Below are 230,686 nucleotides of genomic sequence, written 5' to 3'. Positions count from 1 at the left end.
GACAGCGGCGCGCCTCCCAAATCGGGCAACGGCTTGTATTCCAATTTAGAGGACTTGTGGAAATTGGGTCAAATGATGCTGGATGGCGGGTCAGGCAACGGCAATCGCATTATTTCCCGGCGCGCGGTAGAGCTGCAAACGACGAATCATTTGAACGGCGTGGCATATAACGGCTGGGGAAGCAGCTACAACGATTATAAGTACGGGCTCGGCTGGTCGCTAGAGCATTTCGATATTTGCAGTAAAGGAACCTTTTCTCACGAAGGCTACGGGCATTGCGGTTTGTACGTCGATCCGGCAGAGGAGCTCGTATTCGCGTTTTTTGTGCCGAGTCCAAAAGGATATACGAACGAGTCGGTTGTAACGCCGCGGGCGATCGTTTGGTCAGGTTTGCTTTAAAATCACTTTGAATAGCGGAGGTAAGCCCATGTCTGTATCAGAAATATCGGGAGTATCCGATGCAATAGACCGCGCAGCGCTGCAGAAAGCCGGCTTCGATGCGGAAACGCTCGGGCGTCTGGAGCGGCATTTTCAACAGCTGATCCTTGATAACAAGCTCCAATGCGCATCGTATTTGCTTTCGCAAGATGGTATTGTATTCGCCAAAGGAGCGTCTGGATCACTGCACTACGAAAGCCCGGAATCAGCTGAGCTGCGCACCGATTCCATTCGCAGAATCGCGTCCGTAACGAAGCTGTTTACCGCGGTCGCGGTCTTTCAATTAATCGAGCAAGGCAAGCTGTTTTTGCGACAATCGGTTTCGGAATGGATTGAGGAATTTAAAAATCCGATGTACGAAAAGGTGCAAATTTGGCATTTGCTCACCCACACGTCAGGCATTCAGGCGGATCCGTTCTATTATTTGGAGCCGTACCCGATGGGCTGGTGGAACATCGTATTTGCGTTCGAGCCCGACACGGAAGGGCCGTATGCGGTGAAGAATGCTGATGAATTGGAGAAACAGCGTTGCAGCGCATGGCTTAAGGCTGTTTTGTCCGGCAAGCCGCTGGCGGCACCGGGAGAGCAGTGGATCTATTCGTCGGCAGGCTACGCTGTCCTTGGCGAAATTATTGCACGTGCAAGCGGGATGCCGTATGAACAGTATATATTGGACAAAATCGCAAAGCCGCTTGGCATGAACCGCACGTTCTTCGACGTGCCTGCGGAGCTGCATAGCGAGGTTTGTGTCATTAACGAATTCGAGAAGCAGCGGCTCGACGAGCACGAAAATCGCAAGTATGCCCCTCCAAGAGCGGGAGGAGGGCTTTATTCTACTCTCGATGATCTGTTCCTGTTTGGACAAATGCTGCTGAACGGGGGGCATTATAACGGCGTTCGCATCGTATCGCGGAAATCGATTGAGAAGCTGGCGAGCAATACGCTGGGCAGCGGTGTTAAAGGCTTTTGCTGGGGAGGCAAAATTACTGAGTTCACTTATGGACTTGGCGCTTCCATTACCGGTCCGGGCGAATGGATGCCGGAAGGCACATACGGCCATGAAGGAGCCGGCCGCTGCAAGCTGATGGTCGATCCGAAGCATAAGGCGGTCATTGCGTTTTTCGTGCCGTCCAATGTAGAGTGGTGCCCGGAATCGATTACCGGGACGCAGAACATTATCGGTTCGGGATGGCTGTGAGAAGACTGGCCGCTGTCATACGGGCCATCGGCTTCGCTACCTACAAGGAGTGGGCGGCCTTCCGCTCGCATATGGCCGCTTCCTTGCTGGTAGGCCCGGTTCTTTTTCTGGTGCAAGTGTTTATCTGGCATGCGATGTTTGAGGGCCGAGATACGATAAACGGCCTAACCTACCCGCAAATGCTCGCTTATTACGGCGTTGCGACGCTTATCCATTACGTCTCATTCGACTTTGCCGATTGGAATTTGCAGATGCTCGTCCGCAGCGGGAAGTTCGTTACCTTCGCACTGCGGCCGCTGCCGCATTGGCTGTTCGCTCTCTCGCAAAAGATCGGGCATCGCTCCCTGGCGCTCTGGATCGAGGTGCTGCCAGTGATGGCGCTGTTTATTTTCGTGTTCGGCGTCAATATGAAGCCGGCCGCTCCGGGCTGGGCTGTTCTATCCATTCTGCTTAGCTTTCTGATGAATTTCATGATCAATTATTGCGTAGGCCTGACAGCCTTCTGGCTCGTGAGAGCGGAAGGCGTTCGCCGCGTGTTTCTGCTGTTGAAGGACGTTAGCGCCGGCGTCTTTGTTCCGCTGACCTTCTTTCCGGAAGTGCTGCAGAAGCTGTTGTTGTTCCTTCCGTTTCAGTATATCACCTACTTGCCAACGCGCGTCTATATAGGCGACTACGAGCTTGCGGGCATTCACCTGACAATTGCGCAAGCTGTGGGGCTGCAGGCCGCAGCCGTAGCCGTCACAGCTGCAGTTATGCTTCTGTTGTACGGAGCGGCAATGCGCAGGTTTACGGGGGTGGGCGTGTGAGAGGAATGCTATATTGCTTGGCTGCCGTCATGCGCACAAAGCTTGCGGAGCAAATGGCGTACCGGAGCCATTTCATTCTAAGCGTGCTGCTTCTTGTGGCGGGAGACATGGTTATTCCGCTCATAACGTTGCTATTATACGGCTCGGGCGCATCTTTTCCAGGTTGGACGATGCACGAAGCGCTTCTGATCCAGGCTGTATTCGCGCTTGCGAAAGGGATCGCGTTTCCGTTCTTCTTCGGGATGGTCGGGACGACGCTCGGACAAGTGCGGGAAGGCACGTTCGATTTGCTGCTGCTGCGTCCGCGTCCGGTCATGCTCATGGCGATGCTTGCCGGATTCGATCCCGACGATTTCGGCCGTCTATTCAGCGGCGCTGTTATTTTCGGCTTTGCGCTCAGCGGATTGCCGATGCTGGGTTGGAGCAACTGGTTGCAGTTCGGATTGCTTTTTATCGCTTCAATCGTTATTTTATGCGCCGTATCGTTGTTTCTATCGGGGATGCTGTTCCGCTGGGTTGGCAGCAGCCGCGTATTTGATATTTTTGACGCGGTGACGAGCTTTGGCATGTACCCGGGGACGATCTTTTCCAAGTCGCTGCAAAATATATTGACCTACGTGCTGCCTGTAGGCCTAATCGCGTTCGTGCCGGCCTCGGCATTGCTCGGGCGCACCGGGCTTTCGACGCTCTGGGCATTGGCGCCCGCCGCCATCTTTTTCGCGCTTGGCGTTTTGTATTGGAATCGAATGCTAAAAGGCTATACGAGCGCGGGCGGATAAGCCTTTGACGGAGACGTAGACAGGAAGGAGCGACGAATCTAGATGATAGAAGTTCGGAATTTAACGAAAACTTATATGATTCACGAACGCGGGCATACGCTGCGGGAAGTGGCTAAAAATTTGATCAAGCGGCCGATGAAAGAAGTTCGAGCGGTTAACGAGTTGTCGTTTTCCGTGCCGCAGGGGGAAATGCTCGCTTTTCTCGGACCGAACGGCGCAGGAAAATCGACTACGCTCAAAATGCTGACTGGGGTGCTTCACCCTACGTCTGGCGAAGTCAAAGCGCTTGGCCTCGTGCCGTGGAAGCAGCGGCGCGAATATGTGGGGAAGATCGGAGCGGTCTTCGGGCAAAAATCGCAGTTGCTGTGGGACATTCCCCCCGCTGACGCTTTTTATATGAACAAAGCGATCTACGGCGTGCCGGATTGGCAATACCGGGCCACGCTCGATGAGCTTGTCGAGCTGTTGGAGGTGGGCGATGTGATGCGCAAGCCTACGCGGCAGCTCTCCCTTGGGGAACGGATGAAATGCGAATTTATTATGGCGATGCTGCATCGTCCGGAAATTGTGTTTCTGGATGAGCCGACGATTGGCCTTGATATGATTGCCAAAGAAAACATCCGCGCCTTTGTGCGCAGCATGAACCGCCAAGGCGTTACGTTCATTTTGACGACGCATGATTTGGAGGATGTCGAGATGCTTGCGGAGCGGGTCATCGTCATCAATCATGGAGGCATCGTCTTTGATGATTCGCTTGGCGGCTTGAGAAGCCGAGTCGGACATAAAAAGTCGGTTCGTCTCACGACGGAAACGACGGTACCGGATATCGGACTTCCCGGGCTTACTATCGCGGAGCGGATAGGTTCGCATGAGATCGCCGTCGAAATCGATACCGACCTGCTGCCGCTCAAACGGTTCATCCATGAATTTAATGAAGCGTATGGCATCGCAGATATGGACATTGAATCGGTGCCGATTGAATCGATTATGAAGGAGCTGTATTTGGAGGATGCGCTTGCCGAAACAGCGGCGTCCGGGTCCAAATTGTCCTAAAGCAGAAAAACTCCCATTCGGGCAGTACGGCCGAAGGGGAGTTTTTTATTATTCATCGTCATCAAAATCTTCTTCAATGTCAAAGTCGCCGTCGTTTAATAAGCATGGAGTCGGCTCCTCGCGTAAAAAACGCACAGCGTTCAAGCCAATAATTTGGGCAGGCAGCGATGTGTTGCCGTCGGGCAAAATCGGCGCTATCGAAAGATCGGCCACTTTCACATTTTTGACGCCAAAGACGTTGAGAAACCCGTCTACAACGCCTTCTTGAATCGTTCGCGCCATTTTGCACTGCCCGCCGAAATGATCAAAGGTCGAGAGGGAGGCCAAGGCATAGGCGGATAAAGCGGTCCGTTTTTCGATTTCATCCGGTATTTCGAAAATCGCTTCTGGCGGAAAAACGACTTTATACAGCCCTTCCGGATCCAATTCGCGAGCTTTCTTCATAATCTTGTACGTTTCAATGTACTGGCTTACCATAAACGTCAAATCATCCGGATTTTCGAACGGATTGAAGTTGACGGACGGATAAGCTTCGGGGTCGCTGTGCGCTACGGTGATCGTGCCTCTGCTTTTTGGATTCAGATCGACGATGGCGATGCTCATGACATTGCTTGGCTTCTGCGGATTGAATACCCAGTTGTTAATGGCGACTTCCTGCGCAGGCAAAATGAATGGCACAGGTACGGCCAACAGCTGCAAGCGTCGTCCGGGACCGTCTTCTTTTTTAAAGGCGCCAAGCGGGATGGGCTGGTTCGGATCGGAAGCGATGACTTGCAGCAACCGGCTCGTTTCTACCTCGACCCCCATTGCAATCGATTGATGCGCCTGAAAATGGTGGCCGACATTCGGGCTCTCGACTACCGTCGAAATGCCTGCCTTGGCGAGATCAGCTGTGCTTCCGATTCCCGAGCGCTGCAATATAACAGATGAGAAGCTGCCGGCAGAGACGATGACTCCTTTACGGGCAAATGCTCTTTGGGATATGCCGTTTCGGACATATTCCACGCCGACGGCAACAATATCCTTATGTTTTTTACGTAACAATATTTTGTTCACAGTCGTCTTGGCAAAAATAACTAATCTGCGATGGCCGACGCCAAATTCATCCGGGTTAGTCTGATTGCCTTGGGATACAATAGTTTGATTTAAATAGCCGGTTGCGGTAGATGAGCGGACAAGCTTTCCATTTACTTGCTGCTGGATAAACTGCGATTTGGTAAACGTACAATCTCTTATGCCGGTGTTGTAGTCCTCGACAAGGGGGATGCCTAGCGCAGCTGAAGCGGCTTGAGCTAAAATCTCCGTAAGCCCGCCATTCGGAACAATTTGCTGTCTGACGAAAATCGGGCCTTTGGTTCCGCGCTCGCTTGGCGTTTGCGACACGCCTGTGTAGGTTTCATTTTGGACGAATAAAGGGCTGAGTTGATTATAGCTCCATTGATCGCCGACTAGTCCTGCCCATTCATCATACAGCTCTTTGCTTCCGCGGACGGCGTACATCGCATTATGCTCAGAGCTTCCGCCGATAGCTCTGCCCAGTGACAAGCGCAGCAGACGGCCGATAGACGGCTGAAACGAAGAAAGAATATTAAATGAAAATTTGTTGTCGGTAGCTAATATAGTCGCCGTCTCTAGTGAAGGGCTGCTTAATTCATTGGTCATATTGGTTCCCGCTTCAAGCATGAGAACCGAGGTGCGGTTGTCATCCGTTAATTCCTTTGCGACGATGCCCCCGGCGGTGCCGGTTCCGATTACGATATAATCGAATATTTTTTTGGCCAAGCTCAACCTTCCTTTCCGATAGACAGTATGAATTAAGCGCCGTGTTCCGGCACACTACAAACATATATATATGGATATTTTTTCAAAAAATACAGGAGTGCCGACGTATCTTGAACTTCACTTGAGAAGCCGGCATCGGATGAAGTACACTGAATGAGCAATGAACGAGTAAGATTCCAAGACATTTAATACATAGGAGCAGGAGGCGGATTCCGTTATGAAATACCGTCAGTTGGGCGATTTACAAGTAAGCGAGATTAGCTTTGGCACATGGGCGATCGGCGGTTCGTGGGGGAAGGTTGACGACAAGCAGTCGCTGCTCGCGCTAGACGCAGCGATGGAAGCAGGCGTGAACTTCTTTGATACGGCGGACGTTTACGGGGACGGCCATAGTGAACGGCTGTTGGCGCAGGCGACCAAAGGGCGCGAGGATAAAATTCATATCGCCACTAAATTTTGCCGCGCAGGCGACATTCACGATCCGGCAACTTATTCGGAAGCTTCTGTCCGCGCGTACTGTGAAGCGAGTCTGAAGCGTCTTGAGCGGGAACGGCTGGATCTGTATCAGATCCACTGCCCGCCGCTGTCGATTTTGAAAGAGGGACATGTATTCGGTGTATTGGATAAGCTCGTCGAGGAAGGCAAAGTGCGCCATTACGGCGTGAGCGTCGAATCGGTCGAGGAAGGTTTGTTCTGCTTGGAGCAGCCGAACGTGAGGGCGCTGCAGGTGATCGTCAATATTTTCCGGCAAAAGCCGCTGGAGCAGCTGCTTGGCGAAGCGAAGCGCCGCGGCGTGGCGATCTTGGTGCGGCTGCCGCTTGCAAGCGGGCTGCTGACCGGCAAATTTACGCCGCAGTCGACATTCGAAGAAGGCGATCACCGCCGGTTCAACGAGAACGGCGAGCAGTTCAACGTCGGCGAGACGTTCGCCGGACTTGGCTTCGCCAAAGGGGTCGAACTCGCTGAACAGCTGCGCTGGATCGCCGAGGGACGGGAAAGCATGACCCGCGCTGCGCTGCGCTGGCTGCTGGATCAGGAGGGGGTTACCTGCGTCATTCCGGGCTTCCGCAACGTGGGCCAAGTAGAGGACAACCTGGCGGCGCTAAATGTGCCGTCGTTCACGTCTGCCGAGCAGCAGCGCCTGCGCCAGTTCTACGAAGAGCAAGTGAAGCCGTTCATTCGCGGCTCGTATTAAGGGTGAGCGACGGGATACGCCTGTCGGGTTAAGTTTTCGCTGGGTAAGCTGCGATTATAGCGAAGCAGCTTCGCTATATAACGAAGCCTGTTTCCTTAATTGGAGGCAAAAGAGCATTCTGAGGCTTAGACGAGGAGATTAGCGAAAATTGTTTCGCTAATTGCGAATTGGTTTTCCTGAGTAGCGAATCTTGATTCGTTATCGCATCATTGCTTGAACAAGCTGTACGGATTAGCGAAAAAAGCTTCTTAAAACAACGAAGCTGCTTCGCTAAAGCTCGCAAGGGGCAACAATCCGCTGTCTTGCTAAAAGGCCGGAAGACGGGATATGCTCGCTTCGAGCGTAACAACGCTGGAGACCGCCTGCCAAGGGCGGTCTTTTTTTCGCGGATTAAGTTTAGTGCACGCAAAAACATAAAAAGACGGTTGCCCCTCGAATATGCTTCCAGTACAATCAAATGGGAAAAACTAACAACGTTTGATTCGTTTAGAAGCGGAGGGATCGCATGACCGTATTTTAGCGCATATGGAAATACTGTATGGTTGCAAGCGGTCTGCTCGCATTTGCAGTGGCTAAAAAGTATTTTCAACAGCCGTTATTCGGAGCTGAAGGAACAAGCAGAAGCGAATGGCAAAGGCGAAGCTCATGCTTTTATCTTCTTATTCATCCCTAAAGTATGGAAACCGCTTCTCGCGCTTGGCGTGCTCCAGCTCATTGCATTTTGGAACTCTTATTTATATTCATTTGTTTTTGTCGCTTCTCAAGATCGCTATAGAGTTTATTCCAGTCCGGCGTCGATCCGATAGACACGCTGAGATACGGAGCAATCGTCAGCATTTTGCCAATCGCATTGTTTCTTATTTTCCGCCGCTGGATCACCTCCGAGGTGCTTCTCGGGCATGTGAGAAAGCTCTAGTATGATGTTTTTTCTTTTCTTGAGGGGCTAGTCCGTAATGGAGCAGTCGAATGATTCTGGAGAAGCGATAGCGTTCGCTTTTGCTCACGGACTCCTGCCTTGGCATATTCAATCAGAGGAGTCTGGGAGCAATGGCGATCGTAGGAACATTAGACTGCGCAGTAAGCTTGTAACCTTTATCGTGATATGCCATATATAGCAAAAGAGGCTGTGCCACGTCATCGAGTGACGGTGCGCAGCCTCTTTAAAATTTCTTTTTTTCAACTTATCCCAATCGGCTTGCATGCCGTCCATCCAAGCGTTCTCGCCGACTTTGCCGGCGATTCCGACTACATTACCGGTTACCGGCTGGAGAAGGCGAAGCTGCTCATGCAAAATCCGAACCTGCGCGTAGCGAAGATCGCCGAGATGGTTGGCTTTCGGGATGAAAAGTATTTCAGCCAAGTGTTCAAAAAGCAAGAAGGCGTCTCGCCGAAAACGTACCGCAGCCAGCTGAAGGCTTAGCGGCAGCGGCTTGCTGACTGATGCCTTTTGGCGGAAGGCGCTGCGTTTGAAGTAGATTTGAATTTGAAGTACCATGGATACAGATGTTGTTGCATTACATTAGACGCTAACGGACATGGAAGCTGTTATTTATACCGAATGACGGATGTTTACATGCTGACGGACAAAGGAGACCTTATTTCGTGAAAATGAGCTCTGAGGAGCCAAAATGGAGGCAATAACGTCTCTCATCTCCGTTAGCTTGCAAAAACCGGACAAAACGGATAAATAGCGTCTTCTGTGTCCGTTGCTAACGGATAGAACGGATGAACCAAACGGAGACTCGAGGAAGGACGGAGGCATCGACTAATGTTCCAGTTTTCGACTGAATTTATGCAAATCGCCGCGATCATCGTTTCGATGCTGGCCGGAAGCTTCTTAATCTTTATGCGCATCCGTGCAGGCAAACAGCCGACGTCGCTGCGTAAAATTATTATTCCGCCGATGGGGATGGCGACGGGCTTTATGATGTTCGCCTTTCCTTTTATGCATATTCCTTTTCTGTGGGGACTGTCGGCGTTTGGCACGGGTATGCTCATATTTGCGTTCCCGCTCATCGTGACAACGCGGCTGGAGCGGATTGAATCGGATATTTATGTGAAACGCTCCAAAGCTTTTATTTTTATTATGGTCACTTTGTTTATGATCCGGCTATCGCTACACTCCGTCGTCGAGCAGTACATGTCCATTCCGCAAACGGGGGCGATTTTCTACTTGCTCGCATTCGGAATGATTATTCCGTGGCGGCTTGCGATGGTCAGCGATTATGTGCGGCTGAGCAAGGCAGAAACAGCGAATGAGTTGTAAGCGGATCATTAAAAAAATAGTGCAGAGCAGGCGCCAAAGTTTGACTTTGCCTGTCTAGCTGTGCTATTATTGTTTAATAAATTGTATACAATTTAATTTTATAAAATGTAACTATCGGGAGGAATGCGGCATGTCGATTTATTCATTTGATGCGGAGAAAATTTCAGGAGAGAAAGTAAGCCTGGAGCAATATAAAGGAAAAGCGCTTGTGATCGTCAACACAGCGAGCAAATGCGGCTTCACGCCGCAATACAGTGATTTGCAAAAGGTGTATGAGCAATATAAGGAGCAGGGCCTCGAAATACTGGGCTTCCCGAGCAATCAGTTTGGCGAGCAGGAGCCGGGCACCAATTCGGATGTGCAAAGCTTTTGTCAGCTCAATTACGGCGTAACGTTCCCGCTTTTTGCGAAAACCGACGTTCGCGGCGATGATGCGCATCCGTTGTTCCGCTTTTTGACGGAGCAGGCTCCGTTTGGCGGTTTTAATACTGGCGAGCCAAGCGGCAAAATGCTCGATTCCTTCTTGCGCGAGAAGCTTCCTGCTTTTCTGGAAGGCGATTCGATCAAATGGAATTTCACTAAGTTTCTCGTGGATCGCGAAGGCAATGTCGTGAAACGTTACGAGTCGACCGAGGAGCCGCTCAGCATGGCGGCAGACATTGAAAAGCTGCTGTAAATTCTAACCTGTCAGCAGTAGAAAAGCTTTCACACCCCGAATGGGTGCGGAAGCTTTTTTTTTGTTGGCAAAAAGGTATTTGCTCGGTCAGATTTCCCACCATATAACCTCAATAGCCGTGCCCAACACCCCTAGTACGCTCAGCGAGCCGACGACGTTTGCGGAAAGCGTCTGTCCCGGAGGAACGTTTACGCTGCCGTTGAAGTCGATTCCAAAACCTCCGGGAAATAATGGGTACAGCACAAACGTAGTGCCGCCGCTTACAGCGGAGGTGGATGAGGTCGTTGCGGCGACGCTTGTAACGGAGCTGCCCAAATGCAGGTTGGCTGGAACGACTGTGGAAGGCGATGTTAACGTACCGCCGCTCAGTGCCGTTACTTGTCCGGAAAAGCTGGACAGCAAGCTTAAGGATATGGATGTGTTGCCTATTATCTTTTTGAGATAGAGCGTTCTTCCGCTATTTGCGGGATTGTCGATCCGTACGGATACATTGACGCTTCCGCCGAGAATTCCTAGCGATGCGCTGTTGCTGGCTTGGATAGAGAAGAGTCTCGACAGCTGATCGGATACGGCGGATTCTGTGGATTCCGCTGTTCCCGGATCGGCATAGCCGTTTACGCTTTCGGTGATGTACTGTCCGTTTCGGCGGTCAAAGATCGGTCGGTTGGGCATTTAGTATTCCCACCAAGTAATGTTGGCTGCTGCTGTAATCGCCCCGGTGCCGACTGAGATCGAGATGGATGTGTTAGGCGGAACGATGACACCCCCGCCAAAAGGGAAGTTGAACATGCCTTCCGCAAGCAATGCTGTCAGAAACAGAGTAGGCGAACCGCCGACGCTGCCGGTCGAAGTGCGTGCCGTGGCGATGCTTGTGGTCGCGTTGCCGAACCGCAGATTGAACGGTGTCGGCGTTGTTCCTCCGGTTACCGTTCCTCCGGAATAAACATTTAGGGTGGCTGCTGCGCTAATGCCGCCTGTAATTTGCGATATATAAAGCGTCCTGCCGCTCCCATTCGGATTTGTAATTTGAATGAGCAGATTGGAGCCGCCTCCGACGGCGGTGCTTGCAGACGTTACCGTAAATAAACGCCCGTTTTTGACGGCGTCTCCCTCGGGCGAGGATATGACGGCGGGACTGCTGTAGGTGTTGTTCACGAGCGTATACAGAGGGCTGTTCTCATTGTTAAAAACCGAGAAGTTTGTCATTCGATCACCTCTTGCCTTCTTTAAATAGTGTTCCATGCTTCGAGCCCTCACCCAACGCACGCGTAAGGACGAAAATGGCCTTACAACTGAAAAAGCAGCTGTGGAGACAGTGCGTAAGGCCAGAACCGGCCTTACATGCAGTAAATGGGCTCTCGGGACCTCACCCAACGTTGCACGTAAGTACGAAAATGGCCTTACAACTGTAAAAGCAGCTGTCGGGCCAGTGCGTAAGGCCAGAACCGGCCTTACATGCAGTAAATGGGCTCTCGGGACCTCACCCAACGTTGCACGTAAGTACGAAAATGGCCTTACAACTGTAAAAGCAGCTGTGGAGCCAGTGCGTAAGGCCAGAATCGGCCTTACATGCGGTAAATGGGCTCTCGGTACCTCACCCAACGCATGCGTAAGGACGAAAATGGCCTTACAACTGTAAAAGCAGCTGTCGAGCCAGTGCGTAAGGCCAGAATCGGCCTTACATGCAGTAAATGGGCTCTTGGTACCTCACCCAACGCATGCGTAAGTACGAAAATGGCCTTACAACTGTAAAAGCAGCTGTCGAGCTCCGCGTAAGGCCAGAATCGGCCTTACATGCAGTGAATGGGCTCTCGGGACCTCACCCAACGTTGCACGTAAGGACGAAAATGGCCTTACAACTGTAAAAGCAGCTGTCGAGCCTCCGCGTAAGGCCAGAACCGGCCTTACATGCAGTAAATGGGCTCTCGGGACCTCACCCAACGTTGCACGTAAGTACGAAAATGGCCTTACAACTGTAAAAGCAGCTGTCGAGCTCCGCGTAAGGCCAGAATCGGCCTTACATGCAGTAAATTAGCTCTCGCGACCTCACCCAACGCATGCGTAAGGACGAAAATGGCCTTACAACTGTAAAAGCAGCTGTCGAGCCAGTGCGTAAGGCCAGAATCGGCCTTACATGCAGTAAATGGGCTCTCGTGACCTCACCCAACGCACGCGTAAGGACGAAAATGGCCTTACAACTGAAAAAGCAGCTGTCGAGCCTCCGCGTAAGGCCAGAATCGGCCTTACAAGGAGTAAATTAGCTCTCGGGACCTCACCCAACGCATGCGTAAGGACGAAAATGGCCTTACAACTGAAAAAGCAGCTGTCGAGCCTCCTTGTAAGGCCAGAACCGGCCTTACATGCAGTAAATTAGCTCTCGCGACCTCACCCAACGCATGCGTAAGTACGAAAATGGCCTTACAACTGTAAAAGCAGCTGTCGGGCCAGTGCGTAAGGCCAGAACCGGCCTTACAAGGAGTAAATTAGCTCTCGTGACCTCACCCAACGCACACATAAGTACGAAAATGGCCTTACAACTGAAAAAGCAGCTGTCGAGCCAGTGCGTAAGGCCAGAATCGGCCTTACATGCAGTAAATGGGCTCTCGGTACCTCACCCAACGCACGCGTAAGTACGAAAATGGCCTTACAACTGAAAAAGCAGCTGTCGAGCCTCCGCGTAAGGCCAGAATCGGTCTTACATGCAGTGAATGGTCTCTCGTGACCTCACCCAACGCACGCGTAAGGACGAAAATGGCCTTACAACTGAAAAAGCAGCTGTCGAGCCTCCGCGTAAGGCCAGAATCGGCCTTACATGCAGTAAATTGGCTCTTTCTAGCATATGCGTCGGACATGTTTTTGCATGGGGAGGCATGGATACCGACAAATATGGGGCTGATGTGCGGTCGTCATATGCCGCTTCCATCGCTGCTTCGTTCTCATAACGTATAGAAGCATGGACAACGAGAGGGATAGGAAGCATGGGGACGGGACATGCAGTGCGGATACGCGTCCGAACGGTCAGCCATGCCTATTACAGCTGAAAAAGGGGTGAGATGAAATGCCGAACTTTTCAACGTTTAATCCGAATCCGGACAATCTGCGTACACTCATTTTCGGTAGAGACGATACGTCCGCCTCACAAGCAATCGCGACGGATACGGCTGGGCGAGTGCTTACTGTACCTGCCGGAGGAACGATTAACGCCGTGCTTGGGACAACCATTACCGGCGGTACTGTTGCGCTGTCCGGCGGCACAGTAGCCGTATCGGGCGGAACCGTTGCAATATCCGGCGGTACGGTGGCAATCTCGGGAGGCACGGTCGCGTTGTCGGGAGGTACCGTCGCGGTATCGGGAGCAACGATCACAGCGGGAACGCTGGATGCGGTGCTAGGAGCGACGATCACGACCGGTACGTTGGCGGCGGTGTCTGGAGCGACGATCACGACGGGTACATTAGCTGCGGTATTGGGAGCGACAATCACGACGGGTACATTGGCAGCGATACTTGGAGCGACAATTACCGGCGGAACAGTGGCAATCTCGGGAGGCACGGTCGCGTTGTCGGGAGGTACCGTCGCGGTATCGGGAGCAACGATCACAGCGGGAACGCTGGATGCGGTGCTAGGAGCGACGATTACGTCGGGTACGTTGGCGGCGGTATCCGGTGCGACAATAACAACGGGTACATTGGCAGCGATACTTGGAGCGACAATTACCGGCGGAACAGTGGCAATCTCGGGAGGCACTGTTGCACTGTCGGGAGGTACCGTCGCGGTATCGGGAGCAACGATCACAGCGGGAACGCTGGATGCGGTGCTAGGAGCGACGATCACGACCGGTACGTTGGCGGCGGTGTCTGGAGCGACGATCACGACGGGTACATTGGCAGCGATACTTGGAGCGACAATTACCGGCGGAACAGTGGCAATTTCGGGAGGCACGGTCGCATTGTCAGGCGGTACAGTTGCGGTATCGGGAGCAACGATCACGGCGGGAACGCTGGATGCGGTGCTAGGAGCGACGATCACGACCGGTACGCTTGCAGCAGTGCTAGGAGCGACGATTACAGCTGGTACATTGAGCAGCGTCACCTCGATATCGCAAAAAAGCTTTCAAGAAGCAACCAGCTTGACCGTAGCGACAACGGATGCTTTTGCCTCCATTATGTCGGTAACGACCAGCGTATACGGCACTTACTCATTCTTTGTATACAACAGAGGTCCGGGTGTCAATGCGGCTGATGCTATCGTCGAAATAAGCGCGAACGGAACGAACTGGTATACGGACGTATCGACCGATTCGGGCATTGCGGTAGGGTCGGTAGAGGTTCTCGTTCCGCAGCGCTTCCTGAAATATACGAGGCTGTCCTCGAAATCGACGACGGCTGGCAACGCGACGACGGTGGACGTTTATTTTAACGGGCAAGGCACTTAAGGCTCATGCGGGAGGTATGGCAATGCTGCTCGGCGTTCATATCATGGTTCACAACGAAGCAGATCTGCTGGGACGCTGCTTAAGCAGCGTCCGCGGCATTGCGGATGAGGTGATTGTCGCCGACACCGGCTCAACAGACGAATCTGCTGCCATTGCCGCCAGCTTTGGAGCGAAGGTCATATCCGTACCGTGGAAGGACGATTTTTCAGCTGTACGCAATGTGATGCTCGCTCATGCGCAGACGGCTTGGATTCTTGTCCTCGACGCGGACGAATGGCTCCATGGAGAAAATCTGGCAATGCTGCGTGAGGAGCTGGCTCGCGTGCAGACGCCGGCAGTCAAGCTGCCGATGGTCCATATGATCGATGAGACCGGGACCGGTAACGCGATCACAAGCGAAGCGACAAGACTGTTTCGAAACGGTCTAGGGATTGCGTTCAGCGGTGAAATTCATGAGCAGCTAGTACGCAATGGGATAGATTCGCAGAGCGAGAAGGCGGCTAAAGAGGCGGATACGGAAACGATGCGAAGCCAGTCCGGCGTCATTATTTTTCACGATGGCTATAAGCCTTCAATTCTCCAGAGTAAAAAGAAAGCGGAGCGAAATTTACGGATCATTGCCAGGCAGCTGTCCAAGCGGCCGAATGATCCTTTTTGTCTTTATAATTACGGCGTTTCATTGTGCCAATTGGGGCGGGTGGAGGAAGCAGCGGAGGCGTTTCGGCTGTCGCATTCCGCGACTCCGATGAAAGCGCCGTACCGGCCTGCGCTCGTACGAGACTATGCCAAAACACTGCTGGCTTGCGGGCTCTCGGCGGAAGCCGGACAATTGCTCCAAGGGGAAGCGGCAGGCTATCCCGACTACGCGGAGCTGCAGCTGCTTTATGGCGAAAGCTTGCTCGCGCTTGGTTTGCTTAAGGAAGCTCGTCAAGCTTTTGAACATGCTGCCGCTGCAGGTGGAAAAGATCAAGGAAGGTACATTTCGCAAGCGGGCTCCGGCACTTATCGCGCACATAGCGCATTAGCGGATACGTATTTGCGTACAGGCGATACGGCGCGTGCGAGAGGCCATTATGAAAAAGCGCTTGAGGCTGCGCCCCTTTGGGAGCCTGCGCTGCAAGGTTTAGCCGAGCTGCTTAAGCTGGAAGGCGCGGAGGATGAGGCCATCGCCGATTGGCTGAAAGGTCAAGTCGGAGACGACAACGTCTTGCTTGCCGCACGAGTTCTCGGTGGAATTGGCGCCTATGCATGCGCGCTTCCATTGTGGTCTAAAGAGGAGGGACGGATGCGGACGGAGCGGGATCAACTGCTTTTTGCCGAATGCCTGATTGGAAACGGCAAGGGTGGTGAGGCGTGCGCTAACCTTTGTGAACTAGTTGAAGGTTCCAATGTCTACACAGATGAGGTCGGCGCCGCTGTCGTGGACTGGTTTCTTTGCTGCTGGGCGGAGGGGCGGAGAATGTCTGCCGAGGGCTGGAGCAAGCTTCGTTTATGGATGGGCCGCGCACAGCTGGAGTGGGCGAAGGAGCTTGATGCGATCATTTCGGTTTCAAAAAGCGCGCTCCCGCCGCCAATTGCCGGGGAGCGTCAATTAGCGGCCGCACGAGTGTTTATGCGCCGGGCAATTCGTCTCGGCATGCTGCCGCTGGCAAAACGTTTTGCCGAAAGAGTCGCCGGCTTGAAAGACGCATTCGAGACGGATCTTTATGATGAGGGGTATACGGATGCGGCGGCGGAATGGATGCTGCGAAGCTATGAAGCCGAAGGAAGGCTCGCAGCGGAGCAGGCTTTTAGGCTGGGCGAGATTTTGTATGAAAAACGGCTTTATCATGCGGCTCTCCCTTTGCTCGAGCAAGCGGCGTCGGCGGAAACGGCTTGCGCGGGCCGCGCACGGCTCGCATCGGCTTCTGCTTGCTTGCAGCTGGCGCTTGAGGCGCTCCAGCCGGAGGAATACAGCGGCGGCAGAAGCTGGGACGGCGGCTGGCCGGCGCAAGACAAAGACCGTCTGACGGCTGCGTTGAACGAAACGGAGGCGCTCGGCTGGTTCACCCGGCGGGACGGATTGCAAAGGAGGCGAGCCGGTGGAAAAGCGTCGGAAGCTCATTTCCTTATGCATGATCGTTAAAGACGAAGAAGCTTTTTTGCCTGCTTGTCTGGATAGCGTACAGGGAATTGCTGATGAAATCATTATTGTGGATACCGGATCTTCGGACAAAACGGTTGCCATTGCCGAGAGCCGCAATGCCGTCATTGTGAATTACGCGTGGGACCATGATTTTGCCAAGGCGCGGAATGCCGGACTGGAGCTGGCGCAGGGAGAGTGGATTTTGTTTCTCGACGCGGATGAACAGCTCGACGCGGCAACAAAAGAACAATTGTTAGAGCATGCGCGCAACCCCGAGCTGTCAGCGCTGCTGCTGCAAATAAGGAATGTGGTCGGCGACGGCGAAGGGCAAGGAGCGACGATTCATCCGGTGCTGCGCATGTTTAGAAATGATCGCCGCATTCGCTTTGAAGGGCGGATTCACGAGCAAATCGCCGCAGCTGTTTTGCGCGTTTATCCGGGCGCGGCTTTTTTTCTGACGGAGGCGGTCATCCGCCATTACGGATATAGACCTCAGGTTATAGAAGCCAAAAGCAAGCTTAAGCGGAACATGGATCTATTGAAGCGGGCTATTGCCGAAGATCCGGGAAACGGCTTTCACCGCTACAACATTGGCGTTGAACATCTCCGGGCCGGAAATCCAGCGGAGGCGCTGGAGGCTTTTCGGCTGGCGCGGAAGGCTGTCGATTTCGAGACGCTGAACTATGCGCATCTCGTAATTAAGTATGAATCTCTTAGCTTGCAAATGATGGGGCGCTGGCAGGAAGCGGAGGCTGTTGCCGCTGAGGGCGCCGCCCGCTATCCGGCCTATACGGACATGTGGCACTACCGGTCGTTGGCGCTAGCGGAGCTGGGAAGGCTTCATGAAGCGAGAGCTGCTGCCGAACAGGCGATCCGTCTTGGGGTATCGCCTCCGGATTTTCATACGGAAGACGGCTTGGGCACCTTCAGGACCGCTTATTTGCTTGGCAGGCTATGCGAGGCGCTGCAGGACGATCAAAGCGTGCTGCAAGCATACGTGCTGGCGCTCCAGCTGAAATCGAGTCTGCTTCCTCCGCTGTTCCGTCTATGCGCCTATTTTCGGGCGAGCGGACAGGAGGAGCTGTTGACAGCTGCGCTCGCCGCAAGGCTGCATTGTCCGGACGAGGGAGCAATTGTAAAGCTGGCCGGTGTCATGGCGGCTTCCGGCTGTCACGATGCGGCGCTGTCGTGGCTAGCCCGGCATGCATCCGCAGCGGCGGACGATAGCTTGCGGTTGTCGCTGTCGGAACGGCTGAAGCGGCTGCAAGAAGGAGACAGCGGCGGGCTGCCGTTTGCTGAGCAATGGCAAGCAGCCCGTGAAGGCAGTGCGAGTGGAGCAGATGGTCTGGAAATGCCGCCTGCGGCCGGCGAGTGGCGCTCGCGAGCGGACCGCTGGCTGGAGAAGGAGCAGCTGGAGCGGCGCTCGGCAATCGAGAAGCGGGCCGTCACGGCGATTCGGCTTTATTTTCCGCTGTATGAAGGCTGGTAAAAGGGGAGGGATCAAGGGATGAATATCCAAGGGGCAGGCGGCTTCTTGCCGGTGTCGTTATGCATGATCGTAAAGGACGAAGAGCAGATGCTTGAAGCTTGTCTCCGCTCCGCCCTTCCTTATGTATCGGAGATCGTGATCGCCGATACCGGCTCGACGGACGGAACAATAGCAATAGCGAAGCGGTACGGCGCAAAGGTTGTTCGGACGGCTTGGAAGGATGACTTTTCCGCTGCCCGCAATCAAGCGCTTGCCGCCGCCTCTCAGCCTTGGCTGCTTGTGCTCGATGCGGATGAACGGCTGGAGCCGCTGCCGCTGGAGCGGTGGAGCAAGCTTTTGGCCGACCGGTTGAGAAGCGGGTACTATGTTCGAATCATCAGTTACATCGAGAGGCTTGGAAACGGAGAGGGAACGGTTTCCGATCTAGCCTGCAGGCTGTTTCGCAACGATCCGCGCATCCGTTTTGCAGGCGCCATTCATGAAGAGGCGGCGACATCCATCATCCGGCATTACGGGGAAAACGCGATTGGATTCGCCGAGGCGATGATGCTGCATGAGGGCTATCGGCCGGAACGGCTGTCGGAACGGAAGAAAAGAGAGCGGAACGGCCGTATTATCGACGCCGCATTGCGCCACAACCCGGATGCCCCTTCCCTTCGCTATGCGAAGGGGACGGAATATTTTACGTATGGGGAGTGGGGGATGGCGGCGGCGTGGCTTGAACCGCTTGCTTGCGAGCTGCCGCCGGATGAGGCTCGCACATCCGATGTCGTATTAAAGCTGAGCCATGCGCTGCGGGCTTTCGGACGACTTCAGGAGGCGGAATGCTGGGCGGAGCGGGGGTGGCGGGAGAAGGGCTTTGCGGATTTTCCTGATTTGTACGAGGCGCAGGCGCAAGCGATGCTTGAGGGAGACCGCGCGGATGAGGCGGCTGCCGCTTACGCACGGGCGCTTGAGGTGGGGATGGCGCCGCTCCGGTATACGTCCGCGCCAGGAGCGGGCTCGTACCGAACGCGATGCGCCGCCGGATTTGCCGAGGAGCGGCGTTACCGCTGGCAGGAAGCGGCGAACGGTTACGCCGAAGCGTTGCAGCTGCGGCCAAACTATTGGCCAGCCTGGGAACGTTTGCTGCTGCTAGGTGCGCTGGACGCGCAGCTTCGCCCGTTAGGGGAAGAGGCGTTTGCACGCTTCGTACAATCGAACAGCGGGCGAACGGGAAAAGACGGAATAGCGGAGAGCGAGCCGTTGTTTCATCTGATAGCTGATGCAGGACTGGAGCTATTGCCCTCCGTTGAAAGGATCGGGTTCGCGGCGATCGGCGTTCAAAGAGAAAGATTGCTGCTGTGGCGGGGTTTAAGGCTTGTTCAGCGCGGTGATGCGGAAGCGGGCCGGGCGTTGTGGAAGCAGCTAGCTGAAGCTGGAGGTAGCGGGCGGCTGCAAAGGGAAGCGGCGGCTTATTTGGCTGCGCTTGAGCTGCGCGAAACTGGCGGAGCCAGTATTGAAGGAGCGGCTCGGCCGGACGAAGCGGCGAGCCGCGCGCTGGCGGAGCAGGCGCTGCTCCGGGCCAGCGCCGCCGGACTTGCGCCGGCGGCGTTCGCGCGGACGCTGCTGCGCGTCCGCGCTTGGCCCGCGTGGCAGGCGCTGCTTGCCGCCGCGCCCGCGCATGAAGCAGCGGCGGCGCATGCGCTCCCGCCGCTGCAATGGTGCGCGCTGCTGGCCGCGGATGTCCCCGCGGTCAGCAGCGCTTATGCGGCGCAGCTGCTGCGCAGCGCTGCGCCGGAACCGGCGGCGCCCGCGCTGCTTGCAGCGGGCGCTATTGCGGCAGCCGCAGGCGAATGGCCCGCAGCGGCGGAGCGTTTCGCGGCCGCGCGGGACGCCGGGCCGCGGCCGTGGCAGGCGCGAGCCGCCGCTGCGGGGCTCGCGGCTTCTTTTGCCGCCCGCGCTAGAATGGCGGCGGCTGCGCCGGCGGCTCCCGAGCTAATCAGCGAGAGGGAGCTGCTGCTGCGCGTCACTTCCTCGCTATACAACCTGTAAGCCTTTTGCAAACGTCCGCACTGTCGCTCCTGACGCACGCCATCCGGAAGTCTTTGAATATACGCTCTTCAGCTTTCAGCCTTCGACTGAATATACAAATTGAAGGTTATACTAGGCTGGATTAGATGAAGCAAACCGTTCGGGAGCGTGAGTGCAGATGGGCAAACAAGGTCAGTATGAGGATAGCAGCAACAGCGTAACGGAGATTGGAGAAGAGAAGAAAGAGCGGTTTTCCCGGTCCGGCTTTATTTTTGCGGCGATCGGAAGCGCAGTCGGCTTGGGAAACATGTGGAAATTTCCGTATATTACGGGCATGTACGGAGGGGCGGCGTTCTTCCTCTTGTTCATCGTCTGCCTGCTGGCAATCGGCTTGCCGGTGCTGCTCGCGGAGCTGGCCATCGGACGCGGCGGGCGAGGCAGCGTATCGACTTCCTTTATTCGGCTTAGCGGAGCGAAAGGATGGGGAGCGGTCGGCTTTCTGTCGATACTCGCCCCGTTCTTTATTCTCTCTTTCTACTCTGTCGTCGCTGGCTGGACGATGCATTACGCGGTGCTTACTTTCAGCGGCCGTTTGTTTAGCAATACGGACTACGGCGGACAGTTTAACGCCTTTATCGGCGGCTGGCTGCCTGTGTTATGGCAGTTTATTGCCATGTTTTTGACGGCTTTCGTCATTATTAAAGGAGTGTCCTCCGGCATTGAGAGATTCAATCAAATTTTCATACCCGGACTTGTCATTTTGCTGATCGTGCTTATGGTTCGGGCGTTGACGCTCGATGGGGCGGGGGAGGGCGTCTCCTTCTTTCTGAAGCCCGACTTTAGCAAGCTGAATACGGAGTCGGCGCTCGTGGCGCTCGGCCATGCGTTCTTCTCGTTATCGCTCGGCATGGGAGCGATGATTACTTACGGCGCCTATGTCGACAAAAGGCAATCGCTAGGCGCGGCCGCAATCGCAATCGGACTCGGCGATTTGCTGTACGCTTTTTTAGCCGGTCTTATTATTTTCCCGACGACCTTCGCTTTCGGACTGGAAGCGTCGCAAGGCCCCGGACTTGTATTCGTGGCGCTTCCCGCCGCGTTTGCCGCTATGCCGCTCGGCACGTTGTTTGGCGGCCTGTTTTTCGTGCTGCTGGCCTTCGCCGCGCTGACCTCGACCGTTTCTCTGCTGGAGGTGCCGGTCTCATTTGTCACCGAGCAACTCGGCTGGAGCCGCAGCTTTTCCGTTATCATCGTAACAGCAGCGATCTTCCTAATGGGAGTGCCCTCCGCGCTTTCGGTTGGCGGAGCTGTCAGCGGTCTTAACTTCGGCGGAAAAACGTTTTTCGACTGGTTCGATTTCGTTTGCTCCAACATCGTGCTGCCGTTTGGCGGTCTGATGGTGACGATATTCGTAGGCTACGTCTGGAAAGGGGCTGCCGAGGAGTCGGGATTGACGGCGTCATGGTTTAAGCTGTGGCTGTTCATGGTCCGCTACATTGCGCCTGTCCTTGTCTTTCTCGTACTCTTGTATTCGGCCGGAGTTATTCATTTCTAAATGGCCCTTCTCCATACGGCGAAGCCGGTTATGCTAGGGCTCCCCCGATTTCTATACATCCATCGTGTAATTTGCCGCGATATTGTGTATGATAGGAAGATAATTATTTATCGTGGGAAAGGTTGGTCGCCGTGGAAAACACAGTGGAGAACAAGACATCATCCTCTAACTTTATTAAAAACATCGTCGTTGAAGATTTGAAGGAAGGCCGCGTGCAGGAAATCGTGACCCGCTTTCCGCCGGAACCAAACGGTTATTTGCACATCGGACATGCCAAGTCGATCTGCCTGAACTTCGAGCTTGCCGACGATTTCAAAGGCAAAACGAATCTGCGGTTTGACGATACGAATCCTGTAAAAGAAGATACGGAATACGTAGAATCGATTCAAGAGGACGTGCGCTGGCTAGGCTTTGATTGGGAGGAGCTCCGTTTCGCTTCCGACTATTTCGAAGAGCTGTATAACCGTGCCGTGCTGCTGATCAACAAAGGCAAAGCGTACGTCTGCGACTTGACTGCTGAGCAAATCCGCGAGACGCGCGGCACATTGACCGAGCCGGGCAAAAACAGCCCTTACCGCGACCGCAGCGTGGAAGAGAATCTCGACCTGTTCGCGCGGATGCGCGCCGGAGAGTTTCCGGACGGTGCGAAGGTGCTTCGCGCCAAAATCGACATGGCTTCGCCGAACATCAATCTTCGCGATCCTGTGCTGTACCGCATTGCGCATGCGCATCATCACCGGACGGGCGACGCATGGTGCATCTATCCGATGTACGACTACGCGCATCCGCTGAGCGACGCAATCGAAGGCATAACACATTCCATCTGTACGCTGGAATTTGCCGACCATCGTCCATTGTACGATTGGGCGGTTGCCGAGTGCGAAATGGAGGCTGTGCCTCGTCAATACGAATTTGCGCGCTTGAACGTAACGAACACGGTTATGTCCAAAAGAAAGCTGAAACAGCTCGTTGACGAGAAAGTCGTCACAGCCTGGGATGATCCGCGGATGCCGACAATCAGCGGCCTGCGCCGCAAAGGCTACACGCCGGAAGCGCTGCGCGCCTTCTGCCGCGAGATCGGTGTAGCGAAAGCTTACAGCATCGTTGACGAACGGATGCTGGAGCATTTTATCCGCGAAGACTTGAAGCTTAAAGCGCTCCGCACGATGGCGGTTTTGCAGCCGCTCAAAGTTGTGATTACCAACTATCCGGAAGGCCAAACGGAGCTGCTGGATGCGGAAAACAACGCGGAAAACGAAGAAATGGGCTCGCGCCAAATCCCGTTCTCGCGTGAAATTTACATCGAGCAAGACGATTTCATGGAAAATCCTGTGGCGAAATATTTCCGCTTGTTCCCTGGTAACGAGGTGCGCCTGAAGCATGCGTACTTCATTACTTGCCAAGAAGTGATTAAGGACGCGGACGGCAACGTAATTGAGCTGCACTGTACGTACGATCCGGCAACGAAAAGCGGCAGCGGCTTCAACGCCCGCAAAGTAAAAGGGACGATCCATTGGGTCGACGCATCGCAAGCGGTGCCAGCCGACTTCCGTCTCTTTGAACCGCTCATTACGAGCGAAGCGGAAGAGGCCGGCAAGCCGTTCCTGGAATGCATTAACCCGAACAACCAAGTCGTGCTGAACGGCTTTGTGGAGCCGAATATGAAGGAAGCGGCGGGCGGAGAGAAGTTTCAATTTTTCCGTCACGGCTACTTTAACGTCGATCCGAAGGATTCGACTCCGGACAAGCTCGTATTCAACCGTATCGTCTCGATGAAGAGCTCATTCGATCCGTCGAAAGCTTAACGATGAAATGAAAAACACCGTCACTGCGAATGATTTATCGCATTGGCGGTGTTTTTTATTTGCCGTGGTCCGGCGGCAGAAAGATGCCGGCCAGCTTGCCTTGCTTTGTTGCAATGATGCAATCAACGGAAGGGCTGCTGGTATATCTATTGTAGAATTCGAATATGATCAGGGATCGGATGAAATGTTTGGCGCGTGTGAAATGATCGTCATTTTGAACGAAACAGGGGGCGGAACGATGAATGCGGGTTTCTGGATTCGGTTGGGGGCCGGCTTGCTTGACGGTCTCATTGTCGGCTTGCCGCTAGGGCTGCTGTCGATCGTCATTACAAATGCTTTCGGCAAAGATCATCTGACAGATCTATTATCTTTCTTGTATGCGCTCTTGGTCCCGGTTGTGTGGAAGGGCTATACGATTGGCAAAAAAATATGCGGCGTACGGATCGCCAAGCTTGACGGAAGTCCGCCGACGATATTGACGATGCTGCTTCGGAACGTAGTCGGCGGACTTGTGTACGCTGCGACGCTCGGCATTGCAGTTGTAGTAAGCGCGTTTATGGTAGGGCTGCGCGAGGATAAGCGCGCGATTCACGACTTTATTGCAGGGACAGAGGTTGTTCGCGATTAAGCGCATGGCCTATAAAAACACCGCAATGCGCGTTGTGACGCTGCATTGCGGTGTTTATTGTTTGCCGCCGAATTATAGGCCGGCTGGACAGCGATTCGGGCGAAGCGGCAGGCGTCTCCGCAGTAAAAATTTCTTGCGTCACAGCTCCTTTATAGCCGATCCGGCTTAGTGCGCCGAGGAAGCCCGCGAGGTCGATGATACCTCTCCAGGGTACAGCCGTCCGTTGTCGAGCGCCTCCGCAACCGGAATGTCCGGAGCGTCGTTGATATGCACATGGACGATTTGCTCGGGGCGAAGCGCCTCGATATCCGCGATTCCCAGTTCACAGGACTTGTCCAAGCGATATAAGATGAGCGTATCTCCATTTTCTCCATGACCTCCGTCTTCGCCAGGCTTGCGGTCTGCTGGTGTCGACGGAAATGTCCGTCGCGGAAATTGCGCTGGAGGTCGGTTACGGCTCGTATAAGACGTTTTCTCGTATTTTTCATAAGAAGAAGGGGATCGTTCCGAAGGATTACCGCAAACAGGGCGGGGGAGCGGCTGCGAGAGAATCGCAGCACCGATGAAGATGCCAGGGTCCTTTAATGGTTGAATGGGTGCGGATTTCAGCCAGTGTGGAAGTAGTACGGCACTCGTAAGGGCCTTTCGTTCCGTTAGGTAACATGAATTGTGTTCAAGTAGGGTCTCTAACGGACTGGGAGGCCGTTAGAAGTGGAATAAGGTGCGGATATCAGCCAGTGTGGAAGTAGTACGGCACTTGTAAGGGCCTTTCGTTCCGTTAGGTAACATGAATTGTGTTCAAGTAGGGTCTCTAACGGACTGGGAGGCCGTTAGAAGTGGAATAAGGTGCGGATATCAGCCAGTGTGGAAGTGGGAGAGCTAATTTACTTCAAGTAAGGCCAGTTCTGGCCTTACGAGCAGTCGCGACAGTTACTTTTACGGTTGTAAGACTGGCCTTACGCGCACGCTTGGTGAGGGCTCGGACCGCCGATGGGCCCGTTCACTTAAACCAGCCTTTTTCCTTGAAGCGGGTAATCGCCTCGATGCGGTTGCTGACATCAAGCTTGTCTAGGATGATCGAGATGTAGTTGCGGACCGTTCCGGTCGTAATGTACAGCTCGCTTGCAATCTCTTTCGTATTTTTGCCGTCGGCGATAAGGCCGAGCACTTCCTTCTCCCGCTCTGTCAGCGGGTTTTCCTCGCCATACGCTTCATCCATCAGCTCCGGCGCGTAAATCCGCCGTCCGCTCATGACGCTCCGGATCGATGCGGCCAATTCCTCGCTCGGGCTGTCCTTGAGCAGATAGCCGCTAACGCCGGCTTTAAGCGCGCGGTCAAAATAACCGGATCGTGCAAAGGTGGTCAGAATGATCACTTTGCAGCCCGCGCCTTTCAACTCTTCCGCTGCTTCAAGCCCGGTTTTTGCCGGCATTTCAATATCCATAATGCATATATCGGGCTGATGGAGATGAACGAGCGCAACGGCTTCCTCGCCGTTCGCCGCTCGGCCGACTACCTGCATATCTTCTTCCAGATCGAGCAGGGAAGCAAGGGCGCCTAGCAGCATCCGTTGATCCTCTGCGATTACAATTCGAATCATGCAGCTTCCCTCCTACGTTCGATTTAAAATATTCGGCACCTTTATAATAAGCGCCGTTCCTGAACCGTCTCCAGAAGCGGAAATTTCCAAATTGCCGTTGACGAATTCGAGCCGCTCTTTCATGCCGCGCAAGCCGTTTCCTTCACGAAAACCGCCGCGTCCGGCTAATCCAATCCCGTTATCCTCCACCCGAATGGTCAAATCGGTATGGGAGGGATCGATCGATAATGTGCAAGCCGTTGCTCGGCTATGCTTGACGACGTTGGTGACCGCCTCTTTTAAACACATGCTAAGCACATTTTCGTTCAGTAAGGACGTGTTCTCCAGTTTAGGTTCACCTTGAAGCGCGAACTCGACACCGGCGGCCTTTAGCATTTGCTGTACGCGCAGCACTTCATCCTCTAATCGGGTTCCGCGCATTTGCGTGACGAGCTCCCGAACTTCCTTGAGCGCTGTTCTTGCCGTTTGCCGCACATCTTGAATTTCCGTAAGGGCCCGCGCTGGATCGCTGTTGACAAGCCGTCCGGCGAGATCGCTTTTGAGGCCGATCAAGCTTAGCTTTTGCCCGATCGTATCATGCAGGTCGCGCGCGATTCGCTGCCGTTCCTCCAGCTTCACGAGCTCGGAAATACGTTTGTTGGCATCTTCCAGCTCGCCTTCGAGCTTGCCCTGCTTATTGCGATTGTAGTTATTGATGGGAAGCAGGATCGCCATAATTAAGCTGATGAGCACGAATGGAAATTGGGTTAGCAGCATCGAGTTGGAGGTTGCGAAGCCATAGTTGATCGTCAGGAAAGCGGTGACGAGATGGACGGTATACAGTGAGATAAAGCCGGCCTTGTTCTGAATGTTGCCGATGAAGAAGGCGAGGAAGATCGAGAAATAGGCATAGCCGAACAGCAGCGTCATCGTAATGGAAATTGCGATTTGCAGCCCTGTCCACACATAAACGGGCCAACCTTTCGACACGAAGGAGAGCACGTAGCAGGTGAAGAAGGACAGGACCAGAAAAACACCGGTTACGATCTCGAAAGTGGAAGAGGAGCGCACGATGAAGTAAAACGGCAATATGCAAAATACGATCCACACATAAGGGCTGAGACCGGTATTTTTATGAAAAATCTGATACCATTTATTCACGCGGACGCTCTCCTTCCATCGCTATAATTGCTAGTATTGTACCATAAAAATGCTGCCAAAACGGCGAGCCGGAGCATTACGCTCCGGCTTTCGTTTTGGTATTGGCGCCTGCGGAGGGTTTGATCCTTCTGTCGCCCGTACCGCTATAGATGTCATTGCTGCTGTTTATGCTGCCGTCTTTTTTACGAGCGCGCTGTTTGGCAGCTCTAAAGCTGACGAATCGTTTGCCCTCTTCGTCCCACAAATGGAAGCGAAGCGACTGCAAGCTCGTAAGCAGCGTAATTGTCGTTGCTTTATGAAGCGGAGGGGTGGCATTGTGAGCATCCTCCAAATAATAGTTCGGTACCTTCGGGCTTAAGTGATGGACATGGTGAAAGCCGATGTTGCCTGTCATCCATTGCAGCGGCTTCGGAAGCTTGTAGTAGGAGCTGCCTTCAACAGCTGCTTGCACATAGCTCCATTCCTCGTCATTTTCGAAATACGAATCCTCATATTGATGCTGAACGTAGAATAGCCATATGCCAAGCAATCCCGAAACGAAAAAGATCGGTCCATGAACGAGAACGAACGCCTGCCAGCCGATCGCCCAGCATAGGAGCGCGTAGAGAGAAGCCATCAATGCGTTGGTCAAATATGTGTTCATCCGTTCTTTCCGCTTCGCGCCTTTGCGGTTAAAGCGGTATTGAATCAGAAATACGGCAATCGGTCCGAGTCCGAACATCACTAGCGGATTGCGGTAGAGGCGGTAGGCGATTTGGCGCCATCGCGGAGCGGACTCATATTCGTCGACGGTCAAAATCCAAATGTCGCCGAGCCCTCTTTTATCGAGATTGCCGCTGGAGGCATGGTGGATGGAGTGGCTATATTTCCATTGCGAGTAAGGGACATGCGTAAGTACGCCGGTAATCGTGCCGAGAATGGCGTTGGCCCGCTTGCTTTTGAAGAAAGAGCCGTGACAGCAGTCATGAAAAATAATAAAGGTCCGAATCACGAATCCGGATGCAACGATGCCGACGGCAAGCGTCAGCCAATAGGAGACGGAAAGACTGGCATAAGCGGCGTACCAGAGCGCAAATAAAGGGATCAGTGTATTGAACAGCTGGCGTATACTCTTTTTGGCATCGGTGTTTTCGTAAGGCGCTACTTCTTTTTTTAATTGCATTTGTTTGGATTGTGTTGTGGCCATGGAAGTTCCCCCTCATCAGGCTCAAACTCGTGGCAGCATACAGCAAATGCGCTGCGGCGGGAATGATCTGTCTCTATTGTAAAGGGAGAGCGCAGCTTCGTTGAAGTCATAAACGTCAAGATGAGGGTATGACAACTGTCATGGTCGATGGTATAATCTGGGCTATATTCTAAGTTTGGAAGGCGGTGCATTGCCGTATGGGAAGTTTTTCGATTAAGCATCCTTTGCATATGAAGACCGCGATCGGCTTTTTTACTACGATTATTTTGCTTGTTTACATGATTGTAAAGGAGTTTACTTCTGAAGGGTTTACTGCGTTATTTTATTGTCAGTCGATTTTACTGGCGGTCTCCATGACTTTGCTTATTTATTTGCTGTTGAAAAGCTTTGGGAAAGCTTCCAACGTTCGGTTTTCGGACAAGGCGCTCGCGATTCGCGGCAAAGAGCTCGGTGCTGAGAAGATCGAATACATTATGGTGGAGGGCTATTTCAGCCCGGTAGTCGGCATTATGCCGAAAGGAAAGCGGATCGTTCCGGTCGACCACAGCTTCCGCTTTGACGGCAGCGGCGATGAGGCGATAAAGGCGCTGGGCGCATGGGCTGAAAAGCATAAAATAAAAGTGTACAACAAGCCGTTTTGGCGCTGGATATAACACTTTTTTTGTAACTATTTTGTCCCTCTGAACGTTTATGCTGGTACTAGTGTGTTTACCTAACGTCGGAGAGGCGGGTTGTTATGGGAAAATGGGAATTCGGTGCAGGAGGGGCTATCGGCCGATGAGAAAAGGGATGCTGCTTTGCCTCATATGCATCTTGCTGCTGCCGTTTGCCGCCGCATGCGGATCTGCCGCGAACAAGGAGTTTATGCTAAGTCTCAAGCTGCACCGGATGGACGAGATTAAGCAGCTGCTTTCGCAGAAATCGATTTCTGTCAAGGAAACGGAAATGATGGAATCATACCGTCTATCGGGCGCGGATGAGTCCGTAGCGTATAGGCTGGACGATGAGGGTCGGGAGCTGCTGTATATTTACGTATTCGGCTCGCCGGAGGAGATGTCGCTAGGCGTGCGGGCGCTTGAAGAGCAGACTGCGTTAATTGACATCGTCTACCTGCCTTACATCTACACCGCGAATAACGCGCTGATCATTCATATGAGAAGCTTGGCTCCCGGTACGGATGAGGTGTCGGACATAGAGAAGCTGGCGTCGGAGCTCGGATGGAAACGGCCTGAGAAATAAAATGTGCGATGGGGATGATGCGATGAACGGATGGCGAATGACGGCAGCAGCAGCGACCTTGCTATGCTTCGTATTGTACCTGTCACCGGTTCTCGCTTATGCGTTGCAGTTGGAAGAAGCGCCGCTCGGCTATTTATGGAGCTTACTGTTTGCCGTTTGCGGCATCGTGCTGGCGGACCTCCGGCTCGAAATCCCTTTGGGGCTGAGGGGGATCGTATACGTTGGCGTTACTGTCATGCATGTCGGATTTGCTGTGTTGTTTGCGTTGCATCTGGCTGATGCCGGAACAGGGCGATGGCTGCAAAGCTGTATCTACCTGATTTGCCATCTTGTTGCGGTAGCTGCGCTTGCCGGATTTGCCGTTGCGCATAAGGGGAAGGGCAAGGCGAGTTTATGAGTGATCATGCGAAGCTGACTCGCGTCCCAAATCGCCGTCGAGCGAAGCAGGTTCGCAAATTAGCGAACCAAATTTCGCTAAAAGAGCGGGATATGGCATAGTTCGGGCGGATAGCGAACCGAAATTCGCAAATCGCGCACTCGCATTCCCGACTAGCGAAATTGGGTTCGTTGTTAGTCGCAGTCTGCTCCAAAGTAACCGAAACAGCGAACATTGCTTCGCAAAATTGCGAAGCAGGTTCGCTGTTTGTTTGTTTGATGTGCTCTAGGCACGCTTGCCTAGAGGTATAAATAGGATAGGTGTTCCGCTGCTGCACTGCGTCCCAAATCGGCGTCGAGCGAAGCAGGTTCGCAAATTAGCGAACCAAATTTCGCTAAAAGAGCGGGATATGGCATAGTTCGGGCGGATAGCGAACCGGAATTCGCAAATCGCGCACTCGCATTCCCGACTAGCGAAATTGGGTTCGTTGTTAGTCGCAGTCTGCTCCAAAGTAACCGAAACAGCGAACATTGCTTCGCAAAATTGCGAAGCAGGTTCGCTGTTTGTTTGTTTGTTTGATGTGCTCTAGGCACGCTTGCCTAGAGGTATAAATAGGATAGGTGTTCCGCTGCTGCACTGCGTCCCAAATCGGCGCCGAGCGAAGCAGGTTCGCAAATTAGCGAACCAAATTTCGCTAAAAGAGCGGGATATGGCATAGTTCGGGCAGATAGCGAACCGAAATTCGCAAATCGCGCACTCGCATTCCCGACTAGCGAAACTGGGTTCGTTGTTAGTCGCAGTCTGCTCCAAAGTAACCGAAACAGCGAACATTGCTTCGCAAAATTGCGAAGCAGGTTCGCTGTTTGTCTGTGTGAGCGAGTTGAATAGCATATTACGCCGCAATAACGAGAAGGAGTGCAATTTCATAGTGAGGCGCAATAACCCCAGCAGCCTCAAAACACAGTTCCTCAAAACACAGTTCCTCAAAACACAGTTCCTCAAAATACAGTTACTTAACACAGTACGTGCAATCTCGGTCAGCAAGGCGCAATAAACAAAGTTTAGTCCAGCAACACATTCACTGAATCAGAGCCAGACTGCTGCGCGTTAAAAGAGGCGCGGGAAGCCTCGCCGCTGCGGGCGGCGAAGCGGTTCTTGGGCTTCGGCAGATGGAAATGCTCCCGCAGCGTTGTCCCTTCGTACTCGGTACGGAACAGTCCGCGCTGCTGCAGTACCGGAACGACGAGATTGACGAAGTCCTCGAGTCCGTCCGGCAGCAGCGGCGCCATCAGCATGAAGCCGTCCGCCGCGCCTTCCTCGAACCAATGCTCTAGCGTGTCGGCAATTTTCTCCGGCGTGCCGACGAGATGGTCGCCGCTGAACGAGCCGGTCAGCAGCGAGTAAACTTCCCGCAGCGTCGGGTTTTCCCGGGCAATGACCGGCTGATGCTTCTTGTAGTCGGATTTCTTCTCATCGGCCCGGTCAACGCCAACCTCCGCCGCCCGCGATTCCAGCGTAAAGCCGCTAAAGTCGATGCTGCGGAAATAGTCGGCGAGAAAGCCGATTCCCTGCTCCTCTGTAATAAGCGCCTCCAGCTCCTTGAGCTTCGCCTGAGCGGCCTCGTCGGACTCGGCGATGATCGGCGAAATGCCTTGCAAAATATAAATATCGTCCGGATTTCGTCCTGCAGCCGCCGCTTTATCTTTAAAGGAGCGGTAGAAGGCTTTAGCGTCCTCCAGATTGTATTTGATCGAGAAAATCACTTCCGCGGACTTCGCGGCAAAGTTCTGCCCCGCCTCGGAATTGCCGGCTTGGACGAGCACCGGATGGCCTTGAGGCGATCGGGCGATGTTGAGAGGTCCCTGCACGGTGAAAAACTCGCCCCGATGCCCGATTTGATGCAGTTTTGCGGGATCGAAGAATACGCCGCTTTCTTTGTCCTGCGTAAACGCGTCATCCTCCCATGAATCCCACAGCCCGCGCACGACCTCGACGAATTCCTCGGCCCGTTCATAGCGCAGGCTATGCTCGTAATGCTCCTGTCCGCCAAAGTTAAGCGCGGTGTTGCCCGACAGATCGCGCGTCGTGACAATGTTCCAGCCTACGCGCCCCTTGCTGATCTGGTCAGCGGAAAGCAGCATCCGCGCCAAATTGAAGGGCTCAATATAAGAAGTTGAGGCCGTTGCGACTACGCCGATATGCGTCGTTGCGCTGGCGAGCGCCGTAATAAGGGTAATCGGTTCGTAACGGTTCAAAATATTCGGATGCGACTGTTCGTTGATCGCCAGGCTGTCGGCTATAAAAGCGATATCGAATTTGCCTCGCTCGGCTGTCTGCGCCAGCTTGCGGTAATAGTCGATATCGATGCTTGCGCTCAGCTGCGCATGCGGATGGCGCCAGCTTCCAACGTGCATGCCGGTTCCGACCAAATAGGCGGAAAGCTTGATTTGCCTCTGATAAGGACGATGAGTCATTGCGAATTGCCTCCTATCTCTTTCTTTTATCCAAGTTAAATAATGTGAATAATTGGCTATAATCTACCACCTTTATGTAGTCCCGTCAATGCCGCCTGAAATTCCAACATTTTGCTAAAATTTATATTGACACTGCTTCAATTGTGCTTTAAATTATAGAAAACCAATCGAATTAGTTGGTTATATAAAATGAGTTGACCAGATCACTGGAAACCAAGCGCAGCGCCAGGCATGTATTGCCGGTGCATGAGGCTTGGTTTTTTTAAAATATAAGAAGTATAAATTATTCCTTATACTACGCTTATATTTCAACGCGAAACGAAGCTCCGCCTCCAAAGGACGGCGAAGCCGTTTCTGCTTGTAACCGGGGGTGGCTTCAAGTGATTACCATATCGAACCTTAACAAGACGTACAAAAGCGCAGGCGAATCGATCGTTGCGTTAAAGAACATTAACTTGAACATTCGCAAAGGCGAAATTTTCGGCATTATCGGCTTCAGCGGGGCGGGCAAATCGACCTTGATCCGTTGCTTGAACCGGTTAGAGGAACCGGACAGCGGCCGCATCGTGATCGGCGAAACGGTCATCACCGACTTGAACGAGAAGGAGCTGCGGCTGGCGAGAAGAAAGATCGGGATGATTTTTCAGCACTTTAATTTGCTCGATTCGCAAACCGTGTTTCAAAATGTCGCCTTCCCCTTGGCGGTAGCCGGGCATCCCAAGCTCTACATCCGCGAGAAGGTGCAGGAGCTGCTGGCGCTTGTCGGTCTGGAGGATAAAGGACATTGTTATCCTTCTCAGCTTAGCGGCGGGCAGAAGCAGCGGGTTAGCATTGCAAGAGCGCTTGTCAACGATCCTGATGTGCTGCTCAGCGATGAAGCGACCTCCGCCCTTGATCCGCAGACGACCTATTCCATATTGGAGCTGCTCCAAGATATTAACGACAAGCTCAAGCTGACCATTGTGCTTATTACGCATGAGCTCGACGTGCTGCAGCATGTATGCGATCAAATGGCTGTAATTGAATACGGCGCAATTGCGGAGACGGGACCGGTCGACAAGCTGTTCCTTCATCCGGAAAGCTATACGGCAAGACGATTCGTCAGCATTATCGATTACTACCGCGATAAGCGCTCCATTATGGAAGGGATGGGGGCGGGCATATGAAGGACGATCTGTTCGATCTGCTCTGGGAAGGGCTGCGCGAGACGCTGTATATGGCGGCATGGTCCTCGCTGTTCGCGCTGCTGCTCGGCATTGCGCTGGGCGTAACGCTCGTCGTGACGGAACGGGGAGGGTTGTTGGAGGCGCCGCTCATTCATAAGATCATCGGCACTCTCATTAACGGCGTAAGATCGTTGCCGTTCATCATTTTGATCGTGCTGCTCCTGCCGCTCTCCCGTTTTATCGTCGGAACTTCGCTTGGGCCAACCGCAGCGATTGTATCGCTGTCGATCGGAGCGGCCCCATTCCTTGGGCGCATTATTGAAAATTCGCTCAAAGAAGTGAGCCACGGGAAAATAGAAGCGGCCAAGTCGATCGGAGCATCGCCATGGACGATCATCTTCCGCGTGCTCATTCCCGAAGCGCTCCCCGCGCTGATCCGCGGCGTAACGATCGCCGTCATCGCGATTACGGAATTTACCGCTGTTGCCGGCGCAATCGGCGCAGGCGGGCTTGGCAGTCTCGCCATTCGCTTCGGCTACCAGCGTTTTCGCGAAGATATTTTATTCGCTACGGTCATCACAATCATTCTGCTCGTCCAACTGATTCAATGGAGCGGGGATGGGGCGGCACATGCGATCCGAAAGAGAAGAAGGCAAGTTTAACAAGGGTTCACTGCAACACCACATATAAAAACGATATAGAAAGTAGGAGAGGAATTATGGCCAAAAAGCATCTGTTTACGTTTACTGCACTACTGCTCGTTATTAGCGTGATCCTCGGGGGCTGCGGATCGAATGCAGGGGGCAACAACAAGTCGGCAAGCTCGCCTGAGGCGACGGCCGCGCCGACGGAGCAAGCGACGGATAAACCGTCGGAGCCTGCCGCGACGGAAGAGCCTAAGAAAGAAGTAACAATTAAAGTAGGCGCTGCGCCGGTGCCGCATGCTGAAATTTTGGAATTCATTAAACCGAAGCTGAAAGAGCAAGGCATTAATCTCGAGGTTGTCATTCTCGACGACGAAGGGCAGTTGAACCCGGCGCTTCAGGAAGGGCAAATCGACGCCAACTACTTCCAGCACGTTCCATACCTGGATTCGGTCAAAACGGAGAAAGGCTACAATTTCGCGGTTACGGCAAAAGTTCACGTTGAGCCGATCGGTCTATACTCCGAGAAACTGAAGTCGAAGGATGAAATTAAGGAAGGCGCCAAAATCGGCATTCCGAACAATCCGTCCAATGAATACCGCGCGCTTGTCCTGCTGCAGCAGCAAGGGCTGATTAAACTGAAAGACGGTTTGACGACCTACGAGGCGACGCCTAAAGATATTGTGGACAATCCGTTGAAACTGGAATTCATCGAGGCTGACTCCGCTACGCTGCCTAGAGCGCTGCCGGATCTGGACGGCGCAGTCATCAACACGAACCTTATTCTTGAAGCGGGCATCGATCCGAAGTCGGCGCTGTTCCGCGAGGATGCAAATTCGCCGTACGCTAACATTATTACGGTTCGCGCAGGAGACGAGAACCGCGATGAAATTAAAAAGCTGAGCGAAGCGCTGCTGTCTCCCGAGGTGAAAAAATTCATTGAGGACAAATACGGCGTAGCTGTAGTCCCGGCATTCTAGTCTTGTCGTATCGCTTGCAGCGCCCCGCCGCCCCTCATGGCAGCGGGGCGCTGTTCATGATAAAATGCGATCAAAAGGCTCTTGATACAGATGAATAAGCCGCATGGAAGGATACGATCCGCTACTATGAAGCAGAAGACATTACAGCAATTTACGTTAAGAGATGCGGAGCCGGCTGACTTGCCGCGTATCGTAGACATTTATAATTCAACGATCGCTTCCCGGAAAGTAACGGCTGACCTGGAGCCTGTCACTGTGCAGAACCGCGAGCCATGGTTCGACGAACATTCGCCGGATCACAGGCCGCTTTGGGTTTTGGAGGAGGACGGCAGCATTGTCGCTTGGCTTAGCTTTCAATCGTTCTACGGCAGACCCGCCTACAACGCTACAGCGGAGCTTAGCATCTATATTGCAGAGGAGCATCGCAGCAAGGGCATCGGCTCGCTTCTGATTCAGGCGGCGATTGAAGAATGTCCGCGTTTGTGCATTCGCACGCTGCTTGGCTTTATATTCGGTCATAACGAGCCGAGTCTCGGGCTGCTCGGGAAATTCGGCTTTGAGCGCTGGGCTCATTTGCCGAAGGTCGCCGAATTGGATGGCGTGGAACGCGATCTTATTATTGTAGGCCGCAGAATCGAGTAGAGGCTGGCTTAAACCGGGAACGCACAATAGGAGTGATGCGTTTTCCGGTTTTTTATTTTCAGCGGATAAAACTCTCTAATTATGGTAATATGTTCCTTGTGGCAATTATTTAGCGGAAAAGGGAATGGATTGTAATTTCCTATTGCTAGTAGCTATTTTTGTTGCCGTTGTTTTGGTCATCGTTATGGTTACATTAATCATCGGATTATTGTAGCATAATGGATTTATAGATGGTTTTCGCGGACAAAATGAATTATTCTGTTACATATCGCCAATTTGTTTTGTTTGCTTGCATCGCAGAAGGGAGATTGACCATGAGCCGATTTTGGAGTCCATTGGCCGCTTCCCTCGTGCCTTATGTGCCCGGGGAGCAGCCTAAGGACAAAAAATATATTAAATTGAACACGAATGAAAATCCGTATCCGCCGTCGCCGAAAGTATTGGAGGCGATTAAGGCTGCTGCGGATGACGACTTGCGTCTGTATCCGGACCCGACCTGCGATACGCTGGTACGGAAGCTGGCCGATTATTTCGACCTGTCGAAGGACCAAGTGTTCGTTGGCAACGGATCGGACGAAGTGCTTTCTTTCGCGTTCGCCGCTTTCTTTGATCCGGCCAAGCCGGTTCTGTTTGCTGACATCACGTACAGCTTCTACAAAGTGTATGCAGAGTTCTATGGCTTGAAGGCGGATCTGATTCCGCTGGACGAGCAGTTCCGCATGCCGCTGGGGTTGTTCAACGGCAGGGAGAACGGCGGGATCGTTATACCGAATCCGAACGCTCCAACTGCGATGCTCGTACCATTGGACGAGTTCCGCATGATTCTTGAGCATAACAAGGATCAAGTCGTGATCATCGACGAGGCTTACATCGATTTCGGCGGCGAATCGGCCGCCAAGCTCGTGAACGAGTATCCGAATGTGCTTGTCGTTCAGACGCTTTCGAAGTCCCGTTCTTTGGCCGGCTTGCGTGTCGGCTGGGCGCTCGGCAGCGAGGAATTGATCGACGGCCTCAATCGGGTCAAAAACTCGTTCAACTCGTATACGATTGACCGTCTGGCGTTGGCAGGCGCCGTTGCGGCAATCGAAGACGAGGCTTATTTCGTGGAGACTGCCGCAAAAGTAAATGCAACGCGCGATTCGGTTATTAAAGAGCTGCGCGAGATTGGCTTTATCGTGACGGAATCGAAAGCCAATTTCGTATTTATATCGCATCCGGATGTATCCGCCGAGACGATTTTTGTGCAATTGCGCGAGCAAGGCGTGCTCGTCCGCTATTTCAAACAGCCGAGAATCGACAAATACCTTCGGGTATCGATCGGCACCGATGAAGAAATGGATGTCTTTCTCGAAGCGGTCAAAAAAATCGTTTCGAAGTGATGGATGCGGCCAAGAAGCGGAGCTTTCGGATCGCTACGTTAATTGTCGTTGCGGCTAGCGTTATTTACGCTTTAATTGGGAACACTCTTTTCTACATGGCTTACTACAGCGAAGCCGTTATTGCGAATAGTTATTTCATATTCGCGGTAATGGCGGTGCTGTTTACGGTACCTGTCGTCGTATGGTTTCGCAGCAGATACTGGTATTTCCCTTTGTTTATTCCCGTTTTATGGGTGCCGTTTACGATTATAACCATGTTTATTATTCCGGGCTTGCCGGAGGACGATATGGGCGGAGGTATGTTGGCTCTGTACATCTATTTTTTAATGTTAGGTGCAGTGCTGCTCGGCTCGATAATAGGCATGACGATTAATGGCGCGGCAACTGCTTGGAAGAAGTTTGGTAAATAGTGAATGGAAGCAGAGCGATTTTGCCTATTTCCATTTTGTTATTTCTTCGTGTTATAATAAAGGACAAGTGACTGGTTCGGATTTTTTTAGTTTGAAGTATATGATCGTCGTCAGTCTAATAAGGAGGATTATTGTTGAATAACAAAAAAGAAAACAAGCTTTCCATTTTTGCCTTGGGCGGCGTAGGCGAAATTGGCAAAAACATGTATGCGGTACAATACGCGAACGATATTATTGTCATTGATTGCGGTTCCAAATTCCCGGACGAAGAGCTTCTGGGCATCGATATTATCGTGCCGGACATCTCTTACCTGATCGAGAACAAGGACAAAGTTAGAGCGATGCTCATTACGCACGGACACGAAGACCACATCGGCGGCCTGCCTTATATTCTTAAGCAGCTGAGCATGCCGGTATATGCGAGCCGTTTGACGATGGGTCTGATTGAAGGAAAGCTGAAAGAGGCCGGCCTGCTGGGTACGACGGAAAGAACGTTGATTCATTCCGATTCCGTTATCAAGCTCGGCTCGATGACAGCTTCGTTCTTCAAGACAAACCACAGTATTCCGGATTCGCTGGGTGTCGTGCTCGATACGCCGGAAGGCGTAGTCGTTCATACAGGTGACTTTAAGTTCGATCAGACGCCGGTTGGCGACTATCATGCGGATATTCATCGGATGGCGGAGATCGGCAGAAAAGGCGTTTTGGCGCTGCTCTCCGAGAGCACGAACGCAGAACGTCCGGGCTTCACGCCTTCGGAAAGAATTGTCGGCGCTAACTTCATCGACGCGTTCCGCAAAGCAGAACGCCGGGTTATCGTTTCGACGTTCGCTTCGAACGTACACCGGCTTCAGCAAGTTATTGACGCCGGCGCAGCTTCCGGACGAAAGCTGGCCGTTATCGGACGCAGCATGGTAAATATGATTACGATTGCATCGGAGCTTGGCTACTTGAACATTCCGGACGGAATGCTGATTGAGCCATCCGAAGTCAATCGTTTTGCGGACAATCAGGTCGTAATCCTGTGCACGGGCAGCCAGGGCGAACCGATGTCGGCGCTTACGCGCATGGCCCGCTCCAATCATCGCCAAGTCGAAATTTTGGAAGGCGACACCGTTATAATTTCGGCAACGCCAATTCCGGGCAATGAGCGAAGTATCGGACGTACGGTTGACGAGTTGTTCCGTCTTGGAGCAAACGTCATTTACGGCTCCGGCTCGCAGACCGGCATGCACGTTTCCGGCCACGGCAGCCAGGAAGAATTGAAGCTGATGCTTCAACTGATGGCTCCGAAGTATTTTATTCCGATTCACGGCGAGTACCGGATGCAGCTGCATCATAAGAAGCTGGCGGAAGCGGTTGGCGTTGACAGAGACAATATTTTCATTGTCGATAACGGCGAAATCGTAGAAATCGTAGGCGGAGACGCTCGCAAATCGGGTAAAGTGCCGGCGGGCAATACGTATATCGACGGTCTTGGCATCGGCGACGTTGGCAATATCGTGCTTCGCGACCGCAAGCATCTTTCCCAAGACGGCATTCTTGTCGTTGTAGTTACAATCAGCAAACAGGACAAAACGATCAAATCGGGACCGGATATTATATCCCGCGGCTTCGTATACGTACGCGAGTCGGAGGGGTTGCTGGAAGAAGCCGGCCGAATTGTATCGAGAACGATAACGAAATCGATCAGCGACAACGTCAACCAATGGACGACGCTGAAATCAAATGTGAAAGACTCGCTCGGACGATTCCTATACGAGCAAACGAAAAGAAAGCCGATGATCCTTCCTATCATCATGGAAGTGTAATCGGCGCCTAACCAGTCCACTTTATTTTCATGATTAGAGCCGATTAATAAACGAAAAGCCTTGATGCGACGCGGTGAATAGCCGTTGCTTGCTCAAGGCTTTTTTTGGCCTGTAAGCCGGTTGCGATCGTCTAGCTTGACATAGGGCGTAAGGGGGACTATAATCGACAGAAACTAACGTTCGTTAGGCAATGAGAACAAGCGTGAGGAGGCAGAAGCCGCATGAAGCAAACGGGAACACAACCGCCATCCACAGCGGGCAAAATAAAACAAGCGGCAGTCGTTATGTTCGCCGAATCCGGCTATGAGGGCACCTCGCTGTCGGAAATCGCCAAAGCGGTAGGCATCAAGACGCCATCCATTTATGCGCACTTTAAGTCGAAGGAAACGCTGTTCATGCAATTGCTTGAAGAGGGTATTGCAGAGGAGAAGGCGGCCTTTTATACGCTATTCCATGAATCGAAGCATAAAGGCACGCTGGAGCGCTTCCATGAAGTTTTCAACTTTTTCACCTCATTTACACAATTGTCAGCGGGCCAATCGTTTCTCAAACGGTCCATGCTGGTGCCGCCCCGGCATTTGCGGGATCAGCTGAGAATGAGCTTCATGGCGTATGAAACGGAAATTAACGAGCGGATGGAAAGCCTGTTTGAACAGGGCAAGAATGAAGGTGAATTCGCGGCTTCGCAAGATGTTCGGCGAATGATTGCGCAATTTTACAATGCGATAGACGGACTGCTGCTCGAGTTTCAAATCTATGCGTACGAAGTTTTTGCGGAAAGAAAACAAATCATAAGAGAATCATTGCTGCGGATGTGGACGGCAACGGCAACTTAGAGAGGACGGATTGGCTATGGGTTGGATTTATTTGATTTTGGCCGGTTTGCTGGAGGTAGGCTGGACATTAGGATTAAAGCATTCGAACGGATTTACGGAGCTCGTTCCGAGCATTATTACGGCTGTGCTTATTTTTCTCAGCTTTTTATTGTTTGCCCGTGTCATACAGACCATTGAAATCGGCACCGCATACGCGATTTTTACCGGTCTTGGAACGGTAGGCACGGTTATTGCAGGCATTGCTGCGGGCGAGTCTGCCGATTGGAAAAAACTGCTGTTCCTGACTGTGCTAGTCGTCGGAATTATCGGTCTAAAGCTTGTTTCAAACGACAAGCCGCAAGAGGATAAAGGAAAGGAGCTGGCCTAACATGGCTTGGTTGTTTTTGATTATATCGGGCTTGGCTGAGGTAGGCGGCGTTACTTCGATGAAGCTGTCGAACGGATTTCGCAATTGGAAAGGTACGGCAGGCGCGATTGTGTTCGGCATAGGCAGCTTTTATTTTTTGTCTAGAGCGCTTGAAGGCATTCCGCTCAGTACGGGGTACGGCATTTGGACAGGAATCGGCTCAGTCGGCAGCGTGCTGCTCGGGATGATTTTCTTCGGCGATTCGCGAAATTGGAAGAAGCTGCTGTTCGTCGGCCTTATTATGATCGGCGTTATCGGATTGAAAACGACCGGCGGAGGACATTAACACGGCTTCCATTTTCGCGTCAATCCTTATACAATGAGTGACATTAGGATACGGCAGCGAATTTGGGGGAGGGCCGGAAATGAAAATAGAGGAGAAGGATTTGCTTCGGCTGATTTCGCTGATCGAGCAGGAGCTGCTTTCGACATTGGAGCTGGAAGGCACAGACAGCAATGATCCCGTGCGGGTTCATCATATACCGAAAGACTGGAAGCTGCTCGGCGCCGGAAATTATGCGGCAGTGCTTTATCATTCCGACTATGAAAGTATGGCAGTGAAAGTTTACGCCCCTGGGCGTGAGGGCTGGGAAAACGAGCGCGAGGTGTATCGGCGCCTTGGCGATCATCCAGCCTATTCGGCCTGTCATCATTCGGCGCAGAGCAAAGGGGCTTCCTATCTCATTTTGCGAAGGCTGCGGGGGAAAACGTTATATCAGTGCCTAATGGAGGGAAAGCCAATTCCTCCCGGCGTCATTCAAGACATTGACGAAGCGCTTGAGTACGCCCGTAAGCGCGGCTTGAATCCGCATGACGTGCACGGTAAAAACACGATGGTATCGGGAGAAGGCAAAGGGCTGGTCGTCGATATTTCCGATTTTCTGAAGGATGAGCCTTGCTCGATGTGGCACGATTTAAAGAAAGCATATGATCGCGTCTATACGCCGTTCCTATCTAAAAACCCGGTTCCTATTCCGGAGTGGATGATGAACAGTATTCGCAAGGGTTACAGGTGGACGAAAAGCTTCTCTAGAGGAAGCCGTCAGTCATAGCATTCAGAGCGAAGAGGGCGGACAGGGCATAAAAAAGAGGCGGCAGCCGCTCATTTCGGAGCGGCAGCCGCCTTTTTAAATTAGCGGATTGGACTTGCGAATCAAGAGTAACGCGGCCGTCCTTGGAACGATTGGATGGCTCGGATTTTGCATGAAAAACGATTGTTAATGCTCGGAGTCGAATGCGGCGAGAAGCTCCTTGGCGCGGCTTTCATCCTTTTGAAGCACATGAATCCGTTTCAATGAACTGCCTTCCAACGTGATTTTCGATTTCACTCCATTCGCTTTGAAATGTGCTTGAAGTCTGTCAATCAGATCAGCCCGAGAACCGCCTTCGGTCCTGATGGCGATCCACCGCTTCCACCACAGCAGTGCCATCTTGCGCACCTCCCCGTTTTGCACAGAGTAGCCATTCCGTACATATGTATTCCGAATGCTTGTTGAAACATGACAACAGCTGGCAGTGTAAGAATGAAAATTTTCAGAATGAATTGGCAGTCTGTAGTACTGCGAGGTTAATAATGGTAAGATAGGGTCGTTCGATTGTATAGGCGAAGGAGGAAGATCAAACGTGAGTCAACTGACATCAATTAAGGATGCGGCTCAGCTCAATAACGGCGTGCATATGCCATGGTTAGGCCTTGGCGTTTATAAATCGCAGGAAGGCGAGCAAGTCGAAAAAGCGGTGGAATATGCGTTCGAAGCCGGCTACCGCCATATCGATACGGCGGCAGCGTACGGCAATGAAGAAGGAGTAGGCCGCGCTGTCGCAGCGAGCGGTTTGGCGCGCGAGGAACTCTTTATTACGACAAAAGTATGGAACAGCGACCAGGGTTACGAAAGTACGCTTCAAGCATTCGAGAATAGCCGCCGCAGACTGGGATTGGACGTTATCGATCTTTATCTCGTTCACTGGCCGGTTGCGGGCAAATATAAAGAAACATATCGGGCATTGGAGAAGCTGTACAAGGAAGGGTACATTCGAGCGATCGGCGTCAGCAACTTCCTTGTGCCGCATTTGACCGATTTGCTGGCGGATTGCGAGATCGTGCCGGCGGTCAATCAAGTGGAATTCCAGCCATTCTTGACGCAGCCCGAGCTGCAGACGTTCTGCCGCGACAAAGGCATTCAGTTGGAGGCTTGGAGTCCATTGATGCAAGGCAATCTGGACGTGCCGCTGCTTAAGGAAATTGGCGAGAAGTACGGCAAATCCGCTGCGCAGGTTGTGCTTCGTTGGGATTTGCAGAAAGGCGTCGTGACCATTCCGAAATCGGTGCGCAAGGAGCGTGTTGCAGAGAATGCCGATCTGTTTAATTTCGAGCTGACGGCAGAAGAAATTTGTGCAATCGATGGACTGAATGTACACCGCAGATACGGGAGCGACCCGATGAATTTCAATTTTTAAATTTTCGGTTTGACTGGATATTCGGAATATTCCGTAGGCCAACTTCGCAAGCTACTCAGGAATGGCTGTATCCTTTCTGTCAGCGCCATTCCGATTGATGCAATCGGGCGGCCTGACTATTGACAGATCGAACTGTAATTGATAAAATTACAGTACAAAACAGGGAGGCCGTTCACAGTGAACAGCGAATTTACAATTGCCGTACACAGTCTCGTGTATTTAGCTTATCTGCCTGATCGGATGGCAAGCAGCGAAATGATTGCCCATAATGTCGGAACGCATTCCGCTCGTGTCCGCAAGGTCATGAGCGGGCTGCGCAAAAGCGGTTACGTCGATACGCGCGAAGGCGCAGGCGGCGGCTATAAGCTGACGATGGATCCAAACGTTGTCACTTTGGGCGATATTTATCGGGTAATGGCGCAAGGCTCGTTTATTCCGAGCTGGTGCACCGGCAATCCGGAAATGGATTGCGTAGTCGGATCAAATATGAACCAGGTGATGTTTGGCATCTTCTGCAAGGCGGAGAAGCAGCTCGAGGCTCATTTCAGTGAAATTACGATCCAGGACGTACTGGGTCAAATTCACGAATGCGGCTGTTGACAGGCACGAGCAGTGGACGGTTTATTCCCTTATCATACATTTAGTTTAGGAAGGATGATTGACAATGGCAGTAGCATTGACGAAAGAAAACTTTTCGACAAGCGTTGAAAGCGGCGTATCCTTGGTAGATTTTTGGGCTCCTTGGTGCGGACCTTGCAAAATGCAGCTTCCAATCGTAGAGGAGCTGGCAACGGAACTGGAAGGCCAAGCGACAATCGCTAAAATCAACGTTGATGAGCAGCCTGAGCTGGCTGCCCAATTCGGCGTAATGAGCATCCCTACGCTGATTCTGTTCAAAGACGGACAGCCGGTAGACAAAATGGTCGGCCTGCAAAGCAAAGATGCTCTGAAAACAAAAATTTCGAACCAGCTGTAAGTTTAATACGAGCAGTGGATCGCGGAAATCCGCGCCGTCGCAACCATGAGTTGCGTCCGGCGCGGATTTTTTTTATTTTTTGTGCAACTTCCATTATGCGGCAAGCGTCTAAAGTTTTGGTAAATGCTTGTATACGAATTGAAGTGCATTCGAAAATCAATGATTAGGGAGAGTGTGAACAATTATGCGAAGCAAAAGGCATTTTGTAGCGTTGATGGCAGCGGCTATGCTGGCAACCAGCGTGCCATCCGCAGTATTTGCGGAAAGCGTATCGTCTGAAGCGCCTGCGGCAGTTGCTGAAAACAACGGCGTGACGGAGCAGCCGACAGATGTTGCTGTTTCTAAGGATAAAGCGGTATCCCTTGCCCGCGAGCTCGTGCAAATTCCGAAAGAATATAAGCTGCAAAGCGCATCCTACTATTCGGATGTGCTTGCGGGAGGCAAGCGCGGCCTATGGGGGCTTGATTTTGTATACCAAGCGAATGGCAAAACAAAAGGAACGATTTACGTCCGCATTAACGCCGACAACGGTCAGCTAGTGGAATTCAGCACTTATGTCGATAAGCCGAACGCTAAGCCGTCCTATCCGCTTAAAGTAGAACGCGAGGGCGCGCAAGATATCGCGATAAGCTACATTAACAAAGTGGCGGCTGCTTATAAGGATCAAGTGCAGTACAATCCGGATTACGGCGTGCAGCTGCTGCCTCCTCTGACAGGCGATGTGCGCCATACGATCCGTTACGACCGCGTCGTAAACGGCGTGCCGTATTACGATAACTTTATCGAGCTCGAAGTGGACAGCGAAGGCCATGTGATGCGCTATACGTTCAATTGGGACGATACGATCCAATTTCCGAAAGCAGAGCAGGTGTTGTCGCTTCAGGATGCGAATGCCAAGCTGAGCGAGCTTGCCGAGCCGCAATTGTCGTACATTATTCCTTATGGCGCGCCGGGAGGCGGAAAGCCTTCGCTTAGCTATGAAATGGGAGCGATGGCTATCGACGCAGTCGATGGCAAGATTCAAGAAAATCCTTACGGCTACGGTTACGGATACTATGGATATGGCGGATATTATGGATATAGCGGATATGCAGCGAACAATGTCTCCGACACCCCGGTTTCGGAGACGGCGCTGGGCAATAAGCCGATCGTGGGCAATCTGACGGAGAAGGAAGCGGTAGCAAAGGTTGAAGCCTCTTTCAAACTGCCTGAAGGCGCTGAATTCCGCGGATCGAACTACTATGAATATGCGAATGAAGCGACTGGCGAAAAAATGAAAAGGTGGAGCCTGGATTGGACGATTAGAAAGGACAATCAAGAAATAGGCTCCGCATATGCGAATGTAGACAGCCAGACGGGAGTGATTAACAATTTCTACTCCTACCAGTACAACGGCGTTGATCAAGAAGCTAAGCCGACTGTAACGTTTGCTCAAGCGAAGAGCACGGCGCTGGAGACTATTAAGAAACAGCTTCCTTGGCTGAGCAATGAGCTTTATTTGGTTGAGGTGGATGAGAAGACATACAATAACGGAAATCCGATGAACGAGTACTACTTTAACTTCGTTCATAAAGTTCATGGAGCAACCGTTACTTACGATTATATTAACGTAAGTATTGACGGCTTTACGGGCAACGCCCGCTCCTTCGATGCCCAAATCAGCAATCACAGCTATTCGACTGCAGCTCCTAAGCTCATTACGGAGAAGCAAGCGATCGAGAAATGGCTTACCTATTATCGTACGCAGCTGACTTATCAGTTGACGCCGCAATACGTATGGGACGGACAGCCGCTGCCGATCGAGAAGTACTTGCTTATGATAGCTTCAGGAGAGATCAAACCGGAAGAGGTCGAATACAAAACAGAAGCGAAGCTCGTCTACCGTCTTGTGCCGCGGCTTATCGATGAAGCCGTATTCCTTGATGCGGAAACAGGCAATTGGCGCAATCGCGAGACTGGCGATGTTACGCAGCTGGAAAAACCGAAAGCTACAGACATTAACGGCCACTGGGCGCAGCGTCAGCTGGAGCTGATGGTCGCTTATAAAGCGCTTGATGTGAAGGATGGAAAAGTAAATCCGAATGCGATCGTGACGCGCGGCGAGCTGATCAAGATGCTCGTGCTGTCGTTGAACGGCGGACGCAACCCATATCTCTATGGTTATGGCGCGGCGGCTGAGAAGGCATCGTTTAGCGACGTTGCAAAAGACTCCAGCTATTATGCCTACGTTGAAAATGCGCTGCAAAATAACTGGATCGACATTGGCGACGGCAGTTTTAACCCGGACGGGAAAGTGGACCGTGAAGAAATGGCGGAGCTTATCGTTCGCGCACTGGGCTACAATACGCTCGCCAATCATGACGAGTTGTTCAATATTTCGTTTAAAGACACGGCGGACATTGAGAAGAAAGGCCAAGCGGCAATTGTCGTCGGTCTGAAAATCATGTCGTTGTCGAGCGGCAAGTTTTTGCCGGATAAGGAAGTGACTCGCGCCGAAGCGGCAACAGCTTTCTTCCGCTTCCTCCAAGCGCGCGCTGATCTGCAAGAAGCGCCGCTCACCAACTAACGCAGCAGAAACGGCTTCGCCTTATCTTCTTATATTGGAACGAAAAACGCCGTCTTCTACGATATTGTATATCGTGAAGGCGGCGTTTTTTTGCGAATACTACGCTTGTTTGGGGAGGGCTTAGTCGGTTTTCTTATTGTTCGTTTGGTAATTGGTGACGGATTTCGCGTCTTCGATCGTATCGTTGACGAATGCCATATCTTGATTTTTTGCTTTCATGCCGGTTGTCCCTTTATAATTGCCTTTGTGGCTTTTGTTTTCCACGGATGCCACCTCCTTTGCTCGGTAGTATTATTTCCAGAGCGGGAAAGGCAATTCGCTTAATTGCTTACAGTTCCAGACAACGAGGAGTGTAGATGGTGCGTTTGAATCAATCGTTTTACAAATACGTCGTTTTTATTTTATTTGTCTTTTTTACGCTGTTGGTCGTACATCTGAGCAATGAGGCGTTAATTCGCAACGGCGATGCGTCTGCGACGATTAAATTTTTGTTCGTGCAATACGGAGTGTTGTTTGCGTTCGGTGCCAGTCTTCATATGCTGACCGCATCCGGTTTTCGGCTTCGGCTCAAGGAGACAGGCTGGACGTTGGCATTATCGCTTGTGCTCGTTGCCGGCTGCTATTTGCTTGCCGTGTTTACGACCGCCCTGCGGACCGAGGCGACAGGCTTTCTGAATGCGTTCATGCGGTTGGCGCTGGACGATCGCAGCCAACTGGTCGTCGTTGTGCTTGCCGGCTATTTATTTGGACGTTCGTTTACGGCAAAACGATCAATCGTCTAGTTGTTTGGAGTCGTCAAACCTGTTTGCAGCCGCATATGCTGAACTCATGGGACCGATCTGCAAGGGGAGGCGCGTGAGATGGGGGCATTTATGGACGGTTTGACGAGCATCGTGCTCGTTGCCCGCAATCAGCTTGCGTTGACGAAGCAATGTGTAGACAGCATAAGAAGAAATACGGCTGCGAATAGCTATGAGCTGATTCTGGTCGATAACGGCTCGGAGGACGGAACGGCACAATGGGCGTCCGAACAGGCTGATCTGAAAGTGATAGCAAACGATTATAATACAGGATTTCCAAAAGGGTGCAATCAAGGGCTTGAGCTCGCGAGAGGCGCCTTTTTGCTATTGCTGAATAACGATACGCTCGTAACGCCGGGATGGCTGGAAGGGCTAAAGCGAGGCTTGATAAGCGATGATGCAGTCGGCGCGGTTGGTCCGGTAACGAACTCGGCGTCCTACTGGAGTACGATCCCCGCGTTGTATACGACTGTGGAGGAACTGGAGCAGTTTGCCGTGGCGCTGCGAAGCGGGGGTGGGGCGGACGCCGGGGCGCAAGAGGAGCGTCTTAAGCTTGTCGGCTTTTGTATGCTGATTCGACGGGAAGCTTATGAAGCGATTGGCGGATTGGATGAAAGGTTCGGAATGGGCAACTTTGAAGATGACGATTATAGTTTGAGGCTTCGTCTGGCGGGCTACAAGCTGCTGCTTTGTCGCGACGCGTTCGTGCATCATTATGGCAGCGCCAGCTTCAAAGCGGATCGGGAGCTGTTTCAGAAATCTTACGATTTAGGGAAACGGAGCTTTATTGAGAAATGGGGATTTTCCTCCGAAGCGGGTCTCGCCATTCGGATGGATATGGTCTCGTTGATCGAGCAGGAAGCGCCGCCGCCGAGCTTGCCGGCGGGCGGCAGGATTACGGCGGCAGGCGGAGCGAAATTGCTTGAAATCGGCTGCGGCTGCGGCGCGACGCTGCTGCGATTGAAGCGACGCTATCCCGAGGCGGCGCTTTACGGAGCGGAGCCCAATGAGGGCGCTTCGCGAATAGCCGCAGCGGCTGGAATTAAGCTTTTGCAAGCCGAGGAAGACGGGAGCTGGCCGATTGAAGGCGGCAGTCTCGACGGAATCATCATTGGCGATGCTCATCGTTTTGCGGATAGCTCGCAGTTCGGGTTGCTTTGTTCGCTCTTGAAGCCGGGAGGCTGGCTAGCCGGTTCGTTCGTTAATCGGCATTATTATCGCCATTTGCTTGAATATATGAATCCTGCGAATGGAATTGCGGGTCAGCAGATGGCGGAAATGTACTCGATCGAGCAGGCGAAGGCGCTGTACGAACAAGCAGGTCTTCAATATCTTTCGATATATTTGAATGACGACGGCAGCGGCGGTGAAGGTACGCATATAGGCGGAGAAGGGGGCGTCGATTTCGAGGCGCTTGAACGATTGGTCAATAGGACAGGGTCTCCGGTTGACGGCCGGTTGACAGCCGGCAGCTTTATAATGTACGGCCGCAATGGAGACGCGGTTCAGCTTGCGGGCGATGCGGGTTCAGATTCAGTTGCAGTAGCAGTTTCAGCTTCTGATGATGTTAAGGACGGAATAGCGGGGGCGATAGAAGTGGAGCAGGACGCGGCGGAAGCTCATCAGCTTGCGGAACAAAATGACGTAAGCTTCAGCGGCGAGCGGCTGGTCATTAACCGTGAGGTGAAAGAGCATTACGGAGATGTCTATGAAGAGCATATTTCTCGCTATGAGCTGGCTTGCCGTTATGTGCCGGGGCTTACTGTGCTTGATGCCGCATGCGGAGCGGGCTATGGCAGCGCAATGCTGCGCCGGGCGGGAGCTGCGGAGACATTCGGCATTGATGTGGATGCCCGGTCAGTGGAGCTTGCGCAGCGCGATTACGGCGGCGAAGGCATACGCTTCGCCGTTGGCGACGTGTTGCAGCTGCCTTTTGCTTCCCGAAGCTTTGACGCAGTCGTTTCCTTTGAAACGATCGAGCATGTGCCGGACGGGGCGGCATGGCTTGCCGAGTCGGCGCGGGTGCTGAAGGATGGCGGGCTGTTTATCGTATCCACGCCGAACCGGACGGTGACCAATCCCCCTCTTTACTATGAGGAGCAGCCGCATAATTCGTTTCATCAGTTTGAATATCGAACGTCGGAGCTTGTCGGGGAGCTGCTCGAACATTACGATATCGAAGCGATGTTCGGCCAAAATCCGGTCGACGATTCCAGGTTTGCGTCGCTGAATTGGCTCCGCCAAATGAGCGGTCTCGTGCCGGGACGCGATGCCGGCCGCATCATGGAGCCGCAGGGGCACAAGCCGGTGCCGCTTAATCGCTTTAAAAGCTGCGAGCCGATGTACGTCATCGCCGTGTGCCGCAAGAAGCGGCGCTGATCCTGCGCGCTTGATGTGCTTGAATGGAGTAAGGCCGGAAACGGCCTTATTTTCGTGTTGGGGAAGCGGTCGCGAGAAGATAACGCCGAAAACGGCCTTAAAGGGGACCGAAGCAGTGCCCGCAGGTGGGCAAGGCCGCTTTTAAGGCTGAAAACGGTCTTAACGTTCCATGAGAGGAGTCCGGTGCGGGAAATAAGACCGAAAACGGCCTTACATAATAACGAGCGCAATGGACGGGCTTCACGCGTGAATTTTCTGCAGGCTTTCCTTGTATCGGCGCATCGGGTATAATGACCAGAGATTGTTACTTCGGGAAAATGGGGTGCTTTATCGCATGGCTTTGAAAGCTGGTATCGTTGGTTTGCCAAATGTCGGCAAATCGACTTTGTTTAATGCAATTACACAAGCGGGTGCCGAATCCGCAAACTATCCTTTCTGCACGATTGATCCGAACGTCGGCGTCGTTGAAGTTCCGGACAAGCGTCTCGAAAAATTGGTGGAACTGGTTACGCCGAAAAGCATCGTGCCTACCGCATTCGAATTTGTCGATATCGCCGGCCTTGTAGCTGGCGCGAGCAAAGGCGAAGGCTTGGGCAACAAGTTTTTGGCGCATATCCGCGAGGTTGACGCGATCGTTCACGTCGTCCGCTGCTTCCAGGACGAGAACATTACGCACGTTAACGGCAAAATCGATCCGCTTGGCGACATTCAGACGATCAACTTGGAGCTCGTTCTCGCCGACATCGACTCCGTTGACCGCAAAATCGAGCGTTCCCGCAAAAACCTGAAAGGCGGCGACAAAAAGATCGCTCAGGAAGTGGAAGTGCTGGAGCGCGTCAAAGAAGCGCTGTACAACGATAAGCCGGCTCGCAGCTTGGAGCTGAGCGACGACGAGAAGCTTCTTCTTCGCGACCTTCACCTGCTGACGATGAAGCCTGTGCTGTACGCGGCAAACGTAAGCGAGTCCGAAGTAGCCGATACGGACAACAACCCGTATGTGCAAGCGGTTCGTGACTTCGCCGCTGCCGAGAACGCGGAAGTTGTGCCTATCAGCGCGCGCGTTGAAGAAGAAATCGCCGAGCTGGAGGGCGAAGATAAAGCGATGTTCCTTGAGGAGCTGGGCTTGCAGGAATCCGGCCTGAACCGTTTGATCGCGGCAGCATACAAACTGCTCGGCCTGTACACGTATTTCACGGCTGGCGTGCAAGAGGTTCGCGCGTGGACGATTCGCCAAGGCACGAAAGCTCCGCAAGCGGCCGGCGTTATTCATACCGACTTCGAACGCGGCTTTATCCGCGCTGAAGTCGTATCGTTTGACGATCTCGCAGCAGCCGGCTCGATGAACGTTGCCCGCGAGCGCGGTCAGCTTCGTCTTGAAGGCAAAGATTATGTTGTAAAAGACGGAGACGTTATGCATTTCCGTTTCAACGTATAGTTTTATAAAGGCAGTATGAAAAGGAGACCTTCGCGGTCTTCTTTTTCGTGCTTGGCCTGATTAGGCGCGTTGAGGCTGGCACAGCAGTAGCTCTTTAGAGTCATGCGGCTTTGTTTGAAATGAATTACTCTGTTTAAGTATACGTTTTTAAAAGTTTCGACTAGGCAAACAAAGGAAGTGATAATGCCATGATGATAACAGGTAAAAGAAGCATGCTGCCGCTTCGGGTCATCGCTCAATGCTTCATTCTGATCATAATAGTCGGAGGCTTGTTTGGCGCGTTCGCGCCGTCCGCCTTCGCGCACGCGACGCTGGATCGCGCGACTCCGCAGGCGAATGAGAAAATGACGGCTTCGCCGCCTGAGGTGAAGCTGGTTTTTAGCGAGGCGATCGAACAGGGTGTCGGGGCTTTGGAAGTATTGGACACGAAAGCGCGGAAAGTAACATCAGAAACGGCTGCGCTTAGCGGAGACCGAACGACGCTAAGCCTCAAACTGCCGGAGCTTGCGGAAGGCGTCTATACGGTGTCCTACCGGATTGTATCGGAGGACGGGCATCCAGTAAGCGGCTCCTATGTTTTCGTCGTCGGCAATCCGCCGGAGTGGAAGGACGGCTCCGCCTTTAATGATGTTTATGGCGGAGGAGAAACGGATTCCCATGCGTTGTCCAGCGACAATTGGCTGCTTTATACCGCAAGAATTATTTATTATGCCGCGCTCTTGATTGCGGCGGGACTCATGCTCTGGGGGGCTGCATACCGTAAAGCAAATGATTCTGTTGCAGCTGTTTTCCGCCGCTTGCTGCTCATTTCGTTGAGGGCGCTGCTGCTTTCGCTGCTTGTCCTTATTTTTCTGCAGTCGAAAGATATTATGGAGGGGCAGCCGCTTAGCGCCTGGGGGCAGCTGTTTACCGGTACGGCGTCCGGCCGCGCATGGCTGGAATTAATCGCGCTTACGCTGGCGGGCTTCGCGATATTAAGCATAAAGCAGGGAACGGGAATACGCGCAGCTGTACAGCTGCTGTGGGCATTAATCATTGTTGCTGTCGAGAGCATGCTGGGACATCCGGCTGCAAATGATCCAAAGCTGCTCACGATTGCAGGTGATTGGATTCATTTGCTCGCTGCTTCAATTTGGGCGGGAGGCTTGCTCGCGCTGCTCGTTCTTTGGTTCGAGGATCGGAAGGAAGCGGGACGTTTCGGAGCGTTTTTTTCCCGGGGGGCATTGATTGCGCTCGTATCTCTTGTCGTTACGGGCATCGGTATGACGCTGCTCTTTTTGCCTAAGCTGTCCTATTTGTGGTTGACGCCATGGGGCGTTATGCTGACTATAAAAGCCGGGCTGACGCTGCTCGTTATTGCGACGGGGGCTTGGCTGCGGCTGCGAATGAGGAAGGGCGGCATTCCCGATGGAAGGCTGCTGCGGGTCGATACAGCGCTTATGCTCGTTATCGTCGGCATCGCGGCTATATTCACTTACGTAAGCCCGCTGCCGTCCAATGATCCGGTTCATTATCATCAGATGGGCGAGGATGTGCACTATACGCTGGAAATTTCACCGAATATACCGGGCGGGAGCAATGCGGCGACGCTTCAAGTTTGGCTGCCGGAGCAGCTGGGCGAACCGAAGTCAGTCGTGTTGAGGCTTCGCTCGGAAGGGCGCGAGGATGCGCCGATCGACGTTCCGATCGCTAAGTTTGACGATCAATCTTACGATACGTTCGAGGGCTTCGTCCGCACGTCGTATCAAGCGAAAGGCGCTTTTCTGCCGTATGCGGCCAAATGGAAGGCGGAAATTCGGATATTGACGAAAGAGGATGTCGAGATTGTAAAAGAGGTCAGCTTTGTGAATTACTAAATTAGGCGATGACGTAAAGGACACAATTTTTTCACGATTGTATAGCCCATTCGAGTCATGACCGCCCCTTCGGTATTCCGTATACTTGGGAACGTGAGCAAGAGAGCTCGCGGTTCAATTATCGGAAGGGGTTGGGATGAGGATGAAAAAAATGCAAACATGGTTCGCGGCGACGTCTGTCGCGGTTGGTTTGTTTCTTTTCGCGGGGCTGGCTAGCGCGCACGTAACGGTGCAACCGAAAGAGGTGCCGGCGAATTCCTATCAAGTATTCACTGTGCGCGTACCTAGCGAGACTAAAGGCGTGAATACGATAAAGGTGCAAGTGAAGGTGGCGGACGGCGCATCGGTATCACGCGTCGAACCGAAGCAGGGCTGGAGCTATGAGCTCGAGAAAAATGCCGACGGCGGCGTCGTTGGCGTAACTTGGACAGCCGAAAGCGGCGGCCTTAAAGAGACGGAATTTACCGAGTTCCGCATGAGCGGCAAAGTAAGCGAGACGGCAACCGAGCTGGTATGGCGCGCCTATCAGACATACAGCGATAACAGCATCGTCGAATGGGTTGGAGCGGAGGATGCGGATAAGCCTGCCTCGGTGCAGAAGGTGACGCCGGACGTCGCCAGCGAAGGAGACGGTCACGGAGCAGGGGCTGCCGCACATGCGGGAGCGGCTGGCGAGCAAGGCGAGTCGGAATCGCAGCTGCCGCTTATTTTGTCCATCGTGGCAGTCGTTCTTGGTGCGGCAGCGCTTGTGACGGCAGCGGCAAAAAAGAAAAAGTAAGTTGAAGGGCTGTTCTGCAAGGTCTCTATGTAGACTTTACGGGACAGTTTTTTTGTATGTGTTTTATTGCGGCGACTTGTTACTGGCGTAAGGGCCTTAAAGTTCGTTACGAGCCGCTCGGTCTCTCTTTTAGTGCAATCTAAGGGCCTCGCAGGCCGTTAGGAAAAAGAAATCGACTTGTTTTCGGCCAACTTCGGCGGATTGCTCGAGTGTAAGGGCACTGAAGTCCGCTACGAGGTGCTGGGTCTCTTTATTTTATGTACTCTAAGGGCCATGCAGGCTGTTAGAGCAATGATTAGGCGGTCGTCAGAGCGCAAGAAATAAGGGGAGGAATAGAAAGCTGAGGGCATTCTCGCACTTAGGCAAATACACCAGTCGTAACGATTGCGCTGATATGCTATAATAAAGGGTATTAATGCGGAATAATGACAGAGGTGACGAAAAGTGTTGGACCGTTTACAAGCGCTAGCCGACCGTTACGAGAAGCTAAGCGAATTGCTGTGCGATCCGGACGTGGCCGGCGATCCGAAACGCCTGCGGGAATATTCCAAGGAGCAGTCGGATTTGCAGGAGGCTTATGAAGCCTATACTGAATATAAGCATGTGTCGGAGCAGCTGGATGACGCAAAAGTGATGCAGGGCGAGAAGCTCGATGACGAAATGCGTGAAATGGTAAAAATGGAAATCGAAGAGCTTTCGGCGCGCAAGGAAGAGCTTGAGGAAACCATTAAGATCGTTCTTCTGCCGAAGGATCCGAACGACGACAAGAACGTAATCGTGGAAATCCGCGGCGCTGCCGGCGGCGACGAAGCGGCGTTGTTCGCATCCGACCTGTATCGGATGTATACGAAATTCGCGGATGCGCAGGGCTGGCGCGTAGAGCTGATGGATCTTAGCGAGAACGATTTGGGCGGCTTTAAAGAGGTCGTGTTTATGATCACGGGCAAAGGCGCTTACAGCAAGCTGAAATACGAGAGCGGCGCACACCGCGTGCAGCGCATTCCGGTTACGGAATCGGGCGGCCGTATTCATACATCGACGTCGACGGTCTCGGTTATGCCGGAGATCGAAGAGGTTGAAGTTGAAATTCTCGATAAAGACATCCGGATCGATACGTTCTGCTCCAGTGGAGCGGGCGGTCAGTCCGTTAACACGACAAAGTCGGCGGTTCGCGTATTGCACGTGCCGACAGGCATCATGGCGACTTGCCAGGACGGCAAATCGCAAAATGACAACAAGGCGAAAGCGTTGCAGGTGCTTCGCGCCCGCATTTACGACATTCGTCGCCAAGAGGAAGAAGCGAAATATGCCGGCGAACGGAAAAGCAAAGTCGGCACGGGCGACCGCAGCGAGCGGATTCGCACATACAACTTTCCGCAAAGCCGCGTAACCGATCACCGCATCGGTTTGACGCTGCATAAGCTCGATCAAGTGATGAACGGCGACATGGCGGAAATCGTGTCGTCGCTGACGATCGCTGAGCAAGCGGAATTGCTGGAGAAAGAACTGAATTAACCATTCGTTCGATTGGGGAGAGGTGCAAGCTTTCGCTTGCGCCTCTTTCTTATATGGATTTGAAGATAAGGGGACTATCTCAATGAGTGAAAAGGCTGCTGACCGGCCGTTTTATGAGCCGGCCTATACGATTAGGGAAGCCTGCTTGCAGGCTTCTTCGTTTTTGGCTGAGCAGGGCGTGGAGGAAGCGCGTCCGAATGCGGAACGGCTGCTGCTGCATGTGCTCGGCATCGAGCGTTCCGCGCTGCTCCGCGATTGGGCGGAGCGGTTTCCTTCTGAGAAGGCGGAGGCATGGATGGATGCCGTTCGCCGCAAGGCAGCGGGCGAGCCGGTGCAATATATTATCGGCGAGCAATGGTTTTACGGACGGCCGTTCGCGGTGACACCGGCCGTCTTGATCCCGCGCCCCGAGACGGAGCTGCTCGTCGAGGCGGTGCTGGAGGCGGCCGACGCATTATGGCCGCCTGAGGGCGCTGCCGCGCCGACGGTGCTGGACGTCGGGACCGGCAGCGGCGCCATCGCCGTGACGCTCGCTGCGCAGCGTCCGGGCTGGCGCGTGAACGCGTCCGACCTGTCGCCGGACGCGCTCGCTGTCGCCCGCGCGAATGCGGTCCGCCATGAGGCGGCGGACCGCATTTCGTTCGTGCAGGGCGACCTGCTGGCGCCGTTCGCGGTCGGCGCCGAGGGGGCGTCGGCCGGGTTGGCGGCCGACGTGCTTGTGTCCAATCCGCCGTATATACCGGCGGATGATCTCGCGGGCTTGCAGCGCGAGGTGCGCGACTTTGAGCCGCGGCTCGCGCTGGATGGCGGGGCGGACGGGCTGGACCCGTACCGCCGCATGGCGGAGCAGCTGCCGTTGCTGCGGCAGACGCCGCGCATCGTCGGCTTCGAGCTTGGCATGGGCCAAGCTCGCGACGTTGCCGCGCTGCTCGAGGCGTTCGGCGCCTGGGACGAGGTGCGCATCATCAACGACTATGCCGGCATAGAACGGCATGTGTTGGCGATTAAGCACACGAACTAGGCGGAGGCGCCATAGCTCGAGAAGCTCCCTCGTCTAGTCGGGCTTCGGCGTTAGCCTTAAGCCCAAAACCGGCCTTACAGCCGCGCCCCGCAGGAGCGCGCCGAGTTGTAAGGCCATTTTCGGGCTTACATGCGCGATAAGAGGCATGCCAGCGGCAAACAAAACAGCTGTAAGCCCAAAACCGGCCTTACAGCCGCGCCCCGCAGGAGCGCGCCGAGTTGTAAGGCCATTTTCGCGCTTACATGCGCGATAAGAGGCATGCCAGCGGCAAACAAAACAGCTGTAAGCCCAAAACCGGCCTTACAGCCGCGCCCCGCAAGTGTGCGCCGAGTTGTAAGGCCATTTTCGCGCTTACATGCGCGGAAAATAGGCATGCCAGCGGCAAACAAAACAGCTGTAAGCCCAAAACCGGCCTTACAGCCGCGCCCCGCAGGAGCGCGCCGAGTTGTAAGGCCATTTTCGCGCTTCTAGCAATCTTTTTAAAGAGATTATAGATTCAAAGGTTTATAGAGCGGGAATCGCGGACATACTGACGGATAGATACGTTCCGGAACGCAAGCTGAAGCACCGACGGGTGCATCGAGAGGAGCTTGTGTTATATGTCCCGCAATCATTCCCGTTTTTCTTATCGTAAATCGTACGGATACATTATTTTTGTTCTTATTATGCTCATTATGAGCTGGGAGCTTCAGCAGATGGATGCTGCTGTTGCGAGCGGTCAAATCCCGCAAGAATCGATTCGTCTGCGCATTTTAGCCAATTCGGACGCTCCTGCCGATCAAGCGGTCAAACGCGTCGTTCGGGACGCTGTTGTGGACGCCATGAACAATTGGGTAACAGGTCCGCAAACGATTGAAGAAGCGCGTGTTACGATGCAAAGCCACATGGGCGAAATTGAAGCGATCGTTGGCGACGTACTGGAAAGCCGCGGCTTTGATTACTCCTATAGCGCCCAACTGGGCATGGTTCCTTTTCCTGCGAAAATGTACGGCGGAGACGTGTATCCTGCCGGTGAATATGAAGCATTGCTGATTACGCTTGGCGAAGGCAAAGGACAAAACTGGTGGTGCGTGCTTTTCCCGCCGCTCTGCTTTGTTGATGCGGCTACGGGCGAGGCTGCGCCGGCTGATGAAGCAGCTCTGGCGTCTGCGGATGCCGCTTCCGACAAAACTGCCAAATCCGCTCAATCGCCGGATCAAACAGATGCCAAGCTTGTTAAGGCCGACAAAAAGCAAGCGGAATCCGGCTCCAAAGCCGCCGATGCCGACAAAGCAGAAGGCGAAGCGCCGGAAGCGAAGTTTTTCCTGTGGGAAATGCTTCAAAAGCTAGGCGCCTGGTTAAAAGGCCTGTTTGCTTAATTTGAATCTTAATCTCAATCTCAATCTCAATCTCACAATCTAAAGCTTGACCTTGTCGCCAAATCGGCATGTGTTATAATAACGCCATTAGTAAGTTGCCGAAGTTTCATTTTCCATTACGAACGAGCAAAGGTTGAGCATAGATGATGACGACGAAACAGTGGCGGATTGTTGAAGAACAATCGTCCGAGCAGTCTGCGGACGCGTTAAGCGAGCAGCTGGCCGAGGCTGCACAATTGCTAAGGACAGGGAAGCTGGTCGCTTTTCCAACAGAGACGGTATACGGCATAGGGGCGGATGCGCGGAATTCGGACGCGGTAAGCGGCATTTTCAAGGCAAAAGGACGACCGTCCGACAATCCGCTTATTGTACATATTGCGGATGTCAGCCAATTGAATGGACTGGTGCATCCGTATCCGCAGCTGGCTAGCCGGCTGATGGAACAGTTCTGGCCGGGGCCGTTGACGATTGTGCTGCCGGTGCTGCCGGATGCGGTATCGCCGCTCGTAACGGCGGGACTTGCGACGGTCGGCGTACGCATGCCCGACCATACGGCAGCACTAGCGCTTATTCGAGGGGCCGGCTGTCCGGTCGCTGCGCCAAGCGCCAATCGCTCCGGGCGGCCTAGCCCGACAACAGCGGCGCATGTGCTGGAAGACTTGGACGGCGCGATTAGCGGCATTGTAGACGGAGGGCCGACCGGCGTCGGTTTGGAGTCGACGGTGGTCGAACTGACCGGTCCGAATGCGATTCGCATTTTGCGGCCTGGCGGCATTACAGCTGAGCAGCTGCGGCACGCCGTTCCCGAAGCGGAGGTCGACGCCCCTCCGCCGCCAACAGAATCGGCGGCGGCAGAGGCGGAAGCGCCTCGCTCGCCGGGCATGAAATATACGCATTACGCCCCGCGCGGCGTAATGGAGATCGTCCAAGGCGACGCCGCCAAAGTCGCCGCATATATTGAACAACAAGTCGCCGCAGCGAAGAGCCGCGGCGAGAAAACCGGCGTGCTCGCGTTCGCTGAGCGCGCGCCGCAGTTCGCTGCCGATGCCGTGCTCTCTTACGGCAGCGAAAGCCAGTTGGCACAGGCGGCGCAGCGTTTGTACGCCGCTCTTCGGCAGTTTGACGCCGAAGGCGTCCAGCGCATTTGGGCGGAAGGCTGCGAGGAGCAAGGCATCGGCATGGCGCTGATGAACAGGCTCGCTAAAGCGGCAGGCAATCGAATTACGCAGCTGTAACCGCATTGTTTTTTTACGCGTTTTGTCCAACGGCTTCAACCTCTTTGTATGTTTGTCCGCCTGCCCGCATATGTTGGGTAAAGAATGGATGGACAGGGAGGCGAGAGACGTGGATAACGCCGCATTGCACGCCGGTCAGTTTGCGACGCTGCTTATTATGGCGATGGCGCTCGGCATGGATGCTTTTTCGCTCGGCATCGGCATTGGATTGAAAGGAATCAGGCTGCGCGATATTTTGCGGCTAAGCGGCATTATTGCGCTGTTTCATATTATTATGCCTCTCGGAGGCATCTTTGCCGGTCAATTTGTAAGCGATCTGCTTGGCCATGTGGCGACGACTGCAGCCGGCGTGCTGCTTGTGCTGCTTGGCGGGCATATGATTTATAATTCGCTCAAGGGGGACGAGGTGCGCGCGTTCGATTATCGCTCCGGCTGGGGCACGATCGTTTTTGCATTAAGCGTAAGCATCGATTCTTTTTCTGTCGGCGTGACGCTCGGGATGTTCGCGGCCGATTTACTGCTGGCGATTTTATTGTTCGGCTTTTTCGGCGGGCTGATGTCGAGCATGGGGCTGATGCTGGGCCGCAAAGTGAGCCGCAACCTTGGCGGTTACGGCGAAGCGTTCGGAGGGGCCATTCTTTTTGTGTTTGGCGTTCTGTTTATTTTGTAAGCAGCGGGCGTAAAATGCTAATTTTGTCCTGTTAACTTAACCTTTCAGAGATATGATAAAATAGAGCTATGTTGAAAATGATCGTGCTCACCAATAGAGAGGGGGATGCAGCTTGACTCGCATCTTGTTCGTATGTACCGGCAATACTTGCCGTTCGCCAATGGCTGAAGCGATGCTGAAAGATATGGCGCAGCGCGAAGGTTTACGGATCGAGGTTCGTTCAGCCGGAGTCTCCACGATTGACGGATTGGCGATTTCTGGCCATGCCGCACAGACGCTTCGCGAGAAGCGCGTTGAGCATCACGGAGCATCACGGTCCATTAGCGGCGAGGCGGTTGATTGGGCGGATCTGATTCTAACGATGACTTCCGGACATAAAAGAGGTCTGCTTCAATGGTATCCCGAGGCAGTCGACAAAACCCATACGCTGAAGGAGTTTGCGCATCAGAATGAGTCGGCGGTTGCCGATATCGAAGAGCTGGAGAGACTCTATTCGGAGATGCATTTGAAGCAGGCGCTCGGGCAAAAGCTGACAGCGGAAGAGCGGGCGAAGCTGCTTGAGCTGGAGTCGCGCATTCCGAGCATGGATATTGTCGATCCGTTTGGCGGCACGCTTGATATGTATCGCAGCTGCGCGAATGAAATCGAAGTCGGGCTGCAGAAGCTTCTGGAAAAGCTAAAAAACAGCGAAACACATTATTGATTTTCAGTTAGGTTTCGGCTATGATGAAGGTACAAAGACGGTTTCCGATGTGACTGGCGACGGAAGTGGGCAACCACGGTGGAGCATCGGAACATACGGCCGGTCGCCTGGGCAAAGAGCAGCATGCTGAAGAGCATGTCATGCTCTTTTTTCGTCTTTTCGGCCGCATTCGAATGGTGCCGAAGGCTTGCGCATATTTCTCAACGCAAAACAAAGCAAGCCGTTTCTGCTTTGGGTATAATAAGACCGTATGCTCGGGAAGAACACGAAAATGACAGGGCTATATGGCCGCAACACATTTCAGGAGGCTATCCATTATGAAAATTGCAATCGGCGCGGATCACGCGGGCTACCGTTTGAAAGACGAAATTGTTCCATACCTTATCTCGCTCGGACATGAGATCGAAGATCTCGGCTGCGACTGCAGCCAATCGGTTGACTATCCAGACTACGCGCTCCCTGTTGCCGATCGTGTTGTGAAAGGCCAAGCGGACCGCGGCATCCTCATTTGCGGAACTGGCATCGGCATGTCGATTGCGGCGAATAAAGTGCCCGGCATCCGTTGCGCGCTCGTGCATGATATGTTCTCGGCGCAAGCGACACGCGAACATAACGATACGAACGTGTTGGCAATGGGCGAGCGGATTGTCGGACCTGGCGTTGCACAGGAAATTGTTCGCATTTGGCTGGATACGCCATTCTCGAACGGCGGGCGCCATCTTGGCCGCGTAAACAAAGTGATGGAAATCGAAAAGCAATTCACGCGTTAACACAGGATGGACTAGAAGGGGACGATCATCAATGAGCGACAATATACAAGCAGTTGCACATGATCCTAACCAGAATATAGCGGCGGATGTCGAGCGAATCGTTCGGGAATTAGCCGCAGCGGGCAGCTTGTCCCCGGGACAGCTGCTCGTAATTGGCACCAGCACAAGCGAAGTGCTGGGGCAGCGAATCGGCACTTCCGGAACGGTTGAAGCGGCCGCGCAAATTTTCGCCGGCGTAGAAGCGGCTCGCCGGGATCTTGGGTTTTATCCGGTGTTCCAATGCTGCGAGCATTTGAACCGGGCGCTGGTCGTTAACCGTGAAGCGGCCGAGAAGTACAGCTTGGAGATCGTCGCTGCCGTACCCGTTCCGAAAGCGGGAGGATCAATGGCGGCTTATGCGTTCCGGCATCTTCAAGACGCAGTCCTGGTTGAGACTGTCTCGGCTCACGGGGGCATTGATATTGGCGATACGTTTATTGGCATGCACCTGCGGCGGGTTGCCGTTCCGGTACGTCCGTCGATTCGAAAGATCGGCGAAGCGCATGTTACGATGGCGTTCGCAAGACCGAAGCTGATAGGCGGCGTTCGCGCCGTTTACTCGCTGGAGGCGGAAGGCGGAGCCGGCGGCGGCGGCCTGGCGATAGAGCAATCGCCGGGAACCTGCGATTAAGCAGGCTGCAATACAAGCGTTATTTTGTTATAACCATATGCTTTTAGCAAAATATGACGAGGCAAGCTGCTTCGTACAATCTAAGGAGGCAATATCATGGAAAATCTACGTAAACAAGATCCAGAAGTTTTGAAGGCAATGGGCCTTGAGCTGCAGCGCCAACGCGACAACATTGAGTTGATCGCTTCTGAGAACATCGTTAGCGAAGCGGTTATCGAAGCGCTTGGTTCCGTACTGACGAACAAATATGCGGAAGGCTACCCAGGCAAACGTTTCTACGGCGGCTGTGAGCACGTTGACGTTGTTGAAGATATCGCCCGCGATCGCGCGAAAGAAATTTTCGGCGCTGAGCATGCGAACGTTCAGCCTCACTCCGGCGCGCAAGCGAACATGGCAGTTTACCTTGCTGTGTTGAAACCTGGCGACACGGTTCTCGGCATGAACCTGGCGCACGGCGGCCACTTGACGCACGGCAGCCCGGTTAACGCATCCGGCTTGCTGTACAACTTCGTTGCTTACGGCGTTAGCGAAGATACATTCACAATCGATTATGAAGAAGTGCGCAAAGCGGCTTTCAAACATCGCCCTCGTCTGATCGTTGCAGGCGCAAGCGCGTACCCGCGTACGATCGACTTCGAAAAACTCGGCAAAATCGCTCAAGACGTAGGCGCATTGTTCATGGTGGACATGGCGCACATCGCAGGTCTGGTAGCTGCGGGTCTGCACCCAAGCCCAGTTCCTCACGCGCATTTTGTTACAACAACTACGCACAAAACGCTTCGCGGACCACGCGGCGGCATGATCTTGTGCCGTAAAGAATGGGCTCCTGCTATCGATAAAGCTGTATTCCCTGGTTCTCAAGGCGGTCCTTTGATGCACGTTATCGCTGCGAAAGCAGTCGCTTTCGGCGAAGTGCTTCAGCCTTCCTGGAAACAATACGCGCAGCAAGTAATCAACAATGCAAAAGTGCTTGCTGAAACTTTGATCGGCGAAGGCATCAACATCGTTTCCGGCGGAACAGACAACCACTTGATGCTCGTTGATACGCGCAGCCTGAACATTACAGGCAAAGCGGCTGAGCATGTGCTTGATTCCATCGGCATCACAGCTAACAAAAACGCGATTCCTTTCGATCCTACGAGCCCGTTCATCACAAGCGGCATTCGTCTTGGTACGCCAGCGGCTACTTCCCGCGGTATGGACGAAAAAGCAATGAAAGTAATTGGCGAAGTTATCGCGATGACGCTTAAAAATCCGGAAGATGAAGCGGTGCTGACAAAAGCGCGCGGTCTCGTTCGCGATCTGACTGCTCAATATCCGCTCTATCCTTTGATGAAATACTAGTTAAGGCTTATCATTGCAATACAAATGGCGTTGCAGGATGCTCTTCTGCACCGCCATTTTTTTTAATATAATAACGTTATCGTTATTCGTCTCTTTAAGGGGTGTCCCGGAATCATCAGTTGATGAGTCCGGGACACCCCTTTTTTCCGCTCGCGGCGTATTAAGAATGGTCAGTTGCAGCATCCTATACCTAATCGTTGGAATGACAATTTCATTCTGTGTATACAGAACCAATTGTATGATATGGTAATTGACAGTCCGCCAAATCGTATTGTATATTGATATTCGTGTAAAAGTATTTAACATGCGATAATAATACGTTTTTGGCGTTGGAATTGATAATTATCCTGTAGATTTCTAATTAATATTGACAATCTTTGAGGATGGTTAAAATTTCCTTGGCACTATAATGTAAAATTATCACAAAAATGTAAGGAACAACAGGGGAGGTCTATCATGAAGAAGAAGTATGGATTTACACTTATTTCTCTGTTTCTGGTTCTGGCTATACTTGCAGTAGGCTGTACACCGAAGAATGAAACAGGCAACAACGCGGGCGGCGAAGGCGCTGCAACAGCGAAAAGCGAGTTCCGCATGAACTTGGCTTCGGAGCCGCCGTCTCTTGATCCTGCACAAGCGCAAGACCAAGTATCTGCAACTGTACTTAACGGTATCTATGAAGGCTTGACTCGCAAAGACGAGAACGGAAATGACGTTCCGGGCATTGCGAAAGAATGGAAAATTTCCGATGACGGCCTGACTTACACGTTTACACTTCGCGATGATGCGAAATGGAGCAATGGCGACGCGGTAACAGCAAATGATTTTGAATTTGCTTGGAAACGTGCATTGGATCCAAACCTGAAACCAACTGTTGCGGCTTACGCATATCAGTTGTACTACATTAAAAACGCAGAAAAATATAACACAGGCACAGACGGCGTTACTGCCGACGATGTTGGCGTAAAAGCGATCGACGAGCATACGCTTGAAGTTCAGCTGAACTCCCCGACGCCATACTTCCTGAGCCTGATGTCGTTTACCGTATTTTTCCCTGTTCACCAATCGGTGAAAGACAACGAAGCTTGGGCAACTGATGTGAAAACAATCGTTACAAACGGTTCGTTCAAAATGTCCGAGTGGAAGAAAAATACTTCCATCACGCTCGTTCCTAACGAAAACTACTATGCGAAAGCTGATGTGAAACTGACGAAAGTTCATTTCACAATGGTTAACGACTCCAATACAGAGCTGAGCATGTACCAAACAGGTCAATTGGATTATGCCGGCATGCCGACTGGCCTTATTCCGACGGAGCAGTTCGACACGCTGAAAGCAAGCAATCCGGATGAATTTAAAGTAAAAGGTACAGCGAGCATTTACTACTACCTGTTCAACACCAAAGACAAAGTGTTCAGCAACGCGAAAATCCGCCAAGCGCTTTCGATGGCGATCAATCGTAAAGATATCGCTGAGCAAGTAGCAAAAGGCGGCGAAACTCCTGCATTTGGTTATGTACCGCCGGGCATCAAAGGTGAAAAAGAAGATTTCCGTACAGAGTTCAGTGATGCAAATTACTTCACTGAGGATATCGAACAAGCGAAAAAACTGCTTGCTGAGGGCTTGGCTGAGCTGGGCTTGAAACAATTGCCTGAAGTAAAACTGGCTTACAACACGAACGAAAAGCATCAACGTGTAGCGGATGCGATCGTTGCGATGTGGAAAGAAAACCTGGGCATTACAGCTACAACTGAAAACCAAGAATGGGGCGTATTCCTCGAAAACCGCAATCGCTTGAATTATCAAGTGGCGCGCGGCGGCTGGGGAGCGGACTATAACGACCCTATGACGTTTATCGACCTGTTCACATCGAAGAGCGGAAATAACAACACAGGCTTTGCGAACGCTGACTATGATGCGCTGGTTGCCAAAGCATACAGCACAGATAACCAAGCTGAGCGTATGAAAGCTATGGCGGAAGCTGAGAAAATGCTGATCGAAACTCGTGCGATCATGCCGATTTTCTACTACAGCAGCGTGTATATGATCAAGCCGGGCTTCACAGGCATTTTCATCGATTACAAGGGCGATATTGACTATACTCGCGGAGCTGTAGAAGCGAAATAAGAAGCACGTCCATGGTTTGCGGGATATATGCAGCTTTGACTGCGTATATCCCTTTTTACAATAAAGCTGAGTGACTTTGGGATGCGGTGTGATTTTGAGATGCGGTGTGATTTTGAGATGCGGTGTGATTTTGAGCTCTGCTCAAAGATCCTGATGTCATGCTCAAAGATCCTGATGTCATGCTCAAAGATCCTGATGTCATGCTCAAAGATCCTGATGTCATCAAAGATCCTGATGTAAGGAGGTGCCACGACGAGTGGTTCGCTATGTCCTTCAGAAACTGCTTTTTATGATTATTTCGATATTCGTATTGGCATCCGCGACTTTCTTTCTTATGAAAGCGATACCGGGCAATCCGTTCCAATCTGAAAAAAATGTGCCTCCGGCCATTCAAGAGAGACTTAACGAGCAATACGGTTTAAACGACCCGTTGGGCGTTCAATATTTGCATTACATGAACAATTTGCTGCACTTCGATCTTGGATTGTCGATGAAGCAGCAATATACGTCGGTTGTTGACGTTATTCAAAGAGGTTTCATTTACTCCTTGCAGCTTGGCATATTTGCGATCATTGTATCGGTTGCTGCAGGCGTTCTGCTTGGCCTGATTGCTGCACTTAATCATCGAAAATTTCTCGATTCCTTCACTATCTTCATTGCGGTGCTGGGGGTGTCGATTCCAAACTTTGTTATCGCTACGATTTTGCAATTTGTGTTCGGCGTCAAACTGCGCTGGTTCAGCGTTGCCGGGCTGAATGATCCGACTGACTTTATTTTGCCGGTACTGGCATTGTCCTTCTTGCCGGCTGCCTTTATTGCCCGCTTAACCCGGTCCAGCATGCTGGAGGTGCTAACGGCCGATTACATTAAGACGGCTAGAGCAAAAGGGATTTCGGGCCGTGTCATTCTTTTGCGGCACGCTTTGCGCAACGCGATTTTGCCGGTTGTCACGTATGTAGGTCCAATGACGGCCAATATTATTACCGGTTCGGTCGTGATTGAGCAAATATTCGGTATCGGCGGCTTGGGCAAAGATTTTGTCGGCAGCATTACCAATCGGGACTATACGCTCATTATGGGCGTAACGCTGTTCTATGCGGTTATTCTGATGCTAGCGCGTTTCGTGACCGATATTGCGTACGGCTTTGTGGATCCGAGAATTAAACTGAGCGGCAAGAAAGGAGGCTGACCGGGCAATGACTGAACAAACGTTGACGAAAGATGATTTCAGGAAATTGACGAAGGAAGAGAAAGTGCCGGAAATGGTCGTTCGCGAAAGCATTTCGGCATGGAAGGATGCTTGGTTCCGACTTCGTTCCAACAAAATGGCGATGGTCAGCCTTGTCATCCTTGCTTTGATCGTCCTTATGGCTATTTTTGGACAGATGATGACGCCTTACGATTACTCGACAAACGATTTGTCGGCAACCAATCAGAAGCCTTCTGCGGAGCATTGGTTCGGAACGGACGCGCTTGGCCGCGACATGTTTGAGCGCACGTGGATGGGCGCGGGCATTTCGCTGCAGGTCGGCATTTATGCCGCGCTTGTCGATTTGGTTGTCGGCGTCATTATCGGCGGTATTATGGGCTACTACGGCGGCCGCGTCGACGAAGTGCTGAACCGTATTTGCGAAATTTTATATTCCATTCCAAGTTTGCTTGTCGTTATTTTGCTTATCGTCGTTATGGAGCCAAGTATGTTTACGATTATTTTGGCTCTGAGTATAACCGGCTGGATTAATATGGCGTGGATTGTCCGCGGGCAAATTATGCAGCTGAAAAACCAGGAATACGTACTCGCGGCCCGTTCCCTTGGGGCAAGTCCGGTGCGCATTATGTTCAAGCATCTTGTGCCGAACGCAATCGGGGCTATTATTGTTACGATTACGATGACGGTGCCGAGCGCGATTTTTGCCGAAGCGTTTCTGAGCTTCCTCGGCCTTGGCGTTCAAGCGCCGGCAGCATCGCTGGGCACATTGATTAACGATGCTTTGAAGGCGATGACGGTTTTCCCTTGGCGGATGGTTTTCCCTGCTGTGCTTATCAGCTTGACGATGCTTTGCTTCAATATTTTTGGCGACGGTCTTCGGGATGCACTTGATCCGAAAATGAAAAAGTAGGAGGTGCGACAGATGGAAGCTTTGCTTGAAGTGAAAGATCTGCGCGTGAATTTCAAAGTGCGCGGCGGTACTGTGCAAGCAGTGCGCGGCGTTAACTTTCATGTAAATAAAGGGGAAGCGGTGGCGATCGTCGGCGAATCCGGCTGCGGCAAAAGCGTAACGGCTCAATCATTGATGCGCCTCATTCCGTCCCCGCCGGCTATTACGACCGGCTCGATTAAATTCAAAGGCGAAGAGATTTTGGCGAAAACGCCAAAACAGATGGAGGGCATTCGCGGCAAAGAAATCGGAATGATTTTTCAGGATCCGATGACGTCGCTTAATCCGACGCTGACCATCGGACGCCAAATTACAGAGGGCCTGATCAAGCATCAGGGCGTCAGCGCTTCGGCTGCCCGCGAGCGTGCAATAGAGATGCTGAAGCTGGTCGGCATTCCGAATCCGGATGCGCGTTTCAGTCAGTATCCGCATGAGTTTTCGGGCGGGATGAGGCAGCGGGCGATGATTGCGATTGCGCTCGCCTGCAATCCGTCGCTGCTCATTGCCGATGAGCCGACTACCGCTCTCGACGTAACGATTCAAGCGCAAATTTTGCGCGTGATGAAAAATTTGCAGCAAAGCATGGGCACTTCTATTATTCTTATAACCCATGATTTAGGCGTCGTTGCCGATGTATGCGACCGCGTTATCGTAATGTATGCCGGTAAAGTGGTGGAGACAGGGACGAAATGGGAGATTTTCCAGAACCCTAAACACCCTTATACGAGAGGGCTTTTGCGTTCGCTGCCGCGTCTCGATCAGAAAAAGGACGAGCCGTTGATTCCGATTTACGGCATGCCGCCTGATCTGATTAAACCGCCTGCTGGCTGCAGCTTCTGCGCCCGTTGCAATGAAGCGATGCGAGTCTGCGAGGGCAACGATCCGAAGCTGCTTCCGGTTGACGGCAACGAATCGCATCAATCGGCATGCTGGATGGCGCATCCGTATGCGACCCGCAGCGAGGAGGTGCCTGTATGAGCGAGCCGTTAGTGCAGGTCAACCATTTGCGCAAGTTTTTCAATCTTGGCGGCGGGAAGATCTTGAAGGCGGTCAATGATATCGACTTTAACATCTACAAGGGTGAAACGGTCGGCGTCGTTGGCGAATCCGGATGCGGCAAATCGACGGCGGGACGGACGATTCTTCGTCTGTACGAACCGACGGTCGGCGGCGTTACGTTCCAAGGCCAAGATATTTATGCGATGAGAGGTTCGAAGCTGAAAGCTTTACGCCGCGATATGCAGATGATTTTTCAAGATCCGTATGCTTCCTTGAACCCTCGTATGACGATTACGGATGTTATCGGCGAAGCGCTTGATATTCATAATTTGGCCGGCAGCCGTACCGAGCGCAAGCGCAAGGTAGAAGGGCTGCTTGATCTCGTCGGCTTGAATCCGGATCATGCGACGCGTTATCCGCATGAATTTTCTGGCGGACAGCGCCAACGGATCGGTATCGCGCGAGCTTTGGCGGTCGATCCGAAGTTCATCATTGCGGACGAGCCGATCTCGGCGCTCGACGTATCCATTCAAGCGCAGGTTGTTAACTTGCTGCAGGATTTGCAGCGCAAGATGGGCTTGACCTATTTGTTCATCGCCCATGACTTGTCAATGGTTAAGCATATCAGCGACCGCGTTGCTGTTATGTATCTGGGCAAAATCGTGGAGTTCGCGACGAGTGACGAGCTGTATGCGAGCCCGGCGCATCCGTATACGCGGGCGCTCATGTCCGCGATTCCGATCCCGGACCCGGAAGTGGAAGCGACGCGCGAGCGTATCGTGCTGAAAGGCGATCTGCCAAGCCCGATCAACCCGCCGAGCGGCTGCCAGTTCCACACGCGCTGCCCGATCGCGACGGACAAATGCAAAACGGTCGAACCCGCGTTGCTCGAAATCCGCAAAGGCCACTTTGCTTCTTGCCATTACGCTGAGGTTTAATGAAAACCAGCTCGTCTTCGCTGCAGTGAAGACGAGCTGGTTTTTTGTTGATAACGCGTTGTGTGCGTAAGCCCGAAACTGGCCTTACAATCGCAAAAGTTACTGTTGAGCGAGCGCGTAAGGCCAGATTTGGCCTTACGACCACCCCTGTGACTACCGGCCATAGCGAAAGTGTTGGGCCAGCTTGCTGCGGTTCACTACGAAGACACGCTTTCGCTGAGTGCCCTTTCCTGTTTGCAGCAACTTCTCGCTGGCAACTAGTCGTGAGAGTACCAACTTGGTTCTATGTTTGCTAATTTGTAAATGTTGCTGAACCAGAATAGGTTTAATAGGTTTTCCGATATGCAGTGCAAGGCGGATAACCTCGCACTCTAGCAGATAATCGACTATCGCACATTCCTCTTGATCTTTATCCATCCTCCATATTCCGATCAATTGTTGCAGCTGCTGGATGCAAGTCTTTGGTTTCTCGTTAACATCGTCATAAGAGAATCGCATTACCGTCCAGCCGTCTAAGACCAGATGGTTTTGCCGCATACGGCTGTCGGAAAATTGCCAGCGGTTGATGTTGGAGGCGTGGGTGCTAAAGCCGTCGATCTCGATCGCTAGCCGCAGCGACCCTTCGAGATAAGCGAAATCAATGAAACGGGTGCCGTCTTTAAAGTCGGCTACTTCATACTCGGGATGCAAACCGCGAAGATGGCCGAAGGCGGGTATCCAAACAGCTTCAATAAAACGCTGTTCTCCGTGCCCCAGTCCATTCGCCAATCGGCGCTTGGATTCGCCGGCGCGCTCAGCAACATGCTGTTTTAGCCATATTTCATACATACTAGCGTATTGCTTTTCGTCCATAGCCATAAAGCGATCATCGCCCTTCCATCTTTTAGTAAAATAAAAAGCACCGCGCCATCCGGACATATTGTCCGGTCAACGCGGTGCGTGCTTCGCTACCGTATTTGATATATGTGTAATTTTACCATTAGAATAATGGTAGAAGCAATATTAAGTTGAAAAGTTGCGCCAGCTATCGCCATAGCCAGTTTCGAGCTTTGAAGGACAGATAGTTACTCTACTCAATATAAGACCAGATCTGGCCTTATGCGATTGCTTAACAGTAACTTTTACAGTTGTAAGGCCAGTTTCGTCCTTTCGCACGTGCCCGACGAGGATAGATAGTTGCTAGGCTCCATGTAAGGCCAAATCTGGCCTTACGTGGTCACGGAACAGTTGAATTTGCGGCTGTAAGGCCAGTTTCGTCCTTTCCGCACGTGCCCAACTAGTACAGATAGTTACTCTACTCTATGTAAGGCCAATTCTGGCCTTACGTGGTCACGGAACAGTTGAATTTGCGGCTGTAAGGCCAGTTTCGTCCTTTCCGCACGTGCCCGACGAGGATAGATAGTTGCTAGGCTCTATGTAAGGCTAACTCTGGCCTTACGTGGTCACGGAACAGTTGAATTTGCGGTTGTAAGGCCAGTTTCGTCCTTTCGCACGTGCCCGACGAGGATAGATAGTTGCTAGGCTCTATGTAAGGCCAATTCTGGCCTTACGTGGTCACGGAACAGTTGAATTTGCGGCTGTAAGGCCAGTTTCGTCCTTTCCGCACGTGCCCGACGAGGATAGATAGTTGCTAGGCTCTATGTAAGGCTAATTCTGGCCTTACTAAAAAACATAGCGTCATATATTGCGGCACCTATGATAAAATGGAAATATTCAGCAATACAACTAAGGAGGCTTTCTTATGGATCCGTTTGTTTTATTTATTGTTGCTGCGGTAATTATGGTAACGATTGCGCTCGTCAGCTCCAATTCGAAATCGAAAAAGTCGAGTTCCTATAACAACAGGGGCGCTTACAGCAGATACGGTACGAATCATGTAAGCAACCGCAAAGGTTCAAGCGCAAGCTTTCGTTGGCCGTCGGAGCAGCCTCCTGCGGCGCTTGGTGTACCGCAGGGACATCCCGCTTATGAAGCGGCGGTAAGGCTGGAATCCTCACTCGCTCTCGATTACGAGAGCCGGGTTAAGGATCGCGTGCTCAAGATTACGCCAAACATGAGTGATTCCGAATGGAATTGGACCTGGTTTGAGTTGAAACGATACTTCCTCATGTGCGCTGTCGTGAAGGGTGTGCCAATGTACAGCCGAAAAGTCGATGTGGTGTGGCATGAAATGCTCATGTTTACGCGAGAATATGAACAGTTCTGTATTCGCTTCTGCGGCGAGATGATCCATCATGCTCCTCATGGCGAAGGCGAGCAGCCGGAACAGGGGGAACGGGCTTGGTTCGACTGGGTGTACGGCGAGCTGTTTGCGCCAGCTCCGGCGAGCGGCCGTTTGTGGGGCGCGTTCTATCGGACGAGAATGCCGGACAAAAGGCTGCAGGAGCTTCACGCATTTCAGCCGGAGGAGCTTCGCGCACAATGGTTTAACGGCAAAACTTCCGCTCATTATAACGATCTTCGCCATACGAACGACTACTTGATTCATCGGGCGCGGACGCAGCTGTCAACAGTGAACGGAAAACAGCGCAATGACAGCAGTAACGATGATTATTCCGGCTGGAACGGCAGCTATGATCCGTTACTCGGCGCTACCGGTATGCTGTCAGGCATTCTTCTGTTAAATTCCTTGTCCAATGCGAATGAAGATGAGTTCAACCGCCAAATGGAGGAGGCTCAATCAGAAGAAGAAAGGGAATCCTACGGATATGTCGACGGTTCCGGCTATAGTTCAGACTCGGATGAAGCATCGGATAACGGCGGCAATGGAGAGGATTACGGCAATAATGACGGAGGAAGTTATGACGGCGGCAGCAACGATAGCGGCGGCGGATTTGACAGCGGGGGAGGCGGCAGCAGCGACAGCGGCTCGTCCTGCGGAGGAAGCAGCTGCGGAAGCGGCTGCAGCAGCAGTTAATGTCCATGAAATCTCAGGATGCAACCCAACCTTTACAATGATATAATAAACGGGATTGTGTCCAAAAAAGAATAAGTACCACAGGAGGAATTAAGCTTCATGAGCAAACTGGTCATCTGCGACCATCCGTTGATTCAGCATAAGCTGACTTATATTCGGAACAAAGATACGAAAACAAAAGACTTCCGTGAATTGGTCGACGAAGTCGCTACATTAATGGCCTACGAGATTACAAGAGATCTTCCGCTCGATACGATAAAAGTACAGACGCCGGTAGCGGAAACCGAAGCGAAAGTGATTTCCGGGCGCATGATCGGCCTGGTGCCGATTTTACGCGCAGGTCTGGGTATGGTGGAGGGCATTCTAAAGCTCGTCCCTGCCGCAAAGGTTGGACATATCGGTCTGTTCCGCGATCATGAGACGCTGCAGCCGACAGAATATTACATTAACCTTCCTACCGATGCGCCGAATCGCCAGCTGATCGTCATTGATCCAATGCTTGCGACCGGCGGCTCGGCCATCGCTGCGATTAACGCTTTGAAAAAGCGCGAGTGCGAGCATATTAAGCTGATGTGCTTGATTGCTGCGCCTGAAGGCGTGAAAGCTGTTCAAGAAGCGCATCCGGACGTCGACATTTACTTGGCGGCCTTAGACGAGCGGTTGAACGAAAAAGGCTATATTGTGCCTGGTCTCGGTGATGCCGGCGATCGGATTTTCGGCACCAATTAGCGTCAGCGTTTGGTCGATTTTTCTGCGAAACGGGCTTCTCTTGACAAAAAACAAGGTGAAGCCGTTTACGCTTGATAATAGGAGTGAATGGTTTTGTCTAAACTGAAAGTAATGACCATCTTCGGAACGCGTCCGGAGGCGGTTAAAATGGCTCCGCTCGTGCTTGAGCTTAATAAGCATGCGGATCAGATCGAATCGATCGTTTGCGTAACTGCGCAGCATCGGCAAATGCTTGATCAAGTGCTTGAATTTTTTGAAATTCAGCCGAACTATGACTTGAATGTAATGAAGGACCGCCAGACGCTGACGGAGACGACGGTTCGCGTGCTGGAGGGACTTGATCCGGTGCTTGCCGAAGCGAAGCCGGATATTGTGCTTGTGCACGGCGATACGCAAACGACGTTCCTCGCGAGCTATGCCGCTTTCTTGAAGCAAATTCAAGTCGGTCATGTCGAAGCCGGACTTCGTACGTGGAACAAGCTTTCGCCGTATCCGGAAGAGATGAACCGCCAGCTTGCCGGCGTCCTGTCCGATGTTCATTTTGCGCCAACGGAATGGTCCGCCAACAACCTGCGTAAAGAAAACAAATCGGAATCGACGATTTATGTGACCGGCAATACGGCTACGGACGTGTTCGAGTACACGGTTGATCCGTCGTTCTCGCATCCGGTAATCGAATGGGCCAAAGGCAAACGGATGATTCTGATGACGGCGCACCGCCGCGAAGCGCTCGGCGAGCCGCATCGCAATATTTTCCGCGCGGTTAAACGAATTGCGGATGAGCATGAGGACGTTGCGATCGTGTATGCGGTCCATCCGAACCCGGCGGTAAGAGAGCCTGCGAACGAAATTCTTGGCAATCACCCGCGCATTCAGCTCATTGAACCGCTCGACGTATTTGAATTCCATAACTTCTACCCGCATGCCTATATGATTATGACGGATTCCGGGGGCTTGCAGGAAGAAGCGCCGTCCTTTGGCGTGCCGACACTGGTGCTCCGCGACACGACGGAACGTCCGGAAGGTATCGAGGCGGGAACGCTGGAGCTGGTAGGCACGGATGAAGACAAGGTTTACAACCGGGCTAGAGCGCTATTGAATGACGGAGCTCTCTATGAACGGATGAGCAAGGCAGCAAATCCTTACGGCGACGGACAAGCGTCGGTGCGTATTGTCCAGGCGATACTGCATCATTTTGGCAGAAAATCCGAGCGTCCCGACCCGTTCACACAAAATTCATAAATAGCTCGATTGCATTCGGATGATAGCGGAATGTACAGCATACAGTGGTACTGTATGGTTTTGCTCACTCCGAAGTCTTGATTTATCAAGGGTTTTGGCGATTTTGCCAACGAAAATTCGCAGTTATATCAATTGACAAACCTTGCGCCGCTTCGATAAAATATATGAGGATTGACAGGGGTATGATCATGAATAAAAAGAGCAGAAAGGACAATCCGCTGTTCGCTGCCGGCTTAGTCGGAGCGCTCGGATTACAAGTCGCTGCATGTATCTTTTTAGGCTACTGGATCGGATCATCGCTCGGAAGCCGTTTCGGCGACGAGAAAGGATGGACCGTCGGGGGCATACTGGTCGGTCTGGCTGTCGGTATACTCTCAGCCATTCTGCTTGTGAAGAAGGTAATGGAGGAAGCCGATGGATAAAATGATGTCGACGGCAGTACGGACGCTTCTTTTGGTTACTGCGGCAACTTTGGTAGTTTGGGCTGCCGTGCCGGAATGGCGTACGGTTACTCTCGGTCTGCTTCTGGGATTGGCAGCAAGTTACATGAATGCGTTTTTATTAAAACGCAGAGTGGAGCTTGTCACATTCGGAGCAGCAGGGGGAACAGCGCGCCGGATGGGGATTGGGCTTGGAAGCCGCATTGCGACAGTTTTGCTGGTTGCCATGCTTGCCTATCGTTTTCCGGAGAAATTCAACATGCCTGCCGCCTTAGCGGGCTGTATGGTCATGCCGTTTATTCTTCTGGCAGCAGCATATATTCACAACAAAAGACAATCATAGCGGAAAGGGGTGAGAATTTTACATGCATGAATTTCCGATACTTCAGCTCGGGCCGTTTGATATCGATCTTGCGATGCTGGTTGCTCTTCTGGTATCCGGGATTGTTACTTTCCTTATCGCTAAGCTGGCGACGCGGAATCTTTCGGTGGACAACCCATCCAAAATGCAAAACTTCCTGGAGTGGGTAGTTGATTTTGTTCATAACCTCATTTCGAGCGCGATGCCGCTTAACCGGGTTAAGCCTTTTCTGTCGCTTGGCATGACGCTGATTATGTTCATTTTCATCTCCAACTTGCTCGGCCTGCCTTTCGGTATCGTTACCGAGCCGCATCATGAGATCGAATCGCTCGGGATTACGAAGGAAATGTTCGAGCATGGCCATCACGTGGCTATCGCTTGGTGGAAATCGCCTACGGCTGATATTTCGGTGACGGCAGGCTTGGCGATTATCGTGTTCTTCATCGTCCATATCCTCGGTCTCCGATTGAACAGCAAGCATTATCTTAAGCACTACTTCCAGCCGTATCCGATCTTCTTCCCGATTAACTTGATCGAGACGATTTCGAAGCCGGTAACGCTGGCGCTCCGGTTGTTCGCAAACATTTATGCGGGCGAGGTGCTGATCAGCACGATTCTGATGCTGGGCTGGATCGGTACGCCGTTCCTGATCGCTTGGCAAGGATTCAGTATTTTCGTCGGTGCGATTCAAGCGTTCCTGTTCACAATGCTTACGATGGTATACATCTCGCAAGCAGCAATTCACGACGAAGATCACCATTAATAATGAAGCAACAAAGCGTTTGACACCCGCGCTATCATGCGAGGGTTAAGTTATAAAAAACTAAAAACACATTTTTCGAGGAGGATTTACAAATGGAAATATTGGCAGCAGCATTGGCAGTAGGTTTGGGCGCAGTTGGCGCAGGCGTAGGTAACGGTCTGATCGTAAGCAAAACAGTTGAAGGCATCGCTCGTCAACCAGAACTGCAAGGCAAGCTTCAAACAACGATGTTTATCGGCGTAGGTATCGTCGAAGTCGTGCCTATCATCGGCGTAGTTATCGGCTTCTTGGCGTTCTTCAGCGCTTAATTGACCATTCGCAACTGGCGGGGAAGGCCTAGCCCTCTTCGCCTTCGTTATGATTTAGACAATTCTGTGTTGAGGAAGGAGTGGCAGCAATGGATTGGCAATGGGAATCTACAGTAATCGCAATGGTTGCTTTCGGCATTTTGTACTGGCTTCTGAACAAGTATGCCTTCGGACCATTGTTCAGCATTATGGAGCAACGCAGACAGTTGGTGCTCGAACAAATGAACACGGCAGAATCCAGCCGCAAGCAGGCTGAAGAGAATATGGCTGAGCAGAAAGCGGCGCTTGAACAAGCGCGCAAAGAAGCTTACGACATTATCGAGCAAGCTAGAGCGACAAGCACGAAAACAGCCGACGATATCGTACAATCGGCTAAATCGGAAGCAACTCGCCTGAAGGATGACGCTTTGAAAGATATCGAGAGCGAGAAAAACAAAGCGATCGCCGCGCTTCGTACCGAAGTGGGCGGTATCTCCGTCAAAATCGCATCGAAAATTATCGAGAAGCAAATCGACGAAAAATCTCAGGAGCAGTTGGTTAATCAATACCTGAAAGAAGTAGGAAGCAAATGAGCCGGGACACAGTCGTAGCGAAGCGCTACGCCAAAGCATTGTTCGAGCTCGCTCAGCAGAATGGAATTGTTTCCGAGGTTGAAGACCAGCTTAAGCTGATCGCTCAAGCTCTGGAACAGGATCAAGACGCTGCTAAGTTCCTTTCTTTCCCTAACATTGCACCAGAGAACAAAATTGCAGTATTGAAATCGGCATTCGGCGATCGTGTTTCTTCTATTGTATTGAACACGCTTGAGCTTCTTGTCGTTCGCGGACGCCAAGATGTTATTTTGGAAGTGTCCGAAGCTTATACAAAAATTGCGGGAGAAGCGCTTGGTCAAGCTCACGCAACTATATATTCCGCTGCGCAATTGTCTGTAGCTGAGTTTACGGAAGTTGTTAACCAGTTCAATCAATTGACAGGGAAGAAAATTATTGCACAGCAAATCGTAGAGCCAACTTTGCTCGGCGGCGTACAAGTGCGCATCGGCGATCGTCTGTATGACGGAAGCTTGTCCGGCAAGCTGGATCGTTTACAAAAATCGTTTAAAATCTAATGTACGGTAGATAGGGGTGAACGAATTGAGTATCAGACCTGATGAAATCAGCACGCTGATTAAACAACAGATCGAAAACTATAAATCCGAAATTCAAGTCGTAGACGTCGGCACTGTCATTACTGTCGGTGACGGTATCGCCCGCGTTCACGGTTTGGAGAATGCGATGCAAGGCGAGTTGCTCGAATTCGCAAACGGTGTTGTCGGTATGGCATTGAACCTCGAGGAAAGCAACGTCGGTGTCGTTATCCTCGGACCATACACAGACATCAAAGAAGGCGACCAAGTTAAACGTACTGGCCGCATCATGGAAGTTCCAGTCGGCGAAGAGCTTCTTGGCCGAGTCGTGAACCCATTGGGCCAGCCGCTTGACGGCAAAGGTCCGATCAACACGACTCAATTCCGCGCAATTGAATCTCCTGCGCCTGGCGTTATCGACCGTAAATCGGTTCATGAGCCAATGCAAACAGGCATCAAAGCAATCGATGCGATGGTACCGGTAGGCCGCGGCCAACGCGAGCTCATCATCGGCGACCGTCAAACAGGTAAAACGGCGATCGCAATCGATGCAATCATCAACCAAAAAGGCAATGGCGTGAAATGTATCTATGTAGCCGTAGGCCAAAAACAATCCACTGTTGCTGGCGTTGTTGAAACGCTTCGCCGCCATGGCGCTTTGGAATATACAATCATCGTAACTGCAGGCGCTTCCGAGCCAGCTCCATTGCTGTTCTTGGCTCCATACGCAGGCTGCTCGATGGGCGAGTACTTCATGTACAAAGGCGAGCATGTTCTCGTTATCTATGATGACTTGTCGAAACAAGCGGCAGCATACCGCGAATTGTCCTTGCTGCTTCGCCGTCCTCCAGGTCGGGAAGCTTACCCAGGCGACGTATTCTACTTGCACTCCCGTTTGCTGGAACGCGCTGCGAAGCTTAGCGACGCACTCGGCGGCGGCTCGCTTACGGCTCTGCCATTCATCGAGACGCAAGCTTCCGACGTATCGGCATACATCCCTACGAACGTTATCTCCATCACGGACGGCCAGATCTTCCTGGAATCCGACCTGTTCTACTCCGGCCAACGTCCGGCAGTAAACGTCGGTATCTCCGTATCCCGTGTAGGCGGTTCCGCACAAATTAAAGCAATGAAAAAGGTTGCCGGCACACTCCGTCTGGACCTTGCGGCTTACCGCGAGCTTCAAGCGTTTGCGCAATTCGGCTCCGACCTCGACAAATCGACGCTTTCCCGCCTCAACCGCGGCGCGCGTACGATGGAAATTCTGAAACAAGGCGTTAACGAGCCAATGCCGGTTGAGAAACAAGTTATTTCGATCTACACGGCTGTTAAAGGCCACTTGGACGAAATTCCGGTTGCGGACATCCTTCGCTTCGAGAAAGAATTCCTGTCGTTCCTCGACTCCAACCATCCGGAAATCGGCGAATCGATTCGCACGACGAAAGATCTGGTTGCCGACAACGAGAAGGCTCTTGTTGACGCGATTAATAAATTCAAGAAAAGCTTTGCTGTATCGGCATAAGCTTGACGCATAAATAAACGCCCGTTCTGAATGGTACGGGCGTAGGTTCTTACTCCTACCAACACCAGGTTCGGTCTGCGCATTATCGCGCAGGCCGGGCAACAAAGGCGGGTGAAAAGCAATGGCAAAAGGCATGCGCGATATTAAACGCGAAATCAAGAGTAAACAAAATATGAAGCAAATCACGAAAGCGATGGAGATGGTTGCAGCATCCAAGCTCAGAAGAGCGCAGGAAGCGGCAACGGCTGCCCGTCCTTACGCGGATAAGCTGAAGGAAGTCGTAGCAAGCATCGCAGCCGGCACGAAGGATGTGAAGCATCCGATGCTGGAATCGCGTCCGGTGAAGAAAACGGGATATCTCGTTATCACATCCGATCGCGGTCTTGCGGGCGGTTACAACTCCAATATTCTTCGTAAAGTAACGATGACGATTCGCGAGAAGCATAAGTCGAATGACGAATTTGTACTGTTCGTTATCGGACGCAAAGGCCGGGATTACTTCCGCCGCCGCAATATGCCGATCGTCGAGGAAGTTATCGGTTTGTCGGATTCTCCGACGTTTGCCGACATCAAATCGGTTGCATATACAGCAGTGAAAAACTTCGCTGAGGGCGCGTATGACGAGCTCTATCTGTTCTACAACCAATTCGTGAACGCAATCACGCAAATTCCGACAGAAACGCGCTTGCTCCCGCTTGAAGAAGTGAGCGGCAACGCTTCTGTTGCAGCTTATGAATACGAGCCGTCACCTGAAGGCGTACTGGAAGTGCTGCTTCCTAAATATGCGGAAACGCTTATTTACAGCGCAGTTCTGGACGGCAAAGCAAGTGAGTTCGGCGCTCGTATGACTGCAATGGGCAGCGCGACGAAGAATGCAAACAAAATGATCAACCAGCTGACGCTGACGTATAACCGCGCTCGTCAAGCGGCGATTACCCAGGAAATTTCCGAGATCGTCGCAGGTGCGAACGCTCAATCGTAATTATGATGGAACCAGGAGGGAAAACCATGAAAAAAGGACGCGTTGTATCCGTCATGGGTCCGGTCGTCGACTTAGAGTTCGAACGCGGCAACCTGCCGGAAATATTGAACGCTGTCAAAATCCAGCAGAAGGGTGAAGCAGGCGGCATTGATATCAATCTGACGCTTGAAGTAGCCGTTCATCTGGGTGACAACTTGGTACGTGCTGTAGCAATGAGCACGACCGACGGTCTCGTTCGCGGCATGGAAGCCGTTGACACAGGCGCACCTATTACTATTCCGGTTGGCGCTCCAACGCTCGGCCGTGTATTTAACGTACTTGGCGAGCCAATCGACCAAGCCGGCGAAGCGAAATCGGAAATCAACCTTCCGATCCACCGCCAAGCCCCTGCATTCGAAGAATTGTCGACACAGTCGGAAATTCTCGAAACAGGCATTAAAGTTATCGACTTGCTCGCTCCATATGCCAAAGGCGGTAAAATCGGCCTGTTCGGCGGCGCGGGTGTAGGTAAAACGGTAACGATCCAAGAACTTATCAACAACATCGCTCAAGAGCACGGCGGTATTTCTGTATTTGCCGGCGTAGGCGAGCGTACTCGTGAAGGCAATGACTTGTACCACGAGATGAAAGACTCCGGCGTATTGCCAAAAACGGCGATGGTATTCGGACAAATGAACGAGCCGCCAGGCGCGCGTCAACGCGTTGCTTTGACGGGTCTGACAATGGCTGAATACTTCCGTGATACGGAAGGCAAAGACGTTCTTCTGTTCGTCGACAACATTTTCCGTTTCACACAAGCAGGCTCCGAGGTTTCGGCCCTTCTTGGTCGTATGCCTTCCGCGGTAGGTTACCAGCCAACGCTGGCAACTGAAATGGGTCAATTGCAAGAGCGTATCACGTCGACGAAAAAAGGCTCGGTTACTTCGATCCAAGCGATCTACGTACCTGCCGATGACTACACCGACCCGGCTCCTGCAACGACGTTTGCCCACTTGGACGCAACGACAAACTTGGAGCGTAAAATCTCCGAGATGGGTATCTTCCCAGCGGTAGATCCGCTTGCATCGTCGTCCCGTATCCTGAACCCAGAAATTTTGGGCGCAGAGCACTACAATGTAGCTCAAGGCGTTAAGAAAATTCTTCAGCGCTATAAAGAGCTTCAAGATATTATCGCAATCCTTGGTATGGACGAGTTGAGCGAAGAAGACAAATTGACTGTATCGCGCGCGCGCCGCATTCAATTGTTCTTGTCCCAACCGTTCCACGTTGCTGAACCTTTCACTGGCATCAAAGGCAAATACGTGCCGGTTAAAGAATCCGTTCGCAGCTTCAAAGAAATTCTCGAGGGCAAATATGACTATCTTCCGGAAGAAGCTTTCCGATATGTAGGTGTCATTGAAGAGGCCGTGGAGAAAGCCAAAACGCTGTAATAGCGAAAGGCGGGAGGAATCCACATGAGTACCTTTTTAGTTGAAATCGTAACCCCGGAGCGCAAAGTATATGCGGAAACGGCTAACATGGTTAGCGTAACCGGCGTGGAAGGCGAGCTCGGCATTTTGCCGAACCACATTCCGCTCGTTACTCCGCTTCGCATCGCTCCAATCGTAATTAAACGCGACGGCAACAAGGCGGACGTTATCGCAGCCAGCGGCGGCTTCATTGAAGTCCGCAAGGACAAAATCGTTATTCTTGCGGAGAGCGCTGAGCTTTCCACAGATATCGACGTAAACCGTGCGCAAGCAGCGAAAGAACGCGCTGAACAACGTCTGAAAGCGAAACGCGACGAGGTTGACTACCGCCGTGCAGAGCTTGCTCTGCAACGCGCAATGAACCGGATCAACGTGACGCAGCGTTAATTCGCAGTAAAGCAAACACTGCTCAAGCATCTCTTTTGAGAGCTTGAGCGGTGTTTTTTTTTTGTGCAAAATTGCATTCAAATTGGGACTGATGGCGTTTGACAGAGGCATAGCCTTCTTTCACAATGGAAGAAAGTGTATAGCGCTGCGATTTACAGAAAGGGGGCGGCACGAATGATAGATATCCATTCGCATCTATTGCCTGGCCTAGATGACGGGGCTGCAGACTGGAATGAGGCGATGGCGCTTGCGGCAGCCGCTTCCGCGGAAGGCATAACCGATATCATTGCGACGCCTCATCACTTTGACGGCAGATATAATAATAGCGCGGCTAAAGTAAATGAGCTGGTAAACACAATGAACGCAATGCTAACGGAGCAGCAAATACCGCTGACTGTTCATAGCGGACAAGAAATTCATGTGCATCATCATTTGCTGAACAATTGGGATAACGGACTGCTTCTTCCTCTAGCCGGATCGAAGTATGTGCTGCTGGAGATGCCTTCATCGCGAATTCCAGAACATATGGATCAGCTCGTTTATGAACTGAAATTGGCGGGGATCAGCGCCGTAATTGCGCATCCCGAGCGCAATGCGGAAATCGTCAAGCACCCGGAACGATTGGCTGAATTAATCGCTCTGGGCGCTTATGCGCAAGTGACCAGCCATTCCTTGGTTGGCGGTTTCGGCAGAACGATCGAGCGCGCTGCTTGGCATTTATGCCGCCATAGGTTAATCCATTTCATCGCATCGGACGCGCATCATCTGGAATGGCGCGGATTTCGGATGAAAGAAGCGTTTGAAAGAGCGGCAGGCACACTTGGAGAACAATGGAGCGACTACTACGCGCGCAATGCTGCAAGGCTCTTGCAGAGCGAAGAGATCGCCGCAGCGCCAAGCGAGGCAAGCCTGCCGAGAAGCGGAGGCTGGGATAAGCTGAAATCATTATTCCGACAATAAATGTACAAACTGCCATCTCGCTCGGACCGCTTCCTGCCGGCGCTGTAACCGCTCTGATTGGCGGGCCTTGGCTTGCCTGGCTCGTATTCGCTTCTGCTCGTGCTTGCCGATACAGTTGGCCGATCCATACTTACGCCGCGCGAGCTTCCTTCGGGACTTGTAGCGGCTCTTTTCGGCGCGCCGTATTTCATGTGGCTCATGTACTGCGCGGGCAAGCAGAAACAATCTATTCGTTTGCGGAATGAAAGCTAATATCGTTATTTTGATTAAATCAATCATATTCACGCGAAATATCGTGTGAATATGATTGATTTTTTTGTGTTAACCGCAAAATAATGACGAATATATGAATCTAAAAATAAAAATAAGAAATACGTTATATAAATGTTATTTATATGTTAGAATTACTAACATATAATGAGGAAGACTTTGGATGCGGGGGAATTGCCGATGTTTGATTGGGTGGGAGCGAAGAAGGGATTGCCATTATGGGTTTCGTGGAGCCTCAACAAAAGCATGAAGGAAGATGTGGAAAATATTTTCGAAGGAATTGCCGAAACCCGTAAAGATTTATTGTTGTCATGGTCGGAGGAATATTGGGGCTTAATGGAACGGCTGGCTGAGCAGTTGGCCAATCAATGGCCAAGCAGCCAAGTGCTGTTGGACGGTGCAGACAAGCAATCTGTATTGCGCCAGCTGGAGCGAATATATGCGCGGGGAAATGATTTGACAGAGGTTTTTGTTTTGAATACGTTAGGGGAGGTCATCGTTTCTACCAATGATACGCATGAAGGAGCTATATATGCCGCTGGCAGCATTCTATCTCCCGGCCTGCAGTACATTCAGAGCGGCGGAAGCGGAAAACCTCGCCCGTGTTTATTCGGTCCATTCGGGGATGACCGGACATTAATGCTCGGATCAAGAAGCTCTTCTTTCCACGATAAAGTGACGCTGATGTTCATGCAGCCGATTGTTGCTAACGGCGAATATCGCGGAACGCTGTGCGGACGAGTGCCTAACGATGTGTTGGGCGATTTGATTCAACGAGAGTCCGGCCATGTATACCCGGATTCGGGCGATAATTACATATTTATGGCGAAGCCGATGCTGAATACGCATATCGCGCTGGGTACGGCATTGTCCCGCAGCCGATTTGAGGACAGAACGTTCACACACGGTGAAAATTTGAAGGACGGCGTAACTACCGATTGGGGAACGGTATCGATTAAAGAGCATACCGAATTCGAAATTATGTTTACTGACCCGGCTACGGGCCAATTGCACCCTGGCGTCGCGAATACGATTCGCAACGGCAGCAATCTGTTCGTTGAATTTCCGGGCTACTCCGACTATCGCCACATTGCCGTTATCGGCAAAGGGGTTACGTTTCAGCTGCCGCATTGCCCGGATGTGTGGGGAATGATGTGCGAAGGTGATCTTGAAGAGGTGTACAGAATCCGAAGCATCGAATGGCGCCAGCATATGCTGCATTTGCGGCTGACGCTAGCGCAAGCGCTGCTTATTGCTGCGCTTGCCGGTCTGTTGTCGGGAATGGGACAAGTCTCGCCATGGGTGACGGCCGCTGCGGTTGGCGTGTTTGCGATATTGTTCGGCACGCTATTCGGAGGCGTTCTGCAAAGGAAGGAATCAGGCAGAGTGGTCGGGCATCTTAGCCGTATAAACCGTTTTATCCGCATCAATGCGGAAGGCAAAGGCGATCTGACGCAACGGCTGCAGCCGGAGCAGTTCGATAACGATGAGCTTCGCGAATTGGCGAAATGGATCAACAACATGATCGACTCGCTCGAAGGCATTATGCTCCAGGTAAAGCTGGCTGCATCGGACGTGCTGTCCAGTCAGAATGCGCTTAATGATTCAGCGTCGGTGACTGCGAAGTCGACTGAACGGGTAAGCGGACAAGTTGGCGAGATGATCGGCAGCATTCGCCTTCAGTTGAAGGATATTGATATGGCTAAGGACGCGGCTGATGCGATGAGGGATACACTGCGGACGATCGAGCTTCAGGCGGCGGAGCAAATTGCGGCAGCGCAGTCCGAGGTGGACCGTATCGGCGAGAAGATGAGCCATATTTCAACGAAGGTTGGAGACACGAATGATACGATTCGCCGGTTTATGCAAACGGTGGATGAGATTCGCGGCGTGCTGCAGGTCATTGAAGAAATATCGGCGCAAACGAACTTGCTTGCGCTTAACGCTTCTATAGAAGCAGCTCGCGTCGGCGAGCAGGGACGGGGTTTCGCCGTCGTGGCAGCGGAAATTCGCAAGCTCGCCGATATGACACGCAAGTCGACCGAAGAGGTGCATGGCATCACGCATCAAATCTATGAGGAAGCAAAACAAGCTTACGCTTCCATGGATGAAGGAACTCAGGTCGTTGCTGAAGGCACTGAGCTTGTCGCAGCGGCGGCGGGTACGCTGCGGTCGGCGCAAAGCGAAGACAGTCGCAAGACTAAGGCAGTTGACGAGGTTGTGCAGTTAATGGAGAAAATCGCCGTTGTCAGCATGACGAACCGAAAGGTGTCCTCTAACGTGGAGGGCAGAGTGCATGAACTGATCGGCGAGATGGATAACGTCCGTCAGACGTCGGAAAATGTGGAATCGATCACGAAATTTTTACAGCAGCTTGTCGGGCAATTCAAGCTGACGGAGTCGCGTCAGCGTTAAGCTTTCCTACTCTTTTTATTATCGTCATTAGCCGTTGGCAGCAGCCAGCCGTTAATGGCGTCTTCTTTTTTTTCGGAGCAGATTGTACAGCCGAATGCAAAAAATAGCCTCTAGCATGTAAATCGGACATAGGTTAATATGATAGCGCTATCAATGCACAGTTAGACAGCATAAGCGGAGGCTGCGATGAAAAATTGGCTGGGAAGTGCTTGACATCCGGTACGGCGGCGTTATGAACCGTTTGGATACGGCGAGCATAGGGACGGCTCTTTTTTTTGTGCAGTTGATCGATATGCCGGTCGACGTTCCGCTAGTGTCCGGGTGCGGGGATACTGCTCCGAGTGAGATTCCTGTACATTTGCAGTTTTGCGAACGAATCTGCATATCGATTGCTAGCGGAATAGCAGCGGCGTGTGCATATTATTCCATGGAATAGATATCCTAAAGGTTAACGAAACTGGCTGCGGGAGGGACTCGAATGAGGTTTAGCGACTATATGCGCAGCCGAGGCAGCAAGCAGCAAAACAAAAAACAAGCAAAATCCGATCAAATTGAGCAGCAGCATCTGTCAGATTATGAGAACAAGAAGCTTTCTGCGAAATTGGATACGAATATAAGCGAGTTGAAAGCGGAGCTTGGCAACAGCAGCGATGTCGTTATTCGCGAGTTAGAGCTGCCGGGACCGTTCAAGGCAAAAGCAGTTCTCCTATATATTCAAGGCTTGGTTGACGAGATGCGGGTTAATGAAACGGTAGTTGAGGCGCTTCAAGCTGCGTCGCTGAACGAGGACCCGTTAGACCGTCCTGAGGCAGCGCTGAAAGAGATGAAAAACAAGCTGTTATCCGGCGGACGGCTTGAGGATGCGAACAACTGGAAAGAACTGTTCCAAGGATTGTTTACCGGGAACGCCATTGTGCTGCTGGACGGTTCAACGACAGCAATTGCTTCCTCCTGCGTCGGCGGCGAGAGACGATCCGTCGAAGAGGCGAAGTCGGAGGTCACGATTCGCGGACCGCGCGAAGGCTTTGTTGAATCGATGCGTGTCAATACAGCGCTCATAAGGCGTAAAATCCGCAGTCCTAAGCTATGGCTGGAGCAGATGACAATCGGCCGCGAAACGCAGACGCCGGTAGGCATTATGTATATGAAAGGCTTAGTCGACGAGCGGGTGCTGCAAGAGCTGCGCAATCGGCTGGGGGAGATTGACATTGACGGCATATTGGACAGCGGATACATCGAAGAGCTGATTGCCGATCAGAAATGGACGCCGTTCCCTACCTACTTAAGCAATGAGCGTCCGGATGTGATCGCTGCCAGCCTGTTGGAAGGCAGAATCGCGATTCTCGTAGACGGAACACCGTTTGTGATAGTTGCTCCCGCTATTTTCAACATGTTCTTTCAGGCAGCGGAAGACTACTATCAACGATATGATGTTGCCACCTTTTTGCGGCTGCTGCGCTTCTTCTCCTTCTTTCTGGCGTTGGCGATGCCGTCTATGTATGTTGCGGTAGTCGGCTATCATCAGGAAATGATTCCGACGCCGCTGCTGCTTAAGTTGGTTGCGCAGCGGGAAGGCGTTCCGTTTCCGGTCTATTTGGAAGCTTTCATTATGGAATTTGTGTTCGAAATTCTTCGCGAGGCGGTCGTGCGTATGCCAAGCGCCGTCGGCAACGCGATTTCGATTGTAGGCGGTATGGTTATCGGCCAATCAGTCGTTGAAGCGGGAATTGTGTCGCCGGCAGTCGTCATTGTCGTTGCTTTTACAGCGATAACAAGCTTCGTCTCGCCAACCTACAATTTGGGCATCGCGGCAAGGCTGCTGCGTTTCTTGCTGCTGGCGGCGGCATCGACGCTCGGCTTTTACGGATTATCGCTGATCGTGCTCCTTGTCCTTCTTCACCTCACCAATTTGCGCTCGTTAGGGATGCCCTACATGAAGCCGTTTTCTCCGTTTATGGGCAAAGACTGGATGGATTCGATCGTCCGGGCGCCGTTATGGCTGCTGCGAAACAGGCCGCAAATGCTTGCTTCCGATAATCCTACTCGCTCCGATTTGGATGTGAAGGCGCTTGAAGGGGAGGAGCCTGTGCAATGAAAGCGCGCGGTCGGTTCGGGAGGAAAGCTGCTTCCATTGTCGGTATTCTAGCTATGCTGCTTGGCATGATGATCATTAGCGGCTGTTGGGATTTACGGCATTTGGACAGGTTAAGCGTCGTTATGGCGATGGGGATTGACGATGATCCGACAGGCAAGCAAAAAATGCGAGTTACGATGCAAACGGTGCTTGCGCAAAATGCGGCGTCGGGAAATAAGCTGGCCGTGGAAGGGATGTCGGTTATGACGTTCACGGAAACCGGCGATACCGTATTTGAGGCGATCCGAAAAATGACGCGCAAAACGTCGAGAAGACTGTTCTTTTCGCACACCAGGCTGCTTATTATCGGAGAGGACGCCGCTCGCAAAGGCGTCTATCCGCTTCTTGATCTGATCGAGCGTAATCCCGATATTCGCTTAAATATTGCTGTGATGATAGCGCGGGGAACGAGCGCGGAGAAGCTGCTGCAAACGACGACTTTAATGGATTCCATACCGGCCAACCAAATTCACGACACGCTTGATATTAACCAGAGCGCGCAAGGGCAAGAATATTTGGTTAAAGTCAACGACATTACACGAAATGCAATGGCCGGCAAACAGCAGGTCGCCGTTCCGTCGCTAGTGCTGGAGGGGGAACAGTCGGCGGGCAACGATGAGGAAAATATGAAGCATATTCATCCGAAAGTAGAGCCCAAGCTCAGTACAATGGCGATATTGAAGGACGGGCGATTCGTCGGTTACTTGACGACTAAGCAATCGAGAGGGCTGTCTTGGACGCAAAACAAAGTGAAAAGTACGGTTGTCAAGCTTGATTGTCCCCGCTCGGAAGGGAATTTCATAGTGGAAGTGTATCATTCTAAAGCAAAAATGAAGGCTGAAAAGCCGAAATACGGAGAAAGTCAAAAGCCTGTCATTCATGTCGATCTGGAAGTAAAGGGAAGCATTAAAGAGATTATGTGCACGGATTTGGGCGTTAAAGAGGAAAGCCAGCTTGAGGAAGCCGGGAAGCTTATGGACGCTGCCGTCGGGGACGAAGTCCAGGATGCCATCCGCAGGCTGCAAAAAGAGCTGAACAGCGATGCGATGGGCTGGGGAATGTTGGTTTATCAAGAGCAGCCTTCTCTCTGGAAGCAAATCGGAGGCAGATGGACGGAATTGTTTCCGGACGTTTCCTATGTGTTGAAGGTTAAAACGGATATTACCGATTCCGGTGTGCGGGTAAATTCGATCGTGAAATAAAGAGGTGTTGTTATGGCTGCAATTGCCGTAGTGGTTTTCGCCATTCTGGTCGGATTTGTCATTTGCAAGTATCGGCTAGGGCTAAAACAAAAACGGGAGGCGGGTTGGGCATTATTCATTATGTCGGCAGGCTCCGTATACTGGATAGGCATCATTTTGTCTTTTCCGGTACCGAATCCGCTCGACTGGATAACGGCCGTATTCGGTCCGTTCGCCTCGGCAATGAAAGATATGTTGTATTAGGCGCGGAATGAAAACAGGCGCAAATAAAGAACAGGAAGGAGGCTGCAAAATGAAGGCCGGCAATGGACTGACTAACGGCATGATTACATCAGGGCAGGCAGCGAAGCTGCTGTTTCTATTTGCCCTAGGGACAGCAGCATTAATTGTTATGACGACTGTCGTCGCCATTGCAAAGCAGGACGCTTGGATAACAACGCTTGTTGTAGCGCCGATCAACTACTGGTTCCTCCTTATTTATTTGAAGCTGGCGGAACGATTCCCCGATATGACGCTGGCGCAATACACGGAAAAAATATTAGGCAAATGGCTCGGCAAAGCGCTGCTGCTGCTCTATGTGTTTTTCTTCGTTATACTGAGCGCGCTGGTGCTGCGCAACATTTCGGATTTTCTCGTGCTTTCCATACTGCCTACGACGCCGGATTGGTTTATCGCGGTTTCGTTTATGCTGGTCGTTATTTACGGAACCTATTTAGGCATTGAGACGATTGCCCGTACCGGCGAATTGCTTTTTGGCGGAAGCATTTTACTCATGTTTATTATTTCTGCGCTGCTGTTGAATCAATTTCATATCGAAAACTTTAAGCCGGTTTTGTATCATGGATGGGAGCAGCCGCTGAAAGGGATGTATCCGTTGATTGGCTTCCCGATCGGCGAGTTTGTGGTCATGTCGATGGTGCTGCCTTTTGTCAGAACGGAGGACCGGGGCAAGCTGCGCAAGCAAATGAAGCTGTCGATTATGCTCATCGTGTTCTTCTCGTTTATGCTTTCCGTCTTGTTAATTGGCGTACTTGGCGTTGAAGAAACGATGCGAAGCCCGTTCTCGATCTTCGATATGGCTAAAACGATCAATGTGCAGGATGTTATCGTCCGCGTTGAGGTTACCGTTGCCATTGTGTGGGTCAGCACCGTGTTTAGTAAACTGATCCTGTCTTTCTACGCTTCGGCGCTGCTGTCGGCTCAAGTGCTCGGTCTGAAAAGCTATCGACCGCTCATTTTTCCGATCGCTTATTTTGTCGTTCCGATTTCGCTGATCAGTTATCGGAACTCGGCGCATGCGGAGCATTTTGCCAAGATCGTATGGACGCCCTACAGTGTTGTTATGGGTTTCATTATTCCGCTGCTGTTGCTGCTGCTCGCGTTCCTGACAGGGCGAAAAGGGCCGAAGAATAGCGCGCAGCCGGTGCCGACAGCCGTTGAAACGAGCAATGCGGAATTGGCGGGAAACGCGCAGCAGAGCGGCTCGGGACAAGCTGGGGAGTCAACTCCGTCATAGACGCGAGTGGCAGCATTTGTTATAATTGTGAGGAAAAATGGACCGAGCATCGTCGGTACTCACATATGACGGAGGCGATCGCGTGGACTACTACGTTAACCAGTATGTCGTTGTGGCTATTTTTATTGTGCTGGGCATCTTGCTGCCGGCCGCGGCGTTAACCGCCGGAAGGCTGCTCAGGCCGCACAAGCCGACCGATCCGAAGCAGACAACCTACGAGAGCGGCAATGAGCCGGTCGGTGAAGGGCAAGTCCGATTCAATATCCGGTACTATTTGTTTGCGCTTATGTTTGTCATTTTTGATGTGGAAACCGTTTTCTTATATCCTTGGGCCGTAGCGTACAATAAGCTCGGCTTATTTGTGCTTGTGGAGATGTTTATTTTTACGGCAATGCTGCTCATTGGACTTCTATACGCCTGGAAGAAGAAGGTGCTGCAATGGAATTCAATTTAGAGTCAATTACGCTGGAAGAACGTCGCGAGCTGGAACGAAATGTATTTATGGGGACGCTGGAGCAGCTAAAGGCATGGGCGCGCAGCAATTCGCTGTGGCCGCTTACCTTCGGGCTCGCATGCTGTGCGATTGAAATGATGGGCACAGGAGCGTCCCATTATGATTTGGATCGTTTTGGCGTAATGTTCCGCACATCGCCAAGGCAATCGGATGTCATGATCGTGGCCGGTACGGTTACGAAGAAGATGGGGCCGCTGCTTAGAAGGCTGTACGATCAAATGCCCGAACCGAAATGGGTCATTGCGATGGGCTCTTGCGCTACGGCGGGCGGCCCATATGTGAAATCCTACGCGGTTATTAAAGGCGTTGATCAAATCGTTCCGGTTGACGTGTATATACCGGGCTGTCCGCCGAATCCCGCAGCGCTTATTTACGGCATCAACAAGCTGCAGGAAAAAATTCGCTATGAAGCGAAGACCGGGAAGCGGGTGACGGGCCGATGAGCGAGGAGAACAAGGGCGAAGGGCTGGAGTCGTCGAAGCCGGTTGAGCCGGGAGAGGCGAGCGGCGAAGCGGCGAAGGCAGCAGCGGAGGCGGCCGATCCGGAGCGCGAGGCGAAGCTGAAGGCAGCCGCGGAAGCGAGAGCGGCGCGGGCAGCGGCGAAGGCAGCAGCCGAGGGGCAGCCTGCCGAAGCGGCAGAAGCCGCCGAGCCGCCTGCGCCGTCGCCGAAGCAGCCGGAGCTGGACGCGCTCGCGGCGTCGCTTCGAGCGCGCGCCGGAGACGACGCGCTTGAGGAAGCTTACATAAATGAAATGAACGGCCATATGCCGACGATTATTGTAAAGAACGGCAGCTGGCGCAACGTCGCGGAGCTGCTAAAGGGCGAGGGAGAGCTGCAATTCAACTACTTGCGGAACGTATCGGGCGTCGATTACGAGACGCATCTGGAGGTTGTGTATCATCTCGTGTCGTTGTCCAGCGGGCGAGAGCTCGCTGTTAAAGTAAAGGCGGATCGCGAATCGCCGGAGGTGGCGTCGGCTGCGCCGGTATGGTCAACCGCCAATTGGAACGAACGCGAAATTTATGATCTTCTGGGCATTTCATTTACCGGGCACCCCGACTTGCGGCGCATTATGATGCCGGACGATTGGGTGGGACACCCGCTGCGCAAAGATTACGAACCGTTAGACTCGGAGGTGTAGGCTAAGCGTGATTCGTACGGAAGAGCTGCTGCTTAACGTTGGTCCTCAGCATCCCAGCACGCATGGCGTGTTTCGCATCGTCGTCAAGCTCGACGGCGAGGTTATTACGGAAGCGACGCCGGTAATGGGCTATTTGCACCGCGGCACGGAGAAGCTGGCGGAGCAATTGAATTATACGCAAATTATTCCTTATACCGATCGAATGGATTACGTTTCCGCGATGACGAACAATTATGTGCTCGTTCATGCAGTGGAGACAATGATGGGGCTTGAAGTGCCCGAGCGAGCCGAATTTATGCGTCTAATCGTTATGGAGCTGCAACGCGTTGCGAGCCATCTCGTCTGGTGGGGCACGTACCTGCTCGATATCGGGGCGATGAGTCCGTTTCTGTATGCGTTCCGCGATCGCGAGACGATTATCAATTTATTCAACGAGCTGTGCGGCGCGCGTCTGACCTATAACTATATGCGCGTCGGCGGCGTCAAATGGGATGCGCCTCCCGGCTGGATCGATAAGGTGCGGGAGTTCATCCCCTATATGGAAGGCAAGCTGGCCGAATATGACAAGCTCGTGAGCGGGAATGAAATTTTTCTCGCGAGAATTAAAGGCGTTGGGCAATACGATGCGGCGACGGCTATCGATTATGGCCTGTCGGGCGCGAATCTGCGCTGCACCGGCGTCGACTGGGATTTGCGCAAAACGGAGCCTTACAGCTTGTACAGCCGTTTCGAGTTCGATGTTCCGCTTGGCAAGAACGGAGACTGTTATGACCGTTACCGGATTCGGCTGGAGGAGATTCGCCAAAGCTTGCGCATCTTGAGACAGGCAATCGAACAATTTCCGCAGGGCGGGGAGACGATGGGCAAAGTGCCGCGCGTCATCCGGCCGCCTGCCGGCGAAGTGTACGTGCGCATCGAATCGCCGCGCGGCGAGATCGGCTGCCACATCGTTTCGAAGGGAAAAGCCGAGCCTTACCGGCTTAAATTCCGCCGTCCGTCCTTCGTTAATCTTCAAATATTGCCTAAGCTGCTCGTCGGTGAGACGATGACCAATTTAATAACGATTCTGGGCGGCGTCGATATCGTCGTCGGGGAGGTCGATTGCTAATGGGCGCTTGGCTGAACGGACCTTTAACTTGGGGAGATGCGATCGTCGTTTTTTTATGGGTCGTCGTTTTTCTCGTTATTGTGCTCGGCTTCGTTACGTATGCTATTTATTTCGAGCGAAAAGTAATCGGCTGGATGCAATTCCGGCAAGGACCGAATCGGGTCGGTCCGCTCGGCCTGCTGCAGACGGTTGCGGATATTTTCAAGCTGCTTATTAAAGAGGACACAATTCCCCGCAAGGCGGACCGTTTGTTGTTCGTGCTTGCGCCCGTTCTCGCCTATGTGCCGGCCTTTTCCGTGCTCGCGGTAATCCCGTATACGCAAAAGCTTTACTTTGCCGATTTGAACGTCGGCTTGCTCTATTATGTAGCGCTGTCCGGCATCTCCACGCTGGCGATTGTGCTCGGAGGATGGGCGTCCAACAACAAGTATGCGTTGCTTGGCGGCATGCGCTCGGCAGCTCAGATGATCAGCTATGAGGTACCGCTCGTTATTTCCGTCGTTGGCGTTATCCTTCTAAGCGGCAGCTTGAACCTGCGGGACATCGTTGCCGCGCAGGACGGCGGTTGGTTCTGGGACTGGAATTTCTTGCCGCAAATTATCGGCTTTGCTGTTTTTATTATTGCGGCGGTGTCGGAGCTGAACCGGACTCCCTTTGATTTACCCGAGGCGGAGTCTGAGCTTGTCGCGGGCTATCATGTCGAATACAGCGGCTTCCGCTTCGCCTTTTTTATGCTTACGGAGTATGTGTACGTCTACGCGATTGCCGCATTGACAACCGTGCTGTTTCTTGGCGGCTGGCAGGCGCCGGCGCCGTTTCTTGATTTTGTGCCGGGCATCGTATGGTTTTTGCTGAAATTCGCATTCATCGTCTTTTTCCTGTTCTGGATCAGGGCGACTTTCCCGCGTATCCGCGTCGATCAGCTGATGGGGCTCGGCTGGAAGGTGCTCCTTCCGTTATCGCTGGTTAACGTGTTCGCGACAGCGCTGTGCTTGGAGCTGTTCGTAAAAGGGTAGGGAAACAAGCGCCGTTGTTGTTCTAACGGCCTCCGGATCCGTTAGGAAGCGGTGAAGTAGCTTGCGAGGCGCTCGTAACGGCCTGCGAGGCCGTTAGAGATCCGCTGGAGCGGCGAAATGGGCAACCAAACAAGCGCCGTTGTTGTTCTAACGGCCTCCGGATCCGTTAGGAAGCGGTGAAGAAGCTCGCGAGGCGCTCGTAACGGCCTGCGAGCCACGTGTGATTAGCTAATCATCTGTAGCTGGTGAGAGACTTTGAACTCCGTTCAAAGATCCTGATGTAAGGAGGGCGACGATATGAAAGGATTGTTTCGAGGGCTGGGCGTCACGCTGAAAGCGATGACGGCGCCGAAAGTGACTACATCCTATCCCGATGTTCCGTTCGAAATGCCGGATCGCTTTCGGGGCGTGCAGCATTTCATTCCAGAGCTTTGCATCGTCTGCAACCAGTGCGCGAGAATATGCCCGACCGATTGCATTACGCTAACCGGCAAACCGAATCCCGATCCGGAGAAAAAAGGGAAAGTCATCGACACATTCGATCTTAACTTTGAAATTTGCATTCTATGCGATCTGTGCACCGAGGTGTGCCCGACGGAAGCGATCGTAATGACCAACCATTTCGAGTTGTCCGCTTACAGCCGCGACGATCTGTTTAAAGATGTGCAATGGTTGACGGACAACAATACGCTGGTGCGCAAAGACAACAACAACATCGGAGCTCCAGCCAAAGGGGGCGCCAAGTAATTGTTTAATATCGAGCTTACCGGTGAATTTGCGGCGTTTTTTATTTTTTCAGCGATAATCGTCTGCGGAGCCGTTCTTATGATCAGTCTGCAAAAGGTCGTCCATATGGTCATCTCTATGGCGGGCGTGTTTCTTGGCTTGGCCGGTATGTTCGTGCTGCTGGAGGCGGAGTTCGTCGCGTTCGTGCAGGTGTTAATCTATGCGGGAGCGGTGTCGATCCTTATGATCTTCGGCATCATGATGACGAATCATCGGGACTCCGCGCCGGAGCCGACGAAGCCGCTCCATGAAGGGCTGGCCGCTGTAAGCGCGCTTGCGCTGTTCGGGCTGCTTTTCTACGCGATCCGCGTGACGGAGTTCCCGGACCCGCAGCCTTTTCAAGGCGGAGAAGACAACACGATGCAGATCGGGCAATTGCTGTACACCGGCTATATTGTGCCGTTCGAGCTGCTGTCCGTCTTGCTGACGGTCGCTTTTATCGGGGCGATCGCGATTGCGAAAAAGGCGGATGCCTCAGGATCAGCAGCTGCTCCGCAAAACAAAGCAGACGCTTACGATGTTAGTTTTGCTTCGCAAAACTTTAAGGAGGACGAATAACATGCTTCCGTCCTATTTAACTATGGCGGCGATTTTGTTCTGCATCGGGCTTTACGGCGCGCTTGTCAAACGGAATGCCGTCGTTGTGCTGCTGTCGATTGAGCTGATGCTGAATGCAGTCAATTTGAACCTGATCGCCTTTTCCAAATACGGCGTTGTGCCTTCGCTTACCGGACAGGTGTTCTCGCTGTTTGCGATTACAGTTGCCGCTGCGGAGGCGGCAGTGGGCGTGGCGATACTGATCGCGCTGTTCCGTGCCCGCGGTTCTGTAAATGTTGATGAATACGATGAAATGAGGAGGTGACGCAGCATGGAAATGTATACCCAATCGGCTTGGCTCATCCCGTTGTTTCCGCTGACGGCGTTCCTCCTGCTGACAGCGCTTGGACGCAGTTATCGCTCAACGGCGATGCTGCTGGGCTCGCTGGGCTCGCTCGCGTCGCTTGTCATGTCGCTGCTCGTGCTGATCGAAATGCTTGGTTCCGGGGCAGCGGATTATAGCAACAGCTTTAAATGGATTGCAGTCGGCGATTATACGCTGCGTATCGGCTTTGAAGTGACGAATTTGACCGCGCTCATGCTCGTTGTCGTGACGGCAGTCAGCTTGGCGGTCAACATTTACTCCGCCGGTTATATGAAGAACGACGAGAGACTGACGGTCTATTACAGCTATGTCTCGCTGTTTACGTTCTCGATGCTGGGGCTGGTGCTGGCGGACAATATGCTGTCGCTTTATATTTTCTGGGAGCTGGTCGGCGTATGCTCGTTTCTGCTGGTGGGCTTCTGGTTCGCCAAGCCAACGGCAAAAGCTGCCGCAAAAAAGGCGTTTATTGTGACGCGGATCGGCGACGCCGGGCTGCTGCTCGCGATTTTGCTGCTGTTCTGGTATATGCCCGGACATGCGCTCGACTTCAGCAACATTCATAACGTGTTCAGCGAAGGGCAATCCGGGACAATTACCTCAGGCATTACTACGTTTATTGCTCTGTTGATCTTCATTGGCGCAATCGGCAAATCCGGCCAGTTTCCGCTGCATACATGGCTCCCGGACGCGATGGAAGGCCCGACGCCGATCAGTGCCCTGATCCACGCCGCAACAATGGTTGCAGCAGGCGTATTTCTGCTTGCTAGAACATTCGATATCATCAGCGCATCCGAAGCGGCGCTCCAGATTATAGCTTACGTTGGCGGATTTACCGCGATATTCGCGGCGACAATCGCCCTTGCGCAAAATGACATCAAACGCATTCTCGCCTATTCGACGATCAGTCAGCTTGGCTATATGGTAATGGCAATCGGTTTGGGCTCGGTTACCGGCAGCATATTTCACTTGTTCACGCATGCCTTTTTCAAAGCGCTGCTGTTTCTTGGAGCGGGCAGCGTCATCCATGCTCTACATACGCAGGACATTCGAGAGATGGGCGGACTCGGCGGCAAAATGAAGACAACCGCTTGGACGTTTGCCATCGGCGCATTGGCGCTGTCGGGCATTCCGCCGTTTTCAGGCTTTTGGTCGAAGGACGCGATTCTGGCGACAGCGTTGGATGAAAACCCGCTGCTGTTCGTCGTCGGCTTGGCAGCGGCGTTCTGCACGGCGCTTTACATGACGCGGTTGTTTGTACTCGTGTTTACAGGCAAGCCGCGTTCCGGAAATGGAACGGTTCATGAGTCTCCGGCGGTTATGACGGTACCGATGATCGCGCTCGCAGTGCTGTCGATCATCGCCGGTTTTGTGGAAACGCCGTGGAACGGCTGGTTCGGCGAATGGCTTGAAGCAGGAGGCACGGCTGCAGCTGACCATGGCAGCAAAGGGATTGCGGCCATGGTCGCATCAATCGCCGTAGGCGCGCTTGGCATTTATCTGGGCTGGCTTATCTACGGCAAACGGAGCATTGGAGGCGGCGTATTCGAGAAAATGCCTAAGCTCGAACGAACGCTGGAACGAGGCTATTTTTTGGATGAGCTGTATAACGCAGTTATTGCGAAGCCGCTTCGCGGTATCGGCCGTATGCTTGCGGTATTCGATGAGTATGTGATCGGGGGCGCCGTTCGTTTGAGCGGCGCGGCTGCATCCGCATTCGGGCGGATTGCAGTTCGGCTTAGCAACGGACAGGTGCAAACTTACGTCCTGGCGGCGGTTATCGGCTGCATCATTCTTATTGCGGCAATCGTTGGAAGGAGGTTTTGGTCATGATGAACCTCTCCGATTGGCCGATACTTACCGTGTTATTGCTGTCCCCGCTCGCAGGGCTGCTGGCAGTGCTCCTGCTGCCGAGCAAGCGCAATCGCTTGCTGCATGCGGTTGCTGTAATTGCTACGCTAGTGCCTCTCGTTCTCTCCGGCTGGCTCTATGTGGATTACGACAATCATCAGGGCGGCAGCAATTATGAAGAGCAAGCTGTCTGGGTGGATGTGCCGCTCAATAAGGAGACGCAGCAAGCGGCTGTATCGGAATACAAATTCACGATTCAGTATGCGGTTGGACTGGACGGTCTGTCGTTGCCGCTCGTTATTCTGACAGCGCTGGTGACGGCGATGGCGGCCTTTGCTTCGATTCATGTGAAGAAGAGATGGAAAGCTTTTTTTGCCTGGTTTCTGTTGCTTGAAGCGGGAATGCTCGGCGTGTTTCTGGCGAGGGACTTATTTCTGTTTTTTATTAGTTTCGAAATTACGATTATTGCGATGTATTTCCTTATCGGCATATGGGGCTTTTATAACCGCGAGCGTGCGGCCAATCAATTCCTGCTGTACAACGGGCTTGGTTCGGCAGTTTTGCTGATCGCCTTCCTTATTCTTGTAAATACGGCCGGCTTCCGGATCGAGCAGGTCGACGATGTCGTACAGTTCATTTACAGCGGCAGCTATACCGATATAGCCCGCAATATGGCGGATGCGTCGGCGTGGGTCAATCTGTTGCCTGAGTCAATCGGGGGCGTCAATCCGTTTCATATGACGGATGCGATGCATTGGACGCTGTTCATTATGCTGCTGGTCGGCTTCGGCATTAAGCTGCCGATCTTCCCGTTCCATACGTGGATGCTTAAGGTGCACACGGAGGCGCCGCCTGCCGTCGTTATGATTCACTCCGGCATTTTGCTCAAAATGGGCGCCTATGGCATGATTCGATTCGGCATTTACTTATTCCCGGAGCAGGCCAAGGAATGGTCGGTTGTGCTCGCTGTGCTCGGCTTGATCAATCTGCTGTACGGAGCGCTAATCGCGTTCCGCCAAACCGACCTTAGGCTGGTGCTTGCCTATTCCTCGATCAGCCATATGGGGATCGTGCTGCTGGGGCTAGCTGCTTTTAACGCGGCGGGGCTGCAAGGAGCGGTATTCCAGCTCGTATCGCATGGCCTTATATCCGCGCTGTTGTTCCTGATCGTCGGCAGCCTTTATGAAAGAACGAAAACGACGGAGCTTCCAGAGCTGGGCGGGTTGTCCAGGTCGCTGCCTTTTACGAGCGGGATGCTGCTTGCTGCGGGCCTCGCGTCGCTCGGCTTGCCCGGACTTTCCGGTTTTGTCGGAGAGCTGCTGACGCTGCTCGGCCTGTTCGATACGCAGCCGTGGATAGCAGGCTTCGCGGTGCTGGGCGTCATTCTGACTGCCGTCTACGTGCTGCGTGCGGTATTGAAAACAACATTCGGGCCAATGGACGAGAAATATGCGGCGGCGAAGGATGCGCGGCTGGTCGAAGCGTTTCCGATGATCGTGCTGCTAGCCTTTATCGTACTGCTCGGCTGTTTCCCGTCGCTCTTGACAGATACGCTTCAATACAGCGTAAATACGCTGTTTCAACCATTATTTTCAGCTAGGTCGGGAGGGTGAGCCAATGACTGAAGAATCTTCGTTTCTGCCTTTAACGACGTCGGATATTTTCGTCATGGCTCCCGAGCTTAGCTTGGGTATCGTATTCTTGCTGCTGGTCGTCGCCGACCTGCTGCTTCCTAAGCGCGTGTCAAGGCTGACTATCGGCTGGCTGTCGATCGCAGGACTTGCGATATCGGCGACGCTTACCGTTATCGTTATGCTGGATGGGAGCGTCAGAGAGGGAGGGCAGCCGTTCAGCCTGCTTGGGGCGAGCTATGTTGTCGATGATTTCGGCGGCTTGCTAAAGCTGGTCTTTCTGGCTGGTACTGCTCTTATCGCTCTAATGGCGATCGGCTCGGTGAAGCGGGATGACGCGATCGTTGATCGCGCGGAGCTGTTCTACCTGCTGCTGCCGGCCGCTATGGGCGCAATGATTATGGCGTCGTCCGGCAATCTAGTAACGCTTTATATTGGTTTGGAGCTTCTTAGCATTACGAGCTATGTGCTTGTCGCTTTGCGCAAAAGGTCGACGGCATCGGCGGAGGCGGCTTTCAAGTATGTCGTAATCGGAGGCATATCCTCAGCGTTCATTTTGTTCGGGATGTCCTACTTGTACGGGTTGACCGGATCGGTAGAGCTGTCAGCTTTCCGCATAGCGCTGCCGGAGGCGCTGAACAATTATCCCGCGCTCGTATATGTCGGGTTCTTCTTCCTAATTGCCGGATTCGCGGTAAAAATCGCCGCGGCTCCGTTTCACGCATGGGCGCCCGACGTATATCAAGGCGCTCCGACGCCGATATCTGCTTTTCTCGCGGTCGTCTCGAAAGGGGCGGCGCTTGCTGCGGTGCTGCGGATATTGTACAACAGCGCCTTCTTTATAACCGGCGGCGGCAGCAACGGAGGGAAGCCGATTGGCGACGATGTTTATTTGGCGCTGCTCATAGCTGCAGCGGCGGCAATGCTCGTCGGCACTGCGGCTGCGCTGCGGCAACGTCAGATGAAACGGCTGCTGGCGTTGTCGGGCGCAGCGAATGGCGGTTACCTGCTCGTGCCGATCGGGTTGAATTTTACGATCGTTCACAGCAACAACGTATCGGAATTTATTTTTTATTTGATCGCTTATCTGTTTATGACGATTGGCGCGTTTGCGGTGTTGACGGTTATCAGCCAATCGCCCGGCCACGAGGAGCTGAGAGGCTTCTCGGGTTTGTATTACCGCGCGCCTTGGACGGCGGCGGCGATGGTCATTTTCGTTTTGTCGCTCGCCGGGCTGCCGATTAGCGGCGGGTTTTTCGGCAAGCTGTTTATACTGCTGGGCGCAGCCAACGCTAAAGCTTACTGGCTGGTCGCGATTATGGTTGTGAGCAGTCTAATCTCATATTACTTCTACTTTGCGATCGTTCGGCAAATGTTCATGCGCTCAAGCAATGAGGATGAAGGCGAGATCGCAGTGCCGGCGACTGCGGGTGCAGTCATTTGGATATGCGCTGCCGCGACGGCAGCGCTCGGCGTTGCGCCGGGACCGCTGCTCGATTGGATTCAAGCGGTCTTTACGATTCAAGGAGACTTGTTTGTGCGCTAATGAAGTTGGTTGAGCGGAAAGTGGGGAGCAGGGCTGTGCGGCGAAAGCTGCCGGCCCTGCTTTTTTTTCGTTAGCTTCGCGCCAACAGGAAGGAGACAACTTTTGCATGCATTGTAAGCGCTTAGGTGCAGATTCAGCGGGCTAAGCGCTATTTTGCACAATAGAGGCGGCGAATTGTTCAAATAAAATATAGGAAAATATTTGGAGGGAATGAATATATACCTTCTATGGGGATGGCGCTAAACTCGATTATGAGCTTCTAAAGGCCTTCGAGGGCTTTAGGGAAGCCGTAAGATGGGGGAAGCAGCGTTGTAACGGCCCCGAAGGCCGTTACGGTGCATAAAAGCCTCGCAACTGCGGCGTCCAGCGCCGAATTTGAGCTCCTAAGGGCCTTTGAGGCCTTTAGGGAAGCCGTAAGATGGGGGTAGCAGCGTTGTAACGGCCCCAAAGGCCGTTACGGTGCATAAAAGCCTCGCAACTGCGGCTGGCTGTCCAGCGCCATACGGGAAAGCAGCAGGAGGGAAATGGAGTGAATGTAAATGAGGGGGTAGCCGGGATGGATAGAGATAATGGCAAATGGAACAATAGAATAGGTCTTTTGCCCTGTATTTGTAAAATGAAAGGAAATTGCGTCATGCAAAGCGAACTTTTATAAAGGATGGAAGCATTCCTTTTTGTTCGTTAGGTCTAAGTAACGCGAAATTGGGCGAACGATGACGGCTTCCATTGAGCTCCACCTACTATTATGACATCGAGGCGCAATGGAATGAGTCGTTCGCTCTTGCATTTATATAAAAAATTAGCCGCCATCGTTCTGCTGGCGGCGATCGTCGGCGGCGCGGCGGCGAGCATACCGCATGCCGCCGACGCCGCTCAAGAGGAGCCGCAAAGCTGGCTCCTCAAATGGCGCAGCCCCGGGCACGCTCATGCGCTGCCCGGGACGATCGTGCTCCGCCGCCAGGCCGAGGCGGCGGTAGACCTTGTCGCGCCCGCCGACCCGGGCGCGGACATCACGCCATGGCTGCTCCTGTTGAGGAGCACGCCGGGCGTGGAATACGTGCACCCGAATCAAACGGTGCACGTCTTGGCTGCCGCGCCGAACGCAAGCGGTGCGGCGGCTGGCGCGGCGGCGCAGCCGCTCGCTTCGCAAAGCGCGCGTGCGCCTGGCGAAGCGAACGACCCGGAGCTGGCAAAGCAGCTCCATCTGAAACAGATCGGCGCGATCGAAGCATGGAAGAGCGTTCGCGAGCAGACCGATCTGACGATCGCCGTCATTGATACGGGCGTCGATCTCGACCATCCCGATCTTAAAGACAATCTCGTTCCCGGCGTCAATCTCGTTCAGCCTAACCAGGCGCCCGACGACGACAACGGACACGGCACAAGCGTCGCCGGCGTCATTGCCGCATCGGGCAATAACGGGAAGGGCGGATCGGGCATTCTGTGGAAAGCGAAGCTGATGCCGATCAAAGCATTGGACTATCGAGGCGACGGCACGGAGCAGGAGCTTGGCGAGGCGATTTTGTACGCGGTCCGGAAAAAAGCGAAAATCATTGTGCTGTCGGTCGGCCTGCATCGTTATTCGCCTTACATGCTCGACATTGTAGAATACGCGGAAAGCAAGGGCTCGCTTCTCGTCGCGGCAGCCGGCAATGACGGCCAGAGCATGGGCAGCAAAGCCGAGGTTAAATATCCCGCTGCCTACCCGACGGTGCTTGCCGTGGGCGGCGCCAGAAAGGACAATACGCCCGACACGCGATCGAATCCCGGCTCGGAGCTCGATCTTGTTGCGCCTTGGAACGTCTATACAACAGCAATCGGCGGGCGTTACAAAAACGAAGAAGGCACATCGATGGCGGCGCCGCAGGCAGCTGCAGCCGCAGCGCTCATCTGGGCTCGTTATCCGCAAATAAAGCCTTATCAGGTTCGCGAGCTGCTGCGTCAAACGGCTAGAGACATCGGTTCGCGGGGATTTGATGAACAGAGCGGATACGGTCTGCTGCAAATTCACAAAGCGGTTGCCGCAGCGCTTGACAGCGACCGCTTTGAGCCGAATAACAGCTACGGGCAAGCGGCGGTTTTGCCGCTGTCCAAGCAAATTCCCGCAGCGCTTGCGACAGGCGGAGACCGTGATTGGTATAGGGTTAACGTTCCTTATGACGGAACGCTGACGATCCGTTATGAAGCGATCCTTTCCCAAGGAAAAACGGCGCCTCCGGTCCGGCTGTCGCATTACAGGGAGAGCAGGCTGCAAAAGTCGGAGGATACGAAGCTCGGAAGCAAAAACTTTGAGATCAAAGTTAAAAAAGGCTGGCAGTATATTCGGCTGGAGCCGATCAATTCGAATATAAGCGCCAAAGTGCCGTATTTGATGACGGCTTCCTTTCAAATGGGAAAGGATTCGTATGAATCGAACGACAAGTCGTACGAAGCGTTTACGCTGCAGCCGCGAAGCCAGACGATTAACGGCAGCTTCCATCAGACGGCCGATCGCGATTGGTTCGTTATCAACTTCACCCATAGCGGGACGCTCAGCATGAGGCTAAGCACCAACACAGCGCGGATCGACCCGGGTCTCGCCGTTCAAAAAGCCGGCCAGTCGCTGGTTGACTATGACGACCATCAGGAGGGCGAAAGCGAGCAATCGCCGGTGCTGACCATTACGCCGGGCAAGTACTATTTTCGAGTTCATAATGCCATCTCATCTGAAGCCAGTCCGACAGTCGGAACATATACGCTCAAGTTGACGTATACGCCAAAGTATGAAGATCCGAATGAGCCTAACGATAAATACTATGAAGCGCTTCGGGTAAGCTCGGGTACGCAATATGTCGGTGTAATGGGCAAAGCGGGAGATGCCGACTGGTTTCAAGTGAGGCTTGCTAAAGAAAGCGTTCTGGATTTCCGGCTTGAAGACATTCCTGATGGAAAAGTGATGCGGATGGAAGTCTACGATAAAAAGCAAAAACGGCTGTTCAGCCAATCGAGCGGTGGCTCGAAATCGTTGTTCATGAGCGACAAACGATTGCAAGCTGGCGCGTATTATGTGAAGCTGACTTCGAATGAGCCGTTCGATAAGCAATATTATCGTTTTCGAATTGATATCGACGAGCTGATAGCCGGCTTTCGCGATATAAGCGGCCATTGGGCCAGGGATGCGATTGTGGCGATGAACAAGAGCGGCATTGCGACCGGAACCGGCAATTTTATGTTCGAACCTGATCGTTCGATTACGCGGGCTGAAGCGGTAGCCATGACGGTCAAGGCTTACAAGCCTGGCGGGGGCGGCTCAACTGCTGTGCCGGTTAGCTACGATGATATGAATTCCAAGCATTGGGCTTACAGTGCGGTGAGAAAAGCGTCTCAGTTAGGATGGGTAAAAGGATTCCCGGACGGCGATTTCAAGCCCAATCAGCCCATAACGAGAGCCGAGATGGCAACGATGATAGCCCGCGCGGAAAAAATAAACGCGATGCTGCCGATCTACCCACCTTTCGCCGACGTGCCGAAGACGCATTGGGCGGCTCCGGTTTTAAGCGCAATGAAGCTGAATAGCGTCATATCGGGCAAGGAAGGCAATCGTTTTGAGCCGGAGGCGAAAGCAAGCCGGGCTGAATTTACGACGCTCCTTTACCGATTATATAAGTAGCGTCAAATAAGAGTGACTTTGAGCTCGATCAAAGTCCTGATGTAAGGAGTGATTTTGAGAGCAATGAACACGGATCAATGGGCAAATGATATTGCCATGACGACCGGCGTAACCGGATTGTTTTCCATTGTGGTGACGCTAGTCAGCATTGTGTTTGTATGGTTTTTGCTGCAAGAAGTAAAAATGGACACTTTTTTCAAATTTCCGCGCAACACAAAGGCGAAAATGCTTCAAGTTGTTATAGCTGTCGTGCTCGGACACTGGTTTGCGAAATTTATTCTCGACTACTGGTCTTGGTCCGTTATGCTTAGAAGCTTTGTCGAATAACAAACGCAAAAACAGTCAACAATGGGTATTAGATGACGGTACGAAAACGGAAATGAGCTGCGAATAGTTATAAATTGGCGTTAAATGGCCGATAAGCAGCCATATACCGGGTTTAAAAACACCAATATTCGACACAAGCGAAAGAGGTATATAGCATTTCTTTGTCCAATTAGGCATAAAAGCCGAATTCCATTCATTGAAAACGCCGTCTTTAGACGCAGTTCGACAGAATTAGGGCGTTTGAAATGACGCGATTCGATGCGGTTTTTGGACAATAATTGGAACAAATTTATCGCTTGTCGATTTGTGTAAATTAATGCTAAGATGAAGGTTAGATGAAATAACTTACGTAACGAAAATCAGTTCGCGGAGGGAACTATAAGATGACCAAAATTATCGTCCGCGGAGGCCAGCGCTTGTCGGGAACGGTCCGTGTCAGCGGTGCAAAAAACGCAGTGCTTCCCATATTGGCAGCCTCTTTACTTGCGGCGGAAGGAGACAGCGTCATCTGTGACGTCCCCCTCCTCGATGATGTGATGACTATACAACAGGTGTTAGGGTCTCTTGGCGCTAAAATGTCCTACAATAATGAAACGATGCGCATATCTGCGGCATCTATTGCTTCGTTCGAAGCGCCATACGAGCTCATTCGCAAAATGAGAGCGTCATTCCTTGTCATGGGGCCGTTGCTTGCGCGCGTCGGCAAGGTGCGGATTTCGCTTCCTGGCGGTTGCGCGATTGGAACAAGGCCGATCGACCAGCATTTGAAAGGCTTTGAAGCAATGGGCGCGGAAATTACGATCGGTCAAGGCTTCATTGAAGCGAGTGTGAAAAGCCGCCTGAAAGGCGCTAAAATTTATCTCGACGTCGCAAGTGTCGGAGCGACGGAGAACATTATGATGGCAGCCGCGCTCGCGGAAGGTACAACAACGATCGAGAATGCGGCGAAGGAGCCGGAAATCGTCGATCTTGCCAACTACTTGAACGCAATGGGCGCGAAAGTGCGCGGCGCCGGCACCGGCATGATTCGGATCGAGGGCGTCGATCAAATGCGCGGCGTGAAGCACCATGTCATTCCTGACCGCGTCGAAGCGGGAACGTTCATGATCGCGGCAGCCATTACGGGCGGCGACGTATTCGTGGAAGGCGCAATTTCCGATCATTTGACGCCGGTTATTTCCAAGCTTCAGGAAATGGGCGTAGAGGTTCTGGAATCGGATAACGGCATTCGCGTGCGTGCGGGCCGCGAGCTGAAGTCGGTCGACGTCAAGACGCTTCCGCATCCGGGATTTCCGACTGATATGCAATCGCAAATGATGGCGCTTCTGCTTATGGCGGAAGGAACGGCAGTTGTAACTGAAACCGTTTTTGAGAACCGTTTCATGCATGTGGAACAGTTCCAGAAGATGAACGCGCAAATCAAGGTGGAGGGACGCTCGGCTTTTGTTAGCGGAGGTTTTCCGCTGACGGGCGCTAAAGTATGCGCCACAGATTTGCGTGCGGGAGCTGCTCTTATTTGCGCGGCGCTTCGCGCAGACGGCGAGACGGAAATTACGGGCATTCATCATATTGATCGCGGTTACGTTAATATTACCGGCAAGCTGTCCTCGCTTGGCGCTATCGTGCATCGGGTAGAAGCAGAGGCTCCGGTTGCAGTTGCTGCGAACATTTCCGAACAGGAGACCGTTAGCAGCTTTAAGCGCGAGAAAGAAGTGGCCGTACTGAAAGTGCAGCCGACTTGGGCATAACGTTATCCAAAATAGAAAGAGCTGCTTTCGACTAGCCATAACGGGCTTGCGGAAGCGAGCTCTTTTTTTTGTTTTGCCGCGTCGTGCGGCTTGTTCATGCTATGTTCATTTTTGCGTGCTATTTTCGTCAATAGACATGATTGATGGAGGGTGGAGTACGTTCAATGAAAAAATGGACAGTATGGCTCGGCATTATTATTATTCTCGCAGCAGCTGGCGGAGGTTCCTATTACTACTTTTTCGCCCGGACTGAAGAGGCGGCGACGACAACGGCAGCTGCCCTGCAGTCAAGGGCGATCAAGGGTGACATTAAAGTGGCCATCAGCGGCACTGGCTCGGTGGAAGCCAATTCCAGGGCAACGGTGCTTGCGGGCAAAAGCGGCACGATTGCAACGCTTGCCGTGAAAGAGGGCGATAAGGTTAAGAAGGGGCAAGTGATTGCGACCTTTGAAGAGAAGGATGATTATGAAGACCAAATCAGCGACATTAACGACAATAAGGAAAAGTTGAAGGAACAAATTACGGATAAGCAAGAAGAATACAAGGCAGCGATCGGAACGGAGAATGAGGAAGAGACGATGGCGAAGATCGTTGACGAGATTGAAGAATTAGAGTCGAGCATCGAGGACTTCAATGAAGACCTTCAGGATATTTATGAGGAGCAGGCGAAGGAAGTGAAGCAAGTTGTCGCTTCGATTGACGGCGAGGTTACGGCAAGTGATCTTAGCGTGGGAGATGAAGTGGACGCCAAGACTGTCGTAATCGAAATTGTTGACTATACGATGCTTGAGTTTGTTACTTCGATCGACGAGCTTGATATTCCGAATGTGAAAGAAGGTCAAAACGCGCAAATTACGCTGAGTTCGATTACGGATCGAACGATCGACGCGACCGTATCGGAAATCGCCAAAGAGGGTACGGTTTCAAACGGTTCGGCCGCATACAGCGTCAGCCTGCTGCTTAACGATATTGAAGGCGTTATGGTAGGCATGTCCGGACAAGCGGATATTACGACCGATTCGAGAACGGACGTTGTGCTTGTTCCGGTGGACGCCGTCGTCGAAATGGGCGGCAAGTCGTTCGTTCGCGTGCCAGGCGCTGCTGCGGGCGGCACAGGAGAGACAGCAGCGGGTCAGCAAGGCGGCGTTAGACCGCAAAGTGGCGGAACGCAAGAATCAGGCGCGGCAGGAGCTGGGCAGGCGCAGGGCAGCGGCGGAACGCAAGGCCAGCGTGGCACAGGGGCTGCAGCGGAAGGCGTGCCTGGCGGCCAGGGCAGAATGCAAGCCAGAATGCAGGAGGCCATGAAGAATATCGCGCTTGGCGGACAGCTGCAGGAGGTTGCAGTCGGCATTAGCGACGAAACTTATGTGGAAATCGTGTCCGGCCTTGAAGAGGGGGCAACGGTTCTGCTGCCGGCTCCGACCGGAGCAGCAGGCATGGGCGACGAAGCCGAGCAACAGCGGCAGAACGTCTTCCCAGGCGGCGGCATGGGCTTTCCGGGCGGGGGCGGCGGTATGATTTTCCAAGGCCAAGGCCAGGGCGGAGGCGGCAACATGAGAACGAGCGGCGGCAGCATGGGAGGCGGTGGCATGCGATGAATCGCGAGTCGGCCACTCCATTGATCGAGATGAGCAACATCGTCAAGTATTACACAATGGCGCGGGAGCGAACGACGATTTTGCATGAGGTGTCGCTTACGGTTAACCATGGCGATTTTCTGGCGGTTGTCGGTCCGTCCGGTTCGGGGAAATCGACGCTTATGAACATTATCGGCTGTCTCGATGTGCCTAACGAAGGCAGCTACAAGCTGGACGGCACCGAAATAAAAGGACAGAGCGACAACAAGCTGACCGAAATGCGCAACAAGAAAATCGGCTTTATTTTTCAGGGGTATCATTTGCTGCCGAAGCTGACGGCGCTGGAAAATTGCGAGCTTCCCCTCATTTACAGAGGAATGTCCGGCAAGGAACGGAAAGCGCGAGCGCTTGAGGCGCTGGAACGCGTAGGTCTGGGACATCGGCTTCATCACCGCCAGAACGAGCTCTCAGGAGGCCAACAGCAGCGCGTGGCGATAGCGCGGGCGCTTGCCACGAATCCGCCCCTGTTGCTGGCCGATGAGCCTACGGGAGCGCTGGATTCGAAGACGGGCATGGAAGTGCTTGGCATGATGGAGGAGCTGAATCGCGCCGGGCAGACCATTATTTTGATTACGCATGATATGGAAGTCGCGCAGCGGGCAAGCCGAACGGTCGTCATAAGAGACGGGGTGCTGACGGAGCAGAAAAGGAGGGGCAGCCATGAAGCTTACGCAAGGTCTCATGATGGCGGTCAAGAGCGTCTTATCGAACAAGCTTAGAACCGTCCTCTCCATGCTTGGCATTCTAATCGGAGTCGCCACGGTTATTGCGCTGGTCGCGATGGGCAAAGCGTCCTCCAACGAGGTGGCGGGCCAAGTGGCGTCGCTCGGCAGCCCGGACTCGCTTTCGGTTACGATTACAGGCCGGGGCACCGTAACGTCGCTGTCGATGGAGGAGGCGCTTGAACTTGGCGATCTAAACAACGTAAAAGGGGTTGCTCCGGTTACAAGCACGAACGCTTATGCCAAATTCGGCCGGACGCAAGTGTCTGTGAGCATAGAGGGCATTACTCCCGAATATGAGAGTGTCAAAGATTTCAGCGTGCAGGACGGCAGATATATCGCGGCCCCGGACATCAATAACAAGACGAAGGCCGCGCTTATCGGCACGCAGACGGCTAAAGATTTGTTCGAGGAAGAAGGCGAGAATCCAGAGGAAGCAGTCGGCAAAAAAATATCGATCAACGGCTATATCTTTACGATTGTCGGTCTATTGGAATCGAAAGGCAGCTCGCTTACCGGTTCTAACGACGAGAAAATACTCATTCCGGTAACGACCGCTCAAAAAATATTTCAGACGAACGGCATCACCACAATCAACTTAAAAGTAACGGATACCGATCGGATGAGCTCCGTGGTAACGGGCGTTGAGGCTGTTCTATATGAAAAATTCCGCGGCAACGAGAACGCCTACCGCGTGCTTAATCAGGAAGAAGCGATGAAGACGCTCAATTCTGTAAATGAAACGATGAACCGGCAGCTTATATACGTAGCGGCTATTTCACTCATCGTTGGCGGCATCGGCATTATGAACATTATGCTCGTATCGGTAACGGAAAGAACGAGAGAGATAGGCATCCGGAAATCGCTAGGCGCCAAGAAGCGGGACATATTGTTTCAATTTCTTGTAGAAGCGGTATGCATAAGCGGCCTCGGCGGCGCGCTTGGTATATTCCTAGGCTATATCGCTTCTTTTGTCATCGGCCGGGTAATGCAGACGGAGACCGAGGTGCCGATCAATACGGTCATGCTTGCCTTCGCATTCTCAGCCTTTGTGGGCGTCGTGTTTGGCTATTTGCCCGCGAACAAGGCGGCAAGCTTGAAGCCGGTGGACGCGCTTCGTTACGATTAAATGTCATAGAAACCATAGAAAAGCAGGTTCTACCCTATTAACCGTCCTCATAGAATAAACCATCAAGACGCAATTGAGAGAGTGGGTATCATGAGGCGAATCATAGGGAGACAGAATCGATTCGGTCGTCGTCGCGGCAAAAGTTGGCTCGAAACGGCTATCTGGATAGCTTTTGGTTTCGGAATTGTTCTAGGCGCATTCATGCTGCTCGCTTCCGCGGCGGCTAATGAAGCGAGCCAGAACGCATCCAGCGTTTCAGCCAATGGCGAGGCGCCTGCCGAAGGGTTGCGGCAGGTGCCTTCTTCATCTCTGAACGAGCCGAAGACGACGGTGCCGAAAGAGGAACAGGAACAGATTAACGTGATTGTTTATTTAACGAAGGAGCAGCGTACGGAACGCGTTCCGCTAGAGACGTATGTCAGAGGCGTTGTCGCAGCGGAAATGCCGGCCGCATTTAAGCTGGAGGCGTTGAAGGCGCAAGCGATCGCTGCCCGCACTTATATTGTGAGGCGGATGGAATTAAAGGATCGCAGCGGAATGCCGGAGGCAGCGGCCGCAGCCAAAGCGGTTGTAACCGATACGGTCCAGCACCAGGTCTATGTGCCACTGGACAAGTTGGAGAGCTATTGGCCGGACAACGAGCAACAGGCCAATCTGAAAAAGCTGAATCAGGCAGTCGAGGGAACGAAAGGGCGAATTATTACGTATGACGGCGAACCGATTCAAGCGGTCTTTTTTTCCACCAGCAACGGTTACACGGAGAATGCCGAGGACTATTGGCAGCTAGGCGCCCCGTATTTGCGCAGCGTAGCCAGCCCATGGGATGAGGCGATATCGCCCCGCTATAAAGAAACGCTGAAATTCAGCCTGAGCGAGTTTTACGCCAAGCTTGGAGTTGATAGGATAGGAAAGCCGGACATACTCATATTGAAGAAGACGGCGGGAAATCGGATAGCGGAACTATCAATAGACGGAAATTTGTTCACCGGACGCGAAGTAAGAGAGAAGCTGGCGCTAGCATCCTCGCAATTTACATGGAGCATAAAGGGCAAGACAATCTCGATTACGACTTACGGATACGGACACGGCGTCGGCATGAGCCAATGGGGCGCTAACGGCATGGCGGAAGCGGGAAAGAATGCCGAGGAAATTGTGACCTATTACTATTCGGGGACAAAGGTAGAACGAGTTTCGAAGCTTGTATCGTCATGACTCGTATACCAATAAACGTATACTCTCTAACTATTTCAAAAAAAATATCGCCTCACGTATAAAGCTAGACATACTGGCAACAATGGCTAGTGAGGTGATAGAAAATGAATGAAAACCAAAACAAACCGAAGCAAGAAGCTCCCAAAAATGCAATGGGAGAGGCATCTGCCGCTAAATCTAGCAACGGGGTAAGAAAACTGCTAACGCGCAAATGGGTTGCGCCGGCAGCATTCATGGCCGCGGCAGCAATTATCGTAACCTTAATGTGGATCTACCAGGGAGCCGATGACAGCGTGAAGACTTCTACAACAGGTATCGAGCAAACGGAGTCCACGAATAAGGGCGATGCGGCAAAACCGAATGACGATGCGCTTGAAGTGATCCGCAAAGGCGAGAAGATGGAATGGCCGGTAGCCAATAAAGAAGCGCTGCAGGTCGAGCTGCCGTTCTTTGACAAGAACGCGAGCGCAGAAGAGCAAGCCAAAGCAGTCGTACAAGCGGGCAACGATTTCTCGGCCCATCTTGGCATCGACCTCGTCGATCCGAACGACCAGCCTTTCGATGTGCAAGCGGCACTGTCCGGTAAGGTGACTTCCGTTATCAAGCACCCAACGAACGGCAACGTCGTTGAAATCAGCCACGGCGACGGCCTCGTAACCGTATACCAAAGCTTGAGCGAGGTAGCGGTGGCGGAAGGCGATGAAGTGAAGCAAGGCACGGTTATCGCAAAAGCGGGCCGCAATGAATTGGAGCGCGACCTCGGTTACCATCTCCACTTCGGCGTCCTGAAGGATGGCGAAGCGGTAAATCCGTCGACGGCGGTTGGTCAGCAATAAAAATAGTTCGTTAGTCGCACAGGCAGGGGGTCCGCCCCCTGCCTGTTTCATTTTCGGAAGGCCTCCACAGGAGGCTTTTTCACGTTTTTAGCAAAATTTTCATTCAAACAGGCTTGTCAGGCTTGACCATAAAGAATATCTACCCGCACCACTCATATAATGTACCAAACTATCTCGAGTAGGGAGGCGGGAACGTGCACGATTACATCAAAGAGCGAACCATTAAAATAGGCCGTTGCATCGTTGAAACGAAGCATACGGTACGAACAATCGCCAAAGAGTTCGGCGTTTCCAAAAGTACGGTCCATAAGGATTTGACCGAGCGTTTGCCGGAAATCAACCCCGATCTGGCGGACCAGGTAAAGCACATTCTCGAGTATCATAAATCGATCCGGCACTTGAGAGGGGGAGAAGCAACAAAGATCAAATATAAGAAAACGAGCACGAAAAAACGGGAAGTTTTGGCTGCCGGCAAAAGTTAAACGTTTTCGATAAATTTTGCGCATTTCATAAAGGATTTTATTGCTTTTTGGCGAATAATGTATGCTAGCGGTTTCCGCGTCGGTGGAACTAATTTGAACGACATGCAAACATTATTCGTTGGAGGACTTCAGCCTTATGCTAAGCAAGGATATTGGAATCGATTTGGGTACGGCCAACGTATCCATTCACGTCAAGGGAAAGGGCGTTGTGCTTGATGAGCCTTCCGTCGTCGCAATTGAAAGCGATACGAAGAAGGTGCTGGCCGTTGGCGAGGAAGCGCATCGCATGGTTGGCCGAACGCCGGGCAACATCATTGCGATTCGTCCGCTGCGAGACGGGGTAATAGCGGATTTTGAAATTACGGAAATTATGCTTAAAGCTTTTATTGATCGCGTCGAGGGACGGAAGTGGTTTAGCCGTCCCCGTATTCTGATCTGCGCGCCGGCGAATATTACCTCTGTTGAGCAAAAGGCGATTCGCGAGGCTGCGGAGCGGAGCGGGGCGAAGGAAGTCTACCTGGAAGAAGAGCCAAAGGCTGCCGCTATCGGGGCTGGAATGGATATTTTCCAGCCCAGCGGCAACATGGTTGTCGACATTGGCGGAGGCACGACGGATGTGGCCGTCATGTCGATGGGCGACGTCGTAACGGCGTCCTCGATCAAAGTTGCGGGGGACAAGTTCGACGCCGCCATTATGAAGTACATTAAGGACAAGTACCGCTTGCTGATCGGCGAGCGGACAAGCGAGGACATTAAGATCAAGATCGGAACCGTCCATGAGGAAGGCCGCCGCGATGAAATCGACATTCGGGGCCGCGATATGGTATCCGGGCTTCCGCTAACCATTACGATCCATTCCGGCGAGGTGCGCGAAGCGCTATGGGATCCGGTTATGTCGATCGTATCGGCTGCGAAGACGGTATTGGAACGGACGCCGCCAGAACTGTCGGCGGACATTATCGACCGCGGCGTCATCCTGACCGGAGGCGGCGCGCTTCTTGACGGACTGGATTCCTTGCTCGCTGCAGAGCTGAAAGTGCCTGTTCTCATTGCTGAAGATCCTATGCACTGCGTCGTGAAAGGCACAGGCATTCTGCTCGATAATTTGGACAAGCTCGGCAAGAAGGCGCGGATGTAATTTCGGGCAGCGTCGGCTTGTTAAAGCGGCTTTCGGTCCGTTTGCGCGGGTAGGGCGCCATGGGGGGCGCGCCGAGGCGTAAATTGGGTCAAAGGTCGCATGGACAAGCTATTACGGAGGTTGCTCGCAAGGCCGATATTAATAATAGAACAGATGAATTTTTCGGCTGCCATGACAACCGGCCGGGGAGGCGACTTAATTGTTAAGAGGTCTTTACACCGCCGCTGCAGGGTTAACTGCCCAACAGCGCAGACATGATACGGTAACGAATAATATTGCGAATATTAATACGCCGGGCTATAAGCAGACGAATGCGGTAACGCGTTCTTTTCCAGAGATGCTGCTTAGCCTGACGGGTGTCGACGCGAATGATGCTCGCGAGGTCGGAAGACTGAGCACGGGCGTTTTTGCCGAGGAAAGCTTGAGCGTTTATCTGCAAGGCGATTTGATGCAGACAAACCGATCGTCGGACTTCGCGCTCGTTTCGGATATTGCGGTTCCGGGCATGGCGTTTGACGAATCGGGTAAATATGTTTCGCCCGACGGAGAAGTGACATTCCAGCCGCAAGCCTTTTTCACGCTGCAGAATGCGACCGGCGAGACTCGCTATACGCGGGGCGGTTCTTTTATGCTCGACAGTGAAGGGTTTCTGGTGACGGGCGACGGCTCCAGCGTGGTTGGCGCCAACGGGCAACCGATCCAATTTCCTCCGAATGTGAGCATTGACGATCTCGTGCTTGTGGACAACAATCGTTTCATTAATGCGAAGACGGGCGAGGATACGGGCGTGCAGCTGCTCCTTACGCGAGTGGACAACCCGAACCAATTGGCTCGCGAGGGGAACGGCAACTATCGTCTTGAAGGCGACGAAGCCGGGGCGCGGCCAGTTGCCGCAGGCGAGCAAGTTGAAATTCGGCAAGGCTTTATCGAGCGTTCCAATGTAGATGCGGCGCAATCTTCCGTTGATCTGATGTCGGCGCTCCGCGCCTACGAGGCGAATCAGAAGATCATTCAAGCTTATGACGAAAGCTTGGATAAAGCGGTGAACCAAGTAGGACGGATTTAAAGAGCGGAGTGACTTTAAGCTCAACTTAAAGTCCTGATGTGAGGAGGCGATACGCGACATGAACAGCTCAATGATTAACGCGATGGTATCGATGAACGGACTGCAGCAGAAGCTGGACCTTATGGCCGATAACATTGCGAATATTAATACGGTAGGCTATAAGCGTAAAGAAGCGACTTTTCAAGATTTGCTGAATACGATGTATGAGCAGCCGGAAGCATTTAACCAGACGGGCCGCTTGACGCCGCTAGGCTTCAGCCAAGGCTGGGGCTCGCGATTGTCGATTATACAGCCGAATTTGGAGCAAGGCACGATTACAGATACGGGCAGAGAATCGGATATTGCGATTCAAGGCAACGCGTTGTTTGAAGTGATTGTGGACGGAGAGGGCAATCGGGCGTATACCCGTAATGGAGCGTTCCAGTTGACGGTCGATGGAAACGGTGATACGATTTTGGCAACGGCTGAGGGATATCCGGTCGTTGCGACTGTTGCAGGCCGAGAGCAACGGGTCGTCGTGCCTGACGGATACAAATTGCGGGTGAACGCAGACGGTTCCTTGCAAGGTGTAGCAACGAACGGCGATACGATTGATCTGGGACAGCTCAAGCTTGTGCAACCGACGCGCCCAGCTGCGTTGACTCCCGTGGCCGACAATTTATTTGCGGTTGCGGACGGAATTAATGTGGATGATGTGCTTCAGAACATTACGCCGAATGCCGACAATGGCGTTGCGGTTCGTCAAGGCGCATTGGAACAATCCAACGTTAATCTTTCGGAAGAGATGACGGAGCTTATCAATGTGCAGCGTGCTTATCAGCTGGCAGCCAGAGCGATTACATCTAGCGATACGATGATGGGGCTGGCTAATGGCCTGCGCAGATAGATAGGATGATGGTTATGAGTATGGCCGAAGAACGGACGGAGCTTTCGCGCAGAGCTTCTGCAAATCAGGAGAGCCGGGTAAGCCAATCGCAGCAAGCGAAGGAGCATGTGACCGAGTCTTCTGAGGAGGAAGAATCGCACAAGCAGCGCCCGCTAGGCGTAAGGATAATGTTTTGGCTTTTGCGTAAGAGTATAGTTCCATTTATTATGCTCATTATGCTTGTCGCAGGACTGTATGTTGGATATACGGTACTGGGCAAACAGCCGGGCGATGAAGTGTTCAAGTGGAGCACTTGGCAGCATATGTATGATCTCGTGTTCTCGGACACGTAGCATTAATTGAGGCGCAAAGCCGTTCGTTCGCAGCAACGAACCAGGCTTGCGCCTTTCGTCTGTCGTTTTCAGGGCGTCCAATTTTAAGGACGCCTGGCCGAGCGGAGCGCGACGCGGCGGAGGAGCGATATAGCGGAACAAAGTTCCGCTAAAATGCCGATAGCCGGGCGATTCGCAGAAATAACGGAAGAAACTTCCGTTATAGATAGCCAGAAGCGGCTGATCGGCAGTGCAAGAGCGAAAGACCGATCAACAAGGAGGTGTTTTTGTGACAGAATCTGAGGCTGCGCGATCTCGCAAGCAGACGATATTCTATTTATCCTTTCTCATTTTGATATGGGGGATTAACTGGCCCTTGTCCAAATATGCGCTGAAATTCTCGCCCCCGCTTATATTCGCCGGTATTCGAACGCTGATTGGCGGAACGCTGTTGGCCGTTATCGCGCTGCCGCGCTGGAGGAAGCTTCGGCTTCGGGAAACTTGGCCGTATTATTTGGCATCAGCCTTCTTAAGCATCGTATTCTATTACGGCTTCCAAACCGTCGGCCTGCAATATATGCCTGCGGGATTGTTCTCGGCCATCGTGTTCCTTCAGCCGGTGCTTCTCGGATTGTTTGCATGGCTATGGTTGGGCGAGAAGATGTACGCGCGCAAAATGTTCGGTCTGCTGATCGGTTTCTCGGGAGTGGCTGCGATGAGCATCGGCGGATTGGAGGGAGGCATCTCCTTCATTGGCATTCTGCTTGCCCTGGCAACCGCGCTGAGCTGGGCGCTTGGAACAGTCTATATCAAGCGGCAGGCTGCAAAGGTGGACATGCTATGGATGACGGCTATGCAAATTTTAATCGGCGGCATCGTTATGACGGTTTACGGCTCGGCTGTGGAGAGCTGGTCGGATATCCGATGGACAGAGGCATTTCTTCTCGACACGTTGTTTATTTCTATATTCGTCATCGCGCTCGGCTGGCTGGTCTATTTCAAACTACTAGGCTCAGGAGAAGCCTCTAAGGTCGGTTCGTTCACCTTTCTAATACCAGTCGTCTCCATCATCTGCAGTGTCGTGTTCCTGAATGAGCATATCACGTTGAACCTGCTCATTGGAATGGCGCTTATCGTTTCCAGCATTTTGCTTGTAAATGCAAGGACGAAAGCAAGCCATATAAGAGTTATTGGAAAATAAGCAAAAGGTACTGTTTCACCCGAGCGATCGGAAGGAACAGTACCTTATTTGTTCATCTGCTATTTCACTTTTACGCGGATTGTCACCGTTTTACCGGCGAAGCTTGCTTTTATTGTGGCGCTGCCTTTGCCGACTGCCGTTATTTTACCGTCCTTCACTGTGGCTACGCTGGACTTGGAAGTCGTCCACACGGCGCTTTCCGTTGCGTCAACCGGCTCGCCAGTTGTGTAGTTGGCGGTAAGCTTAACGGAATATGATTGTCCTGCGGCGAGGGTCAACGATTTATCCGAAAGCACAAGCGATTTCAGCTTTGGAGAAACGACGATACTAATAGTAACCGCGATGCCTTGGTAAGAGCCTGTCAATTTGCCGGATCCAACTTGAAGCGCTTTGACGGAGCTGCTGCTTTTCATGGTAGCGAGATTGGTATTGGATACCTGCCAGTTCATTTTAGTTGTTAACGACACCGTCTTGCCGCTCTTGTAATAGCCTTTAACTTTAACCGATTTAGAGCTTCCTGGGTATAGCTGAATCTTCTCTGGTTCGACTGTGATTTTCACAATCTCTTCCTCGATCTTAACGGACACCAACACGCTTTTGTTCAAATATTGAGCGGTCAGTTTAACGGTGGAAGCTTCGATTCCTTTGAACGTATCTTTCTTGAGCACAAGGTTGTCGGACGAGCTTGACCAAGTTACGTGGGCAGAAACATCCTCCTCTTCGCCGTCTTCATTAATAGCGGTAATAGCCGGGTAGGGCAGTTCCTTGCCGATAATCGCGCTGATATCCTTATTAGTCGATACAAGCTTAACCGGCTTCTTATGAACGGTAAGCTTCACTTCCACCAGTTTGTCCTTCACAACGCCTTTGAGCGTCGCTGTCCCGAGCGCTTTGGCCGTCCATTTGCCATCTTCGATGACGGCGATCGTTTCATTGCTGGATGTCCATTTTATCAGCTTTGACACATCGACATTGTCGCCGGCGAACGTTTTGCCGATAACTTCAGGCAAGTCTTCGCTGCTGCCGATAAAGCCTTCCAGCTCATCTTCTTCAACTGAAATTGAGCTTACGGTCGGATAGACGTTTACGGTAATGCTGCGCGTAAGGCCTTTATAGGCAACGGAAATTTTCGTTTCGCCCACTGCTTTTGGCGTAATAAGACCTTTTGAAACGGTAGCGGCAACCGGATTGGAAGATGTCCATACCGCGTCGCTGTCCGTAGTAATAATATCCGAGGTAGAATCATTGTTCTGAACGCTGGCCTGAATTTGCACAGGCTCGTCCTGAAGTTGAACATTAATTTCTTTCTCCGGCGTGAGCTTAATCGCTTGATAAGCGGTGCGCACGATAATGAGAACCGATGATTTAACGCCCTTGTAGGAGACGTTAATCGTTGCCGTGCCTGGGCCAACGGCCGTTACAACACCGTCTTCAACGGTTGCGATGTTTGTGTTGGAGCTGGACCATTCCGCTGCATCTGTGACGTCAAGCGAAGAGCTGCCGGATTTGCTTTCGACCGATGCGTTAAGCTCCAAGTCGTCATATCCGATATTCATTTCCTGAGTTTCTTCTGGAGAAATGGAAATCGACTTATAGGGTGACGTTACGTTCAAGACGATAGAGTCCGATTTGCCTTTATGTTTGGCGGTAATGGTTGCTGTTCCAATGCCCTTCAGCGTTACAACCCCATTCTCTACAGTGGCGATGGAAGAGCTGGAGGTCGACCATACGGCGTCGTCGGTAATGTCCTCTGAATCGCCTTTCAGCGTGAACTCTAACGATTGGCCGAGCTCTACGTCTTTAGTCGCAGCAGCCGTTGCATCGTTTTGCATTAGAGTGACGGAGCTGTAAACATAGCTGGATGTTGCTTTAATCGAAATCGTTGTTCCTTTATAGGTAGCGCTAATTGTAGCGGAGCCTTGGCCAACGCCAGTAAGCACGCCTTTCTCTACTTTGACGTTAGCCGTGTTCGAGGACTTCCAAGTCGTATCCGCTGTTACGTCCTTCTGTATCGTGGAGCTCGATGTCGTTGCATACACGAGCAATTCAACCTTGTTGTCTTCAACAAATACTTTAATCGACGAAGAGGCGGTATCGTAATCCGCAGAGTCATAACTAAATTGCATATTCGTGACCGTTTCCTCTGCAGCATAAGCAGCGGTTCCGGCAATTGCGGTCATAAAAAGCGTCAGGGCCAAAGTTGCCGCAAGCCATTTGCGGACATTTCTTATTTTGTGCGACATTCTCGATTGCAAGTATAGATTCACTACATCCCTGTCCTTTCAGTTGTAAAATATTTCTTCTATACTTTTAACGGCTAAAAGGGATGCGAAATGAAGGTTTGAACGGTCATAGTTTTATTTTTTATAAGGTAGTTGTATAATAATTGGGAACCTCGAGAGAGGGCCTTGATCAAGGTAGAGGGGCGTGCGCGTTTGAATCTGCCGAATTTACTGACATCATTGCGGTTTGTAATGATTCCTTTTTATGTGGCCGTATTTGCCAAAGGTCATCTGATTCCAGCGTTTCTCGTCGTTGCATTGGCTGGAGTAACCGATGTTCTGGACGGATACATCGCGAGGCGAAGCGGACAGGTGACGGCAATTGGAATGATGCTTGATCCGCTTGCGGATAAGCTGATGTTCATTACAGTCATCATATCGCTTCTGGCGGCCGATTTTTTGTCATGGGCTGCGGCGGGGGCGATTTTTCTGCGTGATTTAGGGATGATCGCAGGGGGGTTGTTTTTTCATTTTCGGGGAAAGCAAACGGTGCCTGCCAATTGGATGGGCAAGCTGACGACGGTGCTGTTCTATATTGGCATTATGTTAGTTTTCTTCAAGGCGCCTTTCGCCGAGCTTTACTTGTGGGGAGCAATCGCGTTCTCCTTTATCACGTCGATTATGTACATATTGATGTTCAAAGCATTGAACAAAAAAGGGCTGCCTAAGCAGCAGCCGCCAGCAACGTTGTAGAGCTAAAAAGAGGCTTGGCTGAAGACGCTTCAGGTCTAATCAGCCAAGCCCCCTTATCTTAACCTTCATAACTGCAGTTACGAAGGATAAGCATAGTTTCAGTCAGGATGGACCATTTTATACCTTCTAATCGGAGAAAGGGGCTTTTTTGCATGCTAGATATTAATGAAATTCAAGAAATTATTCCGCACCGTCCGCCGTTCCTGCTCATTGACCGCATTATTGAGGTTGAGCCCGGCGTTCGCGCCGTAGGCGTCAAAAATGTAACGATGAACGAACCTTATTTCGTAGGACACTTTCCAGGCTACCCGGTAATGCCGGGCGTTCTGATCGTAGAGGCTCTTGCGCAAGTCGGTTCGGTAGCGATGCTTATGGTAGAAGAGAATCGCGGCAAGCTCGGTTTCTTTGCCGGCATTGACGGCTTCCGCTTCCGCGGCCAAGTGACGCCGGGAGACGTACTGACGCTGTCGGTTGAGATTACTCGCCTGAAAGGCATGATTGGCAAAGGGCAAGCGACGGCTAAGGTCGGCGACAAGGTGGTTGCGGAAGGCGAGCTTATGTTTGCGCTGCAGGATCGCAAGTAATAAAGTAAAATTTGGATTACCTCTAAAAGGAGATGAAGTGTTTGAATCAAAACGAAACGGTAGCAGCACGTTATAACGCATGGTTGAATGATCCGCTTATTGACGAAGCGACGAAGGAAGAGCTTCGCGGCCTGGCGGGCGAAGAGAAGGAAATTACGGACCGGTTCTACCGCGATCTCGAATTTGGCACCGGCGGCTTGCGCGGCGTCATGGGAGCGGGTACAAACCGCCTTAATGCATATACAGTAGGAAAAGCGACGCAAGGACTGGCCAACTGGCTGCTTCAGCAGCAGCAAGGCAAATCGCCTGCGGCTGTCATTGCGCATGACTCGCGCAACCTCTCGCCGGAATTTGCTCTGGATTCGGCGCTCGTGCTCGCGGCAAACGGCGTAACAACGTACTTGTTCCAATCGCTGCGCCCGACTCCGCAATTGTCGTTCGCGGTGCGTACGCTCGGCGCGTCTGCAGGCGTTGTCATTACGGCGAGCCATAACCCGCCGGAGTATAATGGCTACAAGGCATACGGCGCTGACGGATGCCAGCTTATTCCGGAGGACGCAGAGCAAGTCATTGCGTCGATTCAGCAAGTAAGCGGCTTTGATGAAGTGAAGCGGATGAGCCGCGAGGAAGCGGAACAACAAGGGCTGCTCGTATGGCTCGGCGAGGAGGCAGACGAGCAATATACCGATATTGTTGTTGCGCAGAGCTTGAATTCGGAGTTGCTCAAAAGCGGTTTGGGCGATCAGTTTAAAGTGGTGTTTACGCCTCTCCACGGCACAGGCAATCTGCCGGTTCGCGCCGTTCTGAACAAAGCGGGCTTCAATAACGTTCATATTGTTGCTGAACAAGAACAGCCGGACGGTTATTTCTCGACCGTTAAATCGCCGAATCCGGAGGAGCGCGAAGCGTTTACGCTGGCAATCAAGCTGGCGCAGGATGTTGGTGCGGACATCATTATCGGCACCGATCCGGATGCGGACCGCATGGGCGCGGTTGTGAAAAACAACGAAGGCGAATACGTCGTGCTGACAGGCAACCAATCCGGTGCGCTGATGGTTCATTATGTGCTTAGCCAGTTGAAGGAACGCGGTCAATTGCCGGATAACGGCGTCGTGATCAAAACGATCGTGACGAGCGAGATGGGCGCAGACATTGCCCGTTCCTTCGGCGCAGCAGTTGAAAATACGCTGACAGGCTTTAAATATATCGGGGAAAAAATGACCGCCTATGAGCAATCCGGCGAGCGTTCTTTCCTGTTCGGCTATGAAGAGAGCTATGGCTATTTGACCGGCACATACGCTCGCGATAAAGACGCAATTGTCGCTTCGTTATTGATTTGCGAGGCTGCGGCATACTATAGCAGCCAAGGGAAAACGCTGTATGACGTACTGCTTGAGCTTTATAAAGAGCATGGCGTTTATTTGGAAGGCTTGGAGTCGCGCACGCTGAAAGGGCTTGACGGCGTTCAGAAAATCGCCGGCATTATGAACGACTGGCGCAATACGCCGCCAACGGACGTAAACGGCGTGGCGGTTGAGCGCGTGCTTGATTACTTGCAGGGCCTCGACGGCCTTCGCGCTGAGAATGTGCTGAAATACATGCTGGCCGACGGCTCCTGGTTCTGCTTGCGTCCATCCGGCACGGAACCGAAAATTAAAGTTTATTTTGCGGTTCGCGGCCAATCGACGGAGCAAGCGGGGGAAGCGCTCGCGCAGCTTCGTTCTGCCGTCATGGAACGGGTAGACAGCCACGCGTAATTTTGAATAAATAACGAACTGATCGCGGATATGTCAACTTGAGGCATATCCGCTTACACAAGAACGGAGGATTGTCGTGCTTCAACGATGGCAGCACTGGAACCGGAAGGCGCGGCTGTGGCTGTGGATTATTACGCTGATTGGCGTAATTGCCGCACTGCCGCTGGGCTTGAATCGAATGACGATGGAATCGACGTCGAAGCAAGTGGAATACGTTTTCGATTACCGCGATTTGCTGGAGATCGCCGAGGTGCAGGCGAGACCGCAAGAGTTCGTCAAGGAACAGCTAGTTAAAATGCAGCATGTCGGCATTACGACGATGTCGTTATATGAAAGCTCGCTACGGGAGCTTCAAATGGCCGGGCGGCTGAACTATTACAGCTCCAAGGATGCGGCAGCATTGCAAGGCAAGCTGGAAAAAGCCGGGCAAAATTTCACTTATATTTTGTTCACCAGCCCGGAATCGGAAGAAAAGATCGGTCCGATCGTTCGTGCAGCTTATGATCGCGTAGGAGCGGTATATAGTCCTTGGTCGTTCGATGGCCGAAACGGCATGATTGTGGAGCTGCCGATTCAGGATGCGGTGCTGAAGCCGCTTACTTTCGATCCGATGACGCTTGAAACGATTCGCGGCGCAGGCTTTCACGTTTTGCTTCGCTTCTCGGATCGCGTGCTTCCTTATGATGAGGAAGCAATGGACAAGCTGCTTGGAGAGATGAAGGAGAAATATGGCGTAACCCGCATTTTGTTCGACGGGGACAAAGTGAAGGGCTATACCGACCAAGCGGAGCTTAGAAGCATTAATTCTTTAGCTGAAACGCTTAATAAGTATGGCATGGGCGTTGCGACGATTGAAAATTTGAAAAAACCTCAAGCCGGCATAAATAAAATAGCATTTATTACAAATTATAATGTTGTTCGGCTCTATTCCCTATCGGACAACGATGCGATGGGCATGACGCCTGATGCGATCGCCGACCGGTTCTTATTGGCCGCGAAGGATCGCAATATCCGGATGTTCTTCTTGAACGGCTCGCCGCAATCGAGCATGGAGAAATCGGCTGTCGTGGATTCTCTCGACAATATGTACATGGCCATGATGGGCGAAGTAGGCAAAGAAGGCGCTGTGAAAAAGCTGACGAATGCAGGGTTCCCATCGGGCATTGCGCAACCGTTTGATGTAGAGCGTCCTTCCTATGCGAAACCGCTGAAAATGGTTGTAGCCGCAGGCGCGGTCGCGTTGATCGCGTTGCTGATCAATACGTTTTTGCCGGGCGTGCTCATTCCGGTATTTTTGCTCGGCCTGGTCGGCAGCGCCGGCCTGTATGTGCTGAAAGGACCGATGATGGAGCAGGCATTGGCTCTTGGCGCGGCAATCGCGGCGCCGACGCTTGCGCTCGTCTGGGTTATGAACCGGGTTTATTCCCGAACGGTTGGCAATATGCGTTTTGTCGGCGGCTCGGATTGGACGCTGCGCTCGGCAACGGTGGTAAATGGCGAAGGGGCTAAATGGATATTCGACGGACTGGCGTTTGGCCGCCGTCTGTGGCTCGCGATCGTATGGTTCATCGTTACCGCTTTGATCTCGCTAACTGCGGTTCCGCTGGTGTTCGGATTGTTGAACAACATTACGTACAGTCTGGTGCTGGAGCAATTCCGCGGAGTCGGCCTGCTTCACCTCGCGCCGATCGGCTTGACGGCCATTTACGTTCTTCTGTATACAGGCGAGGCGCCGGTTGGCCGGGTTCGCCGCTTGCTTAATATGCCGATTACCGTGCTGATGGTCGTTGCCGGCGTTGTTTTAGCCGCAGCAGGCTTGTACTATTTGTCGCGGACTGGCAATGCTGGAACAACACTGCCATTTGAACCGCAATTCCGCGCATTCCTTGAATCGACATTCGGGGTTCGCCCGCGGAACAAAGAATTTTTGCTGTCGCATCCGTTGTTCTTGGCGGGCTTGTTCCTTGCGTTGCGTTACCGTGCCGCATGGGTGCTCGTTATTGTCGGTTCGATTGGACAGCTGTCGATGGTGGATACGTTCGCTCACATTCATACGCCGCTTTATATTTCCATTATCCGCGTCTTCTTGGGACTCGGATTGGGCGCGATCTTCGGCCTGATTCTTATCGGCGTATGTCAAGTTGCGGAAGGAGTATGGCGTAAATGGTCTCCAGCATGGAAAAAGAAGCTCGCCGAATAGTTATCTCCGGTTATTACGGCTTCCACAACAGCGGCGACGAAGCGGTGCTTCGCTCGATTTTGCTCGCGCTTGAGGAGCAGGGAGCGGCAGCAGGCATAACGATTGTGCCTGTTGTGCTCTCGGGGGATCCGGCTTGGACAAGCCGGATGTACGGCGTAGAGGCTGTGCATCGGATGCGTCCCGCCGAAGTATGGCGCGCGCTCCGCGGCAGCCAAGGGCTGATCAGCGGAGGCGGCAGCCTGCTGCAGGATGCGACCGGCGCCAAAACGATTCCGTACTACACCGGAATCATTAAGATGGCGCAGCTGCTTCGCAAGCCGACCTTTATTTATTCGCAAGGGATCGGCCCCGTCAACCGCCGCTGGATGGATCCGCTTATTCGCAATGCAATGCGGAAGAGCGCTTATGTTTCGGTGCGGGACGCTGAATCCGCCGCTTTGCTTGGGCGGATTGGCGTTCCGCAGGACCGGATCGAGGTCGTTCCCGATCCGGTTATGGGGATGCCGCTGCCAGCGGATGCTGCAGCGGCTCCTGGCGGCGCCGGCGAAGCTGATGCGCTGCCGGTATTGGGCGTGTCCTTGCGGCACTGGCGCAAGGACGGCGCCGATCTGGAGCGCGCAGCCGATGCGCTGGCTGCGCTTGCGAGCCGCCGCGCGGTGCGGCTGCGGTTTCTGCCGTTCCATACGCCGGACGACGCGGAAACGTCGAGGCTCGTAATGGAACGGATCAGCAGCAAGCTCGACGGCGCGAACAGCCGCGGCAGCGTCGTTGAGCTTGTCGAGCCCGGCGACGATCCGCAGCGGATGCTGCTCGAAGTAAGCCGCTGCGATGCGCTGTTCGGCATGCGCTTGCACGCGCTCATCTACGCGGCAAACCAAGAGGTTCCTTTGATGGGGCTATCGTATGATCCGAAAATCGATCAATTTCTGCATCGGCTCGGACTTACAGCCGTCGGGACAACGGAGCAGCTTGACGCGGAGCGTTTTGCAGCTGAGGCGGGAGCGTTGCTCGATGACGCCGAAGGCTGGAAGCGGGATCACCGCGATGCCATCCTAAGACTAAAGCAGCAATCGCAGCAGCCGGCGCAACAAATTGCACGGCTTTTGCGTCAAACCATATCGAGGTGATAGTCGCTTGTCGAAAAACGTGCCAACGGTGCCGATTTACGGAATTCCATTTTCCAAAATGAACATGGACGAAACGGTCAGTTACTTAACGGAAGCAATCGAACAGAAACGTCTGACGCATGTCATTACGGCCAATCCGATTATGATTATGTCGGCGGTGGACAACAAGGACTACTACAAAATGATGCGCAAAGCCGATCTGATCGTGCCGGATGGCGCGGGTGTCGTGTGGGCCGCCAATTATGTCGGCACGCCGGTAGCGGAGCGTGTGGCAGGCTTTGATCTCATGCACCGCTTAATGCAGATTGGCGAGCAGAAAAGATGGACAGCATACCTACTGGGCACGTCTCAGGAGATCATCGAGGCTGCCGCGGAAAAATTGCAGCTGCAATACCCGCAGGTGCGCATCGTCGGCTATCGCAACGGCTTTTTCGGAGCGGATCAGGATGCCGAGGTCGTGGCGGCGATTCGCGAGCTGTCGCCCAATTTATTATTTGTCGCCCGCGGCGCGGATACGCAGGAGCCGTGGATTGCCAAATATAAGCAGCAGCTTGGGGTGCCGTTTATTATGGGAGTTGGCGGAAGTTTCGACATTATTGCGGGACGGCTGAAGCGTGCTCCGGTATTGTTCCAAAAGCTGCGACTGGAGTGGTTTTACCGGCTTTTGCAGGAGCCGAAACGGCTTCCGAGAATGCTGGTTCTTCCGAAATTTGTAGTGAAAGTGATGCGCGATAAAGAAAACGTAAAAAAACCTAGGTCTATTTCGTGAAAAACCTCCCAAAACCGTGAAAATTGAATGAAAACGGGGTTGGAGTTTCTTTTTCTCTCGGAGTATAATTCACTTCGGTAGAAAGAAAAGGGGAGCTGCATACATGTCAGCAGGTTTATTGTATACAATCGGATTTATACTATCGGTTATAATAGCACTCGTTATGACGCCGCTCGTGAAGAAATTTGCGTTTGCTGTCGGCGCTATCGACAAGCCTAACCACCGCAAAGTGCATACGCGCATCATGCCCCGCATGGGCGGATTGGCGATTTACGCCGCATTCGCAGTCGGCGTTCTGGCGCTCTTGCCATTCGTTCCAGACGGGTTGCTTACGGCAGAGAACATGAACCTGATCCGCGCAATGCTCGTAGGCGGAACAATTATTATTATCGTCGGCGCGTTCGACGACCGCTTTGAGCTTTCGGCGAAGGTGAAGCTGGTTGGCCAAATCGCCGCGGCTTGCGTAGTCGTATTCGGCTTCGGCATTAAGATCGACTTCTTGAACTTTCCGTTCGGCGAAGCCATGCAGCCGATAGGCGCTTGGCTCTCGATTCCGCTGACGATCTTCTGGATCGTAGGCGTAACGAACGCGATCAATTTGATTGACGGATTGGACGGGCTGGCTGCCGGCGTTTCCGGCATCGCGATCGGAACCATTCTCGTCATGGCGATCATTATGGGCAACGTGCCGATCATTTTCCTCAGCACGCTGCTGCTCGGCGGCATTGTCGGGTTTCTGTTCTTCAACTTCCATCCGGCCAAAATTTTTATGGGCGATTCCGGCGCTTTGTTCCTGGGCTTCTGCCTGGCGATGCTCTCGATGATCAGCTTTAAGCAGATCACGATCGTATCGTTCGTAACGCCGTTGCTCATTATCGGCGTGCCTTTGTCGGACACGTTCTTCGCGATCATTCGCCGTTTGGTCAACAAACGTCCGATCTTCGCGCCGGATAAAGGTCATTTGCATCACTGCTTGCAAGAGCTTGGCTTCAGCCATCGCAAGACCGTCCTGATTATTTGGGGCGTAGCGGCTGTTTTCGGCGGCTTTGCGATTCTGCAGTCGACGGTTGTTCAATCCAGCGCGGCTAATTGGATTACCTTCCTTGTCATTTGCTTGCTGATGTTCTGCTTGCAGATCGGCGCCGAGCTGATCGGCATTGTCGACAAGACGCGCCGCCCGGTCATCAACTTCCTGAACCGGATGCGTCTGCGTATGAAAGTTGATACGGATCGTTCGAAATAATATTTTATAATATAGCTAGTTTGAAGAGAGCCTGGACGTTGCGTCCGGGCTCTTTTTGCATGTAGAGTCCCGAAATGCCGCGCCCGAGCGAAAGTTACTGGGTAAATCCAATATAGAGTCCCGAAATGCCGCGCCCGAGCGAAAGTTACTGGGTAAATCCAATATAGAGTCCCGAAATGCCGCGCCCGAGCGAAAGTTACTGGGTAAATCCAATATAGAGTCCCGAAATGCCGCGCTCGAGCGAAAGTTACTGGGTAAATCCAATATAGAGTCCCGAAATGCCGCGCCCGAGCGAAAGTTACTGGGTAAATCCAATATAGAGTCCTGAAATGCGGCGCCCGAGCGAAAGTTACTGGATAAATCCAATATAGAGTCTCGAAATGCCGCGCCCGAGCGAAAGTTACTGGATAAATCCAATATAGAGTCCCGAAATGCCGAGCCCGAGCGAAAGTTACTTGTGTAGCTACCTACTTTTGCATTGTTTTAGTTTGATTTCGCAGGTTTTCGAAATTAGGGTTTGCGGGTAACTGGCAAATTCGGCAATTCGACTAAATTTTGCACGCGTTTAAGCCGATAAACAAAATACAGAACTTTTCTGAGGTTAATGCGTCTAATCTTGTCGAAACGTTAGAAGAGATTAACTGAAGAGGAAAAGGGAGGAAGGTGTATCCGATTAATGATGCAAGGATCACGAGCATGGCAACTATCCCTCGATATCAAGGCAAGCCACATACATAAAGGAGGAACATCGTTTTGAAAAAGCTATTATCATTATTTCTTGCAGTGGCGTTGCTTATCACGCTGGTGCCGCCATTTAGCGCGCAGCAGACTGCAGATGCGGCGGCTTCCTACTTCTTGTTCACAAATGAGCAGGATACGGCCGCAAATGCGAGGATCGTGTCTACGCCAAACGTCACGCTGACAGGCAAGATCAACGGGGTTGTCGGCAATTCGATCAGCTACAAAGTGCAGCAGGTTACGGTTAGCGGTTCTACTGAGGTTGTCGAGAATACGACCGAGGAAATTACGACGGGCATTTCAACGTCAACCGGTGACAACAACATCACGGTTTCTAACCTTACCTTGTTCCCGGGCTTAAACAAAATTACATTCAAAGGGATCGCCGGCACATCTACGGTCAGCGAGTCTATTTATATCGAGTATCGGAACAGTCCGATGCTGTACGATTTGAAGGTTACGTTCGAGAACAAAGATTACCTGATGCCTGAAGATGAGCCTACGATGCTGTACTCCACGCAGCCGGTAGTTAAAGATACGGGCGAGATCGTCATTTCCGGAAAAGCGCCGAACGCCCAAAAAATTACGGTCATCATCAATACCCGCAGCTATGAATTCAATGTGTCCTCAACAAGCGACAGCCGTTTCAGCACATCGCTGCTAAGCATAAACAAAGGCATTAACACGGTTGTTCTTAAGGTGCACAACAATGGACAAGTCATTGAAACGACACGTCAAATCGCGTTCTACAACGGCGAGGTTACGTACTATGACTTAATGTTGACGGGTCCGGATGGCGCCGGAACGACCACAACCGCATTGGAGCCAAACCTGAACTTCTCTACTACGGCGGCGTCTCCGATTCAAGTAAACGGAAAAGCGATCATTCCTTTGCCGATTAAAGATTTCAACAATGTCGACGGCGACGCGACTACCGATACGATTCCGCTCAACTGGATTACTCCATCGACATTGGCTGCTTTGCTGAAGTTGGAAGTAGACAACGGCATTGATCCGATAGCTACTGTCGGACCAAATACGACTACGAATCCGATCGTTATTCAGCCTGCGGCGATTGACGCTTCTACGCAATTCATTACTGTCTCATTTCAATATGATTTGACGACCCTTGTTCATGACAAAACGAGCCGCATTCGGTTTACTTCGCCGAACAAGACCGTTATGCAGCAATCATCATGGCATACATTCGTGCTTCGAGACAAGAGCAAGCCGTATATTTACGATATCAATTACTTGTCAGGCTACGATCCGGATATTGCCAGCGATACGGATAATACCGTTAACGATATCCCTCGCCTTCAAAGTCTGCAAGGTACAGACATTGACAGCGCTAGCGGCGTAAACGTGTATTCCATGCCAATGGCAGTCGAGGTGCTGATCGGCAACTCTGTGGACATAGCGGATTTTGATATTCTCAAAGTTAACGGAGTAGATGAGACGAGCACTACAGGGACGGTATTCCGGCAGCTTGAAAACTCGCAAATTGTATATCGTACCATTAATAATGTGCAGGTACCGTTCCTTCGCGTATTTATCGAGATTAGCCAGCTGCCGTCCGCAGGCACAAATAATGTTAAATTCAAATTGAACAGCGGCGTTACCGATGATTATTCCATTATTGCCAAGCTGCTGTACGGTCCTTATGTGAAATTCGAAACGATCGTTGACGGCAAAGATATCCCGTACGACACGGTTCGGGAAACGAAGCTTCAGTTGTTCGACAAGCTGGGCAAATTGAACGGTCAATTGTTCAACATTGCTTCGCTGGATGAAATTGTGTACAGCGGAGTTGGCCAGAGCGTTTTCCTTTATATTAACAACGTCGAAATTCCATTAGTCGCAAACAGCACGAATAAAACTAAGTTTTTGCCAAATTATCCAGCAAGTACAACCGCAGAGGATGAAGTTTATAATATTCTGAACAAAGCTGGCGAGAATACGATGAAGTTCGTTTTCCGCACGACTAAGAACAATTACGAGAGCACGATTAAATTTAGTATTATCCCTAGCAATTTACCGGTTATTCCGGCACCGAATACAGACGGCGTATATCCTTACTCGTCCACGCTGACGACACCGCTGCCGAACGATCCTAATTTCGTAAAGCAGGGCAGCGTTTATACGACAAAAGAAGCTTTGCTCAATGTATACGGAACGTTTGATTTTGTAGATTTGGGCGGAGAAATCGATTTTGCAGCAGGGCATGCCACACTAGCGGGAAGCTATTCCAACTATCGGGTCGAAATCTCGTCTCCGAACTGGGCCACGCCTGTTGTTTGGGACTTGTCCAAAGAATTTACACCGACGAGAAATGGCGCGCCATTAGCTGCATATGCTACAGCGCCTTTTAATGGCGGCCCGGGCAAAAATGTATCGACGCCGGATGCGAAAATCGATTTCTTCTACGATGTCGATAACCAATATTTCTATTTTAAAATTATCGGTCAAAAAATGCCGGATGACGGCAGCTCGCAGGTTTATGTAGCGAACGTATTTAATGCCGGTATATCAGGCCCTCGCGCCACGTACCGGATGGAGATCGATTCCGTATCGATTCCGTATACGATCCTTACGCCGGTAACCGAGAAACGTACGACTAACCAGAACTATACCGAGATTATAATCGCTTCTCCAGGCGCGGATTCGATCGTAATCGGCAAAGATGCAGCCAAAAAAGTGAAATATATCGATTACAGTCAAAGCACGCCGACTTATATCGACGCATTCAGCTACACCTATAAAGGATTGAAGCCGAACAAAGTCAACGATATTGATTTCACGATTACCCGTGGCGATGACAAGATTAAGGCATCGTTCACGATGAATTATCAGCCTGCCAACATTCCAGGCGCACAGTATATGGAAACGATGAAAAACTCGCATAAAGTGTTTGATGGCAAGCTTGCGCTGACCTTTGAGAAAAGTACGAAGCTGGTGCGGCCAACGTACAATGCGTCTTCCAACCATGCCGGACAAGTATACAGCGACAACAATCTGCTGTTCGCGATTGCCAATCCGAACGACGGTATCGTCGACCGGCATGAATTTGAGAGCCAGCCGCCGGATTACTCGGCGAACAGCGTTGCTGAAGGCAACCTGCATGTCGGTGTCCGCTTCCAGGATCAGGCGCGCCAGTTCATTAAAGCGAGCCCGATGTTCTGGATCGACGGCGGCAAAGCAGACAATCCAGACCCGATAACGTCACCGGCGTTCGATCCTGTAACGACTGGTCAGGATCCGTTCCCGTTCCCGAACGTTGTCGGCAAGAGCACGGAAAGCTTTGCGAAACGTTGGAACCAATATGGACTGGAGCTGCAGCCGACGAAAGCGGGCAAGCTGACGCTTACCTACGATGCAAGCGTAGCTCAAGCTGCGGGCACAACCATTACGGTTTTCCGCTTTGATCCGTACAACAGCACTTGGGACAACATTGGCGGTGTCGTTGACGAGAAGAAGCACACGATTACGGTACCTTTCACTAAATTCGGTTATTATGTTGCTGTCAAACTGACACGCGGTTATAACGACATCAATGACCATCCATATGCTCGCGAAGCGATGGAGGCGATTTACGCGAAGGGCATTATGAACGCGGTTGATCCAATCGGCATTTTCGGCGCGGACCGTTATGTATCCCGCGGCGAATTTACCCGCATGATCGTTAGAGCGCTTGACTTGCCGCTGAACTACAGCGGAGATATGCATTTCACGTACTACCCGGAGACGATTACGAACTCGAATAATGCGAACGCCATTTACGACTATCGTTATATCGAGACGGCTGCTCGCGCGGGCATCGTTCGCGGCACAAGACCAGGCTTCTTCGATGAAGACGTCGATCTGACCCGCCAAGACGCTTCCGTCATTTTGGCCAAGGCGTTGAATTTGAAGCTGGAGACTGATTCGGCCAAAGCGAAGAAGGCGCTGGACAAAATTTTCAAAGACTCGGGCAGCTTCGATTACTATTCGATCCCTTCCGTTATCGCGATCCAGAAGAAAGGCTTTATTCAAGGCTCCCTGATCGATCCGAACAATCCGAAGGGCGGTACCGTATTTGAGCCGAAAGCGAAGCTGCTGCGCAGCGACGCCGCGATTATCATGGCGAAAGTCATGGTCGATCTGAAGAAGCTGCCGAAAATTTACGCAAAATAATCGAGAACGGAGAGCCGGCGCCAACGCGCCGGCTCTTCCATTCAAGCAAAAGTGAAACTTTATCCATGGAAAATGTTTAGCATCGACGAAAGCGTTTCTTCCGATTATACTAACAGAGAAGTCTAATAGTGTCGTAGATTGGCGCTTGATGACGCATCATACATATGAACTGGATAAGCTTTAAACGACGCGGTCTTGAAAATGTTTTAATATTTTTGCGTTAAGACCGCAACTTTTCCGACTGGGATGCGTTTAATTACATGTCGCGATCACGATTCGGCGGCTTCATACGTTGGACCTAAGCTCTTTTTCAAGTAAGTTGGAATGAATTCTCAACTTTCTCTTTACGGTAGGGTGCGCCCATTGTATAATGTTAAAGTGGTATAGCTTCTCTACTATCTATTACTATGTTTACAAGTTTCTGCGACATGTTATTACATAGGGTTAAACATGGCAGCAGACATCATTTATACTAATTCTGCTCAACTCTGGGAAGGGGGTGAATCGGCAATGAGGGAATCGAGCAATACATTATCTAATCAACACTCTCAACAACCGAAGGTATTTAGAGGAGGAGAAAAAAAGGTTATGAAAAAAAGTTTATCTTTTCTCGTAGCAATTGCACTGGTTTTCTCGATGTTCACATCGGCAGCTTTTGCAGCTGACACGACTAAAACAACTGAACAAAAATACAACGAACTGGTGACAGCTGGCGTATTTAACGGCTTCCCAGACGGTCAAGCACACCTTGATCAAACAATGACTCGCGCAGAGGCTGCGAAAATTATCGCAATCCTGGCTGGTTACAAAGCAGGAGTTACTTCTCCTGACGCTGGTTTCACAGACGTAGTTGCTGGAAACTGGGCTAAGCCTTACATCGACTATGCTGCTAACCTGGGCATCATCCAAGGCGTAGGCAACGGCATTTTCGACTTCAACGCTCAAGTAACAATTCAAGAGCTGGCTAAACTGGCTGTTGAAGCACTGAAAGCGCTGAAAGTTAACGTTCCAGCTGGCGAAGCTGTAACTGGTACTGTTTCTGACTGGGCTAAAGATTATGTAGCAGCTGCAGTTAAAGCTGGTCTGATCCCTGCTCAAGCGGACTACACAGTTCCTGCTTCCCGTGAGTTGCTCGTAGTTGCTTCGTACTTCGCGTACTCCGCACTGCAACAACCAACTGAAATCAAAGTTGAATCCGTAAAAGCAATCAACAAGAAAACTGTTGTTGCGACATTCAACGTTGATGTAGACGCAGCTACTAAAGAAGACGCGTTCAAAGTTTACACTAAAGGCAACCAATACGCTCTGAACTATGTTGACAGCGTATCGGTATCCGGCAAAACGGTTACAGCTACTTTGGTTGATGACCTGAACGACGAAACTACTTATGTACTGGCTACTTCCGGCGTTAAAGCTGCAGGTCTTGAACTGACTTCCGCAGCTGCGACTAACGAGTTCACTTACGCTCCGCAAGCAGCAGCTAGCATCGCGTTCAAATCGACAACTGTAGCTGATGGCGACACTGTTCCAGTATTGGTTAAAGATGCTGCAGGCAATGACATTTCTGCTGACTTTGAAATTGGAGATTTTGATGTTGAATCTTCCGACGAAGGTGTAGTTGGCACCGATCTGAAGGCAGTTAATGATGACGATGCTGATGATGCTCCAGAATATGCCGTAGTAAATGTTAAATTGGTTGATACAAAACTTGAGACTGGCAACACGATCATTACTGTTCGTGAAACATTGCAACAACCAGCTTCGATTGGTGTTGTAACTCTGGAAAACAATTTCACTAAAAATGATCTTGAACTGAATAAAGGTGAGACTGATACTATCATCGCACAAGTTCTTGATAAAGATGGTGAAGATGTTGATGCTCCAGAAATTACTTTCACATCGCAAACACCAAAAGTAGTAAGTGTTGATGCTGAACTTCACACAATTAAAGGTATTAGCGTTGGTACTGCAACGATCCTTGTTAAAGCTGTTTACAATGGATCTACTATTTACAAAACTGTTACAGTGACAGTTAAAGAAGCTCCAAAATTGACTGCAATTAAAGTTACTGCTCCGGCATCCAAATTGGTTATCGATTCTGACATTCCTCAATATGTAGATGTTACATTGGTAGACCAATATGGAAATGATTATGCATCTGACGGTACTGATTCCTTTAACTACCAAATCAACAAAAATAATATTGCATTAGATGAAAATGAAGTAGCGATTCCTCAAAACACTGAATCCGCTGACGTTAATTTCGCTAATACTAAAGCAACTGCTTCTATTAAGTTGTTGCCTGGTACAGTAAAAGGTTCCGCTACATTTAAAGTGTCGGTAAATGGTACCTACACTAAATCAGTAACAGTATCTTTGGTTGAAAAAGGTGAGTTTGCTGGTTATGTAGCTGTTGCAAGCAAAACAGATCTGGATATCAATACGGCTGATGATGCTGAAGCAGATACTGCAAAAATCACAGTATACAAAAAAGACAAAAACGGTAACTACTATGCAGATGTAACTGCTGCAGCTGGCACTCTTGGCGTAGTTGAACTTGTTGAAGCTGAAGGTAATGCTTCTGGCGCTATCAACACGAATACTACAGATGAAGTTACAGCTCGTGCAATTGGTACCGAGAACGTAGTTGTTAAAGTAGATAGTGCAAAAGTTGCAACTCTTACTTTCAAAGTTAAGAATACAACTGCAGGGGAAGTAAACAAAGTTGTTCAATCGAAATCTACATTGACAGTAACTACTGCTGAAACTGATTTGTTCACAAAACTGTTTGGTGATGCGACTGATGGTAAAGGTGGAGCATTTGTTGCATACGATCAATATGGTACTCGTGTAGTAGTTGAAGAAGCTGACGTTGCAGAAATCAACTCTTCGAACAAAGCTATCGTTGATCAAGATACTCTTGACGTAGGTAAAGCTGGTTCTGTAACATTGACAATTGATGTTGCAGGCGCTATCTACACAATCACCGTTGTTGTTAAAGAAGCTTAATAGTTATTCTTCTTACTAACATACAACAATAGAAAAACCGTTCTTCTGGCTTCGGCCTGAAGAACGGTTTTTTTTATTTTGCCCAATCATTCATCCTTTATTCACATTCATTTTCTATAATTTGAATTAACTATAGTCGAGCAACATATAGAGCTTTACTAGCGTCTATATAGTTAACAATTCACAGGAGGAATGAATGTGAACTACAAATGGATGAAGATCGGTGTGGCAACGATCGCGACTTATGCCTTGTTATCTCAGGGGACAATCCCTTTGAAGCCGTTGAGCATTAATGTAGCGGAAGCTGCGGTTATTGCCAATAACAGCGTTAAGTTAACATCAAACGCAACGTTATCGGTTAAAGACGGACAGTTTCTTATGCAGGAGCAGGGAAAAGTATTTGCCTACACATTAACGATCAACAATAAAGGTTCGAAGGAAATTGACTTAACCGATTATATTATTAAGCTAAAAACGAAATCCGGTAAAACGTATACAACCGTTGTATCGGAAACTGACAAGAAAAAAACAAATGTAGCCGCATATTCGACTCAAACGATTACTTACTATGCGGTGGTAGACAAGACTACTAAATTGTCCGATTTGAAATTTTATATTACAAAGGTTGATTTTTCTGTTAAAGGATACATCCGAACGCTAGGTGCGATTACATTTGCTGCGGAAAGCACGGACAAAATTGAAGCCTATAAAGCGAAAGCGATGGCTTATAATAATGCGACTATTAGAGGGGCATTAAAGCAATATATCGTAACGAAAGATGACAGCTATATTTATGTAACGATGAATTTCTTGCTTGAAAATTCGAGCTTGCAAGCGGTCAATGTTTCCAACATGCATTTCTATGCACAGAATGACGCTTACGCGGTATATAATGTGGATTCGTCGACTCTGACTGACGTTACACTGCAACCGAAAGAAAGAAAAATCGTATCTTTAAGCACCAGATTGCCTTTAGCGATGGAAGGCAAGAAGTTTTCGTTAATTGCTGCCTCAACGAATGAAGCAACGGTTAAGACCGAAATTCCGGTCGGCGTATTCGATATGCCCAAAGCTATACCGGCAACTGCTGTTGCAAATGGAACAGCTAAGATGGTGTACTTGAACGGGATGCAGGTAAATACAACGTTAAAAGCAGTTTCAACGGAAGAGAATACTGACGAGGGAACTCAAACGATTGAGATGGATATGGTGCTTGAAAATATTGGCACCGCTTCTGTAACGGCTCCTGCACTAACTTATACGCTGGTAACATCAGCTGGCGTATCCTATCCGCTTTCTTATGCTAAATCGGAAGAAAGCCTGACGCTGCTTCCGAAAATTAAGAAAACGATCACGTTGACCGGCGAGGTGCCACTGTCGTTGAAGCTCGATACAACGAAGGTAGTCGTTAGGTCCGGCGTTAGCAATACATCGAAAGGATATGTCCTTTCCAGTTATAAAGCGAAACCAGCAGTACTTACCGGCGGTGCAATGAATTATACACATAGCGAGGGCTTTAATGTAACGTTCAAAAGCATCCAACGAATACCATTAGCCGACAAAGACGTGCTTGTAGCTGCATTGACGATTACGAACACGAGTACGGTTACGAAGAAATCGCCGAACCTAGGCGGCTATTTTGTACTGAACGGCGTGGAATTGAACACGGAAACTCAGCTTGTAACCTACGATACGAATTACTCGATAGCGCCGAAGGAAACCATTACGAAGTATGTTTACGTCGATGTACCATATTCGACTAATGTCAATACCGCTTCGATTATTTTGACGGAGCCTTCAACGACAGAGAATGGCGTTAGCAAGAAGCTGTATCAATTCGGCAATCAATCCATTAGCGCAATTCCTGCGCAATCGAGAGAATTCCCTTACAACGTAACGGGTGTGGGACGTAAAGCCAGCGTACAATTGCTGACAACCAGATTTTACGATAATGAGGCCTCTACTTATTTCTATACGGAATTCGTTATGACGAATAAAGAATCGCGTTATTCTGCTTTGGCGGAGCTCGGCGGTTATATCCAGGACGCGAATGGATTGGCAATTCCGATTACGGTCACAGAATTTACGGAAAAAGTAATGCCTGACGGAAGAGTGCTTATCGGGGCGTGGACTAAAGTTACGAGCCAATTTAAACGCGAGGGTTCGATTCTTGTGTTAGGTCAGGCGGTTAAGAAATCCTCTTCGACATCGTCAAGCGGCAGCTCGAATGCAAATGAAGTACTGATTAACCCGGTTTCTTATACGCTGACGAACGATGCCGGTTCAGCGGTTAAGTTGAACTTGCTTGAAATCCCTTTTGCAGGAAACGTGCTGAGTATGAGAGATTTCAAAACCTTTGTTACGTCGGATTCAGGTTCAGAAGTAGATGGCGTTCAACTGCAGTTGAGTTACGATCTGGAGAAGGACGACAAATACGACTATGTAGCCGGCGATCATCAAGTTATGATTGAGCTCGTCAATGTTGGAACATCTAATTTCAAATATTCCAAAACGTTCGCTTTTAAAGCAAGCGAAGGAAGCTCATTGACGGTGCTTGAGGAAGGCGTGAACAATTCTCTGTCTATGACATTTACGGACCCGACCATTCTAAATAAGATCCAAAACATGAGCAAATATGTCGTGAACGTTTATGATGTCTATGGCGGGGCGAAAATGCTAGTCGCAACTAAGCAATATACTTGGTTTTAATAGCAACATAATTTAATAAAATGAGAGGTTGAACGATTCGGATGCATGCGAGCCGAGGTTCAACCTCTCTTTTATTATGATAAAAAGACAAACTTCGACACAAATCTATTTTCCTGAAATGGTATATTCATTTTAGTCCTATTAGAATCGGTAAAATCTTCCGATATGGTTAATAGGAAGTAAGGACTAGTCGTTCTTGCTTAATTTCTAGAAGAGGGGAATACTAGAATGAAGATTTTTAAGTCGGCTTTATCGGCAATGCTCGTTACGGCGTTGTTCTTGTCGATTTCACAGGCTGCTTTTGCTGCTAGCAGCAGTCCGATTGGATTTGACGATGCAGGACAAGTAACGAAAGAAGTATCTGAAGGAACAGTTTTCGCAGAAGGAGTTCAATCCAAACCGCTTAATACCGATGCGAGCGTGCTTCAATTTGCATCCGGAATCAATGGAGCTGGGCAAGGATTGACAGCAACGAAAACGCAGACGCAGACGCAGTTTGTTGTCAACAAAAAGGCAACCGATGAGCAGGGACAGGATCACTATACATTGCAAGAGCAATATAAAGGACTTCCAATCTACGGAAGCTATATGCAAGTAAACTTAAATCAAAACAACGAAGTATATGCAGTACAAGATAAAACAGGGAATGTTTTAAATTTATCAAATCTCGATATCGCACCAAGTATCTCTGGAGAAGAAGCGATCGCTTCCTATCAAAAGCACTTGGGGGAGCAGCTTGGACAGGCTATTGAATTGCAAACAAAAATGAAAAAGATAGAGCTTCCAGCTCCATCATCCGAATTGCTTATTTACCCATTAGATAATAACGTTCAATTAGCATATAAAGTTAATCTTTCTTTTTTGAAGCCTGAACCAGGCAACTGGGTTGCGTACATCAATGCACATACAGGAGAAATCATTGCTCAGTACAATAGTATTCATAATGCTGATGTATATGAACAGTTTACTCCAACAACGGGTACAGGGATCGGGAATAACATGAAGAGTAAGCCGCTGAATATATCTACTAAAACTATTGGAGATGAACTATATTATTATTTAATTGATAAAACACATACCGGAGTTATCGAAACAGCTTGGTATGATTATGAGACAGATGATTATTACTATACAATTAGTCGCACAAGAAATTTTAATGGTAATGCAGAAGCAGTAGATGCACATTTTAACGCTGATGTAGTCTATGATTTTTATCTAAAAAATTATGGACGCGATAGTATTAACGGTAAAGGCATGGATGTATTATCTGCAGTCAATGAACCTATTCCGAATAATGCTTATTGGTATGGTTTAGAAGATGGAACCGGTTTTATGTTTTATGGTATTGGCACAGGTACCGAAACAGGCGGTATGAATTGCCTAGCCTGCGGTCTTGATATAGTGGCTCATGAGTTGACGCATGGCGTGACTCAAAATACTGCGAATTTGGAATACCAAAATCAATCAGGCGCATTAAATGAGTCGATGTCCGATATTATGGCTGCGGTTATTGATGGCAATTGGACTATTGCCGAAGATACAGGCAAAATAATTCGTGATATGGCCAATCCCGGAAGATTTGGCGATCCGGCACATATGGACGATTATTGGGATCTTCAGAATACCGAAGAGCAAGATTGGGGCGGCGTTCATATCAACAGCGGAATTCCGAATCATGCCGCTTACTTGCTGTCTAATAAGCTTGATAAAGCAGGTTTGAAAGGCAAAGAGCTTCTTGGCAAAATTGCTTATAGCGCGCTTTCATATTATTTAACACCGACTTCTAATTTTAGAGATGCTAGAAACAGCTTTTTGATTGCGGTGAGCAACTTGGATGGACTGAAGCCGGCTCAGATCGAAGCGGTAAGAAAAGCGGTGAATGAAGCTTGGGCTGAAGTCGGAATTAGTAACACAGGCGCTCAAACGATTTCAGATTTGTATGTTGCATCCAAAGACAGTGGTGAAGGAACAACTACAGCTACAGCTACATTAACATGGACTCCGGCAAGCGGCGCTAAATCCGTTGAGCTCCAACAATCTTCTGACAATATCAATTGGACAAAAACAACGGCACAAATTGATCCAACAGATTCTAGTGTATTATTGTCAGGAATAAACACGACTAAACCGGCATATTTCAGACTTTACGTTGTTGAGGGAACGAATGAAGGATACTCGAACGTTGCAGTAGTTTCGTTTGCTCAAGGGAAAATTGTTTCTTTCGCTTTAGATTCGAAATCGTATGATTCGGCAACTCTCAAATGGACGCTGTCGCAAAATCCGACATCGCTGGAAATTAAGCAATCTAAGGATGGTAAAACTTGGACAACCTCAACGCTGGAAGAAGCTTGGAACGTAAAAAGTTCTAAAGCTACAGTAATCGGGTTGGAATTGGGCAAGACCTATAAATTCAAATTAATTGTTACTCTCGAAGAGTTTCCATCGCCTGCGCTAGAGTCTAGTGTAATTAGCGTTCCGATTACGCCTATTCCTTTGACGGGCCTTCAAGCTACGGATACAGTGACTAGCAGTACAGCTAATATCGAGTGGTCGCCAGCTGTAGACGCAACAAGCATTGTCGTTCAACAGGCGGAAGGAGCGAGCAGTACTTGGAAGAACGCTATGACAAGCGAGGCAATAAATCCAATCACAGGAAACGCTGCATCAATCACTAACCTGCTGCCAGGAACGACGTATCGCTTCCGTCTGTCCGTGACAGGAGGACGTAATGCAGGTCTATCGAATGAAGTAAAGATGACGACAGCTATACAGGAAGTAAGTGAATTTAAGTTTGCATCAGCTACGGCAAATTCGATCACGCTTGAGTGGCCGGCTCTTGTAAGAGCAACTGCCGTAAAAGTGCAGATCTATGATGGTGTTGAATGGATAGATGCAAATACAGGCAAAATTGCTGCGAGCGCGAAAAAAGCGACCGTAACAAAGCTTCCGAATCCTAACACAAGCTATCAATTTAGACTTTTTGTTACAGGCGGAGGAAATGCCGGCCCATCCAATCCAGTAACAGCGAAGACATTGGGCATTCCGCTGACGACATTTAAGAACATCGGTAAAACTGCCGAAACGGCGCAATTTACATTCACGAATCCTGATAATGCCGAAGATGTTATTGTTCAGTATTCGACTGACGGCGGTAAGTTCTGGCACGATCACATCAATGCAGTGATCTCGGCTGGCGATAAACCAGGCACGAGTGTAGCTGCTGTAGATTGGCTCAGCCCCAATACGACGTATCAATTCCGTTTATCTGTAATTGGCGGTATGAATGAAGGCTATTCGAATGTTGTTAAAGTAGCGACTCCGCCAAAACCGTTGGGCAAACCTGAAGTAAATAATGACAGCATTAACGGCAACTCATTGGAAATAAATTGGACGCCCGCTGTTAACGCGAAGACAGTAACAGTCATGCAATCGACTAACGGGAAATCGTGGACGAAAGCGAAGACCGAACCGTTTGCAGTTACGGACGGCAGCGCTGTTGTGACAGGGCTTCTTCCAGATACGCCTTATCAATTCCGTTTGGTTGTCGTAAACGGCCAAAATCATGGCACATCGGAAACGTCAGACACGGTTAGCACGGCTTTCGAGATGGTTATTGGAGCCATTACGACCAATTCGATCGTATTAAATTGGCCAACCTTGCCGACGGCTCCAACGGGTAAATCTTATAAATTGATGCAGTCGAATGACCAGGGGAATACGTGGAACCCAGTAACATCCGTTAGAGTCACTCAAACATTGAAGACAGCTACGGTTAGAAGCCTGACAGCAAATACTTATTATAACTTTAAAATTGTTCTTATAGATAATGTTACACTGGAAGAAGAAAATGTTGTATTCGAGGCTGCAGGTACAACGCTTTCGATTCCTATTAAAAACATGGCGGTAGTCTCGAAGGCTAATACCACAATAGACTTGAAATGGACTGCAGCTATAGGGGCCAGTGAAGTTATTGTCGAAGTAATACCCGCAGATAGCGATTGGAGCAATATTGCTGATGTTATGACATATGACGTAATTGATCCTGCTGGGTATTCGATAAAGATTGACGGATTAATCCAAAATACGAACTATAAATTCCGATTGTTCGTTGTTGGCGGGCAGAACGATGGATACTCTAACATTGTTACAGCCAGAACCACAAACATTAAGTAAAAAAGAATAGAATAGTAGATTAACGCTCTCAAATCGGGTATCTTTAATGGAGATACCCGATTTTTTTTGCTAGAAAGGAGTTCTCATGAATAAGAAATGGATTGCTAGATTGGCATTAGGCGCGTTGCTAGTATTCGGAGGCTTTGGGATTGGTTATTTAAACGCCAATACTATTGAAGCGGACGGCGCTGCTGCTGTTCCGGGTTCGGTTGAAGATCCGGTCGTTACGAAAAGTTATGTCGATAAATTAGTCGCACAAGGCGGAGGCGGTGCCTCTGAGCAGGAAAGCAATAAACTGACAGTTGTCACTGTTCCGAACGCCAAGACATTGATTGCCGCAGAAGGCACAGAGGTCATTGTCCGCTCGGGGAAGGCAGTTGCCTATAGTCCGGATGCTAACGGTTTGGCGGATCTTACGGACGGCAAGGACGTTTTTAAAGGGGCTCCAATCCCAGCGAATCATCTGATCTTATTCCCTAGAGCCGGACGCGGCATTACGACCGACCCTGCGTTTACGAAGTCGTTAACCGTCCTGGTGCGCGGCAGCTATTCCATACAGTAGCAAGGGCGCGCGGCGCTGGAGGAAGTACTATATTTTGCCCATGCTGACAATAGGTTATACGGGTAAGGAATCGCGATGCGATGCACGATAAGGGCATGCTCTTACTTTCATTGGAGGTGTTCTTATTATGAGTCGTTCCAACAAAGTGGTTGTACCCGAATGTAAAGCAGCGTTGAATCAAATGAAATACGAAATTGCATCGGAGCTTGGCTTGTACGCTTCGAATGGCGATTTCGCAGGACATGATACGGAATTTGCCGGTGAATTGGGCGCAGTTGGCGGAAGCGCAGGCGGTCATCTCGATTGGGCGCATATGACATCCAGACAAACGGGCGCAGTCGGCGGCTCGATTACAAAAAGGCTCATTTCCCAAGCAGAATCAGTACTTCGCGGCTATTAAAAAAATCTGTCAAGGATTACTGTCCATTGACACAAACCGACATTTTCGGTATTATACTGTTCTAGAGAGTTGTCTAACAACCTTTTCCTTCGGGGAAAGGTTCATTTTTTGTGTAGAATATCTGCACTTATCTCATAATAAAGCTGTAAAGCTGTAGGAGGTTGATACGGATGTCGGTTGTTAAAGGTCGTCACTTGTTTACATCGGAATCGGTTACGGAAGGCCATCCCGATAAAATTTGTGACCAAATTTCGGATGCTGTCCTCGACGCATTCTTGGAAGCTGACCCTTATGCGCGCGTTGCGTGCGAAGTTTCGGTAGCAACAGGTCTTGTGCTTGTCATTGGTGAAATCAGCAGCCGTGCTGATTATGTCGATATTTCCGCAATTGCTCGCCGTACGATTAAAGAAATTGGCTACACGCGCGCGAAATACGGTTTTGACTCCACGACTTGCGCGGTTCTCACATCGCTCAACGAGCAATCCGCTGACATTGCGCAAGGCGTAAACGCAGCGCTTGAAACGCGCGAGGGCAAAGACGTTCAGCAAGAGAACGAAGATATCGGCGCAGGCGACCAAGGTTTGATGTTCGGCTTTGCAACGAACGAAACGCCTGAGCTTATGCCGTTGCCAATCGCTTTGTCGCACCGCATTGCTCGCCGCCTGTCTGAAGTTCGTAAGAACGATACGCTCGGTTACTTGCGTCCTGACGGCAAAACACAGGTTACAATCGAGTATGTAGACGGCAAGCCGGTTCGTGTTGATACGATCGTCGTATCGACTCAGCATGCTGAAGAAATTTCGCTCGAGCAAATCCAAAAGGACATCCTTGAGCATGTTATCAAGCCAGTTGTTCCTGTTGAATGGCTCGACGAGCAAACGAAATACTTTATCAACCCGACAGGCCGTTTCGTTATCGGCGGTCCTCAAGGCGACGCTGGTCTTACTGGCCGCAAAATCATCGTTGACACTTACGGCGGCTACGCTCGTCATGGCGGCGGCGCATTCTCCGGCAAGGATCCAACGAAGGTTGACCGTTCGGCAGCTTATGCAGCTCGTTATGTTGCGAAGAACATCGTTGCTGCGGGTCTCGCTGAAAAATGCGAAATCCAGTTGGCATACGCAATCGGCGTAGCACAACCGGTATCGATCAACGTAGACACTTACGGCACTGGCAAAGTGGCGGAAGAGAAGCTCGTTGAAGTGATCAAAAGCAACTTCGATCTTCGCCCGGCGGGCATTATCAAAATGCTCGATCTGCGTCGTCCGATCTACGGCAAAACGGCTGCTTACGGTCACTTCGGCCGTACAGATATCGACTTGCCTTGGGAACGCGTAGACAAAGCGGAGAAGCTGAAAGCTGACGCTTTGGCAACGGTTTAATTTTATACAGCGGGAGCACTGAATCGTAATGATTCAGTGCTCTTTTTGCATTTTTGGGGAATGATTCCATACAAATGTTGCATTGATCTACATTTTTCGAGCCATTCAACCGACAAATAAAGTACGAATGTATATTTTCGGGGAGTGAATGGAATGAGGCAATATCGTAAAAGGCTTAGCATTTTGTTGGCACTTGCACTGCTGCTGCAATTATCGCTGCCGCAATGGTTTGCGGGGAATCATCTTATAGCGGACGCGGCAACCGGCCCAACCGTAACGACTTTCAGCCCGACGGACAACAATACAGCCGTCGCAGTGGACGCGCCGCTGTCCTTCACGTTTAATGAAAGCGTTAAGAAAGGGACAGGCTCCGCCGCCATTCGCATTTACGAGTTCGAAACGCAAGAGTTGTTCGAGACTTATACGGTTGCGACCAATAACCGAGTTGCGATTGATTCATCCAATAAAAAAGTAACAATTACGCCTTCCAAAGCGTTTGCCGTAAATACGGACTATTATGTGCTTATCGATAGCGGCGCATTCGTGAGCACAGCTTCTGACACGGGCTTTGCCGGTCTTACGAACGCAAGCCAATGGAATTTTAGAACGGCTGTGGACACGCCGCCAAGCATTATATACACAAGTCCGGCAAATAACGAAACCGATGTGCCGATTTCGGCTCCGATTGTGCTGGCGTTTGACGAAGCGGTTGATAAAGGAAGCGGAAGTATTATTCTGGGCGGCCAAACAATCCCGGTGACATCCAGTCAAGTGACCGGAGAAGGTACGACTCAAATTGTGATTAAACCGACGACGCCGTTGACTCCCAACACACTATATACGGTAACTATAGATCCTGGCATGTTTGTTGATAAGACGAGCAATCCGTTAACTCAGCAGCTGACTTTTACGTTCCGTACAGGCCTTTCTCCGCTTAATGTAATAGGCGCGTTTACGCCAGGCACAGGCAGCTCTGCTGATATTACGACCAAGCTGACGCTAAACTTCGATCAGGAAGTGGCGGCCGCAAGCAACAAATATATCGAAATCCGCAGAATGAAAGACAACAGCGTATTTGAAACCATTCCGGCAAGTGGAAGCAAGGTTAGAATTACAGGCTCGAATGTCGTGATTACTCCGAATAAATTGGAGGCAAGCACCGGTTATTATGTGTTGATCAACCAAGGGGCCTTCTATCGTAAAGGGGATACCAACACGATCTATGAGGGTCTGACGAGCGCGACCTCGTGGTTTTTCTACACGAATGCCAATAGCGATACGACTGCGCCAACGATCGTTTCCTCCAAAATGAACCCGGTGCATAACAGCACTCTCTATACGTTGAATTCCAAGCTTGTTATGGCGTTCAACGAGCCTGTCTACCCAGGGATAGGGAACATCGAGATTCGCAATAAATCGAATAACGCATTGTTCAAATCGATTCCCGTCGCGTCGAATCGTGTGACTGGCGGCGGAACGGATACGATTACAATTGATCCGTACAGCTCATTAGACGGCGGATCGGTGACGCCTTTTGTAAACAATACCGAATACTATGTTGTCATAGCGGAAGGTGTATTCAACGACGAGGCCAACAATGCTTTCAAAGGAATTGCGGCAAAAGCATGGTCGTTTAAGGTTGCGCTAGACACGACGAAGCCGACGATAGTTTCGGTAAGTCCGGCAACGAATACGGAAGGCGTGCTGGCGAACGCGACATTCCGCGCAACGTTCAGCGAACCGATTAAAGTCGTAAGTGGCTCGACGGCTCAATTCGTACCGAGAAACCCGGCGACTGCCAGTCAAGTTGCCGGCGCTATTTCAGTCGATCCTGATAATGCTAACGTACTTATTATAAAACCAAACTCCAATCTGACATTGAACGCGTACTATTCGCTTCAGATGAGCAGCAATGCAGTAACCGATGTGGCGGGCAACCCGTTTATCGGCATTCTTAATGAATTCCAATGGGCATTTAGAACGATTGGCGTCGACACGACAGCGCCAGTGCATTCAAGCTCGATTCTGGATGACAACCAAATCATTATGACGTACAACGAACTGCTGAATGAAAATTCGATTCCGCCGCTGGCAAGCTTTTATGTTACGGTGGGTGGTATTTACAAAGCGGTTTCCGATGTAACGGTCAAAGAAAAAACGGTTACTTTGCAATTTGCTTCCGCTTTCCCGTCCGGTCAAGAAGTGAAGCTGTCCTATTCGAAAGGAAATTCGGGGGGCATTCAAGATGTGTCGGGCAATCAGGCTATTAGCATAGGCAATATTACCGTTAGCGCGGGGACTGCCGCCGCGCCGAAGCCGCAAAGCGGAACAGCTTCTGGCAGCACGGTTAGAATCACGTTCAATAAAAGCCTGCAGTCCGTCAGCAGCAGCGCGTATTCCCAGTTCAAAGTCACTGCGAACGGAACGGTTTATACGCCGACATCCGTTTCGGTTAGCGGAAGCACATTGACGCTGACGATTAGCAGCGTAATTTCGAACCAGACTTCTACTTATATTTCGTATACGCCGGGGTCGTATCCGTTGAAAGATGCGGCTGGCACAGCTGTAGCGGCGTTTACTAATTTTAAAATTTCCGGTGATACCGACGGCGATTTGCCTTTGCTGGTAAGCGCCTCGAACAATGGTGCCTCGATAACGCTTACGTATGATGAGTCATTGAATGAAGGTTCTGTGCCGCCGGTTAGCTCCTATAGCGTGCTGGTTAACAATTCGCTTCGGAGCGTAACGAAAGTATCGGTATCGGATTCTAATGTATATTTAACGTTAAGCACAGCTGTAGCGTCGAACGACAGCGTACGCGTAACCTATGTGGCTGGCTCTACAAAATTGATGGATGATGCAGGCAATGCCGCGGCATCGTTCAGCGCGGTGCCAGCCCCGTACAGCACGGGCTCTGGTTCAGGAACAACGGCTCCGAGTTTGAAAGGCGCGATTGTGAAAGGGATGACGTTGACGCTCACGTTCAGTGAAGCGTTGAAGTCCAGCTACGTGCCTAGCACGGCCTCATTCTACGTTCGCGGACAAAATTCATCGCTGCAAGTGTCTAAGGTAACAGTGAATGGCGCAGTCGTAACGCTGACATTGAATGCTTCGCCGAAAATCGGCGAGTCTGTTACGGTTTCTTATTTCGCTTCCGATACAGGGCTTCAAACGTCTAACGGCACGAAGATCGAAAACTTGAATAGTGTGACCGTGGCAAATCAGACAACGCTGATCGATACCTTATCCAGCGATTATGAGGAATCGGCTGGCGGCGGTATCGGCTTGAAAGTATCTGCGGCGTCGATTAGCTCGGCTGTTTCGCCTGCAGGCGTTTCTGCAAATAAGTATACTGTTTCCGGCGATAAAATAACGGCCGCCTATCAAGCGGCGCGTACAGCAGGACTCAGCAAGCTTCGCGTCTCCTTCAAAGTGCCGGCTACGGAGAACGCTGGCATTGTAGCGGTGCCGCTTGGCACCTTGCAAATGTCGGCGTATTACGGCAGCGATGTTGTTTTTGCCGTTGAGTACGGCAATTCGACTTACGAACTGCCTGTCAGCTCGCTAAATTACACGGAGCTGTCCCGTCTGTCGACAAGCGGTTCTACTTCCGCTGAACTGTTGATTGAAATCGATCAGGGAACCTCCTCGTTAACGAGTGCATTGACCTCGGCGATCAGCAAAGCGAAGGCTTCGTTAATCGCTGGTCCGGTCAATTTTGAATTGTCGGTTTCATCTGGCGGGTCAAAGGCTGCCGTTAAAAATCTCGGAACGTATGTAACACGCACGATCCAAACTTCGTTCTCCGTAGACCAGAAAACGGCTTCTGTCGTCTGGTATGACCCGTCTACGAGCGCGCTGTCCTATGTGCCGACGACGTTCTCGACGCAGAACGGCAAAACGGTTGCATCGTTTAAACGCCAAGGCAACAGCGCATACGCGCTCGTGTCGGGCGCCGTAAGCTTCTCGGACATCGGCAGCCATTGGGCAGGGACGACGATTCAAATTTTAGCGAAGAAGTATATTGTAGAAGGTCGTTCGGCCGGAAAATTTGAGCCGGAGAAGGCGATTACACGCGGTGAATTCGCAGCTTACATTGCCAAAGGCCTCGGCTTGAGCGGCAACAAATCAGCTGCGGCTAAATTTAGCGATGTCAACACGGGAACGGCGATGGCGGCTTACATTGGAGCGGCGTCGGAAGCGGGAATCGTGCAAGGCAATTCAGACGGCACGTTTAAGCCGAACAGTCCGATCACGCGTCAAGAGATGGCGGTCATGATGACGCGCGCTGCGAAGGCGGCTGGCGTGACCATCACGCTGCCGCAAACGACCTCGACGTATTTGAACGCTTTTACCGACCGCGGGAAAGTCGCTTCTTGGGCGAAGAACGACGTAGCTAAAGCGGTTTATACCGGCGTCATCACGGGTAAAACGACAACGACGTTCAGTCCGGCTACGAATGCGACCCGCGCTGAAGCGGTCGTTATGATCAAACGGTTGCTCGAATATGTCAAATTTCTAGATACGTAGCAGTTAGCAGAATCCCCAGAGTCCAAACCGGACCTGGGGATTTTTTTGCTATATCTCTAAAGGCCTGAGAGGCCGTTAGAGCACCTGGATTCTATCAATTCGAGCTACCTAAGGGCCTCCGAGTTCGTTACAACTCCGTATACCTACCCGCAACGGTGCCGAAACACAAAATTGTTAATCTCTAAAGGCCTGAGAGGCCGTTAGAGCACCTGGATTCTATCAATTCGAGCTACCTAAGGGCCTCCGAGTCCGTTACAACTCCGGTATACCTGCTACAACGGTGCCGAAACACAAGATAGTTAATCTCTAAAGGCCTGAGAGGCCGTTAGAGCACCTGAATTCTATCGATTCGAGCTACCTAAAGGCCTCTGAGTCCGTTACAACTCCGTATACCTATCCGCAACGGCGTCGAGCAATCCCATTAATAATTATTAATATTGTGCAGACGTAACTTTTAGCCTAGTCTAGTAGTCTATAATAGATAGATATAGATAAATGCTATAGACGTAGATGGGAGAGTTGCTAAGCAGATGCGCAAGAACGACAACCAGGTTCGGCAGAAGGCAGGCCTGAAGAAAAAAGTAGTCGTAGTGATGATAGGCGGAGCATTATTGACGGGTCCCGTATCGGCGGCAGTTCCTGCAAACTGGAATCTGGCAAGCGTGCCGATAGCGGCGGCAGCAACATCAAACTCGACTTTGACGCTGCAAAACCAATCTTACATAACAGCAGGTGCGCAAAAGAAAGAATACATATGGAAGACCGAGCGCAGCAGCGGCGTCGTCCGGGCAAATATTCACGTAATTGAAATCAATCTCGCGAATCCATACGTGCAGTTGAATACGATGAGCGGCAAGAAAAATACGGTCGGCAAGCTGAATACGATAGCGAGCATGACCAAAGAAAACGGCGCGGTCGCCGGCATCAACGCCGATGTATTTATTACGACGACCGAAGGTTCGCCGATGGGCGCGCAAGTTACGAGCGGCACGCTGATGGCGAGCCCGATGAAAATAAAAGGCATGTACGCGTTCGGTGTAACGAAGGACCGCGAGCCGACAATCGACAGCTACACATTCGATGGAACGGTAAAAGCGGCGGACGGCGCAGCATTTACCCTCGCCGGCTTGAATCAATCCGCCTATGTCCCGGAGACGGGCGGCTCTAAATACAGCCATTTCAATCAGCTTCACATTTATACTAGCGCTTGGGGCGGGGCTGAGCGTCCGAGGAACGCCAGCGCAACGCCGACGGAAGCGTTGATCGTTGACGGCGTTGTGAAGAAAATATCAACACAAGCGGCGCTTACGGACACAATTCCGGAGAAGGGCTATATTTTGCGCGGCCACGGCGATGCGGCGAAGTTTATTACGGAGCATTTGCAGGTCGGCCAGAAGGTAACCTCCGACTACTCGCTAGTCTCGGCGACAACAGGCAACAAACTCGATCCGTCCAGCTTCGAGATGCTTGTTGGCGGCCATACTATCCTTGTCGATAAGGGCGAAGCGGCAAGCTTTTCGCGGGATATTACCGGCGTCAGCGGTTCCTCTTACGTATCCCGTTCGGCGGTAGGCTACTCGAAGGACGGCCAGAAGGTCTATTTGATCACAAATGAGAAGTATGGCGACAGCGCCGGACTCAGCTTGAAAGATATGCAGAAGGTCATGGTCGAGCTTGGCGTATATAAAGGGATCAACCTTGACGGCGGCGGCTCGACGACGATGATTGACCGTCCGCTTGGCGAAACGTCGTTGCAGTTGACGCATTCGACGCAGTACGGCACGACCCAGCGAAGCGTTGCGAACGGCATCGGCGTATTTACGACGGCGCCGAAAGGGGAGCTGAAGGGCGTAGCCGTAAGCGGTTCGAACGTGCTGTTTATCGGTCAGAAGGCTTCGTATACCGTTAAGGGCTATGACACGTACTACAATCCGTATGAGTTAAATGACACGAACGCCAAATGGAGCAGCTCCGGCGGAGTCGGCACGTTGAGCGGAAATGAATTTACGGCGACAAAAGCCGGATCAGCGAAAATTTCGGTGAAATCGGGAGCGATCACTTCCAGCTACGCCGTTGATGTTATCGGGCAGGACCAAATTGCCGAGCTGAAAATCGATGCGGCTGCGGGCGTGCTTTCCAAAGGCGCCAATGTATCGATTCCGGTAACGGTGACGCTGACGAACGGCAAGACGTATAAGCTGACAGGCGATTCGCTCAAGTGGGAATTTATCGGCTTTACCGGCTCCCAGAAGGGCAACACCTTGACGGTGGAATCGACAGGCTCGGCGCAGACCGGCTATGCAATAGGACGATATGACGGCTATCCGACGATGCTTCCTTTTACGAAAGGCGGCTCGGAGAAAACGCTGGAAACATTCGAAAGCGTCGGCTATGCGATCAACTCGCAAGTGACGCCATCGGCAACAACGACGGGCAGCGTGAAGCTGGTCAGCGATTTGCCGGGCCAAACCTCGAACAAAGCGTTGAAAATCAGCTACGATTTCAGCGCAGGCACTGGGACTAAAGCGGTCTATGCCGTATTCAACGGCGCAAACGGCAAGACGGTGGACGGATCGCCGACAGGCATGACGGTCGACGTCTACGGCGACGGCAGCTTGAACTGGCTGCGAGCCGAATTCACCGACGCCGACGGCAAAGCGCATCTGGTGAACCTGGCTAAGCAGCTGGATTGGACGGGCTGGAAAACAGTCAAAGCGGATCTCGCCTCCTACGGCATGAAATATCCGGTGAAGCTCAAGCGGGTCTATGTGGTGACAGTCCCGGAAGGCCAGGACGAGCGTGCGGCGAAAGGCGCTGTCGGCATCGACAACATGAAGCTGCAATATGCGGCGGAGCCTGAGGCGGCAGTGAATAAGCAAATCGTCATGAATATTGGGAAAAAAGCCGCAACAGTAGACGGCCAAAACATTACTTTGGACGTTGCTCCGCTCGAACTTAACGGCACGACTTACGTCCCTCTTCGCTTCGTAACCGATGCGATGGGCGCAACATTGAGATGGGACGATAAGCTCAATCGCGTCTCGGTCATTAAAGGCGGAACGATGCTCGAGATGGTCATTGGCAAGAAGGAAATCGTTGTAAACGGAACGCGTTCGGAGACCGCCGTTGCGCCGATTATCCGGAATGGCAGAACGTTGATTCCAGTCCGTTTGTTCTCTGAAAAGCTAGGTCTTAAAGTAGGGTTCGAGAGCAAGACCCAAAAGATTACCATTGATTAATTATGGACGGGCGGCGGCCTTTCTGTGATATGATAGAATGGTATAACCTTCTAAATCTATCTATTTGAGAGAGGTTGCCGAGCTGCCGTGGATCAACATATTGTCGACATTAATCGCGTCATTACGAACGCGATTGCTGTTATGGAAGACAGCAAAATTCAAATTTACGAAATATGCGAATCGGCGCGCACCGAGCTTGACTCATTGGAGCAGGAGCTGGAGATCGTACTGGAGGAGAACAGCAGGACGATTGAGAAGGTGGATGAGCTCGAGCAAGACTATCGGCGCGCTCGTATTCGATTGACTGAAGTTAGCAAGGATTTTGTCCGATATAAGGAAGAGGACATTAAAAACGCATATGAAAAGGCAACGCTGATCCAGCTGGACCTGATGGTGTACAGGGAGAAGGAAGCCTATTTAAAAACGCGTCGGGACGATTTGCAGAAACGAGTGCGCAACGTCAAGACCTCGATTGAGCGCGCGGAGATGATCGCTTCCCAAATTAATGTCGTACTGCAATATTTGTCCGGCGATTTGAATCAGGTCTCATCGATACTGGAATCGGCCAAAACGAGACAGATGATCGGTCTGAAAATTATCGTTGCGCAAGAGGAAGAGCGGAAACGGATTGCCCGCGAGATTCACGACGGGCCGGCGCAGTCGCTCGCGAACATCGTGCTGCGTACGGAAATTGCGGAAAGAATGCTCATCAAGAAGGAATTTCAACTGGTGCAGGACGAATTAATAGATTTGAAAGGTCAAGTGCGTTTGGGGCTGGAGGAAATCCGCAAAATTATTTTCAATTTGCGGCCGATGGCGCTGGATGATTTGGGGCTTGTGCCAACGCTTCGCAAGTTCGTTCAGGACTTTGAAGAGAAGACCAAGATACATACTGTATTCGAGTTGATCGGGAAAGAAATTCGAATGCCTTCAGCGATGGAAGCGGCGATTTACAGGCTAGTGCAGGAGGCATACGCCAATGCGCAAAAGCATGCGAGCGCTTCTCATGTAACGCTGGAGATGAACTATCAGCCAGATTTGGTCGTCATTACCGTCGTAGATAACGGAGTCGGATTTCAAAGCGAATCTGTTGAATTTCATGCGAGACACAACTCCCATTTTGGCTTGATGGGCATGCGCGAGCGTGTCGATCTTCTCGAAGGGAGGATGGAAATCGACTCAAAAATCGGACAAGGGACGAAAGTTATATTTTATATCCCAATAACAGTAGAGTAGAGAAAGGAGTAAGATAACGAATGAACCATAATGCTCAGGCACCGGGTGATAGACGCAAAATAAAAGTATTGCTCGCCGACGACCATCAGCTTTTTCGCGAAGGGCTGAAGCGTATTTTGAATATGGAAGATGACCTGGAAGTGATTGGCGAGTGCGGTGACGGCATTCAGGTGCTGGAGTTCTGCAATCATACGATGCCGGAAATCGTGTTGATGGACATCAATATGCCGATCGAGAATGGTGTCGTGACGACAGAGCGCTTGAAGACGATATTTCCGGATGTGAAGGTTATTATTTTATCCATCCATGATGATGAGAGCTATGTGTTCGAAACGCTCCGCAAAGGGGCGACTGGATACTTGCTGAAAGATATGGAAGCAGAGTCGTTGATCAATGCGATTCGTTCGGTCGTAAGCGGCCATGCTTATATCCATCCGAAAGTAACGGGCAAGCTCATTAATCAGCTTCGCCGCATGACGTATTTGGATGAGATGGGCGTAGTATCCGGAGCAGCGGCGACAAGCGAGCCTGGCGTAAAATTTGTAGCCAGCGAGGACAATCCGCTGACGCGCCGCGAGGCGGAAGTGCTGCGCTTGATGGCCGAAGGGAAGAGCAACAAGCTGATTGGCGAATTTTTGTTTATTAGCGAGAAGACGGTTAAAAACCATGTCAGCAGCATTCTTCAGAAGATGGAAGTTGACGATCGCACGCAAGCGGTTATTCAATCGATCAAATATGGCTGGGTGACACTATAGATTCGCAGGTTGCGATTGCTGCTTAGTTGATGCTGGAATGGTGGCGAAACGAAGCTTGCAGCCATGGGAGCGGGAGCCGAGTCGGCGCGAAAGGCGCGGGTAGAGTCAGGCGACGAGGGAGTGCGGAGTCTTGACGAGAGGCGGGTCAGAGCGCTAGGAACGCGGAATGGTTGCGAGAGCTAAGTTAGTCGACAGGGGCTCGCGATAGGCAGACCAAAGCTGCAGCGAAACGAGCAGAAGCATAATTATTTGGCTGGGCAAGCCCCCAGTCGTCAGTCATAACAGGTCTGGTTCATACCTAGCAGGGTCCCGTGTCATAGACGCGGGATTTTTTGTGTTGTTTGGGTGGGGGCGCCGTAGTGGAAGGTTAGCGTTCGACGTAAGGTCCTCTCGTTCCGCTAAGTAACTATATTGGTATTGGAGGATGAGCCCTAACGGAACGAGAGTCCGTTAGAGCTCGAAGAGAGTAGGGCAATGTGCCGTAGTGGAAGGTTTGCATTCGACGTAAGGTCCTCTCGTTCCGTTAGGTAGCTATATTGGTATTGGAGGATGAGCCCTAACGGAACGGGAGTCCGTTAGAGCTCGAAGAGAGAGCGGCAATGCGCCGTTGTGGAAGGTTAGCGTTCGATGTAAGGTCCTCTCGTTCCGTTAGAGTATCGGAAATGAGAGACCAGATTGAAGCGTATAGGCTTTAATGCGTTTAGTTCCTTTGAAAGCATGAGAGAGATTATGTTTTTCGACGAGGTCTTTTAACAGTTTTCTTGCGTAGCGATCACTGATATCCAAGTGGTGGCTAATCTCCTTTGGCGAAACTGGTTTTTGGACTATGTGCATATATCGTAAAATTTCCTTTTGATGCGGAGATAGATTCGGCTGTTGACGGATGGCGTACAGCTTGCCTAGCAGTTGGTGCAGCAGCTGTTGGCATTGACGGGGCTTTTTCGCTATATCGTCATAAGAGAAACGAATGACGGTCCAGCCGTCGAGGACGAGATGATTCTGTCGCATTAAGCCGTCGGCAAATTTATCTCGGTCGATGTCGCGGTGATGAGGGCCGTAGCCGTCGATTTCAAAACAGATCCGATATGGCGGACGTATGTAAGCAAAATCTAAAAATCGCTGGCCATCCTTAAAGTCGCTCACTTCGTATTCCGTATACAAAAACTCAAAATGGCCGAACGCCTGCCACCAAATTTGCTTAGCGAACATTTCTTCCGCATGCCTCTGCTCCAGCAACAGTCTTCTCTTTCTCTCGCCTGATGCTGCCGCTGTTTGCTGCTTCATCCAATCCGCATACCCTTGCTCCATTGTCATTTGCATACCGTCCTCTCCATTTGAAAATAAAAAAACCGCTCTTCTTCCGCCGGCATCGACGGAAAAAAGAGCGGTGTGCTTCACTCGCTTTATTCAAGGCTTGAGGCGTGATAATGCCGCAAGCGGTTATGTTTTATTTTACATGATGAAATGGGATGCGTCGATGCTGATGGAAGCTTATTTGTGAAAAACTCGTCCTATTTGTCCGGAACCACTGGGCTCGGCATCGCATATAGTGTCAACAAAGAGGAGGTGGCCTCCATGGCTCTGATATTGTTCGTCGTTGTTGGCTGCTACGCTTTGGTTGCTGCTCTTGTGCATCTCATTTTTTGGCTCAGGCGGGATCGGGTGCAAGTAAGTAAACATTACGTGCTCGTGGCGCATAATCAGCATATGAGGATGGAATGGCTGCTGAGATCGTTTTTTTCGTTTTCGCGGCGAACGGGTACGGAAGTTAAGCTTACAGTAGTGGATGCGGGCTCGACAGACCAGACTGTCGGAATTGTGGATCGTCTGGAGCGAGGCGGCGGGTATGTTTCGGTGCACGCAGGCGATCAGGGAGAAGGCAGTATGAGCGATAGCAGTTGGAAGGATCGGAAGCGTTCACAATCGGGTGAAAAGGAATCGTCCAGCCTGTTGTGGAGGCTGAAATCGGAAGGGATTGTCACGTCTACAGATCATGCCATTCTGGTTGACTTGCAAAATCCGTCGGATTTGTCTAAAATGCCGTTTTGATGTATAGTTGTCATATATTTCAATTATCGGAGTGAAGCACACCCTGATGACGCGGAAGGCGTCGTTGCGGTGTGCTTTTTTTGCGTTGAAATGAATGAGGAGGGGGAGTGTGAGATGCGGGCTTATGTTTATTTGGTGGAGGTCGGCGGGCGGTGGCATGCGAAAGTTTCGATTGCGCCGGAAGTGGATCGCCGATTTTGGCTGGAGCGTTGGGAGGGCGGGGGGACGAGGCGGCAGCTAGGAAGTTATGGCGATGATGCTGTCGTTCGGAGGATGGAAGGTGAGCTTGCGGCAACGGTTCTGATGTGGAAGGAAGCATTGCCGCTCGGTGATGCATGCCGATGTAAACAGTTGTGGGATATGGAAGACAGCAAAAGAGGGGCGAGCAGATGGAGGGGATGGTTTCAAAATGGGAGGCGTACAGAGAGGAGTGAGGGCTGGAAGAGTAACGTTGGGAGAGGGGCAAGCAACAAAAGCTGGAGTTTGGAGCGAGGGGGGATTAGCGGAGAACGGATTATTTATGAAAGTGAGGAGGAAGCGTTGTTTAGGCTTGGAAGGAGCGTGGAGCAAGCGAGGTGCGAAGCGCTTGGAGGGCTTGCGGGAGCGCCGCCCAAGGCAGGCGAAAGCCTGCGCGCCAGGACGGAACGCTGGACGCGAGAGGCCGCCGAAGGCGGCAATGGAGGCCCGAAGCGCGCGCTAGGCAGCGCGGAGGCGCTGGCTCTGGCGGCCTCCGCGGAGCGGGCCGCAGGCGCCTTGCAGGGCCGTGCGCTGCTTCGCAGTGAAGCGCACGGCCTGCTTGGGGGCGCCGCCGCCGACATGGGCGGCGCCTTGCAGTTGGCGCAGCTGCACGGCTGGCTGCGCCTGTGCGGCGCTGTCGCCGCCGAGGCCGGCGGGCGGCCGCGGCAGCGCCGCAAGCGCCAATGCCGCTGCCTGCGTTGCGGCAGCGGCGAGGCGCACATGCACCGCACGCCATGCGCGGCGTGCGGGCGCATGTGCGCCTACTGCTCGGCATGCCTCGCAATGGGACGCAGCCGCGAATGCGAGCTGCTCATTCTCGGCATGCCCTCGCAGCTGCGCGCCGCGCCGTCCGTTTCGGCGGCGCGGGCTCCTCAGTCCCCAGCGTTATTCGACCGCTGGGGACTGAGCCCGGCCCAGGCAGCGGCAGCGCAAGCGGCGCTTCGCTTTGCCGAGATCGCTTTTGAAAAGGCATGGGCTTCGGTGCAGCATCAGCGGTTATTACACGCTTCTGACATCTCGCAGCCCCAAAGCTTCCTGCTCTGGGCGGTGACGGGAGCAGGCAAAACCGAAATGATTTTTCCTCTAGTCGAAGCTGCGTTAAATTGCGGCGGACAAGCGCTGATTGCAACGCCGCGCCGAGATGTTGTGCTGGAGCTGGACCCGAGAATACGCAAAGCGTTTCCGGGAGCAAAGGTCGTGACTCTATACGGCGGGAGCGAGCAGCGTTGGGAGAGGGGCGACATTACCCTTGCGACGACACATCAGCTTATGCGGTTTTACGGAAGCTTTAATCTCGTCATCATCGACGAAATTGATGCTTTTCCTTATCATAACGACGTGGTATTGCACTATGCCGCCGATCGGTGCTGCGCCCCTTTCGCTGCCAGAGTGCTGCTTTCGGCAACGCCGCCTATCGAGCTGCAGCGGGAAGCGCGGCAAGGAAAGCTGGCGCACGCCAGAGTGCCGGTTCGCTTTCACCGGCAGCCGCTTCCCGTCCCTCGCCTGCTGCGAACGCCGCTTGTCAAACAAATGCTCCAAGCCAAACGGCTGCCGGTCAAACTCAGATCGGCAATGGAGCGTTCGCTGCAGCGCGGAGCTCAGCTGTTTGTTTTCGTCCAGCGGATCGAGCAAACCGAGGCGATGGCGGCATTGTTGGCAAAAGAGCTTAAGCGCCGGGAGATCGCCGGCACCTCTTCACAGGATCAAAGCCGCGCGGACAAAATCACGCGTTTTCGCAACAAGGAGCTTCGCGTGCTTGTCACAACGACGATTTTAGAGCGGGGCGTGACGATTCCGCGCAGTGACGTTTTTATTTTGGACGCGGACGGGAAGCTTTTTGACGAAGCTTCATTGGTGCAGATGGCGGGACGAGCAGGACGGTCGGCGGAAGACCCGAACGGAAACGTATATTATTGCGGGCAGGAGCGGACGCGGTCGCAAATTGCGGCTGTGCGGCATATTCGCAAAATGAACAAAATCGCGAATTCGCGCGGTTACATACAAGGTTAACATTCTGTTTCTGAAGGAGGTCAAAAGATGCTGCGCAGCCATTGGATGAGTCGCTGGCTTCATCGCGCCGCAGACGGATTGCATTCAGCGGCAGGGATGCTTGCTCCTGTACGCGGACGCTGTCCGTTTTGCGGAAAGGATATGCGTCCGGCTAAATTGTCGCCGCAATGCCCGAACGGCTTGCCGAAGGCATTTGCCCAGATGTTATGCGGAAGCTGTATGTCCGTTATCCCGTGGCTGAACGTCCCGAAGTGCCTTGTCTGCGGCAGAGGCATCGTTTGCGGGGATTGCCCCCGCCGAACGAATGCTTGCTTTATCGCCAATCGGAGCGCGGTTCAATACTCCAGCGAGATGAGAGAGTGGCTTGCGCAATACAAATACCGCGGCAACGAGGGGGTGGAGCAACCTTTGGCGCAAATGATGATTCCGGCGTATGTTGCGATTACGAAGCTTGCTGCCAGCCGTACTGCCGCCCCCAACTATAACTGGGATGCGATTACATTTGTTCCTGTCAGCCCGGAGCGGGCGGAGGAGAGAGGCTTTAATCAAGCGGAGCGGCTTGCCGCTTTCCTGTCCGAGTATTACCGCATTCCGCTTATCGGTTTTCTTGTTCGGGATCGCCACACGGAAAAGCAAAGCTTCAAATCTCGGTTGGAGCGGATTCGCGATACGCGAAGGTTGTTTCAGCCGATACCCGAAGCGTTTGCATTAGCTGGAGGCATCCCCCCGACTCGTCCATTCCGATTGCTTCTTGTGGACGATATTTATACGACAGGCAGCACCGTTCAGGCATGCGCGGAGACGTTAACGGCAAATTTTCCGATGCCGCTTGATCTCTACTCGTTAACTTGGGCCCGCTCCTAGCCTGGCCTAACCTTTCCGGCCTAACCGGAATTTTCACCCAATCGGCAACAGCATTTGGAAGATTAATAGTGAAATCGCTGAAATAATCCGTTAAAATAAAAATAATTAATTTCTTTTTGAGAAAATTGGGGGATGGGTTATGACGAATATTGAAAATTGTCCTCGCTGCGGTCGAATTTTTGCAAAGCATTTTCGCGATGTATGCCCTTCGTGCTTGAAGGATATTGATAAAGAATATGAGCTTTGTTCCACGTATCTTCGCGAGAATAAAGGCGCTATTATTACGGAGTTGTCTGAATCGACTGGCGTTTCAATCCGGCAGATTACAAAATTTGTCCGCGAGGGCCGAATTTCGCTGCTCAACGCGCCGAACTTGTCCTATCCGTGCGAGGTTTGCGGAACGCTTATCCGTGAGAGCAACCTTTGCGACAATTGCCGGACGAGGTTCCAGAAGGATGCGAAAAAGTCGACCTCGACATTTGCGAGCAGAGCGGAAGATTCTAAATCAAGTACGTCCGCGGCCAACTCTTATCGTATAAATCGCGATTAAATATGAAATAAATGGGATACTCTGCACGTTCTATTAAATAAATTCACATAAAAGCCGATAATACTTTCAAAGGGTTATCGGTTTTTTGATTGTTAGGAAAAGATGAGGTGATATCGATGAAAATCAATGAAACGCAGCGCTTAGGCGCATTGAATTATTATCAGAAGCAGAACGAGTCGCGCGTATCCGGAGCGTCCCAGAAGCGGAAGGCTGACGAAGTACGAATTTCCGAAGAAGCGAAAGAGATGCTGTCGTCCAGCCAAACGGCCAATCCGGAACGCGCGAAGCACATTGAGCAATTGAAGCAGTCTGTCGCAACCGGAAGCTATCATGTAGAAGCCGGGAAGATTGCGGAGAAATTGCTGCCGTATCTTAGAAACAACTAGACGGAATAAGGACTGGTGACCGAATGTCCATACCTCAAATTATAGATACGCTGGAGCAGCAATATAAGCTGTATGAATCGCTTCTTGAAATGGAGAAGTCCAAGAAGGATCTCATTATTAAGAACGAAGTGCTGCAGCTGAACGTTCTGACGCAAAAGGAAAAGCTGCTCGTCGCCAAGCTGGAGGAGCTCGAGAAGGTTCGTTCCCAGCTGACGTTCCGCTATTTTCGGGATATCGGATTTCGGATCCGGACAAGCATCCTCTCTGAGATGATTCGCTCCGTCACCAATCCGAAAGAGAAGGAGCAGCTTCTTGAGCTGCATGGCAAGCTGACTGCCATTCTTGCCGAAATGAAGCATGTGAATGCGCTGAATCAGCAGCTGATCAACCAATCGCTGGCCTATCTCGATTTCTCCATTAATTTAATGGTTGAAGATCCGAATCAGGATTACACGTATCAGCACCCGATGAACAATGTGTATGGGAGCAAGCGCAACGGATTGTTCGATAACCGGGCGTAGGCGAACATTTGCTCACGATTGCTCTACTGCTAAACGAGACATAAAGCATATCCGTTAAAACCTTAAGTATATCCTTTCGAAGCGAGTTTTGCTTCGCAAAACTTTTAGGAGGCAAGCGCATGAGATCAACGTTCCATTCGCTCGAGACAGCCAAGCGAAGCCTGATTACCCAGCAAGTTGCGTTAAGCACATTGGGTCACAATATCGCCAATGCCAATACGGAAGGCTATACGCGGCAAAAGGTCAACATGACCGCTACAAGACCTATTGAGGCTTACGGCATGACCAAAACGACAGCTCCGGGGCAAATCGGTACAGGCGTCGAGTATACATCGATCACGCGAATTCGCGACGCGTTTCTGGACGGTCAATATCGCGAGCAGTCGGCTATTGCCGGCAGCACCGATATTCAATCCGATACGCTAAGCAAGCTGGAATCGTTCATTAACGAGCCTTCCGATTCCGGTATTCGAACCGTGCTGGAAGATTTCTGGGACGCATGGTCCGATCTCAGCAAGGACCCGGAGAACGTTACTGCCCGCGAAATTTTGCTGGAGAGAACGCAAGCGCTGGCGGATACGTTTAATGGACTTAGCGGACAGCTGACCGATTTGAAAAACGATTTGACCTCCAGCATTGAAATTGCGGCTGAAGAGGCCAATTCCTATATGAGCTCTATTGCCGCGCTGAATGCGCAAATTAAGAAGATCGAGTCGCTTGGCGATAACGCCAACGATTTGCGCGACCAGCGCGATTTGCTGACGGACAAGCTGTCGAAGATCGTTAACGTTACCGTTACGGAAGGTACGGACGGCTATAACATTTCGATGGGCGGAACGCCGCTTGTTCAAGGCGGCGCGTCGTTCCCGCTGGATGCAACCACGCTTCAAACGCAATACAACAGCGGAGTGTTATCCGGTGGCGAGCTTCATGGCATGTTCAAATCGTTGGATGATGTCAATGAGTTCGTCAAACAGCTGGATACGCTGGCGAATACGATTGCAAACGGCGAATTCGAAGTAACGATTCCGGCCGGCTCTATTTTGCCCGGGACGACTACCCCGATTGCGGCGGATCAGAAAATGATTGTCAAAGGCATCAATGGACTGCATAAGCTGGGCTACACGCTGGAAAGCCCGGCGACGGCAGGGATTGACATTTTCACATCAAATAACGGTACGGGAGTCATTACGGCTGCAAGCCTTCAGTTGAATGCTACGATCGCTGCGGACTCGAACAAATTCGCGACGTCGATGCGTACAACTACTACGGCTGGAGTGACAACGGTTATTAAAGGCAACAATACGCTGGCTCTTCTGATGTCTCAATTGACGGAGACCAAATTCACATTTGACGAGACGGCAAGCGGCGGCACCACGAAGAGCGCGACGTTAGGCGATTTTTATAGCGCGGTAGTAGGGGCTGTCGGCGTAAAAAGCCAATCCGCTGAGCGCGAGAATTCCAATGCGGAAGCGCAGCTTTCGCAAGTCGATAACAGCCGAATGTCCATTAGCGGCGTATCCATCGATGAGGAAATGTCGGATATGGTCAAATATCAATACGCATACAGTGCGGCAGCCCGGTTCATGACGACATTCGATGAAATGCTGGACAAGCTGATCAACGGAACCGGTACGGTAGGCCGTTAATAATAACTAAAGCCGTTTCATCCTAAGGAGGTTAACCGCAATGGCGCTTCGAATTACGCAAGGCATGATGCATGCGCAGCTCCAACGCAACATTAACAATAACCTGAAGACGATGTCCGAGCTACAGCAGGAATCGTCCTCGGGCCTTAAGCTCAATAAACCGTCTGACGATCCGGTAGGCATGACCTACTCGCTCCGTTATCGCACAGAGCTCTCGGGCAACGCGCAATACCAGAGGAATGCGGACGCGGCGCAGTCCTGGTTGGATTTCACAGACACGGTAATCGGCCAAGCGGGCGATATTATGCAGCGGGTTAAAGAACTGACGACTCAGGCCTCTACGGGGACCAATCCTCAGGAAGCTCTTGATGCAATAAAGGATGAAATTTTGGAGCTGAAATCGCAGATGATCGATATTGCGAACAGCAAAATGAACGGCAAATATATTTTCGCCGGCGAAGCTTTCGACACCATTCCGTACGATACGACGCTTCCCGGTTTTGATGCCAAGGCGGTCATAACTGATACTGGGACAGTGAGCTATGCTGTTGGAGCCAATGTTACAATCGGGATCAGTTTGACGGGGAACGAAGTATTCGGCGCAACTGACGCTGCTGGGACGACCGATAACGTGTTCTCGGTATTTGATCGCATAAGCGCCGCTTTGACGGCTCCAGGCAACTATACAGCATTATCTAATGAAATTCCTTTTATTGAGGACAGTTATGATCGGATGCTGAATGCCCGCGCTCAAATTGGCGCGAAGGTCAACCGCGTCGAGCTTATGCAGTCGCGCTTGGCGGATTTCGAGCTTAGCTTAACGGATATGCAATCGAAGGTAGAAGACGCTGATTTGGAAAAGGTGCTTATTGATTCAACAACCGCGCAAAATATTTACGAAGCATCTCTATCCGTAGGTGCTAAAGTAATCAGCAGGTCGTTAGTTGATTTTCTGAACTAATCAATGGAATAATAGATCGAAATGAAGAAGAAGCTATGGAGTCGGCAACGATCTATAGCTTCTTGTTTTACTACTCAAAGGTAATGGAGAGTGACAAGAGATGATTATCCAGACCTCACGATTTGGGGAGCTGCAATATGAGAAAGAACAAATTATTGTATTTGAAGAAGGCATACCTGGTTTTAAAGAATATCGCAATTATATGATCGTCTCCGAGGAAGATAGCCCGTTTCAGTATTTACAATCGCTGGAGGAAGGTGCATTAGCATTTATTATTGTGGTTCCTTTCGATTTCGTTTTGGACTATGAATTTGTGCTTTCGGAGAAGGTAAAGGAAGATATGGCTATTCAGTCGGAGAGAGATATTCAGGTCTATAATATTGTTAACGTTCAGGGTGATCTGGCGGCTGCGACAATTAATCTTGCCGCACCGGTCATTATTCACTCGAGCAGCCGAAAAGGATTGCAGTATATTTTGCCGGATGGTCATTACTCCATTTATCACCCGCTCTTTAAGACAGTTTCTGCAGAAGGAGTTGAATAAGATGCTAGTGCTCACTAGAAAGAAGGGAGAGTCATTGCTGATCGGCGGCGATATTGAGATCAGCGTGCTGGAAATCGCAGGAGACAGCGTCCGCATTGGAATCAAGGCTCCAGGAGATATAGGGATATTGAGGAAGGAATTGTACGTTTCAGTAGAGAATATGAATCGCAATGCGCAGCAGTCGACAATTTCCGCGCAAGATTTAAAAGACCAGTTCAAACAATTGAAAAAAAAATAGAAATCACTATAAACAATTGGCGAAATATGCCGATATAAATTTTAGAGCAGATGAAGGGTTACCGGAATCGGCTTACCACATGGATGTGGGACTATATAACCATTTCAGGGAGGAATTATCAATGCGTATTAATCACAACATTACAGCTATTAACACACACCGCAACATGGGTCTGAACAACACTGCTGCTGGAAAATCGATGGAAAAATTGTCTTCCGGTCTTCGTATTAACCGTGCTGGCGACGACGCTGCTGGTCTGGCAGTATCCGAGAAAATGCGCGGTCAAATCCGTGGCTTGGAGCAAGCTCAACGCAACGTACAGGACGGTATCTCCTACGTGCAAACGGCTGAGGGTGCAATGAACGAAGTTAGCGCAATGCTGACTCGCGTGAAAGAACTTGTTATTCAACGTTCGAACGGCACTTACGAGTCGAGCGACGTATCGAACATTCAGCTCGAGCTTAGCCAACTTGGCGACCAAATCGACGCGATCATGACGAACACGAAATTCAACGGTATCAATATCACTGCTGGTGCTGACATCACATCTGATGATGCTGGTACGCAAATTTCGATCGGCGCGATTACTTCGACTAACTTCACTGGCTTGACTGCATCTGTTACATTGACAGCCGCTGAAGCTGCAATCAAAGAAGTTGCTTTGGAACGCGCTAAACTGGGTGCTGTACAAAACCGTCTGGAGTACACTTCGAACAACCTGGGAACTACAGTAGAGAACTTGACTGCTTCCGAATCCCGTATCCGTGATACAGATATGGCAAGTGAAATGGTTAAGCTCACGAAGAACAACATCCTTCTTCAAGCTTCCCAATCGATGTTGGCTCAAGCAAACTCCCAACCGCAAGGCGTTCTTTCCTTGCTTCAATAGTTTGCAGCTTAAGAAAAGAGGCCTTGGGTTACCTAAGGCCTCTTTTTCCTATTAAAAAGTTCAAGATATTGGACAAAATGATGAGGCTTGGGCTAATGAAGAATAGCATTGAGTCCGATATGATATATATAACGATTAATCGAATCGGAGTGGATCGGTGATGAATATTTCATCCGTAAATACCACGGCGGGCTATACAACAGAAAAGAACAACAACGGACCGGTTAAAGAAGCTGCACCGACAGTGAAAGCGAATAGTGAAGTGAAATCGAACAACGGCGCTACTGCCAATGGTGTATCGGCTTCCGCACAGCAGCATAAGAAATATGTGGATAAAATATTGCAAACGATTCAAGAGCATGATCCTGCGACAATGGTGGAGCGTTCGGTCCATGAGGGCACGAATCAAATCGTCTATAAGGTCAAAAACAAGGAAACAGGCGAACTGATTCGCGAAATTCCGGAAGAGAAGCTGCTTGACGTAGCCGCAAGATTCATGGAACTGAACGGAATCATTATTGACGAGAAGATTTAAGGAGGGATAATCCGATGAGAATGACGGGATTGGCGTCAGGACTCGATATCGACAGCATGGTCAAGGAGTTAATGAAGGCTCGCAGGACGACTTATGACAATATGGTCAAAAAGCGGACCAAAGTAGAATGGCAGCAGGAAGATTATCGCTCGATGGCCACCAAAATCGTTGACTTTCGCAATAATAAATTAGCGTCTTTCAAGCTGGCTAACGTAATCGGCGCCAAAACATCGGATGTGAGCGGCGACACAAATGCGCTGACGGTCAATTCGACTAGTGCGACTTCGGCAGGCTCTCTTACTGTGAAGGTAAACCATGTCGCTACAGCAGCGAATACGATTTATACCTTTAATAATAAAGAAGCTGACGGAGTAACGGACAAGAAGCTTAAAGATTTAGGGTTTGCACTGGAATACGAGGCTGACGGCGTAACTGAAACGGGCAATATCCTGGTAAAGATCAACGGTGTGCAAATTAAGACATCGAAAGAAGGTACATTAAGCGAACTTGCTGGAGCCATTAATGCCAAGGCAAGTACTTCTAAAGCAACCGCCCTTTATGACTCAGCTTCAGGCAAGTTTTCGATTTCGGCAACGAAGACTGGCGAAACAGACGCTGCGACTTATACGGGATTAACGGTTGAAACGTTTGCTGCGGGACCGAGTGTCACCAATGTAAACAATACCAACATAGGCAGCGACGCAGACATTACAGTAAATGGACTCGACTATAAGCAGGCTAGCAATCAATTTACGGTAGCAGGATTTAATTTTACGATTAAATCCGAGGCGACTGCGATGATTACTGCAAGGCAGGATACAACTAAGATCGTCGATACCATTAAGTCGTTTATAACGGAGTATAACAGTCTGATCAGTTCGGTAAACTCAGAGCTTTCTGAAAAGAAAAACTATGATTATAAACCGCTGACAAGCGACGAAAAAGAAGAAATGACGGAAGACGATATTAAAAATTGGGAAGCGAAAGCGAGGAGCGGCTTGCTTAAGAGCGACAGCTCGCTATCAACAATGATTTCCCAATTTCGCTTAGCGACAAACGATTTGGTCAAAGGGATTATAGATTCTTCCGGGAACGCCCTTTCTATTGGGATTACAACAGGAAGCTATTCGGAAAAAGGAAAACTGGTGTTGGATGAGGACAAGCTTCAAAAAGCGCTGAGTGATAATCCCGATGCGGTTATCGCTTTGTTCTCGGACAGCACGAATGGCGTATTTAGCAAAATGACGAAATCATCCATGACTGCATTGGAGAATATGTCTAAAAAGGCAGGTACCTCGTTAACAAGCACGGACCTGACAGGCAGCTTCATGGAAACTTCTTTATTAGGTGACCAAATCAGAGCGATGAAAAATCGCGAAAAACAAATGCTCGATCGTCTGGATAAAGCCGAAGATCAATATTACAAAACGTTTTCGGCTATGGAAACTGCGATTAATAAATTCAACTCTCAATCTTCCTCTCTATCCAGTTATTTACAGTAGTTAAAGGAGTGAAACGGTTTGATCAATTCACCTTATCAAGCTTATCAGCAATCTTCAGTCCAAACCGCTTCGCGCGGCCAGCTTGTCATTATGCTGTACGAAGGAGCTATTCGATTTACGAGAGCTGGCGCTGAAAGCATTCGAAACCGCAATTATGAATCTGCCAATACGAATCTGAAAAAGGCTCAATCTGTCATAAATGAGCTGATTGCTTCCCTCGACCGAAGCTTTGAAATTTCGAATGATTTGGTGCGAATTTACGAATATATGCTTCATTTGCTCATTCAATCCAATATCAAGAAGGATGCCGCTCCCGCAATGGAAGTTATCGGGCATTTAACAGAGCTTCGTGACGCGTGGAAACAAATTATGAAAGGTACGTCCGCGAATGTTCAAATGAATACGGGCTCTGTACAATGAAAGCTTCATTAGAACGCTTATACGAGACAACGTTAAGTCTTTCCCAGCGTTTGGATATGGCAGACAGCGATGAGCTAGCGGCTTTGGTAGAGCTCAGGGATGAGGTTATCCGAAATTTGGAGCTTAAATCCAATATTACGGATACTGAGAAGAGAATGCTGAAAGAAATCGGTGAATTGGACGAGGCCGTAGTATTCCGAATGATAGCTTTAAAAGAGGAAGCAGCACAAGCGATTAACAAAATGTCGCAATCGCGTTTGCAGAAGAAAGGTTACCAAAATGCTTACGCGGCAGAGAGCTTTTTCTTTGATACAAAAAAATAATATGAGACTGAACAAGCCGTCGGATTCCGCTCCGACGGCTTGTTGTATCACTGCTGTGGGAATATATTCATATCACATTAAGCGAATGGTTGACCGATATATATATACAGTACATAGCTTGAGGGGGCTTGATCATGAATCAAGTGATGCAAGATGCAGCAGAGAGCATTGAAGCCATTAAAGTTTTTCTGCCTAAAATGATTGACGCATGTTATGTGGCAGAAAAGAAATTTTACGAACCAATAAATGATTCCTTCTGGCAGCAATTCGCCGAAATCGTAGAAGGAATGGATGATTTATATAAAACTTTGCAAACTGTCCTCAGCCAGATTGACAATGATCGCTCATATACGGCACTTGCGCTTCGCCTTCAGCAAGCGGCGGCAGGAATAAGCCAATCCTTCCAGATGCTGAATGTCTATGTAGATGAAGAAGATTATGTTGGAGCAAGCGATATTTTAAAATATGAATTCATCCCTCTGTTTCAACAGTTAGCGGCTGATTTAGGGGAAGAAGACGCCGTTATGCAGCGTCGATTTGAAGCCAACCAACAGTTTTTAAAGCAGCAATACCCTAAGGCATATGAACAACTTCGTACAGAGGCGTTCGGTAATCAAAACCACTACCAATTGACATATAGCAGAAATAATAAGCCTAATCTTGCCTGGATTAAAGAGAATAAAAAGTTGAAATTTATACATAGTCAGTATGATCCTGAAGATGAGGCTAACCGGTGGGTGCGGAAAATAACAGACAAGGTGATGGATAAGTCTGATATTATCATGTATGGATTCGGGCTCGGCTATCATGCTAAAGCATTTTCGGTTGCTTTCTCAGATAAAAGGCTTACTATTTATGAACCTGATGTGCAAATGCTACGTTCGGCCATGTTGATGGTTGATTTGCAAGCCATATTCAGCCAGCTGAATATGGCCGATTTTGTCGTCGGTCCGGATAAAAAAACTCGTAATATGTTGATGCACCAGTTTTTAAAGCAGATGAAGGGCGATCCTGAGATCGTAGCGCTTCCGTTATACGATGGAATGAGCGAAACCAATCTCATACAGTTTTCAGCTGATGCGCAGATGGCAATTTTGAATTATCGCGGTACCGTTCGAATGTACGAAAAATTCGGCTGGGAATGGACGGAGAATAGCCTGAATAATTTAGCGATGACTCTAGGCACCTCCAACATCGCTGGTTTGAAAGAACGGTTTGACGGTATGAAGGCTGTTATTGCCGGTGCCGGCCCTTCCTTGGCAGAAGACATTGAAGCGCTGCGCCAATTGAAAGAGCATGCTTTTATTATCGCGGCCGGGACGACGATTCAATCTTTGCTGCATTATGGCATTGAACCGCATTTAATCGTCACGATGGATGGCAGCGAGTATAACTATAATGCTTTTAAAGGTCTTGATCTACGCCATATACCGCTCTTGTATACGCCTATGGTTGCATACAAGATTGTCGATGAAAAGAAGGATCAATTGTTCCATGTCCATTTCACGAATGATTATGTGACCAAGTATCTGATGGACTTAAAAGAAGACGATCCAATTGTCCGTCCAACCAATTCTGTAACGGGAACAGCCATTCAAGCGGCAATATATATGGGATTTAAGGAGATTGTATTTACCGGACAGGATCTGTCATATCCAGGGAAGCAATTGTACGCCCCAGGTGCAGAGCATTTGCCCAAGGACTACGCTGACGCGATATTGAAAGATGTCGGCTTGTTTGTAGAGAATGTTCAGGGTTCTATGAATCCAACGAATTACGGCATGAAAACGACATTAGCTGACATTGAAGAGTTATTGGTGAATCACCCTGAAATTCGATTTACTAACACGTCGGCCCAAGGAGCCAAAATAAAACATACGACGTGGATGCCCATGGCGGAAGTGTTGAAGCAGGTTCAGGATACATACATGGACTCCGAAATACTAAGAAGAGAATTAGGGACTCTGAAAAGTTATGATAGTGAAAGAGTAGTTGCTGCTGTTGCCCGTTTAACACAATTGCCAGAACAATTAAATCAATGCTACGAGCTGCTTAAGCAAATTGACAGCCACATTGATTCCGTAGTCGAGTGGAGCCAAATAAATGCAACAAAGTGCGTAAAGGCGTTTATGGATATAGATAAGAAGTGGAAATTGGTAGTGGCAAGTTCACCGTTCCGAGTGTTTTTTTTCCTATTGTTCCGCAATCAACTGCTGCAATTCGAACGGGATTTGCCAGAGCTTGCAAATGAAACCAATACTACTAGGAAAGCAGAACTGGCTCGCGATATTATGCAGCCTCTTATTCAAGATATGATGGCAGGAACGCCGAGGTTGAGCGCTTTGTTTGAGGAAAGTTTAAGAAGAGTGCGGGCAAACGCGCAGGGTGAGTGAAGTAAATGGAGGCGTTGCAATGAATCGTGTCGAGGCGGATGGGTATTTAGAAGCTATTAAACCTTTTTTACCGGAGCTTATTGCAGCAAGCAGCAATGTTGCAGAGTTGTTATATGAACCAATCAACGAACAGACCTGGCAGCAATTCGGTGAAATTGTGGAAGGTATCGATGATCTGTTTAGAACGCTGAAAACGATAGATACTCTATGCAATGACGATGCGGGAGTATATGAATTTACATCTTGTATCGATAGAGCTATTGAAAGTATACAAGAAAGTTTTTATGCTTTAAATGATCGGATGGATGAAGAAGACTATGCCGGAGCGGCCGAATGCATCCGTTTTGAGTTGATCCCCATATTCAGTCAGCTTGCAAGAGAGCTTGGGGATAACCAGATGACAATGGATAACCGGTTTGCTGCAAACATGCAATTTTTAAAGCGTCATTATTCAAAAGTGTATGCGCGAATGAAGGCATTCCAAGATGGTGCGCATTATAGCGTCACTTATGCGAGGAATGGAATGCCAAATATTCGCGTCGCGGAAGAAGGCCGAAAGCCGCATTATATACATAGTCAATTCGATCCATTGCAAGAAGCAGACCGTTGGGTTGAATATCTGGAGAAAACTGTACGGAATAAATCGGTAATCATGATGTACGGCTTTGGTAATGGTTATCTGGCTCAAAGTTACGGACGAAGCTATCCGGAGCATATTCTGTATATTTATGAACCCGATGAACGGGCTTTTGCAGCTGCAATGAGAGCTATCGATATGGACCAGTTGCTTTCATCATTGAATATTGAAGAATTGGTAGTGGGAACAGAACCGACGGCACGGGAAAGGCTTGTAGATGTTTTCAGTACACAAAGAGGCGGCCAGGAAATTGTTATCTTGCCTGCTTACCGGAAGCGGAGAAACGCAGAGGTTATGGCGTTTTTTCGTGAGATAAAGGATGCTGTTTTGAACTATTCCACACTGCTTTATAATCATGAACAGTTCGGGATGACTTGGATCAGGAATAATATGTTTAACTTGGAAAAGGCGCTCAATACTCCTTCTATCAATGGACTAAAAGATAGATTTAAAGGAATGACAGCAGTAATTGTTGGGGCAGGTCCGTCATTAGAACAAGATATTGCACTGTTGAAGCAGATGAGAAGTCATGCTTTGGTCATTGCAGCCGGGTCAACCATCCAATCGCTGCTCCATTATGGCGTTGAGCCGCATTTGATTGTTTCAATCGATGGCTCGGAGGCCAACTATAACGCGTTTCACGGATTGAACATCGAAGATATTCCGTTATTGTTTGCTCCGATGCTTCAATACCAAATTATAGAATCGCGTGCTGAGAAGCTGCTCCATACATTTATTTCAGCTGATCCAACCACAAAACATTTTATGAACTTGACGGAAGCAGACCCGATATTCCAAACTACATTTTCGGTTACAGGAACGGCAATTCAAGCTGCTATTTATATGGGGTGCGATGAAATCGTCTTTAGCGGCCAGGATCTATCCTATCCCGGTGACAAAATGTATGCTTCGGGAGCAGATCATTTCTCAGAGGAATCCATGAAAACGACCGTAAACCAGGCAGTTCTTCAGGTTGAAAATGTAAGCGGGGGGAAAAATAGGACAAACCAGGCTATGATGCAGACATTGCAGGATATTGAGAATTTGATAGCCTCTTTTCCAAACGTTCGATTTATTAATACAAGCCGAGCAGGCGCTAAAATAAAGCACACCCTTTGGGAATCTATGGAGAGTGTATTATCTCGTTATTATAATCGGGTAGTAGACGAGAAAGCATTGATTCGGGAAATGGCTGCAATGCCTCTCTATGATCATGCGAGAGTGAGAAAAACTCATGAAAGGATTAATCGATTGCCCGAACAAATAAAACAATGCGAACAAAGCTTGAAGTGGATTGTTCAACAGGTTAATCTGCTTTCGAAAATGCGGGAAACGGAACTGGATAAATGTTCTTCAGTAATTGATAAGATAGATGATGCGTGGTTGAAAATCACGAAGGGCAGTCCATTTAACGGTTTGTTTATTAGAGCATGCTGGGGGGGACTGAAACGACTCGAGGTTCAGCTTTATAAGCTGAAGGATGCGAATAGCGTATCGGAACAAGCGGACTTTTATTGCGAGTACATGAAGCCGCTTGTACAAGAAATGCTGAATGTTTGTCCAGAGCTAATTGAAATTTCTGTAGAAGCAAAAGTAAGATTAGGGAGTGTCGTATGAAAAAATACCGCAAAGTGCTAGTAACCGGAGCCGACGGATTTATCGGCTCCCATCTCACGGAAGCGCTTATTCGTCGAGGGTATCAAGTAAAGGCATTTACGCTATATAACTCTTTTAATACATGGGGATGGCTGGATCAATGCGCGGATGATGTAAAGGGTAAGTTCGAAGTGTTTTCCGGCGATATCCGTGATCCGTATGGCGTAAAAGAGGCGATGAAGGATTGTGATGCCGTGCTGCATTTGGCGGCACTAATCGCGATCCCTTATTCCTATCACTCCCCTGAAACATATGTCGATACGAACATTAAAGGAACGCTAAATGTGCTGCAAGCAGCGCGCGAATTGAATGTTTCCAAGGTTATCCATACGTCTACGAGCGAAGTATACGGCACGGCAAGGTTTGTGCCGATTACAGAAGACCATCCGCTGCAAGGGCAATCCCCTTACTCGGCGACGAAGATCGGTGCGGATCAGCTGGCATTATCGTTCTATCGTTCGTTCCAAATGCCGGTAGGCGTCATTCGGCCGTTTAATACTTATGGACCGCGTCAATCGGCGAGAGCGGTTATTCCGACGATCATTACGCAAATCGCCGCAGGCTATAAGGAAATAAAGCTTGGCGCGATCAGCCCGACCCGCGACTTTAACTATGTCGAGGATACGGTGAACGGATTTATTGCCATGCTGGAGTCGGAAAACGGTATCGGTGAGGAGATCAATATCGGCAGCAATTACGAAATCTCGATCGGTGATACAGTGAAGCTCATTCGTGAGATTATGAATGCGGATATCAAGATTGTTAGCGATGAAGCCCGTATCCGACCGGAAAAAAGCGAGGTTGAGCGACTTTGGGCGGACAATTCCAAAGCGGAACGCCTTTTGGGATGGAAGCCTCGCTACGGAGGAAGAGAAGGTTTTGCGCGCGGGCTTGGCCATACGATTGAATGGTTCACGTCTGCAGGTCATTTAGCGATATATAAAGCCGATCAATATAATCTATAAAGTTAGCGACGGGGGATTTGTAATGAGCGAGGAACAGCTGCCTGACCTGCTTGTGAAGACGATTCAACAGGCACTCTCCTATCCGACAGCGTTTACGGCACTGCACGAGCCTTTGTTCGAGGGCAAGGAATGGGAATATGTGAAGGACTGTCTGGACACAGGCTGGGTATCGTCGGTCGGTCAATATGTCGACCGATTTGAACGCGAACTTGCCGCATATACGGGTGCTCCTTATGCGATAGCCGTCATGAACGGAACTGCGGCATTGCACATATGCCTGCTTCTGGCAGGCGTAAAGCCGGGTGATGAAGTGCTCATGCCGTCGCTGACGTTCGTGGCTACGGCAAATGCGCTCTCCTATTGCGGAGCGGTTCCGCATTTGATCGACGTCTCGAGTGATACGCTTGGGGTTGATCCAGTCAAGTTGGATCATTATTTACGCGGCATCGCGGAGCTTCGTTCGGACGGCTTTGCTTATAACCGGCAAACTGGAAGACGAATGGCTGCTGTTGTGCCGATGCATACGTTTGGGCATCCAGTTGAGTTGGATAGTCTAGTCGACGTGTGCGATCGTTATCGTCTTGAACTGGTGGAGGATGCGGCAGAGTCGCTTGGTTCTTACTATAAAGGCCGACACACCGGTACTTTCGGCAAGCTGGCTGCGATAAGCTTTAATGGCAATAAAATCATAACGACTGGCGGCGGCGGGGCTATCCTGACTGCGGACGAATCGCTTGCGAAGCAGGCGAAGCATTTAACGACGACGGCCAAGCTGCCGCATCGGTGGGCATTCCATCATGATCAGACGGCCTACAACTATCGGATGCCGAACCTGAATGCCGCACTTGGCTGCGCTCAGCTCGAGCAGCTGCCAAGCTTTCTTGCTCGCAAGCACAAGCTGTCGGCACACTATCAACAGGCGATATCGCCGTTGAAGGGTATAAGCTTTTTCACGGAGCAGGAGCATGTGTCAAGCAATTATTGGCTGAATGCAATTCTGCTCGACGAGCCTGACGAACAGCTAAGAGACCGAATACTGGATGCGACAAACAATGCCGGTTTAATGACCCGTCCCATCTGGACGCCGATGCATCGCCTGCCGATGTACAGCGAGTGTCCGCGAATGGATTTGACGGTAACGGAGCAATTGGAGCATCGTATCATTAATCTTCCTAGCGGTCCGAAGCTTATGGATTGATCAAGAAGGGCTGGCGAAACAAGTTGAGGAAAATATGCGTCGTAACAGGTTCGCGTGCAGAATACGGTCTGTTATACCCTCTATTGAAAGAAATAAAATCCGATTCTGAACTGCAACTGCAAATAGCGGTTACAGGGATGCATCTATCCCCGGAATTCGGGCTTACATACAATGAAATCTTGAATGATGGCTTTCAAATCGACGAGAAGGTAGAAATGCTGTTATCGAGCGATACGGCAGTTGGCGTTACGAAATCGATGGGCCTTGGGCTTGTCGGTTTTGCCGATGCGTTCCATCGTCTGCAGCCGGATATCGTTGTGCTGCTTGGCGACCGTTACGAAATTATGGCGGCGGCGCAAGCGGCAATGATCGCGAATATTCCGATCGCTCATTTGCATGGGGGCGAGAGCACGGAAGGCGCAGTGGACGAAGCGATTCGGCATTCGATAACGAAAATGGCGCATTTGCATTTTACGTCTACGGACACCTATCGTAATCGGGTTATTCAGCTAGGAGAACAGCCGGAGCGGGTGTTTAACGTGGGCGCAATCGGGCTAGACAACATTAAAGAGCTGGAGCTGCTATCGAAGGAACAGTTGGAACAATCCATTGATTTCAAGCTGGGAGCTGTGAACTTTCTCGTCACGTACCATCCATTGACAATAGGCGGACGAAGCTCGGAAGACTCGACGCTCGAATTGCTCAGCGCGCTCGATCGTTTTGAGCATGCGCGCATTATTTTTACGAAGCCAAACTCCGATGCTGACGGGCGTATTATCGGCAGACTCATTGATGACTATGTCCGCAGCCGCTCCGATCGTACCGTATCGTTTCAATCGCTTGGCAAGCTGCGCTATTTAAGCGCGTTGCAATATGTCGATGCGGTAATCGGCAATTCTTCCAGCGGCATTATCGAGGTTCCGATGTTCAAAAAACCAACGGTCGACATCGGTGATCGGCAAAAGGGGAGAATGAAGGGGAGCAGCATCATTGAGACGGCAGAAGACCGCGACAGCATTGTTCAGGCGATAGCATTGGCGTTAAATCCGGCATTTCGAGACGATCATGTGCAACGAGCAGCTAATATTTATGGATCGGGCAGAGCTGCCAAGCAAATAAAGCAATGTTTGAAACAGGCTGATTTGAACGGTATTTTGAGAAAAACGTTCTACGATATCGGGCAGCAGGGAGGTTGCTAGGATGGCATACATCATTGCGGAAGCGGGCGTTAACCATAACGGCTCGCTGGACTTCGCATTGACAATGATTCGCGAAGCGGCTGCCGCAGGAGCGGACGCAATTAAATTTCAAACGTTTAAAGCAGATCAACTGGTGAGCAAGCATGCTGCTAAAGCTGATTATCAGAAGCAAACAACGGACGCGGCCGAGTCGCAGCTTGATATGATCCGCAAGCTGGAGCTATCTTCCGAGGAGCATGCTGTTATTATCGAAGAGTGCCGCCGGGTCGGCATCACGTTCATGTCCACGCCGTTTGACCTGCCAAGCTTGCAGCTGTTGACTGGAACCTATAAGCTGCAAACGCTGAAAATATCTTCGGGAGACATTACGAATCTCCCGTTGCTTTACTGCGCCGGCAGGAGCGGCGCGGACGTTATTCTGTCGACGGGAATATGTACGCTTGGCGAAATCGAGGAGGCGCTGGGCGCTTTGGCTTTCGCTTATATAGACCAGGATGATGTGCCTTCCGTGGAATCGTTCCGCGCTGCTTATTTCTCTGATGCTGGTCAAGACGCGCTTCGCCGCCATGTCACGCTGCTGCATTGCACGACTGATTACCCAACCGCGAGTGAAGACGTCCATCTGAACAAGATGGTAACGATAAGACAAGCATTCGGACTAAGAACAGGCTATTCCGATCATACGATTGGAACGGAAATTTCTGTTGCAGCCGTTGCGCTTGGCGCGGTTGTCATTGAAAAGCATTTTACGCTGGATAAATCGATGGAGGGGCCGGATCATAAAGCGTCAATGGAGCCGGAAGAGCTCGCATTGATGGTCCGTCAAATCCGCAACGTCGAGAGGGCAATGGGAATTGCCGTCAAAATTCCTGCCGCTTCTGAGCTCCGCAACGCGACGGCGGCTCGCAAGAGCGTGGTTGCTGCACGGTCGATTACGGCTGGAGAAACGTTTACAGAAGCGAATTTGACGCTCAAACGACCGGGCAACGGCTTGCCGCCTTCTGCTTACTGGAAGCTGTTAGGACAAACTGCAGACCGGGCATACGAGCCGGATGACCTGATCCGATGAAGCCGGTCATCCTAATTGGCGGAGGCGGACATGCGAAAGTATGCCTTGACCTTCTGCTTCGACAGCAAAGCGAGATCGTCGGCTATACAGCGCTTCAAGCGAGCAGCTCTTTGCCCGATTATATCGCATATTTAGGCGATGACGAGGCGGTGCTTCGTTACGAGCCGGGAGAAGTAATGCTCGTTAACGGAATCGGCATGCTCGGTAGTTCGCGAATTCGAAGCAGGATTTATGCTCGCTATAAGAAAGCGGGCTACACGTTTGCTTCACTCATTCATGATTCAGCTGTTGTCTCCAATCTGGCAGAAGTATGCGAGGGTGCGCAAATAATGGCAGGGGCTGTCGTGCAGGCTGGAAGCGTCATAGGGGCTAATGTGATTGTGAATACCAGAGCGGTCATTGACCATGATTGCACCATTGGGAAGCATGCCCATATTTCTCCTGGCGCCGTCTTATGCGGAGGAGTGACGGTTGGAGAGCATGTTCATGTCGGCGCCGGAGCGAATGTAGTCCAGCAGGTGTCGATAGGGGATGAAGCTGTCATCGGAGCGGGATCGTTGGTTCTCAGGCCCGTCGATTCCTGTTCGCTTGTGTACGGAGTCCCCGCCAAGAGGGCGGATAGCGTGATGGAATAATTTATCAACGCCGACAGTGTTATTTTCTGTCGGTTTTTCTCATTTTATCGGGAGTTATGACCGATATACAATGTAAGAGAGTGCTTGCGGCGCAAGCATGAACGCAATTTTCATGAAGAGGAGTGGCTAAGATGAAACGAATAGATCAGTTGCTGATCTCACCGCATTCCTCCATTTTAGAGGCTCTACATATTATTGACAAAGGTTCCGTTCAAATTGCCCTAGTTGTTGATGAAAGCCAAAAGCTTATTGGCACGATTACAGACGGGGATGTCCGAAGAGGCATTTTGCGCGGAATCGATTTGAATAACGAAGTCCAGCATATTATGAAAACCGACCCGATGATTTCGTATGAAGAAGACAGCCGGGACGTTATTTTCGCTAAAATGAAAAACTATAACCTCAAGCAAATTCCGATCATTGACCGGCAGGGCAAGATTGTTCGACTCGATTTGCTGGATGAAATTATTAAGCAGGAAAGAAGCGACAACTGGGTTGTCCTTATGGCCGGAGGTCTCGGTTCAAGGCTTGGCGAGCTGACTAGAGACTGTCCAAAGCCGCTGCTCAAGGTTGGCAGCAAGCCGATTCTGGAAGGCATTCTGGAAACCTTTATTGCAAACGGCTTCTACCGCTTTATGATTTCGGTCAATTACAAAGCGGAAATGATTATGGACTATTTCGGAGACGGCTCGAAATGGGGCGTCGAAATTATTTACATTCAGGAGAGCAAGCGCTTAGGCACTGCAGGGGCGTTAAGCCTGCTCCCATTCATTCCGGACAAGCCGATCATCGTCATGAACGGAGATTTGCTCACTAAGGTCAACTTCCAACAGCTGCTTGACTTTCATATGGAGACCAAGGCGAGTGCGACTATGTGCGTTAGAGAATACGAGTTTCAAGTGCCGTATGGCGTTGTGAAAGTGGACAACTCCCGGCTGCAAAGCATCGAGGAGAAGCCGGTGCAGCGCTTCTTCATCAGCGGAGGCATCTATGTGATTTCTCCGAACGCGCTGCAGTACATCCCGGACAATACGTTTTACGATATGCCGTCTCTGTTTGATAAGCTGCTGCAGCTTGGCGCGGAAACGTCGGCATTTCCGATTCGGGAATATTGGATCGATATCGGCAGAATGGACGATTTCGAACGGGCAAACAGCGAAGTGCTGGAGGGAATGCTGACGATATGATAGCGGGAAAAAAAGTGCTCGGCGTCATTCCCGCCAGAGGCGGTTCTAAAGGCGTTCCCGGAAAAAACATTCGCGAGCTTGCGGGCAAGCCGTTAATTGCCTGGACGATTGAAGCGGCCGCCCGGTCTGTCTATCTGGACCGCGTCATTATTTCCTCCGATGACGATTCAATTATTCAAACGGCCATTGCGCATGGCGGCGACGTTCCGTTTAAACGGCCCGAGCGGCTGGCGCAGGATGGGACTTCGGGACTTGCGCCCGTCGTGCATGCACTGGACGAGCTGCCGGGTTATGATTATGTCGTCCTGCTGCAGCCGACCTCTCCGCTCAGAACGGTTGAAGATATCGATGCGTGCATCGCCCAATGCGAGAAAAGCGGCGCACCCGTCGTGTCGATGACGGAGCCGGATAAAAGTCCGTACTGGATGTTCCGGATTGGAGCGGGGGACCGGTTATCGCCGGTTATGGGGCATGTCGAGTCAACGCTCAGACAGGACTTGCCTGCAGCATTCGTGCTGAATGGAGCTATATATGTATCGGATGTAGAAGGCTTCCGCAAGACGGAATCTTTTCTGACCGAAGAGACTACAGGTTATGTCATGCCGAAAGAACGATCCGTGGACATTGATACACTGCTTGATTTTTGGTTATGTGAGGCTATTATTGCAAATAAAGCGAACAATTAGAACGCGAACGAAGAGCTTCTCAGATTCATCATAAATTGCTGTGAGCCTACAACCTAACGGGTACTATGAGACGTAAAGGAGCGGGTTGTCAGGAAAATGGTGGGCATACATAAGGGGGTATCGAAGTGAAAGAGGAAATTAAAGATTTATTGCAATATCTTAACTCGCTAAAAATTGAAATAGAAGATTTGCTAATAAATAATCGATTAGATGAAGCGGAAAATAAAATTAATGAGTATTCTACATATCTAAATAATAGTGAATTTTATACGTTAAAGGCGACATATTATTTTCAAAGGGGCGAGTACAAAGAGACCCTGGAAACTTTGCTGGAGGGGTTGCAGAAGCATCCGTTCAGCTTTGAAATATTATTTAACTTAGGTATTATTTATGAGCAAATGAATGATGTATTATCAAGCTGGAAGTACTATGCATATGCCGCAAAATATTCTCGAAATACATCATTGCATGAAGAAAGTACTGAAAACCTTAAACGCGTAATAGCACAGATTTCAAATCCTGAGGTAAGAACAGAAAAACTAAATGAACTAGATCAGATTTTAAACGAAGTTGATGCAAGAGTATTCCCTCTAGATCAGGATAATAATTCTCTAGTGCGGAAGGTAATGCACAAGGGAACAGATGAAGAGTTTATGATTAATATGTACAAGACGCATTCGGTTGGAGATATAAATGTTAATTCACGGATATTTTTTAAAACGGAACTTTTAAAAGGGAAAGAAATTCAGGGGGATAATGAATTTTTCTTGAATAGCCCTTCAATTGTACCTATTTCCAAAATTCAACAATCTACAGAAATTAAATTTTCTATTAACAATCAAACGTATCCATTTTCAGAAAAAGATTTGACGTCCAATAACTTTCATTATCTGAAGTTTAATGAACCAGGAAAATTGAAAATTTCAGCTAATAAGGCTGTATTTGTTGGAAATCCCATTGAGATGGATGATAAGCCTAAGACACCAAAGCTCGTGTTCAAAATATTTATCGATGGACTTTCATATAAGTTTTTGGAACAAAAGGGTTTAGAGAATGTGATGCCGAATGCTTATGCCTTCTTTAAAGAAGGGTTTATCTCAAAAAATAGTTATGCCACAAGTGAATGGACGTTACCTAGTAAAGCTAGTATAAATACAGGGAAATATCCAACCAACCACAAACTGCTTCATCCGAACTTTACTTATAATTTCGAGAAATATAATAAATTGATGGCGGAATATTTTAAAGAAGCGGGCTATTTCACGACGAAAATTTGCACCAATTGGAGAACGACTCCGACGTTTGGCTATTACAAGGGATTTGATCGAATCCTATATCAAAACTTCATAGGCGGTATGGATTGTAAAGAAGTAATCATGGAAGCAATCGAACACCTGGAAGCGTTTAGTGGTAAAAATCAATTTCTTTCTATCTCTCTAATGGATCTTCATAATGTTCCTGATGAAATTGAAAATAACCTATATGCTCAAGTAAATACAGATATATTCTATCGATTAAATACCCAAAATAAAGGCGAAACTTCTGTATTAACGAAATACGATGAAAATAAAATAATTAAATATTACGAGGAAATAAAAAGAGTTGATATATTTTTAGGTGTTCTTTTTGATTATATTAATAAAAAGTATAACAGTGAAGAATTTCTAGTTGTGCTGCACTCTGATCATGGTCAAACATTTTTAGAAAAAGAAAATAGTATTTCACATGAAAGCCGACGAAAAATTCCAATAATGATTAAAGGCAAGGGTATTCCTAGCTTAATGTCAGATGAAACTATTGAATCTATAGATATTCTTCCTATTATGTTACATCAATGCGGCATAAAGATTCCTGATAATATCGACGGTAAATTGCCGAAGTGTTTTGGAGGAGAAAGCGAACGACAATTTGCTTTTACGCAAATCATTCATCCAAATCAAACCTATAAGGTTGCTATTAGCGACGATCAGCATAACTTTCAATTTGAAACGGAAAAGAAAGTTGGGAATGATCTTACCGTATGTTTTGAAAATTACACCATGATGCTGCTAGATAAACATACAAATAGAGATGAAAAAGATGTATATGTCGAGAAATTGAAGTTTTATGAAAAGGTCGTCTTTGAACATATTAAAGAATTTATCAGATGGAACAAAGAAAGCTGAAAAAGGAAGGCTTAATATTCGGTAATGCGAAGGGGATCCTATCAATGGCGAATGCACAGCAGAGACTGTTAAGTGAAACAGAAAACATAGAATACTGGAATGAATTTTATAAAACGGTAAAGATTCAAGAGGAATCAACTTTTTGCACATTAATAAAAAATACGATAAATAATAATGCGATTATCTTGGATATTGGTTGCGGATCTGGTAGAGATGCATTTTCTTTTGCTAGAGATGGATTCGAGGTCGTAGGTGTAGATAGATCGGAAGAAGCTATTAAGTTAAATGAAGTTCTGAAAGAAAATATACACTTTAATGACTTGAAAATAAAATTTCAAGTTGTAGATATCGCTGATGAACAAGGATTAGGGGAAATTGTTAAATCGGTAAGTCAACTTGCAACAAACGAAAATAAAAAACTTGTCGTGTATGTCAGGTTTCTATTGCATTCTATTAATGAAACGACAGAAAAAGTATTGCTATCAACCATTTCGAAATATTTAAAGAAAGGCGATTATTTGGCTTCAGAGTTTAGAACGATCGAAGATCAAAAGTTACATAAAATTTATGATAATCATTACCGAAGATTTATTGTATCTGAAGATCTTCTGAGTGATTTAGAAAATAAGTATGATTTTAATAAAGTGTTGTTTACTAAAGGAACAGGTCTATCGATTTACAATAATGAAGACCCTTATTTAGGCCGAATTATAATGGAGAAAAACTAAAACAACTTGAAAATTAGCGTTACACAATATCATCTCAGAATATAAGTACAGCAGCAATGAATTCGCTTACAAGGAAATATTGACAATACCGTGACAATGATGGTATATTCGACTTGTGGGCCTTACCTAAAGACGCCTCACAGTATTTGAAGATGAAGGGACTGTTCTGAATGCAAGGTAAAGTTAAATGGTTCAATGCGGAAAAAGGTTATGGATTTATCGAGACTGAACAAGGCGGCGACGTATTCGTTCACTTCTCCGCAATCCAATCCGAAGGCTTCAAAACACTCGAAGAAGGCCAATCGGTCGAATTCGACATCGTTGAAGGCGCTCGCGGTCCACAAGCAGCTAACGTTGTTAAACTGTAATCATTCGGCTTAATTAAGCCACTAATAGATGGTTCATTTATAACTATCTAACTCAAAAGCCCCGGCAAGCCGGGGCTTTTTTTATTGCTATTTAACAACATCATGGAGATTCAGACGGTTTCGTTTGCAAGCTCTGTAAGCCGCTCATTGACTTGCTCGTTATACAGGCCGCCATGATAGCATACAACCGTTTGGATATCGAAGGCGGATAGCTTTGAAAGTGAATGCTGAGCTGCGGCCGGGTCCAGCGTAGTGTGGGGATCGGCACCCCATAGCTGACCGTCCCGTACAACGAGGGCGTCACCGGCAATCAAGCAGCGGGACGGTTCATGATAGAGACTGATATGACCTGGCGTATGTCCTGGAGTATCAACAACAACAAGACCGCCGCACCATGGAAGACGGTCGCCGCCAGCAATGTCGCGATTGACTTCGGCCCGAGGAGGATGCAGCATAAGCGCTTTGAGTCCCTTCCTAAAGGACTCGGGGACGTGGTCAGGCAGCAGATCGATACTTGCAATCGCCTTTTCCGTGAATCGCAGCAGTCGTTTGTCTCCCTGGACGTAAGGTTTCTCAAGAATATGGGCAGATACTTCGATTCGTTCAGGGGAGTCTTCTATTAATTGTTGCAAGTTGCCGATATGATCAATGTCTTGATGCGTGATGATGATCCTGCTAAGCCGGCGAGAATCTACACCTAAGCAATCAATTGCGGCGATGAGTTGATCGATTTGACGGGGAAAGCCTGTATCTGCAAGCACAACGTCGTGATCGTCCCAGAGCAATACCGGGTGAACGGTGTCCGGACGACCAAGAACCGGGGCGGCAATGGATAGCATGGCAATGCCTTGACCAATAAGCAACGTGGTTCACACTCCTAGAAAAGAAAGATGATACCCGGCCGGGGTCTGGTCAATATAATACAGAGAAAATCAGTTGATGTAAATACCTAAAAATTATATCATACCATAAAATTTTTTTTTGGTCAACGTCTATTTATGGAATCTACAGGGGGATTCAGCGATACAAGTTTCGACAACATATCGTTAACCAATTCTACAAAATAATTATCAGAAAATTCACAATAAACAAAAATCTATTTTGTAATAGCCCGATGCATATGTTATAATAAGAGCATGTAAAGGAGGAATGCCCCATGAAATACACCATTCGAGGTCAACGGTTTCAAGTGACAGACGCACTACGTGATTATGCTGAAAGAAAGCTAAGCCGCTTGGAAAAGTATTTTGAAGCACCTGCCTCCGAAACAACCGTAACGATGTCTGTCACTAAGGGACAGCATGTCGTCGAAGTAACGATCCCGCTCAAAGGCTTGCTCTTGAGAGCCGAGGATAAGAGCCAAGATATGTACGCATCCATCGACGTTGTGGTGGACAAACTGGAACGTCAAATCCGCAAGCATAAAACGAAACTGAACCGTAAATTCCGCAACAGCTACGGTGTCCGGACTGTATTCAAAGAAGAAGGCAACGTCGCTACCGCCGTGAGGGTGCTGGATGACGAGGACGAATTGGAGCTTGTTCGCACCAAGCGCTTCACGCTGAAGCCGATGGATGTCGAGGAAGCGATTCTTCAAATGAATATGATAGGCCATAATTTCTTCGTATTCTCCAACGCGGAGAGCAAAGAGGTAAACGTCGTTTACCGGCGCAGCGACGGGAAGTATGGCTTGATCGAGCAAGATTGACAACGGCTGTTCATACAAACGATAGAGCCTTTTTCCCGCAAGGGAGAGGCTCTTTTTATTTTACTAGCGTACCTATTGCTGGAAATGATGTCGATGCGTTGCGGCGCTCTCTACAAACTGTTACAATTTAAGGCAAACAGGCGTAATAACGAAAGGGGAAGACCATGCTCGGACTAGTGAAAAAAATATTCGGTGATCCCAACGAACGCGAGGTTAAGCGTCTCTCGAAAATAGTCGAAGAAATCAACGGACTGGAATCTACCGTATCCGGTTTGTCGGATGATGCGCTTCGCAATAAAACCGAGGAATTTAAAGCGCGTATTGAAAAAGGCGAAACACTGGAACAAATTATGCCGGAAGCTTTTGCGGTCGTCCGCGAAGCGTCCAAGCGTACGCTCGGCATGCGTCATTTCGATGTGCAGCTGATGGGCGGCATGGTGCTGCATGAAGGCAAAATTGCGGAGATGAGAACAGGCGAAGGCAAGACGCTTGTTGCTACCCTTCCTACTTATTTGAATGCATTGCTCGGCAAAGGCGTTCACGTCATTACGGTCAACGATTACCTCGCATCGCGCGACAGCCAAATCATGGGGCAGCTGTACAACTTCCTTGGACTTACCGTCGGCTGTAACATGCACGGTCTCTCGCACGAAGAGAAACAGCACGCCTATGCATGCGATATTACTTATGGAACGAACAACGAATTCGGATTCGACTATTTGCGCGACAACATGGTCCTTTATAAAGAGCAAATGGTTCAACGCCCGCTTTATTTTTCTATTATAGACGAAGTGGACTCGATTCTCGTAGACGAGGCGCGTACGCCGCTTATTATTTCGGGACAAGCGGCTAAATCGACGGAGCTCTATTATGCCGCTGACCGTTTTATCAGCCGCTTGAAAGAGGAAGAGGATTATACGGTTGATATCAAGCTTCGCACCGTTATGCTGACGGAAGCGGGCGTCGAGAAGGCTGAGAAAGCTTTCCATATCGAGAACTTATTTGATCATGCCAACGTGCTTCTTAATCATCATATCCAGCAGGCGTTAAAAGCGCATGTCATTATGAAACGCGATGTCGACTATGTCGTGCAGGAAGAAGAAGTCGTCATCGTTGACGAATTTACCGGCCGTCTGATGTCGGGCCGCCGTTACAGCGACGGCTTGCATCAAGCAATCGAAGCGAAAGAGCAGCTCAAGGTTCAGAATGAGAGCATGACGCTTGCGACGATTACGTTCCAGAACTACTTCCGGATGTACCGCAAGCTGGCCGGCATGACCGGTACGGCGAAGACAGAGGAAGAAGAGTTCAAACGGATTTACGGGCTTGAGGTTATTCAAGTGCCGACGAACCGTTCGATGATTCGTAAAGATGAGCCAGATGTAGTATACAAAAACGAGCTTGGCAAGTTTAAAGCGGTTGTCGAGCAAATCGTGGAACGCCACAGCAAAAACCAGCCGGTTCTTGTCGGCACCATCTCGATCGAGAACTCGGAGAAGCTGTCCGAAATGCTGAAGCGCCGCGGCGTTGGCCATAAGGTGCTGAATGCGAAATTCCATGCCGAGGAAGCGGAAATTATTTCGCGCGCAGGCCAAGCTGGAGCGGTTACGATCGCGACTAACATGGCGGGCCGCGGTACGGACATTTTGCTGGGCGAAGGCGTGGCTGAGCTTGGCGGTCTGCACATTATCGGTACCGAGCGTCACGAAAGCCGCCGGATCGACAATCAGCTTCGCGGACGCGCCGGCCGTCAAGGCGACCCGGGCTCGTCGCAATTCTACCTCTCGCTGGAGGACGAATTGATGCGCCGCTTCGGTTCGGAGAACATCATGGGCATGATGGACCGCCTTGGTATTGATGAAGACCAGCCGATCGAAAGCCGTATGATTTCCCGCGCAGTGGAATCGGCTCAAAAACGCGTTGAGGGCAACAACTTCGATACGCGTAAAGTTGTCCTTCAATATGACGACGTTATGAACCAGCAGCGCGAAGTCATCTACAAGCAGCGCCGCGACGTGCTTGGCTCCGAGAACATCCGCGAGGTTGTCATGGAGATGGTGAAGCCGGTTGTGGATCGCATTGTAGAGGCGCATACTTCTGAAGATATTCCGGAAGAATGGGATCTGCAAGCAATCGTTGATTACGTGCATGCGACATTGCTGCCAGAAGATACGTTCACGAAGGACAATCTATGGGGCAAAGAGCAGGATGAGATTATCGAGCTGATCTACAATAAGGTCGTCTCTTACTATGATGAGCGCGAGGAAGCGCTCGGCTCCGAAATGATGCGCGAATTCGAGAAGGTTGTCGTGCTGCGCGCTGTCGACAGCAAATGGATGGACCACATCGACGCGATGGATCAGCTTCGCCAAGGTATCCATCTTCGCGCTTACGGCGGCACCGATCCGCTTCGCGAATATCAGTTTGAAGGCTTCGAGATGTTCAAGGAAATGATCGAGCACATTCAAGAGGAAGTTGCGAAGTATGTGATGAAAGCTCGCGTTGAAAGCAACCTGGAGCGCCAAGAGGTCGCTCAAGGCCAAACGACGACGAACAGCCCGGCCGAGCAGGAGAAACGCCCTGCTAAGCGGCTTGACCGTGTTGGCCGCAATGATGCTTGTCCTTGCGGAAGCGGCAAGAAGTATAAACAGTGCCACGGCGCTGAGTAACGGCTAATCGGTTGAACGTGGCGCCAATTAGGCGCATACGTTAATAGAGCAGCATTTTTCAACGCGTCAGTCCGTGCGGAGCGGAGCGGCTATAGGCTGCTCGGCCGCGCAGACGGGCGCGTTATACTTAGATTGAGGTGAAGCAAACGCTATGATAGACACATCGGTAAAACAAGACCTGCGTGAATCGGCGAAGCGACTCCAAGAACTCAGGGGGTCTCTTTGACTTAGATCTTAAGCAAGAGATGATCGCGAACTATGAAGAGAAAATGACCGCTCCCGATTTTTGGGACGACAATGACCGGGCGCAAAGCCTCATCGCGGAATTGAACGCGGTAAAGTCGACGGTTGAGCAATATGAGCGCCTGAACAATGAGCAGGATGATTTGCAGACGATGCTGGAGCTTGCCGAGGAAGAGAACGACGAGTCGCTCGAGACGGATATTGTTGAAGGCGTCGCGGCTCTTGTTGGCAAGCTCAACGATTTCGAATTGCAGCTGCTGCTCAATCAGCCTTACGATAAGCTGAACGCGATTTTGGAGCTGCATCCCGGAGCGGGCGGCACCGAGTCGCAGGACTGGGGCCAAATGCTGTACCGGATGTACACGCGCTGGGCGGAGAAGCGAGGCTTTAAAGTCGAAGTGCTGGACTATCAAGACGGCGACGAGGCCGGAATCAAGAGCGTTACGATTTCGGTTAAAGGCTATAACGCCTATGGTTATTTGAAAGCGGAAAAAGGGGTGCACCGGCTCGTGCGGATTTCGCCTTTTGACGCTTCGGGCCGAAGGCATACGTCTTTCGTTTCCTGCGACGTCGTGCCGGAAATTACCGACGATATCGAAATCGAAATCCGCAGCGAGGATTTGAAAGTCGATACGTACCGCGCAAGCGGCGCCGGCGGACAGCACGTCAACAAGACGGAATCAGCGATTCGGATTACACACGTTCCGACGGGCATCGTCGTTGCCTGCCAACAGGAGCGTTCGCAAATTCAGAACCGCGAGCGGGCGATGAATATGCTTCGTTCCAAGCTGTATGAGCGCAAAATCGAAGAGCAGCAAAAACAGCTGGCCGAGATTCGCGGCGAGCAATCGGATATTGCGTGGGGCAGTCAAATCCGCTCCTACGTATTCCATCCGTACAGCATGGTCAAGGACCACCGCACGCAAGTGGAGACAGGAAATGTCGGCGCTGTTATGGACGGCGACATTAACGCCTTCATCGACGGCTATTTGCGCCATCAAATTCGTAAAGAATAGATAAGAGGCGGGCGGCGCAGCACGATTTGTTCTGCTCCGTTCGCATAGGTTAAGGGAAGAGTTCCGATACTGTTAAAGGAGCTCTTCTTTTTTGTGTGAAAATACAGAATGCGGGAAGCGATATTCGCCCTTAAGTGTTCTTCTTTTCTACGAATGCCTGCAAATATGCAGTTTTTTGTGTGCTTGGCAAACTAGCAAGCTTCAAACCTGCGAAGATGCAGGCAATTGAACTGTTTTAGCTGATCCAATCGGTTAAAGATGATTTTTTCCTGCATATTCGCAGGTTTCTTATTGAATATAGAAGTTACTTATAAGAAAGCCTGCAGAATCGCAGGTTTGGCTACAAACATTAGGAAAGCCCATTACATATGATTGCTTAAAAAAGGGGTCATCACGAGTTATGACAGCAAAGATAATGCCTGTAAATAAAAAGCGCCGCGCGCGCCAGCCGATGAGCAAGCGCAATCTTGCGATATGGAGCATCGCGCAAATTATTCTCGGCTCCATAATCGTCGCGATCAGCTTCAATCTGTTCCTCGTGCCTAACGGCATCGCCTCGGGCGGTGTTTCCGGCATTTCGATACTCATCCAGCGAATGACCGGCATCATGCCCGCGTATACGCAATGGGCGTTCAATATACCGCTATTTCTCGCGGGATGGTGGCTGCTTGGCCGCCGGTTTGCAATCAGTACAGCGATCGGCTCGGTGCTGCTGCCGCTGTTTGTCCTCATTAGCGCGCATTGGCCGCCGCCAACCGACAATGCGCTGCTGGCTGCCATTTATGGCGGCATCGGCGTCGGCCTCGGACTTGGCCTCGTTTTTCGCGGGCGGGGCTCTACGGGCGGTCTTGATCTTGCCGCGCAAATTTTGCATCGCTATACAGGCTTGCCGTTAGGACTGGCAGTTGCTTGCTTCGACGGCTGCGTCATTATCGGGACAGGGATTGTGATTTCGCCGGAAGTGGCGCTGTATGCGCTGATTGGACTGTTCGTTACGAGCAAAACGATTGATATTGTTCAAACCGGGCTGGCGGTCTCGAAGGTTGCATTTATCATTAGCGATGAAACGGAAAAGCTGAGCCATGCCATTCTGCATGATTTGGACCGCGGATTAACGAAGCTGGATGCGCAGGGCGGCTATACCGGAGAAGGCCGCAGGGTGCTGATGGTTGTGGTCGGACAAACGGAGGTCGCCAAGCTGAAGCAGCTTGTAAGAGCCGTAGACCCGGGTGCTTTCGTTATCATCAGCGATACGGCGGAAGTCGTCGGACAAGGGTTTAAACTGGAGTAGTGAGGGCCTTTTATGGGCTTATTTTTCGTTGTATTATTATGAATACAGATGTATAATAATACGCAGACATAAACAGCAAGACGATATTTCCATGTGCTGTTGAATCATGTAAAATATAAGGATGCAGATTTTACCGCGGACTAATATAGATTTGAAATACAGCTTTTTTTATAAGGAGAGATGAATGATGAGCGAAAAGATACGGGCGGCTATCGTCGGCTCGACTGGCTACGGCGGCGTTGAGCTTATTCGGCTTTTGGCGTCGCATCCACATGTAGAAGTGACGTCGGTAATATCGTCTTCAGCGGCTGGAACGCCATTTGCAGAAGGCTATCCGCATTTGACGGATATTCGGACGGAGCTTCTGGACGATGTTGATCCGCAAGCAATCAAGGCGAAAGCGGATGTTGTCTTTACAGCAACGCCTCCGGCAGTCGCTTCGAAGCTAGCGCCTCAACTGCTCGACGTCGGACTGAAGGTTATCGATCTGTCAGGCGACTTCCGTCTGCAGGATACGGCCCTTTACGAGCAATGGTATAAGAAAGAACCGGCTGACAAGGCGTACTTAAAGCAAGCGGTTTACGGCATGGCGGAAGTATACGGGGAAAACGTTCGTGACGCCGCATTCATTTCGAATCCGGGCTGCTACGTAACGGCAACAGTTCTTGGCCTTGCGCCTGCGGTGCAGGCGGGGTTGATTGATACGTCGACGATTATTGTCGATGCGAAATCGGGCGTATCGGGAGCGGGACGCGGCGCAAGCGTCGGCAACCACTATCCGGAAATTAACGAAAACTTCAAAGCCTACAAGCTGAACAAGCATCAGCACATTCCGGAAATCGAAATGGTGCTGTCTGACGTTGCGGGACATGATGTCGTGATTACGTTTACGACGCATCTGGCGCCCATGACGCGCGGCATTATGTCGACGATCTATGCGACGGTGAAAGACGGACGGAAGACAGCCGATTTCATTGACCTTTACCGCAGCTATTATGAAGGCCGCAAATTTGTCCGCGTGCGCAAAGAAGGCAACTGGCCGAGCACGAAAGAGGTTTGGGGCTCGAACTATTGCGATATCGGCTTCTCGGTCGACGAGCGCACAGGGCGCGTCACGATCATTTCGGTTATCGACAACCTGGTCAAAGGCGCGGCAGGACAGGCTATTCAAAACTTGAACCTAATGATGGGCTGGGACGAGACGCTCGGTTTGCAATTCGTGCCGGTATATCCATAAATAGAGCAATCACCCTATTTGAACGAAGCGAAGGAGATACGATTGAATCATGGGACTGGGGCAAGCTTCATTTTCAACCTCTGCGCCGTTTACGGTTGTGGCAGAGGGTTCGGTTACTACGCCTAAAGGCTTTAAAGCCGGCGGACTTCATTGCGGTTTGAAAAAATCGACCCGTCACGACCTCGGCGCAATCGTCTGCGAAGTGCCTGCGGCTGCGGCTGGAGTCTATACGACGAACGTATTCCAAGCGGCGCCGCTTAAAGTGACGCGCGAGAGCATCGGCGCAGGCGGCACATTGCGCGCTGTGCTTGTAAACAGCGGCAACGCGAATGCGGTTACGGGCAAGCAAGGCGAAGCTGACGCATACGAAATGCGTTCGCGTTTCGCCGAGGCGATTCAAGTGGAAGCGGAGGAAGTAGCGGTTGCTTCGACAGGCGTAATCGGCGAGCTGCTAAAGATGGATAAGGTGCGCAGCGGCATTGACGCGCTTCCGGGCCAGCTTGCAGACGATCGTGCGGGCGCTGACGGCTTTTGCCAGGCGATTCTGACGACAGACCTGGTACAGAAAATGGTTTGCGTTTCTGTTGAGATCGACGGAAAACTCATTCATGTTGCCGGCGCCTCCAAAGGCTCAGGCATGATTCATCCGAACATGGCGACCATGCTCGGATTCGTAACGACGGATGCGGCAATCGGCAGCGATTCGCTGCAGACGCTGCTTCGCGAAGTGACGGATCTGACTTTTAATATGATTACAGTTGACGGCGACACAAGCACAAATGACATGCTTGTTGCGATGGCGAGCGGCCTTGGCGGCAACAGCGAGCTTACGGCGGCGCATCCGGATTGGGCGAAATTCGCTTCTGCGATTCGCTACGTCTGCGAAGTGCTGGCGAAAGCAATCGCGCGCGACGGCGAAGGTGCAACGAAGCTGGTTGAAGTGCAAGTCAACGGCGCAGTAAGCGATGATTCCGCGCGCGCTATCGCGAAGACGATTATCGGCTCTTCGCTCGTGAAATCGGCCGTGTTTGGCGCAGATGCCAACTGGGGCCGGATTATCGCAGCGGCGGGACGCGCAGGCGAACCGATCAACCCGGATACGATAGACGTAAGGCTTGGCGATATTTTGACGCTGGAGCAGGCTCGTCCGGTCGCATTCGACGAAGATGCCGCGCTCGAGTATTTGAAAGGCGATACGGTAGTTATCCGCGTCGACCTGCACATGGAGAACGGCTCCGCTACTGCATGGGGCTGTGATTTGACTTATGACTACGTTCGCATCAACGCGGCTTACCGCACTTAAGAGGCAATTCAAAAAGTCCAATTTTGATCGCATAATATAAGCAATAATAAAGGGGAAAAACGTAGCATGGCACAACGGTTTGTAATGAAATGCGGCGGCAGCACGCTTGCTGCGCTTCCGGATTCGTTCTTCGGCGAGCTGCGCGAGCTGCAGCAGTCGGGCGTTCATCCGGTTATCGTCCATGGCGGCGGTCCGGCGATTTCCGAGACGCTGACGAAGCTGGGCATTGAAACGGAATTCGTGAACGGCTTGCGGAAAACGAATGACGCCGTGCTGGATGTCGTCGAAATGGTGCTCGCGGGACGCATCAACAAAGAGATCGTCCGCAAAATCCAATCGAACGGCGCGCAAGCGCTCGGCCTCTCTGGCGTTGACGGCTTGCTCATTCAAGCGAAGCCGGTGGCGAACGCGGCGGAGATCGGTTTTGTCGGCGATGTAACCGACGTCAACGCGAACGTAATCGAAGGCGTTATGGCGATGGGCTATATGCCGGTCATCGCGCCGATCGGCATTGACGGCCAAGGCCAGCGTTACAACATCAACGCGGATACGGCAGCCGGCGCCGTAGCTTCTCACCTCGGCGTCGAGCAGATGATCGTTGTCACCGACGTGCCGGGCATCATGAAGACGGTTGACGGAGAGAAAGTCGTTCTTCCGTCTGTAACGGTCGAGGAGATCGACACGATGATTGCGAGCGGCGAAATTTACGGCGGCATGATTCCGAAAGTACGCGCCGCAGTGCAATGCATCCAAGGACGCGTTCAAGAGGTTGTCATCGTCAGCGGCGAGCAGCCAGGCGTCTTAACCCAAGCCGTCCGCGAAGGCGGCGTTGGTACGCGAATCGTCCGCGGATAGCAGTTTTGATGTGTTTTGTGAAAAGCAGAGGAGGTCGCGGAGGGAAAGATTGATCTGGAGGAGCGATAGCGTTCGCCTTTGTTTTTGAATTTCAACCGCTATGCGGTTTGATTCAGGAAAATTCGAAAACAACAGCGACCAGAAGACAATCTTTCCCGCAGTGGCAGACGATAATGCTTAGCACCAATATATAAGAAAGGCGGTAAACCAAATGAGCGAAACGAAAACAGCAGCGGCAGACGCTGCGCAATCGCTGCTTCCTACATACGGCCGATTTCCAATCGCCCTCGTCAAAGGCGAAGGCAGCTGGCTATGGGACGATCAGGGCAAACAGTACCTCGATTTTATGAGCGGCATTGCCGTTACCAATCTGGGCCACGCGCCGCGCAAAGTGAAAGAAGCGCTGGTTAAGCAGTTGGATGAACTGTGGCATGTATCGAACCTGTTCCGTATTCCGAACCAGGAGGACGCAGCCCGTCTCCTTACCGAGAACAGCTGCGGCGACGCGGTCTTTTTCAGCAACTCCGGTGCGGAAGCGAACGAGGCGGCGATTAAGCTGGCGCGCCGTTATCAGCAGAAAGTGCTTAACAACGGACGCTACGAGATCATTACGTTCGAGCAGTCGTTCCATGGACGGACGCTGGCTACGTTGACAGCAACGGGCCAAGAGAAAGTGAAAGAAGGCTTTGCGCCATTGCCGGAAGGCTTCAAATACATTCCTTACAACGATATCGAAGCCGTGAAGGCGGCAATTTCCGACAAGACGGCTGCCGTTATGCTGGAGCTGATTCAAGCGGAGGGCGGCATTTTCCCGGCGGATCAGAAATTCGTTCAGGAGCTGGCACAGCTTTGCGAGAGCAAAGGCATTCTGCTCATCGTCGATGAGATTCAAACGGGCATGGGCCGTACAGGCAAGCTGTTCTCCTATGAGCACTATGGCATCGAGCCGGACATTTTCACATTGGCAAAAGGGCTCGGCAGCGGCTTCCCCGTTGGCGCAGCCGTTGCGAAGGAAAAGCTTCGCGAAGCGTTTGGTCCAGGCAGCCACGGCTCGACGTTCGGCGGCACGCCAATCGCGACAGCTGTCGTGAAAGCGACGATTGAAGAAATCGTCGGCGATCAATTGCCGCAGCGTGCAGCGGAAGCGGGCAGCTATTTGATTAGCGAGCTTCGCGCCAAGCTGGAAGGCAATCCATTCGTGAAGGATGTGCGCGGCTTGGGTCTGATCGTCGGCATCGAATGCGCAGCGCCTGTCGCTTCGATCATTACGGATGCGCAAGAACGCGGCCTGCTCGTTATTACAGCGGGACCAAACGTCATTCGCTTGCTGCCGAACCTGCTTGTTACGACGGAAGAAATCGATTCGGCAGTCAAAACATTAACCGAGCTGTTATCCAATAAAGCAAGCAGCATTTAAATTTCAGCTTACGAAGTTTTATGTTTTGCTTTGCAAAACATTTGAAAAAGAGTGACTTGGAGCTCCGCTCAAAGTCCCGATGTCAGGAGGAAACCCAATGCAAGATGTAGTACAAGAAGAGTTGGCGGCAAGCTTGAAGGGCCGCGATTTTCTGATGGTGGGCGACTATACGCCGCAAGAAATCCGTTATTTGATCGATTTGGCGATCGATTTGAAACGGAAGCAAAAATCCGGAGAAGCGTACCAGCCTCTGGCGGGCAAAACGCTTGGCATGATTTTTGAAAAATCGTCCACGCGGACTCGCGTTTCGTTCGAAGTCGGCATTTACCAGCTCGGCGGACAAGGCTTGTTCCTGAGCGGCAACGACCTGCAAATCGGCCGCGGCGAGCCGATTTTGGACACAGCGCAAGTGCTGTCGCGTTACCTTGACGGCATTATGATCCGTACGTTTGCTCACCGCAACGTTGTGGAATTGGCTCGTGGCGCAACCATTCCGGTCATCAACGGATTGTCCGATCTGTCCCATCCTTGCCAAGCGATGGCCGATTATCAGACGATTCTGGAGCACAAAGGCACATTCGAAGGCGTGAAGCTCGCTTACGTTGGCGACGGCAACAACGTTGTTCACTCGCTGATGATGGGCGCTGCGAAGCTGGGCGTGGACATTTCGATCGCAACGCCGGAAGGCTATGAGCCGGACGCAAGCCTGGTTCAGCAGTCGAAAGACTACGCGAAGGAAACAGGAGCGAAAATCCATATTTGCCGCGATCCGAAGGAAGCCGTTGCAGAAGCCGACTTCATCTACTCGGACGTTTGGGCAAGCATGGGCCAAGAGGCCGAGCAGAAAGAGCGCGAGCTCGCTTTTGCCGACTATCAGGTAAATGAAGCGCTCGTTAAATATGCGAAGCAAGATTATAAATTCCTCCACTGCCTGCCAGCGCATCGCGGCGAGGAAGTAAGCGAAGGCGTTATCGACGGCAAGCATTCGATTATTTTCGATCAGGCGGAGAACCGTCTGCATGCGCAAAAAGCAATCATGGCCGCGATTATGTAATAGAGGTAGTTCAAAAAGTCCAATTTTGATCGCGAAGCTCTCCAAGAAGCAGAATCGACATCGAATCTTGAATTCAGCCGGGACAGCGTATGCTTCCGAAGTATGTTTCCTGCGGAAACATTTCAGGTTCTCACGTAGTAACTCACTACGCTCCGATCCTCATTCCCTAGCTTCATTCAACCTTCTAAAGCGTTTGAAAAAACGCAGCTTCGGAAGCATTGCTAGTGTGCTGAAAACGGACTTTTTGAACACCACTAATAAAGGCATTTTGCCGCAACACAACATTAGTTAAGGGGTGCAAGAAGAAATTATGGCTAAGGAAAAAATCGTACTGGCCTACTCGGGCGGTTTGGACACATCGGTTATTTTGAAATGGTTGAAAGAAACGTATGACGCTGAAATTATCGCGTTCACGGCTGATATCGGCCAACGCGAGGAGCTTGACGGCCTGGAAGCGAAAGCTCTGGCAACAGGCGCTTCGAAAGTTTACATCGACGATCTGCAAGACGAGTTTGCAAAAGACTTCATTTTCCCAATGTTCCAAGCAGGCGCATTGTACGAAGGACAATATTTGCTCGGCACGTCGATCGCTCGTCCTTTGATCGCGAAGCGTATGGTTGAAATTGCTCGCGCAGAAGGCGCGACAGCGATTGCTCACGGCGCAACGGGCAAAGGCAACGACCAAGTTCGTTTTGAGCTGAATGCAGCTGCACTGGCTCCGGACATTAAAGTGATCGCGCCTTGGCGTGACGAAGCTTTCCGCGAGCAATTCCCAGGACGCGCTGAGATGATCGCTTACGCGGAGAAGCATGGCATTCCGGTAACGGCATCGGCTGCGAAGCCGTACTCGACAGACCGCAACCTGCTGCACATCAGCTTTGAGAGCGGCATGCTCGAAGATCCTTGGTTCGATCCAAGCGCGGAATCGAATGAAGATATGTACGTGCTGAGCGTATCGCCGGAGCGCGCGCCGGACCAAGCTGAGTATGTTGAACTGACTTTTGAAGCAGGCAACTGTACGGCGATCAACGGCGAGCAACTGAGTCCGCTTGCTGTTATGAACAAGCTAAACGAGCTTGGCGGCAAACACGGCATCGGCCGCGTCGACATGGTGGAGAACCGTTTTGTCGGCATGAAGAGCCGCGGCGTATATGAAACGCCGGGCGGCACGATTCTGTTCACAGCGCACCGTAAAATGGAGTCGATCACAATGGACCGCGAAGTTATGAACCTGCGTGATTCGCTCATTTCGAAATACAGCCAGCTCGTATACAACGGCTTCTGGTTTGCGCCAGAGCGCGTCGTGCTGCAAACGCTCGTAACCGAGTCGCAAAAGACGGTTACTGGCGTTGTGCGCCTGAAGCTGTACAAAGGCAATGTCATCGGCGCAGGCGTGAAAAGCCCTGTCAGCTTGTACAATCCGGACATCGCAACGATGGAAGCCGATCCATCGCAAGCTTACGATCAAGGCGACGCTACAGGCTTTATCCGCCTGAATGCGCTCCGTCTGAAAGTGTCTTCCGGCGTACAGCAAAACAACAAATAATACAAAAAAGACGAACGGATAGGTCGCTGATCCTGCTAGCTGCGGGGCGGCGGCCTATCCGCACGAATATATGGATCCGTTTAAGGGAGTGTCGAATCAGTGAGCAAATTGTGGGGCGGACGTTTTACGAAAAAAACCGACCAATTGGTAGAAGAATACACAGCGTCGATTACGTTCGATAAAGAGCTGGCCGAAGAGGATATTCAAGGCAGCCTGGCGCATGTAACGATGCTTGGCAAGCAGGGCATCCTGCCTGCTGACGATGTGGAGACGATTAAAGACGGCCTGCATCGCGTGCTGCAAAAAATTAAGCGCGGCGATTTGGAATTCTCGATCTCCGACGAAGACATTCATATGAACATCGAGAAAACGCTGATCGATGATGTGGGTCCGGTCGGCGGCAAGCTGCACACAGGACGCAGCCGCAATGACCAAGTTGCTACGGATATGCACTTGTACTTGCGCAAGCGCGTTGTAGAATTTGTCGATCTTCTGCAAAAGCTGCAAGCCGCTCTTGTCGAGCAGGCTAAAGCGAATATCGATACAATCGTTCCGGGTTATACGCATTTGCAGCGGGCGCAGCCGATTTTGTTCGCTCATCATATGATGGCGTACGTATCGATGTTTGGCCGCGATCTCGAGCGTCTTCAAGACAGCTACAAACGGATCAACGTGCTTCCGCTTGGCGCTGGCGCATTGGCGGGAACAACGTTCCCGATCGACCGGCATTTCGTAGCGAGCCAGTTGAAGTTCGACCGGGTGTATGAGAACAGCTTGGACGCTGTCAGCGACCGCGACTTCATTCTGGAGTTTCTGTCCCATGCTTCGATCATCATGATGCACTTGTCGCGCCTTAGCGAGGAGCTCATTTTGTGGTCGAGCACAGAGTTCCGTTTCGTCGAGCTGGACGATGCTTTCTGCACAGGCAGCAGCATTATGCCGCAAAAGAAAAATCCGGACGTTCCGGAGCTTGTGCGCGGCAAAACAGGCCGCGTTTACGGCAACCTCGTCGGCCTGCTGACGGTGCTGAAGTCGCTTCCGCTCGCTTACAATAAGGACATGCAGGAAGACAAAGAAGGCATGTTCGACACGGTTAAAACGATGCAAGGCGCTTTGCAGCTGTTCACGCCGATGATCGCGACGATGAAGGTCAACAAAGACCGTATGCGTCAAGCTGTCAATCAAGACTTCTCGAACGCGACGGATATCGCCGACTTCCTCGTCGGCAAAGGGCTGCCGTTCCGTCAAGCGCACGAAGTGATCGGCAAAACGGTGCTGTACTGCATCGAGCAAAACAAATACTTGCTTGACCTTACGCTGGAAGAGTTCAAGCAATTCTCGCCGCTGTTCGACGACCGCATTTATGCGGTGCTCCAGCCGGAGCAAGTCGTTGACGCGCGCAACGTATACGGCGGTACGGCGAAGGTTCAAGTGCAGGGCGCGATTGAGCGCGCTGAAGCACAGCTTGCCGAAGCGGCGGCTTGGGTAACCGAGTTCGCAGAGCGCAGCCGGTAGTAAGCGAAAAAAGTCTCAATGGACCGTTGATGCGGTCCGTTGAGACTTTTTTTTGCTCGCCTTCCAACGGCCTCCCGTTCCGTTAGAGCGTCTCAGGCAGCTCGAATAGCACTCCCTAACGGAACGAAAGGGCCTTACGATTGGCGCTCGCCTTCTACAACGACGCGAAATCACGCTCTAACGGCCTCCCGTTCCGTTAGAGCGTCTCAGGCAGCTCGAATAGTACTCCCTAACGGAACGAGAGGACCTTACGATTGGCGGTCGCCTTCTACAACGACGCGAAATCGCGCTCTAACGGCCTCCCGTTCCGTTAGAGCGTCTTAGGCAGCTCGAATAGTACTCCCTAACGGAACGAGAGGACCTTACGATTGGCGCTCGCCATCTACAACGACGCGAAATCGCGCTCTAACGGCCTCCCGTTCCGTTAGAGCGTCTCAGCTGAGAGTACCTTACGGTACTGCTCGCCTTAACCCACGCCGTCCTCGACAATGCTCTCGGACGGATCTGGATTTGGCGTCTTCTCCGGAGCGCCGCTGCCAGGTCCGACGTGGATGATGGTCGCCTCGGCGCGGTACGTATCGCGGGAAACCCGCTCGCGCGATACCTTCTCGCCATCGCGGAACAGCGTGCGGAACGTTTCAACGATGTAGCCGCTGCGGCCTTCCTGCACGACAACCTTTTGTCCGGGCTCCAGCGATTTGTCCGTGACCTCCTGAACTTTTGGCGCAAGCTCTTTGACAGTAACTGATTCAATGTCATATTTAACGTTTTCCGGCATCGTGCCGAAGAGCTTAACGGTAAGCTTGCGGTTCTCTACAACGGTGCGGATAATCAAATGCTTGCCCGTCGAGTTGCGGAAACGGAAGTCGATCGCTCCGCTGGCGAAGGTTGCGTCCTGTCCCTTATTCACGTAGGAGGAAGGGATGGAATGATTGCGCCGTTCAACGATTTCAAGTCCCGTCCGCAAAATGGCATTGTACAGCGTGCTGGAAACTTGGCAAATGCCGCCGCCGATCCCCGGAACGATTTTGCCGTTCTGAATAACCGGCGCTTCCTTAAAACCGTATTTTTCCTCGGCAAGCGCGATGACCTTTCCGTACGAGAATATTTCATCCGGCGCCAAATGCCTTTCGTTCAGCGCTTTTGCAGCGGCGGTAACGTTGTGCGCACGGCCGGCAGCGCTCGTATTGAAATCGGTTGTGAACTCGAATATTTTTCGCTCGATGCCTTCGTCTTTCAGCTTTTCAAGCGTTACTTCCGGATGTACGGTTGCGACGGGAAGTTCGGCATCCAGCATTTCCGCTAGTCCGCTCCTATCGCCCAACTTTTCCTCGGGGACGATGATCCACTGCGCTACCTCTCCTGCGAGCGCCGGAACATCAATCCGATAGGCGTCCGTATGCGTCGTATATTTGATTTCGTCCTTGTCGGTAATCGTGCGCGTCGCGTCTTTTGTCTCGCTGTTGTCTATCCAGCCCCACTGCTTGCGTACCAGCGTTTCGAACGCGGCTCGGTCGAACGATTGCGCAAGCTCGTAGGTCAAAGGAAAGCGATAGCGATATTTGGCGCGCTCGATCAGGTTTCCTTCCCGGAGCTTAACGAGCGCTTCTCTTACATCGACGAACGCCGCTTTGTAACCGATATCCGCAACGGTCCACTGCTTGCTGTCCGCTGTTTCTGCATTTGCGGTAACTTTGACGGAGCGCTGCTCCAGTCTGTTCTCATATTCGTCCAATATTTGGATCGCTTCCTCAACCTTCATGCCCCCGATCGCAATGCCGCCCGCCGTAACGCCCTCCGGCACCGTATCCTTCTCGGCGTAAAACCATAGAAATCCCCAAGCTATGGACGCCAAGAGGAGAAGCGAAAAAACGATAATAAGTCCGATATGCAGCTTCTTCATTCGTGTATCATCCTTTCTTCCTGTCCAATGACAATGTTTCATGTATATGCAGCCGCCCGCCCGTTATTGTCTGAAGCGGAAAGGGGAGCGAGGCCGATTGCCATTTGTCGAATTTAGCGCCAAGCGCGCCTGCAAAACGTCGAAAAATCATTATGAGAAATGTGAAAAAAGTGGGAATAGTCGTCATTGTGGAGGATTTACGCATTCTCTGTCGAAATAGTTATGCTGGCATGACTGTCCGCAGGTGCGGAATTCCTTTATATTTCAGATGAAACAGGATGTGAACTTTTGTGATAGAGATGCAAGATATATGGAAGACCTACAAGGATGGCACCCATGCACTAAAGGGCGTATCCGTTCGAATAGATCGCAATGATTTCGTATATATCGTCGGCCCTTCCGGCGCCGGCAAATCGACATTCATGAAGCTAATCTATCGCGAAGAAGTGCCGACCAAAGGGCAGCTTTCGGTTAACGGCTTCAACATCGGCAAGCTCAAACCGCGCAAAATTCCGTATGTCCGCCGCAATATCGGAGTTATTTTCCAAGATTTCAGATTGCTCCCCAAGCTGACCGTTTACGAGAACGTCGCCTTTGCTATGGAAGTCATAGAAGCTCCCAAACGCGTGATCAAAAAGCGGACGATGGAAGTGCTCGATCTCGTCGGCTTGAAGCATAAGCATGCCAGCCTGCCCGCGCAGCTTTCCGGCGGCGAGCAGCAGCGGGTGGCAATAGCCCGCGCCATCGTGAACAATCCAGCGGTTATCGTCGCGGACGAGCCGACCGGCAACCTGGACCCCGAGACATCATGGGGCATTATGAATCTCCTCGAGGAGATCAATTTCCGCGGATCAACGATCGTCATGGCTACCCACAACAAAGACATCGTAAATACAATGCGCAAGCGCGTAATCGCCATCGAGAACGGCAATATCGTGCGCGACGAGGCAAGAGGGGAGTACGGCTATGAGATTTAGCACGTTTCTCCGCCACATTCGCGAAGGGTTCAGAAGCATCCTTCGCAACGGATGGATGACCTTTGCCTCGATGAGCTCGATGTTCATCTCGCTTTTTTTGCTCGGCGTATTTTTATTGCTGGCGTTTAACATCAACAGCGTCGCCTCCGATTTTGAAAATCAGGTGCAAATCCGCGTTTACTTGCAGACGAGCGTGGATCAAGCGAAAAGGGAAGAGCTTCAGAACAAGATCGGCAAGCTGACGGAAGTGAGCAAGGTTACCTTCGTGTCTAAAGAAGAAGGACTTGAGCTTTTGCGCAAAAACTTGGGCGAAGACGGCGATGATTTGCTGAATGGCTACGACAAGGAGAGCAATCCGCTGCCGGATTCTTTTACAGTGGAAGTGTTTGATCCGCATACGATCGAAGCGGCCGCCGCGCAAATCAACAGCATTAACAAAGCAGACGGCGCATCGCCGATTACGAAAGTGAAGTACGGGCAAGGGACGATTGAGACGATGTTCAAAATTACGAACGCTGTCCGCAACGTCGGCCTGGTCGTTGTTATCGGGCTAGGTGTTACGGCGATGTTTCTCATCTCCAACATGATCAAAATGACGATTATCGCACGCAGGCGCGAAATCGGCATTATGAAGCTCGTAGGCGCGACGAATTCGTTTATCCGCTGGCCGTTTTTCGTTGAAGGAGCTCTGATCGGGCTTGTAACTTCGCTTCTGACGGCTGCAGTCGTTCTGTTCTCTTATTCGGAATTGCTGCGAATGACAGAGCTTGAAATGGGATTGATGATGATTAAGCTCGTGCCGCTTGAGGAAAGCGGAATGCAGGTTGCGGCGCTGATTATTGGACTGGGCACGCTGCTCGGCGTTTGGGGAAGCACGATTTCGGTACGCAAATATTTGAAAGTGTAGGTGACCGCGCAGGTGAAAACGATGAAGGCGAATAAGTGGATTATTGTCTTAACGATGCTGACAGTATTTTTGTTGCAGCCTGTTGGCAGTCACGCGGCCTCTTCTCTCGATAAAATCAACAAGGATCTTGCCAACGCGAAAAAACAAATCGAGCAAGCGGAGAAAGATGCCGCTGACGCTGAGAGGCAAAAGGAGCAATTAAACACACAGAAGGCCGATGCCAAAAAGTCGATCGAGACGATTATGAAAGAGCTCGACACGGTAGCGATTAATTTGACCCGCGTTCAGGTTCAGGTGGATGATAAGGAAGCGGAGCTTCAAAAGGCCGGCGAAGAGCTCGTGGAAGCGGAAAAGCAGGTCGAGTCGCGCGATGAATTGCTGCAGCAGCGGCTAGTGCTAATGTACGAGAACGGCTTTGTGTCGTATTTGGACGTGCTGCTTAGCTCGACGAGCTTCATGGATTTTTTGGACCGTTTCGATTCGCTGCAATCGATTTTGAGCCAGGATCGCGTCATTCTGGAGCAGCGCAAGCACGATAAAGAACTCATTGCCGAGAAACAACAGCAAGTTTCTGCGGCGCTCTCTGAAGTGAAGCAAATGTACGGGAAGCTGGAAAAGTACAAGTCGGAGCTGGAGGCTAAGGAAGAAGAGAAAGAAGTTATGATCGCTACCTTCAACAAAGAAATCGAAGAGCAGGACGAAATTAGCGAGGAGCAAGAGCAGCTTCTGATCGATTTGGCCAAGAAAGTGTCCGATTTGCAAAAAGAGAAAAACAAAATTAAAAATCCGTATACCGGCGGACAGCTTGGAATGCCGATTCGCGACAATTATCGAGTAAGCTCGAACTTTGGCTATCGGACTCATCCAATTTCGGGCAAAAAGAAGCTGCATACGGGGATCGACTTTGCGGCGCCGCAAGGCACGGATATTTATGCGGCGGAAGCCGGAGTCGTCATTATCGCGCAAGTATGGAGCGGCTACGGCAACTGCATCATTATTGATCATGGCAACGGTTTGTGGACGCTGTACGGACATATCCGCAATGGCGGCATTAAGGTGGAGAAGGACGAGCAGGTCAAAAAGGGCCAGAAAATCGCCGAGGTTGGCAGTACCGGACAATCGACTGGGCCGCATCTTCATTTCGAAGTGATCAAAAACGGTACGAAAGTTAACCCAAGCAGTTATTTAAAATAGGACATCCGAGAAGGCAGCCGGTCGGCTGCCTTCTTTTCCGCTACCGCATGGAGCAGGGCAGCTTGTCATATACTAGTGCAGTTAACGAAATTTGACGTGTATGCGGTCAATGAATGAAGGTGGTGTCGAGTTGCGATTTAAAGGACGTACAGTCATAGTATTTGTGCTGTTGACGATGATTACGACGATGGCCGTCACATTGACGTGGGCTGATCAGCGGATGATCCGCGGGTTGGACAGGCAAACGGCGGTATCGGCGGCTGCGGGCGAGGGGAAAGGCTTCTCGGAAGAAGAGCTGAATAAGATGAATACAGTGCTCGATCTGATTGAGACGAAATATTTTCAAGACATGGACCGCAGCGATTTGGTTGACGGCGCGGTGCGCGGCATGATGTCGTCGCTGGATGATCCTTATTCGGTATATATGGAGAAGGAGACGGCGAAGCATTTTTCCGAATCGATTGAAGGCTCGTTTACCGGCATCGGCGCTGAAGTGACGCAGGAGAACGGAAAGGTCGTCATCGTCTCTCCGATTAAAGGCTCTCCGGCCGAGCGCGCAGGACTGCGGGCTAAGGACGTTGTGCTCTCCGTTAACGGCGACAAGCTGGACGGGCTGACGCTGAACGAGTCTGTAGGTAAAATTCGCGGTCCGAAAGGGACGAAAGCGAAGCTGCAAATATCGCGGGTCGGCTTCTCGGAGCCGATCGAAATTATTTTGGTGCGCGACGACATTGATGTGGAGACGGTCTATGCCAAGTTGCGCGGCGACGGCATCGGCGTTATTGAGATTCGCCAGTTTTCGTGGAACACGGCAGACAGATTTAAGGAAGAGCTTGCCCGGATCGAGAAGGAAAGCCAAGGGCTTAAAGGACTTGTCATCGACGTTCGCAACAACCCGGGAGGCGTGCTGCCGGTTGTCGTTGATGTCGCGCAAAACTTTATACCGGACGGCGAGACGATCGTGCAAGTCGAAGATCGGGAAGGAAAACGCGATGCTTCCAAATCAAAGGGCGGAGCGGTCAAAAATTATCCGCTTGCCGTTCTGATCAACAAGGGAAGCGCGAGCGCCTCTGAGATTTTGGCGGGAGCGCTGCAGGAGCGCGCGGGCGCGGAGCTGCTCGGCGAAACGACGTTTGGCAAAGGTACGGTTCAAGTCAGCTACAATAAGACGCTAGGCGACGGCAGTTTGGTCAAAATGACGATTGCGAAGTGGCTTACGCCGGACGGCAAATGGATTCACGAAAAAGGAATCGCCCCGACGATTGAGGTGAAGCCGCCAGCGCTTTACAGTGTTGCGCGGATTGCAGTTGCGCAGACGCTGCGCAAGGATTCGCTTGGCGATGCGGTTCGCAGCGCTCAGGTGATGCTGCAAGGACTCGGGTACGATCCGCAGCGCGTAGATGGTTATTTCAGCGAGGGCACCGAGCAGGCGGTCAAAAAGTTCCAATCCGCTTCCGGTCTTCCGACGAACGGGACAATCGATACGAAGACAGCCGAGGCGCTGGAGCAGGCGGTTATTAAATGGCTGAAGGATGAGAGCCATGATATTCAGCTGAATAAGGCTGTTGAGGCGATCGGCAGGAAATAAAAAAGTGATGTCGAAATAAATAAAGGTTGGCTCCAAGCAGAAACGGCAATTTGACGGCGGTATTCTGCGGGCGGAGTCAGCCTTTATTTTTTTGGAAAATGGAAAATGCGCGTTGGAGAGGGGATATAGGGTGGATGCAGTTTTTGCGTTGCTTGAGCAATTAGGAACGGCGGCGGTACAGTTGTTGGCCCAGCCATTTTACTATATAGCTATTTTGTTTATTGCGCTGCAGTATATGAGGCAAATTCGCTTGGAGCGGCAAATGTTCGCAGTGCGTCTGCATGTTTGGCCGCGTCTGCTTGGAAGGGCAGTGGTTGCCGGCTTGCTGACCGGACTTTGCTTCTCCGTCGTCGGCGCTTTCATCGGCGCATCGGTCTCTCAGGAAGCGGTGCTGTGGCTTTGGGGCTCCGCTGTTGTGCTTATGCTTTTTCGGATTCGTTATTTATGCTTTGCCTACGGAGCAGGTGTACTGGCGTTGCTCCAATGGCTTGCGGGCCTGCTGCCGCTCGACGGCTTATCAGGCTGGCAGGGCGATATGATGGCCTCGTTAGAGGCGATAGACATGGCGGGCCTGCTCATGCTTGTAGCGCTGCTGCATTTGGCGGAAGCTATGCTAGTAGCCAAGCAAGGGGACAAGCTGGCGACGCCTCTGTTTCTGGAAGGCAAGCGCGGCAAATTGGTCGGCGGCTACATGCTGCAGGGCTTTTGGCCGGTGCCGCTGCTGCTGCTCGTCCCGGCGGGGGGAATGGCCGGTGCGGAACATACCGCGCTGCCTTGGATGACTTTGTTCGGCGCGGATTGGACGCAAGGCTGGAGCATCATCGCTTTGCCGATGGTAATCGGCTTCAGCGAGTTGACCCGTTCGATGCTGCCGAAGGAAAAGGCGCGGCATGCAGCCAAAGGGCTGACGCTGTTTAGCGTAAGCCTGCTGGCAGCTGCTCTGCTGGCTTGGTGGCAGCCTGTGCTGCTGCCGCTCGCCGCGCTCGTTTCGCTCGTGATGCACGAAGCGATCATATGGCGCAGCCGTTCGGTCGAGGCGGTTAGAAGCCCGCTGTACGTCAACGACCGGCGAGGCTTGCGCATCCTCGGCATCGTGCCGGGTACGCCGGCTGAGGCAATGGGGCTTGAAGCGGGCGAAATTATCGCCAAGGTCAATGGCGTCCGTGTTTATTCGAAGGAGGAGCTGCATGCGTCGCTGCAGAGCAATTCAGCGCTTAGCAAGCTCGAGGTGCTGAACCTCGCCGGCGAGGTGAAATTTGTGCAGCGGGCGCGTTACGCTGGCGACCATCATCAGCTCGGCGTAATTCTTGCACCTGACGAGCAGGCGAATTATTATGCGGCCGCTGGCCCAAGCTCGCTGCTGGAGCTGCTGCGAAGCTCGCGGACGGCCAATCGCCGGGGGAGAAGCTTCAACGATTCGACTGTGACCGCCAATGACGATATATCGGCACAACCGTAATTTTTTGGAAGGTTAATAGCGCTGGGCATGTCTCATAATGGACATGCTCAACGCTATTTTTTTTATAGCGAAACGATTATGAAGCGGTGCTGAGCCAGTTGTAACGTACTCGGAGGCCTTTAGGTAACTCGAAGCGGTCGAAGATGTATGCTCTAAAGGCCTGTGAGGCCTTTAGGATGAATCATACCCCTGTGTTCGTAATTCAACGAGATGAAATTGGACGACAAGCAAATTTACATTTAAAGTTAAAGCCGTTTGCCGTTTTAACCTCAGTATTGGCATTGCATCCCTCGAAAAGTAAGCTTATAATGGAAAGGGAACATATATTCTCGTCCTTTTTTGGGAAGTGAGAAGAGAGACAGCTGAGACTACTGTTTTCTGCTTGTTTTAGGGAAAATTGACTATAATGATAGAATAAACGGAAATCGGGGTGGAGGAAGCAAGTGAGCGAGACATTCCAATTGAAGTCGGATTACAAGCCGCAGGGAGACCAGCCGCGGGCAATTCAGCAGTTGGTGGAAGGCGTTAAAGCGGGAACGACGCATCAGACGCTGCTAGGCGCGACGGGCACGGGCAAAACGTACACGATCGCCAATACAATCGCCCAGCTGAACCGGCCGACGCTCGTCATTGCGCACAACAAGACGCTTGCTGCGCAGCTGTGCAGCGAGTTTAAGGAATTTTTTCCGGATAACGCGGTCGAATATTTCGTCAGCTATTATGATTACTTTCAACCGGAAGCGTATATCCCTTCCACGGATACGTATATCGAGAAGGATTCCAGCATAAACGACGAGATCGATAAGCTGCGTCATGCGGCGACCAGCTCGTTGTTCGACAGGCGGGATGTTATCATCGTCGCGAGCGTTTCCTGTATTTACGGTCTCGGTTCGCCGACGGAGTACGGCAGTCTGGTACTGTCGCTGCGTGTCGGGATGGAGAAATCACGGGATACGATCCTGCACAAGCTGGTCGATATTCAGTACCAACGAAATGATATTAACTTTACGCGGGGTACGTTTCGCGTTCGAGGCGATATCGTAGAAATATTCCCGGTCGCGAACAACGAACGGGCGATCCGGGTCGAGCTGTTTGGCGATGAGATCGAACGCATTACCGAGATCGACGTACTGACCGGCGAAATTGTCGGGGAACGCGAGCATGTTGCCATTTTCCCGGCATCCCACTTCGTTACGCATGAGGAGACGATGAAGCTTGCGCTCATCAATATCGAGCGCGAGCTGGAGGAGCGGCTTGCCGAGCTGCGCGAGGAAGGCAAGCTGCTGGAAGCGCAGCGGCTGGAGCAGCGGACGCGTTACGACTTGGAGATGATGGCGGAAATGGGCTTCTGCTCCGGTATCGAGAACTATTCCGGCCCGTTGACGTTCCGGGAACGCGGAGCTACGCCGTATACGCTGATGGATTATTTTCCGGATGACATGCTGATCGTCATCGATGAGTCGCATGTGTCGCTTCCGCAAATCCGGGCGATGTATAACGGCGACCGGGCCAGGAAGGAAATGCTCGTTAACCACGGCTTCCGCTTGCCGTCGGCGATGGATAACCGGCCGCTGAAGTTTGAAGAATTCGAGAACAAGGTAAAACAGGCGATCTATGTATCGGCAACGCCAGGACCGTATGAGCTCGAGCATTGCCCATCGATGGTGGAACAAATTATTCGTCCGACCGGTCTTGTCGACCCGATCATAGACGTTCGACCGACGAAAGGTCAAATTGATAATTTGCTTGTCGAGATTCACGATCGGATCGCCAAGGATGAACGCGTGCTGGTGACGACGCTGACGAAGAAGATGGCCGAGGATTTAACCGACTACTTGAAGGAAATCGGCATCAAGGTCCGCTACTTGCACTCGGATATTAAGACGCTGGAACGTATCGCGATATTGCGTGATTTACGGCTTGGCGTGTTCCACGTGCTTGTCGGCATCAATTTGCTCAGGGAAGGACTCGATCTTCCGGAAGTGTCGCTCGTTGCGATTTTGGACGCTGATAAGGAAGGCTTCCTGCGCGCGGAACGTTCTCTCATCCAGACGATCGGCCGTGCGGCGCGCAACAGTGAAGGCCGCGTTATCATGTATGGTGACAAAATTACGGATTCGATGGATAAGGCTATGCGGGAAACCGAGCGCCGCCGGACGATTCAGCTTGCATATAACGAAAAGCATGGCATTACACCGCAGACGATCCGCAAGAAGATTCACGATGTCATCGAAGCGACAAAGGTCGCCGAAGAGAAAGCCGATTATTTGACAGGCGTAGCTTCTGGCAACATGTCCAAGAAGGATCGCCAGTCGCTGATTCAAAGGCTGGAAGCCGAAATGAAGGACGCCGCGAAAAATCTCCAGTTCGAGAAAGCGGCAGAGCTTCGCGATGCGCTGCTTGAGCTTCGCGCGGAAAAAGGATAGAGAGACGAGAGGGATAGGAGGGCATTCATAGTGGCAAGCGACAAAATTGTAATTAAGGGCGCCCGCGCCCACAATTTGAAAAATATTGACGTGACGATTCCGCGCGACAAGTTTGTCGTGCTTACGGGACTTAGCGGTTCCGGAAAATCCTCGCTCGCTTTCGATACGATATACGCCGAAGGCCAGCGCCGCTACGTGGAATCGCTGTCCGCATATGCGAGACAGTTTTTAGGGCAAATGGAGAAGCCGGACGTTGATTCCATCGACGGGCTGTCTCCCGCCATTTCCATTGATCAAAAGACGACGAGCCGAAATCCCCGTTCGACGGTAGGAACCGTAACGGAAATTTACGATTATCTGCGGCTGTTGTTCGCCCGCGTCGGCAAACCGCACTGTCCGGAGCACGGCATCGAAATTACGTCTCAGACGGTTGAGCAGATGGTTGACCGGATTATGGAGTACCCGGAACGGACGAAGCTGCAAATTCTTGCGCCGCTTATTTCGGGACGCAAAGGCGAACACACCAAGCTGCTGGCTGACATTCAGAAGCAGGGCTATGTCCGCGTACGCGTAAATGGCGAGCTTCGCGAATTGAGCGAGAAGATCGAGCTTGAGAAGACTAAGAAGCACACGATTGAAGTGGTCGTCGACCGAATCGTTGTTAAATCCGACATCCATAGCCGATTAGCCGATTCTTTGGAGACAGCGCTCAAATTGTCCGACGGACGCGTGCTTGTCGATGTGATCGATCAGGAAGAGCTGCTGTTCAGCTCCAATCTCGCTTGCCCGGAATGCGGCTTTAGTATCGAAGAGCTTGCTCCGCGCATGTTCTCGTTCAATAGCCCTTACGGCGCTTGCCCGGACTGCGACGGTCTCGGCGTCAAAATGATCGTCGATCCGGATCTGCTCGTTCCCGATATGAGCAAAACCATTAATGATGCTGCTTTCGAAGCTTGGGCAGGCAGCACGTCGAATTATTATCCGCAGTTTTTAAACGCGGTTTGCGAGCACTACAACATTCCAAAGGATGTGCCGGTATCTGAGCTGACGACAGAGCAGATGAAGAAGCTCCTGTATGGTACTGGCGGAGAGAAAGTTAAATTCGTTTACGAGAACGATTTTGGCCATCGGAAGGAAGCCTATGTGCCGTTTGAAGGCATCGTGCACAACCTGGAGCGCCGTTATAGAGATACCGCTTCCGATATGATGCGGGAATATATCGAAGCTTATATGAGCGCGAAGCCGTGCGGCACTTGCAAAGGCGACCGTTTGAAGAAGGAGACGCTTGCTGTTACGGTTGGCTCGCGCAATATAGCGCATGTTACGTCGTTGTCGATCGGTGAGGCGCAACGATTCTTTAATGAGCTTAGCCTGACAGAGAAAGAGAAGACGATTGCAAACTTGATCTTAAGAGAAATCAATAGCCGTCTCGGTTTTCTCGTCAATGTCGGACTGGAGTATTTGTCGATGAGCCGCGCCGCGGGTACGCTTTCCGGCGGGGAAGCGCAGCGCATCCGGCTGGCTACGCAAATCGGCTCCAGCTTGATGGGCGTATTGTACATTTTGGACGAGCCGAGCATCGGCCTGCACCAGCGGGATAACGACAAGCTGATCGAGACGCTGGAGCATATGCGCAATCTCGGCAATACGCTGATCGTCGTCGAGCATGACGAGGATACGATGCTGGCTGCCGATTACATTATCGATATCGGTCCTGGAGCGGGCATTCACGGGGGCACTGTTATTTCGGAAGGAACGCCTGCCGAAGTTATGGCCGACGAGAATTCGTTGACGGGGCAATATTTGAGCGGCCGCAAATTCATCGAAGTGCCGCAGCAAAGACGGGCTACAGGCGACAAGTGGCTGGAAATCCGCGGCGCTAAGGAAAACAATTTGCGCGGAGTTAACGTGAAAATTCCGCTCGGCATTTTCACCGCGGTTACCGGCGTATCCGGTTCCGGCAAGTCTACGCTCGTCAATGAAATATTGTACAAGACGCTTGCCCGCGACTTGAACAAAGCGAAGACACGCCCAGGCAATTACAAAGAGCTTCGCGGCTTGGAGCATTTGGAGAAGGTTATCGACATCGACCAATCGCCGATCGGACGTACTCCGCGTTCCAACCCGGCTACTTATACCGGCGTTTTCGATGATGTTCGCGATCTGTATGCGACGACGAACGAAGCGAAAGTTCGCGGCTACAAGAAGGGACGTTTCAGCTTTAACGTCAAAGGCGGCCGTTGTGAAGCTTGCCGCGGCGACGGAATCATTAAAATCGAAATGCACTTCCTCCCTGACGTGTATGTTCCTTGCGAAATTTGCAAAGGCAAGCGCTACAACCGCGAGACGCTGGAAGTGAAATATAAAGGCAAGAGCATTGCGGAAGTGCTGGAGATGACAATTGAGGACGGCTGCAAATTTTTCGAGAACATCCCGCGCATCCATCGCAAGCTGCAGACATTACTTGACGTCGGTCTTGGTTATATGACACTCGGCCAGCCGGCGACTACGCTTTCCGGCGGCGAAGCACAGCGCGTGAAGCTCGCTTCCGAGCTCTATCGCCGCAGCACGGGCAAGACGTTGTACATTCTCGACGAGCCGACAACAGGCCTTCATGTCGATGATATCGACCGTCTATTGACCGTATTGCATCGCCTTGTCGATTCGGGCGAATCCGTACTCGTTATCGAGCACAATCTGGATGTCATCAAGACGGCCGATTATTTGATCGATCTTGGACCGGAAGGCGGCAACGGCGGAGGTACGATTGTTGCAACCGGATCGCCTGAGGATGTCATTAAAGTATCGGGCTCTTACACGGGCAAATATTTGAAGCCGATACTGGAGCGCGACCGTGAGCGCACCGCACAAAAATATGCGAGTGCTCATGGCGTAACCGCTGGCGCTGCTGATTAGTCATCGAAATAAGAAGGTGTTCAGGAAATACCCTGAGCACCTTTTCCGTTTTAGTTATAAAGATTGGAAGAGATGGACATTTTATTAGGTGCAGGCTGTGAGTTTTGCCCGCGAATCACTTCCACGGAAAACGATATTTCCGCGCATGGTATCATAAATCATCAGGAAGCGCTAGAAAAAGGTGACAAAGTTGTTACGAATGCAAGATCGGACTTGCATCAGAGTGCATTAGAAGCTAACATTAATTAATATAGGCTACGTGTGAATAAAAGGAGGGTACCCGATGTTTTTGGCAGAAGAGGCTGCTAAAACCAGCAACATTAATACGTTCGACTGGTTCATGCTTGCATTCACCATCCTGATCGCGATCGGATTTGTTCGGCTGTTGACGGCAAGCCCGAAGAAGAATTTGTTTGCGATCGGATTTTCTTTCGTTTCGCTGGCGTTGTTCTTATACATAGACTACGTCATGATTTTTAAAATTTGGTTAGCGTAATGAAAATGATCTAAAGCAACAAAAGCCTGCCGGCTAACCGGCAGGCTTTTTTGTCGTCAGTTCCATTGCGATTGATAAGAAGTTGATGAAAAAAAGGCAACACCGGACAGCTGCATAAACGCTGCCCTTGTGTTGCTTTTTGAATTAAACCCACCACATCTCGCCGAGCGGTTCTTTAATCAGCACTTGCTGAAGATTAGCTACTGCTTTCGTGAAGCCCTCGTCGACCGACATGAGGCCGTCTTCGTGCTCGATGCTAACGACGTAATCGTAGCCGACAAGACGGAGCGCGCTAATAATGTCCGCCCATGTTTTCAAATCATGGCCGAAGCCGACAGTGCGGAACTGCCATGCGCGATCCAGCATAAGCGCGTAAGACTGCATGTCCGTTACGCCGTGGCGGTTAACATTGATTGGGTCAATCGTCGTATCCTTCGCATGGAAGTGATGAATCGCATTCTCACGGCCAAGAATATGAACGGCTTGCACCGGATCGATGCCTTGCCACCACATATGACTAGGGTCAAGGTTAGCGCCGATCGCTTTGCCAGCCGCTTCGCGAAGGCGGAGCAGCGTAGCCGGGCTGTGGACGGAGAAGCCGCCGTGCAGCTCAAGACCGATTTTTACGCCGTTATTTTCTGCGATAGATCCGATTTCAGACCAATATGGAATAACTTTTTGTTCCCATTGCCATTTTAAAATTTCTTGATAATCATTAGGCCAAGGAGCTACCGGCCAGTTCGGATATTTCGCATCCTCATGGTCGCCCGGGCAGCCGGAGAACGTGTTGACGACAGGCACTTCGAGACGGTTGGCAAGCTCGATCGTTTTACGGATAATGGCATCATCCGCAGCAGCCAAAGGTTTTTGCGGGTGCAGCGGGTTAGCGTGGCAGCTCAATGCGCTGATGATCAATCCGCGCGACTCAACAGCTTGCTTGAACGCTTTCAGCTTGCCAGCGTCAGCAAGCAGTACGTCCGGATCGCAATGCGCGTTGCCCGGATAGCCGCCGGTTCCGATTTCAACCGCTTCCAATCCTTTCGCTGCGATATAATCAAGCGCTTCTTCGAAAGGCTTTTGAGCGAATAATACAGCAAATACTCCCAATTTCATTTTTATTCGAACCTCCTGAATCAATTTGTGAAGCATTCTATACAAGTTGAACAAATGGACTTGCACTGAAGACATTTTGACCTAGCTAGCATTAGCCATTCATAGTATAGCATCCTCGCTTGCTTGCTACATAACTTTTCGTCAGAAATAACAAAATGACATAAAAACTAAACAAATGAATATGAGGTGACGAAATAATAATTATGGATTGTTTGAAATGGTAAAACATGCTACATTCGATGTTGGTGTTATTATTTGGAACTCACTATTTTATCATTTTGGGAGAGTGATAGAGTGAAACGCAATTTGTTTCGCGCCGGCTTTGTTCTGCTAACGGCAGTGACACTAGCAGCTGGAACGGCCTATGCCGCTGGCGCGGCGAGCACGAACGGCTCGCTTCAGTTAAGCGCAACAAAAATTAATGGTGAAGTTTATGTAAAGGCATCCTCGCTGACGAGCGCGCTCGGCGGTGCGGGTACTTATGACGCAAAAACAAAAACGTATGCCTATACGCCTGCGGCGGATGTTCCTTCTGTCGTCGCGAAGGTATCGCCTTCAGTCGTTGCCATCATCGGCAACTATTCCGGCGGCGGAGACCAGCGTTATGCCCTTGCGCACGGAACAGGCGTTATTATGAAAGCGGACGGCACGATTTTAACGAATGCCCATGTCGTCAAGGATATGACCAACATCACGGTCGTTACGGCTGACGGCAAGCAATTTGACGGCAAGCGGACGCATATGGATGAGACGAGCGATTTGGCGCTAGTTAAAATTAACGCTTCCAAATTGCCGGTAGCCAAATTGACTGCGATACCGCTTCAGCTTAAGGTCGGCGAACCTGTAATTGCGATCGGAACGCCAGTGGACTTCTCTCTCCGCAATACAGCAACGACCGGCGTACTTAGCGGGATGAACCGTTCGATTTCGTCGTTCTACCGTCTGCTGCAAACGGACGCGGCTATCAATCCTGGCAACAGCGGCGGACCGCTTGTCAATATGAAGGGCGAAGTCATCGGCATCAATACGCTGAAATTTGTAGACAGCAGCATCGACAATCTCGGCTTTTCCGTTCCTGCCGACACCGTGAAGTACGTGATGGACCATTTTGCCAAATACGGTTACGTGAAACGGGCATCGCTCGGTTTGGAGCTGGAGGAGAGCTGGGAGGCGATCGTCGGCCTGCCTACTACCGATCCGCTGACAGTAACTGCTGTGCAATCTGATTCAGCTAAAAAGCTCGGCATTCAAATTGGGGACGTGCTGTACTCGGTAGGCGGCAAGCAAATCTCCTCTATCGTTGAGTTGAATGAGCTGTTGAAAGCTTATTTGCCGGGTCAAAAGGTTGATATTATGCTCATGATCGACGGTGATCTCGTAACGAAGCAAATTACGTTGACAGAATCGAAATACAAGTAACACAATACATCATTTACTTAAAGGGGAGTCACCATGAAGCGCACTTATCTATTACTGTTGGCAATGCTTGTGTTTTCGACGCTTTTGCCTGGAACGCTGTTTGCTGCAACCTCATCTGATGCAGGCGCAGTAGAAGTCAGATTAAAAACCGGAAGCAGCACGGTAACGATAAACGGGGCAAAGTCGACGGTTCAAGCTCCATATGAAGCAAGCGGCACGACAATGGTTCCGCTCAGCATCATTACAAAGGCGTTTGGAGCCAAGCTCCAGCTGGAAGACAATAAAATTATTACGCTGTCCTATAATGATAAAAAAATTGTCGTCACGATCGGCAGTAAAACGGTAAAAGTAAACGGCTCCAACAAAACGGTTGCTGTCGCTCCCGTTATCGTGAAAGGCACGACGATGGTGCCGGTACGCGTCATTGTAGAGGCGTTCGGCGCATCTATATCCAAAGACGCGGCAACGAAAGAAATTGTCATTAAAGGCAAACGCGCCGAAACGACCAGCAGCGGCGGCATTAATACCGATTCTGGCAAAACGAAAGTCGGCGACAGCTATATGGGCTGGTCGATGAACTATCCGCCGGGCCTTGCTCTTATCAGCCAAAATGACGACGGCAGCATGGTCTACTGGGCTGACACGAAAACGGGGAACAGCTTGCATGTCATCATAGAAGACAATGCCGGCGAAATGTCGAGCTCCGATATTCGTGAGGAGCTGCAATATTGGATGGAAAGCGATGAAGTGCTGATCGACAAACGCACGTTGACGATTAGCGGTTATAGCGTTGAGAAGTTGGTCACACGCAGCAAAGAATACGGGATGATGTACGAATACCGCGCAATTCTGCACAATGACAAGCTTTATATGTTAATCGGAGGCGTTGTGGGTAAAGACCGCACGGCTCTGGAGTCGTATCAGAATTTGTTCAACAGCTTTTTACCGGTATTCGATAAAACGAACAAGGCGCTTAAAGATATTTCAAACGTAGTGGACGGGCTTCGTACTTATCATGACGAAGACTACGGCGTAACGCTTAAGCTGCCTCCTAACTGGCGTTCGGAGTCGGATGAGAGCGGATTGTTCTACTACAGCAATGATGAATTTTTTACATTGAAAATCTCATCGCTGCTCGAGGGCGATACGGCTGACGCATGGCTGCAACGCAAAAAAGCAAACCTAGTCGCCGATTTCGTGCCGGACTACCTGCGCAATGTGACGACGAGTGAGATCAAGCTGCAGGACGGCAACGCTCTCGTCTTGTCTTATGAAGTGAGCTACGATAAAAAAGAGTGGCAGCATATCAATGAAGTATTCCTCGTTGTCGGCGATTACCGATACCAGATGACATTCTACTACGACGTAAAGAAAGCGGCCGAAGGGGAGAAGCTGTTCCTCCAATCGATGACATCGATCGACATCGATACCGATTTTATTTCGAAGGAATTCGGGTTGATCGAGGATGAAAGCGATATGGTCGACCGTTCGAAGAAAGTGGTTAAGAAAAGCTCCACATACGGATATTCATTCGAATTGCCTGCATATTGGACGGGCTCCTTTAACGAAAGCAATTTCTTCTTCAGTGACGATTACAACTTCATGAACGGAATGGTCTTGATGGACCGGTCGATGAGCGAGGTTATCGAACTGCTGGCGATGAAGGATGAGGATGAAGTAGCGGAAGAGGCAGCGGAAGAAGCGGTTGCATCCAGCGAGAGAGAGTTTGCAATCGGCGGAAAAACGGGCAAATTGCTGACGCAATACGAACCGAACTATAAATCGACTTATTACTCGTATCTGGTCGAGCATAAAGGCAATGTGCTTGCATTGATGTTCTCGATCAGCGATTCGAACGCGACGGCCGATACGCTCAAACGGGTTGAAGAAATCGTGAAGTCGGTCAAGCTGTTTTAAAATAATAAGCATTTAAAGAAATGGCGATGCGTGCTGCATCGCCATTTCTTTATGTCTATATGAGTTAGGTCTATGAAACTATTAATCTCTTGAAAGAAATGGAAAATGGTGTTACATTAAAAAGGATTGTAATTAACTGGAATTGTGGTCGGTTTCGGCACAACCTCAAAAGGAGACTTAGTACATGAAGCGCTTTAACTTTTCAATGCTCGTCCTACTGATTATTGCACTGGTAGTACCAAACGCCGTGTTTGCGGCAAATGAAGCAGGATCGGCAGTTGAAGTGAGACTGAAAGTAGGAAGCCCGACCGTCAAAATCAACGGTTCAGCGCTTACTGTTCAAGCTCCGTACGAAGCAAGCGGCACGACAATGGTTCCTCTCAGCGTCATTACGAAAGCATTTGGCGCTACGCTGAAGCTGCAAGACAATAAAATTATTACACTTAACTATAACCAGAAGAAGGTTGTCGTTACGATCGGCAGCAAAACGGTACAAGTAAACGACACGAACAAAACGGTAGCTGTCGCTCCCGTAATAGTGAAAGGAACGACAATGGTTCCGGTTCGCGTCATTGTTGAAGCATTCGGCGCCGCGATCGGCAAGGATGCCGCGACGAAGGAAATCGTTATTAAAGGTACGCGCGCCAGCAGCAGCAGCTCCGCAAACAATGGCGGCGGCATTAATACGGATGCAGGTAAAACGAAAGTCGGCGACAGCTACTTGGGCTGGTCGATGAATTATCCTCCAGGCCTTGCGTTGGTCGGTCAAAACGATGACGGCACTTTCGTTATTTGGGGAGATACAAAAAGCGGCAACAGCATTGTCGTCTGGACGATGCAAAACGTCGGCGGCCTAACGAGCGATGAAGTCCGAGAAAAAATTGTTGATATGTTTGGCACAGACGAAGTCGTTGTCGACAAACGAACGATTCAAGTGGGCGATTACAGCGCAGAAAAAGTCGTATCGCGCTCGAAATCGAAAAACCTGATGTTCGAATATCGCGGCATTCTGAAGGATCAAACGCTGTACATTGTTGCAAGCGGCATTACCGGTTCGGAACGCGCCGTGCTTGACCCTTACCAAGCGTTGCTGGACAGCTTTACGCCATCGTTTGATAAAGCGGACAAGGCAGTGAAGGACATCACGAAAGTGGTAGACGGGCTGTTAACGTTCCAAGATAAAGACTATGGATTGACGGTTAAGCTTCCAAGCGGCTGGTACCGCGACTCGGATTCGAACAATCCGTTTTTCTTCAGTAAAGACGGCGTTCTCGAGTTCAGCATCACTTCGCTTGCTAAGGACGACACGCAGGAGAAATGGCTTGCGCGCAGCAAGGAAAGAGTGCACAATGACTTCAGTCCGTCTTACCTGCGCAATGAGACAACGTCGGAGTTGACGCTGCAAGACGGTAAAGCCCATGTGCTTTCCTATGAATATTCCTACGATAAGAAGAAATGGTATCATGCGAATGAAGTGTTCTTGGTTGTTGGCCAATATCGTTACCAATTGATTTTTCAGTATGATACGTCGCTTGGCGCGAAAGGCGAAGTGCTGTTCCTTCAAACGATGGCGACGGTTGATATCGATATCGCGTTTGTCGAGCGGGAATTCGGTCTCATTGAAGAAGAAGACGAAACCAAAACAGTAACGAAGAAGAGCAATAAGTACGGCTATTCGATTGATCTGCCGGCTTTCTGGAACGGTGAAGAAACAGATTTCGAAAGCGAAGCGATTGTCTATAGCAATTACTTGGGCTTTTTAGTCGGACAAGTCTACGAGGACTTTACGCTGAGCGATTTCAATTACGGCATTCAAGAAATTATTAAAAAGGACAGCGGCAATACGCTTGTCAGCAACACATCGATTACAATCGGCGGCAGCGCCGGCCAGAAGATAGTTGTGCAATATGCGGATGAGGATGGCACGCCGACGACGGATACCCTGTATTTCGTAGAGCATAAAGGCAATGTTATCGCGTTTTTCTTCACCTACGAAGATGCTCATATGTCCGAAGCTACAATTAAACAATTGGACGCTATTGTTGCATCGGTGAAATTGTTCTAAAAATTTAGTAAGCCGGTTCCTTGCTGAAGGGATCGGCTTTTTCTCAATAAAAAAAGGAGGCGCCGCATTTGAAACGTGTACTGTTCATTTGGCTCGTCATTATTGTTGCGTTAACCGCAATTCCAGCTTCTGCACTGGCGGTTAGCGATCCCGGATCACCGGTTGAAATCAGACTGACAGCAGGCAGCGCGACAATCGAGATTAACGGAGAGACCAGCACCGTTCAAGCTCCGTATGAAGCCAGCGGTACGACGATGGTTCCGCTCAGCGTCATTACGAAAGCTTTTGGAGCGGCATTGAAGCGGCATGACAGCAAAACCCTCTCTCTAACCTACAACGAGAAGAAGGTTATTGTTACGATCGGCAGCAAAACGGTAAAAGTAAATGGATCGAACAAGTCTGTTGCCGTCGCCCCGGTAATCGTTAAAGATACGACGATGGTTCCGGTTCGCGTCATTGCTGAAGCTTTCGGTGCGTCGATCGGGAAAGACTCGAGGACGAACGAAATTGTAATTAAAGGGGTTCGAGCATCAGGGACTATCCAGGTCGGCAGCAATCGGGTAGGCGACAGTTACTGGGGCTGGTCGATTGCGGAGCCGCTCGGTTATGAGCTTGTAGAACAAAGCGAAAACGGGGATTTTGTTTATTGGGTGAATGAAAATAGCAATTTGAAAGTTATGGTCATACCAGGGTATGAGGACCGAGAAATAACGACAATTACTTTCAGCCAAATTATGATGCTTAGTTATTTAGAAGATGATGAATCCTATACAGATAGTAGTGCAGTTACAATAGATGGCTTATCATTCCAAAAACTGACCACCCTATCTGAAGATCAAAACCAGGTGTTCGAGTATAGAGGAGTAGTCGCAGGGAATTGTCTTTATGTACTGAGGCTTGGTGTTACTGGCCAATCAGGAAACCTATTAAATCCGTATAAAACTCTGCTTGACAGTTTTAAGCTATCGTTTGATGCATCCGCTAAGAATGCGAATGATATTACGAAAGCGATAGAGGAGCTAATTGCGGTTCACGATAAAGATTATGGATTGACCTTAAAGCTCCCTTCGGGTTGGTTCAGGGACCCTTGGAAAGATCATCCTTCTTATGTGAATGGAAACAACCGGATTGAATTGAAATACTCATCGATTCCGGAAGGAGATACGCCAGAAAAATGGCTGCAGCGCAGACAAGCAAATTTATCTGAGGATATATTGCCTGATTATATTCGAAATATAACAACGTCGGAAATGATGCTGAATGACGGCAAAGCTCTAGTACTCTCCTATGAGCACACTTACGATCAGAATACATGGCTGCAGGAGCATGAAATTCACTTATTTACTGACATGTACAGATACAGGCTGAATTACAGATATGATGTAAAGTTAGGCAATGATGGTGACGAGCTGTATAAGAAGATGATAGCTGCAGTGGATTTGGATACTGGTAAAACATTAAATGCTACCAAGGATACACAGGATGTTGTGGATCGAACGGAAATAACGAGGATAGAGTTAGGAGACGAAAATCGAGTTGACTATTCTTTTGAAATTCCGAGCTATTGGCAGCACCCTTTTTTCTTGTCAGATTTTTTAGCAGGTGGTTTCTACGGTTATGATGAGGATAATTACATTGTAGGGTTCAAACAGAAGTATGTTACGGAGGATAGCTTAAATCAATTTATCGAATCTATTACACTAGGAACCTATCTGGATGAAGGCAAGAAACTGATAAGTGTATCAAATATTACGATTGACGGCAATCGTACGGTAAAGTTTGTACAAAATGATTCCATCTTACATGAAACAAAAATGGTTTATTACATTTTTAAAAATGATCAATTAATTGGCTTCACTTTAAGTGCTCGTGACGCCAACCTAACGCCAAGTACACTTAAGCGGTTTGAAGACATTATGCAATCTTTGAAAATTTACTAGCCATGTTTTCTTAGCTTTAAAAAGCCGGTTCTCTCTAATGGGGCCGGCTTTTCTGCGCATTCGTCCAGCGTTGCCAGTTTTGAGTGGTAGCATCCGAGGCGGCGGTTTGTTACACTAGCAATAGCAGATTTACTATTGGAGGAGTTCGAATGATTAATCATATACAACGAGGCGATATCGAGCTGTTGGCGCCGGCAGGCGATTGGGATTGCATGCGCGCCGCGGTTGCGAACGGAGCGGACGCGATTTTTTTTGGCGTTGAAAAGTTTAATGCCCGCGCTCGTGCTAACAACTTCCGCAGCGAAGAGCTGCCGGAAATTATGGCGTTTTTGCACAGCTACGGTGTACAGGGCTTCCTGACGTTCAACATTCTCGTGTTCGAGGACGAGTTAAGAGATGCGAAGCTTCTAATTGAAATGTGCATGAATGCAGGCGTAGATGCCGTAATTGTACAAGATCTTGGACTTGTTAAGCTGATCCGCGAGCTGTCTCCGGATTTCCCGATTCACGGTTCTACGCAAATGACGATCACGTCGCCAGAGGCTGTAGAATTTACGAAGCCTTTTGGTCTGGAGCGCGTCGTTCTTGGACGCGAGAACAATTTGAAGCAAATTCGCAAAATCGGCGAGCAAGCGAAGCTTCCAATGGAAGTGTTCGTTCACGGCGCGTTGTGCGTATCTTACTCCGGTCAATGCTTGACATCCGAGATGTGGGGCGGACGTTCGGCCAACCGCGGCGAATGCGCGCAAGCCTGCCGCCTGCCGTATGATCTCATGGTCGACGGCGAGCATAAGCCGATGGGCGATGTTGCGTATTTGCTGTCGCCGAAGGATCTCGCCGCTATTGATCTTGTACCGGAGCTGATTGAAGCGGGTGTTACTTCCTTTAAAATTGAAGGCCGCCTCAAAAGCCCTGAATATGTTGCGAACGTCGTCAGCAAATACCGCAAAGCGATCGACCGTTATTTTGACGGCGACCGTTCGGCTCCGTCCAAAGAAGAAGTGCGCGAGCTGCAGCAAAGCTTCTCGCGCGGCTTCACGCACGGCTTCCTCGATGGAACGAACAACAAATTGCTCGTTGAAGGCACGTTTCCGAAAAGCCGAGGCGTCTATATCGGCCGCGTAGAACGTATTCTCCGCGATGCGGTTACCGTACGTCTCGATGCTCCGCTCAAACGCGGTGACGGCATCGTGTTTGACGCCGGCGACCCGACGAAAAAGGAAGAGGGCGGCCGCGTATACGACTTGCGCCGTCAAGGCGTTAAGATCGAGGGAGAAGCACAGGAAGGCACGCTGCTGGAGCTAGTGCCTGGACGCAACGACGTCGATCTGCGCAAGGTGCATGTCGGCGACCGCGTATGGAAAACGAATGATCCTGCGCTTGATAAAAGGCTGCGCACGACTTATGAAACAGAGAAGCCTTACCGCGTATTTCCGCTGCATTTGAAAGCTGAGGGTGTCGTCGGCGAGCCGCTTCGCACCATTTGGACGGACGTTCAAAAAGGCAATACGGTCGAAGTCGTCTCCGAATTGCTGCTGGAGCAAGCGGCAAAACGGCCTATGGACGCCGCATTGCTTGAAGATCAGCTTGGCCGTCTTGGAGGAACGCTGTATCAGCTCGATCAATTGGAGGTTGCCCTGGAAGGCGACTTGATCGTGCCGATCCGCGAACTGAACCGGATGCGCCGCGAGGCAGTCGAGAAGCTGACAGGCGAGCGTCCGAAGCCTCCGATTTATGTGCGCAACATGATCGATCCGCTTGATGATGTGCCGGCTCAAGCAGCCTCGAAACCGAAAGGTCCAGTTGCCAAACCGCAATTAACTGCGCTTTGCCGCAATTTGGAGCAAGTTGAAGCGGCCGTGCTGACCGATGTCGAAATGATTTATGCCGATTTCGAATTCATCAAGCAATTCCCTGCTGCGATCGAAGCGGCTAGAAAAGCAGGCAAGCCGATTGCGCTTGCAACGCCGCGTATTCATATGCCGGGCGAGAACGGCTACCACGCGAATATTTTGAAACTGCAGCCGGACGCGGTGCTGATCCGAAATACAGGCGCTTTGTACTATTATTTGCGTGCTCGCACAGAAAATCCGGATAAGCCGTTTCCAAAGCTGATCGGCGATTTTTCGCTTAACGTGGCTAATCATAAAGCTGTTGAATTGTTTAAGGAAGTCGGATTGGATTTGATTACGCCATCCTATGACTTAAACATTCAGCAAATGGTCGACATGCTGGATAAGTCCGATACTTCCGCGCTGGAAATCGTCATTCAGCAGCATTTGCCGATGTTCCATACGGAGCATTGCGTCTACTGCACATTTATGAGCGAAGGCACCGACTTCACCAACTGCGGACGTCCGTGCGAGGAGCACCGTGCTTCGCTGCAAGACCGGATCGGCATGTCCCATCCGGTGCGCGTAGACGAGGGCTGCCGCAATACGGTATACAACGCCATCGAGCAGTCGGGAGCGGAGTACATCCGCAACTTCCTGGAGCTTGGCGTTCCGTCGTATCGCGTTGAGTTTCTTGAAGAGACGCCGGAGAAGGTGCGCGAAGTGCTTGCGCTTTACCGCGATGCGCTGGACGGTCGTATTACCGGCACGAAAGTTTGGAAAACGTTAAAAGCAACCAATCAGCTTGGCGTTACACGCGGACAGCTGGTGAAATAACATATAACCGGGAGCGGCCGAACGGCGCTTCCGGTTTTTTTTGTCATGAACGCAACTTTTACGGCGGATAACCGCATCTTTATGTTAGAGAGGTGAGGGGATGGGCGCGGAGTTCGATATAATCGGCAGGTTGAGAGGCGGCGAAGGCGAGTATTCGATTGGCGTCGGCGTTACGCCGGAGCAGGTGAACGGCTATTACTTAAGCGAACAAGAGCAGCAATCGCTATACGCAACCATCAAAGAAGGCGATACCGCCTTTTATGATGTCAGCTTCGCGCCGCAAGTAAAGGTTGTCTCTCCGGTTAATAAGCAGCTGATCGAGGGCGGCGAACTTGTATTCGAATGGGAGGCTTACCCGGGAGCCAGTTACTATCAACTGTCGATCACCGATTTTATGCGGGACGGCAAAGGAAAGATTGTGGGCTCTTCTTCAACCGCTCTCGATCAGGAACGGTGGGAAGGAACAACAGCGACCTATTCCGTAGACGATTTGCGGCAATATCCGCGAGGATACGGTAAGTCAGGCGGCGGCGATCAGAAGACGACAATCGGAAACTCCGGCATTTTAGGGGCGGTATATCCTGGAGGCGATTTTATCTGGAGCGTCAGAGCTTATGATGCCAAAGGTAAACTGCTAAGCAGCTCGGGAGGCTACTATACGCTGCTCGACCGTGTACAGCCTTTCTTCAGTTTGGATGATGAGGGCATGCTAGAGGGGGATCGTCTCGTCATGGAAGGCAGCTATGAGGAGGCGATTCGAGCTTACGAGTCTGAGAGTGCCGGCAACGACTATGCACTGCGGGCATTGGCGATGATGGCTTTGCACGGTATCACGTTCGAGGATCAGGGCGATCCGGGAAAAGCGTTATTTTATTTGAACAAGATTGCCGATCCGAGTCCATACGATCTTCAATCCATCCGCAGTGCAGAGGAAAGGCAGAGCCGGCCCTAATCGTTTGACAGGCGGCGCCGGCCTGTCTTAGCATAGGGGAAAGGGACAATTGACGGATAAGAGAGGTACGCTTGACATGGGAATGGCGAAGGACGGAACGGAATCATGGTACGGGGGCTGGAAGCACGTATTCAAGCTTGATCCCGACAAGGAAATATCAGATGTGGCGCTGGATGCGGTGTGCATGTCGGGAACCGATGCAATCATCGTTGGCGGGTCTACAGGCGTCACCTTTGAAAATACAGTCGACCTAATGGCGCGTATCCGCCGTTATGAAGTCGATTGCGCTTTGGAAGTGTCAACGATGGACGGCGCAGTGCCCGGATTCGACGGCTACTTCGTGCCGATCGTTCTTAATACGGACCGGGCGGAGTGGATTAACGGCGCACAGACAGCAGGGCTTAAGGAATACGGCTCGTTTGTTCCGTGGGAAGAGACGGCTGCGCAGGGCTATATTATTTTGAACGCGGATGCGGCTGCGGCGCGAATTACGGGCGCAAATACGGAGCTTGACGAAGAAGAGCTTTCCGCTCACGTGATGATGGCGGACCGGCTCATGCGCCTGCCTGTCGTCTATATCGAGTACAGCGGACGGTTCGGCGATATGGCGATGCTGAAGACTGCGCGGGAAACGGCTAAGGGCGGCGCACGCATTTTTTACGGCGGCGGCATTGATCATGCGGACAAAGCGCGGCAAGCGGCACACTATGCGCATACGGTAGTGGTTGGCAATGTGGTGTATAGCGATTTGGATGCTGCACTGTCTACGGTGAAGGCGGTTAAGGGAAGCCTGGCTTAGTTGCTGAGTTGCGCGTACGATCATGATCGATATAAAAAGAGCAGGGAGGACTAGCGATGGTTCTCCCATTATTTTTTTGCAGCTGGAAATTGACACGCAGCAGGCCGTTGTCTACACTGAAGTTAGGCGAACAAATGCGAACAAACGGAGTGAATAAATAATGAATCCGATAAGTATCGAACAGGCGGTGCTAAAGCTAAACCCTCCGCAACGGGAGGCCGTTCAGGCTACAGACGGACCGCTGTTGATTATGGCCGGAGCGGGCAGCGGCAAGACGCGCGTGCTGACGCACCGCATCGCGTATTTAATCGAGAAGAAGCGGGTCGCTCCTTGGAGCATTCTTGCTATTACGTTTACGAATAAAGCGGCGCGGGAAATGCAGGCGCGGGTCGCATCGCTCATCGGACCGATGGGGCAGGACATCTGGGTGTCGACGTTCCACTCGATGTGCGTGCGTATTTTGCGTAAAGATATCGACCGGATCGGGTACACGTCGAATTTCTCGATTTTGGACTCGGCCGATCAGCTGTCTGTCATTCGTAACTGTATGAAGGAACTGAACATTGATACGAAAAAATTCGAGCCGAAGTCGGTTCAAGCGGCGATCGGCGGAGCGAAGAACGAATTGCTGACGCCGGATCGGTATGAGCAGAAGACTGGCGATTATTTTACCGATATCGTCGCTAAAGTATATAAGATGTATCAGAAACGTCTCAAAAGCAATAACTCGCTCGACTTTGACGATCTGATTATGACGACGATTCAATTGTTCAAGGAAGTGCCGGAAGTACTCGATTTCTATCAAAATAAATTCCGGTACCTCCACGTCGACGAATATCAGGATACGAACCGGGCGCAGTACATGCTGTGCCGCATGCTGGCTGACAAGCATCATAACATTTGCGTTGTCGGCGACAGCGACCAGTCGATCTATCGCTGGCGCGGCGCGGATATTACGAATATTTTGAACTTCGAGAGCGACTATCCGGAAGCGCGGACGATTATGCTGGAGCAAAACTACCGTTCGACCGCAAACATTCTGGATGCGGCTAATGCGGTTATTAAGCTGAATACCGGACGCAAACCGAAAAAGCTGTGGACGGACCAAGGCGCAGGCGATCTGATCAGCGTCTATCAAGCTGATTCCGAGCATGATGAAGGTTATTTTGTAACCGGCGAAATCCGCAAAAATGTGAAAAACGGCGGCCGCAAGTACGATGAGCATGCGATCTTGTACCGTACGAACGCCCAGTCCCGGGTAATCGAGGAAATTTTGATCAAGTCGGATATTCCTTATCAAATTGTCGGCGGCATCAAGTTCTACGACCGTAAAGAGATTAAAGACCTGCTCGCTTATTTGCGCTTGATTTCCAACCCGGACGACGATATTAGCTTGCAGCGTATTATCAATGTTCCGAAGCGGGGCATCGGCGATACGACAATCGGCAAAATCCAAGAGGAAGCGATCCGCAGCGGCACTTCGATGTTTGCGGTGCTCGGCAATATGCAAGGAATGGACATCAACGCCCGTACGCAAGGCTTGTTGATGGAATTCCGCGATATGATCGACAATCTGACGCAGATGGTTGATTATTTGTCCGTAACGGAATTGACGGAAAAAATGCTCGAGCTGTCGCAATACCGGATCGAGCTGCAGCGCGAGAAGACGCTGGAGTCGACCGCTCGCCTCGAGAATATCGACGAGTTTCTGTCGGTGACGATGGACTTTGAGAAACGGAATGACGATAAAACGCTCATCGCTTTTCTGACCGATCTCGCGCTTATCGCTGATATCGATTCGATGGATAAAGCGGATGAGGAAGGCAACGCGGCTAATAAGGACGCAGTAGTGCTCATGACGATGCACAGCGCGAAAGGTCTGGAGTTCCCTGTCGTATTCATTATTGGCATGGAGGAGTCTGTATTCCCGCATAGCCGGGCATTAATGGATAACGAAGAGCTCGAGGAAGAGCGCCGTCTTGCTTATGTAGGCATTACACGGGCGGAAAAGCAGCTGTTTCTGACTTGCGCTCGCATGCGGACGCTATTTGGCCGTACGGCTTCAAATGCGCCTTCACGCTTCCTGCAAGAAGTGCCGGATAACGTGAAAACAGGCGTATCGCCAGCAGGCACAATCGGCCGTTCGAGCGGCAGCTTCGGCGGCGGCCGCAGCGGCGGCTTTGGCGGCGGAGCGGCGGCGAGCCGCCCGACATTCGGCGCACCTGGCGCCGGCGGCCGCTCGCTTGGCGCATCCGGCGGCGCAGCCAATGCCGGCGTGCGCGTAAGTTCGCCGCTTGAAGCGGCGAAAGCGGCAGCGGCTAAGAGCGCTGGCGGAGCAGGCGATGCCGGTGCGAAAGTATTCGCTGCGGGCGATAAAGTCGCGCACGGCAAGTGGGGTGAAGGCACCGTTGTGTCCGTCAAAGGTACGGGCAACGATATGGAGCTGCAAATCGCCTTCCCGGCGCCTGTCGGACTCAAAAAGCTGCTAGCAAGCTTTGCGCCGATTACAAAGGTTTAATCTACTATTTGATATCGTGAAGGGATGGGGAGCTTTCGGTGGATGCTCATTTGGAAGGAAAGGCTACGGCCGCACAGCTGGCGCGCATGAAAGAGCTTGCCGCGGAAATTGCCGCGCACAATTATCGGTATTATACGCTTGACCAGCCTTCGATCAATGATGCGGATTACGACAAGCTGTATGACGAGCTGGTTGCTCTTGAAGCCGAGAGCGGCATCGTATTGCCGGATTCGCCGACGCTCCGCGTTGGCGGCGAACTGCTTAAAGGCTTTGAGCAGCATCGTCACCGCGCGCGGCTCTGGAGCTTGGACAAAGCGCAGGATATGGAGGATTTGCTTGCGTGGAATCAGCGCGTTTTGAAAGGCATTGCCGATTATAACGCCAAGCACCCGGATGAGGAACCATTGCCTTCGCCAAGCTATGCCGTCGAACTCAAGTTCGACGGGCTTACGCTTAATTTAACTTATGAGAACGGCAATCTTGTTCAAGCCTCAACACGCGGCAACGGTACGGTCGGCGAGGGTATTCTTGCGCAGGTTCGGACGATTCGATCCGTTCCGCTGACGATTCCTTTTCGAGACGGAATTATTGAAGTGCAGGGTGAAGGCATTATGAATCTCTCTGTTCTGGAGCGTTATAATGAGACGGCCGCAGAGCCGCTTAAAAATGCCCGTAATGCTGCAGCGGGCGCACTACGCAACTTGAACCCGCGGGTGACGGCGGAACGGAAACTGAACGCTTATTTTTATAATATCGGTTATGCAGAAGGGGTCGCGTTCTCCGATCATCGGGAGCTGCAGCAGTTTTTGCGTGACAATTTGTTTAAAGTTAATCCTTATACGGCCTATTTTGATTCGATTGAGCAAGTGCAGGAGGAGCTTGCGCGTATCGCGGAGCGCCGTCTAGAGCTTGATTATCTGATTGATGGAGCTGTGGTGAAGCTTACGGATATGCGGACACGCGAAGCGCTCGGCTATACGGATAAGTTCCCGCGCTGGGCAGTCGCATTTAAGTTTGAGGCGGAAGAAACAACGACCGTTCTGGAGTCTGTATCCTGGGAAGTCGGCCGTACAGGCAAAATAACGCCAGTAGCGCGCGTTGAAGCGGTCGAGCTGGCAGGAGTTACGGTACAAAACTGTACGCTCAACAATATTGGCGACATTGAACGTAAAAACTTGAAGCATGCGTTAGGCACGCTGGTTTCGATTCGTCGTTCTAATGATGTAATCCCGGAGATTTTGGGCAAAGCGGATGACGAGCCGGGCGAGGAAATTGTATTCCCTGAAGTCTGCCCGTCTTGCGGAACGGAACTGGAGCAGCGCGGCGCGCATCTGTTCTGCAACAACCGGCTTGGCTGCCGTCCGCAAACGATCGGCCGCATTACGCACTTCGCTTCCCGCGATGCGATGGATATCGAGGCGTTCAGCATTATGACGGCGGAGCAATTGTATGCGGATTGCGAGGTTCGTGATCCTGCGGACTTATATGCGCTTACTTATGATGATTTAATAAAGCTGGACCGTTTCGGCGAGAAAAAGGCGAATAAACTGCTTGAAGCGATCGAGAAATCGAAAGATCGTGATTTAGCTGCATTCTTATTCGCTCTAGGCATACCGAACACAGGCAAAGCGACGACCAAAATGCTGGCCGACTATTATCGCAGTTTGGATGTGATTATGGCAGCAACGGCAGATGAACTAGTAGGTCTTCCGGATATCGGCGGCATCGTTGCGGAAAGCATTGTCGGCTATTTTGCCGATCCTATTATGAAGGAAAGTATCTCGCGCATGCGGCAGCTTGGTGTAAAAGCAGAAGCTGAGCAGCCGACCGTCGTTCGCGAGGATAGCCTATTTAGCGGCAAAACGGTCGTGCTGACAGGCACTTTGTCGAGCATGTCTCGTGATGAAGCGGCGAAAAAGCTTGAAGCCTTAGGGGCTAAAGTGTCGGGCAGCGTTTCGAAGAAGACGGATTTCGTCATCGCTGGCGAAAGCGCAGGCAGCAAGCTGACCAAAGCGCGTGATCTTGGCGTAGCCGTTATTGAAGATGAGGCGGAGCTGCTTCGTTTGTTAGGCGATGCTTAAGGTAAATAGGAGAACGCTATTCCGGCTATGAGTAATCGGAATAGCGTTTTTGTTTTCTAAAGTAATGTCAGAAATTACAATTTGTATTTTAGAAATGATCATGGTATATTATTTCTTGTCGCTTCTGAGGCATTGCGAAAATCGAATGAATCACAAACATAATTAAATGAATGTGAATTAAACGGTTGACAAGATGAAGAGAAGCTGGTAACATAACAACTTGTCACGACAAATTGTGACAGCAAGTTCTTTGAAAACTGAACAAATGGATCACGTCAAATCCAAACTTGTTTTAAATAGCTAGTTAAGTAATGAGCAAGTCAAATTCTGACCGGGATTTTCCGATCAGCCTTGGGCTGGACAATCGGAAAACCCTTTCTATGGAGAGTTTGATCCTGGCTCAGGACGAACGCTGGCGGCGTGCCTAATACATGCAAGTCGAGCGGATCTGATGGAGTGCTTGCACTCCTGACGATTAGCG

At 51.0% G+C, this 230,686-nt stretch carries 186 protein-coding genes, 1 rRNA gene, 4 pseudogenes and 1 riboswitch (1 of these 192 cut by a window edge); of the genes and pseudogenes, 174 read left to right on the top strand and 17 right to left on the bottom strand.

Features of this window, described 5'->3' with window-relative positions:
• The 5 genes in view from GOM71_RS04330 to GOM71_RS04310 are tightly spaced (at most 42 nt apart) and all read left to right on the top strand, a layout consistent with a single transcriptional unit that may run on beyond the window.
• Nucleotides 1-399 carry the 3' portion of a serine hydrolase domain-containing protein gene (locus GOM71_RS04330; RefSeq protein WP_156278515.1) on the top strand. It extends 756 nt beyond the left edge of the window, so the window shows 399 of its 1,155 coding nt (coding positions 757-1,155); its start codon lies off the left edge, out of view; its stop codon occupies nt 397-399.
• A 28-nt stretch (nt 400-427) separates the two neighbouring features.
• A complete protein-coding gene (locus GOM71_RS04325; RefSeq protein ID WP_156278514.1) occupies nt 428-1,636 on the top strand; it encodes a serine hydrolase domain-containing protein in 1,209 nt (402 codons plus the stop codon).
• Nucleotides 1,627-2,442 (top strand): ABC transporter permease, encoded by an 816-nt coding sequence (locus tag GOM71_RS04320; protein ID WP_156278513.1) that lies wholly within the window; start codon nt 1,627-1,629, stop codon nt 2,440-2,442. The genes GOM71_RS04325 and GOM71_RS04320 overlap by 10 nt, the downstream gene beginning before the upstream one ends.
• A gap of 5 nt (nt 2,443-2,447) precedes the next feature.
• Nucleotides 2,448-3,221 carry an ABC transporter permease gene (locus GOM71_RS04315; RefSeq protein ID WP_156278539.1) on the top strand — a complete coding sequence of 258 codons (774 nt, stop codon included), beginning with the start codon at nt 2,448-2,450 and terminating at the stop codon, nt 3,219-3,221.
• Between the two features lie 42 nt (nt 3,222-3,263).
• Nucleotides 3,264-4,274 carry an ABC transporter ATP-binding protein gene (locus tag GOM71_RS04310; RefSeq protein WP_156278512.1) on the top strand — a complete coding sequence of 337 codons (1,011 nt, stop codon included), beginning with the start codon at nt 3,264-3,266 and terminating at the stop codon, nt 4,272-4,274.
• Between the two features lie 48 nt (nt 4,275-4,322).
• Here the strand turns inward: GOM71_RS04310 and GOM71_RS04305 are convergent, their stop codons facing one another.
• On the bottom strand, nt 4,323-6,056 hold the full coding sequence (locus GOM71_RS04305) for a GMC family oxidoreductase (RefSeq protein WP_156278511.1): 1,734 nt from the start codon (nt 6,054-6,056) through the stop codon (nt 4,323-4,325).
• 217 nt (nt 6,057-6,273) lie between these two features.
• Here GOM71_RS04305 and GOM71_RS04300 point away from each other — a divergent pair, with 217 nt between their 5' ends.
• The 4 genes and pseudogenes from GOM71_RS04300 to GOM71_RS04285 all read left to right on the top strand — a co-directional run bounded on the left by GOM71_RS04300 (nt 6,274) and on the right by GOM71_RS04285 (nt 10,193).
• On the top strand, nt 6,274-7,251 hold the full coding sequence (locus GOM71_RS04300) for an aldo/keto reductase (protein ID WP_156278510.1): 978 nt from the start codon (nt 6,274-6,276) through the stop codon (nt 7,249-7,251).
• 1,240 nt (nt 7,252-8,491) lie between these two features.
• Nucleotides 8,492-8,671 (top strand): annotated as a pseudogene (locus GOM71_RS24290) (helix-turn-helix transcriptional regulator); the annotation flags it as partial.
• 348 nt (nt 8,672-9,019) lie between these two features.
• The gene (locus GOM71_RS04290) at nt 9,020-9,517 is read left to right on the top strand and encodes a CcdC family protein (protein ID WP_156278508.1); all 498 of its coding nucleotides are present in this window, start codon (nt 9,020-9,022) and stop codon (nt 9,515-9,517) included.
• 130 nt (nt 9,518-9,647) lie between these two features.
• The gene (locus GOM71_RS04285; RefSeq protein WP_156278507.1) at nt 9,648-10,193 is read left to right on the top strand and encodes a glutathione peroxidase; all 546 of its coding nucleotides are present in this window, start codon (nt 9,648-9,650) and stop codon (nt 10,191-10,193) included.
• Nucleotides 10,194-10,280: 87 nt separating this feature from the next.
• Here the strand turns inward: GOM71_RS04285 and GOM71_RS04280 are convergent, their stop codons facing one another.
• Entirely contained in the window at nt 10,281-10,865 is a 585-nt protein-coding gene (locus tag GOM71_RS04280) for a hypothetical protein (RefSeq protein ID WP_156278506.1), read from the bottom strand.
• A complete protein-coding gene (locus GOM71_RS04275) occupies nt 10,866-11,399 on the bottom strand; it encodes a hypothetical protein (RefSeq protein ID WP_156278505.1) in 534 nt (177 codons plus the stop codon).
• A gap of 1,852 nt (nt 11,400-13,251) precedes the next feature.
• Between GOM71_RS04275 and GOM71_RS24285 the strand changes: the two genes are divergently transcribed.
• The 8 genes from GOM71_RS24285 to GOM71_RS04240 all read left to right on the top strand — a co-directional run bounded on the left by GOM71_RS24285 (nt 13,252) and on the right by GOM71_RS04240 (nt 24,243).
• Nucleotides 13,252-14,628, top strand: a complete 1,377-nt coding sequence (locus GOM71_RS24285; RefSeq protein WP_253944689.1) for a DUF6385 domain-containing protein — start codon at nt 13,252-13,254, stop codon at nt 14,626-14,628.
• A 16-nt stretch (nt 14,629-14,644) separates the two neighbouring features.
• Nucleotides 14,645-16,753, top strand: a complete 2,109-nt coding sequence (locus GOM71_RS04265) for a glycosyltransferase (RefSeq protein ID WP_156278504.1) — start codon at nt 14,645-14,647, stop codon at nt 16,751-16,753.
• Nucleotides 16,710-18,242, top strand: coding sequence for a glycosyltransferase (locus tag GOM71_RS04260; RefSeq protein ID WP_156278503.1), 1,533 nt, complete (start codon nt 16,710-16,712; stop codon nt 18,240-18,242). The genes GOM71_RS04265 and GOM71_RS04260 overlap by 44 nt, the downstream gene beginning before the upstream one ends.
• An 18-nt stretch (nt 18,243-18,260) precedes the next feature.
• Nucleotides 18,261-20,276, top strand: a complete 2,016-nt coding sequence (locus tag GOM71_RS04255) for a glycosyltransferase family 2 protein (RefSeq protein WP_156278502.1) — start codon at nt 18,261-18,263, stop codon at nt 20,274-20,276.
• A gap of 157 nt (nt 20,277-20,433) precedes the next feature.
• Nucleotides 20,434-21,810, top strand: a complete 1,377-nt coding sequence (locus GOM71_RS04250; RefSeq protein ID WP_156278501.1) for a sodium-dependent transporter — start codon at nt 20,434-20,436, stop codon at nt 21,808-21,810.
• Nucleotides 21,811-21,953: 143 nt separating this feature from the next.
• Nucleotides 21,954-23,615 carry a glutamine--tRNA ligase/YqeY domain fusion protein gene (locus tag GOM71_RS04245; protein ID WP_367649466.1) on the top strand — a complete coding sequence of 554 codons (1,662 nt, stop codon included), beginning with the start codon at nt 21,954-21,956 and terminating at the stop codon, nt 23,613-23,615.
• 29 nt (nt 23,616-23,644) lie between these two features.
• Entirely contained in the window at nt 23,645-23,770 is a 126-nt protein-coding gene (locus tag GOM71_RS24655; protein ID WP_301539601.1) for a hypothetical protein, read from the top strand.
• Nucleotides 23,771-23,853: 83 nt separating this feature from the next.
• A complete protein-coding gene (locus GOM71_RS04240; protein ID WP_156278499.1) occupies nt 23,854-24,243 on the top strand; it encodes an RDD family protein in 390 nt (129 codons plus the stop codon).
• Here GOM71_RS04240 and GOM71_RS25100 read toward each other — a convergent pair.
• Nucleotides 24,212-24,564 (bottom strand): annotated as a pseudogene (locus tag GOM71_RS25100) (TIM barrel protein); the annotation flags it as partial. The gene GOM71_RS04240 and the pseudogene GOM71_RS25100 overlap by 32 nt on opposite strands.
• 50 nt (nt 24,565-24,614) lie before the next feature.
• On the opposite strand from GOM71_RS25100, the pseudogene GOM71_RS04230 reads away from it, so the two are divergent.
• Nucleotides 24,615-24,809 (top strand): annotated as a pseudogene (locus tag GOM71_RS04230) (helix-turn-helix domain-containing protein); the annotation flags it as partial.
• Nucleotides 24,810-25,243: 434 nt separating this feature from the next.
• On the opposite strand, the gene GOM71_RS04225 reads toward GOM71_RS04230, so the two are convergent.
• The 3 genes from GOM71_RS04225 to desA all read right to left on the bottom strand — a co-directional run bounded on the left by GOM71_RS04225 (nt 25,244) and on the right by desA (nt 28,169).
• Complete coding sequence (locus GOM71_RS04225; RefSeq protein WP_156278497.1) at nt 25,244-25,843, bottom strand: response regulator transcription factor; 600 nt, start codon at nt 25,841-25,843, stop codon at nt 25,244-25,246.
• Between the two features lie 12 nt (nt 25,844-25,855).
• Nucleotides 25,856-26,983: a histidine kinase gene (locus tag GOM71_RS04220; RefSeq protein ID WP_367649464.1), complete on the bottom strand. Its 1,128-nt coding sequence runs from the start codon at nt 26,981-26,983 to the stop codon at nt 25,856-25,858.
• Nucleotides 26,984-27,059: 76 nt separating this feature from the next.
• Entirely contained in the window at nt 27,060-28,169 is a 1,110-nt protein-coding gene (gene desA, locus GOM71_RS04215; protein ID WP_156278496.1) for a Delta(5) desaturase DesA, read from the bottom strand.
• Nucleotides 28,170-28,366: 197 nt separating this feature from the next.
• Between desA and GOM71_RS04210 the strand changes: the two genes are divergently transcribed.
• The 3 genes from GOM71_RS04210 to GOM71_RS04200 all read left to right on the top strand — a co-directional run bounded on the left by GOM71_RS04210 (nt 28,367) and on the right by GOM71_RS04200 (nt 29,805).
• Nucleotides 28,367-28,822 (top strand): hypothetical protein, encoded by a 456-nt coding sequence (locus GOM71_RS04210; RefSeq protein ID WP_156278495.1) that lies wholly within the window; start codon nt 28,367-28,369, stop codon nt 28,820-28,822.
• A 124-nt stretch (nt 28,823-28,946) separates the two neighbouring features.
• Entirely contained in the window at nt 28,947-29,408 is a 462-nt protein-coding gene (locus tag GOM71_RS04205; RefSeq protein WP_156278494.1) for a hypothetical protein, read from the top strand.
• A 22-nt stretch (nt 29,409-29,430) separates the two neighbouring features.
• Entirely contained in the window at nt 29,431-29,805 is a 375-nt protein-coding gene (locus GOM71_RS04200) for a hypothetical protein (protein ID WP_156278493.1), read from the top strand.
• A 564-nt stretch (nt 29,806-30,369) separates the two neighbouring features.
• Here GOM71_RS04200 and GOM71_RS24830 read toward each other — a convergent pair.
• Both GOM71_RS24830 and GOM71_RS04190 read right to left on the bottom strand, forming a co-directional pair.
• Nucleotides 30,370-30,804, bottom strand: a complete 435-nt coding sequence (locus GOM71_RS24830) for a hypothetical protein (RefSeq protein ID WP_367649465.1) — start codon at nt 30,802-30,804, stop codon at nt 30,370-30,372.
• Between the two features lie 41 nt (nt 30,805-30,845).
• Nucleotides 30,846-32,258, bottom strand: coding sequence for an LLM class flavin-dependent oxidoreductase (locus GOM71_RS04190; RefSeq protein WP_156278491.1), 1,413 nt, complete (start codon nt 32,256-32,258; stop codon nt 30,846-30,848).
• 380 nt (nt 32,259-32,638) lie between these two features.
• Here GOM71_RS04190 and GOM71_RS04185 point away from each other — a divergent pair, with 380 nt between their 5' ends.
• From GOM71_RS04185 to GOM71_RS04135, 11 genes and pseudogenes are all read left to right on the top strand, one after another.
• A complete protein-coding gene (locus GOM71_RS04185) occupies nt 32,639-33,424 on the top strand; it encodes a methionine ABC transporter ATP-binding protein (protein ID WP_367649463.1) in 786 nt (261 codons plus the stop codon).
• Entirely contained in the window at nt 33,421-34,086 is a 666-nt protein-coding gene (locus GOM71_RS04180) for a methionine ABC transporter permease (protein ID WP_156278490.1), read from the top strand. The genes GOM71_RS04185 and GOM71_RS04180 overlap by 4 nt, the downstream gene beginning before the upstream one ends.
• Before the next feature lie 56 nt (nt 34,087-34,142).
• Nucleotides 34,143-35,048, top strand: a complete 906-nt coding sequence (locus GOM71_RS04175) for a MetQ/NlpA family ABC transporter substrate-binding protein (protein ID WP_156278489.1) — start codon at nt 34,143-34,145, stop codon at nt 35,046-35,048.
• A gap of 126 nt (nt 35,049-35,174) precedes the next feature.
• Entirely contained in the window at nt 35,175-35,690 is a 516-nt protein-coding gene (locus GOM71_RS04170) for a GNAT family N-acetyltransferase (protein ID WP_156278488.1), read from the top strand.
• A 314-nt stretch (nt 35,691-36,004) separates the two neighbouring features.
• Nucleotides 36,005-37,069 (top strand): histidinol-phosphate transaminase, encoded by a 1,065-nt coding sequence (gene hisC, locus GOM71_RS04165; RefSeq protein ID WP_156278487.1) that lies wholly within the window; start codon nt 36,005-36,007, stop codon nt 37,067-37,069.
• Nucleotides 37,066-37,479, top strand: a complete 414-nt coding sequence (locus tag GOM71_RS04160; RefSeq protein ID WP_173275180.1) for a hypothetical protein — start codon at nt 37,066-37,068, stop codon at nt 37,477-37,479. Before hisC ends, GOM71_RS04160 begins: the two co-directional genes overlap by 4 nt.
• 134 nt (nt 37,480-37,613) lie before the next feature.
• Nucleotides 37,614-39,290, top strand: coding sequence for a ribonuclease J (locus GOM71_RS04155; protein ID WP_156278485.1), 1,677 nt, complete (start codon nt 37,614-37,616; stop codon nt 39,288-39,290).
• 221 nt (nt 39,291-39,511) lie between these two features.
• A pseudogene (locus GOM71_RS25095) lies at nt 39,512-39,686 on the top strand (TetR/AcrR family transcriptional regulator); the annotation flags it as partial.
• A gap of 456 nt (nt 39,687-40,142) precedes the next feature.
• A complete protein-coding gene (locus GOM71_RS04145; RefSeq protein WP_156278483.1) occupies nt 40,143-40,493 on the top strand; it encodes a DMT family transporter in 351 nt (116 codons plus the stop codon).
• 1 nt (nt 40,494) lies between these two features.
• Nucleotides 40,495-40,818 (top strand): DMT family transporter, encoded by a 324-nt coding sequence (locus GOM71_RS04140; protein ID WP_156278482.1) that lies wholly within the window; start codon nt 40,495-40,497, stop codon nt 40,816-40,818.
• Between the two features lie 79 nt (nt 40,819-40,897).
• Entirely contained in the window at nt 40,898-41,584 is a 687-nt protein-coding gene (locus GOM71_RS04135) for a serine/threonine-protein kinase (RefSeq protein WP_156278481.1), read from the top strand.
• 165 nt (nt 41,585-41,749) lie between these two features.
• Here the strand turns inward: GOM71_RS04135 and GOM71_RS04130 are convergent, their stop codons facing one another.
• Nucleotides 41,750-41,962: a hypothetical protein gene (locus tag GOM71_RS04130; RefSeq protein WP_156278480.1), complete on the bottom strand. Its 213-nt coding sequence runs from the start codon at nt 41,960-41,962 to the stop codon at nt 41,750-41,752.
• Between the two features lie 247 nt (nt 41,963-42,209).
• Here GOM71_RS04130 and GOM71_RS04125 point away from each other — a divergent pair, with 247 nt between their 5' ends.
• The 4 genes from GOM71_RS04125 to GOM71_RS04110 all read left to right on the top strand — a co-directional run bounded on the left by GOM71_RS04125 (nt 42,210) and on the right by GOM71_RS04110 (nt 46,531).
• Entirely contained in the window at nt 42,210-42,989 is a 780-nt protein-coding gene (locus GOM71_RS04125; protein ID WP_156278535.1) for an aldo/keto reductase, read from the top strand.
• Between the two features lie 177 nt (nt 42,990-43,166).
• Nucleotides 43,167-43,589, top strand: a complete 423-nt coding sequence (locus tag GOM71_RS04120) for an RrF2 family transcriptional regulator (protein ID WP_367649462.1) — start codon at nt 43,167-43,169, stop codon at nt 43,587-43,589.
• Between the two features lie 64 nt (nt 43,590-43,653).
• Nucleotides 43,654-43,965, top strand: coding sequence for a thioredoxin (trxA, locus tag GOM71_RS04115; protein WP_156278478.1), 312 nt, complete (start codon nt 43,654-43,656; stop codon nt 43,963-43,965).
• A 184-nt stretch (nt 43,966-44,149) separates the two neighbouring features.
• On the top strand, nt 44,150-46,531 hold the full coding sequence (locus tag GOM71_RS04110; RefSeq protein ID WP_156278477.1) for an S-layer homology domain-containing protein: 2,382 nt from the start codon (nt 44,150-44,152) through the stop codon (nt 46,529-46,531).
• Nucleotides 46,532-46,651: 120 nt separating this feature from the next.
• On the opposite strand, the gene GOM71_RS04105 is transcribed toward GOM71_RS04110, so the two are convergent.
• A complete protein-coding gene (locus GOM71_RS04105; RefSeq protein WP_156278476.1) occupies nt 46,652-46,795 on the bottom strand; it encodes a hypothetical protein in 144 nt (47 codons plus the stop codon).
• A 95-nt stretch (nt 46,796-46,890) separates the two neighbouring features.
• Between GOM71_RS04105 and GOM71_RS04100 the strand changes: the two genes are divergently transcribed.
• The 19 genes from GOM71_RS04100 (at nt 46,891) to GOM71_RS04010 (ending at nt 69,288) form a co-directional block, all read left to right on the top strand.
• A complete protein-coding gene (locus GOM71_RS04100) occupies nt 46,891-47,313 on the top strand; it encodes a hypothetical protein (protein ID WP_216651704.1) in 423 nt (140 codons plus the stop codon).
• A 78-nt stretch (nt 47,314-47,391) separates the two neighbouring features.
• Nucleotides 47,392-49,710, top strand: a complete 2,319-nt coding sequence (locus GOM71_RS04095; protein ID WP_156278474.1) for a methyltransferase domain-containing protein — start codon at nt 47,392-47,394, stop codon at nt 49,708-49,710.
• A 334-nt stretch (nt 49,711-50,044) separates the two neighbouring features.
• Entirely contained in the window at nt 50,045-51,145 is a 1,101-nt protein-coding gene (gene ychF / locus GOM71_RS04090; protein WP_156278473.1) for a redox-regulated ATPase YchF, read from the top strand.
• A gap of 188 nt (nt 51,146-51,333) precedes the next feature.
• Complete coding sequence (locus GOM71_RS04085) at nt 51,334-53,001, top strand: copper resistance CopC/CopD family protein (protein ID WP_253944688.1); 1,668 nt, start codon at nt 51,334-51,336, stop codon at nt 52,999-53,001.
• A 142-nt stretch (nt 53,002-53,143) separates the two neighbouring features.
• On the top strand, nt 53,144-53,779 hold the full coding sequence (locus GOM71_RS04080; RefSeq protein ID WP_156278472.1) for a YcnI family copper-binding membrane protein: 636 nt from the start codon (nt 53,144-53,146) through the stop codon (nt 53,777-53,779).
• Nucleotides 53,780-54,223: 444 nt separating this feature from the next.
• A complete protein-coding gene (prfA, locus tag GOM71_RS04075; protein WP_367649461.1) occupies nt 54,224-55,294 on the top strand; it encodes a peptide chain release factor 1 in 1,071 nt (356 codons plus the stop codon).
• A gap of 82 nt (nt 55,295-55,376) precedes the next feature.
• Nucleotides 55,377-56,315, top strand: coding sequence for a peptide chain release factor N(5)-glutamine methyltransferase (gene prmC / locus GOM71_RS04070; protein WP_156278471.1), 939 nt, complete (start codon nt 55,377-55,379; stop codon nt 56,313-56,315).
• 599 nt (nt 56,316-56,914) lie between these two features.
• Nucleotides 56,915-57,673, top strand: coding sequence for a stage II sporulation protein R (spoIIR, locus tag GOM71_RS04065; RefSeq protein ID WP_156278470.1), 759 nt, complete (start codon nt 56,915-56,917; stop codon nt 57,671-57,673).
• Between the two features lie 143 nt (nt 57,674-57,816).
• Nucleotides 57,817-58,908 (top strand): L-threonylcarbamoyladenylate synthase, encoded by a 1,092-nt coding sequence (locus GOM71_RS04060; RefSeq protein WP_156278469.1) that lies wholly within the window; start codon nt 57,817-57,819, stop codon nt 58,906-58,908.
• A 157-nt stretch (nt 58,909-59,065) separates the two neighbouring features.
• On the top strand, nt 59,066-59,578 hold the full coding sequence (locus GOM71_RS04055) for a manganese efflux pump (protein WP_253944697.1): 513 nt from the start codon (nt 59,066-59,068) through the stop codon (nt 59,576-59,578).
• Between the two features lie 112 nt (nt 59,579-59,690).
• Nucleotides 59,691-60,281 (top strand): low molecular weight protein arginine phosphatase, encoded by a 591-nt coding sequence (locus tag GOM71_RS04050; RefSeq protein ID WP_156278467.1) that lies wholly within the window; start codon nt 59,691-59,693, stop codon nt 60,279-60,281.
• 39 nt (nt 60,282-60,320) lie between these two features.
• Nucleotides 60,321-60,401: riboswitch (ZMP/ZTP riboswitch) on the top strand.
• Nucleotides 60,402-60,598: 197 nt separating this feature from the next.
• A complete protein-coding gene (rpiB, locus tag GOM71_RS04045) occupies nt 60,599-61,051 on the top strand; it encodes a ribose 5-phosphate isomerase B (RefSeq protein ID WP_156278466.1) in 453 nt (150 codons plus the stop codon).
• A gap of 31 nt (nt 61,052-61,082) precedes the next feature.
• Nucleotides 61,083-61,721 (top strand): TIGR01440 family protein, encoded by a 639-nt coding sequence (locus tag GOM71_RS04040; RefSeq protein WP_156278465.1) that lies wholly within the window; start codon nt 61,083-61,085, stop codon nt 61,719-61,721.
• A gap of 96 nt (nt 61,722-61,817) precedes the next feature.
• Nucleotides 61,818-63,065 carry a serine hydroxymethyltransferase gene (locus GOM71_RS04035; protein ID WP_156278464.1) on the top strand — a complete coding sequence of 416 codons (1,248 nt, stop codon included), beginning with the start codon at nt 61,818-61,820 and terminating at the stop codon, nt 63,063-63,065.
• Nucleotides 63,066-63,521: 456 nt separating this feature from the next.
• The gene (locus GOM71_RS04030; RefSeq protein WP_156278463.1) at nt 63,522-65,192 is read left to right on the top strand and encodes a peptide ABC transporter substrate-binding protein; all 1,671 of its coding nucleotides are present in this window, start codon (nt 63,522-63,524) and stop codon (nt 65,190-65,192) included.
• Nucleotides 65,193-65,448: 256 nt separating this feature from the next.
• The gene (locus GOM71_RS04025) at nt 65,449-66,381 is read left to right on the top strand and encodes an ABC transporter permease (protein ID WP_367649459.1); all 933 of its coding nucleotides are present in this window, start codon (nt 65,449-65,451) and stop codon (nt 66,379-66,381) included.
• Between the two features lie 7 nt (nt 66,382-66,388).
• Nucleotides 66,389-67,312 carry an ABC transporter permease gene (locus tag GOM71_RS04020; protein ID WP_156278462.1) on the top strand — a complete coding sequence of 308 codons (924 nt, stop codon included), beginning with the start codon at nt 66,389-66,391 and terminating at the stop codon, nt 67,310-67,312.
• 12 nt (nt 67,313-67,324) lie between these two features.
• Complete coding sequence (locus GOM71_RS04015) at nt 67,325-68,329, top strand: ABC transporter ATP-binding protein (protein WP_156278461.1); 1,005 nt, start codon at nt 67,325-67,327, stop codon at nt 68,327-68,329.
• A complete protein-coding gene (locus tag GOM71_RS04010; protein WP_156278460.1) occupies nt 68,326-69,288 on the top strand; it encodes an ABC transporter ATP-binding protein in 963 nt (320 codons plus the stop codon). Before GOM71_RS04015 ends, GOM71_RS04010 begins: the two co-directional genes overlap by 4 nt.
• A gap of 153 nt (nt 69,289-69,441) precedes the next feature.
• Here the strand turns inward: GOM71_RS04010 and GOM71_RS04005 are convergent, their stop codons facing one another.
• Nucleotides 69,442-70,206, bottom strand: a complete 765-nt coding sequence (locus tag GOM71_RS04005) for an endonuclease domain-containing protein (protein WP_156278459.1) — start codon at nt 70,204-70,206, stop codon at nt 69,442-69,444.
• A gap of 823 nt (nt 70,207-71,029) precedes the next feature.
• Here GOM71_RS04005 and GOM71_RS04000 point away from each other — a divergent pair.
• The 45 genes from GOM71_RS04000 to GOM71_RS03780 all read left to right on the top strand — a co-directional run bounded on the left by GOM71_RS04000 (nt 71,030) and on the right by GOM71_RS03780 (nt 116,887).
• Complete coding sequence (locus GOM71_RS04000) at nt 71,030-72,205, top strand: glycine-rich domain-containing protein (protein ID WP_156278458.1); 1,176 nt, start codon at nt 71,030-71,032, stop codon at nt 72,203-72,205.
• Nucleotides 72,206-72,304: 99 nt separating this feature from the next.
• The gene (gene upp, locus GOM71_RS03995) at nt 72,305-72,934 is read left to right on the top strand and encodes a uracil phosphoribosyltransferase (RefSeq protein ID WP_156278457.1); all 630 of its coding nucleotides are present in this window, start codon (nt 72,305-72,307) and stop codon (nt 72,932-72,934) included.
• Nucleotides 72,935-73,027: 93 nt separating this feature from the next.
• Nucleotides 73,028-74,176 carry a non-hydrolyzing UDP-N-acetylglucosamine 2-epimerase gene (gene wecB / locus GOM71_RS03990; protein ID WP_156278456.1) on the top strand — a complete coding sequence of 383 codons (1,149 nt, stop codon included), beginning with the start codon at nt 73,028-73,030 and terminating at the stop codon, nt 74,174-74,176.
• Between the two features lie 188 nt (nt 74,177-74,364).
• Nucleotides 74,365-74,598, top strand: coding sequence for an AtpZ/AtpI family protein (locus GOM71_RS03985; RefSeq protein WP_156278455.1), 234 nt, complete (start codon nt 74,365-74,367; stop codon nt 74,596-74,598).
• Nucleotides 74,591-74,959 (top strand): ATP synthase subunit I, encoded by a 369-nt coding sequence (locus GOM71_RS03980; RefSeq protein WP_156278454.1) that lies wholly within the window; start codon nt 74,591-74,593, stop codon nt 74,957-74,959. Before GOM71_RS03985 ends, GOM71_RS03980 begins: the two co-directional genes overlap by 8 nt.
• A gap of 22 nt (nt 74,960-74,981) precedes the next feature.
• The gene (atpB, locus tag GOM71_RS03975) at nt 74,982-75,740 is read left to right on the top strand and encodes a F0F1 ATP synthase subunit A (protein ID WP_156278453.1); all 759 of its coding nucleotides are present in this window, start codon (nt 74,982-74,984) and stop codon (nt 75,738-75,740) included.
• 92 nt (nt 75,741-75,832) lie between these two features.
• Nucleotides 75,833-76,048: a F0F1 ATP synthase subunit C gene (atpE, locus tag GOM71_RS03970; protein ID WP_156278452.1), complete on the top strand. Its 216-nt coding sequence runs from the start codon at nt 75,833-75,835 to the stop codon at nt 76,046-76,048.
• A gap of 89 nt (nt 76,049-76,137) precedes the next feature.
• Nucleotides 76,138-76,620, top strand: a complete 483-nt coding sequence (atpF, locus tag GOM71_RS03965; protein WP_156278451.1) for a F0F1 ATP synthase subunit B — start codon at nt 76,138-76,140, stop codon at nt 76,618-76,620.
• Nucleotides 76,617-77,156 carry a F0F1 ATP synthase subunit delta gene (locus GOM71_RS03960; RefSeq protein WP_156278450.1) on the top strand — a complete coding sequence of 180 codons (540 nt, stop codon included), beginning with the start codon at nt 76,617-76,619 and terminating at the stop codon, nt 77,154-77,156. The genes atpF and GOM71_RS03960 overlap by 4 nt, the downstream gene beginning before the upstream one ends.
• A gap of 25 nt (nt 77,157-77,181) precedes the next feature.
• The gene (atpA, locus tag GOM71_RS03955; RefSeq protein ID WP_156278449.1) at nt 77,182-78,696 is read left to right on the top strand and encodes a F0F1 ATP synthase subunit alpha; all 1,515 of its coding nucleotides are present in this window, start codon (nt 77,182-77,184) and stop codon (nt 78,694-78,696) included.
• A 121-nt stretch (nt 78,697-78,817) separates the two neighbouring features.
• Complete coding sequence (gene atpG / locus GOM71_RS03950; protein WP_156278448.1) at nt 78,818-79,678, top strand: ATP synthase F1 subunit gamma; 861 nt, start codon at nt 78,818-78,820, stop codon at nt 79,676-79,678.
• Nucleotides 79,679-79,704: 26 nt separating this feature from the next.
• A complete protein-coding gene (gene atpD, locus GOM71_RS03945) occupies nt 79,705-81,108 on the top strand; it encodes a F0F1 ATP synthase subunit beta (protein ID WP_156278447.1) in 1,404 nt (467 codons plus the stop codon).
• Nucleotides 81,109-81,132: 24 nt separating this feature from the next.
• Complete coding sequence (locus GOM71_RS03940; protein ID WP_156278446.1) at nt 81,133-81,534, top strand: F0F1 ATP synthase subunit epsilon; 402 nt, start codon at nt 81,133-81,135, stop codon at nt 81,532-81,534.
• Between the two features lie 174 nt (nt 81,535-81,708).
• Nucleotides 81,709-82,494 carry a tyrosine-protein phosphatase gene (locus GOM71_RS03935; protein WP_156278445.1) on the top strand — a complete coding sequence of 262 codons (786 nt, stop codon included), beginning with the start codon at nt 81,709-81,711 and terminating at the stop codon, nt 82,492-82,494.
• Nucleotides 82,495-82,566: 72 nt separating this feature from the next.
• Nucleotides 82,567-82,746 (top strand): iron chelate uptake ABC transporter family permease subunit, encoded by a 180-nt coding sequence (locus GOM71_RS03930; RefSeq protein ID WP_253944687.1) that lies wholly within the window; start codon nt 82,567-82,569, stop codon nt 82,744-82,746.
• Nucleotides 82,747-82,944: 198 nt separating this feature from the next.
• On the top strand, nt 82,945-85,179 hold the full coding sequence (locus tag GOM71_RS03925) for a methyl-accepting chemotaxis protein (RefSeq protein WP_156278443.1): 2,235 nt from the start codon (nt 82,945-82,947) through the stop codon (nt 85,177-85,179).
• A 478-nt stretch (nt 85,180-85,657) separates the two neighbouring features.
• Nucleotides 85,658-87,274: a spore germination protein gene (locus tag GOM71_RS03920; protein ID WP_156278442.1), complete on the top strand. Its 1,617-nt coding sequence runs from the start codon at nt 85,658-85,660 to the stop codon at nt 87,272-87,274.
• Nucleotides 87,271-88,515: a Ger(x)C family spore germination protein gene (locus tag GOM71_RS03915; protein ID WP_156278441.1), complete on the top strand. Its 1,245-nt coding sequence runs from the start codon at nt 87,271-87,273 to the stop codon at nt 88,513-88,515. Before GOM71_RS03920 ends, GOM71_RS03915 begins: the two co-directional genes overlap by 4 nt.
• 12 nt (nt 88,516-88,527) lie before the next feature.
• A complete protein-coding gene (locus GOM71_RS03910) occupies nt 88,528-88,758 on the top strand; it encodes a hypothetical protein (RefSeq protein WP_156278440.1) in 231 nt (76 codons plus the stop codon).
• Nucleotides 88,759-88,807: 49 nt separating this feature from the next.
• Entirely contained in the window at nt 88,808-90,031 is a 1,224-nt protein-coding gene (locus GOM71_RS03905; RefSeq protein ID WP_173275175.1) for a GerAB/ArcD/ProY family transporter, read from the top strand.
• A 37-nt stretch (nt 90,032-90,068) separates the two neighbouring features.
• Entirely contained in the window at nt 90,069-90,485 is a 417-nt protein-coding gene (locus GOM71_RS03900) for an NADH-quinone oxidoreductase subunit A (protein ID WP_156278438.1), read from the top strand.
• A complete protein-coding gene (locus tag GOM71_RS03895) occupies nt 90,470-90,988 on the top strand; it encodes a NuoB/complex I 20 kDa subunit family protein (RefSeq protein WP_156278437.1) in 519 nt (172 codons plus the stop codon). The genes GOM71_RS03900 and GOM71_RS03895 overlap by 16 nt, the downstream gene beginning before the upstream one ends.
• Complete coding sequence (locus GOM71_RS03890; RefSeq protein WP_156278436.1) at nt 90,985-91,686, top strand: NADH-quinone oxidoreductase subunit C; 702 nt, start codon at nt 90,985-90,987, stop codon at nt 91,684-91,686. The genes GOM71_RS03895 and GOM71_RS03890 overlap by 4 nt, the downstream gene beginning before the upstream one ends.
• A gap of 7 nt (nt 91,687-91,693) precedes the next feature.
• A complete protein-coding gene (locus GOM71_RS03885) occupies nt 91,694-92,794 on the top strand; it encodes an NADH-quinone oxidoreductase subunit D (RefSeq protein WP_367649458.1) in 1,101 nt (366 codons plus the stop codon).
• Nucleotides 92,794-93,810 (top strand): NADH-quinone oxidoreductase subunit NuoH, encoded by a 1,017-nt coding sequence (nuoH, locus tag GOM71_RS03880; protein WP_156278435.1) that lies wholly within the window; start codon nt 92,794-92,796, stop codon nt 93,808-93,810. Before GOM71_RS03885 ends, nuoH begins: the two co-directional genes overlap by 1 nt.
• Before the next feature lie 297 nt (nt 93,811-94,107).
• On the top strand, nt 94,108-94,557 hold the full coding sequence (gene nuoI / locus GOM71_RS03875) for an NADH-quinone oxidoreductase subunit NuoI (protein ID WP_156278434.1): 450 nt from the start codon (nt 94,108-94,110) through the stop codon (nt 94,555-94,557).
• Nucleotides 94,558-95,154: an NADH-quinone oxidoreductase subunit J gene (locus GOM71_RS03870; RefSeq protein WP_156278433.1), complete on the top strand. Its 597-nt coding sequence runs from the start codon at nt 94,558-94,560 to the stop codon at nt 95,152-95,154. It begins immediately after the preceding gene.
• Between the two features lies 1 nt (nt 95,155).
• Nucleotides 95,156-95,458, top strand: a complete 303-nt coding sequence (gene nuoK, locus GOM71_RS03865; RefSeq protein ID WP_156278432.1) for an NADH-quinone oxidoreductase subunit NuoK — start codon at nt 95,156-95,158, stop codon at nt 95,456-95,458.
• A gap of 6 nt (nt 95,459-95,464) precedes the next feature.
• Entirely contained in the window at nt 95,465-97,348 is a 1,884-nt protein-coding gene (gene nuoL, locus GOM71_RS03860) for an NADH-quinone oxidoreductase subunit L (protein ID WP_156278431.1), read from the top strand.
• Nucleotides 97,345-98,979: a complex I subunit 4 family protein gene (locus GOM71_RS03855; RefSeq protein WP_156278430.1), complete on the top strand. Its 1,635-nt coding sequence runs from the start codon at nt 97,345-97,347 to the stop codon at nt 98,977-98,979. Before nuoL ends, GOM71_RS03855 begins: the two co-directional genes overlap by 4 nt.
• A gap of 4 nt (nt 98,980-98,983) precedes the next feature.
• Nucleotides 98,984-100,543 carry an NADH-quinone oxidoreductase subunit N gene (locus GOM71_RS03850; RefSeq protein ID WP_156278429.1) on the top strand — a complete coding sequence of 520 codons (1,560 nt, stop codon included), beginning with the start codon at nt 98,984-98,986 and terminating at the stop codon, nt 100,541-100,543.
• Between the two features lie 766 nt (nt 100,544-101,309).
• Complete coding sequence (locus GOM71_RS03845) at nt 101,310-104,192, top strand: S8 family peptidase (RefSeq protein ID WP_253944686.1); 2,883 nt, start codon at nt 101,310-101,312, stop codon at nt 104,190-104,192.
• Nucleotides 104,193-104,255: 63 nt separating this feature from the next.
• Nucleotides 104,256-104,519: a DUF1146 domain-containing protein gene (locus GOM71_RS03840; protein ID WP_156278427.1), complete on the top strand. Its 264-nt coding sequence runs from the start codon at nt 104,256-104,258 to the stop codon at nt 104,517-104,519.
• Between the two features lie 383 nt (nt 104,520-104,902).
• Nucleotides 104,903-106,267: a UDP-N-acetylglucosamine 1-carboxyvinyltransferase gene (gene murA, locus GOM71_RS03835; RefSeq protein WP_156278426.1), complete on the top strand. Its 1,365-nt coding sequence runs from the start codon at nt 104,903-104,905 to the stop codon at nt 106,265-106,267.
• Between the two features lie 164 nt (nt 106,268-106,431).
• A complete protein-coding gene (locus GOM71_RS03830; RefSeq protein ID WP_173275172.1) occupies nt 106,432-107,865 on the top strand; it encodes an efflux RND transporter periplasmic adaptor subunit in 1,434 nt (477 codons plus the stop codon).
• On the top strand, nt 107,862-108,623 hold the full coding sequence (locus GOM71_RS03825; RefSeq protein WP_156278424.1) for an ABC transporter ATP-binding protein: 762 nt from the start codon (nt 107,862-107,864) through the stop codon (nt 108,621-108,623). The genes GOM71_RS03830 and GOM71_RS03825 overlap by 4 nt, the downstream gene beginning before the upstream one ends.
• Nucleotides 108,565-109,755: an ABC transporter permease gene (locus tag GOM71_RS03820; RefSeq protein ID WP_156278423.1), complete on the top strand. Its 1,191-nt coding sequence runs from the start codon at nt 108,565-108,567 to the stop codon at nt 109,753-109,755. The genes GOM71_RS03825 and GOM71_RS03820 overlap by 59 nt, the downstream gene beginning before the upstream one ends.
• A gap of 90 nt (nt 109,756-109,845) precedes the next feature.
• Complete coding sequence (spoIID, locus tag GOM71_RS03815) at nt 109,846-110,967, top strand: stage II sporulation protein D (RefSeq protein ID WP_156278422.1); 1,122 nt, start codon at nt 109,846-109,848, stop codon at nt 110,965-110,967.
• Between the two features lie 104 nt (nt 110,968-111,071).
• Nucleotides 111,072-111,803, top strand: a complete 732-nt coding sequence (locus tag GOM71_RS03810; protein ID WP_156278421.1) for a M23 family metallopeptidase — start codon at nt 111,072-111,074, stop codon at nt 111,801-111,803.
• Nucleotides 111,804-111,997: 194 nt separating this feature from the next.
• Nucleotides 111,998-112,285, top strand: a complete 288-nt coding sequence (spoIIID, locus tag GOM71_RS03805; protein ID WP_042170162.1) for a sporulation transcriptional regulator SpoIIID — start codon at nt 111,998-112,000, stop codon at nt 112,283-112,285.
• Nucleotides 112,286-112,421: 136 nt separating this feature from the next.
• Nucleotides 112,422-113,423, top strand: a complete 1,002-nt coding sequence (mreB, locus tag GOM71_RS03800; protein ID WP_156278420.1) for a rod shape-determining protein — start codon at nt 112,422-112,424, stop codon at nt 113,421-113,423.
• A gap of 199 nt (nt 113,424-113,622) precedes the next feature.
• Complete coding sequence (locus GOM71_RS03795) at nt 113,623-114,489, top strand: flagellar hook-basal body protein (protein WP_156278419.1); 867 nt, start codon at nt 113,623-113,625, stop codon at nt 114,487-114,489.
• A gap of 58 nt (nt 114,490-114,547) precedes the next feature.
• The gene (locus GOM71_RS03790; protein ID WP_156278418.1) at nt 114,548-115,375 is read left to right on the top strand and encodes a flagellar hook-basal body protein; all 828 of its coding nucleotides are present in this window, start codon (nt 114,548-114,550) and stop codon (nt 115,373-115,375) included.
• A gap of 14 nt (nt 115,376-115,389) precedes the next feature.
• On the top strand, nt 115,390-115,707 hold the full coding sequence (locus GOM71_RS03785) for a DNA-directed RNA polymerase subunit beta (RefSeq protein ID WP_173275169.1): 318 nt from the start codon (nt 115,390-115,392) through the stop codon (nt 115,705-115,707).
• A 268-nt stretch (nt 115,708-115,975) separates the two neighbouring features.
• Nucleotides 115,976-116,887: a DMT family transporter gene (locus GOM71_RS03780; protein ID WP_367649457.1), complete on the top strand. Its 912-nt coding sequence runs from the start codon at nt 115,976-115,978 to the stop codon at nt 116,885-116,887.
• A 59-nt stretch (nt 116,888-116,946) separates the two neighbouring features.
• Here the strand turns inward: GOM71_RS03780 and GOM71_RS03775 are convergent, their stop codons facing one another.
• Nucleotides 116,947-119,130 (bottom strand): Ig-like domain-containing protein, encoded by a 2,184-nt coding sequence (locus tag GOM71_RS03775; RefSeq protein WP_173275166.1) that lies wholly within the window; start codon nt 119,128-119,130, stop codon nt 116,947-116,949.
• A gap of 192 nt (nt 119,131-119,322) precedes the next feature.
• Between GOM71_RS03775 and GOM71_RS03770 the strand changes: the two genes are divergently transcribed.
• From GOM71_RS03770 to GOM71_RS03685, 18 genes are all read left to right on the top strand, one after another.
• The gene (locus GOM71_RS03770) at nt 119,323-119,862 is read left to right on the top strand and encodes a CDP-alcohol phosphatidyltransferase family protein (RefSeq protein ID WP_156278415.1); all 540 of its coding nucleotides are present in this window, start codon (nt 119,323-119,325) and stop codon (nt 119,860-119,862) included.
• A 152-nt stretch (nt 119,863-120,014) separates the two neighbouring features.
• Nucleotides 120,015-120,446 carry a 3-hydroxyacyl-ACP dehydratase FabZ gene (gene fabZ, locus GOM71_RS03765; protein ID WP_156278414.1) on the top strand — a complete coding sequence of 144 codons (432 nt, stop codon included), beginning with the start codon at nt 120,015-120,017 and terminating at the stop codon, nt 120,444-120,446.
• A 41-nt stretch (nt 120,447-120,487) separates the two neighbouring features.
• Nucleotides 120,488-122,203: a phospho-sugar mutase gene (locus GOM71_RS03760; protein ID WP_301539600.1), complete on the top strand. Its 1,716-nt coding sequence runs from the start codon at nt 120,488-120,490 to the stop codon at nt 122,201-122,203.
• Between the two features lie 76 nt (nt 122,204-122,279).
• Nucleotides 122,280-124,403, top strand: a complete 2,124-nt coding sequence (locus GOM71_RS03755; RefSeq protein WP_367649456.1) for a DUF5693 family protein — start codon at nt 122,280-122,282, stop codon at nt 124,401-124,403.
• Nucleotides 124,379-125,530 (top strand): polysaccharide pyruvyl transferase CsaB, encoded by a 1,152-nt coding sequence (gene csaB / locus GOM71_RS03750; RefSeq protein ID WP_253944684.1) that lies wholly within the window; start codon nt 124,379-124,381, stop codon nt 125,528-125,530. Before GOM71_RS03755 ends, csaB begins: the two co-directional genes overlap by 25 nt.
• 58 nt (nt 125,531-125,588) lie before the next feature.
• Complete coding sequence (locus GOM71_RS03745) at nt 125,589-126,299, top strand: WecB/TagA/CpsF family glycosyltransferase (protein ID WP_156278528.1); 711 nt, start codon at nt 125,589-125,591, stop codon at nt 126,297-126,299.
• 103 nt (nt 126,300-126,402) lie between these two features.
• Nucleotides 126,403-127,542, top strand: a complete 1,140-nt coding sequence (locus GOM71_RS03740) for a glycosyltransferase family 4 protein (protein WP_156278411.1) — start codon at nt 126,403-126,405, stop codon at nt 127,540-127,542.
• 753 nt (nt 127,543-128,295) lie between these two features.
• On the top strand, nt 128,296-132,453 hold the full coding sequence (locus tag GOM71_RS03735; protein ID WP_156278410.1) for an S-layer homology domain-containing protein: 4,158 nt from the start codon (nt 128,296-128,298) through the stop codon (nt 132,451-132,453).
• Nucleotides 132,454-132,903: 450 nt separating this feature from the next.
• Nucleotides 132,904-135,462, top strand: coding sequence for an Ig-like domain-containing protein (locus GOM71_RS03730; RefSeq protein ID WP_156278409.1), 2,559 nt, complete (start codon nt 132,904-132,906; stop codon nt 135,460-135,462).
• Between the two features lie 198 nt (nt 135,463-135,660).
• Entirely contained in the window at nt 135,661-138,171 is a 2,511-nt protein-coding gene (locus GOM71_RS03725; RefSeq protein WP_156278408.1) for a DUF4352 domain-containing protein, read from the top strand.
• 228 nt (nt 138,172-138,399) lie between these two features.
• Nucleotides 138,400-142,344, top strand: a complete 3,945-nt coding sequence (locus tag GOM71_RS03720) for a M4 family metallopeptidase (RefSeq protein WP_156278407.1) — start codon at nt 138,400-138,402, stop codon at nt 142,342-142,344.
• Nucleotides 142,345-142,429: 85 nt separating this feature from the next.
• On the top strand, nt 142,430-142,906 hold the full coding sequence (locus GOM71_RS03715) for a hypothetical protein (protein ID WP_156278406.1): 477 nt from the start codon (nt 142,430-142,432) through the stop codon (nt 142,904-142,906).
• A 127-nt stretch (nt 142,907-143,033) separates the two neighbouring features.
• Nucleotides 143,034-143,306, top strand: a complete 273-nt coding sequence (locus GOM71_RS03710) for an alpha/beta-type small acid-soluble spore protein (RefSeq protein ID WP_156278405.1) — start codon at nt 143,034-143,036, stop codon at nt 143,304-143,306.
• Nucleotides 143,307-143,476: 170 nt separating this feature from the next.
• Nucleotides 143,477-144,688 (top strand): methionine adenosyltransferase, encoded by a 1,212-nt coding sequence (metK, locus tag GOM71_RS03705; protein ID WP_156278404.1) that lies wholly within the window; start codon nt 143,477-143,479, stop codon nt 144,686-144,688.
• Nucleotides 144,689-144,841: 153 nt separating this feature from the next.
• Nucleotides 144,842-149,218 carry an Ig-like domain-containing protein gene (locus tag GOM71_RS03700; RefSeq protein ID WP_156278403.1) on the top strand — a complete coding sequence of 1,459 codons (4,377 nt, stop codon included), beginning with the start codon at nt 144,842-144,844 and terminating at the stop codon, nt 149,216-149,218.
• Nucleotides 149,219-149,748: 530 nt separating this feature from the next.
• Nucleotides 149,749-152,457 carry a stalk domain-containing protein gene (locus tag GOM71_RS03695; RefSeq protein ID WP_156278402.1) on the top strand — a complete coding sequence of 903 codons (2,709 nt, stop codon included), beginning with the start codon at nt 149,749-149,751 and terminating at the stop codon, nt 152,455-152,457.
• A gap of 87 nt (nt 152,458-152,544) precedes the next feature.
• Nucleotides 152,545-153,693, top strand: coding sequence for a sensor histidine kinase (locus GOM71_RS03690; RefSeq protein WP_367649455.1), 1,149 nt, complete (start codon nt 152,545-152,547; stop codon nt 153,691-153,693).
• 20 nt (nt 153,694-153,713) lie between these two features.
• Complete coding sequence (locus tag GOM71_RS03685; protein WP_156278401.1) at nt 153,714-154,448, top strand: response regulator; 735 nt, start codon at nt 153,714-153,716, stop codon at nt 154,446-154,448.
• A 648-nt stretch (nt 154,449-155,096) separates the two neighbouring features.
• Here GOM71_RS03685 and GOM71_RS03680 read toward each other — a convergent pair.
• Entirely contained in the window at nt 155,097-155,762 is a 666-nt protein-coding gene (locus GOM71_RS03680; RefSeq protein WP_156278526.1) for a helix-turn-helix domain-containing protein, read from the bottom strand.
• Nucleotides 155,763-156,023: 261 nt separating this feature from the next.
• On the opposite strand from GOM71_RS03680, the gene GOM71_RS03675 reads away from it, so the two are divergent.
• From GOM71_RS03675 to GOM71_RS03545, 27 genes are all read left to right on the top strand, one after another.
• The gene (locus GOM71_RS03675) at nt 156,024-156,497 is read left to right on the top strand and encodes a hypothetical protein (protein ID WP_156278400.1); all 474 of its coding nucleotides are present in this window, start codon (nt 156,024-156,026) and stop codon (nt 156,495-156,497) included.
• Between the two features lie 114 nt (nt 156,498-156,611).
• Nucleotides 156,612-158,744, top strand: a complete 2,133-nt coding sequence (locus GOM71_RS03670; protein WP_156278399.1) for an ATP-dependent helicase ComFA — start codon at nt 156,612-156,614, stop codon at nt 158,742-158,744.
• 27 nt (nt 158,745-158,771) lie between these two features.
• Nucleotides 158,772-159,608 carry a ComFC family protein gene (locus GOM71_RS03665; RefSeq protein ID WP_156278398.1) on the top strand — a complete coding sequence of 279 codons (837 nt, stop codon included), beginning with the start codon at nt 158,772-158,774 and terminating at the stop codon, nt 159,606-159,608.
• A 139-nt stretch (nt 159,609-159,747) separates the two neighbouring features.
• Nucleotides 159,748-160,158 carry a TIGR03826 family flagellar region protein gene (locus GOM71_RS03660; protein ID WP_156278397.1) on the top strand — a complete coding sequence of 137 codons (411 nt, stop codon included), beginning with the start codon at nt 159,748-159,750 and terminating at the stop codon, nt 160,156-160,158.
• 116 nt (nt 160,159-160,274) lie between these two features.
• Nucleotides 160,275-160,544 carry a flagellar biosynthesis anti-sigma factor FlgM gene (gene flgM / locus GOM71_RS03655; protein WP_156278396.1) on the top strand — a complete coding sequence of 90 codons (270 nt, stop codon included), beginning with the start codon at nt 160,275-160,277 and terminating at the stop codon, nt 160,542-160,544.
• 23 nt (nt 160,545-160,567) lie between these two features.
• Nucleotides 160,568-161,065: a flagellar protein FlgN gene (locus GOM71_RS03650; protein WP_156278395.1), complete on the top strand. Its 498-nt coding sequence runs from the start codon at nt 160,568-160,570 to the stop codon at nt 161,063-161,065.
• 119 nt (nt 161,066-161,184) lie between these two features.
• A complete protein-coding gene (flgK, locus tag GOM71_RS03645) occupies nt 161,185-162,714 on the top strand; it encodes a flagellar hook-associated protein FlgK (RefSeq protein WP_156278394.1) in 1,530 nt (509 codons plus the stop codon).
• 40 nt (nt 162,715-162,754) lie between these two features.
• A complete protein-coding gene (gene flgL, locus GOM71_RS03640) occupies nt 162,755-163,675 on the top strand; it encodes a flagellar hook-associated protein FlgL (RefSeq protein ID WP_156278393.1) in 921 nt (306 codons plus the stop codon).
• A 100-nt stretch (nt 163,676-163,775) separates the two neighbouring features.
• Nucleotides 163,776-164,219: a flagellar assembly protein FliW gene (gene fliW / locus GOM71_RS03635; protein ID WP_156278392.1), complete on the top strand. Its 444-nt coding sequence runs from the start codon at nt 163,776-163,778 to the stop codon at nt 164,217-164,219.
• 1 nt (nt 164,220) lies between these two features.
• The gene (gene csrA / locus GOM71_RS03630) at nt 164,221-164,457 is read left to right on the top strand and encodes a carbon storage regulator CsrA (protein ID WP_156278391.1); all 237 of its coding nucleotides are present in this window, start codon (nt 164,221-164,223) and stop codon (nt 164,455-164,457) included.
• 121 nt (nt 164,458-164,578) lie between these two features.
• On the top strand, nt 164,579-165,346 hold the full coding sequence (locus GOM71_RS03625) for a flagellin N-terminal helical domain-containing protein (RefSeq protein ID WP_156278390.1): 768 nt from the start codon (nt 164,579-164,581) through the stop codon (nt 165,344-165,346).
• Between the two features lie 160 nt (nt 165,347-165,506).
• Nucleotides 165,507-165,881 (top strand): flagellar protein FlaG, encoded by a 375-nt coding sequence (locus GOM71_RS03620; RefSeq protein ID WP_156278389.1) that lies wholly within the window; start codon nt 165,507-165,509, stop codon nt 165,879-165,881.
• A 14-nt stretch (nt 165,882-165,895) separates the two neighbouring features.
• On the top strand, nt 165,896-167,383 hold the full coding sequence (fliD, locus tag GOM71_RS03615; RefSeq protein ID WP_156278388.1) for a flagellar filament capping protein FliD: 1,488 nt from the start codon (nt 165,896-165,898) through the stop codon (nt 167,381-167,383).
• Nucleotides 167,384-167,401: 18 nt separating this feature from the next.
• Nucleotides 167,402-167,803 carry a flagellar export chaperone FliS gene (gene fliS / locus GOM71_RS03610; RefSeq protein ID WP_156278387.1) on the top strand — a complete coding sequence of 134 codons (402 nt, stop codon included), beginning with the start codon at nt 167,402-167,404 and terminating at the stop codon, nt 167,801-167,803.
• A complete protein-coding gene (fliT, locus tag GOM71_RS03605; protein WP_156278386.1) occupies nt 167,800-168,126 on the top strand; it encodes a flagellar protein FliT in 327 nt (108 codons plus the stop codon). Before fliS ends, fliT begins: the two co-directional genes overlap by 4 nt.
• 134 nt (nt 168,127-168,260) lie before the next feature.
• The gene (locus tag GOM71_RS03600) at nt 168,261-170,519 is read left to right on the top strand and encodes a motility associated factor glycosyltransferase family protein (RefSeq protein ID WP_156278385.1); all 2,259 of its coding nucleotides are present in this window, start codon (nt 168,261-168,263) and stop codon (nt 170,517-170,519) included.
• Nucleotides 170,520-170,538: 19 nt separating this feature from the next.
• Nucleotides 170,539-172,773: a motility associated factor glycosyltransferase family protein gene (locus GOM71_RS03595; RefSeq protein WP_156278384.1), complete on the top strand. Its 2,235-nt coding sequence runs from the start codon at nt 170,539-170,541 to the stop codon at nt 172,771-172,773.
• On the top strand, nt 172,770-173,777 hold the full coding sequence (locus tag GOM71_RS03590; protein ID WP_156278383.1) for an NAD-dependent 4,6-dehydratase LegB: 1,008 nt from the start codon (nt 172,770-172,772) through the stop codon (nt 173,775-173,777). The genes GOM71_RS03595 and GOM71_RS03590 overlap by 4 nt, the downstream gene beginning before the upstream one ends.
• A gap of 22 nt (nt 173,778-173,799) precedes the next feature.
• Nucleotides 173,800-174,975, top strand: a complete 1,176-nt coding sequence (locus tag GOM71_RS03585) for a LegC family aminotransferase (RefSeq protein ID WP_156278382.1) — start codon at nt 173,800-173,802, stop codon at nt 174,973-174,975.
• Nucleotides 174,972-176,174, top strand: a complete 1,203-nt coding sequence (neuC, locus tag GOM71_RS03580) for a UDP-N-acetylglucosamine 2-epimerase (RefSeq protein WP_367649454.1) — start codon at nt 174,972-174,974, stop codon at nt 176,172-176,174. The genes GOM71_RS03585 and neuC overlap by 4 nt, the downstream gene beginning before the upstream one ends.
• A 1-nt stretch (nt 176,175) precedes the next feature.
• Nucleotides 176,176-177,243 (top strand): N-acetylneuraminate synthase, encoded by a 1,068-nt coding sequence (gene neuB, locus GOM71_RS03575; RefSeq protein ID WP_156278380.1) that lies wholly within the window; start codon nt 176,176-176,178, stop codon nt 177,241-177,243.
• A complete protein-coding gene (locus GOM71_RS03570; protein WP_156278379.1) occupies nt 177,240-177,878 on the top strand; it encodes an acetyltransferase in 639 nt (212 codons plus the stop codon). Before neuB ends, GOM71_RS03570 begins: the two co-directional genes overlap by 4 nt.
• 131 nt (nt 177,879-178,009) lie before the next feature.
• Nucleotides 178,010-179,065 (top strand): nucleotidyltransferase family protein, encoded by a 1,056-nt coding sequence (locus GOM71_RS03565; RefSeq protein ID WP_156278378.1) that lies wholly within the window; start codon nt 178,010-178,012, stop codon nt 179,063-179,065.
• Entirely contained in the window at nt 179,062-179,751 is a 690-nt protein-coding gene (locus GOM71_RS03560; protein ID WP_156278377.1) for an acylneuraminate cytidylyltransferase family protein, read from the top strand. Before GOM71_RS03565 ends, GOM71_RS03560 begins: the two co-directional genes overlap by 4 nt.
• Before the next feature lie 125 nt (nt 179,752-179,876).
• Nucleotides 179,877-181,916 carry a sulfatase-like hydrolase/transferase gene (locus GOM71_RS24825; RefSeq protein ID WP_156278376.1) on the top strand — a complete coding sequence of 680 codons (2,040 nt, stop codon included), beginning with the start codon at nt 179,877-179,879 and terminating at the stop codon, nt 181,914-181,916.
• Complete coding sequence (locus tag GOM71_RS03550) at nt 181,898-182,644, top strand: class I SAM-dependent methyltransferase (protein WP_156278375.1); 747 nt, start codon at nt 181,898-181,900, stop codon at nt 182,642-182,644. The genes GOM71_RS24825 and GOM71_RS03550 overlap by 19 nt, the downstream gene beginning before the upstream one ends.
• Before the next feature lie 170 nt (nt 182,645-182,814).
• On the top strand, nt 182,815-183,012 hold the full coding sequence (locus GOM71_RS03545) for a cold-shock protein (protein WP_028599014.1): 198 nt from the start codon (nt 182,815-182,817) through the stop codon (nt 183,010-183,012).
• A 110-nt stretch (nt 183,013-183,122) separates the two neighbouring features.
• Here the strand turns inward: GOM71_RS03545 and GOM71_RS03540 are convergent, their stop codons facing one another.
• Complete coding sequence (locus tag GOM71_RS03540) at nt 183,123-183,875, bottom strand: MBL fold metallo-hydrolase (protein WP_253944682.1); 753 nt, start codon at nt 183,873-183,875, stop codon at nt 183,123-183,125.
• Nucleotides 183,876-184,168: 293 nt separating this feature from the next.
• Between GOM71_RS03540 and hpf the strand changes: the two genes are divergently transcribed.
• From hpf to argH, 11 genes are all read left to right on the top strand, one after another.
• The gene (gene hpf, locus GOM71_RS03535) at nt 184,169-184,720 is read left to right on the top strand and encodes a ribosome hibernation-promoting factor, HPF/YfiA family (RefSeq protein WP_156278374.1); all 552 of its coding nucleotides are present in this window, start codon (nt 184,169-184,171) and stop codon (nt 184,718-184,720) included.
• Nucleotides 184,721-184,884: 164 nt separating this feature from the next.
• The gene (gene secA, locus GOM71_RS03530; protein WP_156278373.1) at nt 184,885-187,389 is read left to right on the top strand and encodes a preprotein translocase subunit SecA; all 2,505 of its coding nucleotides are present in this window, start codon (nt 184,885-184,887) and stop codon (nt 187,387-187,389) included.
• A 151-nt stretch (nt 187,390-187,540) separates the two neighbouring features.
• A protein-coding gene (gene prfB / locus GOM71_RS03525) for a peptide chain release factor 2 (RefSeq protein WP_156278372.1) occupies nt 187,541-188,648 on the top strand; the annotation gives its coding sequence in 2 pieces (ribosomal slippage) (nt 187,541-187,612 and nt 187,614-188,648; 1,107 coding nt in all).
• 400 nt (nt 188,649-189,048) lie between these two features.
• The gene (locus GOM71_RS03520) at nt 189,049-189,939 is read left to right on the top strand and encodes a YitT family protein (protein WP_156278371.1); all 891 of its coding nucleotides are present in this window, start codon (nt 189,049-189,051) and stop codon (nt 189,937-189,939) included.
• Between the two features lie 187 nt (nt 189,940-190,126).
• A complete protein-coding gene (gene argC, locus GOM71_RS03515) occupies nt 190,127-191,176 on the top strand; it encodes an N-acetyl-gamma-glutamyl-phosphate reductase (protein ID WP_156278370.1) in 1,050 nt (349 codons plus the stop codon).
• Between the two features lie 49 nt (nt 191,177-191,225).
• Nucleotides 191,226-192,479 carry a bifunctional ornithine acetyltransferase/N-acetylglutamate synthase gene (gene argJ / locus GOM71_RS03510; protein WP_156278369.1) on the top strand — a complete coding sequence of 418 codons (1,254 nt, stop codon included), beginning with the start codon at nt 191,226-191,228 and terminating at the stop codon, nt 192,477-192,479.
• A gap of 66 nt (nt 192,480-192,545) precedes the next feature.
• Nucleotides 192,546-193,334, top strand: coding sequence for an acetylglutamate kinase (gene argB / locus GOM71_RS03505; protein WP_156278368.1), 789 nt, complete (start codon nt 192,546-192,548; stop codon nt 193,332-193,334).
• Between the two features lie 211 nt (nt 193,335-193,545).
• On the top strand, nt 193,546-194,751 hold the full coding sequence (locus GOM71_RS03500) for an acetylornithine transaminase (protein ID WP_156278367.1): 1,206 nt from the start codon (nt 193,546-193,548) through the stop codon (nt 194,749-194,751).
• 97 nt (nt 194,752-194,848) lie between these two features.
• A complete protein-coding gene (gene argF / locus GOM71_RS03495) occupies nt 194,849-195,805 on the top strand; it encodes an ornithine carbamoyltransferase (RefSeq protein WP_156278366.1) in 957 nt (318 codons plus the stop codon).
• A 310-nt stretch (nt 195,806-196,115) separates the two neighbouring features.
• A complete protein-coding gene (locus tag GOM71_RS03490; RefSeq protein WP_156278365.1) occupies nt 196,116-197,351 on the top strand; it encodes an argininosuccinate synthase in 1,236 nt (411 codons plus the stop codon).
• A 99-nt stretch (nt 197,352-197,450) separates the two neighbouring features.
• Nucleotides 197,451-198,866, top strand: coding sequence for an argininosuccinate lyase (gene argH / locus GOM71_RS03485; RefSeq protein WP_367649453.1), 1,416 nt, complete (start codon nt 197,451-197,453; stop codon nt 198,864-198,866).
• Nucleotides 198,867-199,332: 466 nt separating this feature from the next.
• Here argH and GOM71_RS03480 read toward each other — a convergent pair whose 3' ends face one another.
• The gene (locus GOM71_RS03480) at nt 199,333-200,769 is read right to left on the bottom strand and encodes a VanW family protein (protein WP_156278364.1); all 1,437 of its coding nucleotides are present in this window, start codon (nt 200,767-200,769) and stop codon (nt 199,333-199,335) included.
• A gap of 290 nt (nt 200,770-201,059) precedes the next feature.
• Between GOM71_RS03480 and ftsE the strand changes: the two genes are divergently transcribed.
• From ftsE to GOM71_RS03440, 8 genes are all read left to right on the top strand, one after another.
• Entirely contained in the window at nt 201,060-201,746 is a 687-nt protein-coding gene (gene ftsE, locus GOM71_RS03475; protein ID WP_367649452.1) for a cell division ATP-binding protein FtsE, read from the top strand.
• Entirely contained in the window at nt 201,736-202,653 is a 918-nt protein-coding gene (gene ftsX, locus GOM71_RS03470) for a permease-like cell division protein FtsX (RefSeq protein ID WP_156278363.1), read from the top strand. Before ftsE ends, ftsX begins: the two co-directional genes overlap by 11 nt.
• A 21-nt stretch (nt 202,654-202,674) precedes the next feature.
• Complete coding sequence (locus GOM71_RS03465; protein WP_156278522.1) at nt 202,675-203,847, top strand: murein hydrolase activator EnvC family protein; 1,173 nt, start codon at nt 202,675-202,677, stop codon at nt 203,845-203,847.
• A 109-nt stretch (nt 203,848-203,956) separates the two neighbouring features.
• Complete coding sequence (locus GOM71_RS03460) at nt 203,957-205,435, top strand: S41 family peptidase (RefSeq protein ID WP_253944681.1); 1,479 nt, start codon at nt 203,957-203,959, stop codon at nt 205,433-205,435.
• A gap of 130 nt (nt 205,436-205,565) precedes the next feature.
• Entirely contained in the window at nt 205,566-206,894 is a 1,329-nt protein-coding gene (locus tag GOM71_RS03455; RefSeq protein WP_367649451.1) for a PDZ domain-containing protein, read from the top strand.
• A 443-nt stretch (nt 206,895-207,337) separates the two neighbouring features.
• Complete coding sequence (gene uvrB / locus GOM71_RS03450; RefSeq protein WP_367649450.1) at nt 207,338-209,320, top strand: excinuclease ABC subunit UvrB; 1,983 nt, start codon at nt 207,338-207,340, stop codon at nt 209,318-209,320.
• Between the two features lie 30 nt (nt 209,321-209,350).
• On the top strand, nt 209,351-212,236 hold the full coding sequence (gene uvrA / locus GOM71_RS03445; RefSeq protein WP_367649449.1) for an excinuclease ABC subunit UvrA: 2,886 nt from the start codon (nt 209,351-209,353) through the stop codon (nt 212,234-212,236).
• A 283-nt stretch (nt 212,237-212,519) separates the two neighbouring features.
• On the top strand, nt 212,520-212,732 hold the full coding sequence (locus GOM71_RS03440) for a hypothetical protein (protein WP_156278361.1): 213 nt from the start codon (nt 212,520-212,522) through the stop codon (nt 212,730-212,732).
• A gap of 144 nt (nt 212,733-212,876) precedes the next feature.
• Here GOM71_RS03440 and GOM71_RS03435 read toward each other — a convergent pair whose 3' ends face one another.
• Nucleotides 212,877-213,845 carry a sugar phosphate isomerase/epimerase family protein gene (locus GOM71_RS03435; protein WP_156278360.1) on the bottom strand — a complete coding sequence of 323 codons (969 nt, stop codon included), beginning with the start codon at nt 213,843-213,845 and terminating at the stop codon, nt 212,877-212,879.
• A 294-nt stretch (nt 213,846-214,139) separates the two neighbouring features.
• Here GOM71_RS03435 and GOM71_RS03430 point away from each other — a divergent pair, with 294 nt between their 5' ends.
• From GOM71_RS03430 to GOM71_RS03385, 10 genes are all read left to right on the top strand, one after another.
• Nucleotides 214,140-215,264, top strand: a complete 1,125-nt coding sequence (locus tag GOM71_RS03430) for a S1C family serine protease (RefSeq protein ID WP_367649448.1) — start codon at nt 214,140-214,142, stop codon at nt 215,262-215,264.
• Between the two features lie 33 nt (nt 215,265-215,297).
• Entirely contained in the window at nt 215,298-217,181 is a 1,884-nt protein-coding gene (locus GOM71_RS03425) for a copper amine oxidase N-terminal domain-containing protein (protein WP_156278359.1), read from the top strand.
• 184 nt (nt 217,182-217,365) lie between these two features.
• Nucleotides 217,366-219,246, top strand: a complete 1,881-nt coding sequence (locus GOM71_RS03420; protein WP_156278358.1) for a copper amine oxidase N-terminal domain-containing protein — start codon at nt 217,366-217,368, stop codon at nt 219,244-219,246.
• 68 nt (nt 219,247-219,314) lie between these two features.
• On the top strand, nt 219,315-221,186 hold the full coding sequence (locus GOM71_RS03415; protein ID WP_156278357.1) for a copper amine oxidase N-terminal domain-containing protein: 1,872 nt from the start codon (nt 219,315-219,317) through the stop codon (nt 221,184-221,186).
• A gap of 149 nt (nt 221,187-221,335) precedes the next feature.
• Entirely contained in the window at nt 221,336-223,855 is a 2,520-nt protein-coding gene (locus GOM71_RS03410) for a U32 family peptidase (RefSeq protein WP_156278356.1), read from the top strand.
• Nucleotides 223,856-223,955: 100 nt separating this feature from the next.
• Nucleotides 223,956-224,807 carry a tetratricopeptide repeat protein gene (locus GOM71_RS03405; RefSeq protein ID WP_156278355.1) on the top strand — a complete coding sequence of 284 codons (852 nt, stop codon included), beginning with the start codon at nt 223,956-223,958 and terminating at the stop codon, nt 224,805-224,807.
• Between the two features lie 82 nt (nt 224,808-224,889).
• Entirely contained in the window at nt 224,890-225,606 is a 717-nt protein-coding gene (pcrB, locus tag GOM71_RS03400) for a heptaprenylglyceryl phosphate synthase (RefSeq protein WP_156278517.1), read from the top strand.
• A gap of 160 nt (nt 225,607-225,766) precedes the next feature.
• Complete coding sequence (pcrA, locus tag GOM71_RS03395; protein WP_156278354.1) at nt 225,767-228,124, top strand: DNA helicase PcrA; 2,358 nt, start codon at nt 225,767-225,769, stop codon at nt 228,122-228,124.
• An 86-nt stretch (nt 228,125-228,210) separates the two neighbouring features.
• On the top strand, nt 228,211-230,205 hold the full coding sequence (gene ligA / locus GOM71_RS03390; RefSeq protein WP_156278516.1) for an NAD-dependent DNA ligase LigA: 1,995 nt from the start codon (nt 228,211-228,213) through the stop codon (nt 230,203-230,205).
• Nucleotides 230,206-230,582: 377 nt separating this feature from the next.
• Nucleotides 230,583-230,686: ribosomal RNA gene (locus tag GOM71_RS03385) — 16S ribosomal RNA — on the top strand; the annotation flags it as partial.

The organism is Paenibacillus sp. NEAU-GSW1 (assembly GCF_009737085.1).
In the GTDB taxonomy this organism is placed as follows: Bacteria; Bacillota; Bacilli; order Paenibacillales; family Paenibacillaceae; genus Pristimantibacillus.
This window is presented reverse-complemented; position numbering and strand designations above follow the sequence as displayed.

What these genes read in the sequence shown, in the direction of transcription:
- GOM71_RS03695 (WP_156278402.1), top strand. Translation starts at nt 149,749, where the DNA reads ATGCGCAAGAACGACAACCAGGTTCGGCAGAAGGCAGGCCTGAAGAAA.
- ligA (WP_156278516.1), top strand. Translation starts at nt 228,211, where the DNA reads ATGAAAGAGCTTGCCGCGGAAATTGCCGCGCACAATTATCGGTATTAT.
- GOM71_RS03585 (WP_156278382.1), top strand. Translation starts at nt 173,800, where the DNA reads ATGAGCGAGGAACAGCTGCCTGACCTGCTTGTGAAGACGATTCAACAG.
- GOM71_RS03465 (WP_156278522.1), top strand. Translation starts at nt 202,675, where the DNA reads ATGAAGGCGAATAAGTGGATTATTGTCTTAACGATGCTGACAGTATTT.
- GOM71_RS04030 (WP_156278463.1), top strand. Translation starts at nt 63,522, where the DNA reads ATGAAGAAGAAGTATGGATTTACACTTATTTCTCTGTTTCTGGTTCTG.
- GOM71_RS03715 (WP_156278406.1), top strand. Translation starts at nt 142,430, where the DNA reads ATGAATAAGAAATGGATTGCTAGATTGGCATTAGGCGCGTTGCTAGTA.
- GOM71_RS04170 (WP_156278488.1), top strand. Translation starts at nt 35,175, where the DNA reads ATGAAGCAGAAGACATTACAGCAATTTACGTTAAGAGATGCGGAGCCG.
- GOM71_RS03565 (WP_156278378.1), top strand. Translation starts at nt 178,010, where the DNA reads ATGAAACGAATAGATCAGTTGCTGATCTCACCGCATTCCTCCATTTTA.
- trxA (WP_156278478.1), top strand. Translation starts at nt 43,654, where the DNA reads ATGGCAGTAGCATTGACGAAAGAAAACTTTTCGACAAGCGTTGAAAGC.
- csaB (WP_253944684.1), top strand. Translation starts at nt 124,379, where the DNA reads ATGGAAAAAGAAGCTCGCCGAATAGTTATCTCCGGTTATTACGGCTTC.
- atpF (WP_156278451.1), top strand. Translation starts at nt 76,138, where the DNA reads ATGGATTGGCAATGGGAATCTACAGTAATCGCAATGGTTGCTTTCGGC.
- GOM71_RS03905 (WP_173275175.1), top strand. Translation starts at nt 88,808, where the DNA reads ATGAAGGCCGGCAATGGACTGACTAACGGCATGATTACATCAGGGCAG.
- GOM71_RS03425 (WP_156278359.1), top strand. Translation starts at nt 215,298, where the DNA reads ATGAAGCGCACTTATCTATTACTGTTGGCAATGCTTGTGTTTTCGACG.
- hisC (WP_156278487.1), top strand. Translation starts at nt 36,005, where the DNA reads ATGAGCCGATTTTGGAGTCCATTGGCCGCTTCCCTCGTGCCTTATGTG.
- argF (WP_156278366.1), top strand. Translation starts at nt 194,849, where the DNA reads ATGCAAGATGTAGTACAAGAAGAGTTGGCGGCAAGCTTGAAGGGCCGC.
- GOM71_RS03625 (WP_156278390.1), top strand. Translation starts at nt 164,579, where the DNA reads ATGCGTATTAATCACAACATTACAGCTATTAACACACACCGCAACATG.
- GOM71_RS04315 (WP_156278539.1), top strand. Translation starts at nt 2,448, where the DNA reads ATGCTATATTGCTTGGCTGCCGTCATGCGCACAAAGCTTGCGGAGCAA.
- GOM71_RS03730 (WP_156278409.1), top strand. Translation starts at nt 132,904, where the DNA reads ATGGCAGCAGACATCATTTATACTAATTCTGCTCAACTCTGGGAAGGG.
- nuoH (WP_156278435.1), top strand. Translation starts at nt 92,794, where the DNA reads ATGGGCGCTTGGCTGAACGGACCTTTAACTTGGGGAGATGCGATCGTC.
- spoIID (WP_156278422.1), top strand. Translation starts at nt 109,846, where the DNA reads ATGAGGCGAATCATAGGGAGACAGAATCGATTCGGTCGTCGTCGCGGC.
- GOM71_RS04280 (WP_156278506.1), bottom strand. Translation starts at nt 10,865, where the DNA reads ATGCCCAACCGACCGATCTTTGACCGCCGAAACGGACAGTACATCACC.
- nuoK (WP_156278432.1), top strand. Translation starts at nt 95,156, where the DNA reads ATGCTTCCGTCCTATTTAACTATGGCGGCGATTTTGTTCTGCATCGGG.
- atpE (WP_156278452.1), top strand. Translation starts at nt 75,833, where the DNA reads ATGGAAATATTGGCAGCAGCATTGGCAGTAGGTTTGGGCGCAGTTGGC.
- GOM71_RS03600 (WP_156278385.1), top strand. Translation starts at nt 168,261, where the DNA reads ATGAATCAAGTGATGCAAGATGCAGCAGAGAGCATTGAAGCCATTAAA.
- GOM71_RS03890 (WP_156278436.1), top strand. Translation starts at nt 90,985, where the DNA reads ATGAGCGAGGAGAACAAGGGCGAAGGGCTGGAGTCGTCGAAGCCGGTT.
- hpf (WP_156278374.1), top strand. Translation starts at nt 184,169, where the DNA reads ATGAAATACACCATTCGAGGTCAACGGTTTCAAGTGACAGACGCACTA.
- rpiB (WP_156278466.1), top strand. Translation starts at nt 60,599, where the DNA reads ATGAAAATTGCAATCGGCGCGGATCACGCGGGCTACCGTTTGAAAGAC.
- GOM71_RS03785 (WP_173275169.1), top strand. Translation starts at nt 115,390, where the DNA reads ATGAGTATGGCCGAAGAACGGACGGAGCTTTCGCGCAGAGCTTCTGCA.
- GOM71_RS03570 (WP_156278379.1), top strand. Translation starts at nt 177,240, where the DNA reads ATGAAGCCGGTCATCCTAATTGGCGGAGGCGGACATGCGAAAGTATGC.
- GOM71_RS04310 (WP_156278512.1), top strand. Translation starts at nt 3,264, where the DNA reads ATGATAGAAGTTCGGAATTTAACGAAAACTTATATGATTCACGAACGC.
- GOM71_RS03500 (WP_156278367.1), top strand. Translation starts at nt 193,546, where the DNA reads ATGAGCGAAACGAAAACAGCAGCGGCAGACGCTGCGCAATCGCTGCTT.
- GOM71_RS03460 (WP_253944681.1), top strand. Translation starts at nt 203,957, where the DNA reads ATGAATGAAGGTGGTGTCGAGTTGCGATTTAAAGGACGTACAGTCATA.
- GOM71_RS03660 (WP_156278397.1), top strand. Translation starts at nt 159,748, where the DNA reads ATGACGAATATTGAAAATTGTCCTCGCTGCGGTCGAATTTTTGCAAAG.
- GOM71_RS03980 (WP_156278454.1), top strand. Translation starts at nt 74,591, where the DNA reads ATGGATAAAATGATGTCGACGGCAGTACGGACGCTTCTTTTGGTTACT.
- GOM71_RS03550 (WP_156278375.1), top strand. Translation starts at nt 181,898, where the DNA reads ATGGAACAAAGAAAGCTGAAAAAGGAAGGCTTAATATTCGGTAATGCG.
- GOM71_RS03480 (WP_156278364.1), bottom strand. Translation starts at nt 200,769, where the DNA reads ATGAAGAAGCTGCATATCGGACTTATTATCGTTTTTTCGCTTCTCCTC.
- GOM71_RS04210 (WP_156278495.1), top strand. Translation starts at nt 28,367, where the DNA reads ATGGGAAGTTTTTCGATTAAGCATCCTTTGCATATGAAGACCGCGATC.
- murA (WP_156278426.1), top strand. Translation starts at nt 104,903, where the DNA reads ATGACCAAAATTATCGTCCGCGGAGGCCAGCGCTTGTCGGGAACGGTC.
- GOM71_RS04060 (WP_156278469.1), top strand. Translation starts at nt 57,817, where the DNA reads ATGATGACGACGAAACAGTGGCGGATTGTTGAAGAACAATCGTCCGAG.
- GOM71_RS03840 (WP_156278427.1), top strand. Translation starts at nt 104,256, where the DNA reads ATGAACACGGATCAATGGGCAAATGATATTGCCATGACGACCGGCGTA.
- GOM71_RS03935 (WP_156278445.1), top strand. Translation starts at nt 81,709, where the DNA reads ATGATAGATATCCATTCGCATCTATTGCCTGGCCTAGATGACGGGGCT.
- GOM71_RS04225 (WP_156278497.1), bottom strand. Translation starts at nt 25,843, where the DNA reads ATGATTCGAATTGTAATCGCAGAGGATCAACGGATGCTGCTAGGCGCC.
- GOM71_RS04000 (WP_156278458.1), top strand. Translation starts at nt 71,030, where the DNA reads ATGGATCCGTTTGTTTTATTTATTGTTGCTGCGGTAATTATGGTAACG.
- GOM71_RS04180 (WP_156278490.1), top strand. Translation starts at nt 33,421, where the DNA reads ATGAAGGACGATCTGTTCGATCTGCTCTGGGAAGGGCTGCGCGAGACG.
- prmC (WP_156278471.1), top strand. Translation starts at nt 55,377, where the DNA reads ATGAGTGAAAAGGCTGCTGACCGGCCGTTTTATGAGCCGGCCTATACG.
- GOM71_RS04130 (WP_156278480.1), bottom strand. Translation starts at nt 41,962, where the DNA reads ATGGCACTGCTGTGGTGGAAGCGGTGGATCGCCATCAGGACCGAAGGC.
- GOM71_RS04125 (WP_156278535.1), top strand. Translation starts at nt 42,210, where the DNA reads ATGCCATGGTTAGGCCTTGGCGTTTATAAATCGCAGGAAGGCGAGCAA.
- GOM71_RS03810 (WP_156278421.1), top strand. Translation starts at nt 111,072, where the DNA reads ATGAATGAAAACCAAAACAAACCGAAGCAAGAAGCTCCCAAAAATGCA.
- spoIIR (WP_156278470.1), top strand. Translation starts at nt 56,915, where the DNA reads ATGTCCCGCAATCATTCCCGTTTTTCTTATCGTAAATCGTACGGATAC.
- GOM71_RS04265 (WP_156278504.1), top strand. Translation starts at nt 14,645, where the DNA reads ATGGCAATGCTGCTCGGCGTTCATATCATGGTTCACAACGAAGCAGAT.
- GOM71_RS03665 (WP_156278398.1), top strand. Translation starts at nt 158,772, where the DNA reads ATGCTGCGCAGCCATTGGATGAGTCGCTGGCTTCATCGCGCCGCAGAC.
- GOM71_RS03440 (WP_156278361.1), top strand. Translation starts at nt 212,520, where the DNA reads ATGTTTTTGGCAGAAGAGGCTGCTAAAACCAGCAACATTAATACGTTC.
- fliW (WP_156278392.1), top strand. Translation starts at nt 163,776, where the DNA reads ATGATTATCCAGACCTCACGATTTGGGGAGCTGCAATATGAGAAAGAA.
- GOM71_RS03700 (WP_156278403.1), top strand. Translation starts at nt 144,842, where the DNA reads ATGAGGCAATATCGTAAAAGGCTTAGCATTTTGTTGGCACTTGCACTG.
- GOM71_RS03710 (WP_156278405.1), top strand. Translation starts at nt 143,034, where the DNA reads ATGAGTCGTTCCAACAAAGTGGTTGTACCCGAATGTAAAGCAGCGTTG.
- upp (WP_156278457.1), top strand. Translation starts at nt 72,305, where the DNA reads ATGAGCAAACTGGTCATCTGCGACCATCCGTTGATTCAGCATAAGCTG.
- GOM71_RS04140 (WP_156278482.1), top strand. Translation starts at nt 40,495, where the DNA reads ATGGCTTGGTTGTTTTTGATTATATCGGGCTTGGCTGAGGTAGGCGGC.
- GOM71_RS24285 (WP_253944689.1), top strand. Translation starts at nt 13,252, where the DNA reads ATGCCGAACTTTTCAACGTTTAATCCGAATCCGGACAATCTGCGTACA.
- GOM71_RS03435 (WP_156278360.1), bottom strand. Translation starts at nt 213,845, where the DNA reads ATGAAATTGGGAGTATTTGCTGTATTATTCGCTCAAAAGCCTTTCGAA.
- atpB (WP_156278453.1), top strand. Translation starts at nt 74,982, where the DNA reads ATGCATGAATTTCCGATACTTCAGCTCGGGCCGTTTGATATCGATCTT.
- GOM71_RS03960 (WP_156278450.1), top strand. Translation starts at nt 76,617, where the DNA reads ATGAGCCGGGACACAGTCGTAGCGAAGCGCTACGCCAAAGCATTGTTC.
- GOM71_RS04275 (WP_156278505.1), bottom strand. Translation starts at nt 11,399, where the DNA reads ATGACAAACTTCTCGGTTTTTAACAATGAGAACAGCCCTCTGTATACG.
- GOM71_RS03915 (WP_156278441.1), top strand. Translation starts at nt 87,271, where the DNA reads ATGAAAGCGCGCGGTCGGTTCGGGAGGAAAGCTGCTTCCATTGTCGGT.
- nuoL (WP_156278431.1), top strand. Translation starts at nt 95,465, where the DNA reads ATGGAAATGTATACCCAATCGGCTTGGCTCATCCCGTTGTTTCCGCTG.
- GOM71_RS03855 (WP_156278430.1), top strand. Translation starts at nt 97,345, where the DNA reads ATGATGAACCTCTCCGATTGGCCGATACTTACCGTGTTATTGCTGTCC.
- GOM71_RS04040 (WP_156278465.1), top strand. Translation starts at nt 61,083, where the DNA reads ATGAGCGACAATATACAAGCAGTTGCACATGATCCTAACCAGAATATA.
- GOM71_RS03420 (WP_156278358.1), top strand. Translation starts at nt 217,366, where the DNA reads ATGAAGCGCTTTAACTTTTCAATGCTCGTCCTACTGATTATTGCACTG.
- GOM71_RS03740 (WP_156278411.1), top strand. Translation starts at nt 126,403, where the DNA reads ATGTCAGCAGGTTTATTGTATACAATCGGATTTATACTATCGGTTATA.
- secA (WP_156278373.1), top strand. Translation starts at nt 184,885, where the DNA reads ATGCTCGGACTAGTGAAAAAAATATTCGGTGATCCCAACGAACGCGAG.
- GOM71_RS03745 (WP_156278528.1), top strand. Translation starts at nt 125,589, where the DNA reads ATGAACATGGACGAAACGGTCAGTTACTTAACGGAAGCAATCGAACAG.
- GOM71_RS03675 (WP_156278400.1), top strand. Translation starts at nt 156,024, where the DNA reads ATGGCTCTGATATTGTTCGTCGTTGTTGGCTGCTACGCTTTGGTTGCT.
- atpD (WP_156278447.1), top strand. Translation starts at nt 79,705, where the DNA reads ATGAAAAAAGGACGCGTTGTATCCGTCATGGGTCCGGTCGTCGACTTA.
- GOM71_RS03490 (WP_156278365.1), top strand. Translation starts at nt 196,116, where the DNA reads ATGGCTAAGGAAAAAATCGTACTGGCCTACTCGGGCGGTTTGGACACA.
- GOM71_RS04135 (WP_156278481.1), top strand. Translation starts at nt 40,898, where the DNA reads ATGAAAATAGAGGAGAAGGATTTGCTTCGGCTGATTTCGCTGATCGAG.
- flgL (WP_156278393.1), top strand. Translation starts at nt 162,755, where the DNA reads ATGGCGCTTCGAATTACGCAAGGCATGATGCATGCGCAGCTCCAACGC.
- GOM71_RS03620 (WP_156278389.1), top strand. Translation starts at nt 165,507, where the DNA reads ATGAATATTTCATCCGTAAATACCACGGCGGGCTATACAACAGAAAAG.
- fabZ (WP_156278414.1), top strand. Translation starts at nt 120,015, where the DNA reads ATGCTAGATATTAATGAAATTCAAGAAATTATTCCGCACCGTCCGCCG.
- pcrB (WP_156278517.1), top strand. Translation starts at nt 224,890, where the DNA reads ATGGCGAAGGACGGAACGGAATCATGGTACGGGGGCTGGAAGCACGTA.
- GOM71_RS03560 (WP_156278377.1), top strand. Translation starts at nt 179,062, where the DNA reads ATGATAGCGGGAAAAAAAGTGCTCGGCGTCATTCCCGCCAGAGGCGGT.
- GOM71_RS04055 (WP_253944697.1), top strand. Translation starts at nt 59,066, where the DNA reads ATGGCGATGGCGCTCGGCATGGATGCTTTTTCGCTCGGCATCGGCATT.
- GOM71_RS03820 (WP_156278423.1), top strand. Translation starts at nt 108,565, where the DNA reads ATGAAGCTTACGCAAGGTCTCATGATGGCGGTCAAGAGCGTCTTATCG.
- GOM71_RS04300 (WP_156278510.1), top strand. Translation starts at nt 6,274, where the DNA reads ATGAAATACCGTCAGTTGGGCGATTTACAAGTAAGCGAGATTAGCTTT.
- csrA (WP_156278391.1), top strand. Translation starts at nt 164,221, where the DNA reads ATGCTAGTGCTCACTAGAAAGAAGGGAGAGTCATTGCTGATCGGCGGC.
- GOM71_RS03650 (WP_156278395.1), top strand. Translation starts at nt 160,568, where the DNA reads ATGTCCATACCTCAAATTATAGATACGCTGGAGCAGCAATATAAGCTG.
- GOM71_RS03895 (WP_156278437.1), top strand. Translation starts at nt 90,470, where the DNA reads ATGGAATTCAATTTAGAGTCAATTACGCTGGAAGAACGTCGCGAGCTG.
- GOM71_RS03520 (WP_156278371.1), top strand. Translation starts at nt 189,049, where the DNA reads ATGACAGCAAAGATAATGCCTGTAAATAAAAAGCGCCGCGCGCGCCAG.
- GOM71_RS03775 (WP_173275166.1), bottom strand. Translation starts at nt 119,130, where the DNA reads ATGTCGCACAAAATAAGAAATGTCCGCAAATGGCTTGCGGCAACTTTG.
- atpG (WP_156278448.1), top strand. Translation starts at nt 78,818, where the DNA reads ATGGCAAAAGGCATGCGCGATATTAAACGCGAAATCAAGAGTAAACAA.
- GOM71_RS04200 (WP_156278493.1), top strand. Translation starts at nt 29,431, where the DNA reads ATGAACGGATGGCGAATGACGGCAGCAGCAGCGACCTTGCTATGCTTC.
- GOM71_RS03410 (WP_156278356.1), top strand. Translation starts at nt 221,336, where the DNA reads ATGATTAATCATATACAACGAGGCGATATCGAGCTGTTGGCGCCGGCA.
- fliT (WP_156278386.1), top strand. Translation starts at nt 167,800, where the DNA reads ATGAAAGCTTCATTAGAACGCTTATACGAGACAACGTTAAGTCTTTCC.
- GOM71_RS04080 (WP_156278472.1), top strand. Translation starts at nt 53,144, where the DNA reads ATGAAAAAAATGCAAACATGGTTCGCGGCGACGTCTGTCGCGGTTGGT.
- fliD (WP_156278388.1), top strand. Translation starts at nt 165,896, where the DNA reads ATGAGAATGACGGGATTGGCGTCAGGACTCGATATCGACAGCATGGTC.
- GOM71_RS03670 (WP_156278399.1), top strand. Translation starts at nt 156,612, where the DNA reads ATGCGGGCTTATGTTTATTTGGTGGAGGTCGGCGGGCGGTGGCATGCG.
- GOM71_RS04145 (WP_156278483.1), top strand. Translation starts at nt 40,143, where the DNA reads ATGGGTTGGATTTATTTGATTTTGGCCGGTTTGCTGGAGGTAGGCTGG.
- ychF (WP_156278473.1), top strand. Translation starts at nt 50,045, where the DNA reads ATGGCTTTGAAAGCTGGTATCGTTGGTTTGCCAAATGTCGGCAAATCG.
- GOM71_RS04085 (WP_253944688.1), top strand. Translation starts at nt 51,334, where the DNA reads ATGATGATAACAGGTAAAAGAAGCATGCTGCCGCTTCGGGTCATCGCT.
- pcrA (WP_156278354.1), top strand. Translation starts at nt 225,767, where the DNA reads ATGAATCCGATAAGTATCGAACAGGCGGTGCTAAAGCTAAACCCTCCG.
- GOM71_RS04010 (WP_156278460.1), top strand. Translation starts at nt 68,326, where the DNA reads ATGAGCGAGCCGTTAGTGCAGGTCAACCATTTGCGCAAGTTTTTCAAT.
- flgK (WP_156278394.1), top strand. Translation starts at nt 161,185, where the DNA reads ATGAGATCAACGTTCCATTCGCTCGAGACAGCCAAGCGAAGCCTGATT.
- GOM71_RS03680 (WP_156278526.1), bottom strand. Translation starts at nt 155,762, where the DNA reads ATGACAATGGAGCAAGGGTATGCGGATTGGATGAAGCAGCAAACAGCG.
- GOM71_RS04175 (WP_156278489.1), top strand. Translation starts at nt 34,143, where the DNA reads ATGGCCAAAAAGCATCTGTTTACGTTTACTGCACTACTGCTCGTTATT.
- GOM71_RS04035 (WP_156278464.1), top strand. Translation starts at nt 61,818, where the DNA reads ATGGAAAATCTACGTAAACAAGATCCAGAAGTTTTGAAGGCAATGGGC.
- GOM71_RS03685 (WP_156278401.1), top strand. Translation starts at nt 153,714, where the DNA reads ATGAACCATAATGCTCAGGCACCGGGTGATAGACGCAAAATAAAAGTA.
- mreB (WP_156278420.1), top strand. Translation starts at nt 112,422, where the DNA reads ATGCTAAGCAAGGATATTGGAATCGATTTGGGTACGGCCAACGTATCC.
- GOM71_RS03405 (WP_156278355.1), top strand. Translation starts at nt 223,956, where the DNA reads ATGGGCGCGGAGTTCGATATAATCGGCAGGTTGAGAGGCGGCGAAGGC.
- GOM71_RS03920 (WP_156278442.1), top strand. Translation starts at nt 85,658, where the DNA reads ATGAGGTTTAGCGACTATATGCGCAGCCGAGGCAGCAAGCAGCAAAAC.
- GOM71_RS04290 (WP_156278508.1), top strand. Translation starts at nt 9,020, where the DNA reads ATGTTCCAGTTTTCGACTGAATTTATGCAAATCGCCGCGATCATCGTT.
- GOM71_RS04095 (WP_156278474.1), top strand. Translation starts at nt 47,392, where the DNA reads ATGGGGGCATTTATGGACGGTTTGACGAGCATCGTGCTCGTTGCCCGC.
- GOM71_RS04190 (WP_156278491.1), bottom strand. Translation starts at nt 32,258, where the DNA reads ATGACTCATCGTCCTTATCAGAGGCAAATCAAGCTTTCCGCCTATTTG.
- GOM71_RS03720 (WP_156278407.1), top strand. Translation starts at nt 138,400, where the DNA reads ATGAAGATTTTTAAGTCGGCTTTATCGGCAATGCTCGTTACGGCGTTG.
- nuoI (WP_156278434.1), top strand. Translation starts at nt 94,108, where the DNA reads ATGAAAGGATTGTTTCGAGGGCTGGGCGTCACGCTGAAAGCGATGACG.
- GOM71_RS03595 (WP_156278384.1), top strand. Translation starts at nt 170,539, where the DNA reads ATGAATCGTGTCGAGGCGGATGGGTATTTAGAAGCTATTAAACCTTTT.
- GOM71_RS04110 (WP_156278477.1), top strand. Translation starts at nt 44,150, where the DNA reads ATGCGAAGCAAAAGGCATTTTGTAGCGTTGATGGCAGCGGCTATGCTG.
- GOM71_RS24655 (WP_301539601.1), top strand. Translation starts at nt 23,645, where the DNA reads ATGATTTATCGCATTGGCGGTGTTTTTTATTTGCCGTGGTCCGGCGGC.
- argJ (WP_156278369.1), top strand. Translation starts at nt 191,226, where the DNA reads ATGGGACTGGGGCAAGCTTCATTTTCAACCTCTGCGCCGTTTACGGTT.
- GOM71_RS04205 (WP_156278494.1), top strand. Translation starts at nt 28,947, where the DNA reads ATGAGAAAAGGGATGCTGCTTTGCCTCATATGCATCTTGCTGCTGCCG.
- ftsX (WP_156278363.1), top strand. Translation starts at nt 201,736, where the DNA reads ATGAGATTTAGCACGTTTCTCCGCCACATTCGCGAAGGGTTCAGAAGC.
- GOM71_RS04255 (WP_156278502.1), top strand. Translation starts at nt 18,261, where the DNA reads ATGAATATCCAAGGGGCAGGCGGCTTCTTGCCGGTGTCGTTATGCATG.
- GOM71_RS03845 (WP_253944686.1), top strand. Translation starts at nt 101,310, where the DNA reads ATGAGTCGTTCGCTCTTGCATTTATATAAAAAATTAGCCGCCATCGTT.
- GOM71_RS03940 (WP_156278446.1), top strand. Translation starts at nt 81,133, where the DNA reads ATGAGTACCTTTTTAGTTGAAATCGTAACCCCGGAGCGCAAAGTATAT.
- GOM71_RS03825 (WP_156278424.1), top strand. Translation starts at nt 107,862, where the DNA reads ATGAATCGCGAGTCGGCCACTCCATTGATCGAGATGAGCAACATCGTC.
- GOM71_RS04015 (WP_156278461.1), top strand. Translation starts at nt 67,325, where the DNA reads ATGGAAGCTTTGCTTGAAGTGAAAGATCTGCGCGTGAATTTCAAAGTG.
- GOM71_RS04250 (WP_156278501.1), top strand. Translation starts at nt 20,434, where the DNA reads ATGGGCAAACAAGGTCAGTATGAGGATAGCAGCAACAGCGTAACGGAG.
- metK (WP_156278404.1), top strand. Translation starts at nt 143,477, where the DNA reads ATGTCGGTTGTTAAAGGTCGTCACTTGTTTACATCGGAATCGGTTACG.
- GOM71_RS03545 (WP_028599014.1), top strand. Translation starts at nt 182,815, where the DNA reads ATGCAAGGTAAAGTTAAATGGTTCAATGCGGAAAAAGGTTATGGATTT.
- GOM71_RS03910 (WP_156278440.1), top strand. Translation starts at nt 88,528, where the DNA reads ATGGCTGCAATTGCCGTAGTGGTTTTCGCCATTCTGGTCGGATTTGTC.
- GOM71_RS03925 (WP_156278443.1), top strand. Translation starts at nt 82,945, where the DNA reads ATGTTTGATTGGGTGGGAGCGAAGAAGGGATTGCCATTATGGGTTTCG.
- argC (WP_156278370.1), top strand. Translation starts at nt 190,127, where the DNA reads ATGAGCGAAAAGATACGGGCGGCTATCGTCGGCTCGACTGGCTACGGC.
- GOM71_RS03985 (WP_156278455.1), top strand. Translation starts at nt 74,365, where the DNA reads ATGAATAAAAAGAGCAGAAAGGACAATCCGCTGTTCGCTGCCGGCTTA.
- GOM71_RS03830 (WP_173275172.1), top strand. Translation starts at nt 106,432, where the DNA reads ATGAAAAAATGGACAGTATGGCTCGGCATTATTATTATTCTCGCAGCA.
- flgM (WP_156278396.1), top strand. Translation starts at nt 160,275, where the DNA reads ATGAAAATCAATGAAACGCAGCGCTTAGGCGCATTGAATTATTATCAG.
- GOM71_RS03790 (WP_156278418.1), top strand. Translation starts at nt 114,548, where the DNA reads ATGAACAGCTCAATGATTAACGCGATGGTATCGATGAACGGACTGCAG.
- GOM71_RS04240 (WP_156278499.1), top strand. Translation starts at nt 23,854, where the DNA reads ATGAATGCGGGTTTCTGGATTCGGTTGGGGGCCGGCTTGCTTGACGGT.
- GOM71_RS04320 (WP_156278513.1), top strand. Translation starts at nt 1,627, where the DNA reads ATGGCTGTGAGAAGACTGGCCGCTGTCATACGGGCCATCGGCTTCGCT.
- GOM71_RS03850 (WP_156278429.1), top strand. Translation starts at nt 98,984, where the DNA reads ATGACTGAAGAATCTTCGTTTCTGCCTTTAACGACGTCGGATATTTTC.
- GOM71_RS04005 (WP_156278459.1), bottom strand. Translation starts at nt 70,206, where the DNA reads ATGTCCGGATGGCGCGGTGCTTTTTATTTTACTAAAAGATGGAAGGGC.
- neuB (WP_156278380.1), top strand. Translation starts at nt 176,176, where the DNA reads ATGGCATACATCATTGCGGAAGCGGGCGTTAACCATAACGGCTCGCTG.
- GOM71_RS03900 (WP_156278438.1), top strand. Translation starts at nt 90,069, where the DNA reads ATGGACCGAGCATCGTCGGTACTCACATATGACGGAGGCGATCGCGTG.
- GOM71_RS04020 (WP_156278462.1), top strand. Translation starts at nt 66,389, where the DNA reads ATGACTGAACAAACGTTGACGAAAGATGATTTCAGGAAATTGACGAAG.
- desA (WP_156278496.1), bottom strand. Translation starts at nt 28,169, where the DNA reads ATGGCCACAACACAATCCAAACAAATGCAATTAAAAAAAGAAGTAGCG.
- GOM71_RS04285 (WP_156278507.1), top strand. Translation starts at nt 9,648, where the DNA reads ATGTCGATTTATTCATTTGATGCGGAGAAAATTTCAGGAGAGAAAGTA.
- GOM71_RS04325 (WP_156278514.1), top strand. Translation starts at nt 428, where the DNA reads ATGTCTGTATCAGAAATATCGGGAGTATCCGATGCAATAGACCGCGCA.
- GOM71_RS03590 (WP_156278383.1), top strand. Translation starts at nt 172,770, where the DNA reads ATGAAAAAATACCGCAAAGTGCTAGTAACCGGAGCCGACGGATTTATC.
- argB (WP_156278368.1), top strand. Translation starts at nt 192,546, where the DNA reads ATGGCACAACGGTTTGTAATGAAATGCGGCGGCAGCACGCTTGCTGCG.